The organism is Bradyrhizobium sp. SZCCHNPS1003 (assembly GCF_032381555.1).
GTDB lineage: Bacteria > Pseudomonadota > Alphaproteobacteria > Rhizobiales > Xanthobacteraceae > Bradyrhizobium.
In genome coordinates, this window is the sequence record NZ_JAUHIU010000013.1 from 1 (window position 1) to 230,686 (window position 230,686).

209 protein-coding genes, 1 other RNA gene and 2 pseudogenes (1 of these 212 cut by a window edge) are annotated in these 230,686 nt (G+C 65.7%); 90 read left to right on the forward strand and 122 right to left on the reverse strand.

Translation table 11 applies throughout. The features are described 5' to 3' along the window. Positions 1-335 precede the first annotated feature (335 nt). Positions 336-1,037, reverse strand: coding sequence for a DDE-type integrase/transposase/recombinase (locus QX126_RS21495; protein WP_315783505.1), 702 nt, complete (start codon positions 1,035-1,037; stop codon positions 336-338). Positions 1,038-1,058: 21 nt separating this feature from the next. On the opposite strand from QX126_RS21495, the gene QX126_RS21500 reads away from it, so the two are divergent. Then, positions 1,059-1,268: a hypothetical protein gene (locus QX126_RS21500; protein WP_315783506.1), complete on the forward strand. Its 210-nt coding sequence runs from the start codon at positions 1,059-1,061 to the stop codon at positions 1,266-1,268. Positions 1,269-1,385: 117 nt separating this feature from the next. Here the strand turns inward: QX126_RS21500 and QX126_RS21505 are convergent, their stop codons facing one another. Continuing rightward, the gene (locus QX126_RS21505) at positions 1,386-2,030 is read right to left on the reverse strand and encodes a glutathione S-transferase family protein (protein WP_315775377.1); all 645 of its coding nucleotides are present in this window, start codon (positions 2,028-2,030) and stop codon (positions 1,386-1,388) included. 86 nt (positions 2,031-2,116) lie between these two features. On the opposite strand from QX126_RS21505, the gene QX126_RS21510 reads away from it, so the two are divergent. After that, positions 2,117-3,100 carry a YafY family protein gene (locus QX126_RS21510; protein WP_315783508.1) on the forward strand — a complete coding sequence of 328 codons (984 nt, stop codon included), beginning with the start codon at positions 2,117-2,119 and terminating at the stop codon, positions 3,098-3,100. Positions 3,101-3,275: 175 nt separating this feature from the next. On the opposite strand, the gene QX126_RS21515 is transcribed toward QX126_RS21510, so the two are convergent. The 6 genes from QX126_RS21515 to QX126_RS21540 all read right to left on the reverse strand — a co-directional run bounded on the left by QX126_RS21515 (position 3,276) and on the right by QX126_RS21540 (position 8,217). Next, the gene (locus QX126_RS21515) at positions 3,276-3,773 is read right to left on the reverse strand and encodes a TPM domain-containing protein (protein ID WP_315783510.1); all 498 of its coding nucleotides are present in this window, start codon (positions 3,771-3,773) and stop codon (positions 3,276-3,278) included. A 17-nt stretch (positions 3,774-3,790) separates the two neighbouring features. Beyond that, positions 3,791-4,690: a YgcG family protein gene (locus tag QX126_RS21520; RefSeq protein ID WP_315783512.1), complete on the reverse strand. Its 900-nt coding sequence runs from the start codon at positions 4,688-4,690 to the stop codon at positions 3,791-3,793. Between the two features lie 15 nt (positions 4,691-4,705). Continuing rightward, positions 4,706-5,317 carry a LemA family protein gene (locus QX126_RS21525; RefSeq protein WP_315783514.1) on the reverse strand — a complete coding sequence of 204 codons (612 nt, stop codon included), beginning with the start codon at positions 5,315-5,317 and terminating at the stop codon, positions 4,706-4,708. 178 nt (positions 5,318-5,495) lie between these two features. Then, complete coding sequence (locus QX126_RS21530; protein WP_315783516.1) at positions 5,496-6,512, reverse strand: ABC transporter substrate-binding protein; 1,017 nt, start codon at positions 6,510-6,512, stop codon at positions 5,496-5,498. A gap of 41 nt (positions 6,513-6,553) precedes the next feature. Continuing rightward, entirely contained in the window at positions 6,554-7,420 is an 867-nt protein-coding gene (locus QX126_RS21535) for an ABC transporter permease (protein ID WP_315783518.1), read from the reverse strand. Positions 7,421-7,437: 17 nt separating this feature from the next. Beyond that, positions 7,438-8,217 (reverse strand): ABC transporter ATP-binding protein, encoded by a 780-nt coding sequence (locus QX126_RS21540; protein ID WP_315783520.1) that lies wholly within the window; start codon positions 8,215-8,217, stop codon positions 7,438-7,440. Between the two features lie 120 nt (positions 8,218-8,337). On the opposite strand from QX126_RS21540, the gene QX126_RS21545 reads away from it, so the two are divergent. From QX126_RS21545 to QX126_RS21560, 4 genes are all read left to right on the forward strand, one after another. Next, complete coding sequence (locus QX126_RS21545; protein ID WP_315734309.1) at positions 8,338-9,003, forward strand: response regulator transcription factor; 666 nt, start codon at positions 8,338-8,340, stop codon at positions 9,001-9,003. Then, positions 8,978-10,402 (forward strand): sensor histidine kinase, encoded by a 1,425-nt coding sequence (locus tag QX126_RS21550; protein WP_315783522.1) that lies wholly within the window; start codon positions 8,978-8,980, stop codon positions 10,400-10,402. The genes QX126_RS21545 and QX126_RS21550 overlap by 26 nt, the downstream gene beginning before the upstream one ends. Before the next feature lie 855 nt (positions 10,403-11,257). Continuing rightward, entirely contained in the window at positions 11,258-11,506 is a 249-nt protein-coding gene (locus tag QX126_RS21555) for a hypothetical protein (RefSeq protein WP_315734314.1), read from the forward strand. A gap of 685 nt (positions 11,507-12,191) precedes the next feature. Further along, positions 12,192-12,509: a multidrug efflux SMR transporter gene (locus tag QX126_RS21560; RefSeq protein ID WP_315783524.1), complete on the forward strand. Its 318-nt coding sequence runs from the start codon at positions 12,192-12,194 to the stop codon at positions 12,507-12,509. 12 nt (positions 12,510-12,521) lie between these two features. Here QX126_RS21560 and QX126_RS21565 read toward each other — a convergent pair whose 3' ends face one another. The 4 genes from QX126_RS21565 to QX126_RS21580 all read right to left on the reverse strand — a co-directional run bounded on the left by QX126_RS21565 (position 12,522) and on the right by QX126_RS21580 (position 18,746). Continuing rightward, on the reverse strand, positions 12,522-13,640 hold the full coding sequence (locus QX126_RS21565; RefSeq protein ID WP_315783754.1) for an amidinotransferase: 1,119 nt from the start codon (positions 13,638-13,640) through the stop codon (positions 12,522-12,524). A gap of 241 nt (positions 13,641-13,881) precedes the next feature. Continuing rightward, positions 13,882-14,943, reverse strand: coding sequence for a linear amide C-N hydrolase (locus QX126_RS21570; RefSeq protein ID WP_315783526.1), 1,062 nt, complete (start codon positions 14,941-14,943; stop codon positions 13,882-13,884). 391 nt (positions 14,944-15,334) lie between these two features. After that, on the reverse strand, positions 15,335-17,674 hold the full coding sequence (locus QX126_RS21575) for a xanthine dehydrogenase family protein molybdopterin-binding subunit (RefSeq protein ID WP_315783527.1): 2,340 nt from the start codon (positions 17,672-17,674) through the stop codon (positions 15,335-15,337). A gap of 196 nt (positions 17,675-17,870) precedes the next feature. Then, positions 17,871-18,746, reverse strand: coding sequence for a dihydrodipicolinate synthase family protein (locus QX126_RS21580; RefSeq protein ID WP_315783529.1), 876 nt, complete (start codon positions 18,744-18,746; stop codon positions 17,871-17,873). A gap of 482 nt (positions 18,747-19,228) precedes the next feature. Here QX126_RS21580 and QX126_RS21585 point away from each other — a divergent pair, with 482 nt between their 5' ends. Both QX126_RS21585 and QX126_RS21590 read left to right on the forward strand, forming a co-directional pair. Further along, the gene (locus tag QX126_RS21585) at positions 19,229-20,305 is read left to right on the forward strand and encodes a J domain-containing protein (protein ID WP_315783531.1); all 1,077 of its coding nucleotides are present in this window, start codon (positions 19,229-19,231) and stop codon (positions 20,303-20,305) included. Between the two features lie 101 nt (positions 20,306-20,406). Then, a complete protein-coding gene (locus QX126_RS21590) occupies positions 20,407-21,543 on the forward strand; it encodes a GGDEF domain-containing protein (RefSeq protein WP_315734324.1) in 1,137 nt (378 codons plus the stop codon). Positions 21,544-21,559: 16 nt separating this feature from the next. On the opposite strand, the gene QX126_RS21595 is transcribed toward QX126_RS21590, so the two are convergent. Both QX126_RS21595 and QX126_RS21600 read right to left on the reverse strand, forming a co-directional pair. Then, positions 21,560-22,489, reverse strand: a complete 930-nt coding sequence (locus QX126_RS21595) for a GTP-binding protein (protein ID WP_315783533.1) — start codon at positions 22,487-22,489, stop codon at positions 21,560-21,562. Beyond that, complete coding sequence (locus QX126_RS21600) at positions 22,486-23,979, reverse strand: amidohydrolase family protein (protein WP_315775389.1); 1,494 nt, start codon at positions 23,977-23,979, stop codon at positions 22,486-22,488. The genes QX126_RS21595 and QX126_RS21600 overlap by 4 nt, the downstream gene beginning before the upstream one ends. A 215-nt stretch (positions 23,980-24,194) precedes the next feature. On the opposite strand from QX126_RS21600, the gene ggt reads away from it, so the two are divergent. Then, complete coding sequence (ggt, locus tag QX126_RS21605) at positions 24,195-25,868, forward strand: gamma-glutamyltransferase (protein ID WP_315783534.1); 1,674 nt, start codon at positions 24,195-24,197, stop codon at positions 25,866-25,868. Positions 25,869-25,871: 3 nt separating this feature from the next. Here ggt and QX126_RS21610 read toward each other — a convergent pair whose 3' ends face one another. From QX126_RS21610 to QX126_RS21625, 4 genes are all read right to left on the reverse strand, one after another. Then, a complete protein-coding gene (locus QX126_RS21610; protein WP_315783536.1) occupies positions 25,872-27,422 on the reverse strand; it encodes a GMC family oxidoreductase in 1,551 nt (516 codons plus the stop codon). An 85-nt stretch (positions 27,423-27,507) separates the two neighbouring features. Continuing rightward, on the reverse strand, positions 27,508-28,842 hold the full coding sequence (locus tag QX126_RS21615; protein WP_315783538.1) for an acyclic terpene utilization AtuA family protein: 1,335 nt from the start codon (positions 28,840-28,842) through the stop codon (positions 27,508-27,510). 104 nt (positions 28,843-28,946) lie between these two features. Beyond that, entirely contained in the window at positions 28,947-30,071 is a 1,125-nt protein-coding gene (locus tag QX126_RS21620) for a GGDEF domain-containing protein (RefSeq protein ID WP_315783540.1), read from the reverse strand. 172 nt (positions 30,072-30,243) lie between these two features. Then, positions 30,244-31,077 carry an SDR family oxidoreductase gene (locus tag QX126_RS21625; RefSeq protein ID WP_315783542.1) on the reverse strand — a complete coding sequence of 278 codons (834 nt, stop codon included), beginning with the start codon at positions 31,075-31,077 and terminating at the stop codon, positions 30,244-30,246. Between the two features lie 128 nt (positions 31,078-31,205). Between QX126_RS21625 and xylB the strand changes: the two genes are divergently transcribed. The 6 genes from xylB (at position 31,206) to QX126_RS21655 (ending at position 37,758) form a co-directional block, all read left to right on the forward strand. Further along, on the forward strand, positions 31,206-32,651 hold the full coding sequence (xylB, locus tag QX126_RS21630; protein WP_315783545.1) for a xylulokinase: 1,446 nt from the start codon (positions 31,206-31,208) through the stop codon (positions 32,649-32,651). A gap of 145 nt (positions 32,652-32,796) precedes the next feature. Continuing rightward, complete coding sequence (locus tag QX126_RS21635) at positions 32,797-34,320, forward strand: sugar ABC transporter ATP-binding protein (protein WP_315783547.1); 1,524 nt, start codon at positions 32,797-32,799, stop codon at positions 34,318-34,320. Further along, positions 34,313-35,371, forward strand: coding sequence for an ABC transporter permease subunit (locus QX126_RS21640; RefSeq protein ID WP_315783549.1), 1,059 nt, complete (start codon positions 34,313-34,315; stop codon positions 35,369-35,371). The genes QX126_RS21635 and QX126_RS21640 overlap by 8 nt, the downstream gene beginning before the upstream one ends. A gap of 100 nt (positions 35,372-35,471) precedes the next feature. Next, positions 35,472-36,419 carry an ABC transporter substrate-binding protein gene (locus QX126_RS21645; RefSeq protein ID WP_315734349.1) on the forward strand — a complete coding sequence of 316 codons (948 nt, stop codon included), beginning with the start codon at positions 35,472-35,474 and terminating at the stop codon, positions 36,417-36,419. A gap of 449 nt (positions 36,420-36,868) precedes the next feature. Next, positions 36,869-37,207: a Rieske 2Fe-2S domain-containing protein gene (locus QX126_RS21650; RefSeq protein ID WP_315734353.1), complete on the forward strand. Its 339-nt coding sequence runs from the start codon at positions 36,869-36,871 to the stop codon at positions 37,205-37,207. A gap of 83 nt (positions 37,208-37,290) precedes the next feature. Then, entirely contained in the window at positions 37,291-37,758 is a 468-nt protein-coding gene (locus tag QX126_RS21655; protein ID WP_315783551.1) for a J domain-containing protein, read from the forward strand. 102 nt (positions 37,759-37,860) lie between these two features. On the opposite strand, the gene adh is transcribed toward QX126_RS21655, so the two are convergent. The 4 genes from adh to QX126_RS21675 form a co-directional block, all read right to left on the reverse strand. Beyond that, a complete protein-coding gene (gene adh / locus QX126_RS21660) occupies positions 37,861-39,378 on the reverse strand; it encodes an aldehyde dehydrogenase (RefSeq protein ID WP_315783553.1) in 1,518 nt (505 codons plus the stop codon). Positions 39,379-39,525: 147 nt separating this feature from the next. Beyond that, positions 39,526-40,533: a helix-turn-helix domain-containing protein gene (locus QX126_RS21665; RefSeq protein WP_315783555.1), complete on the reverse strand. Its 1,008-nt coding sequence runs from the start codon at positions 40,531-40,533 to the stop codon at positions 39,526-39,528. Positions 40,534-40,804: 271 nt separating this feature from the next. Then, positions 40,805-42,346: an outer membrane protein gene (locus tag QX126_RS21670; protein WP_315783557.1), complete on the reverse strand. Its 1,542-nt coding sequence runs from the start codon at positions 42,344-42,346 to the stop codon at positions 40,805-40,807. Positions 42,347-43,439: 1,093 nt separating this feature from the next. Next, a complete protein-coding gene (locus QX126_RS21675; protein WP_315783560.1) occupies positions 43,440-44,420 on the reverse strand; it encodes a catalase family peroxidase in 981 nt (326 codons plus the stop codon). A gap of 288 nt (positions 44,421-44,708) precedes the next feature. On the opposite strand from QX126_RS21675, the gene QX126_RS21680 reads away from it, so the two are divergent. Continuing rightward, positions 44,709-45,236: a ParB N-terminal domain-containing protein gene (locus tag QX126_RS21680; protein ID WP_315775402.1), complete on the forward strand. Its 528-nt coding sequence runs from the start codon at positions 44,709-44,711 to the stop codon at positions 45,234-45,236. A 193-nt stretch (positions 45,237-45,429) separates the two neighbouring features. On the opposite strand, the gene ybgC is transcribed toward QX126_RS21680, so the two are convergent. The 7 genes from ybgC to QX126_RS21715 form a co-directional block, all read right to left on the reverse strand. Continuing rightward, positions 45,430-45,879, reverse strand: coding sequence for a tol-pal system-associated acyl-CoA thioesterase (ybgC, locus tag QX126_RS21685; protein ID WP_315734369.1), 450 nt, complete (start codon positions 45,877-45,879; stop codon positions 45,430-45,432). Positions 45,880-45,959: 80 nt separating this feature from the next. Continuing rightward, positions 45,960-46,880, reverse strand: coding sequence for a metallophosphoesterase (locus QX126_RS21690; protein WP_315783562.1), 921 nt, complete (start codon positions 46,878-46,880; stop codon positions 45,960-45,962). 83 nt (positions 46,881-46,963) lie between these two features. Beyond that, entirely contained in the window at positions 46,964-48,010 is a 1,047-nt protein-coding gene (gene ruvB / locus QX126_RS21695; RefSeq protein ID WP_315753251.1) for a Holliday junction branch migration DNA helicase RuvB, read from the reverse strand. Then, complete coding sequence (locus QX126_RS21700) at positions 48,007-48,426, reverse strand: cytidine deaminase (RefSeq protein WP_315734375.1); 420 nt, start codon at positions 48,424-48,426, stop codon at positions 48,007-48,009. Before QX126_RS21700 ends, ruvB begins: the two co-directional genes overlap by 4 nt. Before the next feature lie 46 nt (positions 48,427-48,472). Continuing rightward, positions 48,473-49,090 carry a Holliday junction branch migration protein RuvA gene (ruvA, locus tag QX126_RS21705; protein WP_315783564.1) on the reverse strand — a complete coding sequence of 206 codons (618 nt, stop codon included), beginning with the start codon at positions 49,088-49,090 and terminating at the stop codon, positions 48,473-48,475. Beyond that, entirely contained in the window at positions 49,087-49,614 is a 528-nt protein-coding gene (gene ruvC / locus QX126_RS21710) for a crossover junction endodeoxyribonuclease RuvC (RefSeq protein WP_315775405.1), read from the reverse strand. The genes ruvA and ruvC overlap by 4 nt, the downstream gene beginning before the upstream one ends. A 73-nt stretch (positions 49,615-49,687) precedes the next feature. Next, positions 49,688-50,434, reverse strand: a complete 747-nt coding sequence (locus tag QX126_RS21715; RefSeq protein WP_315734381.1) for a YebC/PmpR family DNA-binding transcriptional regulator — start codon at positions 50,432-50,434, stop codon at positions 49,688-49,690. 218 nt (positions 50,435-50,652) lie between these two features. On the opposite strand from QX126_RS21715, the gene QX126_RS21720 reads away from it, so the two are divergent. After that, entirely contained in the window at positions 50,653-52,401 is a 1,749-nt protein-coding gene (locus QX126_RS21720) for a methyl-accepting chemotaxis protein (protein ID WP_315783566.1), read from the forward strand. A 45-nt stretch (positions 52,402-52,446) separates the two neighbouring features. After that, entirely contained in the window at positions 52,447-53,877 is a 1,431-nt protein-coding gene (locus QX126_RS21725) for a methyl-accepting chemotaxis protein (RefSeq protein ID WP_315783568.1), read from the forward strand. 9 nt (positions 53,878-53,886) lie between these two features. Here QX126_RS21725 and QX126_RS21730 read toward each other — a convergent pair whose 3' ends face one another. The 5 genes from QX126_RS21730 to QX126_RS21750 all read right to left on the reverse strand — a co-directional run bounded on the left by QX126_RS21730 (position 53,887) and on the right by QX126_RS21750 (position 57,930). Beyond that, complete coding sequence (locus tag QX126_RS21730) at positions 53,887-54,711, reverse strand: TIGR00282 family metallophosphoesterase (protein ID WP_315734388.1); 825 nt, start codon at positions 54,709-54,711, stop codon at positions 53,887-53,889. Position 54,712: 1 nt separating this feature from the next. Further along, positions 54,713-55,294: a 5-formyltetrahydrofolate cyclo-ligase gene (locus QX126_RS21735; RefSeq protein WP_315783756.1), complete on the reverse strand. Its 582-nt coding sequence runs from the start codon at positions 55,292-55,294 to the stop codon at positions 54,713-54,715. Positions 55,295-55,401: 107 nt separating this feature from the next. After that, a non-coding RNA gene (ssrS, locus tag QX126_RS21740) (6S RNA) lies at positions 55,402-55,563 on the reverse strand. 318 nt (positions 55,564-55,881) lie between these two features. Then, the gene (locus QX126_RS21745) at positions 55,882-56,232 is read right to left on the reverse strand and encodes a hypothetical protein (RefSeq protein ID WP_315783570.1); all 351 of its coding nucleotides are present in this window, start codon (positions 56,230-56,232) and stop codon (positions 55,882-55,884) included. Between the two features lie 9 nt (positions 56,233-56,241). Beyond that, the gene (locus tag QX126_RS21750; protein WP_315783572.1) at positions 56,242-57,930 is read right to left on the reverse strand and encodes an IS1182 family transposase; all 1,689 of its coding nucleotides are present in this window, start codon (positions 57,928-57,930) and stop codon (positions 56,242-56,244) included. Between the two features lie 317 nt (positions 57,931-58,247). Between QX126_RS21750 and QX126_RS21755 the strand changes: the two genes are divergently transcribed. Next, complete coding sequence (locus tag QX126_RS21755; protein WP_315775409.1) at positions 58,248-58,703, forward strand: DsrE family protein; 456 nt, start codon at positions 58,248-58,250, stop codon at positions 58,701-58,703. A gap of 117 nt (positions 58,704-58,820) precedes the next feature. Further along, positions 58,821-60,071, forward strand: a complete 1,251-nt coding sequence (locus tag QX126_RS21760; protein WP_315734392.1) for a TAXI family TRAP transporter solute-binding subunit — start codon at positions 58,821-58,823, stop codon at positions 60,069-60,071. Positions 60,072-60,145: 74 nt separating this feature from the next. Here the strand turns inward: QX126_RS21760 and QX126_RS21765 are convergent. Both QX126_RS21765 and QX126_RS21770 read right to left on the reverse strand, forming a co-directional pair. Next, positions 60,146-60,786 (reverse strand): annotated as a pseudogene (locus tag QX126_RS21765) (glutathione S-transferase family protein). Between the two features lie 3 nt (positions 60,787-60,789). Beyond that, positions 60,790-62,058, reverse strand: a complete 1,269-nt coding sequence (locus QX126_RS21770; protein WP_409999116.1) for a serine hydrolase domain-containing protein — start codon at positions 62,056-62,058, stop codon at positions 60,790-60,792. A 211-nt stretch (positions 62,059-62,269) separates the two neighbouring features. On the opposite strand from QX126_RS21770, the gene QX126_RS21775 reads away from it, so the two are divergent. Then, on the forward strand, positions 62,270-62,473 hold the full coding sequence (locus QX126_RS21775; RefSeq protein ID WP_315734396.1) for a hypothetical protein: 204 nt from the start codon (positions 62,270-62,272) through the stop codon (positions 62,471-62,473). 85 nt (positions 62,474-62,558) lie between these two features. Next, positions 62,559-62,777 (forward strand): hypothetical protein, encoded by a 219-nt coding sequence (locus QX126_RS21780; RefSeq protein WP_315783574.1) that lies wholly within the window; start codon positions 62,559-62,561, stop codon positions 62,775-62,777. A 133-nt stretch (positions 62,778-62,910) separates the two neighbouring features. Here the strand turns inward: QX126_RS21780 and QX126_RS21785 are convergent, their stop codons facing one another. The 3 genes from QX126_RS21785 to QX126_RS21795 are packed head-to-tail and all read right to left on the reverse strand — an operon-like array spanning position 62,911 to position 64,199. Continuing rightward, positions 62,911-63,459, reverse strand: a complete 549-nt coding sequence (locus QX126_RS21785) for a hypothetical protein (protein WP_315783576.1) — start codon at positions 63,457-63,459, stop codon at positions 62,911-62,913. Positions 63,460-63,468: 9 nt separating this feature from the next. Further along, positions 63,469-63,852 (reverse strand): cell division protein ZapA, encoded by a 384-nt coding sequence (locus QX126_RS21790; RefSeq protein WP_315753275.1) that lies wholly within the window; start codon positions 63,850-63,852, stop codon positions 63,469-63,471. Next, positions 63,849-64,199: a DUF4164 domain-containing protein gene (locus QX126_RS21795; RefSeq protein WP_315771745.1), complete on the reverse strand. Its 351-nt coding sequence runs from the start codon at positions 64,197-64,199 to the stop codon at positions 63,849-63,851. The genes QX126_RS21790 and QX126_RS21795 overlap by 4 nt, the downstream gene beginning before the upstream one ends. A gap of 267 nt (positions 64,200-64,466) precedes the next feature. Here QX126_RS21795 and tkt point away from each other — a divergent pair, with 267 nt between their 5' ends. The 9 genes from tkt (at position 64,467) to QX126_RS21840 (ending at position 74,722) form a co-directional block, all read left to right on the forward strand. Next, the gene (gene tkt, locus QX126_RS21800; protein WP_315783578.1) at positions 64,467-66,452 is read left to right on the forward strand and encodes a transketolase; all 1,986 of its coding nucleotides are present in this window, start codon (positions 64,467-64,469) and stop codon (positions 66,450-66,452) included. Between the two features lie 213 nt (positions 66,453-66,665). Continuing rightward, on the forward strand, positions 66,666-67,673 hold the full coding sequence (gene gap / locus QX126_RS21805; protein ID WP_315783580.1) for a type I glyceraldehyde-3-phosphate dehydrogenase: 1,008 nt from the start codon (positions 66,666-66,668) through the stop codon (positions 67,671-67,673). Positions 67,674-67,785: 112 nt separating this feature from the next. Further along, entirely contained in the window at positions 67,786-68,976 is a 1,191-nt protein-coding gene (locus QX126_RS21810; RefSeq protein WP_315783581.1) for a phosphoglycerate kinase, read from the forward strand. 46 nt (positions 68,977-69,022) lie between these two features. Then, on the forward strand, positions 69,023-69,280 hold the full coding sequence (locus tag QX126_RS21815) for a hypothetical protein (protein ID WP_315771739.1): 258 nt from the start codon (positions 69,023-69,025) through the stop codon (positions 69,278-69,280). Positions 69,281-69,476: 196 nt separating this feature from the next. Beyond that, complete coding sequence (gene fba / locus QX126_RS21820) at positions 69,477-70,544, forward strand: class II fructose-bisphosphate aldolase (protein ID WP_315771738.1); 1,068 nt, start codon at positions 69,477-69,479, stop codon at positions 70,542-70,544. 453 nt (positions 70,545-70,997) lie between these two features. Continuing rightward, on the forward strand, positions 70,998-72,020 hold the full coding sequence (locus tag QX126_RS21825) for a class I fructose-bisphosphate aldolase (protein ID WP_315734421.1): 1,023 nt from the start codon (positions 70,998-71,000) through the stop codon (positions 72,018-72,020). Then, positions 72,020-72,697: a thiamine phosphate synthase gene (locus QX126_RS21830; RefSeq protein WP_315771734.1), complete on the forward strand. Its 678-nt coding sequence runs from the start codon at positions 72,020-72,022 to the stop codon at positions 72,695-72,697. The genes QX126_RS21825 and QX126_RS21830 overlap by 1 nt, the downstream gene beginning before the upstream one ends. A 9-nt stretch (positions 72,698-72,706) precedes the next feature. Continuing rightward, positions 72,707-73,801, forward strand: a complete 1,095-nt coding sequence (locus QX126_RS21835; protein ID WP_315783582.1) for a tetratricopeptide repeat protein — start codon at positions 72,707-72,709, stop codon at positions 73,799-73,801. Between the two features lie 129 nt (positions 73,802-73,930). Then, positions 73,931-74,722, forward strand: coding sequence for an inositol monophosphatase family protein (locus tag QX126_RS21840; protein WP_315734428.1), 792 nt, complete (start codon positions 73,931-73,933; stop codon positions 74,720-74,722). A gap of 239 nt (positions 74,723-74,961) precedes the next feature. Here the strand turns inward: QX126_RS21840 and QX126_RS21845 are convergent, their stop codons facing one another. The 5 genes from QX126_RS21845 to QX126_RS21865 form a co-directional block, all read right to left on the reverse strand. Further along, positions 74,962-75,558 (reverse strand): hypothetical protein, encoded by a 597-nt coding sequence (locus tag QX126_RS21845; protein ID WP_315783583.1) that lies wholly within the window; start codon positions 75,556-75,558, stop codon positions 74,962-74,964. Between the two features lie 362 nt (positions 75,559-75,920). Continuing rightward, on the reverse strand, positions 75,921-79,076 hold the full coding sequence (locus QX126_RS21850) for a multidrug efflux RND transporter permease subunit (protein WP_315783584.1): 3,156 nt from the start codon (positions 79,074-79,076) through the stop codon (positions 75,921-75,923). A gap of 5 nt (positions 79,077-79,081) precedes the next feature. Continuing rightward, complete coding sequence (locus QX126_RS21855; RefSeq protein WP_315783585.1) at positions 79,082-80,278, reverse strand: efflux RND transporter periplasmic adaptor subunit; 1,197 nt, start codon at positions 80,276-80,278, stop codon at positions 79,082-79,084. 281 nt (positions 80,279-80,559) lie between these two features. After that, entirely contained in the window at positions 80,560-81,588 is a 1,029-nt protein-coding gene (locus tag QX126_RS21860; RefSeq protein ID WP_315783587.1) for a cyclopropane-fatty-acyl-phospholipid synthase family protein, read from the reverse strand. A gap of 12 nt (positions 81,589-81,600) precedes the next feature. Beyond that, the gene (locus tag QX126_RS21865) at positions 81,601-82,413 is read right to left on the reverse strand and encodes a DUF1295 domain-containing protein (RefSeq protein ID WP_315783589.1); all 813 of its coding nucleotides are present in this window, start codon (positions 82,411-82,413) and stop codon (positions 81,601-81,603) included. Positions 82,414-82,595: 182 nt separating this feature from the next. On the opposite strand from QX126_RS21865, the gene QX126_RS21870 reads away from it, so the two are divergent. From QX126_RS21870 to QX126_RS21880, 3 genes are read left to right on the forward strand one after another with little or no spacing between them, the layout of a single operon-like run. After that, complete coding sequence (locus tag QX126_RS21870) at positions 82,596-83,585, forward strand: flagellar motor protein MotA (RefSeq protein ID WP_315734443.1); 990 nt, start codon at positions 82,596-82,598, stop codon at positions 83,583-83,585. Positions 83,586-83,627: 42 nt separating this feature from the next. Further along, positions 83,628-84,656 (forward strand): peptidoglycan -binding protein, encoded by a 1,029-nt coding sequence (locus QX126_RS21875; protein ID WP_315753304.1) that lies wholly within the window; start codon positions 83,628-83,630, stop codon positions 84,654-84,656. Further along, complete coding sequence (locus tag QX126_RS21880; protein WP_315783591.1) at positions 84,653-85,102, forward strand: GNAT family N-acetyltransferase; 450 nt, start codon at positions 84,653-84,655, stop codon at positions 85,100-85,102. Before QX126_RS21875 ends, QX126_RS21880 begins: the two co-directional genes overlap by 4 nt. 202 nt (positions 85,103-85,304) lie before the next feature. On the opposite strand, the gene QX126_RS21885 is transcribed toward QX126_RS21880, so the two are convergent. Together QX126_RS21885 and QX126_RS21890 are read right to left on the reverse strand one after the other, a co-directional pair. Next, positions 85,305-85,505, reverse strand: coding sequence for a hypothetical protein (locus QX126_RS21885; protein ID WP_006614616.1), 201 nt, complete (start codon positions 85,503-85,505; stop codon positions 85,305-85,307). Between the two features lie 146 nt (positions 85,506-85,651). Further along, complete coding sequence (locus QX126_RS21890; RefSeq protein ID WP_315734450.1) at positions 85,652-87,508, reverse strand: ABC transporter ATP-binding protein/permease; 1,857 nt, start codon at positions 87,506-87,508, stop codon at positions 85,652-85,654. 223 nt (positions 87,509-87,731) lie between these two features. Between QX126_RS21890 and rpmE the strand changes: the two genes are divergently transcribed. Continuing rightward, positions 87,732-87,959: a 50S ribosomal protein L31 gene (gene rpmE, locus QX126_RS21895; protein ID WP_015664357.1), complete on the forward strand. Its 228-nt coding sequence runs from the start codon at positions 87,732-87,734 to the stop codon at positions 87,957-87,959. A 156-nt stretch (positions 87,960-88,115) separates the two neighbouring features. Here rpmE and QX126_RS21900 read toward each other — a convergent pair whose 3' ends face one another. Next, entirely contained in the window at positions 88,116-88,628 is a 513-nt protein-coding gene (locus QX126_RS21900; protein ID WP_315783593.1) for a DUF1465 family protein, read from the reverse strand. A 614-nt stretch (positions 88,629-89,242) separates the two neighbouring features. Next, a complete protein-coding gene (locus tag QX126_RS21905) occupies positions 89,243-89,434 on the reverse strand; it encodes a DUF1192 domain-containing protein (RefSeq protein WP_315713892.1) in 192 nt (63 codons plus the stop codon). A gap of 87 nt (positions 89,435-89,521) precedes the next feature. Here QX126_RS21905 and QX126_RS21910 point away from each other — a divergent pair, with 87 nt between their 5' ends. Next, positions 89,522-90,520, forward strand: coding sequence for an NAD(P)H-quinone oxidoreductase (locus QX126_RS21910; RefSeq protein WP_315783595.1), 999 nt, complete (start codon positions 89,522-89,524; stop codon positions 90,518-90,520). 169 nt (positions 90,521-90,689) lie between these two features. Further along, positions 90,690-93,569 carry an EAL domain-containing protein gene (locus tag QX126_RS21915; protein ID WP_315783597.1) on the forward strand — a complete coding sequence of 960 codons (2,880 nt, stop codon included), beginning with the start codon at positions 90,690-90,692 and terminating at the stop codon, positions 93,567-93,569. A 164-nt stretch (positions 93,570-93,733) separates the two neighbouring features. Here the strand turns inward: QX126_RS21915 and QX126_RS21920 are convergent, their stop codons facing one another. Further along, positions 93,734-94,213 (reverse strand): MarR family winged helix-turn-helix transcriptional regulator, encoded by a 480-nt coding sequence (locus QX126_RS21920; RefSeq protein ID WP_315783599.1) that lies wholly within the window; start codon positions 94,211-94,213, stop codon positions 93,734-93,736. Positions 94,214-94,513: 300 nt separating this feature from the next. Here QX126_RS21920 and QX126_RS21925 point away from each other — a divergent pair, with 300 nt between their 5' ends. Together QX126_RS21925 and QX126_RS21930 are read left to right on the forward strand one after the other, a co-directional pair. Continuing rightward, positions 94,514-96,370 (forward strand): feruloyl-CoA synthase, encoded by a 1,857-nt coding sequence (locus tag QX126_RS21925; protein WP_315783601.1) that lies wholly within the window; start codon positions 94,514-94,516, stop codon positions 96,368-96,370. Positions 96,371-96,628: 258 nt separating this feature from the next. Beyond that, a complete protein-coding gene (locus QX126_RS21930; protein ID WP_315783603.1) occupies positions 96,629-96,979 on the forward strand; it encodes a PilZ domain-containing protein in 351 nt (116 codons plus the stop codon). Positions 96,980-96,995: 16 nt separating this feature from the next. Here the strand turns inward: QX126_RS21930 and QX126_RS21935 are convergent, their stop codons facing one another. From QX126_RS21935 to QX126_RS21965, 7 genes and pseudogenes are all read right to left on the reverse strand, one after another. Then, positions 96,996-97,994, reverse strand: coding sequence for a dipeptide ABC transporter ATP-binding protein (locus QX126_RS21935; protein WP_315753319.1), 999 nt, complete (start codon positions 97,992-97,994; stop codon positions 96,996-96,998). Further along, positions 97,994-98,992 (reverse strand): ABC transporter ATP-binding protein, encoded by a 999-nt coding sequence (locus QX126_RS21940; protein WP_315753321.1) that lies wholly within the window; start codon positions 98,990-98,992, stop codon positions 97,994-97,996. Before QX126_RS21940 ends, QX126_RS21935 begins: the two co-directional genes overlap by 1 nt. Then, complete coding sequence (locus QX126_RS21945) at positions 98,992-99,933, reverse strand: ABC transporter permease (RefSeq protein ID WP_315783604.1); 942 nt, start codon at positions 99,931-99,933, stop codon at positions 98,992-98,994. The genes QX126_RS21940 and QX126_RS21945 overlap by 1 nt, the downstream gene beginning before the upstream one ends. After that, the gene (locus QX126_RS21950) at positions 99,899-100,858 is read right to left on the reverse strand and encodes an ABC transporter permease (protein ID WP_315783606.1); all 960 of its coding nucleotides are present in this window, start codon (positions 100,856-100,858) and stop codon (positions 99,899-99,901) included. The genes QX126_RS21945 and QX126_RS21950 overlap by 35 nt, the downstream gene beginning before the upstream one ends. Before the next feature lie 43 nt (positions 100,859-100,901). Continuing rightward, positions 100,902-102,695: a peptide ABC transporter substrate-binding protein gene (locus QX126_RS21955; protein ID WP_315783608.1), complete on the reverse strand. Its 1,794-nt coding sequence runs from the start codon at positions 102,693-102,695 to the stop codon at positions 100,902-100,904. Positions 102,696-102,964: 269 nt separating this feature from the next. Beyond that, a pseudogene (locus QX126_RS21960) lies at positions 102,965-103,365 on the reverse strand (peptide ABC transporter substrate-binding protein); the annotation flags it as partial. A 54-nt stretch (positions 103,366-103,419) separates the two neighbouring features. Then, positions 103,420-103,677: a hypothetical protein gene (locus tag QX126_RS21965; RefSeq protein WP_315734477.1), complete on the reverse strand. Its 258-nt coding sequence runs from the start codon at positions 103,675-103,677 to the stop codon at positions 103,420-103,422. A gap of 142 nt (positions 103,678-103,819) precedes the next feature. Here QX126_RS21965 and QX126_RS21970 point away from each other — a divergent pair, with 142 nt between their 5' ends. After that, positions 103,820-105,328, forward strand: coding sequence for a diguanylate cyclase (locus tag QX126_RS21970; RefSeq protein WP_315783610.1), 1,509 nt, complete (start codon positions 103,820-103,822; stop codon positions 105,326-105,328). A 46-nt stretch (positions 105,329-105,374) separates the two neighbouring features. On the opposite strand, the gene QX126_RS21975 is transcribed toward QX126_RS21970, so the two are convergent. After that, positions 105,375-106,256 carry a UTP--glucose-1-phosphate uridylyltransferase gene (locus tag QX126_RS21975; protein ID WP_315734482.1) on the reverse strand — a complete coding sequence of 294 codons (882 nt, stop codon included), beginning with the start codon at positions 106,254-106,256 and terminating at the stop codon, positions 105,375-105,377. 219 nt (positions 106,257-106,475) lie between these two features. On the opposite strand from QX126_RS21975, the gene QX126_RS21980 reads away from it, so the two are divergent. Together QX126_RS21980 and QX126_RS21985 are read left to right on the forward strand one after the other, a co-directional pair. Further along, positions 106,476-107,870 (forward strand): lytic murein transglycosylase, encoded by a 1,395-nt coding sequence (locus tag QX126_RS21980; protein ID WP_315783612.1) that lies wholly within the window; start codon positions 106,476-106,478, stop codon positions 107,868-107,870. A gap of 139 nt (positions 107,871-108,009) precedes the next feature. Further along, the gene (locus tag QX126_RS21985) at positions 108,010-109,749 is read left to right on the forward strand and encodes a DUF459 domain-containing protein (protein WP_315783613.1); all 1,740 of its coding nucleotides are present in this window, start codon (positions 108,010-108,012) and stop codon (positions 109,747-109,749) included. Between the two features lie 138 nt (positions 109,750-109,887). Here QX126_RS21985 and QX126_RS21990 read toward each other — a convergent pair whose 3' ends face one another. From QX126_RS21990 to QX126_RS22000, 3 genes are all read right to left on the reverse strand, one after another. Then, on the reverse strand, positions 109,888-110,259 hold the full coding sequence (locus QX126_RS21990; RefSeq protein ID WP_315783615.1) for a CsbD family protein: 372 nt from the start codon (positions 110,257-110,259) through the stop codon (positions 109,888-109,890). Positions 110,260-110,333: 74 nt separating this feature from the next. Next, positions 110,334-111,068 carry an SDR family oxidoreductase gene (locus tag QX126_RS21995; protein WP_315783617.1) on the reverse strand — a complete coding sequence of 245 codons (735 nt, stop codon included), beginning with the start codon at positions 111,066-111,068 and terminating at the stop codon, positions 110,334-110,336. 120 nt (positions 111,069-111,188) lie between these two features. Then, positions 111,189-112,331, reverse strand: coding sequence for a PQQ-dependent sugar dehydrogenase (locus QX126_RS22000; RefSeq protein ID WP_315783619.1), 1,143 nt, complete (start codon positions 112,329-112,331; stop codon positions 111,189-111,191). A gap of 136 nt (positions 112,332-112,467) precedes the next feature. Here QX126_RS22000 and QX126_RS22005 point away from each other — a divergent pair, with 136 nt between their 5' ends. Continuing rightward, entirely contained in the window at positions 112,468-113,247 is a 780-nt protein-coding gene (locus tag QX126_RS22005; protein WP_315783621.1) for an SDR family NAD(P)-dependent oxidoreductase, read from the forward strand. 136 nt (positions 113,248-113,383) lie between these two features. Next, complete coding sequence (locus QX126_RS22010; RefSeq protein WP_315783623.1) at positions 113,384-114,271, forward strand: TauD/TfdA family dioxygenase; 888 nt, start codon at positions 113,384-113,386, stop codon at positions 114,269-114,271. 214 nt (positions 114,272-114,485) lie between these two features. Here QX126_RS22010 and QX126_RS22015 read toward each other — a convergent pair whose 3' ends face one another. Next, positions 114,486-115,136, reverse strand: a complete 651-nt coding sequence (locus QX126_RS22015) for a YqgE/AlgH family protein (protein ID WP_315713870.1) — start codon at positions 115,134-115,136, stop codon at positions 114,486-114,488. Between the two features lie 136 nt (positions 115,137-115,272). Here QX126_RS22015 and QX126_RS22020 point away from each other — a divergent pair, with 136 nt between their 5' ends. The 3 genes from QX126_RS22020 to QX126_RS22030 all read left to right on the forward strand — a co-directional run bounded on the left by QX126_RS22020 (position 115,273) and on the right by QX126_RS22030 (position 118,435). Next, entirely contained in the window at positions 115,273-116,112 is an 840-nt protein-coding gene (locus QX126_RS22020) for a protein-disulfide reductase DsbD domain-containing protein (protein WP_315775448.1), read from the forward strand. A gap of 111 nt (positions 116,113-116,223) precedes the next feature. Continuing rightward, positions 116,224-117,600 carry a lipopolysaccharide biosynthesis protein gene (locus QX126_RS22025; RefSeq protein ID WP_315783625.1) on the forward strand — a complete coding sequence of 459 codons (1,377 nt, stop codon included), beginning with the start codon at positions 116,224-116,226 and terminating at the stop codon, positions 117,598-117,600. Between the two features lie 175 nt (positions 117,601-117,775). After that, positions 117,776-118,435 (forward strand): L,D-transpeptidase, encoded by a 660-nt coding sequence (locus QX126_RS22030; RefSeq protein ID WP_315753347.1) that lies wholly within the window; start codon positions 117,776-117,778, stop codon positions 118,433-118,435. Between the two features lie 30 nt (positions 118,436-118,465). On the opposite strand, the gene QX126_RS22035 is transcribed toward QX126_RS22030, so the two are convergent. The 14 genes from QX126_RS22035 to cysG form a co-directional block, all read right to left on the reverse strand. After that, on the reverse strand, positions 118,466-119,017 hold the full coding sequence (locus tag QX126_RS22035; RefSeq protein WP_315783627.1) for an RNA 2'-phosphotransferase: 552 nt from the start codon (positions 119,015-119,017) through the stop codon (positions 118,466-118,468). Between the two features lie 10 nt (positions 119,018-119,027). Next, positions 119,028-119,279: a SemiSWEET transporter gene (locus QX126_RS22040; protein ID WP_315713865.1), complete on the reverse strand. Its 252-nt coding sequence runs from the start codon at positions 119,277-119,279 to the stop codon at positions 119,028-119,030. Between the two features lie 113 nt (positions 119,280-119,392). Further along, entirely contained in the window at positions 119,393-120,184 is a 792-nt protein-coding gene (locus QX126_RS22045; protein WP_315783629.1) for a 3-hydroxybutyrate dehydrogenase, read from the reverse strand. A 4-nt stretch (positions 120,185-120,188) separates the two neighbouring features. Beyond that, complete coding sequence (locus QX126_RS22050; RefSeq protein WP_315734508.1) at positions 120,189-121,364, reverse strand: patatin-like phospholipase family protein; 1,176 nt, start codon at positions 121,362-121,364, stop codon at positions 120,189-120,191. Positions 121,365-121,503: 139 nt separating this feature from the next. After that, positions 121,504-122,019 carry a CAP domain-containing protein gene (locus QX126_RS22055; RefSeq protein ID WP_315783630.1) on the reverse strand — a complete coding sequence of 172 codons (516 nt, stop codon included), beginning with the start codon at positions 122,017-122,019 and terminating at the stop codon, positions 121,504-121,506. 450 nt (positions 122,020-122,469) lie between these two features. Beyond that, complete coding sequence (locus QX126_RS22060; RefSeq protein ID WP_315783632.1) at positions 122,470-123,507, reverse strand: sulfate ABC transporter ATP-binding protein; 1,038 nt, start codon at positions 123,505-123,507, stop codon at positions 122,470-122,472. Beyond that, positions 123,497-124,405, reverse strand: a complete 909-nt coding sequence (gene cysW / locus QX126_RS22065; protein ID WP_315783634.1) for a sulfate ABC transporter permease subunit CysW — start codon at positions 124,403-124,405, stop codon at positions 123,497-123,499. The genes QX126_RS22060 and cysW overlap by 11 nt, the downstream gene beginning before the upstream one ends. A gap of 8 nt (positions 124,406-124,413) precedes the next feature. Next, positions 124,414-125,250 (reverse strand): sulfate ABC transporter permease subunit CysT, encoded by an 837-nt coding sequence (gene cysT / locus QX126_RS22070; protein WP_315734516.1) that lies wholly within the window; start codon positions 125,248-125,250, stop codon positions 124,414-124,416. 208 nt (positions 125,251-125,458) lie between these two features. Beyond that, entirely contained in the window at positions 125,459-126,448 is a 990-nt protein-coding gene (locus tag QX126_RS22075; protein ID WP_315734518.1) for a sulfate ABC transporter substrate-binding protein, read from the reverse strand. Positions 126,449-126,929: 481 nt separating this feature from the next. Next, on the reverse strand, positions 126,930-127,655 hold the full coding sequence (locus QX126_RS22080) for a phosphoadenylyl-sulfate reductase (RefSeq protein WP_315783636.1): 726 nt from the start codon (positions 127,653-127,655) through the stop codon (positions 126,930-126,932). Beyond that, positions 127,652-128,170 (reverse strand): DUF934 domain-containing protein, encoded by a 519-nt coding sequence (locus tag QX126_RS22085; RefSeq protein ID WP_315783638.1) that lies wholly within the window; start codon positions 128,168-128,170, stop codon positions 127,652-127,654. The genes QX126_RS22080 and QX126_RS22085 overlap by 4 nt, the downstream gene beginning before the upstream one ends. Then, positions 128,157-129,812 carry a nitrite/sulfite reductase gene (locus tag QX126_RS22090; RefSeq protein WP_315783640.1) on the reverse strand — a complete coding sequence of 552 codons (1,656 nt, stop codon included), beginning with the start codon at positions 129,810-129,812 and terminating at the stop codon, positions 128,157-128,159. Before QX126_RS22090 ends, QX126_RS22085 begins: the two co-directional genes overlap by 14 nt. Before the next feature lie 10 nt (positions 129,813-129,822). Beyond that, the gene (locus QX126_RS22095) at positions 129,823-130,137 is read right to left on the reverse strand and encodes a DUF2849 domain-containing protein (protein WP_315775456.1); all 315 of its coding nucleotides are present in this window, start codon (positions 130,135-130,137) and stop codon (positions 129,823-129,825) included. Next, entirely contained in the window at positions 130,138-131,568 is a 1,431-nt protein-coding gene (gene cysG / locus QX126_RS22100; protein ID WP_315783642.1) for a siroheme synthase CysG, read from the reverse strand. A gap of 234 nt (positions 131,569-131,802) precedes the next feature. On the opposite strand from cysG, the gene cysD reads away from it, so the two are divergent. Together cysD and cysC are read left to right on the forward strand one after the other, a co-directional pair. Beyond that, the gene (gene cysD / locus QX126_RS22105; RefSeq protein ID WP_315735681.1) at positions 131,803-132,597 is read left to right on the forward strand and encodes a sulfate adenylyltransferase subunit CysD; all 795 of its coding nucleotides are present in this window, start codon (positions 131,803-131,805) and stop codon (positions 132,595-132,597) included. Positions 132,598-132,611: 14 nt separating this feature from the next. Further along, positions 132,612-134,528: an adenylyl-sulfate kinase gene (gene cysC / locus QX126_RS22110; RefSeq protein ID WP_315775458.1), complete on the forward strand. Its 1,917-nt coding sequence runs from the start codon at positions 132,612-132,614 to the stop codon at positions 134,526-134,528. Positions 134,529-134,814: 286 nt separating this feature from the next. Here the strand turns inward: cysC and QX126_RS22115 are convergent, their stop codons facing one another. Continuing rightward, on the reverse strand, positions 134,815-135,819 hold the full coding sequence (locus tag QX126_RS22115) for a cytochrome-c peroxidase (RefSeq protein WP_315783643.1): 1,005 nt from the start codon (positions 135,817-135,819) through the stop codon (positions 134,815-134,817). 458 nt (positions 135,820-136,277) lie between these two features. On the opposite strand from QX126_RS22115, the gene QX126_RS22120 reads away from it, so the two are divergent. Together QX126_RS22120 and QX126_RS22125 are read left to right on the forward strand one after the other, a co-directional pair. Next, positions 136,278-137,003 (forward strand): MgtC/SapB family protein, encoded by a 726-nt coding sequence (locus QX126_RS22120; RefSeq protein ID WP_315783644.1) that lies wholly within the window; start codon positions 136,278-136,280, stop codon positions 137,001-137,003. A 301-nt stretch (positions 137,004-137,304) separates the two neighbouring features. After that, a complete protein-coding gene (locus QX126_RS22125; RefSeq protein WP_315783646.1) occupies positions 137,305-137,637 on the forward strand; it encodes a DUF1493 family protein in 333 nt (110 codons plus the stop codon). 42 nt (positions 137,638-137,679) lie between these two features. Here QX126_RS22125 and QX126_RS22130 read toward each other — a convergent pair whose 3' ends face one another. From QX126_RS22130 to QX126_RS22140, 4 genes are all read right to left on the reverse strand, one after another. After that, entirely contained in the window at positions 137,680-138,378 is a 699-nt protein-coding gene (locus QX126_RS22130; RefSeq protein WP_315783648.1) for a GIY-YIG nuclease family protein, read from the reverse strand. A gap of 121 nt (positions 138,379-138,499) precedes the next feature. Then, positions 138,500-138,826 (reverse strand): DUF4926 domain-containing protein, encoded by a 327-nt coding sequence (locus QX126_RS33585; RefSeq protein WP_409997682.1) that lies wholly within the window; start codon positions 138,824-138,826, stop codon positions 138,500-138,502. 97 nt (positions 138,827-138,923) lie between these two features. Then, positions 138,924-139,247, reverse strand: coding sequence for a DNA-binding transcriptional regulator (locus QX126_RS22135; RefSeq protein ID WP_315734545.1), 324 nt, complete (start codon positions 139,245-139,247; stop codon positions 138,924-138,926). After that, positions 139,231-139,605 carry a type II toxin-antitoxin system RelE/ParE family toxin gene (locus QX126_RS22140; RefSeq protein WP_315734547.1) on the reverse strand — a complete coding sequence of 125 codons (375 nt, stop codon included), beginning with the start codon at positions 139,603-139,605 and terminating at the stop codon, positions 139,231-139,233. The genes QX126_RS22135 and QX126_RS22140 overlap by 17 nt, the downstream gene beginning before the upstream one ends. A gap of 1,086 nt (positions 139,606-140,691) precedes the next feature. Here QX126_RS22140 and QX126_RS22145 point away from each other — a divergent pair. Next, the gene (locus QX126_RS22145; RefSeq protein ID WP_315783650.1) at positions 140,692-142,860 is read left to right on the forward strand and encodes a malate synthase G; all 2,169 of its coding nucleotides are present in this window, start codon (positions 140,692-140,694) and stop codon (positions 142,858-142,860) included. A gap of 73 nt (positions 142,861-142,933) precedes the next feature. Here QX126_RS22145 and QX126_RS22150 read toward each other — a convergent pair whose 3' ends face one another. After that, positions 142,934-143,089 carry a Thivi_2564 family membrane protein gene (locus QX126_RS22150; protein ID WP_315734551.1) on the reverse strand — a complete coding sequence of 52 codons (156 nt, stop codon included), beginning with the start codon at positions 143,087-143,089 and terminating at the stop codon, positions 142,934-142,936. A 176-nt stretch (positions 143,090-143,265) separates the two neighbouring features. Here QX126_RS22150 and QX126_RS22155 point away from each other — a divergent pair, with 176 nt between their 5' ends. Further along, positions 143,266-145,359, forward strand: coding sequence for a HAMP domain-containing methyl-accepting chemotaxis protein (locus QX126_RS22155; protein ID WP_315783652.1), 2,094 nt, complete (start codon positions 143,266-143,268; stop codon positions 145,357-145,359). A 13-nt stretch (positions 145,360-145,372) separates the two neighbouring features. On the opposite strand, the gene QX126_RS22160 is transcribed toward QX126_RS22155, so the two are convergent. Both QX126_RS22160 and QX126_RS22165 read right to left on the reverse strand, forming a co-directional pair. Continuing rightward, complete coding sequence (locus QX126_RS22160) at positions 145,373-146,029, reverse strand: DUF2865 domain-containing protein (protein ID WP_315783654.1); 657 nt, start codon at positions 146,027-146,029, stop codon at positions 145,373-145,375. 15 nt (positions 146,030-146,044) lie between these two features. Beyond that, a complete protein-coding gene (locus QX126_RS22165; RefSeq protein ID WP_315783656.1) occupies positions 146,045-146,791 on the reverse strand; it encodes a L,D-transpeptidase in 747 nt (248 codons plus the stop codon). 212 nt (positions 146,792-147,003) lie between these two features. Here QX126_RS22165 and QX126_RS22170 point away from each other — a divergent pair, with 212 nt between their 5' ends. The 3 genes from QX126_RS22170 (at position 147,004) to QX126_RS22180 (ending at position 149,121) form a co-directional block, all read left to right on the forward strand. Then, positions 147,004-148,122 (forward strand): AI-2E family transporter, encoded by a 1,119-nt coding sequence (locus QX126_RS22170; protein ID WP_315783658.1) that lies wholly within the window; start codon positions 147,004-147,006, stop codon positions 148,120-148,122. Positions 148,123-148,202: 80 nt separating this feature from the next. Further along, on the forward strand, positions 148,203-148,574 hold the full coding sequence (locus QX126_RS22175; RefSeq protein WP_315783660.1) for a YqjD family protein: 372 nt from the start codon (positions 148,203-148,205) through the stop codon (positions 148,572-148,574). A 103-nt stretch (positions 148,575-148,677) separates the two neighbouring features. Next, positions 148,678-149,121, forward strand: a complete 444-nt coding sequence (locus QX126_RS22180) for a hypothetical protein (protein WP_315783662.1) — start codon at positions 148,678-148,680, stop codon at positions 149,119-149,121. Between the two features lie 71 nt (positions 149,122-149,192). Here the strand turns inward: QX126_RS22180 and QX126_RS22185 are convergent, their stop codons facing one another. Then, positions 149,193-149,630 carry a hypothetical protein gene (locus QX126_RS22185; protein ID WP_315783664.1) on the reverse strand — a complete coding sequence of 146 codons (438 nt, stop codon included), beginning with the start codon at positions 149,628-149,630 and terminating at the stop codon, positions 149,193-149,195. 422 nt (positions 149,631-150,052) lie between these two features. Here QX126_RS22185 and QX126_RS22190 point away from each other — a divergent pair, with 422 nt between their 5' ends. After that, positions 150,053-150,493 carry an energy transducer TonB gene (locus tag QX126_RS22190; RefSeq protein ID WP_315783667.1) on the forward strand — a complete coding sequence of 147 codons (441 nt, stop codon included), beginning with the start codon at positions 150,053-150,055 and terminating at the stop codon, positions 150,491-150,493. An 86-nt stretch (positions 150,494-150,579) separates the two neighbouring features. Here the strand turns inward: QX126_RS22190 and QX126_RS22195 are convergent, their stop codons facing one another. Next, positions 150,580-151,383, reverse strand: a complete 804-nt coding sequence (locus tag QX126_RS22195) for a response regulator (RefSeq protein WP_315713838.1) — start codon at positions 151,381-151,383, stop codon at positions 150,580-150,582. A gap of 196 nt (positions 151,384-151,579) precedes the next feature. On the opposite strand from QX126_RS22195, the gene QX126_RS22200 reads away from it, so the two are divergent. Next, entirely contained in the window at positions 151,580-151,816 is a 237-nt protein-coding gene (locus QX126_RS22200; RefSeq protein WP_315734569.1) for a NepR family anti-sigma factor, read from the forward strand. After that, positions 151,817-152,365 carry a sigma-70 family RNA polymerase sigma factor gene (locus QX126_RS22205; RefSeq protein WP_006612137.1) on the forward strand — a complete coding sequence of 183 codons (549 nt, stop codon included), beginning with the start codon at positions 151,817-151,819 and terminating at the stop codon, positions 152,363-152,365. A 142-nt stretch (positions 152,366-152,507) separates the two neighbouring features. Here the strand turns inward: QX126_RS22205 and QX126_RS22210 are convergent, their stop codons facing one another. The 15 genes from QX126_RS22210 to urtA all read right to left on the reverse strand — a co-directional run bounded on the left by QX126_RS22210 (position 152,508) and on the right by urtA (position 166,618). Further along, positions 152,508-154,163, reverse strand: coding sequence for an HWE histidine kinase domain-containing protein (locus QX126_RS22210; protein WP_315734572.1), 1,656 nt, complete (start codon positions 154,161-154,163; stop codon positions 152,508-152,510). Between the two features lie 297 nt (positions 154,164-154,460). After that, complete coding sequence (ureG, locus tag QX126_RS22215; RefSeq protein ID WP_315753407.1) at positions 154,461-155,084, reverse strand: urease accessory protein UreG; 624 nt, start codon at positions 155,082-155,084, stop codon at positions 154,461-154,463. Between the two features lie 69 nt (positions 155,085-155,153). Further along, positions 155,154-155,882: an urease accessory protein UreF gene (locus QX126_RS22220; protein WP_409997685.1), complete on the reverse strand. Its 729-nt coding sequence runs from the start codon at positions 155,880-155,882 to the stop codon at positions 155,154-155,156. Further along, positions 155,863-156,480 carry an urease accessory protein UreE gene (locus QX126_RS22225; protein ID WP_315783670.1) on the reverse strand — a complete coding sequence of 206 codons (618 nt, stop codon included), beginning with the start codon at positions 156,478-156,480 and terminating at the stop codon, positions 155,863-155,865. Before QX126_RS22225 ends, QX126_RS22220 begins: the two co-directional genes overlap by 20 nt. Before the next feature lie 42 nt (positions 156,481-156,522). Then, entirely contained in the window at positions 156,523-156,822 is a 300-nt protein-coding gene (locus QX126_RS22230) for a putative quinol monooxygenase (RefSeq protein WP_315734580.1), read from the reverse strand. A gap of 47 nt (positions 156,823-156,869) precedes the next feature. Then, positions 156,870-158,585, reverse strand: coding sequence for an urease subunit alpha (gene ureC, locus QX126_RS22235; RefSeq protein ID WP_315775470.1), 1,716 nt, complete (start codon positions 158,583-158,585; stop codon positions 156,870-156,872). Positions 158,586-158,639: 54 nt separating this feature from the next. Then, positions 158,640-159,179 carry an HD domain-containing protein gene (locus QX126_RS22240; RefSeq protein WP_315783673.1) on the reverse strand — a complete coding sequence of 180 codons (540 nt, stop codon included), beginning with the start codon at positions 159,177-159,179 and terminating at the stop codon, positions 158,640-158,642. Positions 159,180-159,182: 3 nt separating this feature from the next. Continuing rightward, positions 159,183-159,488, reverse strand: a complete 306-nt coding sequence (locus tag QX126_RS22245; protein WP_315783675.1) for an urease subunit beta — start codon at positions 159,486-159,488, stop codon at positions 159,183-159,185. A 131-nt stretch (positions 159,489-159,619) separates the two neighbouring features. After that, positions 159,620-159,922 (reverse strand): urease subunit gamma, encoded by a 303-nt coding sequence (locus QX126_RS22250; RefSeq protein WP_315734589.1) that lies wholly within the window; start codon positions 159,920-159,922, stop codon positions 159,620-159,622. 48 nt (positions 159,923-159,970) lie between these two features. Next, entirely contained in the window at positions 159,971-160,807 is an 837-nt protein-coding gene (locus tag QX126_RS22255; protein WP_315783677.1) for an urease accessory protein UreD, read from the reverse strand. A gap of 60 nt (positions 160,808-160,867) precedes the next feature. Continuing rightward, a complete protein-coding gene (urtE, locus tag QX126_RS22260) occupies positions 160,868-161,563 on the reverse strand; it encodes an urea ABC transporter ATP-binding subunit UrtE (protein WP_315734594.1) in 696 nt (231 codons plus the stop codon). Positions 161,564-161,674: 111 nt separating this feature from the next. After that, a complete protein-coding gene (urtD, locus tag QX126_RS22265; protein ID WP_315783679.1) occupies positions 161,675-162,436 on the reverse strand; it encodes an urea ABC transporter ATP-binding protein UrtD in 762 nt (253 codons plus the stop codon). 4 nt (positions 162,437-162,440) lie between these two features. Further along, positions 162,441-163,604, reverse strand: a complete 1,164-nt coding sequence (urtC, locus tag QX126_RS22270; RefSeq protein ID WP_315783681.1) for an urea ABC transporter permease subunit UrtC — start codon at positions 163,602-163,604, stop codon at positions 162,441-162,443. Next, positions 163,601-165,163: an urea ABC transporter permease subunit UrtB gene (gene urtB, locus QX126_RS22275; RefSeq protein WP_315783760.1), complete on the reverse strand. Its 1,563-nt coding sequence runs from the start codon at positions 165,161-165,163 to the stop codon at positions 163,601-163,603. The genes urtC and urtB overlap by 4 nt, the downstream gene beginning before the upstream one ends. Positions 165,164-165,295: 132 nt before the next feature. After that, positions 165,296-166,618, reverse strand: a complete 1,323-nt coding sequence (gene urtA, locus QX126_RS22280; protein WP_315783683.1) for an urea ABC transporter substrate-binding protein — start codon at positions 166,616-166,618, stop codon at positions 165,296-165,298. Positions 166,619-167,127: 509 nt separating this feature from the next. Here urtA and QX126_RS22285 point away from each other — a divergent pair. The 3 genes from QX126_RS22285 (at position 167,128) to QX126_RS22295 (ending at position 169,366) form a co-directional block, all read left to right on the forward strand. After that, positions 167,128-168,537, forward strand: a complete 1,410-nt coding sequence (locus tag QX126_RS22285; RefSeq protein WP_315783685.1) for a DEAD/DEAH box helicase — start codon at positions 167,128-167,130, stop codon at positions 168,535-168,537. Positions 168,538-168,561: 24 nt separating this feature from the next. Next, a complete protein-coding gene (gene infA / locus QX126_RS22290) occupies positions 168,562-168,852 on the forward strand; it encodes a translation initiation factor IF-1 (RefSeq protein ID WP_315734606.1) in 291 nt (96 codons plus the stop codon). Positions 168,853-169,153: 301 nt separating this feature from the next. Next, positions 169,154-169,366: a cold-shock protein gene (locus QX126_RS22295; protein WP_006612155.1), complete on the forward strand. Its 213-nt coding sequence runs from the start codon at positions 169,154-169,156 to the stop codon at positions 169,364-169,366. 205 nt (positions 169,367-169,571) lie between these two features. Here the strand turns inward: QX126_RS22295 and QX126_RS22300 are convergent, their stop codons facing one another. The 4 genes from QX126_RS22300 to QX126_RS22315 all read right to left on the reverse strand — a co-directional run bounded on the left by QX126_RS22300 (position 169,572) and on the right by QX126_RS22315 (position 172,548). Next, a complete protein-coding gene (locus QX126_RS22300) occupies positions 169,572-170,132 on the reverse strand; it encodes a TadE/TadG family type IV pilus assembly protein (protein ID WP_315783687.1) in 561 nt (186 codons plus the stop codon). Between the two features lie 82 nt (positions 170,133-170,214). Then, a complete protein-coding gene (locus QX126_RS22305; RefSeq protein ID WP_315734610.1) occupies positions 170,215-170,760 on the reverse strand; it encodes a TadE/TadG family type IV pilus assembly protein in 546 nt (181 codons plus the stop codon). A 324-nt stretch (positions 170,761-171,084) separates the two neighbouring features. Then, positions 171,085-171,585 (reverse strand): pilus assembly protein N-terminal domain-containing protein, encoded by a 501-nt coding sequence (locus tag QX126_RS22310; RefSeq protein WP_315734613.1) that lies wholly within the window; start codon positions 171,583-171,585, stop codon positions 171,085-171,087. A gap of 135 nt (positions 171,586-171,720) precedes the next feature. Beyond that, positions 171,721-172,548 (reverse strand): sterol desaturase family protein, encoded by an 828-nt coding sequence (locus tag QX126_RS22315; RefSeq protein WP_315783689.1) that lies wholly within the window; start codon positions 172,546-172,548, stop codon positions 171,721-171,723. Between the two features lie 460 nt (positions 172,549-173,008). Between QX126_RS22315 and QX126_RS22320 the strand changes: the two genes are divergently transcribed. The 10 genes from QX126_RS22320 to QX126_RS22365 all read left to right on the forward strand — a co-directional run bounded on the left by QX126_RS22320 (position 173,009) and on the right by QX126_RS22365 (position 183,252). After that, positions 173,009-173,173 carry a Flp family type IVb pilin gene (locus tag QX126_RS22320; RefSeq protein WP_231317342.1) on the forward strand — a complete coding sequence of 55 codons (165 nt, stop codon included), beginning with the start codon at positions 173,009-173,011 and terminating at the stop codon, positions 173,171-173,173. Between the two features lie 326 nt (positions 173,174-173,499). Continuing rightward, positions 173,500-174,024, forward strand: a complete 525-nt coding sequence (locus tag QX126_RS22325) for a prepilin peptidase (protein WP_315734617.1) — start codon at positions 173,500-173,502, stop codon at positions 174,022-174,024. A gap of 126 nt (positions 174,025-174,150) precedes the next feature. Further along, positions 174,151-174,951, forward strand: a complete 801-nt coding sequence (gene cpaB, locus QX126_RS22330; RefSeq protein WP_315734619.1) for a Flp pilus assembly protein CpaB — start codon at positions 174,151-174,153, stop codon at positions 174,949-174,951. 17 nt (positions 174,952-174,968) lie between these two features. Beyond that, complete coding sequence (locus QX126_RS22335; RefSeq protein WP_315735683.1) at positions 174,969-176,444, forward strand: type II and III secretion system protein family protein; 1,476 nt, start codon at positions 174,969-174,971, stop codon at positions 176,442-176,444. Between the two features lie 22 nt (positions 176,445-176,466). Then, positions 176,467-177,207 (forward strand): CpaD family pilus assembly protein, encoded by a 741-nt coding sequence (locus QX126_RS22340; RefSeq protein WP_315734622.1) that lies wholly within the window; start codon positions 176,467-176,469, stop codon positions 177,205-177,207. Beyond that, positions 177,204-178,472: a CpaE family protein gene (locus QX126_RS22345; protein WP_315734624.1), complete on the forward strand. Its 1,269-nt coding sequence runs from the start codon at positions 177,204-177,206 to the stop codon at positions 178,470-178,472. Before QX126_RS22340 ends, QX126_RS22345 begins: the two co-directional genes overlap by 4 nt. A 21-nt stretch (positions 178,473-178,493) precedes the next feature. Beyond that, positions 178,494-179,957 (forward strand): CpaF family protein, encoded by a 1,464-nt coding sequence (locus QX126_RS22350; protein ID WP_315734626.1) that lies wholly within the window; start codon positions 178,494-178,496, stop codon positions 179,955-179,957. 11 nt (positions 179,958-179,968) lie between these two features. Next, positions 179,969-180,943: a type II secretion system F family protein gene (locus tag QX126_RS22355; protein WP_315734628.1), complete on the forward strand. Its 975-nt coding sequence runs from the start codon at positions 179,969-179,971 to the stop codon at positions 180,941-180,943. A gap of 8 nt (positions 180,944-180,951) precedes the next feature. Further along, entirely contained in the window at positions 180,952-181,926 is a 975-nt protein-coding gene (locus QX126_RS22360) for a type II secretion system F family protein (protein WP_315775479.1), read from the forward strand. 84 nt (positions 181,927-182,010) lie between these two features. Further along, positions 182,011-183,252 carry a Zn-dependent hydrolase gene (locus tag QX126_RS22365; protein WP_315783691.1) on the forward strand — a complete coding sequence of 414 codons (1,242 nt, stop codon included), beginning with the start codon at positions 182,011-182,013 and terminating at the stop codon, positions 183,250-183,252. Positions 183,253-183,261: 9 nt separating this feature from the next. Here the strand turns inward: QX126_RS22365 and QX126_RS22370 are convergent, their stop codons facing one another. Beyond that, entirely contained in the window at positions 183,262-184,071 is an 810-nt protein-coding gene (locus tag QX126_RS22370) for a tetratricopeptide repeat protein (RefSeq protein ID WP_315783693.1), read from the reverse strand. 193 nt (positions 184,072-184,264) lie between these two features. Here QX126_RS22370 and QX126_RS22375 point away from each other — a divergent pair, with 193 nt between their 5' ends. The 5 genes from QX126_RS22375 (at position 184,265) to QX126_RS22395 (ending at position 192,262) form a co-directional block, all read left to right on the forward strand. Further along, the gene (locus QX126_RS22375; protein WP_315775482.1) at positions 184,265-185,647 is read left to right on the forward strand and encodes a leucyl aminopeptidase family protein; all 1,383 of its coding nucleotides are present in this window, start codon (positions 184,265-184,267) and stop codon (positions 185,645-185,647) included. Then, complete coding sequence (locus QX126_RS22380) at positions 185,640-186,479, forward strand: NlpC/P60 family protein (protein WP_315783695.1); 840 nt, start codon at positions 185,640-185,642, stop codon at positions 186,477-186,479. The genes QX126_RS22375 and QX126_RS22380 overlap by 8 nt, the downstream gene beginning before the upstream one ends. A gap of 1,176 nt (positions 186,480-187,655) precedes the next feature. Beyond that, complete coding sequence (locus tag QX126_RS22385) at positions 187,656-188,840, forward strand: hypothetical protein (protein WP_315783697.1); 1,185 nt, start codon at positions 187,656-187,658, stop codon at positions 188,838-188,840. Positions 188,841-188,878: 38 nt separating this feature from the next. Further along, positions 188,879-191,368 carry a hypothetical protein gene (locus tag QX126_RS22390; RefSeq protein ID WP_315783699.1) on the forward strand — a complete coding sequence of 830 codons (2,490 nt, stop codon included), beginning with the start codon at positions 188,879-188,881 and terminating at the stop codon, positions 191,366-191,368. 87 nt (positions 191,369-191,455) lie between these two features. Then, positions 191,456-192,262, forward strand: coding sequence for a DsbA family protein (locus tag QX126_RS22395; RefSeq protein ID WP_315783701.1), 807 nt, complete (start codon positions 191,456-191,458; stop codon positions 192,260-192,262). Between the two features lie 460 nt (positions 192,263-192,722). Here the strand turns inward: QX126_RS22395 and QX126_RS22400 are convergent, their stop codons facing one another. The 6 genes from QX126_RS22400 to QX126_RS22425 form a co-directional block, all read right to left on the reverse strand. Then, on the reverse strand, positions 192,723-194,360 hold the full coding sequence (locus QX126_RS22400; protein ID WP_315735685.1) for an ABC transporter ATP-binding protein: 1,638 nt from the start codon (positions 194,358-194,360) through the stop codon (positions 192,723-192,725). A gap of 5 nt (positions 194,361-194,365) precedes the next feature. After that, positions 194,366-195,544, reverse strand: coding sequence for an ABC transporter permease (locus tag QX126_RS22405; protein ID WP_315783703.1), 1,179 nt, complete (start codon positions 195,542-195,544; stop codon positions 194,366-194,368). Then, positions 195,544-196,656, reverse strand: a complete 1,113-nt coding sequence (locus QX126_RS22410) for a microcin C ABC transporter permease YejB (protein ID WP_315734646.1) — start codon at positions 196,654-196,656, stop codon at positions 195,544-195,546. The genes QX126_RS22405 and QX126_RS22410 overlap by 1 nt, the downstream gene beginning before the upstream one ends. A 3-nt stretch (positions 196,657-196,659) precedes the next feature. After that, positions 196,660-198,537, reverse strand: a complete 1,878-nt coding sequence (locus tag QX126_RS22415) for an extracellular solute-binding protein (RefSeq protein WP_315783705.1) — start codon at positions 198,535-198,537, stop codon at positions 196,660-196,662. Beyond that, a complete protein-coding gene (locus QX126_RS22420) occupies positions 198,534-200,435 on the reverse strand; it encodes an extracellular solute-binding protein (protein WP_315772615.1) in 1,902 nt (633 codons plus the stop codon). The genes QX126_RS22415 and QX126_RS22420 overlap by 4 nt, the downstream gene beginning before the upstream one ends. Positions 200,436-200,759: 324 nt before the next feature. After that, positions 200,760-201,308, reverse strand: coding sequence for a c-type cytochrome (locus tag QX126_RS22425; RefSeq protein ID WP_315734650.1), 549 nt, complete (start codon positions 201,306-201,308; stop codon positions 200,760-200,762). A 255-nt stretch (positions 201,309-201,563) separates the two neighbouring features. Between QX126_RS22425 and QX126_RS22430 the strand changes: the two genes are divergently transcribed. Further along, positions 201,564-202,304 (forward strand): 3-deoxy-manno-octulosonate cytidylyltransferase, encoded by a 741-nt coding sequence (locus QX126_RS22430; RefSeq protein WP_315783707.1) that lies wholly within the window; start codon positions 201,564-201,566, stop codon positions 202,302-202,304. A gap of 18 nt (positions 202,305-202,322) precedes the next feature. Next, positions 202,323-203,183, forward strand: coding sequence for a prephenate dehydratase (locus tag QX126_RS22435; protein ID WP_315734654.1), 861 nt, complete (start codon positions 202,323-202,325; stop codon positions 203,181-203,183). Here QX126_RS22435 and QX126_RS22440 read toward each other — a convergent pair. Next, the gene (locus QX126_RS22440) at positions 203,164-204,087 is read right to left on the reverse strand and encodes a LysR family transcriptional regulator (RefSeq protein WP_315783709.1); all 924 of its coding nucleotides are present in this window, start codon (positions 204,085-204,087) and stop codon (positions 203,164-203,166) included. The two genes, QX126_RS22435 and QX126_RS22440, sit on opposite strands and share 20 nt — an antisense overlap. 101 nt (positions 204,088-204,188) lie before the next feature. On the opposite strand from QX126_RS22440, the gene QX126_RS22445 reads away from it, so the two are divergent. Together QX126_RS22445 and QX126_RS22450 are read left to right on the forward strand one after the other, a co-directional pair. Continuing rightward, positions 204,189-205,058, forward strand: coding sequence for an NmrA/HSCARG family protein (locus QX126_RS22445; protein ID WP_315783711.1), 870 nt, complete (start codon positions 204,189-204,191; stop codon positions 205,056-205,058). 85 nt (positions 205,059-205,143) lie between these two features. Further along, positions 205,144-205,812: an SDR family oxidoreductase gene (locus QX126_RS22450; RefSeq protein ID WP_315772621.1), complete on the forward strand. Its 669-nt coding sequence runs from the start codon at positions 205,144-205,146 to the stop codon at positions 205,810-205,812. Between the two features lie 23 nt (positions 205,813-205,835). Here the strand turns inward: QX126_RS22450 and QX126_RS22455 are convergent, their stop codons facing one another. Then, positions 205,836-206,855 (reverse strand): LLM class flavin-dependent oxidoreductase, encoded by a 1,020-nt coding sequence (locus QX126_RS22455; RefSeq protein WP_315734662.1) that lies wholly within the window; start codon positions 206,853-206,855, stop codon positions 205,836-205,838. Between the two features lie 371 nt (positions 206,856-207,226). On the opposite strand from QX126_RS22455, the gene metF reads away from it, so the two are divergent. The 5 genes from metF to QX126_RS22480 all read left to right on the forward strand — a co-directional run bounded on the left by metF (position 207,227) and on the right by QX126_RS22480 (position 215,221). Further along, on the forward strand, positions 207,227-208,144 hold the full coding sequence (metF, locus tag QX126_RS22460) for a methylenetetrahydrofolate reductase [NAD(P)H] (protein WP_315734664.1): 918 nt from the start codon (positions 207,227-207,229) through the stop codon (positions 208,142-208,144). Continuing rightward, the gene (gene metH / locus QX126_RS22465; protein ID WP_315783712.1) at positions 208,144-212,010 is read left to right on the forward strand and encodes a methionine synthase; all 3,867 of its coding nucleotides are present in this window, start codon (positions 208,144-208,146) and stop codon (positions 212,008-212,010) included. Before metF ends, metH begins: the two co-directional genes overlap by 1 nt. 342 nt (positions 212,011-212,352) lie before the next feature. Then, the gene (locus QX126_RS22470; RefSeq protein ID WP_315775496.1) at positions 212,353-213,486 is read left to right on the forward strand and encodes an ABC transporter permease; all 1,134 of its coding nucleotides are present in this window, start codon (positions 212,353-212,355) and stop codon (positions 213,484-213,486) included. Beyond that, complete coding sequence (locus QX126_RS22475; protein WP_315783715.1) at positions 213,483-214,202, forward strand: ABC transporter ATP-binding protein; 720 nt, start codon at positions 213,483-213,485, stop codon at positions 214,200-214,202. The genes QX126_RS22470 and QX126_RS22475 overlap by 4 nt, the downstream gene beginning before the upstream one ends. After that, the gene (locus QX126_RS22480; protein ID WP_315783717.1) at positions 214,199-215,221 is read left to right on the forward strand and encodes an HlyD family secretion protein; all 1,023 of its coding nucleotides are present in this window, start codon (positions 214,199-214,201) and stop codon (positions 215,219-215,221) included. The genes QX126_RS22475 and QX126_RS22480 overlap by 4 nt, the downstream gene beginning before the upstream one ends. 241 nt (positions 215,222-215,462) lie before the next feature. Here the strand turns inward: QX126_RS22480 and QX126_RS22485 are convergent, their stop codons facing one another. Together QX126_RS22485 and QX126_RS22490 are read right to left on the reverse strand one after the other, a co-directional pair. Next, positions 215,463-216,095: a glutathione S-transferase family protein gene (locus tag QX126_RS22485; RefSeq protein WP_315783719.1), complete on the reverse strand. Its 633-nt coding sequence runs from the start codon at positions 216,093-216,095 to the stop codon at positions 215,463-215,465. Between the two features lie 60 nt (positions 216,096-216,155). Then, positions 216,156-216,749: a GNAT family N-acetyltransferase gene (locus QX126_RS22490; RefSeq protein WP_315783721.1), complete on the reverse strand. Its 594-nt coding sequence runs from the start codon at positions 216,747-216,749 to the stop codon at positions 216,156-216,158. A 110-nt stretch (positions 216,750-216,859) separates the two neighbouring features. On the opposite strand from QX126_RS22490, the gene QX126_RS22495 reads away from it, so the two are divergent. Beyond that, positions 216,860-217,750: an alpha/beta hydrolase gene (locus QX126_RS22495; RefSeq protein WP_315783723.1), complete on the forward strand. Its 891-nt coding sequence runs from the start codon at positions 216,860-216,862 to the stop codon at positions 217,748-217,750. A gap of 21 nt (positions 217,751-217,771) precedes the next feature. Here the strand turns inward: QX126_RS22495 and glpK are convergent, their stop codons facing one another. From glpK to QX126_RS22530, 7 genes are all read right to left on the reverse strand, one after another. After that, positions 217,772-219,274 (reverse strand): glycerol kinase GlpK, encoded by a 1,503-nt coding sequence (glpK, locus tag QX126_RS22500; protein ID WP_315783725.1) that lies wholly within the window; start codon positions 219,272-219,274, stop codon positions 217,772-217,774. Between the two features lie 300 nt (positions 219,275-219,574). Continuing rightward, complete coding sequence (locus tag QX126_RS22505; protein ID WP_315783727.1) at positions 219,575-220,348, reverse strand: SDR family oxidoreductase; 774 nt, start codon at positions 220,346-220,348, stop codon at positions 219,575-219,577. A 275-nt stretch (positions 220,349-220,623) separates the two neighbouring features. After that, the gene (gene pimD, locus QX126_RS22510; RefSeq protein ID WP_315783729.1) at positions 220,624-221,766 is read right to left on the reverse strand and encodes a pimeloyl-CoA dehydrogenase small subunit; all 1,143 of its coding nucleotides are present in this window, start codon (positions 221,764-221,766) and stop codon (positions 220,624-220,626) included. 144 nt (positions 221,767-221,910) lie between these two features. Beyond that, a complete protein-coding gene (pimC, locus tag QX126_RS22515; protein WP_315783731.1) occupies positions 221,911-223,101 on the reverse strand; it encodes a pimeloyl-CoA dehydrogenase large subunit in 1,191 nt (396 codons plus the stop codon). 249 nt (positions 223,102-223,350) lie between these two features. Beyond that, on the reverse strand, positions 223,351-224,538 hold the full coding sequence (locus tag QX126_RS22520) for an acetyl-CoA C-acyltransferase (protein ID WP_315783732.1): 1,188 nt from the start codon (positions 224,536-224,538) through the stop codon (positions 223,351-223,353). A 20-nt stretch (positions 224,539-224,558) separates the two neighbouring features. Beyond that, positions 224,559-226,223 (reverse strand): dicarboxylate--CoA ligase PimA, encoded by a 1,665-nt coding sequence (gene pimA / locus QX126_RS22525; protein ID WP_315783734.1) that lies wholly within the window; start codon positions 226,221-226,223, stop codon positions 224,559-224,561. A 178-nt stretch (positions 226,224-226,401) separates the two neighbouring features. Then, positions 226,402-228,495 (reverse strand): 3-hydroxyacyl-CoA dehydrogenase NAD-binding domain-containing protein, encoded by a 2,094-nt coding sequence (locus QX126_RS22530; RefSeq protein ID WP_315783736.1) that lies wholly within the window; start codon positions 228,493-228,495, stop codon positions 226,402-226,404. 213 nt (positions 228,496-228,708) lie between these two features. Between QX126_RS22530 and QX126_RS22535 the strand changes: the two genes are divergently transcribed. The 3 genes from QX126_RS22535 to QX126_RS22545 form a co-directional block, all read left to right on the forward strand. Beyond that, positions 228,709-229,593, forward strand: a complete 885-nt coding sequence (locus QX126_RS22535; RefSeq protein WP_315734694.1) for an IclR family transcriptional regulator — start codon at positions 228,709-228,711, stop codon at positions 229,591-229,593. Between the two features lie 66 nt (positions 229,594-229,659). After that, a complete protein-coding gene (locus tag QX126_RS22540) occupies positions 229,660-230,457 on the forward strand; it encodes an ABC transporter ATP-binding protein (protein ID WP_315734696.1) in 798 nt (265 codons plus the stop codon). Beyond that, on the forward strand, positions 230,454-230,686 hold the 5' portion of the coding sequence (locus QX126_RS22545; protein ID WP_315753502.1) for an ABC transporter ATP-binding protein. The gene runs 481 nt beyond the window's last position; the window shows 233 of its 714 coding nt (coding positions 1-233); it begins with the start codon at positions 230,454-230,456; the stop codon falls past the right edge of the window. Before QX126_RS22540 ends, QX126_RS22545 begins: the two co-directional genes overlap by 4 nt.

The following is a 230,686-nucleotide window of genomic DNA, read 5'->3' on the forward strand; positions in this document are numbered from 1 at the left end:
TTTCGAATGCCCATCGCAACCTCCTCATCGAGTGTTGCGACGACCAATTGAATCCACCACCGGCATTCCCTGCGCGATGGTGTTACGGCTGCTTCGTAGTCTCCCCGGTGCGCCGGGCTTTCTGGTCACCGTCATCCGCACGAGGCGAAGCCTGCATGCGAACTTGGCATCGGCATCGGGATGCCAGGACTCTACGACTTGACCGTCCGCACCGGACCTGCTCGCCGGCCCGCTCGCGCGAAGCCCCAAGCCCAACCCGTCCACCGCTCCCCGCTGCTACGCCTCGTGACGATCGGCCGAGCCGCCCCTCCTCATAGCGAACGGGATGGCCGGGCTCATCGTCGTGATTTGCCGGCGCCGCAAGCCGACACACATGCGGCAAACTGGCTCGACGGGCAGTTTGCGCATGACGGGATTGCGGGAATTGCCCGTCGGGCCGTTTTTCGGTGACAGTGCTGGACTGCCCCCCTTAAGTGAGACACGATAATTTCTGTGACAGTGGGGTTGCCATCCGCAATGAAGCTATCGATCCGGCGGCGAGCGTCTCTTATGTCGGAGAACGCCTTGCCGTCGAAGGGGTTGCCCGGCCTGATCGTGATGTCGCGATCCGCTAATATTTGGCGATAGGCGATGGACGCGTATTGCACGCCACGGTCGGAATGGTGGATCAGGCTGCTGCATTGCGGCTTGCGGGCCTCGATGGCCTTGTTCAATGCCGCAATCGCGAGCGAGGCATCGAGCGTGTTCTCGAAGGCCCAGCCAACCGCCTTGAGCGAGAAGGTGTCGAGGATGACCGCGAGGTAGGCGAAGGTCGTGGCGAGATGGACGTGGGTGATGTCTGCGACCCAGATCTGATCGGGATCGGACGGCACCAGGCCGCGCACGAGATTGGGCACCACGACAATGTCCCTTGGTCGCTCTGCAGGCGGCTTCAGGAATGGCGCCTTGCGCTGTGCGAGAAGATTGTCCTCGCGCATGAGCCTGAGCACCTTCTTAGCATTAACGACCATGCCTTTACGTCGGATGGTGGCCGTCACGCGCCGGTAGCCGTAGAACGGATGCTTCAGGCAAATGCGTCCGAGTTCAACAACACCGGCGTTCTGGCGAGCGGCAGCGGCGCCATCGTGACGTTGGGAAATTCCGTCATCCAGGGCAACGCCAACGGCGTCGTCCAGACCGGCGGCGGCTCCGTCTCGTCCTTCAAGAACAACGCGATCAGCAACAACGGCGTCGACGGCACGCCGCTCACGGGGATCAGCCTGAATTAGCGACGGCGACGCGGGAGGTCGGACGTTCGGCGACCCGCGCCTGGCGGACAACGTGCAATCGCACGAGCGAGGTCCCGTTGCCGGCGGGACCTCGCTCGATTGCGTCGATGCTGGCGCTCAGACGCCGGCGGCGGCCGCGTGCTGGGCCGCCATCTCGGCATCCGCGGCGGTGACGCGCTGGAACGCCGGACGCTGGGTGACGCGCTCGGCATAGCGCACGAACACGTCCTTGCGCGGCACGACGCCGAACATCATGGTCCAGTTGAAGGCGACGCCCCACAGAATGTCGGCAGCGGTCATGCGCTCGCCCAGCAGATACGGCCCCTTGGCGAGCTGCTGCTCAAGCGCACCCAGCATCGTGTCGTAGTCGGCGTAGGGCGACTGCGTGATCGGGGCCGGTTCGCGCTTCATGAAATGGTCGATCACGGCGGGCTCGAACGACGCACCGTAATAGGCGATCCAGCGCAGATAGGGCCCGCGCATGGCATCGTCGAGCGCCGGCGTCAGCCCCGCTTGCGGAAACAGATCAGCGAGATAGATGAAGATCGCGACCTGCTCGGTCACGATCTGGCCGCGATGTCCGATCGTCGGCACCTTGCCGAGCGGATTGACGGCCAGGAACTCCGGCTTGCGCTGCTCGCCCGCCTTCATGTTGAGGACATGCAGATCGTAGGGCGCGCCCAGCTCCTCGAGCAGGACGCGGGTACCGGCGGCGCGGGTCTGCGGCGAGTAATACAGCGTGATCTTGTCGTCGGCGGTCATGATGGTGTCCTCCCATTGCCGGCTGCGGTGCGGGCTTGTCGCACACCATACCTGACAAGGTGTGTCAGGTATGTTTAAAGAAGGGCATGCGCGCGAGCCGGCTGCTCTCGATCCTCACCACCCTGCAGGCCAGGGGACAGGTTACCGCGCCCGAGCTCGCAGACGCCTGCGAGGTCTCGGTGCGCACGATCTATCGCGACATCGACGCGCTCGCCGCGGCGGGGATCCCGGTCTATGCCGAGCGCGGCGCCGAAGGCGGATTCCGCCTGCTCGACGGCTATCGCGTGCGGCTGAACGGGCTGTCGCCGACGGAAACCGACGCACTGTTCATGGCGGGCCTGCCGGGCCCCGCCGCCGCGCTCGGGCTCGATGGCGCGATGAGCGCGGCGCAGACCAAGCTGGTGGCGGCCCTGCCGGAGAGCCTGCGCGCCAATGCCGGCCGCATGCAGGCGCGCTTCCATCTCGACGCGCCTGGCTGGTTCGGCGAGTCCGAGGAGCCGACGCATCTGCGAACCATTGCGGACGCGCTGCTCGCCGACCGCCTGATCGACATCCGCTATCAGAGCTGGCGCGCCGAGAAGCGCCGCCGGGTGGCGCCGCTCGGCCTCGTGCTCAAGGGCGGCGGCTGGTATCTCGCAGGGCAGGTCGAGCGCAGCGTGCGCACCTATCGCGTGGCGCGCGTGCTCGATTGCACCGTCACAGTGGAGACCTTCGCGCGGCCCGCCGACTTCGATCTCGCCGCCTATTGGCGGGCTGCGACCGAGCGGCTGGAAGCGGAGCTGCATCCGAAGCTCGCAACGGTGCGGCTGTCACCGCTCGGCGTGCGGCTGCTAGAGGCGCTGAGTCAGCCCTATGTGCGCGCCCGCACGCGCCTGGCCGACGAAGCCGATGCCGATGGCTGGCGCATCGCGACGATCCCGACCGGAACAACACTATGGCATGCGGTTGGCGAGCTGCTGCGCTTCGGGCCGGAGGCCGAGGTACTCGATCCGCCCGAGTTGCGGGCGAAGATGACGGAGATGGCGGGGGCGATGGCGAAGCGGTACGGCGCTTCTGCGACGACGACGTGAATGGCAAACACGGCTCCGTCCGCGCCATTGCGAGCGCAGCGGCGCAGCGAAGCAATCCAGAATCCCTCCGCAGAGACGGTCTGGATTGCTTCGCTGCGCTCGCAATGACGGGGTTGGAATCGTGCCCGCCAATTTCAAGTCAGGTTGAGCGAGACGTGTGCCGCGGAATGGATCGCTACAGCACCACTGGAGCGTCGGGCAGCTCATTTGGATCGCCGGCGTGCGGCGGATAGTGCCTGGCGAGCTCGCGTGAGACGGCGGCGATGCCTTGCATGACGCCCTGCTCGAAGTGGCCCTGGCGAAACTCAGCCTCCATCGCCCGGCAGATCGCCTCCCAACCCGCCGCGCCGACACGGTCGTGGATGCCGCGGTCGGCGATGATCTCGACGTCGCGATCGGCCAAGAGCAGATAGATCAGGACGCCATTGTTGTGCGCGGTGTCCCAGATCCGCAGGTGCGAGAACAGGTCCAACGCGCGCTCGCGCGGCGGCTGGTCGCGCCAGAGCGGCCGGCCGTCGAGCGCGCCCTCGACGACGAAGCGAAGCTGGCCGGCATGGGTGCGCTCGCCATCCTTGATCGCCTGCTCGATGCGCGCGAGCACGTCCGGCGTGAAGATACGCTTCATCTGCCAGGGATGATGCAGGAGATGCCACCCGATCCGCTTGATGCCCATGGTCGCGCGTCCCGTCCTTACCAGCTGCCCGAGGCGCCGCCGCCGCCGAAGCTGCCGCCACCGCCGGAAAAGCTTCCGCTGTCGCTCGAGCTGCCGCTGCTCCAACCGCCCGAGGACGATCCGCTCGACCAGCCGCCGCGGCGACCGCTGCCCGGCGTATTCATCCCGGCGAAACTGTCGGCAATGAAAGCGATGACGAAGCCGGCAATGGCCGACAGCGCCGCGAGACCCGCCGATCCCACCAGCAGCCAGGCGATCACGCCCATGGCGCCGCCGGTCGCGAGCGATCCGATCAGTCGTCCGAGCAGGGTCCGCAGGATGCCGCCGATCACGAGCGCACCAAACAGCGCCACCGGCGCGAAGGAGGAGATCGAGTCGATGTCGAGATCCGTGCCGTGCGAGGCCTGCGGCTGCGGCACCGGCAGGGTCTCCCCATTGATCACGCCGATGATGCGATCGACGCCGGCGTCGATGCCGCCGGCGAAATCACCGCTGCGAAATTTCGGCGTGATGACCTCGTCGATGATGCGCCGCGCGGTGACGTCGGTGAGGCTGCCTTCGAGGCCGTAGCCGACCTCGATGCGCAGCTTGCGGTCGTTCTTGGCGACCACCAGCAGCGCGCCGTCGTCGACCTTCTTGCGCCCGATCTTCCAGGCCTCGGCGACGCGGAGCGAAAACTGCTCGATGGTCTCGGGCTGCGTCGTCGGCACGATCAGCACCGCGACCTGGCTGCCCTTGCGGGTTTCCAGGTCCTTCAGCTTCTGCGTGAGGCCTGCGATGTCCGAGGAGGACAGCGTGCCGGTCTGGTCGACGACGCGGCCGGTGAGCTGCGGCACCGCGACGTCGGCCAGCACCATCGTGGCGAAGCAGACGAGCAGCGTCGCAAGCAGCGCCTTGAGGACCGGCAGCGCGCGCACGATTCCCTGCTCCGGCTATTTCGACGGCGCAGGCGACGGCGCGTTGAAATCGACCTTCGGCGCCACCGAGATCTCGCGTTCGTTCTCGACCGTGAAGTTGGCCTTCTCCTTGTAGCCGAACATCATTGCGGTCAGGTTATTCGGGAAGGTGCGGATGCCGACGTTGTATTCCTGGACCGCCTTGATGAAGCGGTTGCGCGCCACCGTGATGCGGTTCTCGGTGCCTTCGAGCTGTGACATCAGGTCGCGGAACAGCGCGTCCGATTTCAGCTGCGGATAATTCTCAGTGACAACCAGGAGCCGCGACAGCGCGCCGGTCAGTTCGCTCTGCGCGGCCTGGAACTTCTGCAGCGCAGCGGGATCGTTGACGACGTCGGGCGTGGCCTGGACGCTGCCGACCTTGGCGCGGGCGTTGGTGACGCCGAGCAGCACGTCCTTCTCCTGCTGGGCAAAGCCCTTCACGCTGTTGACCAGGTTGGGCACGAGGTCGGCGCGGCGTTGATACTGGTTGACGACCTCGGACCAAGCCGCCTTGACCTGCTCGTCATTGGTCTGGATGGCGTTGTAGCCGCAATTGGTCAGGCTCAGCGTCATCAGTGCCGCCAGCACGGTCAGCAATCTCCGCATCGCGCGTCCCCCTTCTCCCGGTTGTGCCGCCTCGTCAGAGCACAGCTTGGGCAGCGGCGCAATGACGGCCGGCGGCCGCCGGACATAAGTCTCGGCGGCCGGAGCGTGGGTTCGGGAGAGTTCCCGGGTGACCTCGCGGATGCCAGTCATTGGCCGCGCAGGCCGTGACGGGTCTCGCTCAACTGCCTTTGCGGTCGCGTAGCTGGGTCACGAACATGTCCTGCCAGCTCGCCGGCTTGACCTTGATCGAGCCGACGCCGTGCATGAACTCGGCGATCTTCAGCACGCCCTCTGGCGTCGACGAGAACCAGGTGTCCTTGTCCTGCAGCATCTCCAGCACGTCCTCCTTGGTGGTCTTCACCTTGGCGGTGCGGGCATAGATCTCGGCCGCGGCAGCCTTGTCGTTGGCGATCAGCGTGCAGGCCTCGTCGAGCGCGTCGAGGAACGCCTGCACGACCTTGGGATTGGCGTCGACGAAGCGCTTGGGCGCGAACACCACGTCCATCGTCATCCGTCCGAGCACGTCGGCGGAATTGGCAACGCGGCGGATCTTCGAATCCTTCAGCTCGATGTAGGAGAACGGCGGCGAGGTGAAATGCGCCGTGATCTCGGTCTTGCCCGAGGTGAGCGCCGCCAGCGCCTCCGGATGCGGCAGGCCGACGGTCATCGGATCGAGCTTGGCGTAGTTCTCCTTGCCGAACTCCTGCGCCGCCATCATCTGCAGCATGACCGCCGACAGCGAGGTCTTGATGCCCGGCAGGGCGATCTTGTCGCTCGGCTTGAAATCCTTCAGCGACTTGATCTCAGGATTGTTGGTGTTCATCCACAGCGAGGTCGAAGAGAGGCCGCTGACGCCGACCACCTCGACCGCCGGAATGCCCTTGGCCTTGGCCCACAGCGTGATGAAGCCGGGCGCGCCGGTACCGGCGATGTCGAGCGAGCCGGCCATCATCGCGTCGTTGATGATGTTGCCGCCGTCGAGCATCTGCCAGTTCACCTTGAACGGACCGAGCCCGGCCTTCTCCGCCTGCTTCTCCATCAGCTTCTGATCCTCCATCACGATCAGCGGCAGATAGAGGATGCCGTAGCCCTTGGAGAGGCGGATTTCCTTGACCTCGGCCTGCGAGGCATCGGTGGCGCCGAGCAATGCGGTGAGGCCGAGCGCGGCGGCCGTGAGTGATTTGCTCCAGGACATGGTCGTCTCCCTTCCTTGTTGTTGTGCTTATAACTCGAAAATCAGTGCTGCATGCCCCAGCGCCGCACCGTCTTGCGCTCGATGGTGGCGAACACGACGTTCTCGACGACGAGGCCGATGAAGATCACGGTGAACAGGCCGGCGAAGACGTTGGCCGTCTCCAACTGGTTGCGGTTCTCGAAGATGAACCAGCCGAGGCCGCCGGAACCCGAGGACACGCCGAACACCAGCTCGGCCGCGATCAGGGTGCGCCAGGCGAAGGCCCAACCGACTTTCAGGCCGGTGAGAATGGCCGGGAATGCGGCGGGGATCAGGATGAAGCGCACCAGCTTCAACCCGCGCAGGCCGTAGTTCAGGCCGACCATGCGCAAGGTGTTCGACACCGAGCGGAAGCCGGAATGGGTGTTGAGCGCGATTGCCCACAACACCGAATGCACCAGCACGAAGATGATGCTGCCCTTGCCGAGGCCGAACCAGATCAGCGCCAGCGGCAGCAATGCGATCGCCGGCAGCGGGTTGAACATCGAGGTCAGCGCCTCCAGCATGTCGGCGCCGATCCGCGAGCCGATCGCGATCGTGGTCAGCACGGCCGCCAGCGCGATGCCGATGCCGTAGCCGATCAGCAGCGTCTCCAGCGACACGAGGGTGCGCGCAGGGATGATGCCGTTGCCGATGTTCTCGAAGAAGGCTGAGAGCGTGTCGGTGAAGGTCGGAAACAACAGGGGATTGCCGAGCCACAGGCCATAGGCCTGCCACAGCGCGGCGAGTGCCACCAGGATGATGGCCTTGCGGACCGCACCGACGTGGTAGATGCGTTCCAGCCAGGACAGGCTGGCCTCGACCTTGACGTCGCCGAGGGGCGTGTCTGCATTGACGATTTCGGGGCGCAGCGCCATCGTCTCGCTCATGATGCTCTCCTCGTGTCTCAGTGATGGCCGAACAGCATGTCGTTGATGCGCCCTTCGAGCGCGACCTGTTCGGGCGAGCCCATCGTGCCCGGCGGCACGCTGTTGAGCTCGGCGCGGACGCGGCCGGGATGCGGCGACAGCAGCAGGATGCGCGAGCCGATCTTGATCGCCTCCTCGATCGAATGCGTCACGAACAGCACGGTGAAGCGGGTGTCCTGCCAAAGCTGCAGCAGCTCATCCTGCATCTTGCGCCGGGTCAGCGCGTCAAGCGCGGCGAACGGCTCGTCCATCAAGAGCACGTCGGGCTCCATCGCCATGCCCCTGGCGATCGCGACACGCTGCTTCATGCCGCCGGAGAGCATATGCGGATAGGAGTCGATGAACTTGGTGAGGCCGACCTTGTCGATATAGGACTTGGCGCGCTCGTTGGCTTCCGCCGTGCCGAGCCGGCCGCTGGCGGTCAGCGCGAACACGACGTTCTCGCGCACCGTCTTCCACGGGAGCAGCTGGTCGAACTCCTGGAATACCATCATGCGGTCCGGGCCGGGCTCGGTGACATCGTGGCCCTTGAGGCGGATGCGGCCCTCGGTCGGCTTCAGATAACCGCCGATCGCCTTGAGAAGCGTGGATTTGCCGCAGCCGGAGGGCCCCAGCAGCACGAAGCGGTCGGAATCGAAGACCTTGAAATCGACGCGGTAGGTCGCCGTGACCAAGGTGTCCGGCGTCTTGTACTGGAGCGTCACGCCCTCGACGGAGAGCAGCGGCTCGAACTGAGATGGCGATTGATGGACGGTCATGCGTCCTCCCCTCCGTTATATTGCAGTGCGAAATTTCGCTTGGTGCACTTCGGCGCCCTTATCCGAGGTGATAGAGGAGGAGACTGACGCGAACCTGACTCCGAGGCGGACAACGAGACCGTGCGCATCCTGCTGGTGGAAGACACGCCCGAGATCGGCGCCGCCGTGACCAGCCGGTTCGAGCGGATCGGCTACGCCGTCGACTGGGAAAAGGACGGCCGCACCGCGAGCGAGCTGATCGAGGTGCAGACCTATGACCTGATCGTGCTCGACGTGATGCTGCCGAACATGGACGGCTTTGCCGTGCTCAAGCACCTGCGCAAGCGCGGCCTGCGCACGCCGGTGCTGGTGCTGACCGCGCGCTCGGCGGTGGACGACCGCATCGGCGCGCTCGACCTCGGCGCCGACGACTACCTGATCAAGCCGTTCGACTATCGCGAGCTGGAGGCGCGGGCGCGGGCGCTGCTGCGCCGGGCCGCCGGCCAGTCCGACAATCTGCTGACCCTGGGGCCGCTGGTGATCGACCGCGCCGGGCGCACCGCCAGCGTCGCCGGCCAGCCGCTGGACCTGACGCGGCGCGAGCTGACCGTGCTGGAAATCCTCGCCGCACGCCCTGGGCGTTACGTCGCCAAAGAGGAGCTGGTCGAGCAGCTGTTCAGCTTCGACCAGGATCCGAGCCCCAACGCCGTCGAGCAGTTCGTCGCCCGGCTGCGGCGCAAGCTGGCGGCGACAACAGTCGAAATCAAGACCGAGCGCGGCCTTGGCTATCAGCTCCACGCTTCGTGACCTCAGGACCTCGCTGCGCGCGCGGCTGTTGATCGCGATCGGCGCGATCCTGGCCGTCGGCGCCGTCGTGCTGAGCCTCGCCGCCTGGCAATATGCCGCCACCGCCGCGCGCGACGCCTATGACAAGCTGCTCGCCGGCGGCGCCGTGCAGATCGCCGAGAACATCTACATGCAGGGCGGCGTCGTGACGCTGGATCCGCCGGCGGCAGCGTTTGCGACCTTGTCGGCCTATGACCTCGTGTTCTATCGCGTCACCGATCCGCGCGGCGTCGTCGTCGCCGGCTATGACGATCTCGCCGTCACCGCGCCCGCCAGGGCGCTGCGCGAGGGCGTGGTGCTGCGCGACGGCATCTATCGCGACCAGGCCGTGCGCATCGCCGCGGTAGCGCGCAAGCTCGACGGCGCGCCCGGAGACGGCTGGAGCCAGATCGTGCTGGCGCAGACCCTGCGCGCCCGCGACGCGCTGACCTGGGATCTTGCCTCGAAGGCGATCGGCCTCATCGCCGCGATGAGCGTGCTGGCGCTGGTGGCGACTGCGCTATGCCTGCGGCTGGTGTTCGCGCCGCTGACGAGGATCGAGGCCGAGATCGTCAAGCGCCGGCCGGACGATCTCAGCCCGATCGCGATCACGCCGCCGCGCGAGGTGCGCGCGCTGGTCGGCGCGATCGACGGCTTCATGCAGCGCCTCGCCGAGCGCATCGCGCTGATGCAGCGCTTCATCGCCGACGCCACCCACCAGCTGCGCACGCCGCTCGCTGCGATCGATGCCGAGGTCGAGCTGCTGAGCGATCAGACCAAGGACCCGAAGGCGTTCGACAGGCTGCGCAGTCGCATCGCGGATCTCGCCCGCCTCACCAGCCAACTGCTCGATCACGCCATGATCCAGCACCGCGCCCAGGCGCCGCGCTTCGCCGCGACCGACATCAACGCGCTGGCCAAGTCGGTGTTGTCGCAGAGCGTCCCGTTGTCGCTCGACCGCGAGGTCTCCGTCAGCTTCGTGCCAGCAGAAGACGATGCCGTCATCGCCGCCGATGCCATCAGCCTGCGCGAGGCACTCGCCAATCTCATTCACAACGCGCTGGCGCATGGTGCAAAGATGCGGTTGATGGTGACGGTGGAAAGCAAGGCGAGCCATGTCGCGATCATCGTCTGGGACGACGGCCCCGGCATCGCCGCCGAGGCGCAGCAGCGATTGCTATCTCCCTTCCAGAAAGGCGACGGCTCCCACGGCTCAGGCCTTGGCCTCGCCATTGCGAGCGAGGTCGCGCAGGCCCATGGCGGCCGTCTGCGGTTCAGCGGAGTGGCAGGCGACTTCAGTGTGCGACTGGAGCTGCCGGTCGATCGGTCGACGGCAATCGATGCACGTCCAGATTCACAGCTCAAACAGCAGCGGACATGACGTCGTCGTCCCGCGGCGGATCACGCCCGAGTCTTGCGATCGACATGCCCTTTCGAAGATCGAGAGGGCGCAGGGAAGGCCGGGAGCTCGCCGCCCCCATGGCCCCCGTGCGAACAAAATGCACGGGGCAGGAACCACAGGTTCGGCCGAGACGTCCCGGCCTTCCCTGCGCGACGGTTTTAACGCTTATATCGTGCTCTTCTCGGTGCACCGGGCTTTTTGGCCACCGTCGTCGCTCGGATCATCACCCAAGCAACTTAGCATCAGCGTCGGGATGCCAGAACCACACGACTTCACGTCCGCCCTCGCCGCGTTCGTCTCACGCCGCAAAAACGTCCATCGCATCCCCGCCTCGCGTGTCGTGACGATCGCGCGCAACGCCCCTCTCGTCGAGGCGGGATGCGTGCATCATCCATGATTTCTGATAAAAAGAAAGAGGAAAATTTCGGGACTACGGCCTCACCAGCCCTTGCGCGTTGAAACGGCTGGCGAAATGAGTTTTTGCGCGCCCATGATTTTTCGTCCCCTACGGCACTCCCGTACGATCGGACCGGCACAAATCTTCGCGCGTTTTGCCCGACTCAGCCGCCCCCCGGTCGCGACCGTTGGGGCGGACATCCTGGCTTGCCAGCATTCCCGGCAGCTTTAGCTTGGGTATTTTCGTCGTAGACGGACCGACCGACTTTGATCGAAATCAATACGTAGTATTCTGAGATAATTTCTACTTCTAGGTGTAAGAATTACTGAATTCAAGTTCGCGCCAAGCTAACGGGTGCTGGTCGGTTTTATATTGAGTTGACCGCTTGACATCGAACCGGGACGCAAGTGGCAGCGCGCAATTTAGGAGAAAGAACCATGACCGATGAAGATCTGTTTCTCAGTAAAGACAAAACAACAGTAACGGACAAAAAAGGCAAAACCATTTTGGTGCGAACCGAGATCGATGGAAAGACAATATATGTCGAGCCATCCTTGGCAAAGGCATCGGGAAAATACTGTGTAAGTTTTGGAAAAAAGAAGATCTGTGTCAATTGGGATGAACATAAGGCGTGTATCGGATGGGACGACATTGAGTTTTGTTTGAAATGGGAAACTAAACCCTAGTTCTCTTCTCAACTCATTGCTTTCCAGTGATGATGCCCAAACGATACGGCCTCTCGCGCTGACTGGACGCCCGGGGCGTGACATTACGTCGTCTGCTCATCGCTGAATCGCCCGACTCCCCACCCTTGTCCACCGTCAGGCCACCACCGCAAGAGGGATCGAGCCGCACTTCTGCGCGGTCCTGCGAAGGCTCACCATCCCGATTGGCCGACCGCGAGCAACCAGTCTTTTTCGAGGCTGGGGGATTTGCGGCGGGGTCGTAAGAGCGAAGTAGATTCTACCGGAGCCTACTATTTTGGATGTCAACTTCGGACCAAGGGCGGCTGTGGCCGGCAGGCGGGTGGCACAGCCGATCTGACCCCAGCTCCGGAAATGTCGGGCGCGCTCCAGCACTTTCGCTTCGGGCCATGAGCCGACATGCCGTGCTGTTCGATCACCACGGCGGCCGTAGACGAAATCTCCATCAGGTGCCCAGGCAGCTCTCAATTGATGATCGACTCATATTTGTTGGCTCTTGAACCGCTTACCCAGGGTGATCCGACAAGCCGGCTTTTCCGTAGCCTTCCAGCGTGCACATGCAAAGTGTAAGGGCTTGGCGAAACGAGTTGGCAGAATAGCGAGACCGTGGAATTCTGACACGAACTCCGTCGAGGATCGTTAAGCCCATCTTTTGGGAGAACCTCTCATGGCCTGGGTGATCTTATTCATTGGCAGCCTTTGCGAGGTGGGTTGGCTGATCGCTCTCAAATATTCCGAAGGTCTCTCGCGCCTGCCGTCGATCCTGGTCACCGTGGGTTTTATGGGCGCCAGCGTCGGTTGTCTTGGCCTCGCCATGAAGACGATCCCGATGGGCACGGCCTACGCCGCGTGGACCGGCGCGAGCATCGCCGTCGCCACTCTCTTCGGAATCTATCTGTTCGACGAGCCGACGACCGCGACCCGGCTCGCCTCGATTGGTCTCATTGTACTTGGCATCGTCGGACTGCGCCTCGAGTCCGGATAGGCGTGCCAATCCTCAAAAATAGCTCTCGAGCGCCCCGCGCCGCCTGATGTCGAGTGTCGCGCAATGGAATGCGCCGCCAAATGCGGCGTAATGCAGGAATTCGCAGGGGATCGGCTCGAAACCCCATTGCTCGATCGCACGCATCGTTCGCACATGATGCGGATCAACGATGATGCGCTTTTCGTCCACCATCAGTACATTCATGTTGAGCCATTTTCCGCATAGCGACGTGATATTGAGCATGCGATCGGTGATCGGATCAGGCTCGGGAGCGACGAGAATGTCCCATTTCTTCAGTATGTCCGGGAGGCGGCTGACGTCGATGTATTCGGGATTGATCAGAAGCCTGCCCGGCCCCAGCGGCAAAATGGTCGTGTCGATGTGCATCGGGCTACGACAGCGGCTCTCGATCTCGTGGATGCGATAGCCGTCGCCGAGATGGCGGCGCAGCCATTCGATGCCGGATGCATTGGTGACATTGCTGAGGGTTACAAACAGATCGCGCCCGCAGCGAACGAAATCGGCAGCGTCGAACACCGGTTCGAATTCAGTCAGAATATATGACATCGGCTCACCTTTTTCGGGCCGTCTGAAATCGGCGTTATACAGTTCGTCCGTGAGTTGCGGCCGTGGCGCGGCAGTCCAGCGGGCGCCGCGACGGAAATAGTCCTTCAGGACCGGACGAAAGGAATGGGTCTCGAAATAGCGGCTGGGCCACGCCATGGGCGTTTCAATAATTTCGTCTCCGATCACGAGCATGCTATCGCGCGGGCAGGAGTTGCAGAAGCCGCGCGAAGACCATTCGGGCGTGCTGAAGCGCTTCTTGAAATCAACCGGTTCCGGTCGGGTGACCACCACGCCAAGCGACTGCAACAACGCAATAAAGCCATCGAGCTCGCGCTGAGCCGGTTCAATCAACATCCTTGGATAGCGGAAGCCCCCGAGCAGCGCTTGCGCCCGTGCAGCCATTCCCGGAATGTTACAGGCGACGACCGGATGGGCGGATGGGATCGTCGCGCCTTCGAGCCTTCCGACAATCACTTCCTCGAGTGGATCCCACTCATTGTGCGAGTTGACCGGAGAGATCCTTACCTTGCGGTCGGCATCCGGGCCGATTTCGTGCGTGATCATGGCATGACCAAAGCAGGAGGTTGCTGATGTGGCAGGAATACTCTGGTGCGACAGCATCGCCGGCGCATAGCCTCAGTGCTGCAATGCACCACAATCCGTCCTTAACAAACGGCGCGGCGCTTCCGGCCCGGTGCGGTGGCAGGGCTGCACGGCGAGCGCCCGGCATCATGTCGCGCGGCGTGCGAGCGCCACAACGCAGATATAAGGATGACGTTGTATCTGTCCTCAGGGTTCCGCCCCGTCAGGAGCCGCCTTTCTTGAATTCCAGCGGCGCGGCCGGCTTGAACTGGCTGCTCACCTCGCCGACCAGATCTCTGTCCGCCCCGGACAGGTCGAGCTTGCGGATCGGAGCGCCGACGGAAAGGTCGATGAGCGGCAAGTTGACCCAGACGATGTTCGGGCTGAGCGTCGATTCGAAGAAATAGAGCCGGTCGGTCGAGTCGGCGACGGCCCGCCAGATCGTATGCGATGCCTCCGGTCGCTTCGGGTCTGGCCGCACGAAAGGCTGCGCCACGTTGCGCATGACCGACAACATGCGGGCCACGGTCTGGCGGGTGTCCGACGGCTTGGTCTGGTTCTGGATGTAATAGGCGGCGCGGACGAAGCGGTCGGCCGCTTCGCTCGTCCCCGGCAGCGCTTCGGTGCCGCCAAAGACGTGGTATTTCTTCAGATTGGCGAGCTGCTCGGGGAAGGGCGGCGAGTTCGTCATGACCAGATAGCGGCGGTCGTGATGAACGCGCACCTTGCCGCTATCGACGATTTCGATGATCGCCGAATCGCCCGTCGCGTCCGAAAGCGACAGATGCACGGTCGCCGTCGCGTATCCGGGCATGCCGGCGGTGATGAGTTGATAGCGACCGGTTTCGATATCGGCCACGGCCTCGGCAACGGTGGCAAAGTTGTCGAGGTTGTATTGCGCCCATAGCGACAGCGCGAGGCCGGGGCGCTTGAGATCGCGCTTTCCGTAATCGCTCTCGGAGAGCCACAGCAGGTTGGCGACAAGACCTTTTTCATTCATGCCGTCGGCGATCGCCAGATTATAAACCGCCCCGCCGACGCTGCCGTATTTCGACGTCCAGCTCAGTTCGTTGTCGTCGCCGCTCTCGCCTTTGCGCGCAAGGCCGCGCGGGAAGGCCCAGAGATCGGTGCGCATGTCTTCGGGCCAATCCATGTTGCGCCCGGTGACAACGGCCTGACCATTATCGGCCCAGAGGACGCGCGAACACGCGTCCGCCAGAGATGATCCAGACGCGACCATTGCCAAAGCCATCGCCCCGCTCATCACGCCCGCACACCGCCGCATGGTCGCGCTCCTCGTTGTGTTGGATACAATCTAGAGGCGAGTGCGAGTCGGCGACCTTGATCTGGGTCAATCATCGTCGCTCTCGGTCGCGACGCCGCGACGATTCGCGTGAGATCGTTGTCTTGCCGGGCTCGGCGGGGCGATCCGACAGCATCGTCCCCTCAGGTGCGCAATTGCACCGAAAATCTCGAGATTCCGGATTCAGCCCTGACGGGCTGCCCGGAATGGCGGGCTATGACGCAGCGAGATCAGTCGCCGCTGGGCATGCAGGGGCGCGACCGGATGCGGGCGTAACCCTCGCCGCCCTCGTCACCGAACAGTTCGGCGCAGATCGGCGCGTTGAGCGACGCAACAGGAGCACGTCCGACGCGGGAGCGTCCCGCGCGCTCGCTTAGGCCGACGCTTTGGCTTTTGCCGCCTTCGCCTCGGAGATCGCCGCCCACACCTTTTCCGGCGTCAGCGGCGTCTGCAGGTTGGTGATCCCCAACTCGAACAGCGCGTCCATCACGCCGTTGGTGACGCAGGGCGGGCCGCCGATGGCGCCGGATTCGCCGCAGCCCTTGGCGCCCAGCGGGTTGGTCTTGCACGGCGCAGAATCGTCGAGCGTGACCACGATCGGCGGCACGTCGTCGGCGCGCGGGATGCAGTAGTCTTGATAGGTCGCGGTCAGGAGCTGGCCGTCGGCATCATAGGCGACGTTCTCGTACAGCGCCTGGCCGATGCCCTGCGCGACGCCGCCATGGATCTGGCCCGCCACCAGCATCGGATTGACGGCGACGCCGACGTCGTCGACCGTGGTGTAACGCACCACGCGGCTGATGCCGGTCTCCGGATCGATCTCGACCTCGCAGACATGCGTGCCGTTCGGCCAGCTCGGACCGTCGACCTCGCCCTCGCTGTCGACCGAGAGCTTGGCCTGCTTCTCCTTGCCGGCGATCTCGAACAGGCTGATGCGGCGGTCGGTGCCAACGACCGTCAGGACGCCATCGCGATATTCGATGTCCTCGACCGCGGTCTCCAAGAGGTTCGATGCCTTCTCGCGCGCCTTGGCAATGAGATCGTTTGACGACACCGCCACCGCGGTGCCGCCGACGAACAGCGAGCGCGAGCCGACGCTGCCGAAGCCGGTGGCGAGATCCGTGTCGCCCTGCACGACGTCGATCTTGTCCAGGGGAATGCCGAGCGTGTCGGAGATCATCTGGGTGTAGGTGGTCTGCAGGCCCTGCCCCATCGCCATGGTGCCGGAATGCAGGATCACGCGGCCTTCGGCCGTCGCATGCAGCGACACCTTCTCGGTGTGGGCGCGGCCGCCGGTCCATTCGATATAGCTGGTCAGGCCGCGGCCGTAGAGCATGCCGCGCTTCTTCGCCTCGCGCTTGCGCGCGTTGAAGCCGTCCCAATCGGCAAGCTTGGACGCGCGCTCCAGCATGTGGGCGAAGGCGCCGGAATCATAGACCTGGCCGACGGCGTTGGTGTAGGGGAGCTGCGCCGGCTTGATGTAGTTGGTCTTGCGGATGGCGCGCGGATCGATCCCGATCTGGCGCGCGGCCGCATCGAACAGCCGCTCGACGATGAACACCGCCTCGGGGCGTCCGGCACCGCGATAGGCGCCGACCGGCGCCGTATGCGTCATCACGGTCTTGACCTCGAAATGCACCAGCGGCAGGTCATAGACTCCGGTCTGCACGAACGGCCCGAGCACCAGCGGGATGATGTTGGCCGCGCCCGACGAATAGGCGCCGGTGGCGCCGATCGAACGCACCCGATAGGCCAGCACCCTGCCCTTGGCGTCCAAAGCGAACTCGGCCGTCGAGGTGAGGTCGCGGCCATGGGTGCCGCCGACGAACTCGTCGGTGCGCTCGGCGCGCCAGCGGATCTTCTTGGCCAGCTTGGTCGCGGCATAGGCGACGATGCCGTCCTCCGGATAGAGGTTGGTCTTCTGGCCGAAGCCGCCGCCGATGTCGCCGACCAGCACGCGCACGCTCTCCTTCGGCCGCTTCAGCACGGCTTCCGCAAGGACGTCACGGGTCGAGGCCGGCGTCTGCGACTGCACATGGAGCAACAGCCGGCCGGTCTTCTTCTCGATCTCGGCAATGGTCGAGCGCGGCTCCATCGCCGAGGGCACCAGGCGCTGGCTCGTGATGTCGAGCGACACTTTGTGCGCAGCGCTGGAGAAGGCCTCCTCCACCTTGGCGGCATCGCCATAGCTCATCGCGGCAACGATATTGTCCGGCGCCTCGGCCCAGACGACGGGCGCACCCGGCTCGAGCGCCTTCACCGGATCGGTCACCGCCGGCAGCACCTCGTAGTCCACGACGATCGCTTCCGCCGCTTCCTGCGCGATCGTGCGCGAGGTCGCGACCACGGCGGCGACCGCTTCGCCGGTGAAGCGGACGATCTCGTGCGCCAGCAGACGGCGCGGCGGCACCGTCATCGGCTTGCCGTCGGGCCGCTTGAAGATCGCCAATGTCGGAATGGTGCCGACATCGTCGGCGACGAGGTCCGCGCCGGTGTAGATCGCCTGCACGCCGGCGATCTCCCGCGCGGCGGCGGCATCGATGGACACGATCTTCGCATGGGCATGCGGCGAGCGCAGCACGTAGAGCCAGAGCGCGCCATCCTCCGCCTTGTCGTCGATGAACTGTCCCTTCCCGGTCAGCAGTCGCTGATCCTCCAGACGCTTGACGGGCTGCCCCGCACCAAACCGCATATTGTTGGGAAGAATGTTCATTCGTCAGTCCTTGGTCAGTTCAAATGCAATTGCATGCGTTTTAGCGGATCGCAGTTCCGCTGGCCAAGCCGTGATTGTGCTGGTGCGGCATACCACACTGTCATGCCCGGGCTGGGCCCGGGCATCCACGACTTCGTTTCCGCTTGGCATGGATGGCCGGGTCGGCACGGCCATGACGGCATTAAGGATCTTGGCATTACCCCAGGCTGCTGAGGACCTCTTCGACGACCTTGCGCTGCTCGAGCGAGAGCGGGGCCTGGGGCGGCACGGGATCGCCGACGTCGTAGCCCTGGATCGACAGGCCGGCCTTGATGCAGGCCGCGAGGTTGAAGCGGGCGAAGGCCTCGTTGACGCGCCACAGCTTCTTCTGCAGCAGCATCGCATCGTCCCAGCGGGACGCCTTGCAGAGATTGTAGAGTTCGACGCTCTGGCGCGGGATGATGCAGGCCGGCCCGGCCATCCAGCCCTTGCCGCCGATCAGCATCACCGCCGCCGGAATGTGCGAGGACGCAGCGAACACCTTGATGGCGTCGCCGCAGCGAGTGATGATCGACAACAGCCGGCCGGTGTTGGTGGACGCGTCCTTGATGTAGTTGATGCGCGGATGCTCGGCGAGGCGCGCGATGACATCGAGCGACAGGTCCGAGCGCTGGAACTGGGGATTGGTGTAGATGACGATGGGAACGTCGACGGCATCGGCAATCGCCCGGAAATACGCCTCGATGCCGGCGTCGTTGACCGGGAAGTAGGCTTCGAGCACCGCCAGGATGCCGGTTGCGCCGCGCTTCTGGTAAGCCTTGGCCTGCGCCACCGCGTCAGCGATCGCGGTCGAGGCCACGCCTGCGATCACGGGAACGCGGCCCTGCGCCGCATCGATGGTCGTCTCCACGACGGCCATGCGCTGGGCACGATCGAGATAGGCGAACTCACCGGTGGAGCCGAGCGGCGTCAGGCCGTGCACACCGGCATGGATCAGGTCGTCGCACAGACGCCCCAGCACCTCCGTACGGATCGTGCCATCCGCGCCGATCGGCGAGGCCAGGTAGGGAAAGACACCATGAAATTCAGTCATGCGGCCGGTATAGCGGCCGCGCCGCTGGTTCCGCAAGCAGGCGCCTGATCGCGGGCGGCTTCCGCTGCACGGAGCGTTTCCAAAAACGGCGTCCGCCCTGACGGAACCTGGCTCGCGCGGGCGGGTGAGCGGCGGTGCCACACTGCTGCGGCAATCGCATGTTGTCGCAAATAACTGACCTGCCAATCAGCTCCCGTTAAATCCGGCTTCAAACTTTCTCTTCACCATAGAGGAAGGTCCGGCGGCGGAGGCGACTAGAGAGCAGCGATTCAATCTGAGATTGCGCGCACCATGACGAGGAAGGACGAGCGCGATGGCTCAAACACGGCAAAAATGGCTACGAACTTCGCCATTTTCAGTCATTTTTCCGCCGGATTGACCAACCATCATGCCAAGCGGAAACAGTTAGTACGAGTGCTCCAGCGTAAATTCGCCGTAGGAATTTCGATCGGAGACGAGGGAAGCCTGCAGCGAGAACGACGATGAAGACGCTTTACGATTTACTCGGAGCTCTTCCGGACGATGACGCTGACGATATCCGGGTGGCCTTCCGCAAAGCGGTCAAAGAGAGCCACCCCGACGTCAATCCCGGCGATCCGGACGCCGCGCTGCGGTTTCGACAGATCATCCGCGCCAACGACATTCTTGGCGACAAGGAGCAGCGCACGGCCTATGACCGGCTGCTCGGCGCCGCGCAGGACGAGCATCGGCAGGATTCCAAGCTCGCCGTCGTCGCCAAGGTGCACAAAGTCGCGTCCGGCGTGATGGCGCTGGCCGGCGCGTCCGCCTTGGCGCTGACGGGCTACCTCCTATTCACCCACATGTCCTCGGCATCCGTCGCGCCGCTCGAGCCGATCGTGGTTGCGACCAACAAGGTAAAGCCGAACCAGGTTCCCGCCAGGCCGATCGATAGCCTCACTGACGCGGCGACGGCCAGCGACGCGGCCGCGAATCCCGGCAGCGACCCGGCTGCCGGCACGACGGTCGGCAACGGCAATGCGTCGAGCAGCAATGCCTCCGCTCCCGCCGAGCCGCTGCCGTTGCGGGTCAGCAAGGTGGACGTGGTCTATTCGGCCGAGCAGGAGCGTACGCCCTGCGCGGCGGGCGCGACCGCGCCATGCACGGCAGATGCAATGCTCGCCGGCGGCACGGCGTCGAGCGAGGCCCAGGCCCGTCACGATCGCGGCATGGCCGCGTTCCAGAAGGGCGATTTCGCGGCGGCGCTGGCCGATCTCGACGCCGCGATCCAGCTCGACCCCCGTTACCACGAGGCCTATATCGACCGCGGCATCGTGTTCTATCGCATGCGCAAGTTCGACCGCGCCTTTGCCGACGTCGCGGCCGCAAAGCGCATCGAGAAGACCAACCGCGCCGTGCTCGACGCGATGGCGAAGCGTCAGCCGCTGCGGCCGCTGAAGCTCGAGCCGCCCAAATCCGACATCAAGGCGGAAACGCCGAAGGCCGAGGCGCCGAAAGTGGCGGCGGCGGCGCCGATGCCCTCGCGAATGTCGACGGCGACGCCGATCTATCCGACCACCGATCCCAGCCGCGCGCCTTGAGCGATTGACGGATTGACGAAGATTTAAGGTAACTTCGAACCTTCGTCGCGCGAATCGTTCAAGCCCATCAACTGTTAGGAAAGGTGTCGCATGGTGTCCCCATGGGACACGGGCTGCTTTCCAGATTCATCCATCCGAACCCGGCGATCCGGCGCGAGCTCGTCGATCTCCTGTACACCTCTCTGCCGCAGGTCATGTCGATCAATGCGGCCGCCATCACCGGCTCTGTCACGCTTGCGGTCCTGCACGACGATCCCGGCTACATCGCGATCTCGTTCGCGATCATCGTCAACGCCATCGGTCGCGTCGTCAGCCTGCTGCGCTACAAGCAATATGCGGGGCGCCTGTCCGATCGCGACGTGATCCTCTGGGAGAAGGTCTACGCCGCGGGCGCCGCCGCCTTCGGCCTTGCGCTTGGGGCCCTCACCTTTCGCGCGTTCCAGCTCAACGATGCTCCGGGCGCATGGATCGCCTTCGGCCTGTCGATGTCCTATTGCGTCGGCATGGTGTCCCGCGCGGCGATCCGCCCGTGGGTCGTGCTGACGACCACCGCCGTGCTGCTCGCCCCGACGCTGATCGCCGGATTGATGCGCCCCGAGCTGCCCTATCAGCTCGGCGCCGTTCTGCTGGTGCTGTTCTGGTTTTCGATCCGCGAGGCATCGCGTCATCTCAGCACCGCTTTCATCGAACGGCTCGAGGCCAAGCACGCACTGGCCCGCCAGGCCAACCATGATTTCCTGACCGGCCTGCCGAACCGCGCCGCCTTCCTGGCCGCGCTTGAACGCGCGGTCGGGACCATCGCGATCATTGCCATCGACCTCGACGGTTTCAAACCTGTCAACGACCGCCACGGGCACCACGCGGGCGACGAGCTGTTGCGGCAAGTCGCGACCCGGCTGTCGAGCTGTGTCGGCCCGGGCGGCCTCGCCGCGCGCTTCGGCGGTGACGAGTTCATGCTGCTGAGGCCGGTCGCGCGCGGCGCGAACGGACGCGACGAGGCGCTGGGGCTCGCGCGCGAGGCGGTCCGCTCGCTATCGATGCCGTTCCTGCTGTCCGACATCCCCGTGGTGATCGGCGCCAGCGCCGGCCTGCTGGTGAACGACCGGCCGCTCACGGACGAGGCCATGGACGAGGTGCTGCGCGAGGTCGACAGCGCGCTCTACGCCGCCAAGCGCGCCGGGGGCGGCTGCTGCACCTGGGCCGAAGCCGCCGACGGCGCATTGCGGCAGGCGAGCTGACCCGCGCCCTTCGATCTCAAACGACGACCATCTCGCGCAGCAGTACGTCGATCTCGGCGGCGTCGAGCTCACCTTCGCGTCCGATCAGCACGAGTTGGGCCGTGAGGCCGTCCGCGGGCGGCACTGGCGATGGCGCCAACGTGCCGCGCGTCGCCACCGACTGAAACAGGATCGGCTGTCCCGGATGGTCGGTGAACAGCAGGATGCCCTTGATGCGCAGCGTGCGCGGCGCGAGTTTTCCGATCACCTGCTGAAAGCGGGCCAGCGACAGCGGAGCACGGGAGGTCCAGGTCAGGGTTGCGAAAGGTTGCGACATCGTCGGCACCTGCTTGGGCAGCTCTCGCGGCGCGCAAATGTCGCGGCTGAACAGCAGGTCCGGCGCGACGATGCCATGGGCGGTCTCGAAGATCGCCGATTGCGGCTTGGTGCGGCCCACGACGGCGCGGACCTCGTCGAGGGCGGCGCGGTCGAGCAGGTCGGCCTTGCTCAGCAGCACGAAATCGGCGGCGCGCAGCTGCGAGCGCCACAGCGCGTCGTGCTCGATCTCAGGATCGTCGCGCAGCCGCTGCGGATCGACCAGCGTGACCACGGTCTCGAGCGGCGCGACCTTGAAGATCACGGGATCCATCAGGTTGCGAATGATCTCGGCCGGATCGGAAATGCCCGAGGTCTCGATCGCAATCGCATCCGGGGCCGGATCGCGCTTGATGACCGACGACAGCGTGCGCAGCAGGTCGCCCTGCAGCGAGCAGCAGATGCAGCCGTTCTTCAGGCTGATCACCTCCTCCGTCACAGTGCCGAGCAGTTGGGCGTCGATGTCGACCGTGCCGAAGTCGTTGACGATGGCGGCGATGCGCCGCCCGTCCGGATTGGCGAGCAGATGATTGAGCAGGGTCGTCTTGCCGGCGCCGAGCGATCCGGCAACCAGCAGGACCGGGACGATCATGACAGGATCGGACGGCGCACCGCCTGTCCCGGCCTGACATCGCGAACAAGATCACCATTTGCGATGACGGCGCGGCCATGGACGAGCAGATGCCGCACGCCCTCGGACGGCCGGTTCATGTTGAGGAAGTCGGCGCGGTCGCGCAGGCTGGCGAGATCGAGCACCGCGATGTCGGCGTCGCAGCCGGCCTGCAGCCGTCCCTTCTTTCGCATCGCGGGCGTCGATGGTTCCAGAATCCGGGCCGGGATCAGCGTGCACTTGGCGAGGCCCTCCATCAGCGGCACCGCCTTGCGGTCCAGCACCCATTCGCGCAGGAATTTTGTGAACGTCGCCGACGAGCGCGGATGCGACACTGCGTCGTCCGGCAACGGCCAGGCGTCGCCGGTGTAGTCCGTGCCGTTGGACAGGATCCACGGCATCGCGTCCGACGCGATGGCGCCCCCTGGAAACAGCACAGAGACGTCGAGCAGGTCGCGGTGGCGCTGGTTGACGGCGACATCGAGGAAATGGATCAGCACCAATGCGCCGGGATCTTCCTGCTGCCGCGCGAGCAATTCGTCGCGGCTGCCGAGACGATGACGCTCGGCGACCATCTCGATCGCGTCATAGCCGGTGCCCATGCGCTGGCAGAACGCCGGATCGGCGAAGAAGCCGGCGCCGACCACCGTCGAGCCGGTCCCGTAGGGATAGGCTTCAGTCGTGACTTTGAGGCCCTGCGCCTGCGCGGTCTGCACCAGCTCGGCGCAGCGCTCGACATCCTGCAGGCTGGTGCTGTTGAAATGGCAGATGTGCATGTGGGCACCGGTCGAGCCGGCAAGCCCGATCAGCCGCGTATAGGCGTCGACCGAGCTGCGCGGATCGACATTCGACATGTAGGCAATGTGCGTATAGGTCGGCACGTTCTGCTTGGCAGCCAGGCTGCACAGCTCCGACAGCTCCTTCATGCCGGTGCCGGGCGCATACGCATTCGGGAAGGCGATGCCAAGGCCGCCCTGCTCCAGCCCCTGCCGGGTGCGCTCGACGATCTCCGCGGTCTCGGCCGCAGTCGCGACCTCCTCGACCCAGCGCTTGTCGCGCATCGCCTCGCCCATGCCGGCGATGCTGGATGCGGTCTGCTGCGTCGTCATCGTCGCGATGCGCGCGAACACCCAGCCAGAAGCGGCGCCATAGTTGAGAAGGCGGCCGATCGCCGCCTGCTCGTCATACCATCGTGCCACCGGCATGACGCCGATCTCGAGCTCGAGCGTCGTGGTGACGCCGTCGAACGCCTGCATGCGGTCCGCCGGGAGCGACTGGCCGTGCGCGTGCAGATCGATGAAGCCGGGCACGACGGCAAGGCCGGCCGCATCGATGACCTGATCCGCCGCTCCGGTGACGTCGCCGACGGCGGCAATCGCGCCATCCTTGATCGCGACGTCGGCGGTGACGTCGAGTTGCGTTTCGGGGTCGAGCACGCGGCCGCCGCGAATGATCAGATCGTAGTGAGGCATGAATCAGCTGGGCTCGCAAAGTGGAACTGCGCGCAGGCCTAACACAGATGCGCGGCGATGAGAACGCGGCGGGAGAGATCGATGCTCTCCGAGCCATGCGTGACGCACTTATCAGTTCGTCGAACTGGGGCGCCGCTCTTCCCCTTGCGCAAGGGATCGGTCAGGATTGCGAAAGACGACCTCTCGGCATCCGCCGTTCGACAGAGGAGACCCGAATGGCTTCGCCCACACGGCGCATCGCCGACTTCACCTGCGAGAAGCAGCCGGCGACCGGCTCGCGCGGGATGGTCGTCACCAACCATCCGCTCGCCTCCAGCGCCGGCGCCGAGATGCTGATACGCGACGGCAATGCGATCGATGCCGCGGTCGCTTCCCTGTTTGCGCTCACCGTGGTCGAGCCGATGATGGTCGGAATTCTCGGTGGCGGCCTATCGCACATCCGCCTCGCCGACGGCCGCCACGTCGTACTCGACGGCCTGAGCACCGCGCCGTCGCGCGCTGACCCCGGCATGTACGATCCGGTCTCCGACGAGATCGCGCTGGCGCGCGAGACCCGTGACCGTCGCAACGTCGTCGGCGCACGCGCCGTGGCCGTCCCCGGCGCATTGAAGGGATGGTGCGAGGCGCTGGAACGCTACGGCCGGCTGCCGCTGGTCGAGGTCATGGCACCGGCAATCCGGCTCGCCGAGCATGGCTTCATCGCGAGCCCCTATCTCAACGACTGCGTGCGACTGGTCGCGAGCGATCTCGCGCGCGATCCGCGTCTCGCCGCGCTGTTCCTGCCCGGCGGCGCGCCGGTGAAGGCCGGCACGCGCGTCATCCAGAGCGACTACGCGGCATCGCTGCATCTGATCGCGGACCAGGGACCCGGGGCGCTCTACGGCGGAGCGCTCGGTGCCGCGCTGGCCAGCTACATGGCGGAGAACGGCGGCTTGATCGATGCAGCGGATCTCGCCGCGTACCGCGTGACCGAGCGCGCGCCGATCCGCGGCTTCTATCGCGGCCATGAGATCATCGGCCCGCCGCCGCCGTCTTCCAGCGGCGTGCATATCGTGCAGATGCTGAACATCCTCGAAGGCTTCGACGTCGGCGGGCTCGGCTTCGGTTCGGCCGATGGCGTGCATCTGCTCGCCGAAGCGCTGAAGATCGCCTTCGCCGACCGCGCGGTCGCCACCGCCGATCCCGCTTTCGTCGACGTGCCGGTCGAGCGGCTGACGTCGAAGGTCTATGCCGCGGAGCGGCGGGCGCAGATCGACATGAGCCGGGCCCGAAGTTTCGGCCCGGGCCTTGCGCCGACGGAGTCCGCCAACACCACCCATGTCACGGTCGCCGATGCCGAGGGCAACGTCGTCGCGGCGACCCAGACCATCAACGGCCTGTTCGGCGCCTGCGTGCAGATCCCGGGCACCGGCATGACCGCCAACAACTACATGTACAATTTCGATCCGCATCCGGGCCGCGCGCTGTCGATCCAGCCGGGCAAGCGCGTCTTCACCTCGATGGCGCCGATGATGGCGCTGCGCGACGGCCGCTTGCGCTATGCGCTCGGCCTGCCCGGCGGCTTGCGCATCTTTCCCTCGGCCTTCCAGGCGCTGGTCAACCTGATCGACCACGGCATGTCGCTGCAGGAGGCGGTGGAGGCGCCGCGGCTCTGGACGCAGGGCGGCGTGCTCGAGCTCGAGCCGGCGTTTCCCGACCATGTGGCGCGGGAGCTCGCCGCACGCGGCCACGAGATCAGGCGCGAGCCGGTCGTGGCCGGCGGCATGAATGCGATTGCGTTCGGCGACGACGGCACGCTGACGGGGGCCGCGTGCTGGCGCGCCGACGGCACCCCGGTCGCGATCTCCGGCGGGCGCGCCCGCGCCGGGCTTCGCTTCGCGATCGCGTAGCGCCTATCGGCTCGTTCGCATCATCCGCGCGATCGCCTCGCCGATCACCACCGTCGTCAAGTGGGTGTTGGCGCGACAGTCGGACGGCATGATCGAGGCGTCGGCGACGCGAAGCCCCGCGATCCCCTTCGCGGTGCCATCCGGATTGACCACGCCATCGTCATCGTTGAAGCCGCTCATGCGGCAGCTCCCCGCGGCGTGCTGGATGTCGCCGGTGACCTGGCGCAGCAGCGCGTCGAGCTCGGCATCGGGCAGCGCCGCCGCCTGCGGCAGCGTGAGCTCCGTATCGCCGAGGCGAATCCAGTCGGCGATGTCGCGCAGCGCCGGCTGCACCGTGATCAGCGCCAGCCGCTTCACCGCGTCGCGCATCCGCGCGATGTCGCGCGGATCAGCCAGCATGTTCTCCTCGACGATCGGATCGTCGCTCGGATCGGCCGAGGCGAGCTTGAGCGTGCCCCGTGAGAAGGCGTTGAACAGGCCGGCGCCGATCGCGCCGGGGATCCCGATGCCGCGGTGATTGAACGCGATCAGGATCATGTCGCGCTTGCCGCCGCCGGCAAGGCCCGATGAGTAAGTGACGCAGCAATTGGTATGGCGCGTATCGCGATCGGTCGGACGCAGCTCCTCACGCAACTGAATGGTGGTGCGGAACAGCGGGTGATCGAAGAAGTGCCGGCCGACGGGAAGATCGCGCACGACGGCAAGCCCCATCGCCTGCAGATCCGCCGCGGGGCCGATCCCGGAGCGCAGCAGGATTGCGGGGCTGTGGATGGCGCCGGCGCACAGCACGACCTCGCGCGCCGCGACGTTTTTCACGCCTTCACCTTCGATGTGGACGCGCACGCCGGTCGCCCTGCCGTCGCTGATCAGCAGCCGATCGACCAGCGCCCGTCCGCGAATCTCGAGGTTCGAACGGCCGCGGGCCGGCTCGAGATAACCCTCATTGGTGGAAATACGGCGGCCGTTGCGGCTGTTGATCGGATAGCAGGCGACGCCTTCGCCGTCGGGCCCGTTGAGATCGTCGCACCAGGGATAGCCGCTCGCCAGCGCAGCATCGCGCAAGCCGCGGTCGATCGGGCCCCATTTGTCAGGCGGTGCGCGGTAGACCGGAAGCGGGCCGCCGCGACCGTGCCCCTCGCGATCGCCAAGCGCGAGATCGTCCTCGATCACCGAGAACAGCGGCATGACCTCCTTGGCTGACCATCCCGTACAGCCATTGGCCGCCCATTCGTCGAACGCATCGGCCACACCGCGGATCGCGATCTGGCCGTTCATCATCGAGCTGCCGCCCAGCCCTTTGCCACGCCAGTAGAAGCGCATGTCCTGCCCGGCGACGCGGCGGGACATCAGCTGCGGCCACTGCCATTTCTCCTGGAAGGCGCGATCATGGATGATCGGAATCGGATTGGGCGTCACGATCTCCCACGGCGCGTCGTCCGCGCGCCAGTCGGCGCCGGCTTCCAGCAGCAGGACCCGCGTCTGGGAGTCTTCCGACAGGCGCGCAGCGACGGCCGCTCCCGCCGAGCCGCCGCCGACGACAATGACGTCATACATGGACTGAATTCTCGCTGTTCTCAGGCATCGCAACCATGACCACCAGCTTGCGCTGCCGGGAGCGATCCGTGAAGCCCTCGAAAGCTCAAGCCACCAGCATGCCGACGCAGAGCTGCGGCACGTCCTCGGGAACGAGACAGGAAGCGACGGCGATCACCTCGCGCGCCGATTTCCAGGCGCCGCCGCCGCCGGCCGGGCCATTGGTGTAGAGCGTCTCGACCTCGTTGCCGATGCGGACCGCCTCCGCCATCGTCTCGGTCCGCCCGGCGACACGAACGCGCACCTCGTAGGGCTCGGCGACTTGTCCGCGATCGTCGCCATGCAGCGCATTCATCCCGATCAGGTCGCAGCGCAGCTCGCTCGTCGCCACGCCGATGAGTGCGAGGCGCTCACGGACGATATCGAGCGCGAGGCGGCCACGCGCGACTGCGCCAGGGCCGGCATAGGAGATCTGCCCCTCGCCGACATAGCTATCGAGATAGCCCACCGAGGTCTTCAACAGTCCCGTCTTCGGCCGGCCGCGGCCGCCGACCACCCTGACCCGGTCCGGACCAAGCTCCTCGACGGTCACCTGCGAGAAATCCGCCACGACGTCGGGTTGGAAATATTGCTGGGGATCATGGATCTCGTACAGCAGCTGCTCCTTCACTGTCGCCGGCGTGACGCAGCCGCCGGAGCCCGCGACCTTGGTCACGATCAATTCGCCATCCTCGCGCACCTCGCCGATCGGAAAGCCGAGCCGGGCGAGATCGGGAACGTCCTTGAGTCCGGGATCAGCAAAATAGCCGCCGGTGATCTGTCCGGCGCATTCGAGCAGATGACCGACGACGGTGCCCTGCCCGAGCCGGTCCCAATCATCCAGGGCCCAGCCGAACTCGTGGATCAGAGGTCCGAGAAAGAGCGCCGGGTCGGCGGCGCGCCCGGTGATCACGACATCCGCGCCGGCCGCGAGCGCCTCCGCGATCGCGCCCGCCCCGACATAGGCGTTGGCCGAGACGACCCGATTGCCGAGGGCCCGGATCGTGTCGCCGGTGTCGAGCACGACATCCGCTGTCTTCAACGCCTCCAGAACATCGTCACCGGTCACGGCCGCGATCTTCAGCCCCGTCAGTCCGAGCTGGCGCGCCATGGCGCGGGTGGCTTCGGCCGCGGCGATTGGATTTGCCGCGCCCATGTTGGTGACGATACGGACGTTGTTGGCGCGGCAGATCGGCAGCACGGCCTGCATGCGCGCCGCCAGCAGCGGATCATAGCCGGCAGCCGGATCCTTCATGCGCACCTGCTGCGCCAGCGCGATCGTGCGCTCCGCCAGGCACTCGAACACGAGATAGTCCAGGCCGCCCTTCGCCGCGAGCTCCACGGCCGGCTCGATCCGGTCACCGGAATAGCCCGCTCCGGCGCCGATCCTGATGCTCCGCATCGGCCGCTCCTCCTGACATCATGCCGTTCGTCGGCTTCTGCCGACCACACTAGCGGCCGCGGTCCGACCTTGCCAGCGTCCGCATGGAACGGTCAGGCATGCTGCTAGTCCGCGAGCGCCAGCGTCGGCGCCTCGCTGCTCGCCGTGCATGTGACGGCAACGGCGATGTGCTCGTCAGCCCAGCACCATCGCTGGCCGCCGGCGCGCTTGGCCGCATAGAGCGCGCGATCGGCCTGGTCGAGCAGAGACTCCGTGTCGGCCTGCCGATCATCGGTAACCAGAATGCCGGCGCTGGCACTGATCTGAACGCGCATTCCGGTCAAGACAAACGGTTGCGACAGCGCCGTCACCGCGGCTTGCGCCAGCACGAGCGCGGCGTCACGTCCCACCGCAGGCAGCAGCAGCATGAATTCGTCACCGCCGAACCGCGCCGCCAGGCCGGCTTCGCCGAGGCAATCCTGCAGGCGTGCGCCGACCTGGCACAGCAGCTCGTCACCGGCTTGATGGCCGAACTGGTCGTTGACGAGCTTGAAACCGTCGAGATCGACCGCGATGATGGCGACGGGGCGATCGCAACGGCCGAGTGCGGCGATGAACGCGGCGCGATTCGGCAGGCCGGTGAGGAAATCGCGCAGCGCCTGCCGCGCCAGCGCCTGCTGCGCCGTGATCCGCTCGGTGAAGGCGGCCGTGAGTCGATAGGACGTTCCGCGCAGCGTGATCCAGAACAGCACCACCATGCCGGCGCCCATCCGGTACACCGGCTCGGGCTGCATCAGGCAGGCCACCACGGTCGGAATCAGCAGCACCGCCGAGGAGGTCATGACGATCCATGGGCTGACGCGCGACACGATGCCGACACAGAAGGCCATCGACAGGCCGAAGCACATCCAGATGCCGGGCCCGTCGCCGATCTGAAACGCGCGTGCCGACAACGCACCGACGGCCAGACCGAAGGCGGCGGCGCCGAGGCCGTAGAGGCGTTCCCAGCGAATGATGCCATCGTGATCGAGCCGATCGAAGCGCGCGGCGAACATCCGCAGCTTGATCACACGAAGGGCACCGATCACCAGCAGCACCACCGTGATCGCGGCGTAGCCCGGATCGCGCGCAACCCAGGCCATCACGCTGCCGATCACGACGGCGGCGGCCGAGATCGTCCCGACCAGCGGCATCGAGCTGTACAGCAGATGCGCGAGATCGCGACGAATGTCCGGGTCCAATCGATGCATCGCAATTCCAGTTCGCCAGGCGCGCGCACTCTCGTACCCACGCCTTAACGAAATCTCGCTGCACCCGCGAAGGGCTGCCATGCGCGGCGGATGCTTAAGAGAACCTCACCACGACGACGACAATGCGAATGATGGCAAGCGCACGGCGCGCAAGACCGATGCTGGCGCCGGATCAGCTCGCCCAATTGTCTCGGAATTCGCCGAACAGCGTAATGCCGCCGCACGCATAGATCGTCTGCCCGGTGATGTAGCTCGCCTCGGCCGAGGCGAGAAAGGCGAACACGCCGGCGATCTCTTCCGGGCTCGCCACCCGCCCCATCGGAATATGAGACTCGACCGCGGCGCGCTTCACCGGGTCCCCGGTCCAGGCCGCGTTGATCGGCGTGTCGACCGCACCGGGCCCGACCGAATTGACGCGGATGCCGCGCCCGGCGAATTCGAGCGCCAGGGTCCGCGTGAGGCCCGCCATCGCGCTCTTGCTGATCGAATATGCGAGATAGCCCGGCTTCGGAATGATCTGGTGCACGCTCGAGGTGTTGATGATGTTGCCGCCGCCGCGCGCGACGAAATGCGCCAGCGCGTGACGCGCGCAGAGCACGGCGCCGTTGAGGTTGACCTCGAGAATCTTGCGATACGTGTCGACGTCGAGCGCCTCGCTGGGCGATTCCCGCTGGAAGCCGGCATTGTTGACCAGGCAGTCGAGCCTGGGCCACCGCGTCAGCACCGTCTCGAACATCTCAGCGATCTCGGCCTCGACGCCGATGTCGGCCTTCACGGCGAAATGATCACGTGCGCCGTGACCGTGCGCGGCGGAGGCCGCCTGCACCAGCGCCAGGGTTTCGTCGCCGGACGGCGACGGACCACCGAAATTGATCGCGACATGCGCGCCCTCCTCGGCGAACCGCACCGCGATCGCGCGGCCGATGCCTTGCGCCGCGCCCGTCACCAGCGCGTAGTGTCCGACGAGACGCGACGCCCGTTCGGCTGGTTGGTCAGATGGCTCCATGTCTCGACTCCTTGAAAATGATCTCGCCTCGGCGCGCTGCGATGACTCGCGTTCGGATGACAAGGCTATCAGGAGTCTGGTATCGCTCCACTCCATATCCGTCATTGCGCACGCAGGCGTGAGGCGTCATGTATCTCGGCATCGATCTTGGAACATCCGCGGTCAAGACGATCATCGTCGATGCTGCGCAGCGCGTCGTTACGAGCCGCAGCCACGCCTTGACGATGGACGTGCCGCGACCGGGCTGGGCCGAGCAGGACCCCGCCGCATGGATCGCCGCGGTGTTCGCCACGCTCGATGCGCTCAAGGTCGATCATCCCGGCGCGGTGGCGGCGGTGGAAGCCATCGGCCTGTCGGGCCAGATGCATGGCCCGGTACTGCTCGATACCGCCATGAATCCGTTGCGGCCGTGCATTCTCTGGAACGATGGCCGGTCGGAGCGCGAATGTGTCGCGCTGGAGCAGCGCTGGCCCGCTTTGCGCAAGATCACCGGCAACAAGGCGATGCCCGGCTTCGCCGCGCCGAAGCTCATGTGGATCGAGGCGCACGAGCCGGAGATTTTCGCGGCCACGCGGCTGGTTCTGCAGCCGAAGGCCTATGTCCGGCTGGTGCTGTCGGGCGAGGCGATCGAGGACATGTCCGATGCGTCCGGCTCGCTCTGGCTCGATGTCACCAGGCGCGACTGGTCGGACGAGGGCCTTGCCGCCACGCGCCTCACGCGTGCGCAGATGCCGCGCCTCGTCGAAGGCTGCGCACCGGCAGGTCGGTTGCGCAGCGACCTCGCGGAACGCTGGGGCATGACGAAGCGCCCAACCATCGCGGGCGGCGCCGGCGACAACCCGGCCGGCGCCGTCGGCATCGGTGCTGTCAGGCCGGGCGCCACGTTCATCACGCTCGGCACGTCCGGCGCCGTGATCACGCCGGTCGACACCGTCACGGCCAATCCCGAGCGGGTCGTTCACACCTTCTGTCATGCGATCCCAGCGATGTGGCTGCAGGCCGGCGCGATGCTGTCGGCGGCCTCATGCCTCGCCTGGGTCGCGCGGCTGCTCGGCGCAAGCGAGACCGAGCTGCTTGCGCCGCTGGGCAAGCGGCCCACCATGCCATCGCCGGTCAGCTTCCTGCCCTATCTTGCGGGCGAGCGGACGCCGCATGACGATCCCCATGTCCGCGGCCTGCTCGACGGCCTGAGCCATGCCACCGACCGCAACGCCATCGTTCAGGCGGTGCTCGAGGGCGTTGCCTTCGCCCTGGCCGACTGCCGCGACGCGTTGACGGAAACCGGCCTTGTGATTGCCGAGGCGGATGCGATCGGCGGCGGATCGCGCTCCGACCTTTGGCTCGCGATCCTGGCGAATGTCCTCGACATTCCCGTTCATCGGCTGGCCGAGGGCGAGACCGGCGCCGCCTTCGGCGCGGCGCGGCTGGCACGTCTTGCCGTCACCGGCGAGGACATCGGCGCGGTCTGCACGCCGCCGGCGCGCGTGCGGACCTTCGCTCCGGACGTCGCGCTGTCGGCAGCCTATGCCGAGCGGCGGCCGCGCTGGCGACAGCTCTATCGTCGGCCGAGCTGAACGCATCTCCGAGCTGCCGTCGCCGCGACGTGTTGCAGCGGCGTCTCTTTCATATTGTATTCGGCAACAGCCTCTAGTTTAATGGCTTCCCGCGCCAGCGATCAACGAGCCGCGGACGACAAGACGACGTGCATTGGGAGGCACGATGAGCGGTCCGATCCTCGAGATGCGCGGGGTGTCGAAGTCATTCTTCACCATCAAGGCCCTGCACAAGGTCGACCTCACCGTCTACGCTGGCGAAGTCCATGCGCTGATGGGCGAAAACGGTGCCGGCAAATCCACGCTGATGAAGATTCTCTCCGGCGCCTATCGCCCGGATCCCGGCGGTGAGATCCGCATCGAGGGCCGGCCGGTGCGCATCGAAGGGCCGATGGGCGGCCGCAACGCCGGCATTTCGATCATCTACCAGGAGTTGTCGCTGGCACCGAACCTGACGGTCGCCGAAAACATCTATCTCGGCCGCGAGCTGTCGCAGAGCGGCCTGCTCGCGCGCGGCACCATGCGCGAGGGCGCTGGACCGATCCTGGACCGGCTCGGCGCCGATTTCACAGCCTCCACCTTGGTGGCCGAGTTGTCGATGGGCCAGCGCCAGCTGGTGGAGATCGCCCGCGCGCTGCATGCACGATCCAAGATCCTGATCATGGACGAGCCGACCACCTCGCTGTCGGCCGGCGAAAGCGAGAAGCTGTTCGCGCTGATCCGCCAGCTCCGCGCCGAAGGGCTCGCCATCATCTACATCTCGCATCGCATGGACGAGGTCTATGCGCTCGGCGACCGCGTCACCGTGCTGCGCGATGGCCGGCTGGTCGGGTCGCTGGACAAGCCGGAGATCCGCGCCGACAGCATCGTCCGCATGATGGTCGGTCGCGACGTGTCGTCATTCTACAAGAAAGACCACGACCCGCACGCCAAGCGTGACCGCGCGGTGCTCAGCGCCGTCGATCTCGGCGACGGCCATCGCGTCAAGAACTGCTCGCTGACCGTTCACGCCGGCGAGGTCGTCGGCCTCGCCGGGCTGATCGGCGCCGGGCGCACCGAGCTCGCGCATCTCATCATCGGGGCTGCGCCGAAGACGACGGGACACATCGAGCTCGACGGCGAGGAGGTCAGCATCGACACGCCGCGCGACGCGCTCGATGCCGGCATCGCCTATCTGACCGAGGACAGGAAGGCGCTCGGGCTGTTCCTCGACATGTCCTGCGCCGACAACATCAACCTTGCCGTGATCGGGCGTGACGCGAAGCTCGGCGGCCTTCTCGACCGCGACAAGGCGCGCGCACGCGCCGACGAGGCGTTCAGCGCGCTGGGCATTCGCGCCCCCAATCCGGGCGTCACCGTCGGCGGCCTGTCGGGCGGCAATCAGCAGAAGGTGCTGCTGTCACGCCTGCTCGCGACCGCGCCGAAGGTCCTGATCCTCGACGAGCCGACCCGCGGCGTCGATGTCGGCGCCAAGTCCGAGATCTACTCGATCATCGACAATCTCGCCAAGTCCGGCACCGCAATCCTGGTGATCTCGTCCGACCTGCCGGAGATTCTCGGCATCTGCGACCGCGTGCTGGTGATGCGCGAGGGACATCTGGTCGGCGACCTGCAGCAGAGCACGACATCACCCATCACCCAGGAAGACATCATGGCGCTGGCCACCGGGACGGAGCACGTCGATGCCTGACAACAGCCAAGCTCAAGCCAAGCCCGCGCCAGCGCAGATCAAGGCCGCGCCGGCACCGAGCCTCGCGGCATCGAACAACAAGCAGCAGCGGCTGCGGCTGATGATCCGCGCCGCCGGCATGCTGCCGGTGCTGCTCATCCTCTGCGTCGGCTTCCATATGCTGTCCGAAGGACGATTCTTCACCGGACAGAATCTCGGAATCGTGCTGCAGCAGGCCGCGGTGAATACCGTGCTCGCCGCCGGCATGACCTTCGTCATCCTGACCGGCGGCATCGATTTGTCGGTCGGCTCGATCCTCGCCGCGGCTGCAATGGCCGGCCTGACACTGTCGAAGATGCCCGATCTCGGCGCGCTGTGGCTGCCGGCCGCGGTGCTGACGGGCCTCGCCTTCGGCGTCGTCAATGGCGCGCTGATCGCGCTGTTGCGGCTGCCGCCCTTCATCGTGACACTCGGCTCGCTCACGGCGGTGCGCGGTCTCGCCCGCCTGATGGGTGGCGACACCACCGTGTTCAACCCATCGATTCCCTACGCCTTCATCGGCAACGCCTCGCTGACGATCATCCCCGGCGTCGTATCGATCCCCTGGCTGTCGGTGATTGCGCTGCTGGTGATCCTGGGCTCCTGGCTGATCCTGCGCCGGACCGTGCTCGGCGTGCACATCTATGCCGTCGGCGGCAATGAAAGCGCGGCTCGGCTCGCCGGCATCAAGGTCTGGGCCGTCCTGATCTTCGTCTACGGCATGTCCGGCCTGCTCGCCGGCCTCGGCGGCGGCATGCAGGCGGCGCGGCTCTATGCGGCGAACGGCCTGCAACTCGGCCAGTCCTATGAGCTCGACGCCATCACCGCGGTCATTCTCGGCGGCACGTCCTTCGTCGGCGGCATCGGTTCGATCTGGGGCACCTTGGTCGGCGCCCTCATCATCGCGGTGTTGTCGAACGGGCTCATCCTGGTCGGCGTGTCCGACATCTGGCAATACGTCATCAAGGGCCTCGTGATCATCGGCGCCGTCGCGCTCGACCGCTACCGGCTGCAGGGCTCGGCCCGCACCTGAGACAACATGGCGGGCATCACCAGAGCCCGCCGCAACGGATTCTTCCACGGCCACTGGTCCGCCGTGCGTAGACGAACAGGAAGGACCAGGGAGGAAACACATGGTCAAGTCGATGTTATCAGCCGGTGCCGCGCTGGCGCTCGTGATGAGCTCCGCGCCGTCATCGGCCAAGGAGCTGAAATCGATCGGCGTGTCGCTGGGCTCGCTCGGCAACCCGTTCTTCGTCGCGTTGTCGAAGGGCGCCGAATTCGAAGCCAAGAAGACCAATCCCAACGTCAAGATCACCGCGGTCGGCTTCGAATATGATCTCGGCAAGCAGGTCACCCAGATCGACAATTTCATCGCCGCCGGCGTCGACATGATCCTGCTCAACCCGGGAGATCCCAAGGCGATCGGCCCCGCCATCAAGAAGGCGCAGGCCGCCGGCATCCTCGTCGTTGCGGTCGACACCGCGGCCGAGGGCGCCGACGCCACCGTGACGACCAACAACGTGCAGGCCGGCGAGATCTCGTGCCAGTACATCGTCGACAAGCTCGGCGGCAAAGGCGACGTCATCATCGAGAACGGGCCGCAGGTGTCGGCGGTGATCGACCGCGTCAACGGCTGCAAGAGCGTGTTCGCCAAGGCTCCCGGCATCAAGGTTCTCTCCAGCGACCAGGACGGCAAGGGCTCGCGCGAGGGCGGCCTCACGGTGACGCAGGGCTATCTCACCCGCTTCCCGAAGATCGACGCCATCTTCGCCATCAACGATCCCCAGGCGATCGGCACTGATCTTGCCGCGCGTCAGCAGCAGCGCACCGGCATCATCATCACCGCGGTCGACGGCGCCCCGGACATCGAAGCCGCGCTGAAGGATCCGGCCTCGCAGCAGATCCAGGCCTCGGCCTCGCAGGACCCGTTCTTCATGGCGCGCCGGGCCGTGCAGATCGGCGTCAACATCCTCAACGGCCAGAAGCCGGCCTCGACCGTCGAACTGCTGCCGTCCAAGCTGATCACGCGCGACAATGTCGGCGAGTACAAGGGCTGGACCTCCGAGCGCAAGGAGTAGAAATCGGCCGCTTCGCTTCTACCAAGCCCCCCGGCAACGCCGCCCTCACGGGCGGCGTTCTTCTTGGAACGAACCGCTGGACGCGCTCTATCAGGTTCTGAACGGCGCAGGCGTCGTCAAACTCGGCGACGACATCAAGGCCGGAACGACGAACCTGCCCTTGAAAGTCCGTCTCAAGGTCGCCAATGCGGTGAATGCTCGACGAGCCCGGCGCAGAGCGCCTGTTCGGCAAGGGCGACCTGCTGTGCGACCTCGGCCGCGGCCTGGTCCGCGCGCCCAGGGTCTGTTCATTCCCCAAGCGGAATTCCTCGCCGCGCTCGGCCGCAAATAGGTCCGCGCCATCCACCGGCGTGTCGCGTTTGCGACAACGACCCGCTGTTTGTTGCTGCTTTTCGCTGGTCCGGAATTTGCGTGAGCCTGCCTGACGGCACCAATCAGCAGGCGATCCGATGGCTTTCACCGCAGTCTGTCCGACAAGCGCCATGACCGAAGGCGGCATGGGCCTGTACCAGGTCGGCAAGAAGAGCGTGCTGCTGCTCTGGCCTCACGGCGGCGAGCTGAAGGCCTATCGCGGCCGCTGCCCGCATGCCGACGTGCCGCTGACCGAGGCGACGTTCGACGGCAAGACCATCACCTGCCCGCACCATCAATGGGGCTTCGACGGCGTGAACGGCAAGTGCGTCACGCATCTCGTCCGCAACGCGCTGCACGGCTACCCGCTGCAGGTCGAAGGCGGCGAGATTCAGGTCGACGTCGGTCCTGTCAAGCAGGCCCGGTCGCCGGCTTGATCGGCCCATCGAAGATGGGAACCAACGCCGGGCACTCCCCTGTCCGCGCTGCGGAGGGAGGCCGTATCGACGAGTTCAGCAGCATGACGAGCGCCGCCGAATGGGTGATCTGGAATGGGTCGATAGGGATCGTCGACACGGTCCGGCTCGGCTCCATCACCGACGGCGCAACGGGACGGCTCGCACGGCTCGCGCCACCCTATGACGTCGTCGGGCCGTTCAGCTTCGACGAATTGGAGACCCACGGCCGCATCGTCTTCGGCTCCTGCCTCGTCATGTCGCAACGACGCTGGCGCGAGGATCAGGATGCGTTGCGGATCGAGGCGCGGGCCGCGCGTCGCGCCTTGTGGGATCAGCTCGCGCGCGACCAGAACGACGACGCCTTTCGCGAGGTCCTTGAATTGCCCCTGCAGGGCATGCTGACGGCTACGGACATCAAGGCTGCGTTCCGGCGGCTGGCCAAGACCGCGCATCCCGACGCCGGCGGCAGCAATGAACTTTATCGACGCATTTCCGAGGCACGCGATGCGCTGCTGGCGCGGTTGGAGTGACGATCGCGAGCCAGCCGGACGCTTTCGGGCGACCGGCTGACATGCCGTCAAAAGAGCAAGCCGGTCGGGGCGCTCATGCCCGACCGGCCCGGCTCCCAGCCTTTAGAAGAAGCCGAGCTTCTTCGGGCTGTAGCTGACCAGCATGTTCTTGGTCTGCTGATAGTGGTCGAGCATGACCTTGTGGGTCTCGCGACCGACGCCGGACTGCTTGTAGCCGCCGAACGCCGCATGCGCCGGATAGGCGTGATAGCAATTGGTCCAGACACGCCCCGCCTGGATATTGCGGCCGAAGCGGTAGCAGGTGTTGGCGTCGCGGCTCCACACGCCGGCGCCGAGGCCGTAGAGCGTGTCGTTGGCGATCGCCAGCGCCTCGTCCTCGGTCTTGAAGGTCGTGACCGAGACCACGGGGCCGAAGATCTCCTCCTGGAACACGCGCATCTTGTTGTGCCCCTTGAACACCGTCGGCTTGACGTAGTAGCCGCCGGCGAGATCGCCGCCGAGCACGTTGCGCTCGCCACCGATCAGGAGCTGCGCGCCCTCGTTCTTGCCGATGTCGATGTAGGACAGGATCTTGGACATCTGCTCGGCGGAGGCCTGCGCGCCGATCATGGTCGCCGGATCGAGCGGGCTGCCCTGCACGATCGCGCCGACACGCTGCAGCGCGCGCTCCATGAAGCGCTCATAGATCGATTCGTGGATCAGCGCGCGGCTCGGGCAGGTGCAGACCTCGCCCTGGTTGAGCGCGAACATCACGAAGCCCTCGATCGCCTTGTCGAGGAAGTCGTCGTCCTCGGCGCAGACGTCCTTGAAGAAGATGTTGGGCGACTTGCCGCCGAGCTCGAGCGTGACCGGGATCAGGTTCTGCGAGGCGTATTGCATGATCAGCCGCCCCGTCGAGGTCTCACCGGTGAAGGCGATCTTGGCGATGCGGTTGGAGGAGGCCAGCGGCTTGCCCGCCTCTAAGCCGAACCCGTTGACGACGTTGAGCACGCCCGGCGGCAGCAGGTCGCCGACGATCTCCATCAGCACGAGGATCGAGGCCGGGGTCTGCTCGGCCGGCTTGAGCACGACGCAGTTGCCCGCGGCGAGCGCGGGCGCGAGCTTCCACGCCGCCATCAGGATCGGGAAATTCCACGGAATGATCTGGCCGACGACGCCGAGCGGCTCGTGGAAGTGATAGGCGATGGTGTCGTGGTCGATCTCGGCGATCGAGCCTTCCTGCGCGCGGATCACGCCGGCGAAATAGCGGAAGTGATCGATGGCGAGCGGGATGTCGGCCGCGGTGGTCTCGCGGATCGGCTTGCCGTTGTCCCAGGTCTCGGCGAGCGCCAGCCTGTCGAGATTGGCCTCCATGCGGTCGGCGATCCTGTTGAGGACCATCGCGCGCTCGGTGACGCTGGCGCGGGCCCAGCCGTCCTTGGCGGCATGCGCGGCGTCGAGCGCGGCCTCGATATCGGAGGCATCGGAGCGCGCGATCTCGCACACCGGCTGGCCGGTGATCGGCGAGATGTTGTCGAAATATTTGCCGGCGTTGGGGGCCTTCCAGGCACCGCCGATGAAGTTGTCGTAACGCGCAGCGAAAGGCGGCTTGAACGCCGCATTGACGTCAACCTTGGTCATCTCTCTCTCCCATTCACGCCGATGCACACGGCGTTGGAGAGAGGCTCGATCAAACCGGCGCGACAGACCAGAGGCCGCAACGAGCGCGTCCGAGGAAGTGTCGCAGTTCTGCGACATGTTGGCTGCGATTCGACAGCCGCGGCGCGTTCACCGCTCGAGCCCGAGCCGCTTCATCTTCCGGTGCAGGGTGGCGCGCGACATGTCGAGCTCCTTCGCCGCCTTCGAGACGTTGCCGCCGGCGCGCGCCAGCGCGCGCTTCAGAACGGCACGCTCGGCGGCGTCAATGTCGTCGCCCCCGGTGGTTGCATCCTTGATCAGGTCGCCGGCCGGCACCGGACGCGCCAGCGCGGACGGAGAGAGGTTGAGCGCACGGCGCGCCGCCCGTGTGGCACCGACGACGAGGTCGTTGCGATCGACCGCCAGCAATGAGTTGATCTCGCGCTCGCTGTCCGGCGTGAGCACGATGCGGGCGTGCGGAAAGGCCTGGCGGAAATTCTCCGCCTCGATCAGGCGCGCGGCATCCGCGACGGTGGTCGCGATCAGCCGACTGAAACCCTCGGTCAGATCGGCGCGACAGGAGGAGACGTCGAGCGCGGCCTTGAGCTGGCCGTGCTCGTCGAAGATCGGCGCCGTGGTGCAGAACAGCCGCGCGTTGCGTGACAGGTAGTGCTGATCGCGGTCGATGGTCAGCGGCCGCTTCTCGACCAGGCAGGTGCCGATGGCATTGGTGCCCTCGTGCCGCTCGCTCCACACCGCGCCGGTCCACAGGCCCCAGGATTCGAAGGTGGCGTCGTCCCCGCGGGCGCCGCGGCGCTCGAGCACGGTGCCGTCGGCATCGGCGAGCAGCACCGAGCAGCCGACGCCCCCAACCGCCAGGAACAGCCGGTCGAGGCTCGCCTGTGCGATCGCGAGCAGCCGCCCGAGCCGGGCGCGCGCGTCCGCGATCTCGGCTGCCGTCAGGCGGGCTGGCAGCTTCGGCGTGGCGGGATCGAGCGCATGGAGATAGCCGGAGCGGCGCCATGATGCCGCCAGCGCCGAGACCGCCGGCGCACCTCGGTCGGCTCGGCTATCGGCTCTGCCGTCAGCCTTGGCATCCCCCTTGGCCAAGGCCTCCAGGACGCGATCCGAATGGGCATTCCCGGGCGAACGCCCCATGTCCCTCCTCCCGGCTTTCCCCGCGTTGGCACGGCTTAGACTAGCGCAACTACAGCACCGCGGTTTGACCGGCGTCAAGGAACGCTGACCAAGCTGTCATCGGTCACCCACCTGTCGCGTGACAGTAGCCGCCTGAGGGAGGACGTCGGCAAGTTCCTCAGCTCGGTGCGCGCGAGCTGAGCACCAGCCCACAAAACCGAAAAGGCCGCCTGGACGAACCAGGCGGCCTTGCTGTGTTGCGTGACCGGCGGCGTGGCGTCCGCCGCGGGCCTCAGCGGGCGCCGCGCGACAGCATCTCGAAGCGGTAGTTGACACCGATCATCGCCGTGTGGAGCTGGGTCTTCTGGCTGACGACGTTCGGTCCTCCTGTGATCGCGGCGGCGCCCGGCAGCGTGCCGGTCGCGGTGCCGAAATCGGCGTAGTCATATTCGGCGAAGGCCGACCAGTTGCGGGCGAACATCCACTCGACGCCGGCGCCGACCGTCCAGCCGCTGCGGTTGAACGCCACGCTGGCGGATTGTCCGGTGGCGGTGTTGACGACCGAAACGTTGGTCCGCGTCCACGCCGCGCCACCGCGCACATAGGCCAGGATCTCAGGCGTCACCAGATAGCCTGCGCGCACCGTGGCGGTGTAGAGGTTGCTGGTCCGCGTGTTCATCGTCAGCGCCGGCCCCAGCGGACTCGACGCGTTGATGATGCCGAGATCGGCCATCGCCTGGATGCCGACGACGAAGCGGTCCATCTGGTAATCGCAACCGAGCTGCAGGCCGCCGACGACGTCGCTGCCATTGCTGGAGACGGCGGTCGGAATCTGCACGGCCGCGACGGGCAGCGGCGCCACGTTGCCGCCGCCGGTCACCGGCGGCGGGTTCTGCGCCGGCGGATTGCCATTGTTGCCCTGCGGCGGCGGGTTCGGCTGGCCGCCGCCATTGTTCGGGGGTGGATTTTTCGGCGGCCAGCCGGGCTTGTCCGGATGATGCGGCCATCCGCCATGATGGTAGTTGCCGCCGTGCTGCTGCCAATGGTCCTTGTCGGGCTGCTTGTCGCCATAGCCGCCCTTGCCGTCATCATTGTCGTGCGGCTTGCCGCCCCAGCCGTAGCCGCCATGCTTGTCGTCGTTCCGGTCATTCGGCTTCAGCCAGGCGTAGCTGTCACGTTCGCTCTTCAGCGGCTGCTTCGACCAGCCGAAGCCAAGCGGCTTGTCGTAGCCGTCGTCCTTCTTCGCGCCCCAGCCGGTGGCCGGCTTGTCATGATCGTTCTGCTGGTCATGTCGCAGCCAAGTATATTTGTCGGAGTAACCGTTCGAATGGAGCTGCGACCAGCCGCTCGACTTGCCATGGTCGTCGTCGTGAGGCTTGTCGAACCAGCCGCTGCCATATTTGACGTCGTTGTAGTTGTCGTCCTTGGTCTTGGATGGCGCCGACGGCCAGGAAGACTTGTTGTCGCCGCCTTTCGATCCAACCTGCGGCCAATGATGGCCACCGTCGTGATCGGGCTTGTAGGACGGCTTGTCGTGCGGCCAGTCGTGATCCTTGTCGCCATGATACTGCTTGCCGGGCTGCCACCAGCCCTTGTCGTTGCGCTCACAGATCGGGGGCTTGCCCGGCGGCTTATGCGGCGGCGGCTTCCATCCGCCGTTGTTCCCGCCGGGGTTGTTCGGCGGCGGCGGGTTTGGCGCTGGATTTGCGACCACAGGCGGCTTGACCACAGGCGGGTTGTTTGCATTGCCGACCGGCTGCTGCACAGGCTGAACGGGCGCGGCGGCGGCATTGGCGACCTGGGTCCACGTCTGCTGCTGGCGTGACCAGGCCATCCCGGCGTTCGCGCCGGCATGGCAGCCACTCCACCTGTAGGCGAAGACGTCAGGCGGCGGGAGCGGGGGAGGCAGGGCGAGATCAGTCGCCCAGACCGATGTCGTACTTCCTGCGAAAGTAGATAGGCAAAGGCACACGCCAAATACGCGACGCATCGAACTCACAACTCCTGAACACGTGCCGCAACAAACGGCGGCCGCATCAGGAGGGTGAGATTGTGTCGCGAACTGAATTGAAAAATGTCATTCGGAAGGAATGCAGATCGCGACGCCGACGCGATCGAAGTTCAGCTTTGACTGTTGCACGCAAGATGCAGGATTCCGGCGAAAAGAAGCAGCGCGCGACACGATTGCGACAAACAGCGCAATGCGCGATGCCGCCGCGGCTCATGAGTTCATTAGTAGATGAATGTGCGCACCGAACTCACTGGATGCGCAGCGCGTCGACGCCGCGCTCGACGGCATGCTTCCTGATCGCGCGCACCTCGCGATCGTCGGCCTTCGCATCGACAACACGCCCTGATTGCATCACGTCGAACATGGCGGCACATCGGCTGCACGGTCGCCATCGCCTTCGACGCGCCGACGCTCGGCTGTCCACGCGTGTCGACAACCCCTGCTCTTGGTTTCGCCGTTATCGCGCGGCTTGTGCGACGTCATCGATCGGGAGAGAAAGCGGCGAATGCCGTCGCAATCGCGCTGAATGAGGCCGGGCTTCGTCAACGTTGCGGCAACTCATCGGGATCGCGCGCCGCGAAGCATCCATAATTGCGGCCGGTTGTGTCGTGCTCGCTCGCCGGGCTCGAAGGCCCGACCGTATCCATCGATCCGATCCTGCACTCCGCACAGATGCACCCCATTCCCGCTCGTTCTGGATCGCGATCAGGATGGAACGAAGCTAGGTCACGGCCGATCGCGACCGGAAATACGGATTTGAGCTCGCCGCCAAATCGTCCGGTCATCGGCACAAGCGCCGCCCGCAGCGCGCAACATCATGGCTGGGCTCGCCTCAGCCACGACGACAGACTGAGGCCCGTCGGGCGGATCAGCGCAGCCTGATCCGCCGCACCGCGCGTCGCGCGTCACGTCATCATCACGGATTGCGCCGGGAGAACGAGATGGCGTAGGCGCCGTTGCGGATGTCGATCATCGGATCATCCGACGCCTCGACGCCGTCGGTGAGCTGGCCGGGCAGGAACAGCAGCTTCTTCTGCGCCCCGTCGCTGTCTTCGACCGCCTTGTCGATCGTCAGCACGCCGAGCTCGACCAGCTTGCGATCGTCAGGCCACGGCTTGGCCGGATCCTTGGTGTCGTCGCCGGCCGCAGCGAGCTGCGCCTTGAAGCGGAACGTCACCGGCCCCTGCTTCAGCCGCGCCGGCAGCTCGGCCATCAGGAAGTCCGGCGCGCGTTTCGCCGCGTCCTCCTTGTCGATATGCACGACCTTCTCCGGCAGCATCTGCCAGCGCACCGCCTGCTTTTCGCCGGCCTTGTTGACGAGCACGAAGGCGTTGACGCCGAAATAGGCCTCGTCGGCAAGACTGTCCGGCGTCGCGATGGTACCGAGCGCCGCCGGCACCGAGGGATGGCTGGCGATGAACTGCTCGAGCCTGGTCGGCTTGGCCGCGTTCGGTCCAGAGTCCGCGATCGCCAGGAACAAATCGCGCAGCTCCGCGCCGGTCGAGACGGGGAAGAATTTCAGCGAGTTGATCACGAGGTCCATGTCGCTGCCGTCGGCGAGATGAAACTTCACCGCCATGCCATGCGGATTGGCGTCGCCGGAGCCGTCCGGCAGGTTCGGCACGCCGGTGGAGTCCGAGAACCGCACCGTCACGGGAATTTCGCCGCCGCTGAACAGCGAAGCCTTGCTCAAGGTCGCCGCCTCGGTCGACGGCTTGAACTTGCCCTCGACCACGACGCCCTTGGCGTGATTGGCGCGAAAGCCGGCGTGCACGCCGAACACCTTGTTCATTGCATTGACGAGCTGCTCCTCGACCGGCGGTTCCTGCGCGAGGGCAGCGGCGGGCAACGCGAGGGCAATCCCGGCCAGCGCGGCAACGAGCGTGCGTGTCGTCATGAGCGGCGTCCTCCTGTATGAGCGGTGCAGCATAGCAGCATGAATTGACGCGCAAGCGACTTTCGTGCGCGACCGATGGGGCGCCCATCACAGTCGCATGATTCACCTTGCCGTCTGACAGGAGACATTCCGCCCCGTCACCCGCTCCTTGCGGCGAGATGGCGAATGTCTCTATTGTAGCCGCGCGTGCCCGGTCTGCCTCCGCTCCGCGCTGCCGTGCGGATCGGGGGATCGTGCCCCCTCCGACCCTGGCGCTGGACGGCGCGCGCCCACGACGGAGTTTCGACTGTGTCCGCACCGGAAAGCTTCCCCATCGACAAGATCCACGTCCCCGACAGGAAGCGCAAGGCGCTGAAGCAGGACGCGGTCGACGCGCTGGCCGAAAGCATTTTGGAGGTCGGCCAGCGCGAGCCGATCCTCGTCCGCCGCGACAAGGACCATTTTGTCCTGATCGAAGGTCTGCACCGCCTCGAAGCCTGCAAGGCCCTCGGCGAAAGCGCCATCATGGGTCTGCTGATCTCCGCCGAGGAAGCCCGCCAGCGCGAGCTGCCACCGCCGCCCGTCGATCCGGAGCGCGAGAAGATGGAGCGGCTGCGCAAGCTGCGGCTGGAGAAGGAGGAAGCGGAGAAGCTCGCCACGGCGCCGAGAGGCGTCCCGGGCGCCCATGCCGCGACGCATCCGCGCGGGCCGACGGAGACGACGAACCGGAGCAACAGGACTGCCACCGCGAAACCATCGCGCCCCGGACAGGGATCGACGCCCCGAACCCTGTCGGATTGGATCAAGCAACAAGAGCGCAGCGGCGGGCGATACTGACGGTTTCGACGCGCGATTGCCCCCGGCCAAGGTTTGATTGAGCGGCAGTCCGTAGGGCGGATCAGCGCAGCGTGATCCGCCGCCACGCGCCGCATCCGCTGCGCAAATGGCGTGACCGACTGGACGGCGGCGAGGTCGCGATCGCTGGCGGGCACATCTTCATCCCTCCACTCGTCCGGCCGTCAGCACCAGTTTATGCGAGGTCCGCCTTCATCAGGTCGCGCAGCGCTCTCGGTATCGGCTGCGCCCTGCCGCCGCTGATGAACGCGACTCTCACGTCGGCCTTGACGAGCACCTCCTCGCCGCGCCTGACCTCCTGCGCCAGCGTGATCGACGCGCCCTTCACCGCCACGGGCCAGGTGACGACGTCGAGCACGTCGTCCATGCGCGCCGGCCGCAGGAAGTCGAGCGTCATCGAACGCACGACGAAAGCGAAGCCCGGCATCTCGCTTTCTGCCTCTGCGAACAGCGCGTGCTGCTCGGCGCCCATCAGCCGCAGATGATTGGTGCGGCCACGCTCCATGAAGCGGAGGTAGTTGGCGTGATAGACGATTCCGGAGAAATCCGTGTCCTCGTAGTAGACCCGCACCTGCATGTGGTGGCGGCCGTCGCGGATCTCGCCGTCGAGATGTTGGTGGGTCAAGGGAAGCCCTCGATCGTCGGAAATGGCGATCGTTTCGCCCAGTTCAACGGCCAGCGCAAGAGCAGGCTAGCAAGAGCAGGCTACGACGTCACCTCCACAGGTTCCCCGCCGACGGTGACCAGCACGATCTCCGGCGGCATGCCGATCCGGACTGGCATGATGCTGCAGCCGAGGCCGCCGGAAACGATCACGTCGCATTGGGTGCGGATGTGGCCGTAGGCCAGATTGACGCCATTGCGCGCGGGAACGGCCGGCGACCAGCCGAGCACGCGAACCTGCCCGCCATGCGTATGCCCGGAGAGCTGCAGCGCCACCCGCGACGGCACCCGGAGCGCAACGTCGGGCTCATGCGCCAGCAGGATCACCGGCGCGCTGTCCGTCACCTTGCGCAGTGTGCTCGCGAGATCATCGATGCCGATCCGCGGCACGGACCGGAAGCGCCTGGCCGGCATGTAGGCCAGCTGATCGCCGAGGCCGGCGAGCCAGAAGGCATGACCATTCTTGCTGAGCCGCACCACATCGTTCTCATAGACGGGAATGCCGGCGGCCTCGAGCGCCTTCTGGGCATACGGCGCGCCGCGGCCATCGCGCTGCACGGTTCGATCATCCCAGTAATCATGATTGCCCAGGATGGCGTGCACGCCCAGCGGCGCCTTGAGGCCGCCGAGCACCGGCGCCCACTCCGAAGCGTCGATGCGTCCGATGTGATGCCGATGACCAGCGACATAGTCGCCGAGCAGAACGATCAGATCCGGCTGCAGCGCGTTGGTCCGCTGGACGATCCCGTCGATATGCGCCAGCGACATCCAGGGATCGCAAGCGTGGATGTCGGCGATCGCCGCGATCTTCAGTCTTAGCCCAGCCGGCCAGTTGCGTGGATGGATGTGATAGTCGGTGACGCCCAGGCGGAGCGGCTCGACGCCGACGCCATAGGTCGCGGTCGAAAAACCGGTCGCGGCAAGACCGCCGGAGAATGACAGAAAACGACGGCGTGACAGCATGGACGAACTCCTCGCACGCAATCCTTTTCTTCGATCATTGCAACCGATTTCGGGTGCGTCCGTGCAGATTGTCAGCAGCTTCGTTAAGCATCGTCCTCACTGCCGAACAGGCCGAACTGGCTGGGATCGCGGTTCGGCTCGGCCATGCCGAGATGCCGGAACGCATGCGAGGTCAACAGCCGGCCGCGCGGCGTGCGCTGCAGATAGCCGCACTGGATCAGATAGGGCTCGATGATGTCCTCGATCGCGTCGCGCGGCTCCGACAGCGCCGCCGCCATGGTCTCGACGCCGACCGGCCCACCGCCGTAGTTCAGGGCGATGGTCGAGAGATAGCGCCGGTCCATTGCATCGAGCCCGGCGGCATCGACCTCCAGCGCGCTCAAGGCATGATCAGCGATGGCGCGATCGATCGCGCTGGCGTTCGCCGCCGAGGCGAAGTCACGCACCCGGCGCAAGAGCCGGCCGGCGATGCGCGGGGTACCGCGGGCGCGGCGCGCGATCTCGTTGGCGCCGTCGGCGGTCATGCCAACGCCGAGCACGCGGGCACCGCGCGTCACGATGCCCTCCAGCTCCTCGACCGTGTAGAAGTTCAGCCGGATCGGGATGCCGAAACGATCACGCAGCGGATTTGTCAGCAGGCCTGCGCGCGTCGTCGCGCCGACCAGCGTGAACTTCGACAAGTCGATCTTCACCGAGCGGGCCGCCGGTCCCTCGCCGATGATGAGGTCGAGCTGAAAATCCTCCATCGCAGGATAGAGCACCTCCTCGACCGCCGGGCTGAGACGATGGATCTCGTCGATGAACAACACGTCGCGCTCTTCGAGGTTCGTCAACAGCGCCGCCAGATCGCCGGCCTTGGCGATGACCGGGCCCGATGTGGCGCGGAAGCCGACGCCGAGCTCGCGCGCGACGATCTGGGCCAAGGTGGTTTTGCCAAGACCAGGAGGACCGACGAACAGCACATGGTCGAGCGCCTCGCCGCGCTTGCGCGCCGCCTCGATGAAGATCGACAGATTGGCACGCGCCTGCTGCTGGCCGACGAACTCGGAGAGCTGCTGCGGACGCAGCGCGGTGTCACCGACATCGTCGGAGCGCCGCTCCGGACTGACCATGCGCGCAGGCGGCTTCATTCGTTGCCGCGCCTGTATTTGTTCGGCAGCAGCTCGCCGATCGTCACCGCCGCAGGCCCCTTACCGTTCGACGGCACGATGACACGCGCCTTGGCATCATAGTCGTGGATCAGCTCGCGGCAGGTGCCGCAGGGCGAGACCACGGCGACCTCGCCCGGCTCACCCGGCTTGGGATGACGCACCGCGACGATGGTCTCGATGCCGTGATCGCCGTGCTCGGTGATGGCGCGGCCGATCGCGATGGCCTCGGCGCAGACGGCGTTGCGGCCGAGATAGGCGTCGATGTTGACGCCGGTGATGATGCGGCCGTCGCGGGTGCGCACGGCCGCGCCGACCTCCTGCCAGTCGTTGCGGTAGCGGCTCTTCACCGCTGACGCCGCCGCCTCGATCAGCTCCTTGTCCTTCTTGCTCACCATGGGGGAAATGATTGTCCTTCTGCTCGCCCGGCCGGGCGACGATAGCCTATTTCGCCAGCTCCTTGAGACCGAGGCGAATGAGTTGCGCGGTCTCGGCCTTGTCGCCGGCCGCGCGAGAGGCGGCCGCGATCGCGGCGGCCGCCTGCGGCTGGCCGTAGCCGAGATTGATGAGCGCGGAGATGGCATCCGCGATGGGTTGCGGTGCGCGCTGCTCCTCGATCGCACCGGACAGCCTGACCACGCCGGGATCGACATCGGCGAAGGCCGGTGCCTTGTCCTTCAGCTCGGTCACGATGCGCTCGGCGACCTTGGGGCCGACGCCCGGCGTGCGCGCCACCGCCGCCTTGTCGCGCAGCGCGATGGCGTTGGCGAGATCGGCCGGCGGCAACGTGCCGAGCACGGCGAGGGCGACCTTGGCGCCGACGCCCTGCACCGTCTGCAAAAGGCGAAACCATTCCCGTTCGACATCCGAGCGAAAACCGAACAGCTTGATCTGGTCCTCGCGCACATAGGTCTCGATCGACAATGTGGCGGCTTCACCCGGCGACGGCAAGGCCTGCAACGTCCGCGCCGAGCAGTGCACCTGATAGCCGACGCCGCCGACGTCGAGGATGACGAAATCCTCAGCGTAGGAATCGATCAGCCCCTTGAGCTTGCCGATCATAGCCCCGCCACCTTCATGCGCAGCGCCTGGCCCTGGCGGTGATGGGCGTGGGTGATGGCGATGGCGAGCGCGTCCGCTGCGTCCGCCGACGGCGGCTCGGCCTTGGGCAGCAGGATCTTCAGCATCACCGCGATCTGGCCCTTGTCGGCATGGCCGGCGCCGACCACGGTCTTCTTGACCTGGTTGGGGGCGTATTCGGCGACCGAAATCCCGAACATGGCCGGCGCCAGCATGGCGATGCCGCGGGCCTGGCCGAGCTTCAGGGTCGCAACACCATCCTTGTTGACGAAGGTCTGCTCGACCGCGGCTTCCATCGGGGCAAAGCGGCCGAGCACGGCCGAAAGCCCCTCATGGATCGCCAGCAGCCGGCTCGCCAGCGGCAGGTCGTCGGGCGGCTCCACCGAGCCGCAACCGACATAGATCAGCCGGTTGCCCTCGCTCTCGATCACCCCCCAGCCGGTGCGGCGGAGGCCGGGATCGATCCCAATGATACGGACGGCTGCGCGAATCGGCTGGGCTTTCATGGGATAGAGATAGCCTTGCGCCACACCGATGGAAACATAAACGGAACGGACGAACGACGTGGTCAAGCGTCCGTCAACCGCCCATCTTCGCCATCAGCGCGTCCGAGATCTCGAAATTGGCATAGACGTTCTGGACGTCGTCGTGCTCGTTCAGCAGATCCATCAGCTTCAGCAGCTTCTCGGCGGTCTCGTCGTCGACCGCCACGGTGTTCTGCGGCTTCCAGGTCAGCGCCGCCTTGCGCGGCTCGCCGAACTTGGCCTCGAGATTCTTGGCGACCTCGCGCAGGCTCTCCGGCGAGGCATAGATCTCGTGCCCCCCCTCGCCCGAGATCACGTCGTCGGCGCCAGCCTCGATGGCGGCGTCCAGCACCGCGTCATCCGAGGCGACGCTGCGGTCGTATTCGATGATGCCGACGCGGTCGAACATGAACGACACCGAGCCGGTCTCGCCGAGATTGCCGCCGGATTTGGTGAAGTAGGAGCGGATGTCGGAGGCGGCGCGGTTGCGGTTGTCGGTGAGCGCCTCGACGATGACGGCGACGCCGCCCGGGCCATAGCCCTCGTAGCGGATCTCGTCGTAATTGTCGCCCTCGCCGCCGAGCGCCTTCTTGATGGCGCGCTCGATGTTGTCCTTGGGCATGTTCTCGGCCCGGGCGGCGACCACGGCGGCCCGCAGCCGCGGGTTCATCGCCGGGTCCGGCGTGCCGAGCTTGGCGGCGACGGTGATTTCGCGCGCCAGCTTGCCGAACAGCTTGGACTTCATCGCATCCTGCCGGCCCTTGCGATGCATGATGTTCTTGAATTGGGAATGGCCGGCCATGCGAGGTCTCTTGAAATCGTAGGGATCAGGTGGGGGAAGCGCGGCCTTATAGGCCGGGAATCGTCAAAATCAAAGATTTGAGGTGGATTCAGGGTGGCCGCCCCCTTCGAAGAGCCGGTTGGCTGCCCTGCACCATAAGCCAAATGTTAACCACGGCTTCACAGTCAAGTGCAACGATGCCGCCCCTCTGCACCTTTTCACCGCACCGGGGCCGCCCCATGGCGTTTGGTTTCCTTGCAAGACGACCCTCTGCGCCCGATCCGGTGGCTGAACCGAAACCGGTGGCCGCGCCGGAGCCGCCGGCGTCGTCGGATGCCGATTCGGCCAAGGCCATCCTCGACCTGCTGGAGCTGGAACTCGGCGGCATGATTCGCCAGCTCGAGCGCGCCGCCGATGCGGTCGCCAGCGGCGCCGAGGCGACGGCGGGGACGCTGACGGACATTCGCCAGCGCGCCGATTCGCTGAGCGGCCGCAGCAGCGCCGCGCAAGGAACGGCGGCGACGTTCGCCCACGCCGCAGAGAAGGTGACCCAGTCCGCCCACGGTATCCGTGCCCAGGTCCAGGACGGCGGCCAGCTCGCCGACCAGGCCAGCGCCGCCGCCACGGAAGCTCGGGCCAACGTCGACCGCCTGCGCGAATCCTCGGCGGCGATCGGCAACGTCGTCAACCTGATCTCCCAGATCGCGCGCCAGACCACCCTGCTCGCGCTCAACTCGACCATCGAGGCCGCCCGCGCCGGCGACGCCGGCCGCGGCTTCGCGGTGGTGGCGACCGAGGTCAAGGCGCTTGCCGTCCAGACCCAGAACGCGACCGAGGAGATCACCCGCAAGATCGAGGCACTGCAGAAGGACGCCGCCGGCTCGGCCGACGCCGTCCACCGCATCGCCCAGGCGATCGAGGCGATCCGCCCGGTCTTCACCAACGTCAACGGCGCCGTCGCCGAGCAGAACCAGACCACCGGCGCGATATCGAACAATGCGGCGCAGGCCTCGCAGTTCATATCCTCGGTGGTCGACAGCGCCGCCGACATCAGCAGCGCCACCCAGCAGGCCGAGAGCTATGGCGAGCGCGTCACGAACGCCGGGCGCGCCGTAACCATGTACGCCCAGAAGCTGAAGGCGCGCTGTGCCGTGCTGCTGCGCCAGGGCGATCGGCCCGTGCGCAGCGGCAGCGAGCGCCTGCCTTGCCATCTCAAGCTCGAGATCAAATCCGGCGCCCGCACGATCACGGCCGCGGTCTACGAGATTGCCAACGACGGCGTGCTGATCACCGGCCCCGACGCGAGCCGTCTCGCCGTGAACGAGGGGTTCGACGCCGTGCTGGAGGACGTCGGCCCGTGCCGCCTGCGCGTCACCGAGCAGGTGAAGGCCGGCGCCCAGGCGCGGTTCGATGCGCCCAATGCCGAGCTGCGCGAGAAGATCGAGGACAAGCTCTGGGCGCTGCACGAGGAGAACAACGAGTTCGTCACCCGCGCCATGGAAGCCGGCACCGAGCTGAACCGGAGGTTCGAAAGCGCTGTCGCACGCGGCGAGATCACGCTCGAGGACATGTTCGATACCAACTATGTCGAGATCCCCGGCACCAATCCGCAGCAGCACCGCAGCCGGATTCTCGACTGGGCCGAGCGCGTGCTGCCTTCGTTCCAGGAGGCCTTCCTCGCCAAGGACCAGCGCATGGCGTTCTGCGTCGCGATCGATCGCAACGGCTATCTGCCGGTGCACAACCGGATCTATTCGCATCCGCAGCGGCCGGGCGACGCAGCCTTCAACACCGCCAACAGCCGCAACCGCCGCATCTTCAACGATCCGGCCGGGCTCGCCGCGGGCCGCAACCAGCGGCCCTATCTGATCCAGAGCTACGCGCGCGACATGGGCAATGGCAATACCGTCATGATGCGCGAAATCGACGTGCCGATCCGGGTCCGCGGCCGGCACTGGGGCGGCTTCCGCACCGCCTACAAATTGTGAGTCGAGCGGTGATTTTCTGATCCTTTCAAGCCCTGGAGCCTGGACATGTCGGTCGCGCAACGCGCCATTCTGGAAAGTCACGACGCGCGCACCGGCGCCGAGCGGCTGATCGACGAGATCGCCGACCGCATCGGCGGCCTCGGCGTCGAGCTTGCCGACGTCGCCGGCAACGTCCAGGAGGTCGCCGCCCGCGTCAGCTACCAGTCGCAGCGGTTCGGGCATCTGCAGGCCACCGCCAAGACCATGGTCGCAGCCAATCACGACATCGCCACCGCCTCGCAGGCGGTGCAATCGGCCACGACCGCCGCAGTGGGCGACATCGCCCAGTCGCGCAACGTGGTCGACACCGCGGTCCGGCACATCGCCGAACTGGTCGACTCCGTGGAGCGGATCGAGCAGCGGCTCGGCTCGGTCGGCGATGCGCTGTCGCAGGTCGCCAAGGTCTCGGTCGCGATCGAGGCGATCGCCAAGCAGACCAACCTGCTGGCGCTGAACGCCACCATCGAGGCGGCCCGTGCCGGCAGCGCCGGCCGGGGCTTCGCTGTCGTCGCCAGCGAGGTGAAGTCGCTCGCCGAGGCGACTCGCCAGGCCACGCAGCAGATCGGCGACACCCTGCGCGGGCTCGACTCGCAGGTGAAGAGCCTGCTCGGCGAGAGCGGCCAGGCCTCGTCGCGCGCCAAGACGGCGGGTGAAGGCGCCCAGCAGATCGGCGGCATCATCGTCCGCGTCCAGGACGGCTTCACCAGCGTCGGCCAGGAGATCGACGGCGTGGCGAAGGCCGCGACCTCCAACCTCGCGCATTGCGACACGGTCATCACCGAGCTCAACGAGCTCGCCAAGGGCGTCGACCAGTCCTCGGTCGAGCTCAAACAAGCCGACAGCCGGATCGCCAAGCTGCTCGATCATTCCGAGGCGCTGATCGGGCTGATCGCCGAGAGCGGCGTACAGACCACGGACGCGCCGCTGATCAGGACCGTCGTCGACACCGCCCGGCAGATCTCGGCGACCTTCGAGGGGGCGATCGACCGCGGCGAGATCACGCTCGCCGACCTGATGGACGAGAGCTATCGCGAGATCCCCGGCACCAATCCCAAGCAGTACATGACGCGCTACGTCGAGTTCACCGACCGCGTCCTGCCGGCAATCCAGGACCCGATCCAGGGCAGCGACCCGCGCATCGTGTTCTGCGTCGCCTGGGCGCGCGGCGGCTATCTGCCGACGCACAATCCGAACTACCGCAAGCCGCAGGGGCCCGATCCGGTCTGGAACAACGCCAACTGCCGCAACCGCCGGCTGTTCGACGACCGCGCGGTGAAGAAGGTGGCCGCCGCCAGCAACAAGCCGTTTCTGCTCCAGACCTACCGCCGCGACATGGGCGGCGGGCAGTTCGTGCTGATGAAGGACCTGTCCGCGCCGATTGTCATCAAGGGCCGGCATTGGGGCGCGTTCCGGATGGGTTTTCGCCTCAAGGCCTGACGCAGGCTCTCATCCTCCCCAGAACGCCGGCCTCGTCGGCGACAGCCGGCCGCCGATGCGCACCGGCGCGACCTTGATCGCAAGCCCGGTGCCGTTGTCGGTCTCGACCGCCACGCCGCTCAACGTCGCCTCGCCGGAGGCCGGCTCGAAGCGCGCCGACGGGATGCCCGACTGGAAGCGGCGCAGCGGCTCGTCCTTCTGCATGCCGATGATGGAGTCATAATCGCCGGTCATGCCGGCATCGGTCATGTAGGCGGTGCCGCCGGGCAGGATCCGGTGATCGGCCGTCGGCACATGCGTATGGGTGCCGACGACAAGGCTGGCGCGGCCGTCGCAAAAATAGCCCAGGCCCTGCTTCTCGCTGGAGGCCTCGCAATGCACGTCGACCACGATCGCATCCGCCGCCTCTCGCAGCGGACAGGCGCCGAGCTCGCGGCCGACCGCCGCGAACGGATCGTCGAACGGCGTCATGAACACGCGCCCGAGCACGTTGACCACCAGCGCGCGGGCGCCGTTCTTGGCGTCGATCAGCGCGGCGCCACGGCCGGGCGTGCCTGCCGGATAGTTCGCAGGGCGCACCAGGCGCGGCGCGCGCTCGATGAACACCAGTGCCTCGCGCTGATCCCAGGAGTGGTTGCCGAGCGTGACCGCGTCGGCGCCGGCATCGACGAGCTCCTGATAGATCGCCTCGGTGATGCCGAATCCGCCGGCCGCGTTCTCGCCATTGACGATGACGAGATCGAGCGCCCAATCGCGGATCAAGCCTGGAAGGTGGTCCGAGACGGCGCTGCGGCCGGCCCGGCCGACGACGTCGCCGACGAAGAGAATTCGCAACTCAATTGCTCCGGAAATCCAAGGTCTCGCGCTCGGTTAGCACATAATCCAGCGCCGCGTCGTGGGCCAAGGCCGGGATGGCCTCGGTTTCCTGAATGGCGAAGCCGAGGCCGACGCCGATGACGTGATGCATCTTCCGCAGGTGCGAAAAGGTGTAGTCGTAGTAGCCCCCGCCGTAACCGATGCGGTGGCCGGTGCGGTCGAAGGCGGCGAGCGGCACCAGCATCACATCGGGCACCAGCTCGGCGGCTGCCGGCGATGGCTCGGGGATGCCGAGCGACCCGAGCGTCAGCCGGTCGCCCGGCGCGAAGGCGCGGAACGAGAGCGAATGGCCGCGCGCCAGCACGACCGGCAGCGCCAGCCGCGCCCCCTGCCCCGCCAGCTCACGCAGCAACGGCATCGGATCGAGCTCGTTGCGGACCGGCGCATAGCCGGAGACGACCGTGCCGGGCTCGAATGCGAAGGGGAGCCCGCGCGCGGCGATCGCCTGCGCGGCCGCGCTCCGCGTCTCGTCGCTCAACGCGTCGCGCGCGGCAAGGGCTGCGGCTCGGAGCTGCTGCTTGGTGTGCTGAGCGGCCTTCATCGGCATGCGACGTGACCTCCGTGACGGGCGGGCGGACGCGGGCACGCAAACGTTGCAGAAACGCAGCAGGTCGGCAACCGAAGGGGAGAGGAGAGACGGAAAACAAGCGCGAAGCCGCAATCGCCGTTGAAACGCTCGATCCCGGAGTTCCCTACGAAAGTAGGTGGGCACCATATGTCCAGGTCCACAGACCTGGCCAGGGACAGTTCCCTAAAGGATCGATAAGGCCCCGGGGATATGTTGGTTCCGGACGCGCGTCGCAGCCTCGCAGTTGCAATGTAACCATCACGGGATGATTTTGCCAGCGGTGGAAGCGGGTCGAGGCGCGACACGGTTGCCAACATTCGGCGTCGTCGCCCGGCCCGACCGGGCGCGCAGCACGCCGTGACGGCGATGGCGAAATCGAGGGACCGCGGCGCACACTGCGCCGGCGATGACAGCGATGGGGCGGCGGCAACACAACAGAACATGGCATGGGCTCGCGTCCTCGCGACGCGTTGCGTCCGAGCTGTTGATCTCGATCGCCCCCCTCAAGACAGAGGGCACAGGGAAGGCCGGGCGTCGGCTGACGCCCGTGGCCCGCCTGCTCAAAAAAATGCAGGCGGCAGGTACCACAGGTGCAGCCGGAAACACCCGGCCTTCCCTGCGCGACGGTTTGAACGGCTGCTTCGCGATCTCCTTGGTGCGCCGGGCTTGTTGGCCACCATGCGCGACAACGCGCTTGCGCGCATTGCGCGGGACACCAGCATCGGGGTGTCAGGACCACGCGACTTGACCGTACGTGCATCGCCGTTCGTCCGCGTGAAGTAGCTCACGCTGCGGCAATTCACGCCCATCGCATCCCACTGCCAACGGTCCGTGACGGTCGCGAAACGCCCCTCATGCGGCAGCAGGACGGGCGGAAAGATCGACCTGATTTGCCCGACGAGGCTGGGCAAGAATCCGAATTAGGGGGGTGAGAGGGCTCGGCGCGGTGCAATTTCGAGCCATGACTGCATCATGGTCCAGAATCGGATCAGGGCAAGCGAAACCGCCTCCCATGCGCCCCTCGCTTCGCCGGAAGTGGCATGTAGAGCTGCAAGAGCCCATTCGGCGATGCGGGCGAGGAAGTCGTCGAAGCCGAGAATGTTGAGGGCGCGGGTGAGATTGTAGCAGAGCGCCATGAGGCTCCATTCCCCGCGAACCTTGTCGAAGCCGCGGACAAGGAAGTGCTGATAGCCGGCGCGGCACTTGAGCGTGCCGAACGGGTGCTCGACGATGGCCGAGCGGCGGCGCATCAATTGGCCGGCCTGTTCGCTCGCCATCCTCTGGCGGTGACGATCCAGCACCTCTTCGTGCTCCCATCGAGAGACGCGGCGGCTTTTTTCCTTCGCAGAGAGACAAGACGCCTTGAGGGGGCAGATGCCGCAAGTCGCCACGGAGGCCAGGTAGCGGCGTTCCATCCTGCCGCTCGTATTCTTCCAGAGCTTCTTTGTTGGATGCAGCGCTTGGTCTGCGGGACACTGGTAGGTGTCGGTCGCGGAATTGTAGGTGAAGTCACCTCGCGTGAAGCGACCGTGCTTCTTGCCATTGCCGTGATGCAGCGGGACATAGGCGGTGACGCCGTCATCCTCGCAAGCCTTGATATCCTCGCTGTTGTAATAGCCAACATCTGCCAGTATCTGCAGCGCCTCGACCTGGAGGCCCTCCTTGGCCGCCTTCGCCATCATATGAAGGTGTCCTGTATCGCTGCGATTGACGACCTCGCTGGCGATGATCAGCTTATGCTTGTCGTCGACGACGCTCTGGACATTGTAGCCTGCGATCGTCTGGTCGCCCTTGCTCAGCAGTCGCGCATCGGAATCGGTCTTCGACACCTGTCCCTTGTCGCCCTTGTCCAGGTTCTCCAGATCGGACTGTGCGCGTTCACGCCTGGCCATCAGCTCCTTGATCTTGTCCCCGACATCGCCGCCATCCTTGTTGCCATCCTTGCCGTCGTCGGGCTGCTTGGCTTCCGCCGCGTCGTTGGTGTCGAGAGACTTGCCGTACGCCTCAATCTCCTCATCGAGCTTGGCGATCTGTTTGGCGAGCTTCCCGCGCGTGAAGATGCTGTCCTTGCTGGCATTGCCGTGGAACAGCGCGCCGTCGACCGCGACCAGGGTCCCGCCGATCAACCCGATCTCCTGCAGCAACAGGACGAAGCTACGGTTCGCCGCCTTCAAGGCAGCCCAGTTCTCCTTGCGGAAGTTCGCAATCGTCCGATAGCCGGGCTTCAGGTTCCTCAACAACCAGATTAGCTCCAGATTGCGGCCGGCTTCACGCTCGAGCCGGCGCGACGATCTGATCTGGTTCAGATAACCATAGAGATAAAGCTTCAGCAGGTCCGCCGGATCGTACGGCGGCTGCCCGACACCCGATCCCCTCCGCTTGGCGTGGCGGAAGCCAAGCTTGGCCAGATCGAGAGCGTTGACGTAGCTGTCAATCGCACGAACCGGATTGTCCGGCCCGACATAATCCTCAATCCGAGGCGGAAGCAGGCTCTTTTGATCGCGGCTCTCGCCGCTCTTGAACGGCCGATTCGTCATGCCCCCAAATCTTACCGTGAACACTGAGTTCTTGCCCAGCCTCGACGTGACAAGCCGCGCAGCCTGCGACATCGTAACGCGACGGGCAGTTTGCGCATGATGGATATGTGCGGATTGCCCGTCATGCAGTTTACGACGTGCATCTGCTCGCGTGCCGCCAGCCCAGCATTCCGCCGTCGTCCCCGACTAGCGCGCCCATCTCTCCGCAGATGCAGTCTTGATTGCTTCGCTGCGCTCGCAATGACGCCGTGGCGATGACGGCGCTCCCGCGGCAGCGCCGTGTCGGCAGCGCATAGTGTCGCCACGATTGGGGCTCATCGGTCGAAGCTGAGGTTGTGGCAGATCATGCCCACATCCCAATGCCGTGTATCGTACATTGGAGTCCTGGCATGCGCTTCGATCTCAAAACTGTCACGGCCGCCTGCGCGCTGCTGATCGCGTCGGCTGCTGCGAGCCTCGCCGCCGACGTCAAGATTCATCGCGTCTCGATCCAGGTCGATCAGAACGATCCGGCGATCATGAATCTGGCGCTGAACAACGCCACCAACATCATGGAGACGTTCAAGGAGAAGGGCGAGGAGGTCGAGATCGAGCTCGTCACCTATGGACCCGGGCTGAACATGCTGCGCGAGGATACCTCGCCGGTGAAGGACCGGCTCAAGCAGATCGCAGAGCTCAGCTTTCCCGCCAAGATCAGGTTCTCCGCCTGCAACATCACCAAACGCGGCATGGAGAAACGCGAAGGACATCCGATTGCGATCGTCGCCGAAGCGAGCCTGGTGCCCTCGGGCGCAGTGAGGCTGATGGAATTGCAGGAGAGCGGCTGGAGCTACCTGAAACCTTAGGTAGTTTTTGCCCCAAAACTGCCAGGTTTAGGGCTCATTGAGATACGATCTTGGATTGATCTGTGTCATCAGTCTGCTCGGGGGAATGGCGAGCAGACGCGATCGGGGACTAGTCACATGCACAGAGTACTCGCCCGGCCAGCGCTGCTGGTGCTGGCAACGCTTTCGGCTGCCTTGCTTACCCCCGTCGGCGCGGTGCGGGCGCAAGAGCAGTCCGCCGCTCCGCTCTCGATCAAGCCTGCGCGCGCGTCCGAACGGCGGGCCGTCCAGCGTCGGGTCTCCGAGACCCGCGCGCCCGAGCCACGGAGCACCTCGGATGAAGCCGCCATCAAGACGCGCATGAACCAATGGACCGTCGGCCTGGCCGCGGGCCTGCCCGACGGCGGCTTCGTGCGCCTCGCCAGCGAGATGGCGCGGACGATGGACGATGGCGACAACATGCGCCTGATCCCGATGGTGACGCGCGGCACCACCTCGAACATCGCCGATCTCCTGTATCTGCGCGGCGTCGACGTCGCCGTCACCTACGCCGATGCGTTCGACTTCTACGCCAAGCAGGCCGGCCTTTCCAACATCAACGACCGCATCCGCTACGTGCTGCGCTTCTTCATCTCCGACGTGCACATCTATGCGCGCGAGGAGTTCAAGTCGCTGCAGGATCTGAAGGGCCAGAAGATCGCGGTTGGAACGGCCGGCGTTGCCGCCGCGCATACGGGGCCGCTGATCTTCCGGCGCCTCGGCATCGACATCGAGCCTGTCGCCATCGGTGGTCCTGTTGCGCTGGAGAAGCTGCACAAGGGCGAGATCGCCGCGATGGTCTATGTCGCCTCCAAGCCCGGCGAGCTGTTCAGCGGCAAGAAGGCGGATCCTGGATTCCACTTCGTGCCGGTGCCGTACACGCAGCAATTCTCGGATTTCTACTATCCGACCAGCATCAAGGCCGACACCTATCCGGGACTGGTCGCACCTGACACCGCCGTGGAAACCATCGCCGTGCCGTCGGTGCTGGCCGTCTACAACTGGAAGCCGGGCAGCGACCGCGCCGACCGCGTCAATCGCTTCGTCGATGCGCTGTTCACCAACCTCGCGCGGCTGCAGCAGCCGCCGTTCCATCCGGGCTGGAAGGATCTCAATCTCGAGGCCCAGGTGCCGGGCTGGCAGCGCTATCCCTATGTCGACGCCGTGCTGGAGCGGATGAAGAACGAGGCCAATGTCGGCCTGCCGCCCGCCGCGACCGGCAGTCTGTCGCAGCAGGAGCGCTTCGAGGCCTTTCTCGAATCGCAGGCCAAGGCGCCGACCTCGAAGGCGGAGAAGGAGGAGCTGTATCGCTCGTTCCTGGACTGGAGCCGCAAGCGGCAGGGGAAGTGAGGCGATCGGGCTTCACAGCGATCGCCTCTACGCCGGATGACGTCATTGCGTGGTGGCACGCGGGCTGAGCGGGATCAGCTCAACAACAACGCCATGCCCGGGTCGCCCTTGGCCATGGCGCGCTGATAGGCCGGGCGGGCGCCGATGCGCGCGAGGTAGGCGCGGATGTTCGGGAACGGCGCGAGGTCGTAGGGCAGGAAGTAGCGCATGGTGGTGAGTGAAAACACCGTCATGATGTCGGCGGCGGTAAGCGCGCCGCCTGCCAGATAGTCCGCCTCGCCGCAGCGCGTCTCGACGGCTGCAAAGGCGCGGTCGAGCCGCCCCCTGATAGCGCCGAGCACGGGATTGTCGTCCGGCAGATTGAGCCGGTTGAGGATCATGAGCCGGCCCATCGCGGCCTGCAGGGTGCCGTTGGCGAAATGAAGCCAATAGAGGAACGGCGCGAATTCGGATCGTCCGGCCCGGGCCGCAACCGACCGTGGCCGTATTTGGCGATGATGTACTCGACGACCGCGCCGGACTCGGCGAGCACCAGCTCGCCGTCGGTGATCACGGGCGCCGCGCCGATCGGATGCAGCGCCTTGTACTCGGGCGGCGCCAGCATCGTCCGGGCGTCGCGCGTGTAGCATTTCAGTTCGTACGAAATTTCCAGCTCCTCGCAGAGCCAGACGATACGTTCGGACTGCGACTTGCCGAGGTGATGAACCGTGAGCATGCGCTATTTCACCATCGCGCCATAGACGATGTCCTGCACCTGCTCCCGATAATATTTGCGCAAGTCCCCAGGCGCCGCCGTGCCGACCACGACGACGAGACGCTCCCTGGGATCGCAGAAGAACTGCGTGCCATAGGCGCCGTTCCAGCTGAACTCGCCGGGATTGCCGGGCACCGCCGACAGGCCCTCGCTGACGCGCACGGCGACGCCGAGCCCGAAGCTGAATCCGGCGCGATGCGGCTCGACAGTGGCGACGGTGTTCTTGATCTCGGACCCGAGATGGTTGGAGGTCATGTGGTGCACCGTCTTCGGACTCAGGATCCGCACGCCATCGAGCTCACCGCCATTGAGCAGCATCTGGCCGAAGCGGACATAGTCGCCGATAGTGGCAAACGAGCAGGCGCCGCCGCAGTCCGACTTCGTCGGCGTGTCCAGGAGCTTGATCGCCTGCGGCTTGCCGGTCAGCGGATTGTTCGGAAACGGATGCGCCAGCCGCGGGCGTTGTGCGTCGGTCGGCGCGAAGGTCGCGTCCTGCATGCTGAGCGGCTTCCAGACATTGGTTGAAAGATATTCACCGAGCCGCTGCTCGCTGACCTTCTCGATCACGGCTCCGAGCACGTCGATGGAGAAGCCGTATTCGAACTGCGTGCCCGGCTGATGCGCCAGCGGCAGCTTGGTGATGCGCTCGATGAAGGCCTGGGTGTCGCCTTCGATCGCCGGCGCCGTGCCGTCGGGATAGAGCCGCGCCACCGCGCTCGAGCTGTCCGGCCGGCCGCCATACATCAGGCCCGAGGTGTGGCGGTAGAGATCATGGATCAGGATGGGGCGGGCCTGCGGCACCAGCAGCAGCGCGCCGTTCTCCTGGGTGACGCCGACCTTCATGTCGGCGAAGGCAGGATAGTAGTCGGCGAGCCTGGCCTGCAGCGGCAGCCGCCCCTGCTCCATCAGCATCAGCCCGCCGACCGCAGTCATCGGCTTGGTCATCGAGGCCAGGGCGAAGATCGCGTCGAGCGGCATCGGCGTGCCCTTGACCGGATCGAGCTGGCCGTACGCCTTGTAATGCACGAGCTTGCCGTCACGCGCGATCGCCACGACCGCGCCGGGCACGCGCTTGGCGGCGATCTCGCGGGCGAAGAAATCGTCCATGCGCGCGAGACCCGCCGGCGAGAAGCCGACCTCGTCGGGCTTGGCTTCCGGCAAGGGCGCCGCAGCGACCGGCGCAATGATCGTTGTGAGCGCGACGGCCGCCGCCGCGAGGATCAGCTTGTTCAAGTGCACCTCCCTGATGTGCGGACGATCCCGCTTGTCTCGCAGGATTCGACAAGTCCGCTTCAGGAAGCAGTAAGGCAGCCCGTAGCGAACGACAAGCGCTCGCAACACGATCGCATCGCGATGACGTGATCGGCTTCGCTGCCGCACAACGGCGTATCCGCGCGACCAATCGGAGGGGGACGGGTGAGACCGCTGACACGCGAGATCACGCATGCTGAGGACGATCGGACTCATCCTTCACACTCTCTGGGCCATTTGTACGCTTGGGACCGGTGCCTTCGTCGGCGCAGCCGTCGGCTTTCACTATCATGGCTGGATCGGCGCCATTGTCCTTGGCGTCGTCGGCCTCGGCATCGGCGGCTTGGCAGCGGCTTTCCCGCTGCAGACAATCGCGACGCTGTTGGAGGGTCTTTGAGCGAGGGCCAGCCTTCGTAGTAGGAAATGCCGATGGCATAGACGCGCGCCTCCGCGTGATAGCCCAACAGGACGTAGCTGACGCAATGCTGCGCATCGTCATTCTGGCACGCCGTCTGATCATTCTTGTATGTCTGCCGCTTGCCGGTTTCGAACCGGATGGTCAGCAGCTCGCCCTTGCGCGTGACCCGGCCGCGCAGCTCGCGCAGGCAGGCCGCTTCCCGGTCCCCTGCCCCGTTGTCGCCGATCCCGTTGCAGATGGAAGGAGCTGTGCCTGCGCCGGTCTGCGCGGCGACGCCGCCTGACAGCAATGGCGCCGCCATGCGTGAGCGCGGTGGGCACGGCGCGCGAGGCATCAGCGTATGACTCAGCAGCGTCACGGGCGCGCCTTTGCCCACCCTACGGCAGCTCGCGCGACGTCGTGGGCGTCGGCTCCTGTCACTCGCCGGCGTTCGACAGCCACCGCTTCAAGCGTCGCCATGGCGAGGCACGCCCTGAATGTCCGGGCACCTCGAAACGCAAGGGTGCTATGAACGCTGTCGCTACCCGACTGCCCTTGATGTCTTCTAGTCTAATTCCCGCGTTGAGAGCCTTGTTGAGGACAACGACTTCGGCGCTGTGTCGTGCAGCCAGAGCGAACTGCTTTCTCGTCTCCGGCGACGTGCGCAAAGTCTCAACGAACTCCTCGACGATCATCCAAATCGGATCATCTGCAAAGCGAAGAGGCCGGCCACGACTTCCATCGAGATTAGGACGGGTGTAGCGATCCGAGGGAACGGCGCCAACCTCACGCAAAAAAGCGCGGCCGCACGCCGATGGGATATAATCGACGAGCTTTTCAGTCAGAAAAGGAGCGCAGCCGAGATCCGACAAGGCTTCAAATAAGGACTTTTCGATATCGCAGTCCAATTGATCTTCATCGCGCGCGAGCCGTGCGAGCACCTGTGGCAGTAAAGTGCGAAGGTCGTCGTCACGCCCGGCGGACACGATACACGCTCACCCGATCGCCACGCCACCACCGATGGTGCGGTTCAGCACCTGCGTGGTGCGCTCGATACGTTCCGCGGCGGCGTTGAGGGCCTTGGCGACGGCGACCTGAGTCGCACGAGCGCGGTCGGCGGACTGGTTGCGCACGTTGCGCAGGCCTTCGAGCTCCTGCTCCAGCACCTGCACGCGCTGATTGGCGTCGATCAGCTCATCGCACACGGTGAGCGCGGCCATCACCGTGAGCCGGGCGTCGCCGATCTCGCCGAACTTGCCGCGCAGATTGGTGATGCGCGATTCGAGACTCTCGGCGAGCTTGAGCAGCCTGAGCTCCTGGCCTTCCTCGCAGGCCATGCGATATTGGCGGCCGTTGATGGTGACGTTGATGTGGCTCATTCCTCGTCCTCATCGTCTTCAGCGGCGTTCTGCCCGTCGCCGCCAGCGAGCACGGTGCGGATGGTGCCGATCGCGGTGTCCAGACGTTCGGCGATCTCGCGATTGGTGCGCTCGAGCCGGCGCGTTTTCATCAACGAGCCATCGAGCTCGTCGGCGAGACGCGAGCGGTCGGCGCCGAGCGCCTGGATGCGCGTTGCGAGCTCGTCCTCGTCACGATCCGCCTCGCGCCGCCGCTCGACCGCGCTCTCCAGCGCGTCGAGGGCCGTCATCAGTCGCCGCGTCGCCGCCTCGAGATCGGCGGCGCCGGGTTCCACCTGGCCGGTAAGATTGGCAGGGTGATCGTTCATGGCACGGATGCGAGGCCCTCGGAGCCAGCGGGATGCGACAAAAGCGCTGTCCGGCAAGCGGTTACGGGCAAAATCTTACGTGCTGGGCGAGCCAAGCGCAACGCTCGGCCGAAACTATGCACTACTAAGCAACTTTTGGGAGGTTCCCGGCGTTGCAGAACCTTTGATTCCCGGAACCGAGGTGCTAATCAGCCCGCAAAATCCCGGCCCGCCAGCAATACCGGCGGGCTCCTGTCATCAGCATTTCACGTTTGGACGGATTCCAGCATGACGCAGGTCGATCATTCCCGCATGGCCAACGCCATCCGCGGGCTCGCAATGGACGCCGTCGAGAAGGCCAAATCGGGCCATCCGGGCCTGCCGATGGGCGCGGCGGACGTCGCCACCGTGCTGTTCACCCGCGTGCTGAAATACGATGCCGCAGCGCCCGCCTGGCCGGACCGCGACCGCTTCGTGCTCTCCGCCGGCCACGGCTCGATGCTGCTCTATGCGCTGTTGTATCTCACCGGCAACGAGGAGATGACGCTCGACCAGATCAAGCGCTTTCGCCAAGTCGATTCGCTGACGCCGGGCCACCCGGAGAATTTCCGCACCAAGGGGATCGAGACTACCACCGGCCCGCTCGGCCAGGGCATCTCCACCGCGGTCGGCATGGCGCTGGCCGAGAAGATGCTGCAGGCCGAATACGGCAAGAAGATCGTCGACCACCACACCTATGTACTGGCGTCCGACGGCGACCTGATGGAGGGCATCTCCCAGGAAGCGATCGCGATGGCCGGGCACTGGAAGCTCAACAAGCTGATCGTGCTGTGGGACGACAACGGCATCTCGATCGACGGCCCGCTGTCGATTGCCGACTCGGTCGACCAGGTGAAGCGCTTCAAGGCGTGCGGCTGGGCCGCCGAGCTGATCGACGGCCATGATCCCGAGGCCATTGCGGCCGCGATCGCGCGGGCGCAGAAGTCGTCGAAGCCGTCGCTGATCGCCTGCAAGACCACGATCGGATACGGCGCGCCGACCAAGGCCGGGACCTCCAAGGTGCATGGCGAGGCGCTCGGGGCAGAGGAGCTGAAGGGCGCCAAGGAGAAGCTCGGCATTTCGCAGGAGCCGTTCTCGGTGCCCGACGACGTGCTCGCCGCCTGGCGCGAGGCCGGCCGCCGCGGCGCGGCTGCGCGCGGCGAATGGGAGACCCGGCTTGGCGAGATGGGCCCGCGCAAGCGCGCCGAGTTCGAGCGCCGGCTGCGCCACGAGCGGCCCGCCGCGCTGGCGAAGGCGCTGAAGGACCACAAGAAGGCGCTGCTGGAGACCCCGCTCAACGTCGCCACCCGCAAATCGTCGGAGGCCGCGATCGAGGTGATCGCAGCCGCAATGCCGTTCGAGTTCGTGGCCGGCTCGGCCGACCTCACCGGCTCCAACAACAACAAGGCGAAGTCGGCTGTCTCGTTCTCGGCCAAGACGCCGAAGGGGCGCTTCATCCATTACGGCATCCGTGAGCACGGCATGGCCGCCTGCATGAACGGCATCTTCCTGCATGGCGGCTTCGCGCCCAACGGCGCCACCTTCCTGGTGTTCTCGGACTATGCGCGTGGCGCTATCAGGCTGTCGGCGCTGATGGGCGCCGGCGTCGTCTACGTGCTGACGCATGATTCGATCGGCCTCGGCGAGGACGGCCCGACGCACCAGCCGGTCGAGCATCTGGCCGCGCTGCGCGCGATCCCCAACATGCGGGTGTTCCGGCCGTGCGATGCGGTCGAGACCGCCGAATGCTGGGAGCTGGCGCTGAACCGCACCAACGGTCCGACGGTGCTGGCGCTGACGCGGCAGAACCTGCCGCAGCTGCGCACCAACGCACCATCCGACAATCCGTGCAGCCGCGGCGGCTATGAGCTGGTCGCCGCCCAGGGCGAGGCCAAGGTATCGCTGTTCGCGACCGGCTCCGAGGTCGAGATCGCGGTGGCGGCGCAGAAGCAGCTCGCCGAGCGTGGCATCCCAGCCCGCGTCGTCTCGGTGCCGTCTCTGGAGCTGCTGCTGGAGCAGCCGGCCGAGACCAGGGCCAAGATCATCGGCAACGCGCCGGTCAAGATCGCCGTCGAAGCCGCGGTGCGCTGGGGCTGGGACGCGGTCATCGGCCAGGACGGCATCTTCATCGGCATGCATTCGTTCGGCGAAAGCGGCCCGGCCAAGGAGCTCTACAAGCATTTCGGCATCACCGCCGAGGCGGCTGTCGCGGCGGCCGTACAGCGGCTGGCGTAAAGGCCCGCTCGACCCCGCGCGGCGGTTCACCAAATCAGGAGCGCTGCACGAACGTGATTCGCGACGGTTGAGCGATCGCAAAAAAAGGACTACGAAAGGACCATATCGTCCGCTCCCGCCCGGCAGAACCGGGCGGCAACAGTTCCAAAACCCTCGTGGGGCCCGTGAGAAGGCTGCCGACGGGGATGAGAAACGTCATTGAAGGAGACGAAAATGGCAGTCCGGGTCGGGATCAACGGGTTTGGCCGCATCGGCCGCAACGTTCTGCGTGCCATCGCGGAATCGGGCCGCAAGGACATCGTGGTGGTCGGCATCAACGATCTCGGCCCGGTCGAGACCAATGCCCATTTGCTGCGCTTCGACAGCGTGCACGGCCGCTTCCCCCACACCGTGACCGTCGACGGTGACAGCATCGACATCGGCAACGGCAAGATCAAGGTGACGGCCGAGCGTGATCCGTCGAAGCTGCCCTGGAAGGATCTCGGCGTAGACATCGCGCTGGAATGCACCGGCATCTTCACCTCAAAGGACAAGGCCTCAGCGCACCTGACCGCCGGCGCCAAGCGCGTGCTGGTCTCCGCGCCGGCCGACGGCGCCGACGCCACCATCGTCTACGGCGTCAACCACACCGCGCTGACGAGGGAGCACCTGGTCGTCTCCAACGGCTCCTGCACCACCAACTGCCTGGCCCCGATCGCCAAGGTGCTGAACGACACGGTCGGCATCGAGACCGGCTTCATGACCACGATCCACGCCTACACCGGCGACCAGCCGACGCTGGACACCATGCACAAGGATCTCTATCGCGGCCGCGCGGCGGCGATGTCGATGATCCCGACCTCGACCGGTGCGGCCAAGGCGATCGGCCTGGTGCTGCCCGAGCTCAAGGGCAAGCTCGACGGCGTCGCGATCCGCGTGCCGACGCCCAACGTCTCCGTGGTCGACCTCAAGATCGTCGCCAAGCGCAACACCGATCCGAAGGAGATCAACGAGGCGATGAAGCGCGCCAGCGAGCAGGAGCTCAAGGGCATCCTCGGCTACACCACGGCGCCGAACGTCTCGATCGACTTCAACCACGATCCGCACTCCTCGACGTTCCACATGGACCAGACCAAGGTCATGAACGGCAACCTCGTGCGCGTGATGTCCTGGTACGACAACGAGTGGGGCTTCTCCAACCGCATGGCCGACACCGCCGTGGCGATGGGCAAGCTGCTCTAACAAAAATTGACTGTCATGGCCGGGCTTGTCCCGGCCATTCACGTTTTACGCCCGCAGAAGGACGACGTGGATGCCCGGCACAAGGCCGGGCATGACGCCTGGGAGGCATCTCATGAAACAATTCCGCACCCTCGACGACGTCGACGTCAAAGGCAAACGCGTGCTGCTGCGCGTCGACCTCAACGTGCCCATGGAGAATGGCCACGTCACCGATGCCACGCGCCTGGAGCGCGTCGCGCCGACCATCAATGAGATCGCGACCAAGGGCGGCAAGGTCATCCTGCTCGCGCATTTCGGCCGGCCGAAGGGGCGCGATGCCAAGGACTCGCTGAAGCCGGTCGCCACTGCGCTGTCGCAGGTGATCAAGCGCCCGGTCGCCTTTGCCGACGACTGCATCGGCGAGCCGGCCGCGACCGCGATCGCCGCGATGAAGGACGGCGACGTGCTGTGCCTGGAGAACACGCGCTTCCACAAAGAGGAAGAGAAGAACGATCCGGCCTTCGTCGCCGAGCTCGCCAAGCTCGGTGACATCTGGGTCAACGATGCCTTCTCTGCCGCGCACCGCGCCCACGCCTCGACCGAAGGCCTCGGCCACAAGCTGCCGGCCTATGCCGGCCGCACCATGCAGGCCGAGCTCGACGCGCTCGACAAGGCGCTGGGCCGGCCGGCCAAGCCGGTCATCGCGATCGTCGGCGGCGCCAAGGTCTCGACCAAGATCGACCTGTTGGAAAACCTCGTCACCAAGGTCGATGCGCTGGTGATCGGCGGCGGCATGGCCAACACCTTCCTGCATGCGCAGGGCGTGCAGATCGGCAAGTCCCTGGCTGAAAAGGATCTGGCGGCCACGGCTCTCAGGATCATGGAGAAGGCGGAAGCCGCCAACTGCGCCATCATCCTGCCGGTGGATGCCACCGTCTCCTATCACTTCGCGGCGAACTCGCCGTCCTTCGCCTATGGGCTCGACGCCATTCCGCCGGACAGCATGATCCTCGACGTCGGCCCGCAATCGACCGCGCGCATCCACGCCGCGATCGATGATGCCGCAACCCTGGTCTGGAACGGCCCGCTCGGCGCCTTCGAGCTGAACCCGTTCGACCGCGGCACGATGGTCGCCGCCAAGCACGCGGCCGAGCGCACCAAGGCCAAGAAGCTGGTCTCGGTGGCCGGCGGCGGCGATACCGTCGCGGCGCTCAACCAGGCCGGAGTTGCCTCGGACTTCACCTATGTCTCGACCGCCGGCGGCGCCTTCCTGGAGTGGATGGAAGGCAAGCCGCTGCCGGGCGTCGAGGTGCTGAAGGCCTGATCTGCCGGCCCTTGTCGGCCATGGATGTTTCTGTTATGTTCCATCCATGGTCGAGACTCCGACAGAAGCTGTCCATTCGATCCTGATCAAGATCCAGGAGAGCATTGCTGCGCTCCGGACAGAGGTCGGACAGTTCAGGCTGGATAATCGAACCGAGCACGAGCGCATGGAAGCCTTGATCCGCAAGCAGCGTCGGGACTCTGCCGGCATGCTGGTGATGATGCGCGCGGCCGCCAGTGACTTCGACGAGCGTGTCACCGAGGTCGAGGAGCGCATCGCTGCTCTTGAAGCCAGGAAGACCTGATCTCCCATCGTTGAGCTACCGGCAAGGCGCCAGCCCTACGCGCTAACCCTAGACATATCCTGATCGCCTCCTCCTCCGGGCTGCGTCGCCACTGCCCTTGGAATCCGCCCACCACCGCGTTATGCACGGTGCAGCAGTTTCGACGCGTGCGTCAGCCGCCGCACGGTCCAATCCTTAATCTCAGGGAGTTCCAGCCATGGCTCGTATCACGTTGCGTCAATTGCTCGACCACGCGGCGGAAAATGACTACGGCGTCCCGGCCTTCAACATCAACAACATGGAGCAGGCGCTGGCGATCATGGAGGCGGCCAATGCGGTCGACGCGCCCGTCATCATCCAGGCCTCGCGCGGCGCCCGCTCCTACGCCAACGACGTGATGCTCAAGCACATGATGGACGCGGTCACCGAGATCTATCCGCACATTCCGGTCTGCGTGCATCTCGACCATGGCAACGAGCCCGCGACCTGCATGACCGCGATCCAGGCCGGCTTCACCTCCGTCATGATGGACGGCTCGCTGAAGGCCGACGGCAAGACCCCCGGCGACTGGGACTACAATGTCGGGGTGACCAAGGCCGTCACCAACATGGCGCATCTCGGCGGCATCTCGGTCGAGGGCGAGCTCGGCGTGCTCGGCTCGCTCGAGACCGGCATGGGCGACAAGGAGGATGGCCACGGCGCCGAGGGCAAGCTGTCGCACGATCAGCTGCTGACCAATCCCGACGAGGCGGTGAAGTTCGTGCGTGAGACCAAGGTCGACGCGCTCGCGATCGCGATGGGCACCTCGCATGGCGCCTACAAGTTCACGCGCAAGCCGGACGGCGACATCCTCGCCATGAACGTGATCGAGGAGATCCACCGCAAGCTGCCGAACACGCATCTGGTGATGCACGGCTCATCGTCGGTGCCGCAGGACCTTCAGGAGATCATCAATTCCTTCGGCGGTAAGATGAAGCCGACCTGGGGCGTGCCGGTCAGCGAAATCCAGCGCGGCATCAAGAACGGCGTGCGCAAGATCAACATCGACACCGACAACCGCATGGCGATGACCGGCCAGATCCGCAAGGTGCTCTCGGAGCACCCGGAAGAGTTCGATCCGCGCAAGTACCTGAAGCCGGCGATGGAGGCGATGGCCAAGCTGTGCAAGCAGCGCCTGCAGGAGTTCAACACCGCCGGTCAGGCTTCCAAGATCAAGCGCGTGCTGACGACCGCCGAGATGGCCAAGCGCTACGCCAAGGGCGAGCTCGATCCGAAGGTGGCGTGAGCCGGCGTTTACAGCCCACTCAGCCCGCTGAGCTTGCTAGACCTCGGTGGTCACCGCGACGGCAGTGAGCTCCCCTCCCCCTTGCGGGGAGGGGTCGGGGTGGGGGTCTCCGAGTGATCCTATCAGTGATGGGCTCGATAGCACGTGTCGGCGATCTTGCAGTTATGAGTTATGAGCGACACAGCGAAGGCCTGACCGCGCGCACCCCCATAGCGATTGACGAGGGACGATTGTAGACGCAACTCACTGAATTCAGCGCGCGTGGACCCCCACCCCCAACCCCTCCCCGCAAGGGGGAGGGGAGTCGGCTGCCTTTGACGCGACAGGTCGTCTGATCAGCAATCTCTCCTTCACCTCTGCGAGAGCCTGCCTTGGCTGCGGCCAATGTTTGCTCGGCATCCGCCCGAGAACCGTCTATTTTGATGGGCAGGGCAGGTGCGTCTGGAGCCAAGCATGAATCTCTCCGCACTGAACAGCACGGCCCTTGCCATGGTCACGCCGGGCAAGGGCATCCTCGCCGCCGATGAATCGACCGGGACGATCAAGAAGCGCTTCGATGCCATCAAGGTGGAATCGACCGAACAGAACCGCCGCGACTATCGCGAGATGCTGTTTCGCAGCGCAGGCATGTCGTTCATCTCCGGCGTCATCCTCTATGACGAAACCATCCGCCAGAACGCCGCCGACGGCACCCCGCTGGTGAAGCTGATCGAGGCGGCCGGCGGCATTCCGGGCATCAAGGTCGATGAGGGAACGCAGCCGCTGCCCGGCTGCCCCGGCGAGCGGGTCACGGTCGGCCTCGACAGGCTTGCGGATCGGCTGGCGACGTACTACGCGCTGGGTGCGCGCTTCGCCAAATGGCGGGCCGTGATCGATATCGACAAGGACAATATCCCTTCGATGACAGCGATCCATGTCAACGCGCATGCGCTCGGCCGCTATGCCGCCCTGTGCCAGGCCGCGAACATCGTGCCGATCGTCGAACCGGAGGTGCTGATGGACGGCGATCATGACATCGGTCGCTGCTTCGACGTCACGCGCCGCGTCCTGAACGAGGTGTTTCGTGAATTGCGCATCCAGCGCGTCGCGTTGGAGGGCATGATCCTGAAGCCCAACATGGCGGTCCCCGGCAAGCAGTCGCCGGACCAGGCCGGGGTGCAGGAGGTCGCCGAAAGGACCGTCCAACTGCTGAAGGAATGCGTGCCCGCGGCGGTGCCCGGCATCGCCTTCCTGTCCGGCGGACAATCGGACGAGAGTGCCACCGCGCATCTCGACGCGATGAACCGGCTCGGGCCGCTGCCCTGGAGGCTGACCTTCTCCTATGGCCGCGCGCTGCAGGCGGCGCCGCAACAGGCATGGGCCGGCAAGGCGGCGAACGTCCCCGCCGGCCAGCGGGCCTTCACCCACCGCGCTCGCATGAATGCGCTTGCAAGCCGCGGCCAGTGGACCGCAGCGCTCGAGAAAGAGGCCGCATAGTGTCCGGCAAGACGACTTCCGCGCGGCCCGCACCGCGCCTCTATCTGGCAACGCCGGTCGTGACCGATGCGGCGGCGCTGGCCGCCGGCCTGCCGGCGATCCTCGCCAACGCCGATGTCGCGGCGGTGCTGGTGCGGCTGAAGGAGAGCGATCCGCGCAGCATGATCACGGCGGTCAAGACGCTGGCGCCGGCGATCCAGGGCGCCGGTGCGGCGCTGCTGATCGACGGACATCCCGACATCGTCGCCCGCGCCGGCGCCGATGGCGCGCATCTGACCGGCGTCGCTGCGCTGGAGGAGGCGCTGCCGGGGCTGAAGCCGGATCGCATCGCCGGCGGCGGCGGCCTGTCGACACGCCATGATTCGATGCGTGCCGGCGAACTCGGCGCCGACTATGTGCTGTTCGGCGAGCGCGATGCGCAGGGACGGCGGCCCTCGCCGGATGCCGTCAACGAGCGCCTCGCCTGGTGGGCGGAGCTGTTCGAGCCGCCCTGCGTCGGCTATGCGATCTCGCTCAAGGAAGCCACCGACTTCGTCGCGGCCGGAGCCGATTTCGTGCTGGTCGACGACCTCGTCTGGAACGACGCCCGCGGTCCCGCCGCGGCGCTTGCAGAGATCGGCACCGCGATCAGGAGCGCATATGCGGCCGCGCCGGCCGACGCGCCGGGACAGAGCTGAACGGGGCCGATGACGATCCTGCGCCTGACATGTGTTGTTGCTGCGCTCGCCATGGCGATGACGGGCGCGGCCGCGCAGATCTCGTTGACGCCGCCGGCTCTGCAGCCGCAGACGGAAAAGCCCAAGCCGATCGAACGGCCGGCGGAGAAGGCGGCTGAGAAGCCCAGGCCGCCGGCACCGCCCGCGGCAAAGAAGCCGGCCCCTTCCCCCTCCGGCAAGCCGGCGGCTCCTGCACCGGCCACGACGCCGCAGCCCGCCGCCAATGATCCCAATGTCGACCTGGTCTACGGCGCCTATCAGCGCGGCCAGTACAAGACCGCCTTCGACCTGGCGTCGCCGCGCGCCCAGGCCGGCGATCCCAAGGCCATGGCGATGCTCGGCCAGCTCTACGAAAACGCCATGGGCATCCGCCGCGACTACGACAAGGCGGCGATCTGGTACAAGCGCGCCGCCGAGGCCGGCGACCGCGAGGCGATGTTCGCGCTGGCGATGATGCGGCTGGCGGGGCGCGGCGGCCCGATCGACAAGCCGGACGCGGTGAAGCTGCTCGCTTCCGCCGCCAAGCTCGGTGAGCCCAAGGCCGCCTACAATCTCGCTTTGCTCTATCTCGACGGCCAGACCCTGCCCCAGGACCTCAAGCGCTCGGCCGAACTGCTGCGCATGGCGGCCGACGCCGGCAGTCCCGAGGCGCAATATGCGCTGGCGACGTTCTACAAATCGGGCACCGGCGTCCCGCAGGACCCGGAGAAGGCCGCCCGCCTGCTGCAGGCCGCCGCGATCGCCGACAATGTCGACGCCGAGGTCGAATACGCCATCGCGCTGTTCAACGGCACCGGCGTGCCGAAGGACCAGCCCGCGGCCATCGCGCTGCTGCGCCGGGCCGCGCGGCAGAACAGCCCGCTCGCCCAGAACCGGCTGGCATGGGTGCTGCTGTATGGAATCGCCACCCAGATGGACAAGGTCGAGGCCTACAAATGGCACCTGGTGGCCAAGACGGCCGGCAAGGGCGATCCCAAGCTCGACGAGAAATTCGCCGACATGCCCCCTGAGGACCGTGCCAAGGGCGAGCAAGCCGCCAAGCGCTGGCTGGGCACCATCAAGTGATCGGCCGCTGATCCGGCCTTGACGCGGCGGCCCCGGCAGGGCACCCACAGCCAGCCATTTCACCCGCCTTCGTCCGCTTCCGGGGAAGGCGCGCACCGCAAGGTGCGGTCAGCCCAGCGCATCGAGCTCATGATCCATTCCGCCCTCATCAACGTCATGGTCAAGGCCGCGCGCCGCGCCGGTCGCAACCTCAAGCGCGATCTCGGTGAGATCGAGCACCTGCAGGTGTCGCTGAAGGGGCCAGCGAACTTCGTCTCGCGCGCCGACAAGAAGGCCGAGGAGATGCTGTACGAGGATCTCTCCAAGGCCCGTCCCGGCTACGGCTTCATCGGCGAGGAAGGCGGCAAGCGGGAAGGCAGCGACAAGTCGCACACCTGGATCGTCGACCCGCTCGACGGCACCACCAATTTCCTGCACGGCATCCCGCAATTCGCGATCTCGATCGCGCTTCAGCGCGAGGACACCGTGATCGCCGGTGTGATCTACAATCCCGCCAATGACGAGCTCTACATCGCTGAGCGTGGCAAGGGCGCGTTCCTCAACGACCAGCGGCTGCGCGTCGCCGCACGGCGCCAGCTCCACGAATGCGTCATCGCCTGCGGCCTGCCGCATATCGGCCGCGGCGACCACCAGCTGTTCCTGCGCGAGATGACCTCGCTGCAGGTCAAGGTCGCAGGGCTCCGCCGCTTCGGCGCCGCCTCGCTCGACCTCGCCTTCGTCGCGGCGGGGCGCTTCGACGCCTATTGGGAGCGCGACCTGCAACCCTGGGACATCGCCGCCGGCTTGATCATGGTGCGTGAGGCCGGTGGCACCGTTTCCGGTATCGACGGCAAGGAGGACGCGCTGGCCACCGGCCACGTCGTGTGCGGCAACGAGGTCATTCACCGCGAGCTGGTGAAGGTGCTGAAGGCGGCGGCGTAGTTCGAGCCTCCGATCGGGTCTTCAGTCTGCACTCTGCGGGCCTGGCGCGAGCTCTGGCCTCACACATCGTGTCCGTCCCGGCCTTGAGCCGGAACCCAGCCACCGGCTCTCGTGCCTGAGCAAGACCGGTCGACCAGCGTGCCTCAAACCTCTCCCTGGGGGTATGGGTCCCGGATCGGCGCGCGCGTGCCGCGCGCTTGTCCGGGACGACACCGAGGGTGTCGTTTGGTTGCCGGGCTCTACCGCCGCCCGCTGGTGAACGCCTGGGGCGTAGCACCTGGCAGCGCCGGCGAGTTGATGTCGCTGTCGACGCGGTCGGACGACTGGCCGGCATAGCTGAAGCCGAGCGACAAACTGACGTTGCTCGTCGGCTTGAACTCGACACCGCCGTTGATCGCATAAGCGGGCGTCGAGGTGGAGCGCGAATCGAACGTCGCGAACGGGCCGCCGAGGCCGGGATTGTATTTCAGCGTGTCGAAGCCGCCGTAGACACTGACGCCGCTCTTGAAGGTGTAGCCGTATTGCGCGCCTTCGGTCGTGTACGAGCCGAGCGAGCCGTAGCGATTGACGATGTTCGAGCTCAGGCCGACGCCAGTGAGCGCCGACCAATTGTTCGTCACGCTGTAGCGCCGCGAGAAGAAGCCGCTGTCGCTGCCGTTCGCCGTGAAGCTCGGAAAGTTGCCGTAGGAGTCGAGGCTGCCGGCATCGCTGAAGCCGACCGGCCAGCCCGGCAGCCAGTATTTCACGGGGCCAGACTGGGCGTGAGCCCCGGGAGCGCCGAGGCAGAGGCCAGCCAGCAGAAACGCGAAAGCCAATTTGCGTGGGAACATCGACATGCCGTTACCGCTTCACGTCGGCGGATCATACACGCGGAGAGTGGCGAACTCCAGACAGAGAGGGGATTTCGAGCGCGGCCGCGAAGCCGGTGCGCTCCCCTCCCCCTTGCGGGGAGGGGTGGGGGTCCACGAGTCACGCTCGATGTGATGACCCACCGCCCAATTCATGTGTGCGCAGTCGGTCCGCTACAGATCGTGCGCTTCGCACCGATGTCCGCTGACTGACTCTTGAACGGAGCATGCCACGACGTTCGGCGTTCGGCGCCCCCCACCCCCAACCCCTCCCCGCGAGGGGGAGGAGAGCAGACCGGCCGCGCGGCAGGATGTCGGCACAATCCTCCGGACAGACCATTCATGATCGCCTACGACTTCGCCGGCGCCGGTGGCCCATAGGCCTCACGCTCCGCCACCCCCTCCGTCTTCTCCCGATCGCCTGCGAGCACGCGCTGCACCGAGACGAAGAACACCGGCACCATCAGCAGCGCCAGGATCACCACCGCGATCATGCCGCCCATCACGTTGGTGCCGAGCGCCTGCTGGCTCGCGCCGCCGGCGCCCGTCGCCATCGACATCGGCAGCACGCCGCAGACGAAGGCGAGGCCGGTCATGATGATCGGGCGGAAGCGCAAGGAGCAGGCCTCGATCGTCGCCGCGACCAGCGGCTTGCCGTGGGCGCGCAAGTCCTTGGCGAACTCGATGATCAGGATCGCGTCCTTGGCGGCGAGTCCGATGATGGTGATCAGCGCCACCGTGAAGTACACGTCGTTGGACAGGCCGCGCAGATTGGCGGCGACGACGGCGCCGAGGATGCCGAGCGGCACGGTCAAGAGCACCGCGAGCGGGATCGTCCAGCTTTCGTAGAGCGCGGCCAGGCACAGGAACACCACCAGCGCCGACAGGCCCAGCAGCAGCGGCGCCTGCGAGCCCGACAGCTTCTCCTGCAGCGACTGTCCGGTCCATTCATAGCCGAAGCCGCGCGGCAGCTTGCCGGCGAGCCGCTCCATCTCCTTGAGCGCATCGCCCGAGGTGTAGCCCGGCTTGGCCTCGCCGGAGATGCGGATCGCCGGATAGTAGTTGAAGCCGGCGATCTGGCTCGGTCCCCTGGCCCATTGGATCGTCGCGAACGACGAGAACGGCACCAGCTGTCCCTTGGCGTTCTTGACGCTGTAGTTGAGGATATCGTCTGCGTTCATGCGGCTGATGCGATCGGCCTGCACCACGACGCGCTGCATGCGGCCGCGGTTGGGGAAGTCGTTCACGTAAGTAGAGCCGAGATTGGTCGAGATCGTGTTGTTGATGTCCTCGAAGGTGACGCCGAAGGCGCCGGCCTTCTCGCGGTCGATCATCAGATTGACCTGGGGTCCCGGCGGCAGGCCTTCGACATAGACCTTCTGCAGCACGGGGCTCGCATTGGCTTCTGCGATCAGCTGGTCGGCGGCGGCGGTCAGCGCGGCATAGCCCTTCTGGCCGCGGTCCTGCAGGCGGAAGCTGAAGCCCGAGGAGTTGCCGAGATTGTCGATCGGCGGCGGCTGCAGCGCCGTGATCTTGGCGTCGCGCAAGCCGGCGAGATCGCGGTTGATGTCGGCGACCAGCGCCGCGGCGCCGTCACGCTTGCTGCGCTCCGACCAGTCCTTCAGCGAGATGAAGGCCTGGGCGGTGTTGACGCCCTGGCCGGCATAGCTGAAGCCGGTCAGGAAGGTGACGTTCTCGATCCCTTCGCGCTTGGCGAGATACTTCTCGACCGCCTCGACGGCCGCCTGCGTCCGCGCATAGGAGGAGTCCGCCGGTGTCTGCACGTCGGTGGTGATGAAGCCCTGGTCATCGACCGGCAGGAAGCCGCCCGGCAGCCGGATGAAGGCGAAGGTCAACCCGACCAGGAAGATCGCATAGATCAGCATCAGCCGTCCGGTGCGCTTCAGCGCACCGCCGACCACGCCGGCGTAGCGGTTGCGGCTGCTGTCCATGAAGCGGTTGAACCAGCCGAACACGCCCTTCTTCGCGTGGCCGTGGCCGGCCGTGACCGGCTTCAGCAGGGTGGCGCACAACGCCGGCGTCAGCGACAGCGCCAGCAGCGCCGAGAAGCCGATCGCCGCCACCATGGTGACCGAGAACTGCCGGTAGATGATGCCGACCGAGCCGGGGAAGAACGCCATCGGCACGAACACCGCCATCAGCACCAGGGTGATGCCGATGATGGCGCCAGTGATCTGGCCCATCGCCTTGCGCGTCGCCTCCTTCGGCGACAGCCCCTCCTCGGTCATGATGCGCTCGACGTTCTCGACCACGACGATGGCATCGTCGACGAGGATGCCGACCGCGAGCACCATGCCGAACATCGTCAGCATGTTGATGGAGTAGCCGACCAGCATCAGCGTCGCGCAGGTGCCGAGCAGCGCCACGGGCACGACGATGGTCGGGATGATGGTGTAGCGGATGTTCTGCAGGAACAGGAACATCACCACGAACACCAGCACGACGGCTTCGACCAGGGTCATCAGCACCCGCTTGATCGAGGCTTTGACGACCGGCGTGATGTCGTAGGGGATTTCATAGCTGATGTTGGACGGGAAGAAGCGCGACAGCTCCTTCATCTTGGCCTCGACCGCGCTCGCGGTCGCCAGCGCATTGCCGGTCGGCGACAGCAGCACCGACAGGCCCGCGGTCGGCTTGCCGTTGAGGCGGGTGTTGAACTGATAGCTCAGGCCCCCGATCTCGATGCGGGCGACGTCGCGCAGCCGGACCGTCGAGCCGTCGGCATTGGCGCGCAGGATGATCGATCCGAACTCGTCGGGCGAATCGAGCTGGCCCTTGACCAGCACCAGCGCCGAGGTGCGCTGCGAGGTCGTCGCGGGCTCGGCGCCGATGCTGCCCGAGGCGACCTGCGCGTTCTGCGCGCCGATCGCCTTGGTGACGTCGTCGGCGGTGAGGCCGTAGCCGACCAGCTTGGCCGGATCGAGCCAGACGCGCAGCGAGCGCTCGGTCGAATACAGCGTGGCGCGGCCGACGCCGGGAATGCGCCGGACTTCGCCGAGCACGTTGCGGATCATGAAGTCGCCGAGGCCGACCTCGTCGAGGCTGCCGTCGGTCGACTGCAGGGTGATGATCTGCAGCACCGCGGCGGAGGCTTCCTCGACCAGGATGCCCTGCTGGATGACGGCGCGCGGCAGCCGCGCCTCGACACGCTTGAGGCGGTTCTGTACCTCGACCGAGGCGTCGTTGGTCGACGTGCCCGGCACGAAGTTCGCGGTGATCTCGACCTGGCCTAGCGAATCGCTGGTGGATTCGAAATTGAGAATGCCGGAAGCGCCGTTGAGCTCCTCCTCGATGAGCCGCGTCACGCTGTTGTAGAGGTTCTCCGGCGATGCGCCGGGATAGCTCGTCGAGATCGAGATCGAGGGCGGCGCAATGATCGGATATTGCGCCACCGCCAGCAGCGGAATCGCGATCGCGCCGATCAGGCAGATGAACAGCGCGACGACCCAGGCGAAGATAGGCCGGTCGATGAAGAAGCTCGGCATGCGACTTACCGCGTCGCCGACTTCGATTCGAGCTGCGTCGCGGCGCTGACCTCGGTCCAGACCTGCGGCGCGACCCTGTCGCCGGCGGCGAACTTCTGGAAGCCGTCGACCACGACCTTGTCGCCGGCGCGCAGACCGTCGGTGATCAGCACCAGGCCATCCTGGGTCGGACCGGTGCGGACCGGCCTGGCGATCGCGCGGTTGTCGTCGCGGATGACGTAGACCTCGGACCCGCCGGCCGCGTTGCGCTGCACCGCCTGCTGCGGCACGCCGACGGAGTCGCTGTCGATGCCCTGCTCGATGCGGACGCGGACATACATGCCCGGCAGAAGCTCGCGCTTCGGATTGGCGAACTCGCCGCGCAGGGTGACCTGACCGGTGGCGGCATCGACCTTGGCGTCGGAGAACAAGAGCTTGCCGGGGATCGAATACGGCGTGCCGTCGTCGAGCACGAGACGGACCTTGATCGCGTCGGGCGAGATCTGGTCGAGGTCGCCCGACTCGAACGCCCGGCGCAGGCGGTTGAGCTCGCTCACCGACTGGGTGAAGTCGGCATAGATCGGATCGAGCTGCTGGATCGTGACCAGCGAGGTCTCGTTCTGGACCGCGATGGCGCCCTCGCTGACCTGGGCCGCACCGACGATGCCGTCGATCGGCGCGCGCACGGTCGCATAGTCGAGATTGAGCTGGGCACGCGCGAGATCGGCCTTGCGGGCCTCGATGTCGGCCGCGGCTTCGCGCTCGCTCGCGACCGCCTTCTCCTGCTCGACCTCGGGCGCAGCGCGCTCCTTGAACAGCAGGGCGATGCGGCGCGCCTGCTGCACCGCGCGCTCATGCACCGCCTCGGCCTTGGCCAGCGCCGCCCGGCTCGACATGATCTCCACCTCGAACGGTTTCGGATCGATGCGATAGAGCGGATCGCCCGCCTTGACCTCGCTGCCCTGGCGGAACAGCCGCTCGACGATGATGCCCGAGACGCGCGGACGGACGTCGGAGACGCGGGTCGGCGCGATGCGGCCGGGCAGCTCGCGCACGATCGCTCGCGCCTTCTGCTCGACGGTCACGATGCCGACGTCGGGGATGACGATCTGCTCATTGGCGGAGGCCTGAGCCTGGATGGGGTCGTTACAGCCGGCCAGCAGCGGCGCGGCGGCCGCGAGCATCAATGCACTGCTGACCAGCGACGCGCGAAAACGAGACATGGGTGGAGGAGCCCCTCAATGATGATGAAAACCGGTCGACCGGATGGCCCAGTCATGGCGCCATTCTGGCGCTCGCCTTGCCTGCAACATAGAAAAGAGCTGCTGCGACGCAACGCGGAACCCGGGCGGCTTGATGTCACACGAACTACGTGACTGATAGATCAAGATTTTTTTGGACTCACCTAATTGTGAGTGCTTTGTGGCAGCAGGTTCCCCGCAGAATCCGCACAGCGAAACGCGAATCTCCTTCGGAGCTGCGGCATCCCGCCGCAGCGAACAAATTAGTTCGCCGGCCGCAGGCGGTAGTGACTGACGCCCCATTCACGGCCTTCGTCGTGCCCGAACAGACCCGCGGTGGCGAGGAAGAACCAGCGCCAGCGGCGCATCCACAGCGCCGTGGCGTCGCCATAGACCGGCTGCAGCACCTGCAGGATGCGGTTGTAGTCGGCATCGAAATTGGCGAGCCAGTCCCGTGCCGTGCGCTGATAATGCGTGCCGCTCCAGCACCATTCCTTCTCGACCGCGAACAGATCCGCGTACTGCCGGATCAAGGTGTGGCTCGGCATGATGCCGCCGGTGAAGAAGTGCTGCGCGATCCAGTCCTCGCGATCGTTGCGGTCGAACAGGTAGGATCCGGTGCGGTGGGTGAAGATGTGCATGAACAGGCGGCCGTCCGGCGCGAGCCATGATCTGACCCGCGACAGCAGCTCGCGCCAGTTCATCATGTGCTCGAACATCTCCACCGAGACGATGCGATCGAACTGCGCGTCGGGAGCGAACCCGTTCATGTCGGCGGTGATGACCCGCAAATTGAGCAGGCCGCGCGCGGCCGCCATCTCCTCGATCGCGCGGCGCTGCGAATGGGAGTTCGACACCGCCGTGATCTTCGCATGCGGGAACTGCCGGGCCATGAACAGCGACAGCGAGCCCCAGCCGCAGCCGAGCTCGAGAATGCTCTGGCCGTCCTGCAGATCGGCATTGGCGACGGTCTGGCGCAGCGCCTCCTCCTCCGCCTCCTGCAGGGTGGAGACCGGCTCCTTGTAGAAGCAGCAGGAATATTTGCGGTTCGGCCCGAGCACGCGGGCGAAGAACGCCGCCGGCACCTCGTAGTGCTGGCTGTTCGCCGCGTCGGTATGCTCGGCGATCGGGCGCATCGTCAGCACGCGGGCGAACTCTGCATCACCCATTGCATCGGCCCCGCCCAGCCGCGCCGCGGTGCGTGCGCACAATTCGGAGATCGCTGAGCGGATGACGGCGTCAGGCAGCGGCACACGCTCGGCGGCGCCGATGATGGTCGAGATGAAGCTCATGCAGTGGCTCCGTTACTTCGTAAAAGGATTTGGCGGCAGGGGAAAGAACGCGCTGGTGCGCGCCTGGTAGGCCCGGTAGCGATCGCCGCGCGAGCGCAGCATCTGCTGTTCCAGCGGCGGGATGCCGGTGACGTGGACCAGGATCCAGTACATGAACAGCGGCGCGAGCAGGCTGGCGAAGCCCCACGGATGATCGAATGACAGCGCGATGACCGGGTAGGACAGCCAGCACACCCATTCGAAGAAATAGTTGGGATGGCGCGACCAGCGCCACAGGCCGACGTCGCACACCTTGCCCTTGTTGGCGGGATCGGCGCGGAACGCCTTGAGCTGGGCGTCGGCCAGTCCCTCGCCGGCGATGCCTGCGAACAGCACGAAGATGCCGAGATAGTCCTGCAGACGCAGCTCGGCGGCCGGCGCATGGGCCGCGACGAACATCGCGAACACCAGCGGGATCGAGCCCCAGGCCTGCTGCTGCAGGAACAGGAACATGCGCCGCGGTGCGGCCGCGCCCCATTGCCGGGCAAACTCCGCATAGCGCGGGTCGTCGGACATGCCGCGGCTGCGTGCCGCGACATGGCCGCCGAGCCGCAGCGACCAGATCGCCACCAGCACCGCGACCAGCCACTGCCGCGCGTTGGGGGCGGCGCCGCCGGCGGGCCAGATCGCGCCGGCGGCGCCGACCAGCCCGACGGAAAATGTCCAGATCGTGTCGACCCAGCCGGAGTTGCCGCTGCGCTGCTGCACGACCCAGGCGAGCCCCATCAGCACCGACATCGCCGCGGCCATCGCCAGGAGCGCTTGCAGATATTCAACGACGGTCATGACAAAGCCAGGGCGTTCCCGCTAGATATGAGCCACGGGACTAACTACGCCGCGGATGCCCGCCGGTTTCAGCCATAGTTCCGCGCAGGGGACGGGGATTGCGCCGATCGCGGCTTTTTTCCCGCTGCTGCTGTGCCATAGTGGATTTCAGGGACCGGTCCCCGCAACGGATGTCATCGACAATGCCTCAAGGCTCCCCTTCCCGCTCCGCGATGGACGTCGAAATGACCAAATTGTCCTCGCCCCGGATCTTCCTGGTGCGGATGCTGGTCTTCCTGGTGCTGTGCGCGCTGGTCGGCGTCGTGCTCTACAAGCAGATCATCATGGCGTTCTTCGCCAATCCCGGCCTCAACGCCCTGATCGGGGCGGTGCTGCTGATCGGCGTCATCCTGTCGTTCCGACAGGTGGTCCGGCTCTATCCGGAAGTGTCCTGGGTCAACAATTTCCGCATCGCCGATCCCGGCCTGGCGGTGCCTCGTCACCCGGTCCTGCTGGCGCCGATGGCCGCCATCCTCGGCCGCGAGCGCTCGGGGCGGATGTCGATCTCACAGCAGACCATGCGCCATCTGCTCGACTCGATCGCTACGCGCCTGGACGAGGCCCGCGACATCTCCCGCTACATGACCGGCCTGCTGGTGTTCCTCGGCCTGCTCGGCACGTTCTGGGGCCTGATCGAGACGGTCGGCTCGGTCGGCAAGGTGATCGAGGGCCTCAAGGTCGGCGGCGACGCCGGCGCGCTGTTCGATACGCTGAAGGGCGGCCTTGCCGCGCCGCTGGGCGGCATGGGCATCTCGTTCTCGTCCTCGCTGTTCGGCCTCGCCGGCTCGCTGATCCTCGGCTTCCTCGACCTGCAGTCGAGCCAGGCGCAGAACCGCTTCTATACCGACCTGGAAGACTGGCTCGCGGGCACCGTGCGCGAATATGGCGGGACGGGCGATACCGGGGCCGATCTCTCGGTCGCCATCGAGCGGCTGCGCACCGCCATGGAGGACGGCTCGAACCGCGGCGCCACCGCGGCGATGGCCAACCTCGCCGAGGCGATCCAGGGGCTGGTCGGGCACATGCGCACCGAGCAGCAGATGATCCGCGAATGGGCCGACGGCCAGGGCGAGCAGAACCGCGAGATCAAGCGGCTGCTGGAGCGGCTCGCGCGGCAGACCGAGAAGAGTTGAGCTGCTCCACCGGCCTGCCGAAGATGAACTAGGAGACGCTGAATGGCGCTTGCCCGTACCCGCCGTGGAGATTCCGGCCTCAACTACTGGCCGGGCTTCGTCGACGCGCTCTCGACGCTGGTGCTGTCGATCGTGTTCCTGCTGACCGTGTTCCTGGTGGTGCAGTTCTTCCTGTCGCAGGAGGTCACCGGCAAGGACAAGGCGCTGGAGCAGCTCAACGCCAAGATCGCGCAGCTCAACGAGATGCTGTCCCTGGAGAAGCTCGGCAAGCTCTCGCTGGACGACCAAGTTGCGCAACTGCGCGCCGGGCTCGCAAGCGCCGAAGCAGAGCGCGACCGCGTCAAGGGCCTCTATGACGGGCTCGCCAATGCCGGCAGCAATGCCGCCGGCCGCGCCAACGAGCTCAACCGGGCGCTCGACTCCGAGAAGCAGGTCACGGCGCGGGCGCTGGCCCAGATCGAGGTGCTCAACCAGCAGATCAGCGCACTGCGCCGCCAGCTCGCCGCGCTCGAGGATGCGCTCGATGCCTCGGAGAAGCGCGACAAGGAATCGCAGAGCCGCATCGCCGATCTCGGCTCGCGCCTCAACGTCGCGCTGGCACAGCGGGTGCAGGAGCTGACCCGGTACCGCTCGGAGTTCTTCGGCCGGCTGCGCGCCATCCTCGGCAACCGTCCCGACATTCGCGTCGTCGGCGACCGCTTCGTGTTCCAGTCCGAGGTGTTCTTCGACACGGGGCAAGCCACCCTGCTGCCCGAGGGCCAGCAGGAGCTGAACTCGGTGGCGACGGCGCTGGTCGATCTCGACAAGCAGATCCCCGCCGAGATCTCCTGGGTGCTGCGGGTCGATGGCCACACCGACGTTCGTCCGATCAACAGCCCGGTGTTCAAGTCGAACTGGGAATTGTCCTCGGCGCGCGCCATCTCGGTGGTGCAGTATCTGATCTCGCTCGGCGTGCCTGCCCAGCGCCTGGTCGCGGCCGGCTTCGCCGAATTCCAGCCGCTCGACCCCGCGAATACCGAGGAGGCCTTCCGCCGCAACCGGCGCATCGAGCTGAAGCTGACGGAGCGGTGACGTCGACCTCCACCCTGCGCCCCTATCGCGCCGAGGACGAGGACGCGGCGATCGCGCTGTGGCAGGAGACGTGGCAGCTCGCTTATCCCGCCATCGACTTTGCCGCGCGGGTGCCGTGGTGGCGCGAGCGCTGGCGCAGCGAGCTGGTACCGAAGGCTGAGGTGATCGTGGCCGAGACGGAGGGCACCCTCGCCGGCTTCGTCACCATCGATGCTACCGGCTATCTCGATCAGCTCGTGGTGTCGCCCCAGCATTGGGGCTCGCCGCTGGCGACGCAGCTCGTCGACGTGGCCAAGCAGCGTTCGCCCGGCGGCATCACGCTGTTGGTCAACAAGGACAACGCCCGCGCCATTCGCTTCTACAAGCGCTGCGGCTTCGCGGAGGCCGGCGAGGACGTCAACCCGACGTCGGGCCGTCCGGTGCTGCGAATGGCGTGGACGCCTTAGAAGCGATTGGATTGCACTGCGGCGACACACACCACTGTCGTCCCGGACAACCGAGCGCAGCGAGGGCAGATCCGGGACCCATACGCCGCGGCAGAGGTTTTGCGACGAGTGGGTGTCCCTGGCATTCGGGCGCCAAACATCGGTCTGTGGTTATGGGCCCCTGCGTTCGCAGGGGCGACACCGAGGGTGCAGCGATCAGCAACTACACGCCGCGAAACAGCACGCCGATCGTCAACACCACGAACGCAATCGCCAGCGCATCGAAGGCGTGCGCGGCCGACAGCAGCGGCACCGAAGCGTGCATGTAGTGCGCGAGCATCGCGACGAGGGCGAGCACCAGCGCGATTGCGAAGATCACGAACGAGGGCGGCGTGAGGGCAAAACTGCCACGACGATAAGGCATGTCCGTTGCTCCTGTTAGGACCAGGCACGCCTGCTACGAGCGGCGCGCCATCTGTTCCGGCAGGGAACGTACAAGGCGGGAGAAAGGTTGCAGGGTCGGGAACGAGAATTCGAGGGTGTTGCCGGCCGTCCACGGTGTTGCAGGAACTACACGCCCTCGAACTGCAGCCGGGCCAGCCGCGCATAGAGACCGTTGGCCGCAACCAGCGACGTGTGGGTGCCCTGCTCGACGATGCGGCCGCGGTCCATGACCAGGATGCGGTCGCAGGACAGCACCGTGGCGAGTCGATGCGCGATCACCAGGGTGGTGCGGTCCTTCATCAGCCCCTCGAGCGCAGTCTGTACCAGCGTCTCGCTCTCGGCGTCGAGCGCCGAGGTCGCCTCGTCGAGCAGCAGCAGCGGCGCATCGCGCAGGATGGCACGCGCGATGGCGATGCGCTGGCGCTGGCCGCCCGAGAGCGTGACGCCGCGCTCGCCGAGCGAGGTGTCGAAGCCGTTCGGCAAGCGGCGGATGAATTCGCTGGCATGAGCGAGATCGGCGGCGCGCTCGACCTCGGCGTCGGTCGCCTCCGGCCGGCCGAAGCGGATGTTCTCACGCGCACTGGCGGCGAACACCACGGATTCCTGCGGCACCAGCGCGATGCGCTCGCGCATCTTGCGCGGGTCGGCCGCGCGCACCGGCACACCGTCGAACGAGATCGAGCCGGAGGCGGGATCGTAGAAGCGCAGAAGCAGATGGAACAGCGTGCTCTTGCCGGCGCCGGAGGGGCCGACGATTGCGACCTTCTCACCGGCGCGAATGGAGAACGACACGTCCTCGAGAACGCGGACGTCTGGGCGACCCGGATAGGCGAAGCTGACCCGCTCGAAGCCGAGGTCGCCACGCGCCGGCTCCGGCATCGGGCGCGGCTGCGCGGGCGCCGTGATTTCCGGCTGCACGTGCAACAGCTCGAACAGCCGCTCGGCGGCGCCGGACGCCGCCGACACCTCGCCCCAGACTTCCGAGAGCTGGCCGAGCCCGGCGGCCGCGAAGGCCGCGTAGAGCACGAACTGACCGAGACGGCCGGCGCTGATCGCACCGGTCAGCACGTCGTGCGAGCCGACCCAGAGGATCGCAACGACGCTGGAGAACACGATGAAGATGATGATCGCGGTGAGCACGCCGCGCGCCTGGGTCGAGACCCGCGCCGCCTCATAGGCCTGCTCGACCTCGCCGCCGAAGCGCGCCGCCGCGAGCCTCTCGCTGGTATAGGCCTGCACCGTCCTGATCGAACCGATCAGCTCGGACGCATAGGCCGAGGCGTCGGCGAGCGTGTCCTGGGCGTTGCGCGACAGCCGCCGGACCCAGCGCCCGAACGCCACCAGCGGCAGCACGATCAGCGGGATCGCCAGCAGCACGAAGCCGGACAGCTTCGGGCTCGTGATCACCATCATTGCGGTGGCGCCGATGAACAGCAGCAGATTGCGCAGCGCGATGGACACGGAGGCGCCCGCCGCCGATTTGATCTGGGTGGTGTCGGCGGTGAGCCGCGACACCAGCTCGCCGGAGCGCGCGGAATCGAAGAACGACGGCGACAGCGACATCAGATGCGCGAACACGTCGCGCCGGAGATCGGCGACGATGCGCTCGCCGATCGTCATGACGAGGTAGTAGCGGGCCGCGCTTGCCAGCGCGAGCACCGCCACGACGGCGATCATGACGCTGAAATAGCTGTTGATCAGTTCGATGCCTTTCGGCGTGAAGCCGAAATCGATCATGCGGCGGACCGCGATCGGCACCAGCAGCGTGGTCAGCGCCGCGACCGTGAGCGCGATCAGCGCCAGGAGGGCACGGCCGCGATAGCGCAGGACATAGGGAGACAGCGCCAGCAGCGGGCGCAGCTTCGAGCGCCGCACAGGGCTTGCCGGCTCGGCCAATGCCTCGACGGCCGCAACGGCATCTCCGACCGGATCCTGCCCTGGGGCAGCGCCCTGCCGCTCGTCAAGCCGTTCCACTACGCTCATGGGCCACCTGAGAATTGTTCCAAATACCGATCTGCCGTCCTGATAGGCCTGCCGGGCCGGGCTTGGCAAATCCGGAAACGTACCAAGGTGTTCATCCGCGACCTTGGCTTGTTTTGGGCAGAACCTTGGGCTATAGAGCCCGGCAATTGTCCCCCTTCAGTGACGACAGGATCAGGCGCGGCCGCGCCGCATCATGTCTTCGCATCGTGCCGTAGGATCAGCCATGAAAGCCGACATTCACCCGAATTATCATACGATTACGGTCGTGATGACCGATGGCACCGAGTACCAGACCCGCTCGACCTGGGGCAAAGAGGGCGACAAGCTCAACCTCGACATCGACCCCAAGTCGCACCCGGCGTGGACCGGCGGCACCCAGCAGCTGATGGATCGCGGCGGCCGCGTCTCCCGCTTCCAGAAGAAGTTCCAGGGCTTCCTCAAGAAGGATTGATGCCTTCTTGCCCCGGTACCGGCCTTCCTGGCCTGCGCCTGATGAACAGCTCACAGCAAAACGCCCCCGGAGACGGGGGCGTTTTTGTTTCTGGGCTGGTCGCAACGAGACCTTCGGCTGGGGGAGCGGCCCGGCGGGGCCGCCCGATGCCGGGGCCTACTGCTCGAACGCGGCCTTCAGCCGGTTGAGATGCGGCACCAGCGGATTGCCGATCGCGCTCTGGTCCGGCGGCGGGGAATGAATGGTCGCGTCGAGCCGGCGGACCCGCACCTGCAGGCTCATCGAGCGGGAGATCAGGCTCTGCAGCTGCTGCGGCAGCTTCTCCAGCAGATCATCCGGCCCGGGATCTGCAGCGGTCAGCTTGACCTTGGTCTTCTCGCGGTTGGCCTGGCTCAGGGTCATCTCGCCCTCCTTCACCGCGCGGTGCAGGAGCAGCCAGGACGCCAGTTGCATCAGGCGGGTGGTGAGACGCATGCTCTCGGTCGCGTAGGTCAGGCTGACGGCGCGGTCGAGCGCCTTGGCCTCGTTGCGGCCGTCGCCATCGAGATAGGCGGCGGTCTCCTCGACCAGATCCATGCCTTCCCGGAACAGCGCGCCGAATGCAGCAGAATTGGTGAGCCGCTCGTTGAACTGAACCAGAGCGCCATCGCCCAGCAAACGGTCCGACATGGTTAACGCCTCTTAAACGCGACTGTTTACGCAACCCGGCAACGACGCCGGTATGATGAACAAATCATTGCGCGGCCGGTTTCGAGAGTCCAGCAGCAACGCCTTTTATGGTTTCCACGGCGTGGGCCATGCCGTGCCCTCGTACCATTTGCGACTGCAACACGGCCGATCGCGGCCGAGTCGCACGATCAGCTCAACTAGCAACCATGATCACGGCAATAGTTTGCAGTCGTCGAACGAGGGTCGTCACGCCTGCCGCGGCGCACAGGATTTTCGCGCGCGACCTGCTGGCGACCGAAGACCGGCACGGGCGCAATGAGCAGACACGACGTTCGTTCCACGATCGCCGCCTGCGCATGGGGGAGCGCGCCAAGAACGACCGCCCGGTTCGCCCGGCTCGGCGCGGGCGCAAAAAAAAGAGCCGCCGTTTCCGGCGGCTTTGAAGTTGATAACAGGGAGGCGTCAAACAGAGTGGACAGGAGCCACTCGGTGTCCAAACGAGGACGGTTTCGGTTGTAAACGCGAAAGCTTAATCAACCGTAAATGGCGAAAATTTTTCAATCTTCGTTAGCCATGTCGGCCACTGGCCGACCGTGTTTCTACGGCCGCGAGGTTCACGACTTGAAGATGCTCGCGGCGGCATCACGCGAGGCGCGCTTTTTCGCCACCGCCTGCTCGATGCGCTCGATCTCGGCACGGAGCAGCGCCACCCGGCTGGTCAGCTCCTCGACCGACAGCATCGACAGATCCTGCCCGATCTCGTGCGAAACGGCCTTGCGCGGCCGATCGTCGTCCTCGTTCGCCATCTCACCCTCCTCCCGGTTGCCAGCCATGCCCCGGCTGGCTTAAGCACGCGGCAGCACCCGCTTTCAGCCCTCGCCGAAGGATTTCTCATGGAACAGCTGCCCACGCAAATGACCGTGGTCGCCATCAGCCAGCCGGGCGGACCCGAGGTGCTCAAGCCGGAAACCCGGCCCGTCCCCAAGCCCGGCCCCGGCGAGATCCTGATCAAGGTGAAGGCCGCCGGCGTTAACCGTCCCGACGTCGCCCAGCGCTCCGGCAGCTATCCGCCGCCGCCCGGCGCCAGCGACCTGCCGGGGCTGGAAGTGGCCGGGGAGGTCGTGGCGCTCGGCGAGGGCGCCGTCCGGCACAAGCTCGGCGACACCGTGATGTCCCTGGTCGCCGGCGGCGGCTATGCGCAATATTGCATCGCACAAGATGCGCAGGCGATGGCGGTCCCCTCCGCGCTCTCAATTCTGGAAGCCGGCGCTCTGCCCGAGACCCTGATGACGGTCTGGCACAACGTGTTCGAGCGCGGCGGCCTCAAGCAGGGCGAGACCCTGCTGGTGCATGGCGGCTCTTCCGGCATCGGCACCATGGCGATCCAGCTCGCCAAGGCGTTCGGCGCCAAGGTGCTGGTCACCGTCGGCTCGCAGGACAAAGCCGACGCCTGCCTCAAGCTCGGCGCCGACCGCGCCATCAACTACAAGACCGAGGATTTCGTCGCCGTGGTCAAGGAGGCGACCGGCGGCAAGGGCGCCAACGTCATCCTCGACATGGTCGGCGGCGACTACATCGAGCGCAACTACGACGCCGCGGCCACCGATGGCCGCATCGTCCAGATCGCATTCCTGGGTAGCCCGAAGGCGACCGTCAATTTCGTCAAGCTGATGGTCAAGCGCCTGACCCATACCGGATCCACGCTGCGCCCGCGCAGCAACGCCGACAAGGCGGCGATGGTGGCGGCGATCGAGGCCAAGGTGACGCCGTTCCTGCGCGAGGGCCGCATCAAGCCATTGATGGACTCGACCTTTCCCCTCGTGGATGCAGCGAAAGCGCATGCACGCATGGAGACGAGCCAACATATTGGCAAAATTGTGTTGGAAATCTAGGTGCAGTCTAAACAGAGCGTGTTTGGAAACTCTTTGATTCTCCTCGCTTTCGTGCCAATGATCGCGCACATCTGAACCGTGCCTGGAACGGCTCCAATTAGCCCGGCGACGACCTCTTTCGATTTGGCTTGTTTCGCTTTGGATTGGTGTCGAACGCGGAGATTTGACATTGCGTCTGATCAGGTGCCTCGCGTCGTTGGCGGCGCTGGGCCTCGTGATGTGTGGTGCCGCTGCCCCCGCTCAGGCCGTTGACGCCGTCAGCGTTCGCAGCGACGCGCCTGCGATCGACCTCACGGGCATCCTCGATCATCAGCGCAGCGAGAACGACCGCATCCAGGTCTCGACCGCGCCCGGCACCGACGGCATCGTCCGCCGCATCGAGGTGCGGGCCCGCGAAGGCGGCCAGAACTGGATCGTGTTCGCACTGGCCAACAACACCGACGACCAGCTCGACCGCCTGATCGTGGCACCGCACTACCGCGTGGTCGGCTCCGGCGTGCTCTGGCCCGATCTCGGCCTGTCGCGCATCGCCACCATCACGCCCTCGGTCGGCGACCTGCCGGAGCGGCAGGAGAGCCCGACCGCCGACGTCTTCCGCGTCACCCTCGATCCGGGCTCGGTCGTCACCTTCGTGGCCGAGCTGCGCACCGACAAGCTGCCGCAGCTCTATCTGTGGGAGCCCGAGGCCTACAAGGACAAGGTCAACTCGTTCACGCTGTACCAGGGCATCGTGATCGGCATCTCCGGGCTTCTCGCGCTCGTGCTCACGATCCTGTTCGTGGTCAAGGGCAGCATCATGTTCCCGGCGGCCGCGGCGCTGGCCTGGGCGGTGCTGGTCTATATCGGCGTCGACTTCGGCTTCTGGGGCAAGGTCCTGGACATGTCGAACAATGCCGAGCGCGTCTGGCGCGCCGCGGGCGAGGCGATCCTGGCGGCGACCCTGCTGGTGTTCCTGTTCGCCTATCTCAATCTGTCGCGCTGGCACGTTCGCTATTCGCACATCACGCTGGGCTGGCTGTTTTTCCTGGGCTCGCTGGTCGCCGTGGCGCTGTTCGACCCGGCGGTGGCCTCGGGCATCGCGCGGATGTCGCTGCTCTTGATCGCCGTGCTCGGCTTCGCGCTGATCGTCTATCTCTCGAGCCACGGCTTCGACCGCGCGGTGCTGCTGATCCCGACCTGGTTCCTGCTCACGGTGTGGGTCGCCGCCGCCGGCATGACGGTCGCGGGCCAAGTCACCAACGACATCGTCGGCCCGGCCCTGCTCGGCGGCCTCGTGCTGATCGTGATGCTGATCGGCTTCACGGTGATGCAGCACGCCTTCGCCGGCGGCGGCGCCACCACCGGCATCGTCTCCGACGTCGAGCGCCGCGCGCTGGCCCTGGCCGGCTCCGGCGACCTGATCTGGGACTGGGACGTCTCCGCCGACAAGGTGTTCACCAGCCCGGAGACCGAGAGCCTGCTCGGCCTGAAGCGCGGCACGCTGGAAGGCCCGGCCGCGAAATGGCTCGAGGTGCTGCATCCGCTCGATCAGGACCGCTTCCGCGCCGCGCTCGACAGTGTCCTCGACCAACGCCGCGGCCGCCTGGTGCAGGACTTCCGGCTGCGCACGCCCGACGGCCATTTCATGTGGTTCGCGCTGAAGGCGCGCCCCGTGGTCGGCTCGGACGGCGAGGTCTCGCGCGTGGTCGGCACGCTCACCGACGTGACCGAGTTCAAGAATGCCGAGGAGCGCCTGCTCCACGATTCCGTGCACGACAATCTGACCGGCCTGCCCAACCGCAAGCTGTTCATCGACCGTCTCGCCGCCGTCGCCAATTTCGCCAAGTCGATGCCGGCGATGCGGCCGACCCTGATGGTGATCGATCTCGACCGCTTCAAGCAGGTCAACGACTCTGTCGGCATCGCGGTCGGCGATTCCATCCTGCTGACCCTGGCGCGGCGGCTGTCGCGCATCCTCAAGCCCCAGGATACGTTGGCCCGGCTCGCAGGCGATCAGTTCGGCCTGATCCTGCTGTCCGAGCAGGACCCCGCCCGCATCACCGCGTTTGCCGAGACCATCCGCAAGACCATCCGCGCACCGATCGCCTTCAACGAGCGCGAGATCTTCCTGACCGCCTCGATCGGCCTTGCTCTGTCCGACCCGCAGACGCAGCTGTCGGAGGACATCATCAAGGATGCGGAGCTTGCGATGTATCACTCCAAGCGCATCGGCGGCGACCGCATCGACGTCTACAAGCCGGCGATGCGGGCGCGCAAGAACGACCGCCTGACGTTGGAGAGCGAGCTGCGCCGCTCGATCGAGCGCCAGGAGATCACGATCCTGTACCAGCCGATCGTGCGGCTGGAGGATCGCTCGATCGCCGGCTTCGAGGCCCTGGCGCGCTGGGATCATCCGAAGCTCGGGCGGATGTCACCGATCGAGTTCATCACCATCGCCGAGGAGATCGGCCTGATCGTCGATCTCGGCACCTTCGTGCTCGACCAGACCGCGCGCCAGCTCGCGGTGTGGCAGCGCGCGACGCGGCTGCGCGAGCCGATCTTCGCCAGCGTCAACGTCTCCTCGCGCCAGCTCCTGCGCCACGACCTGATCCACGACATCCGCTCGGTGCTGGCCCGCTCCTCGGTCGCGCGCGGCTCGCTCAAGATCGAGCTGACGGAATCGCTGGTGATGGAGAACCCGGAGCACGCCGCGCAGATGCTGACGCGCATCCGCGAGCTCGGCGTCGGCCTGTCGATCGACGATTTCGGCACCGGCCATTCCTCGCTCGCCTATCTGCAGCGCTTCCCGTTCGACACCTTGAAGATCGACCAGTCGTTCGTGCGCACCACCGCGCGCGGCACGCGGCCGGTGATCCTCAAATCGATCATCGCGCTGGCGCACGATCTCGGCATGGACGTGGTGGCGGAAGGCGCGGAGACCGACTCCGATGCCGTCGAGCTCTATCAGCTCGGCTGCGAATACGCCCAGGGCTACGCCTTCGGCGAGCCGATGGACGCCGACGCCGCGATGCGGCTTCTCACGGAAGAGCGGCTGGAAGCGGCGAGCTGAGAGCTGCAATGCATCCAGCATGGCAACAGCCTCAGGATGCATCTTTCATTTTGCTTCGTTTGAGGTAGAGTTACCGCGGTACCGCGTAAAGGGTGCCGTGTGAGTGATGACCAATGCGTGCTTGCGGGGCAGAAGGCTCGCGACATGGCCCGTTCGCGACGAGCCTAGTCCGTCTCGAACTGCGACAGCGCCGTGAGCGCGCGGCGATAATTGTCGCCCCCGAGCCGGCGTGCCACCCGCTTCTCGTGCGCGGCGACCAGTGCATTGGCCTTCTTGAGAATCAGGCGGCCACGCGGCGTCAGGCCGAGCGCATGGGCCCTGCGGTCGTGCTCGGAGCGTTCGCGCACGATCAGCCCGGCCTGCTGCAGGTCGTCGAGCAGCGCGACCATGCGCGCGCGCTCGATGCCCAGCGCGCCCGCGATCGCGATCTGCGCGGTGCCGGGATTGGCCGCGATCGTCTCCAGGATCGAATAGAGGATGACGTCGAGGTCGACGGCCGCGAGCGCGGCGTTGACGTCGCGGAAGATCCAGTGCTGCAGGCGGCGGACGAAATAGCCGAGATGGCTCTCGAGCTCACCGAGACCGATCCCGGAAACCCGGCTGGCTGCGTCTCGCTGCGCTCCGGCGCTCGCGCTCTTGGGCATGCTGGCTCGCTGACATGAAGCATCCCTGCCTAGACCGATGCCGTCGCAAGTGCAAGCCGCCGCAATTGGTCACATCCACAATAATTGCAAAATACAACCATTCTGTTAGTCTTGCGATCAACGACTACAACATGGGAGGGAGACGCATGCCGTCATTCATGGCGACGGCTGCCTGCATTGCGACCGCAATGCGGCGGCACATTGCACCCGATCGCAGCGCCTGTTGCGCAGCATTCTCCTTCCCCACTCCCTCCCGCATTGCATCGTCCGCAATCACGGCCCGCAGCGCGGAGACGCGCCATGGTTGATGCAGAACGCCGCCCATCCGGGCCTGCGATGTTCGCCGAGCCGTCGATCGAGGCCGTCAGGCGTGACGACGGCGCGATCATCCTGCGCTCGCGCATGCCGTTGCAGCCGGCCGCGCGCTGCACCGGCGAATGGCTGGAGCATTGGGGCCACCATTTCCCGGATCGCACGTTCCTGGCCGAACGCCGTGGCGACAACTGGACCTGGCTGACCTACGGCGAAGCATTGATGCAGGTCCGCGCCGCCGCGGCCTGGATGCTCGCGCAGGGCCTTGGTCCGGAGCGTCCGCTCGCGATCCTGTCCGACAACAGCATCGCCCATGCCGTGCTGGCGCTCGCAGCGCAGCATGTCGGCATCCCCGTCTGCGCGATCTCGCCGGCCTATTCGCTGATGTCGACGGATCACGAGAAGCTGCGCGCGATGATCCGTCTGCTCGATCCAGGCGCCATCTTCGTCGCGCAGCGCGAGCCGTTCGCGCGCGCGCTCGCGGCCGTCGACGGCCTGCATCGGGCAACGATCATTGCCGGCGACGGCGATGGAACGAGCGCGGTGCCGCTGCAGACCCTGCTCGCGACGAAGCCCGGCGCCGAGGTCGACCGCGCCTTCGCCGCGGTCACGCCGGACACGGTGGCCAAGCTGCTGTTCACCTCCGGCTCGACCGGGCAGCCGAAAGCGGTGATCAACACGCACCGGATGCTGACCATGAGCCAGCAGGCCAAGGCGCAGCTCTGGACCTTCCTGCGCGAGGTCGAGGGCGGCCCCGTCATCGTCGACTGGCTGCCATGGAGTCACACCTTCGGCGCCAACCACAATTTCAACCTGGTGCTGAGCCACGGCGGGTCGATCTACATCGACGGCGGCAAGCCGGCGCCCGGCCTGTTCGAGACCTCGCTCGCCAATTTGCGCAGCCTGGTGCCGACGATCTATTTCAACGTGCCGCGCGGCTTCGACATGCTGGTCGCGGCACTCAGGGCCGATGACGATCTACGCCGCAGATTTTTCTCCGGCGTCAGGTGCATCCTCTATGCGGCCGCCGCCCTGCCGCAAAATCTGTGGGATGCGCTCAACGAGATGAGCCGGGCCACGATCGGCCGTCCTGCACCGCTGGTGTCGGCGTGGGGCGCCACCGAGACATCGCCGCTCGCGACCGACTGCCACTTCTTCGCCGAGCGCGCCGGCAACATCGGCGTGCCGATCCCCGGCACCGAGCTCAAGCTGGTGCCGACCGGCGAGAAGCTCGAGGTCCGCGTGCGCGGGCCGAACGTGATGCCGGGCTATTGGAAGGCGCCCGAGCTCACGGCCGCGGCTTTCGACGAGGAGGGCTTCTACAAGATCGGCGACGCCGTGAAGCTCGCAGATCCCGAGCATCCGGAGCGCGGCCTGTTCTTCGACGGCCGCATCACCGAGGATTTCAAGCTCAGCTCCGGGACATGGGTGAACGTCGGCGCGCTGCGCATTGCCGGCATCGCGGCGCTGGCGCCGTTGGCGCAGGATATCGTGATCGCCGGCCACGGCACCGACGAGGTGCACTTTCTCATCGTGCCCAACATCGCAGCGTGCCGCGGCGCCGCTGGGCTGACCGAGACGGCCCCGGCCAGCGACGTTCTGGCGCATCCGTCGGTGCGCACCGCCATCGCGCGAGGATTGGCCAAGCTTCGCACTGAGGCGGTCGGCTCGTCGCGCTATGCGACCCGTGCGCTATTGATGGCCGAGCCGCCCTTGCTCGATGCCGGCGAGATCACTGACAAGGGCTATGTCAACCAGCGCGCGGTGCTCACCCGCCGCGCTGATCTGGTCGCACGACTGAAGGATGAAACCGCGACCGAGCTGATCAGGCCTGACATGTCCTGACCCAGAACTACGCAACTACTCAACACTCACAAAATGGCGTCCGTACAACTGCGGAAACGCCCCCGCGCGTACGGCAACTAGTTGCCATCCGCACTTAACCGGGCATCAACTGCGAATCCTTAAAATGGCTCGCATCTAGATTCCTCACATGTCCGGACCGCCCCATGGCTCAGCCGCGTTGAGGTCTCTCGCGAGGCCCGCGAGGCCGGCCGGCGCTCGACCGATATCCGCGACGGCTCGACTGTTGTCGCCGACAAGGTGCAGCGACTGCGCACCGAACTGGTGCGGGTGATCCGGACCTCGACTGCCGACGTCGATCGCCGGCTGTCGACGCGGCTCAACATCAACCGCCAGGGCACGCTGCAGGTGAATGGCGAAGCGATCCCTGTCACCGTGCGCAACCTCTCGCTCGGCGGCGCCCTGCTCGAAGCCGTTCCGGTTCGTCTGACGATGAACACGTCGGTGACGCTTGCCATCACCGGCATGGTGTCCGATCTGCCGGGGACCGTGACCCGCGTCGGCGACCGCATCGCGTTGGTCCAGTTCGCACTGAACCCGGAGCAATCGGCGCGACTGACGGCGCTGGTCTCGGACCGTCAGGCGGCGTAACGCGCCGACCCCTGCCTCAACGGAAATGGCAGGCGACGAGATGCCCCTCGGCGCTTGCCTTCAATGGTGGCACTTCCTTGCTGCAGACGTCCTTGGCGATCGGGCAACGGGTGTGAAAGTGACAGCCCGATGGTGGATTGATCGGGCTCGGCACCTCGCCCTTGAGCCGCACGCGCTTGCGCTTGACGCTCGGATCCGGGATCGGCACCGCCGACAGCAGCGCCTCAGTATAGGGATGTTTCGGCGTCGAATAGAGCTGGCGTGACGGCGCGGTCTCGACGATGCGGCCAAGATACATCACCGCGACGCGGCGGCTGATGTGCTCGACGACCGAGAGGTCGTGGGCGACGAACAGATAGGCGATGCCGAACTTCTGCTGCAGGTCCTCGAGCAGGTTGATGACCTGGGCCTGGATCGACACGTCGAGCGCCGATACCGGCTCGTCGCAGATGATCAGCTTGGGCTCGACCGCGATGGCACGCGCAATGCCGATGCGCTGGCGCTGGCCGCCGGAGAATTCATGCGGATAGCGCGTCATGTGGTCGGCCTGCAGGCCGACGGTCTCCAGGAGATGAACGATGCGCGCCTCATATTGCTGGCGTGAGGTCGCCAGCCCATGGATCGTCAGCGCCTCGCCGATAATGGCGCCGATGGTCATGCGCGGATTGAGCGAGGCGTAGGGATCCTGGAAGATGATCTGGATGTCGCGGCGCAACGCACGCAGCCTGTCGCCGGACAGCGCGATGACGTCCTTGCCCTCGAAGCTCAGCTCGCCCGAGCTCGGCTCGATCAGCCTGAGCACGCAGCGCCCGGTGGTCGACTTGCCGCAGCCGGACTCGCCGACGAGGCCGAAGGTCTCGCTCGGCTCGATGTGGAAGTTGACGCCGTCGACCGCGCGCACGCTGCCGATCTGGCGCTTCAATAGTCCACCGCGGATCGGAAACGCCTTGGTCAGGTTGCGCACGCTGAGCAGCGGCGCGGGGGCGGCGGGCGTGGCAATCGCAGCTTCGGTCATCACAGCAATGTCTCTTCGGCGCGGATGCACGCCACCTTGTGGCCGGGCTCGATCTCGCGCAGCTCCGGCTGCGCGCGCTTGCAGTCGGGAATGGCGAAGCGGCAGCGGGAAGCGAAGCGGCAGCCCTCCGGCGGATTGACCAGCTTCGGCACGCTGCCGGGGATGCTCTCCAGCCGGCTCTTCCTGACCGCCGCGAGATCGATACGCGGGATCGAGCGGATCAGACCCTGGGTGTAGGGATGGCGCGGATTGGCGAACAGGCGATCGACCGGCGCCTCCTCGGCCACCCGGCCTGCATACATCACCACGACGCGCTGGGCGACCTCGGCCACCACGCCCATCGCGTGGGTGATCAGCATGATCGACATGCCGAGCCGCTCCTTCATGTCGAGCAGCAGATCGAGGATCTGCGCCTGGATCGTGACGTCGAGCGCGGTGGTCGGCTCGTCGGCGATCAGGAGCTTGGGATTGCACGACAGCGCCATCGCGATCATCACGCGCTGGCGCATGCCGCCGGAGAAATGATGCGGATAGTCGTTCACGCGGGCTTTCGGATTGGGGATCTGCACCAGCGCCAGCATCTCGGCCGCCCGATCCATCGCCGCCTTTTTCGACAGGCCCTGATGCAGCCGGATCACCTCGGCGATCTGGTCGCCGACGGTGTAGACCGGGTTGAGCGAGGTCATCGGCTCCTGGAACACGATCGCGATCTCGCTGGCGCGGATCTTGTTCATCTCGGACGAGCCGAGCGGCACCAGGTCACGGCCCCGCCACAGGATCTGGCCGCCAGCGATGCGGCCGGGCGGCATCGCGATCAGCTTCAGCACCGACATGGCCGTCACGGTCTTGCCGGAGCCGGACTCGCCGACCACGCACAGGGTCTCGCCGCTGCCGATCGAGATGTCGACGCCGTCGACGGCCTGGACCTCGCCCTCGTCGCTGTTGAAATAGGTCTTCAGCCCCTTGATCTCGAGGAGCGGAGCTACGCGGGCATCCATCACATCACCTTCCGCGGATCGAGCGCGTCACGCAGGCCATCGCCGATGAAGTTGATCGCGATCACGGTAAGGAAGATCGCGCCGCCGGCGAACAGCGCCCAATGCGGCGCGATGTCGAGATAGTCCTTGGCGTCGAACAGCAGCCGGCCCCAGGTCGGAATGTCCGGCGGGAAGCCGAGACCGAGGAACGACAGCGTCGATTCCGCGATGATCGCGGCCGCGACGTCGATGGTGCCGGCGACGATCACCGGCCCCAGCGCGTTCGGCAGGATGTGGCGGACGACGAGACGGGCGTTGGAGGCGCCGAGCGCGCGCGCGGCCTCGACGAATTCCTTCTCACGCAGCGACAGGAACTGCGCGCGGACCAGACGCGCCACATGCATCCAGCGAAAGCCGCCGATCACGAGCACGATGAGCACGAAGACGCCGCCTTCCGCGCCGAGCCAGCCCTTCAGGAAATCGCGGAACAAATAGATAATCAGGAGCAGCAGCGGCAGTTGCGGCAGCGACAGAAACAGATCGGTCAGCCACATCAGCGCGGCATCCACCGGTCCCTTGGCCGAGCCGGCGATCGCACCGACGAGAATGCCGACGAACAGCGCCACGCCCATCGCGGCAAAGCCGACCGCAAGCGAGATGCGGCCGCCATAGATCATGCGCGCCAGCAGATCCTGGCCGAGATCGTCCGTGCCGAACGGATGCTCCCAGGACGGCGGCGCGAGGCGTGCCGTGAAGTCGATCTCGTTGATCGGAATCCGCCACAGCCACGGGCCGAGCAGGATCGAGAGCGCGAGCAGCAGCAGCACGACGATGCTGGCGGCCGCGAGGCGGTGACGGAGGAAGCGGCGGAGCGCGTCGCGGCCCGGCGAGAAACGCCGTTTGGGCGATGCGGCGACCGGCGCCGTCTCAACGGAAGGAGATGCGTGGGTCAAGCCAGCCATACAGAATGTCTGCGATGAGGTTGAAGAGGACGACGAGGCAGGCGAACACGAAGGTCACCGCCATGATCACGGGCGTGTCGTTGGCGAGGATCGCGCTGATCAGGAGCGAGCCGATGCCGGGAATGCGGAAGATCTGCTCGGTGACGATGGCGCCGCCGAACACGGTCGGCATCTGCAGCGCCACCAGCGTCACCACCGGGATCAGCGCATTGCGCACCACGTGCTTGACGATCACCTTGCTCTCGTCGAGGCCCTTGGAACGCGCGGTCGTGACGTAGTCGAGCTTGATGACGTCGAGCACGGCCGAACGAACATAGCGGGTGTAGGACGCCGCCTGATAGAGGCCGAGCACCGTGACCGGCATGATCGCCTGCTTGATGCTCTCCCACCACCATTGCCAGCCGGTGGCGCTGAGGTCGGCGCGATAGACGAACGGCAGCCAGCCGAGATTGACGCTGAAGATCAGGATCAGCAGCAGGCCGGTGAAGAAGGTGGGCAGCGAGAAGCCGATGAAGGCGAAGGTGTTGGCGATCTGGTCGAAGATCGAATAGGGCCGCCGCGCCGCGAGCACGCCCACCGGCAGCGCCACCGCCAGCGCCAGGATCTGCGCGGTGCCGACCACGTAGAGCGTGGTCGGTATCCGCTGCAGGATCAGCGTGTCGACGTTGACGCGACTGGCGAAGGAGAAGCCCCAGTCGCCCTGGAACATGGCGACCAGCCAGTGGACATAGCGCAACAGCACGGGATCGTTCATCCCGAACTTGATGCGCAGCGCCTCGCGCACCTCGGGCGGCACGTTCGGGTTGCTCGCGAGCTCGCCGAATGGATCGCCCGGTGCCAGCGCGAGCAGCACGAACAGAATGAGACTGATGCCGAGCAGGCTCGGCACAGCGACGATGAGGCGCCTGAGAAGATAGTTTCCCATCGCTCCACCCCTACGATGTCTGGCTGGTCATGCTGGCCGCGCGTCAGCTCGCCCGATACCAGGTGGCGATGAACGCCAGATCGTTGTCCCAGCCGCTCTTGTACAGCACCATGCCGTTCTTCACGCCGATCGCATTGAGCCGGTTGATCTCCGGCAGGACGTAGTTGTCGCGCACGACGAGATCGTTGAGCTTGATGAACAGCGCGGCGCGCTTGACCGGATCGAGCTCGCTCTGGGCCAGCTTGTAGGTCTCGTCATACTCCTTGTTCTGCCAGCGGCAGATGTTGCGGCCCTGCCACTTGTTCTCCTTGGTCGCGGCCTCGGTGGACACGAACTGGTTCATGAAGAACTGCGGATCCGCCTGCGGCATCGTGGTCTGATACATCTGCATGTCGCAGTAGAAATGCGAGTAGGTGTCGGGGTTCGCGACGTCCGAGGAGAAGAACACCGACGCGACCACCGACTTCAGCTCGACCTCGATGCCGGCCTTCTGGAACGCCTGCTTGATGATCGCCTGGTTCTTCTGGCGCGGGCCGTTGATCGAGGTCTGGAATACGAATTTGAGCGGCTTGCCGTCCTTCTCGCGGATGCCGGAGGCGCCCTTCTTCCAGCCGGCCGCATCGAGGATCTGGCTGGCCTTTTCGATCGAGAACTCGAAGCTGTTGTTCTTCGAACGGAAGCGTTCGGGATTGTTGAGGAAGTTCGGCGTCGCGACGCCGGCGCGTCCATAGATGAACTTCTGCACCGACGCACGGTCGATCAGCAGATTGATCGCCTTGCGCACCTCGGGATCGGAGAACAGCGGGTGCTTGGTCTTCAGGCTGGCGCGCTCGCCGTCGACCTCGACATTGGGATCGGTGACGTTGAGGCCGATATATTCGATGTTGCCGGTCAGCGTCAGCTCGGTCTTGCCCTGGCCGCCCGCCTCGAGCTTGGTCAGGATCTCGTCCTCGACCTGCAGATTGTAGGCGTAGTCGTATTCACCGGTCTGCAGCACCGCGCGCGCAGCGGAGACGGCATCGCCGCCGCCCTTGATCTCGACCGTGTCGAAATGGGGCTGCGTCGGCACGTGATAGTCCGGGAAGCGCTTGCCGGCGACGGTGTCGCCCGGCTTGAAGTCCACGAACATGTACGGACCGGTACCGACCGGCTTCAGGTTCGCCGGCGCCTCGCGCGACTTCGCGCCGATATAATCCGCAAAGTGATGCTTGGGGATGATGCAGCCGAACGAGGCGACGAAGGCATCGGCCCAGAACGGCGTCGGCTGCGGAAAGATCAGCTTCACGGTCAGATCGTCGATCTTCTCGATCGACTTGACGTTCTTGTAGCTGCCGATCGAGACCGCCGAGGTCTCGGGGTTGTTGGCGTATTCCCAATTGAAGATGACGTCGTCGGCGGTGAACGGCTTGCCGTCGTGCCATTTGACGCCCTTCTTCAGCTTCCAGGTCACCGACAAACCGTCGGCCGCAAGACCGCCATTCTCCTTGCTCGGAATCTCCGCGGCGAGAATCGGCACCAGATTGCCGTCCTTGTCCCATCCGGCCAGCGGTTCGTAGAACAGGCGGCTGGCCTCCTGGTCCTTGGTGCCGATGGCGAAATGCGGATTGAGCAGCGTCGGCGCCTGCCAGAGCAGCAGCTTGAGCGGACCGCCGCCACCGGCCTTGGTCGGCTTGTAGGCGATGGCTTGGGCGGCCACGGCGACGCCGGAATGGGCGAGCATCGCGCCGGCCATCGGCGCGGTCAGCCCCACGGCAATCATCCGCTGCACAAATTCGCGCCGTGACAGGCGTCCTGCTTTGACATCAGCGATCTGGCTACGGAGATCACGCTCGTTCATCAATCGACTCCAAAGGTGGTGCTGAATGCCAAAAAACGCGTCCCCGTCTTGCATCGATCGGGAACTGCATAAAATTGGATCAGCCTTCGAAGCGACTGTCAAAGCAGAATCCGGGCCAATTCCGCAATAAAGAACGGATCGATTGTCGCACTTCGCAGATGCGGAAAGATTGACTGCGAGTCACATCCCGGAAAATGGAACTACGTCGCTAGCGACGGTCGCCACACACCGGAATGTTCTGCTTCGGCATGAACGCTCTCGATGTGCGCTCAGCTCTCGCGACACCAGTTCGGCAACTGCCAGAGGTCGTTGTCCCATTCCGAGGAATGGCTCTACAAACCTTTGCGGATGCCGCTGACGCGCGTACCCGACGACGCCATCGTGATCATCAGCATCTCCATGTCGCAGTAGACGTGCGTGTAGGTGTCGGAATTGGCGACGTCGCTGGAGAAGAACGCCGAGCCACCACCGACTTCGGCTCGAGCTCGATGGCCGCCTTCTGGCAGGCCTGCGTGACGATGACATGGTTCTTCGGCCACGGGACGTTGGTGGAGGTCTGGACTACGAGCTTGAGCGGCTTGCCGCCCTTCTCGCGAATGCCGCTCGCGCCCTCCTTCCAGCCGGCGTTCTCCAAAATCTCGATCGCCTCGTCGAGGTTGAACTCGAAGCGCGCCACCGCCCGGAAAGCAGGATGCAGGCCAATTGCCGCGGGCACGGATGCAGCTCAGCGCTCCGGCTTCAGCTTGCGGAAGCGGACACCCTTGCCATCCGGCAGCCGGGTCGCGACATAGCCTGCCGCCAGGCAGGCCTCGCGCTGCGGCATTTTCTCCTGCGGGCTCCGCAGGCTGTCCCACCACGAGGCGCGCTGCGCGGCGCGCGGCAGGCTGTCGCCGATCAACTCCTCGATCTCGTCGAGGCTGAGCACCAGCTCGGGGCGGGTCTGCCGCTTGAGGTAATCTCGAAGCGCATCATAGTCCGGCAAGTCTCGACTCCATCGTACCAGCGCGTGTGCGGCCGCCTTGACGACAGGCACCGCGAACGCAACGACTCGTTAACCTAACATGCGTTACTTCGGCTTTATCCGTCAGTCTACGGATGGGACTCCACGGGGACGGGACGATCCGATGCGCTGGGAACGCCGAACGGGCCGGGCGACGCAGCCTTGGCGGGTCTCGGCGCGCACGCTGATCACCTGCTCCATCTCGACCATCATCGGTTTCTCCGCCATCTGCGCCAGCGTCATGATCGACCTGCGCCGGAGCGAGGAGGTCCGCGCCCGGCAGGCGCTGGAGAACATGGCCGCCAGCATCGGCGCCGACATCAGCCGCAACGTCGAGCTCTACGATCTCTCGCTGCGGGCGGTGGCCAGCAACATGTTGCTGCCCGAAATCAACGAGGTCAGCAAGCCGGTCCGCCAACTGATCCTGTTCGACCGTTCGTCCACCGCGAAGAATTTCGGCACCATCCAGGTGTTCGATGCCCGCGGACGGCTGTCGCTCGAGTCGTCGACGCTCGACCCGCTGCCGGAGGACCGCAGCGACGCCGATTTCTTCCAGGTGCATCGCGACCGGCCCGACACCGGACTCTATGTCGGGCGGCCCGCCCAGCATCATGGCCAATATTCCATCGTTCTCAGCCGCCGCATCTCGACGCCGGACGGACGCTTCGCCGGCGTCGTCGCCGGCTCGATCCGCCTCGGCTATTTCCGCGACCTGTTCGCACGGCTCACGCTCGGGTCGGGCGACAACATCACCGTGCTCCGGCGCGACGGCACCGTCGTCGTCGGCGCGCCGTTCGATTCGGCCGCGATCGGCCGCAATCTGGCGCGGGCGCCGGCCGTGACCCGCGCGCTCACCGAGCCGTCCGGCTGGTCGAGCAGCTATGGCGCGCTGGACGATCTGCCGCGGCTCCTGGTCTGGCGCAACGGCAATGAGCCGCTGGTCGTGATCGCCAGCAAGTCGTGGGACAGCGTCTACGCATACTGGCGCAATGAGGCTGCAGAGATCGGGGCGATGATGCTGGCGCTGATCGTGTTCGTCCTGGCCGCGACGCAGGTCGCCGCGCGCGAGATCCAGCTCCGGGCGAAGATCGAATCCAGGCTGGAGCAGCTCGCGACCACGGATCCGCTGACGGGCCTGAAGAATCGGCGCAAGTTCGACGAGACGATCGAGCTCGAATGGTGGCGGGCGCAGCGCACCGGCGCGCCGCTGGGGCTGCTGATGATCGATGCCGATCACTTCAAGAGCTACAACGACACCCATGGGCACCAAGCCGGCGATCAGGTGCTGGTCGGCATTGCCGTGTGCATCTCCGATTCGGTGCGGCGCGCCGGCGACTGCGCCGCGCGCTATGGCGGCGAGGAGTTCGCGGTGCTGCTGCCGGGGACCTCGGAAGCGGATGCGCTGCGCGTCGCGGAGACGATCCGCAGCAAGGTCAAGCTGTGGGCGGGAGAAGCGTGCACCACCTCGATCAGCATCGGCGCCGCCAGCGTCACGCCGTCGCGCGACACCGATTGGACCGGCCTGCTGAACGCCGCCGACCGCGCCCTCTACATGGCCAAGGCCGCCGGCCGTAACCGCTGCGCCAGCGCAGCGGTGCGTCACCCGTCACCCGCGGCCTCGCTGGCGGCGTGATGCCGCCAACCGCCTCGAAGGCGCGGCATTTCTCGCCGGCTTGGCCTCAGCCCTTGCCTTCGAGATAGCGCTTCATGTCCTCGCGCAGGCCATCGCGCAGGTCGGCCCGCGCCATGCCGAAGGCGATGTTGGCGCGCAGGAAGCCGGACTTCGAGCCGCAATCGTGCCGCTCGCCGTCGAAATCCACGCCATAGAATTTCTGTGTCTTCGACAATCCGATCATCGCGTCGGTGAGTTGGATCTCGCCGCCGGCGCCGCGCTCCTGCGTCGCCAGGATCTGGAAGATCTCAGGCTGCAAGATGTAGCGCCCGGTGATCGAGAAGTTCGACGGCGCGGTGCCCTTGGCCGGCTTCTCGACCATGCCGTCGACCTCGAAGATCTTGCCGTCGCGCTTGCCGACGCCGCAGATGCCGTATTGATGGGTCTGGTCGGCGGGCACTTCCTGCACCGCCAGCACGTTGCTCTTCTCCGGAAGCTTGCTCGCCGCCGCGATCATCTGCGCTAGGCACCCCGGCGAGTTCAGCACCAGCTCGTCCGGCAGCACCACCGCGAACGGCTCGTCACCGACGATGTCGCGCGCGCACCACACGGCATGGCCGAGGCCGAGCGGCGCCTGCTGACGGGTGAAGCTGACCGCGCCGGCCTCCGGCTGGTCGCGCGCCAGGATCTCGATCTCGGTCTTCTTGCCGCGCGCCGCGAGCGTCGCGTCGAGCTCGTACATGCGGTCGAAATGATCCTCGATCGCGGTCTTGTTGCGCCCGGTCACGAACACGAAATGCTCGATGCCCGCCTCCTTGGCTTCGTCGAAGACGTATTGAATGAGAGGCCTGTCGACGATCGTCAGCATTTCCTTCGGCATCGCCTTGGTGGCGGGAAGGACGCGGGTGCCGAGACCGGCGACCGGAAAAACGGCTTTGCGGATCTTCATGGGGATGACTAGACCTTGTGGCGATATGAATGCGAAATCGATCGCATTTTAGGTAGCTCGTTTGCAGCCGAGAACAAAGGCGGATGTTGGGTCCAGTGTTCCGCTCGACACGAACCGAACGGCTAAATTTCGCTGCGGAAATCGTTAACCTTGTTAATCTCCCGTTAAGCAGGACCGGGCCTCGTGGAGCCCGATCTTCCATGCGATCTGGATCGAGACATGATGCGACGGAACGTGATGCTGACAGCTCTGAAGGCCGGTGCTGGCGCGGCGGTTCTGGTCACGGCGTTGACGGTGGTGTCTGGTTCCGCTGTCGCGCAATCCGGCGGCGGGCCGCTGAACTTTCTCGACGGCCTGTTCACGGCCCCCCTGACCAAGGGCAACCCCGCCTCCAACCAACCCCCCGCCGCCGGCGGGCCGCAGCCGTGGAGCGGCGAGGACGGCGCCTCCGGCCATCCGCTGATGACGGCGGCCGCAATCCGCGAAGCCGCCGGCAATTTCGACAATTGCGTCGCCGGCATGTGGCCAGATGCCGCACGGCGCAACATCACGCAGGACAATTTCCAGCGCTTCACCGCCGGCCTGTCGCCGGACCTGCGCATCATGGACCTGCTCGACGCGCAGCCCGAATTCACCAAGTCGATCTGGGACTATCTCGACATCCTGGTGAACGACAACCGGCTGGCGAAGGGCCGCGAGGTGCTGGCGACGTACAAGCCCCAGTTCGATGCGGCCGAGCGCGCCTATGGCGTCGACCGTTACATTATCGCTTCGATCTGGGGCATCGAGTCCAACTACTCGACCCAGATCGGCGACCGCAGCGTGCTTCAGTCGACCGCGACGCTCGCCTGCATCGGCCGCCGCCAGGCCTATTTCAAGGACGAGTTCCTCTCCGCCCTGGAGATCCTCAATCGCGGCGATTTGCGCCCCGAGCAGATGCGCGGCTCGTGGGCAGGCGCCTTCGGCCCGACTCAGTTCATGCCGACCGCGTTCAAGCGCTTCGCCGTCGATGCCGACGGCGATGGCCGCCGCGACGTCGTCGACAATCCGGCCGACCTGATCGCCTCGACCGCCAACAATCTGAAGAAGGACGGCTGGCAGAGCGGCCAGAGCTGGGGCTACGAGGTCGTGGTGCCCCAGGGCTTCAACTACATGCTCGCTGACCGCGCCAAGAGCATGAGCTTCGGCCAGTGGGAACAGCTCGGCCTGCGGCGAGCCAACGGTCAGCCGTTCCCGGCCAGCGCCGAAAAGGCCTATCTGCTGGCGCCGGCCGGCGCCCAGGGCCCCGGCTTCCTGATGCTGCAGAACTTCCGCGTCATCATGAAATACAACCCGGCGGAAGCCTATGCGCTGGCGATCGGCCACTTCGCCGACCGTCTGCGGGGCGGACCGCCGTTCGTTCAGGCCTGGCCGCGCGAGGAGCGGACGCTGTCGCGCGGCGAGCGGCTCGAGCTGCAGCAATTGCTCGCCGAGCGCGGATTTTACCGCGGAACGCCGGACGGCCAGTTCGGTGGCCAGACGCGCGAGGCGCTGCGGAACTTCCAGGCCTCGATCGGGGCGCCGGCGGACGGATTTGCCACCTCAGATGTGCTCGAACGGCTGCGGGCGCGCTGAATACAGCCCAATCTGCCCTGCCGGTAACCGTGTGGGGCGATTGCCGATGCCATCAACACCATCCGGTGAATGCCCGTTTGCGGCCTGATTCGCGTCCTATTATATGGATCGTCACGATCTCGCCGCGCGACGGGTGCGCATGTCAAAGCTGAAGTCCATCCTCAAGCTGTTGAACGAGCCCGGCCCGCTGGTCGTGCTGGCGGTCGTCATCGCCATGCTCGTCGGCATCGCCGGCCCCGCCTCGGCCCAGTTCTTCAACTTCAACCCGTTCGCCTCGCCCCGCCCGGCGCCGCGCGGCGGTGGAGGTGGCGGAGGTTGGTTCGGCGGCGACTTCTTTACTCCGTTCCCGCAGCAACAGCCGAAGAGGGTGATCCAGGACTATTCCAAGGCGCCGCCGCCGGAGAAGCGTGACGGCGCGCCGGACCGCTATGTGCTGGTGCTCGGCGACGCCATGGCCGACTGGCTCGCCTATGGCCTGGAAGAGGCCTATTCCGAGCAGCCCGACATGGGCGTGACCCGCAAGATCAGGACCACTTCGGGCCTCATCAAGTACCAGCCCAAGGGCGAGCCGGCCGACTGGGCCGCCGCCGCCAAGGGCATCCTGGCGACCGAGCGCGCCGACGCCATCGTCATCATGCTCGGCCTCAACGACCGCATCTCGCTGCGCGAGCCCGCGATGGAGAAGACCGAGAAGCCCGACGACAAGAAGGGCGACAAGGCCAAGAAGGATGCCAAGGCCAAGCCTGGTGAGACAAAGCCCGGTGAGGCCAAGCCGGGCGAAGCCAAGCCGGATGGCAAGGCCGACACGGCGGCCAAGCCCGACGACAAGGCTGTCGATACCGATTTGCCGCAGGACGAGGCCGACAACGACACGCCCGCGGTCGCGGCACCGGAGAAGGCCGCCCGCTCGCCGGGCGGCCTCTATGAGTTCCGGGACGAGCGCTGGGTCGAGCTCTACACGAAGAAGATCGAGGAGATGGTCGCGATCGCCAAGAGCAAGGGCGTGCCCGTGCTCTGGGTCGGCCTTCCCGCGGTTCGCGGTCCCAAGGGCACGGCGGACACGCTGTTCCTCGATTCGCTGTATCGCGATGCGGCCGGCAAGGCCGGCATCACCTATGTCGACGTCTGGGACGGCTTTGTCGACGAGTCCGGCCGCTTCCTGCAGAAGGGGCCGGACTTCGAAGGCCAGATCCGGCAGCTGCGCTCCTATGACGGCGTGTATTTCACCAAGCCGGGCGCACGCAAGCTCGCCCACTATGCCGAGCGTGAGATCAACCGGCTGCTCGCGGCCCGTTCAGCGCCGCTCGAATTGCCGAACGAGCCGGCGACGCCGGACGCCAATGCCGTGCCCGGCCAGCCGGCGCCGCGGCCGGTCGCCGGCCCGATCCTGCCGCTGGTGGCGTCATCCGTCGGCACCGACCAGTTGCTGGGCGGCCCCGGCTCCCGACCTGCGGCGGTCGATGCGCTGGCGGCCCGGACCCTGGTCAAGGGCGAGGCGTTGAGCCCGCCGGCCGGCCGCGCCGACGATTTCGCCTGGCCCCGCCGCGAGGTTGGGCGCGAGCAGGCCAAGGAGCCGCCGAAGGAGTTCACCCGGCCGGAGGCGCCAATGGCCGCGACCTCGCCGGCGGAAGCAACTCCGGCCGCGCAGGGACCGGTGCCGCCGCAGCCGAGGCAGAAGCGGCTGACCACGCCGGCGGCGCCCGCTCAGCAGCCGCCAGCCCAAACGCAGCAGCCGAATCAGGGCGTCCGCGACTTCTTTGGCTTCGGCGCGCCTCAGCAGCCGGCGCGGCCGCCCGCCGCGCGCAATCCGAACGCGCCGCCGCGGCCGCCAGGATTGGTCGGCCGCTCGGCAGCAGCGCTGGAGACCCAGGGCCGCTGATCGTGACCGCATTTCGGCGCTGGGGGCGATCGACGCGGATCATTCCGGAACAAGATGACCATGACAAATCGGCCCGCATTCGAGAACGAATGCGGGCCGATTTTCATCTGATCGTCCGTCAGCGGGGCTGTTGCAGCCTCAGTAGCGCCAGCGCTGCGGCGGCTGCGGCCGGCTCGGCGAGCGCATCAGCATCGCCAGCAGGAAGCCGATGCCGCCGGCGACCAGGAGTGCACCTATCGGATTGTCCTGAACCCGCTTGGTCAGGGCCTGCGTGCCGTCACGGAGCGTTTCGGAGCCGTTGCCGAACGTATCCTTGGCGAAATCCATCGCCGCATCGCCGGCCTCGCGCGCCGCGTCCTTGGCCTGGCCATACATGTTCTGAACGACACCCGAAGCCTCGCGTGCACGGCCCGACGCCTGCGTGCTCTTGTCGCCCAACATCTCGCCGACGCCGCCTTCGATCTTGCCTGCGACATCCTTGGCCGTACCGGTCAGCCGATCCTGATCCATTGCCGCTCTCCTTCTCTGCATTGTGCGGGATTGCTGGCCTGCTAACCGGCCAGCACGGCGCAGGTTCCGGACCACTACAAAATGAGGCCGCCGTCGACGACGAGGGTCTGGCCGATGATGTAGGACGACAGCGGCGAGGCCAGGAACAGCGCCGCACCGGCCATGTCCTGCGGCGTGCCCAACCGCCGCAGCGGGATGCGCTGCAGCGCGCTCTCAAGGCGCTTCGGATTGGCGGTCGTCACCTTGGTCATCTTGGTGTCGACGAGACCGGGCGCGATCCCGTTGACGCGGATGCCGTCCTCCGCCCACGCCTCCGCCAGGGTTCGCGTCAATCCCATCGCACCGGTCTTCGAGGCGTTGTAGGCCGGGTTGCCCATGGTGGAATGATAGGCCGCGGTCGACGAGACGATGATGAGCGCGCCCTTGGCGTCGCGCAGCCGGCCGTGAAATGTCGTCGCACAGGCCATCAGGCTGATGAGGTTGACCTCGACCACCTTGCGGAAGCCGTCCATGACAAACTCGCCGCGCCGGTAGAGCACCGCGCCTTGCGCCAGCACGAGCACGTCGAGACGATCGAGTTGCGGTGCGAAGCTCTCGATCGCGCCGGGATCGCTCACATCGAGCTGATGGTAGTTCAACCCCACGAGATCGGAGCCCTCGTCTGCGGCATAATCGGCAGCACTCGGTCGCGTGCCGCTGATATCGACGCGCGCGCCCTGCGCGCGAAACGCCTGCGCAATGCCGTTGCCGATGCCGCTCGAGCCGCCGATCACCAGCACCGAGCGTCCCGTGAAATCGAGCGCATTCATCTCCCCACTCCTTCTATTGTTATTTGTCGGATGGTGTGGGGATCGGCGCAGGCCCTGTCAACGGCATCGCGGCTGTGGCGACACCGGCATCGGTGCCTTCACATCAATGCTGCTGCGCAGCTACTTCATCGGTGTCAGCCGCAGCAGGCGGCCGGGCGAGTCGTCCTCGATCACCCAGACGGCGCCGTCCGGCGCCACGGCGACGTCGCGGATGCGCTCGCCCATGTCCCAGCGCTCGGCCTCGTCAGGCGGACCATCGGCCCGGAAGGCAACGCGGACCAGCGCGTGCACCCGCAAGCCTCCGATCAGCGCCGATCCCTTCCATTGCGGAAACATCGGACCATCATAGAAGACCAAGCCGGCCGGCGCGATCACAGGATCCCAATAGAGCGGCGGCGGCGCGAGGTCGGGCCGCGTCGCATGACGCGGGATCGGCGTGCCGTCGTAATTGTCGCCGTTCGACACCAGTGGCCAGCCGTAGTTCTTGCCAGGCTCGATCAGGTTCAGCTCGTCGCCACCGCGCGGCCCCATCTCGTGCAGCCAGAGCTTGCCATCGGGCGCGAAGGCGAGCCCGTAGGGATTGCGGTGGCCAGTGGTCCATGTCTGCGCCGGCACGCCCTTGTCCTCGGCCATGGGATTGTCCGACGGCGTCGCGCCGTCGAGATTAAGCCTGAGCACCTTGCCGCGCGCCTGCCGCGGATCCTGGGCGCTGTTCGGCTGCATGCGGTCGCCGACGGTCAGGAATAGATGCGCTCCCGAGGGATCGAACGCGACGATGCCGCCGGGCTGCCCGCCGCCGCCGGCCGGCGTCTGGCGCCAGATCACAGTGCGGTCGGTCAGCGTGGCGCTATCGTTCGCAAACGACAGCACGGCGCGGGTCAGTACGAGTCGGCTGCCCTCGCCGCTCGGCTCGGTGTAGGTGAGATAGATCTGCGACGTCGTCGCGAAGCTCGGCGACACCGCGATATCGAGGAGACCGTTCTGTCCGCGCACAGCGACCGCAGGCACGTTGCCGATCTGGAGCTTCTTCCCGTCCTGCGTGACCAGAAAGATCCGGCCCGGCTTCTCCGTGACCAGCATCCGCCCATCGGGCAGGAAGGCGATGGCCCAGGGCGTATCGAACTCGGCAACGCTCCGCGCGTCGAACGGCCGCAACGCGCTGGCCTTGCGACCGCCGGCATTGATGCCGTCAGCATGCGCTGCCGTGGTTGCTATCAGTCCCACCACCAACGTCAAGCGCATGAAGATCTTGGAGAGCGCCATGATCACTCCGGTTTGTTGATCCCTGTCGTAGGCAACGCAAATTCGGCCACGCCGGATGAGTGCCTACCGAATGCGTCCGATCAGTGATAATCCCGACGGCGCGCATGCGATGCGCATTTTTCCGTGAGCCGCAAATATGCACCAGCACAGGCAACTCAGCCGCTCGGTCAAGGGATTGACCGTCCTGATCACCGGCGCGGCGTCGGGGATGGGGCGCGCGACCGCGCGCGTGTTCGCCGATGAAGGCGCGAGCGTCGCAGTCACCGATATCGATGAGGACGGGGCCGGCGCCGTGGCGGCGGATATCCTGGCCTGCGGCGGAACAGCGCGTGCATGGCGGCTCGACCTCGCCGACCGCGACGCCATCAGCGCCGTCGTCGGCGAGGCCGCGGCGCATTTCGGCGGGCTCGACATCCTCGTCAACAATGCCGGCATCTCGGTCCGTGTCGCGATCGACGACGAGGCTTACGACGAGGCCTGGGCGAGAGGGCTTGCGATCATGCTGACGGCGCAGCAGCGCGTCATCCGCGCCGCGCTGCCGCATCTGCGCCGCTCATCCAGCCCGCGCATCGTCAACATCGCCTCGACCGAGGCGCTCGGCGCAACGGCGCTGCACAGCGCCTATTCCGCGGCGAAAGCAGGCGTGACTGGATTGACGCGCTCGCTCGCCGTCGAGCTCGGCCGCGACGGCATCACCGTCAACTGCATCTGCCCGGGCCCGATCACGACCGCGATGACCGCGCGCATTCCAGACGAGCAGAAGGCGGTCTACGCGCGGCGCCGCACCGCGCTTGGCCGCTACGGCGATCCGGAGGAGGTCGCGCACATGACCTTGAGCCTGTGCCTGCCGGCCGCCTCGTTCCTCACCGGAGCGGTGATCCCCGTGGACGGCGGGCTGATGGCCCGCAACGCATGACGTCTGACGCGCCGGCATGACAGCCGTGCGCGCGGCGCTCCGCGCCTTGCGTTGACTTCGCACATCGCCGGCGTAGCCTCTTGCTTCAGTAGAAGCGGACAGGAGTCCGCCGTCATGAGGACGCGAGGAGGACACCATGGCGATCGCCATCCGGCAGCTGCATCCGCATTTCGTCGGCGAAGTGTCCGGTGTCGATCTGCGCAAGCCTCTCGCTCGGGACGAGGTCGCGCAATTGCAGGCCGCGATCGACCACTACGCCGTTCTCGTATTTCACGATCAGGACATCACCGACGAGCAGCAGCTCGCCTTCGCGCTCAGTTTCGGCGACCGCGAGCAGGCGCGCGGCGGCACGGTCACCAGGAAGGAGGATTACCGCCTCACCACCGGCCTCAACGACGTCTCCAATCTCGGCAAGGATGGCAAGCCGCTGCCACCGGACCATCGCACGCATCTGTTCAATCTCGGCAACTGCCTGTGGCACTCCGACAGCTCGTTCCGGCCGATCCCGGCGAAGTACTCGATCCTGTCGGCGCGAATCGTGAACCCGAAGGGCGGCAACACCGAATTCGCCGACATGCGCGCCGCCTATGACGCGCTCGACCGGGAGACCAAGGACGAGATCGAGGATCTCGTCTGCGAACATTCGCTGATGTATTCGCGCGGCTCGCTCGGCTTCCTCGACTACACCGGTGAGGAGAAGGAGATGTTCAAGCCGGTCAGGCAGCGGCTGGTCCGCACCCATCCGGCGCACGGCCGCAAGTCGCTGTATCTGTCGTCGCATGCCGGCGCCGTGCTCGGCATGAGCATGCCGGAAGGGCGGCTGCTGTTGCGCGACCTCACCGAGCATGCCACACAGCCCGAGTTCGTCTACGTCCACAAATGGACGCTGCACGATCTGATCATGTGGGACAACAGGCAGACCATGCACCGCGTGCGCCGCTACGATCAGTCGCAACCGCGCGACATGCACCGCGCCACCGTGGCCGGCACCGAGCCGACGGTGGCGCAGCAGGCGGCGGAGTAGCGCTGGTTCAGACTCTCGTTCGAGAGAGGCCGTCATTGCGAGGAGCGAAGCGACGAAGCAATCCAGAGTCGCGAGCGGGACTCTGGATTGCTTCGCAGTCATGTCTCCGGGCTGAACACTGCGCTCGCAACGACGGCGGAGAGTCCGGGAAGACCTCGACAATGCGCTTCTTCGATCCCAGCGAGCGCCGGGACATCAGCGGGATGATTGCCGCCTACGCGTGCCCCGCGGCGTTGGACAGCATGCCGGGGTCGATGCCGATCTTGCGCAGCGCGAGATCGTATTTGGCGTCGACATTGTCGCCGAAGATCAGCTCCGGATCGGCGTCGCAATGCAGCCAGCCATTGTCCTGGATCTCTTCCTCCAGCTGGCCGGCGCGCCAGCCGGCATAGCCGAGGGCGAGGATGGCGTGCTTCGGACCGTCGCCCTTGGCGATCGCCTTGAGGATGTCGATCGTCGTCGTCAGGCAGACGCCGTCGTTGATCTTCAAGGTCGCGTTGGCGATGAAGTAGTCGCTCGAATGCAGCACGAAGCCGCGTCCGGTATCGACCGGGCCGCCGCTCAGCACCTTCATGGTCTCGGCGCTGTCGGGCAGGCTGATCTGATCGCTCTTCTCGATGATATTCAGTTGCATCAACAGCTGAGGGAAGTCGATGCTGCCCGCCGGCCGGTTCACCATGATACCCATGGCGCCCTCAGCCGAGTGCGCGCAGAGATAGATCACCGAGCGCTCGAAACGGGAATCGCCCATCACGGGCATTGCAACCAGCAGCTGGCCGTCGAGGTAACCACCGTGAGAGGTGTGATCCCCGATCCCTGTCACTTTGCGGCGAATGTCGCCCAGCCTTTTTGCCTCAGGATTCATCCGCAAGGACTCTCATGATCTTTGATATCCTGATATTGGGATGCGCATCTGTCAATCAAGGTTCAGGTCCTCGCGAGGAAATCTGCTCACAAGCATTTCAATGGTTTGCGCCCGAACCGCACTCTAAAGACGTCTCATGTCCGCCTTGGTTCCTCACCACTCTGCCACACTGCTCGTCGCGACCGTCGTATCATCCTGCCTTGCGTTCGGTGCGCAGGCTCAGGATTCCTCGCCCTGGCAGCGCGACAGCCACTCCGCAGTGCGCCTGCTCGCGGGCTCGCGCAGCGGTCCGGTCATGCTGGGCGGCATCGCCCTTGCGCTGCAGCCGGGATGGAAGACCTATTGGCGAACGCCCGGCGATTCAGGCGTGCCGCCGCGGTTCGACTTTTCCAAGTCGGAGAACGTCGAAGCGGTGACGGTTCTGTGGCCCGCGCCGACAAAGTTCGACGACGGCGCCGGCGGACACTCGCTCGGCTATCATGATCAGGTCGTGCTGCCGCTGCGCATCGTCGCCAAGAACGCCGACAAGCCGATGACCCTGCGCGCCGACATCAGCTACGCGGTCTGCGAGAAGATCTGCATTCCCGTCGAAGCGAAGGCCGAGCTCGCCTTCACCAGCGTCGCCAGCACCGAGGATACGGCGCTCTCGGCGGCCCTCGACACGGTGCCGAAGCCGGCCACCGTCGGCGATGCCAATCCCTTGACGATCCGCGACGTCAAGCGCGACGGCCAGAAGGACGTCATCGTCGACGTGGCCGTCGCCGATCCGCGCAGTGTCCAGCTCTATGTCGAGGGGCCGACGCCGGACTGGGCGCTGCCGATCCCGACCGTGCGCGACAGCGGCATACCGGGCATCAAGCGCTTCGCCTTCGAGCTCGACGGCGTTCCGCCCGGCGTGAAGCCGGACGGCGCGGCCCTGAAATTCACGCTGGTCGGCCCCGACAGGGCCTACGAGTTCAACTTCAATCTGCCCTGACGGCGGCTGCGCCGGGCGAGCGAGGCGGGGCCGGTCCAACTCAATCTTAACGTTGCGTTGATAGGGAGGACCATCGCCGCCATCCGCGCGGCCGTGGAGCCGGACCCCGCCGTGGCCGTGATGGATGCCCGCAACGCCCCCGCATCGACCGGCCTCGCAGGCCGGCTGAAGGCGCGCTTGGCCGCGCTCGGCGGCAGCGGCGAGGCGTCGCTGACGCGCCGCCTGGCCGGCACCATCTTCCTGATCCGCGTGCTCAGCGCGGGCCTCGCCTATCTCAGCCAGATCCTGCTCGCGCGCTGGATGGGCGGCTCGGACTACGGCACCTACGTCTATGTCTGGACCTGGGTGCTGCTGCTCGGCAGCATGCTGGATGTCGGCATCGCCTCCTCGGCGCAGAAGATCATTCCGGACTACCGCACCGCGGGCCAGCAGGCGCTGCTGCGCGGCTTCCTCTCCGGCGGACGCTGGCTGACGCTGGCGACGTCCACCGCTGCGGCGCTGCTGCTCGCCGGCCTGATCGCGCTGCTGTCGCCCTGGATCGACACCGGCGAGCGCATGCCGCTCTACATCGGCTGTCTCACCTTGCCAGCCTTCGTCGTTGCCAACACCCAGGACGGCATCGCCCGCTCGCACGACTGGATGACGCTCGGGCTGATGCCGCAATTCATCATCCGCCAGACGCTGATCATCGGCTTCACGGCGGGCGCCTTCGTGCTCGGCCTCGATCTCGGTGCGACCGCGGCGATGGCCGCGAGCGCGGCCGCAGTGTGGCTCGCGATGCTCGGCCAGATGCTGGTGCTGAACCATAGGCTCGGCCGCCACATCGAGCCGGGCCCCAGACAATATGATCTCCGCGGCTGGCTCGCGATCTCGCTGCCGATCCTCTTGGTCGAGAGCTTCTACCTGCTGCTGTCCTACACCGACGTGCTGGTGCTGCAGCAATTCCGCTCCTCGGAGGAGGTCGGGATCTATTTCGCCGTGGTGAAGACGCTCGCGCTGGTGTCGTTCATCCATTACGCGATGTCGGCGACGACGGCGCATCGCTTCGCCGAGTACCACGCGCTCGGCGACAAGGCGCGGCTGTCGGCCTATGTCGCGCATGCGATCAAGTGGACATTCTGGCCGTCGCTCGCGGCGACCCTGGTGCTGCTCGCGCTCGGCAAGCCGCTGCTGTTTCTGTTCGGCGCGCAGTTCACCGCCGGCTACGACATCATGTTCATCGCCGCGATCGGCCTCGTCGTGCGGTCGGCGATCGGTCCGGTGGAGCGACTGTTGAACATGCTGGGCCAGCAGCGCGCCTGCGCCATGGCCTATGCGGCGGCCTTCGTCATGAACCTCGTGCTCTGCATCCTGCTGGTTCCGCAGTTCGGCGGCTACGGCGCCGCGGCCGCGACCTCGCTGTCGCTGGCCTTCGAGACCGTGCTGCTGTTCCGCATCGTCAAGCAGCGGCTCGGGCTGCACGTCCTCGCCTTCGGCAAGGCATCTTGAGGGAACCATGTTGACGCATCTGTTGCGTCATCTTGGCCTCGCCTTGGCGGAACTGCGAGCGCAACGCCGCCCCATCTCGTCCCGCGCGGCGATCACGCAAGTGTTGGGTGCAACGCCTTGATATTGGCGCGATCCTCCGGGCAGGTGACTTGATCGCGCTCTGGGGGAGAATGAGATGTCGAGACTGGGGGTCGCACTCTCGCTGGCCGGAACCCTGATGCTGGCCGGCTGCATGGAAGCGACGCTGTCGCCATCGACCGATGCGGCGTTGACGCCGCGCGACCGCCAGTTGCTTGCGCACGCCCCCTATGCCGAGGCGCAGATCCCGCAACAGTTCCAGCGCCACATCGTCGAATACACCCGGCAGGAACAGCCGGGCACGATCGTCGTCGATACCGATGCGCGGTTCCTGTACTACGTGCTGCCCGACCGCAAGGCGATCCGCTACGGCGTCGCCGTTGGCGAGGAGGCGATGGCCTTCTCCGGCGTCGCCACGGTCGGCAAGCTCGCCGAATGGCCGGACTGGATTCCAACCGCCGACATCCAGGCGCGCCTCGGGCCGTATCCGAAGCGCGTCGCCGGCGGCCCGGCCAATCCGCTCGGCGCCCGCGCGATCTATCTCTACGAGGGCAACAAGGACACCCTGTACCGCATCCACGGCACCAACCAGCCCGAATATATCGGCCAGGCGATCTCATCCGGCTGCATCCGCATGACCAACACCGACGTCGCCGACCTCTACAATCACGTCCAACTCGGATCGACTGTGGTCGTGCTGCCGCCGGGACAGAGCGTCGCGTCCACCACCGCGAGCGTGTTCGCGCGCCGCAGCTGATATCGCGACGTTCTGCGACGCGCGCGCGGGTTACGGCGCGGGGTCGACGCTCAGGTACTCCGGAGGCACGTGGTCGGTCAGCCAGACGCCGTTGTCCGCAACGAAGAACTTCAAGCGATCCCGATGCATCGCTGCGGCATCGACGCGCAGCACGATGGGATCGCCGTGCCGGCGCCCGACATTGACGGCCGTCGCCTCATCCAAAGACAGATGCACCTGCTGGCGTGACTGCGGCCTCAAGCCTTCTGCCATGATCGCTTCGACGAAGCGCGTCGCCGTTCCGTGATACAGCACGGCGGGCGGCTCGCGCGGGGTCAAGCCAAGCTCCACCGCCACCGAATGTCCCTGCGCCGCCCGAATGCGCTGCCCGTCCTGCGAGACCGTGAAGCGCTTCTTGTCGCTGGTCGCAACCACCTGCTCCAGATCGGCCCGGCTGAGGACGGTCCCCGCCGCCGCCGCGCGCGCGATCAGATCATCGATGATCGCCCAGCCCTGCGCATCCAGCACCAAGCCGATTGCATCTGGCTGGTGGCGCAGCACGAGACTGAGGAACTTGCTCAAGCGGACCGGATCGAAGGCCATCGTCTGCATCCTAGCCGTAGCGCAGCTTCAGGCCGAGGATCGCGGCCACCAAGCCCAGCGTGATGGCGTTGGCGACGACCAGCGGCAAGTCGCTGATCAGCGCGCCGTAGAGCAGCCACATCGAGTTGCCGGTGGTCTGCAGCACGAACATGCCCATCGAGATGTCATGGGTCGAGCGCGACCGCCAGGCCTTGATGACCTGGGGCAGGAACGAGCTCGTGGTGCAGATGGCGGCGCCGAGGCCGATGATCGTGGTCAGCAAGGTCAGGGGTCCGTGCGCTGGTCGTGGAAACGCACGCTTGTAGAATGGACCGCGCCGAAGCGAAACCCGCCTCGGCGCGAAACTGGTGCCTCGTTCAGCGCTCTCTGCGATCGTTACGCCGCAGTCCAACCGCCGTCGATCGACAGGTTGGTGCCGGTGATCTGCGCCGCATCGTCGCCGCACAGGAACAGCGCCAGCGCCGCGACCTGCTCGGAGGTCACGAACTCCTTGGTCGGCTGCGCCGCCAGCAGCACGTCGTTGATGACCTGCTCCTTGGTGAGGTTGCGCGCCTTCATGGTGTCCGGAATCTGCTTCTCCACCAGCGGCGTCCAGACATAGCCCGGCGAGATGCAGTTGCAGGTGATCTTGAAGGTCGCGAGCTCGAGCGCCACGGTCTTGGTGAGGCCGGCGATGCCGTGCTTGGCCGAGACATAGGCCGACTTGAACGGAGATGCGACCAGCGAGTGTGCCGAGGCGGTGTTGATGATGCGGCCCCAGCCGCGCTTCTTCATGCCGGGCACGGCGGCACGGATGCCGTAGAACGCGGACGACAGATTGATCGCGATGATCTGCTCCCACTTCTCCGGCGGAAAGTCCTCGACCGGCGAGACGAACTGGATGCCGGCATTGTTGACGAGGATGTCGACCGAGCCGAACGTGGTCTCACCGAGCGCGATCATGCCGGCGATCTCGGCCGGCTTGCTCATGTCGGCCGGCGAGTGCACGGCCTTGACCTTGTAGTCGCTCTCGATCGCCGCGCGCTCCTTCTCGATGTCGGCGGAGGCGCCGAAGCCGTTGAGGACGATGTTGGCGCCGGCCGACGCGAAGGCGCGGGCATAAGCGAGCCCGATGCCGCTGGTGGAGCCGGTCACGACCGCGGTCTTGCCCTTGAGGTTCGTCGTCATTGCTTCACTCCTTCTTGGCGGCAGCGAGACTGCCGTCCTGCGTGAGATCGTAGGTGACCATGGTCTCGCCGGACTGCGGCCGCTCCAGCCAGTCCTTATGATGCATCGACTGGTGGACGTCGCGAACGCCCGCCTCCCAATGCTCGACCATCGCAACATGGGAGAAGTCGTAGTCCTTCGACGAGCTCTCGTAGCTCTTGCTGCGGTAGATCAGGTGCACCACCGTGACGGTGTTCTCCTGTGCTGCCTTGCACAGGATCTCGAGCGACGGATCGTTGCGCAGCTCGTCCGGCAGCCTGGCATAGAGCTCGCGCAGCGCTTTGCGCGTGTTGTGGATCATGCGGTTCTTGTCCGTGTTCATCCGCGTCCGGCTGGAATAGCGGATGTCCTTCTCGCGCTCGGCGGCCTCCAGCAGCGTCCTCGGCAGATCGCCACGTGCGGAGAACAGATCGACCTGGAAGATCAGGAGATCACGATCGGTCTCGGTGTCGAGCACGTAGTCCAGCGGCGTATTGGAGGCGATGCCGCCGTCCCAATAATGCTCGCCGTCGATCTCGACCGGCGGGAAGCCGGGCGGCAGCGCGCCAGACGCCATGATGTGCTCGGGTCCGATCCGCTTGCCCTGCTTCTTGAATTCGACATTGTCGAAATAGGTGAAATTGCCGGTGGTGACGCCGACGGCGCCGACGGAGAGGCGTGTCTTCAGATCGTTGATGCGGTCGAAATCGACGAGTCGCTCCAGGGTCCGCTTGAGCGGCGCGGTGTCGTAATAGCTGACCGATTGCGGCGTGCCGGACGGCCACAGCGGCGCCGGCGGAAAGCGCGGCGTGAAGAAGCCGGGCACGCCGAAGGCAGCGATCAGCCCGGCACTGACCTCATTGAAGGCCGAGCGGTGATGATCGCCATTGAGCAGCGGCTTCCACGGCACCGGCGACGACACCATCTCCCAGAATTCCTTGAGACGGCCGATGCGTTTGTCCCGGTCGTTGCCGGCGATGATCGCGGCGTTGATGGCGCCGATCGAGATACCGGCGACCCATTCCGGCTCGAAATCGAAATGACACAGCGCCTGATAGGCGCCGGCCTGATAGGAGCCGAGCGCGCCGCCGCCCTGCAGGACGAGGACACGTTGCGATTCGCTGGGGGTTGCAGGCAGCGGGGGAAACGGATGTTGCGTCATTACTGCGGTCATTAGCAAAGCAAGGCGCCAACGTGGCGTCACTTCGCGGTGACGTCAATCCACCCCAAGGGCTACGTCGGCCCTGACTCGCGCGAGCGCCGCGCGCGCGGCCTGCGCAGGGCGGCGGCAGCCCTGCCTGTCAGGAGGGCTTCTTGCCGTCCGGCGCGGCCAGGATCATGGTCCAGAACACTTTGTACTTGGTATTCGGAGCATAGCTCGCTGCGATGCCTATTTTTGTGACACCATTTTTCAGCATGTTGGCGCGATGCGGCGGCGAGTCGCGCCAGCCCGAGAAGGCCTCCGCCAGCGTGTGGTAGCCCGCCGAGACGTTCTCGACCGCGACCGCCGCATCGTATCCCGCGCCGGTCAAGCGCTTCGCCAGCGGGGCGCGCACGTCATGATCCAGCTTGTTCTTGTCGGCCATGGCGTGCGACTGCGATTCCGCGAGCCGCATCAGCTCGGGATCGACCTCGACCATGCCGAGCCCGTTGTTCTGGCGGTATTGCGAGATCATCGTCGCGGCAGCGACAGCATCGAGCTTCGCGCCCGCGACCGCCATGTCGGCATACATGGTCGGCGCCTGCACCACCGGCGTCTCGGCCGCGCAGCCGGCGAGCAGGAATGCAACGGAGAGAGCGAGTGCCAGATGCTTCAATGAACCAGTCCCTATGCCGACGAGAGAGGCGGGTTGTTGCACATCAACCGTGGCTGAAAGGTGAATCGGAGGTAAGTTCCATCGGTACAATTGCGGCCAATCCGGCCGGCAACGGTTCGTCAACCATAACGTCCACGCGGTCAAGCGCCGTGGCGGCGCGGACCCTCCGTGCGATCAAGCCAAGGACGGCGCCACAATTTTAGTGTCGCACCGGCACCCAGACGCCGCGGCGGTCGTGGCGAGACGCGATGCCGGTCGAGCGGGCTCAACAACGGACGTCACGGCGTATGGGTCCCGGATCGGCGCCCGCCAACGCTACGCGTTGTCGGGCTTGTCCGGGACGACACTGTTTTTTTTGGTTGAGGCCTACGGCTCAGAGCTGCAAGTGCTCGGAGCTCACGGCATACATCGCCGGATCGAGCTGGCCGCGGCCCACGCGGCCACGCGCCCTCACCCCGCAAAGATCCGATAATGCCGCGGCTTCAGTCCGACCCGCTCGCCGATCCTGAGCTCGCGGTCACGCGGGGCGTCGATCTCGATCGTCGCGACGCCCTCCGCCAGCGCGATTTCGGCGCGCTGCACCGGGCCGAAGCTGCGGACATGAGTGATGTCGCCGTCCAGCGTTCCGCTGCCGGCCGGACCGATCACCATGTCGTGGCGGCGCACGAACAAGGTGGAGGCCCCGGCCGCCGCGCCTTCGGCCGCGAGATCGAGCGGGCGTCCCTTGAGGTGCACCGCGCCGCCGGTGATCTCGACCGGCAGCATGATCGACTCGCCGATGAAGCCGTGGACGAACGCCGTCGCCGGCGCGTCGTAGACGTCGCTCGGCGAGCCGACCTGCTCGATCCGGCCCTTGTCCATCACCACCACGCGGTGCGCGACCTCGAGCGCCTCCTCCTGGTCGTGGGTGACGAAGATCGAGGTGACGTTGATGGAGTGATGCAAGGTGCGCAGCCATTGCCGCAGCTCCTTGCGCACCTTGGCGTCGAGCGCGCCGAACGGCTCGTCGAGCAAGAGGATGCGCGGCTCGATGGCGAGCGCACGCGCCAGCGCGATGCGCTGGCGCTGGCCGCCGGAGAGCTGGCTCGGATAGCGATCGGCGAGCCAGTCGAGCTGGACGAGATCCAGCAGCTCCTTCACGCGCGCGCGGATCTCCGCCTCGCTCTTGCGGACGCGGCGCGGCTGCACGCGCAGGCCGAAGGCGACGTTCTCGAACACGTTCATGTGCCGGAACAGCGCGTAGTGCTGAAACACGAAGCCGACATGGCGCTCGCGCGCGCCGCGATCGAGCGCGCTCTCGCCGTCGAACAGGATCTCGCCGGCATCAGGCCAATCCAGCCCGGCGATGATCCGCAGCAAGGTCGTCTTGCCCGACCCGGACGGGCCCAGCAGCGCCAGCAATTCGCCGTCGGCGACCTTGAGATCGACGCCGTCGAGCGCCTTGAACGAGCCGAACGTCTTGACGACACCCCTGACTTCAATGGTCATGCTGACCTCCCTCATCGAGTTGCCGTTCGAGGACGGTTTTGACGACCAGCGTGATCAGCGCGAGCATCGCCAAGAGCGAGGCGATCGCGAACGAGGCGACCATCTGGTATTCGTTGTAGAGGATCTCGACCAGCAGCGGCATCGTATTGGTCTCGCCGCGGATATGGCCGGACACCACCGAGACGGCGCCGAACTCGCCCATCGCGCGCGCGTTGCAGAGCAGCACGCCATACAGCACGCCCCATTTGATGTTCGGCAGGGTGACGCGGAAGAACGTCTGCAGGCCGGACGCGCCGAGCGAGATCGCCGCCTCCTCCTCCTGCGTGCCCTGCTCCTGCATCAGCGGGATCAGTGCGCGCGCCACGAACGGGAAGGTCACGAACACGGTCGCCAACGCGATGCCGGGAAAGGCGAACAGGATCTGCAGGCCATGGCTCTGCATCCACGGGCCGAAGAACCCCTGCGCGCCGAACAGCAGCACGAACACGAGGCCCGATATCACCGGGCTCACCGAGAACGGCAGATCGATCAGGGTGATCAGGAACGTCTTGCCCGGAAAGTCGAACTTGGCGATCGACCAGGCGGCGCACAGGCCGAACACGAGATTGGTGCCGACCGAGACCAGCGCCACCAGCAGCGTCAGGCGGATCGCGTCCCACGCCTCGGCGTCGGCAAGCGCGGTAAAATAGGCAGCGATGCCCTTGCCGAACGCTTCCACGAACACGACGATCAGCGGCAGCACCACGAACACCGACAGGAACGCCAATGCCAACGTCGTGATGACGATGCGGACCAGGCGCGGCTCGGTGCGCGGATCGGGGCGGCCGGCCTGCGCCAGGCGCGGGCTGGTCGCGGACGATGCCACGGACGGCGCCTGCAGGGTCATCTCCACGCTCATGTCGGGTCCTAGTTCAAGGGCGCCCGGCTCTGCGCCCAGCGCTGCAACCGGTTCACGGCAAAGATGATCAGGAACGCCACGACGAGCATGACCACCGCGATCGCGGTGGCATCGGCGTAGCGGAATTCGGACAGCCGGATCACGATCAGCAGCGGCGCGATCTCGGAGACGTTCGGCAGATTGCCGGCAATGAAGATCACCGATCCGTACTCGCCGACCGCGCGCGCAAAGGCGAGTGCGAAGCCTGTGAGCAGCGCCGGCGTCAGGCTCGGCAGGATCACGCGGGTCACGATCTGCCAGCGCCCGGCGCCGAGGCTCGCCGCCGCCTCCTCGATCTCCGGATCGAGATCGATCAGCACCGGCTGCACCGTGCGGACGACGAAGGGGATGCCGATGAAGATCATCGCGACGAAGATGCCGAGCGGCGTGAACGCCACCTTGATCCCCATCGCGGCGAGCGGGGCGCCGAGCCAGCCCTTCTGGGTGAACAGCGCAGTCAGTGCCACGCCGGCCACTGCCGTCGGCAGCGCGAACGGAACGTCGACGATCGCGTCGAACAGTCGGCGCCCCGGAAAGCGGTAGCGCACCAGCGCCCACACGACGATGGTGCCCATCACGAGATTCACGCAGGCTGCGGCGAAGGCGAGGCCGAACGAGATCTTGAGTGCGCTCAACGTGCGCCGGCTGGTGACGATGTCCCAGAACTGGTCGAGGCTGAGATCGGTCGAGCGGACGAACAGCCCCGCAAGCGGAATCAGGACGATCAGAGACAGCCAGGTCAGCGTCAGTCCCATGGTGAGACCAAAGCCCGGCAAGGTGCTGCGACGTGGTGCAAGTACGTTCAAAAAAAGGCCTGGTCCGTTGATGATCGGTGTCGATGGGCTTGAATCGATTGTGGTGTCCGCCCGCCGCCCCCAGCCTCGTCTCGGCAAATCGAGACCGGGGACAGCGTCTCATGCGCAATGTCGCAGATCGCCGCAACGCCAGCTTGTTGCCTTACTGTCTCGAAGCCGTATCAGACCGGCTGCCACCAACTCGTTCCTTCCGATTCGATCAATTCTTGTAGATTTGATCGAAGATACCGCCTTCCGCAAAATGCTCCTTCTGGGCCTTGGTCCAGCCGCCGAACACCTCGTCGATGGTGAACAGCTCGACCTTGGCGAAGGCCGCCTCGTACTTCTTGGCGACCTCGGGATCCCGCGGACGGTAGGAGTTGCGTGCGGCAATTTCCTGACCTTCCTTTGTATACCAGTATTTCAGGTAGGATTCAGCCACACTCCGCGTGCCCTTCCTATCGGCCACCGAATCGACCACCGCAACTGGTGGTTCGGCCAGGATCGACAGCTGCGGGGCGACGATCTCGAACTTGTCCTTGCCAAACTCGCGCAGCGCCAGATAGGCCTCGTTCTCCCAGGCGAGCAGGACGTCGCCGACACCGCGCTCCACGAAGGTCACGGTGGCGCCGCGGGCGCCGGTGTCGAGCACAGGGACGTGCTGGTAGAGGTCGCCGACGAACTGCTTGGCCTTGTCGACCGAGCCGAACTTCTTCAGCGCATAGCCCCAGGCGGCGAGATAGTTCCAGCGCGCGCCGCCGGACGTCTTCGGATTGGGCGTGATCACCTCGACGCCCTTCTTGAGCAGATCGTCCCAATCCTTGATGCCCTTGGGATTGCCCTTCCGGACCAGGAAGACAATGGTCGACGTATAGGGCGAGGCATTCTGCGGCAGCCGCTTCTGCCACTCCTTGTCGAGCAGACCCTTGCCCGCGATCGCGTCGATGTCATAGGCGAGCGCCAGCGTCACGACATCGGCCTGCAGGCCGTCGATCACGCTGCGGGCCTGCGCACCGGAGCCGCCATGGGACTGCTTGACCTCGACGCTCTTGCCGGTCTCCTTCTGGTAGGCGGCTGAAAACGCCTTGTTGAACTCGACATAGAGTTCGCGGGTCGGGTCGTAGGACACGTTGAGCAGGTTTACGTCGGCAGCAACGGCCGACCCCGCCCATGCCAGGCCCGCGACAACAGCCAGAACACGCCGCATCATCCAAGCTCTCCATTCCCTTGACCAAAGCCCGCAATGCTGCAGGCGCGCATTGCAGATCGCCGGATGTGCGGTTCAGAGTCAACGAAACCGGATTCTCTTGTTTCCGGCCGGACATGGGCATTGTGCTACGAAGCGGGGCGCAATGGGATGGCTGTTCTTCGCCGCGACACATTGTCGTCGTGAGGGCGCGAAGCACAGCGAATGGGCGTGATCCAACTCGCATGACACCCGGTCGCGCTTGACTTTGTTCATCGCTTGTTCTCACCACGGAATGCACACCCTGAGTGGGAGCGTGTGGCGGTGTTGAAGACGCACGGCTGGAGTGCCGTCGGCGGAGGTGGTCCGGGCCTCATCCTTCGAGACACCCGCCTCGGGGCGGGCTCCTCAGGATGAGGGGTGAAGCAGCCCGCGAGGCCAAGCACGTCGTTCGATATCCGCGCTGTCCTTCTCCACGAACACGATGTTCATGGCCGCATGCAGCCTACACCGACGACGTCGCCACCGTGTGGATGCCGCACTCCGTCTTGCCGCGGCCGCGCCATCGCCCGGCACGGTCGTCCTCGCCGGAGTCCGAACGGCTGGTGCAGGGCATGCAGCCGATCGAGCGGAAGCCGGAGGCGACCAGCGGATGCTGCGGCAGGTTGGCCGAGCGGTAGATTTCGGCGATGTCCTCTCGCGTCACGTTCGCAAACGGATTGAACTTCACGCGCGCGCCGTCCTGCTCGACGACCGGGATGGCCGCACGTAGTCCGCCCTGGAAACGCTTGCGGCCATTGATCCAGGCCGCGAACGGCGCCAGCGCGCGTGCCAGCGGCTCGACTTTGCGGATGCGGCAGCAGGCGTCGGGATCAGAGAACCACAACTCGTTGTCGGCATCCTCGCGCGCCAGCGCCGCGGCGTCGGGCTTGATCGAGCGTACGTCCCGCAGGCCGAGAATCTCGATGAGCTGGTCGCGATAGGCCAGCGTCTCCGCGAACATGTGCCCGGTGTCGAGGAAGATCACCGGGATCGCCGGATCAACGTCGGCCGTCACCTTCAGCAGCGCCGCCGACTCCGTTCCAAACGACGACACCACCGCCAGCCGCTCGTGACCGATCGCCTCGAGAGCAGCGGCAATGACCTCGCGCGGCGCGGCCGTGCGCAGCGCGGCGTCGAGCGCCGCGACCGGGATCTCCGCAACCGAAGGCGATGCAGCCAGCGTGCTCACAGCCCGGCACTCTCCGAATGGCGCAGTTGCAGGCGCTGATGCAGCGCCGAGATACGGCCGTCGCCCGTCGGCTGGTAGAACACCGAATAGCGTTTCACGGTCTCGGTGAAGGCCTCGGCATCCGTCTGCTTCTTGACCTCGAAGGCATCGAAGCCGGCGCGCAGCATGAACACGAACTGGTCGCGCAGCACCTGCCCCGTCGCGCGCAGTTCGCCGCGATAGCCATAGCGCTCGCGCAGCAGGCGCGCTTGGGTATAGGCGCGGCCGTCGCGGAAGCTCGGAAACACCAGCGCGACCAGCGCGAGCCGGTCGAGATACGGCACGAGATCGTCGACGTCGCGATTGTTCGGCCAGATCACGCCGAGCTTGCCACCGGTCCGGCTGACCAGCGCGTCGGGGCCGGCGAGAAAACGCGTCTCCGAGACCAGGACGGCCCCCTGCGCCGGCAGCTCGGCATCGTCGGTGAGGCGGACGAACGCGTCCGCGATGATGTGTCCGCCCTTAACGAGTGGCATAAACCCGCTCCCTGAATGGTTCGACCCCGAGCCGCTTCACCGTATCGACGAACAGCTCCTCAGGGCTCGCGCGCAGCGCAAGATAGGCCTCGACGATGTCCTCGACGACGTCGGCGACCTCGGTATAGGGCACCGCGGGTCCGATCAGGGTGCCGAGCACGGCGCCCTCATCGGCGCGGCCGCCGATCGTGATCTGATAGAATTCCTCGTTGTTCTTCTCGACGCCGAGGATGCCGATGTGGCCGACATGGTGGTGGCCGCAGGCATTGATGCAGCCGGAGATGTTGATGTGCAGCCGGCCGATCAGGTTCGCCGTGTCGTGATTGGCGAAGCGGCGCGTGATCTCCTGCGCGATCGGGATCGAGCGCGCGTTCGCCAGCGAGCAGTAGTCGAGCCCCGGGCACGCAATGATGTCGGAAACGAGATTGACGTTGGGGATGGCGAGGCCGATCGCCTCGAGCGCCTTCCACACCGCGGGCAGATCACGCTTGCGCACATGCGGCAGCGCCAGATTCTGCTCATGCCCGACACGGATCTCGCTGGACGAATATTTGTCGGCGATGTCAGCGAGCGCATCCATCTGGTCGGCGGTCGCGTCGCCGGGCGGCTTGCCGACCGGCTTCAGCGACACGACCACGATCGCGTAGCCCTGCGCCTTGTGCGGGAAGACCGCGTTCTTGCGCCAGGCCTCGAACTTCTGATCGTGCGCGGCCTGCTTCAGCTCCTCCGGCATGTGCGGCAGCGTCTCGTAGGCCGGATAGAAGAAGCGCGAGCGGATGTCATCGATGATCCCCTGATCGAGCTTGAGCACGCCGTCGCGGATCTGCTGCCACTCCTCCTCGACCTCGGACGCGAACTTCTCGATACCGAGCTCGTGCACCAGGATCTTGATGCGCGCCTTGTAGATGTTGTCGCGGCGGCCGTACTGGTTGTAGACGCGCAGGATGGCCTCGACATAGCTGAGGATGTCGTGGCCATGGACGAAAGGCTTGATGGTCTTGGCGATGAACGGCGAGCGGCCCAGGCCGCCGCCGACCAGCACCTCGAAGCCGGTCTCGCCCTGCGCGTTCTTGAGCAGACGCAGGCCGATGTCGTGGATCTTGATCGCAGCGCGGTCATGCTCGGACGCCGTGATCGCGATCTTGAACTTGCGCGGCAGGAACGAGAATTCCGGATGCAGGGTCGTGAACTGGCGCAAGAGCTCGGCCCAGATGCGCGGATCCTCGATCTCGCCCGGCGCCACGCCGGCCCACTGGTCCGAGGTGACGTTGCGCATGTTGTTGCCGGAGGTCTGCATCGACTGGATGCCGACCTCGGCGAGGTCGGCCATCGCATCGGGCAGCTCGGCGAGCTTGATCCAGTTGAACTGGATGTTCTGCCGGGTCGTGAAGTGGCCGTAGCCGCGGTCGTAGCGGCGCGCCACATGCGCCAGCCGGCGCAACTGGTTCGACGCCAGCGTGCCGTAGGGAATGGCGATGCGGTACATGTAGGCGTGGAGCTGCAGATAGACGCCGTTCTGCAGCCGCAGCATCTTGAACTCGTCTTCGGAGAGCTCGCCCGACAGGCGCCGCTTCACCTGGTCGCGGAATTCGGCGACGCGCTCGTTGACCAGGGTCCGATCGATTTCGTCATAAGCGTACATGAGAGAGCCTTCAGGCTTGAGCCGGGAGCGCGATGGTGGCGCCCGTCAGCCGGATGTGTTCGCGCATATTGCCGGGCTTGACCGCACCGTCGGCAGCGACCTCGACCGGCGCGATATAGGGACCGATCGCGCCGAGATCGTCGGCCACCGCCTCCGACAACAGCGTACGTGCCTCGTCGGCGGTGCGCACGATCGCAGCATCGCTCAGCTCATCCGACCAGCTCTTGGTGCCGGTGCGGTAGATCACCGCGCCGTCCCAGGTCCGGTTCGCGGTGATGATCGAGGGACCGGTGATCTTGATCTTCTGTTGCAGCGGAGAGGTCATTCAGACGGGTTCCAGGAGTTTTGCGATCACGCCACTGAGGTTCTGCTGACGCCACGGCGCCGAATGCGCCACGACATCACCGATGATGAGAATGGCCGGACCGCCATCGATCTTGGCCACGAGGTCAGGCAGTTGATCCAAGGTGCCGACCACGGCCTGCGCGTCGGGGCGCGTGACCTTGGCGAACACACCGACCGGCGTCTGCGGCGAGCGGCCGGCGGCGAGGAGCCCGGTGCGCACGGCAGGCGCGGCCGTCATGCCCATGTAGACCACGACCGTCATCTTGGTGTCGGTCAGCGCCGACCAGTCCACCGCCTCGGCATCGCGCTCCTTGTGCGCGGTGAGGAAGGTGATGCGCAGCGCCTTGCTGCGGAAGGTCAGCGGCACCTCGAACTGCGCGGCGGCACCGAGGCCGGCGGTGATGCCGGGCACGATCGTGTAGGACACGCCGGCGTTGCGCAGCGCGTCGACCTCCTCGCCGCCGCGGCCGAACACGTAGGCATCGCCACCCTTGAGACGCACCGCGCGCTTGCCCTCGCGCGCCGCCTCGATCAAGAGCTTGTTGACGGCGTCCTGGCCGATGCCGGGCTTGCCGACGCGGCGGCCGACCGGCACGCGCGCGGCATCGCGGCGAATGCGATCGAGAATCTCGGGCGTGACCAGCTCGTCATAGAACACGACGTCGGCATCCTGCAGCGCGCGCAGCGCCTTGATCGTCAGCAGGTCCGGATCACCGGGGCCCGCACCGACCAGGGTCACATGGCCTTCGCTGCGGCCCGCATGATCCGCGCCCGCGAACGCGGTCGGATCGGCGATGCCATGCAGCGCCGCCGCGGCCTCGTGCTTGCGCCCCGCCAGTACCAGCGCGCCGATCGGGCCGTCGACGATGCGCTCCCAGAAGCGGCGGCGCAGCGGCATCTCGGTGATCAGCGGATTGATGGTCCTGCGGAAGTCGCCGATGAAGCTCGCGAGCTCGCCGATCCGCGCCGGCAGCAGCGCCTCGATGCGCTCGCGCACGCGGCGTGCCACCACGGGCGAGGAGCCGCCGGTGCCGATCGCCACCACGACGTCGCCGCGATCGACGATCGCCGGAAAGATGAAGCTGGAATGCGCGAGGTCGTCCATCACGTTGACGGGCAGACCAACGCTGCGTGCCCGCGCCGACATCGCAACGCCGATGTCGCCGGCGCCCGCGCACAGCACGGCGATGACGCCAGTGAGATCGGCGCTCAGCGGGTCGCCTTCGGCGCGCTCGATCTGGCCGTGCTCATCGCGCAGACCCGCGAGATCGAAGTCGCCGTCGGTGGCGAACCAGCGGATGCGCGCGCCCGCGGACAGCAACACGCGAAGCTTGGCGCGCACGAGCTCGCCCGCGCCAATCAGCAGCACGGGGCCGGTCTTCAGATCGAGAAACACCGGCAGATATTGCATCGCGCTCTTCGGTTTCGACTCTTCGGGGTTGACTGGAATTATTTTCTATATAAGTGTCACGCCGCACACGTAAAGAGAAAATTATTCCTTGGCTTCGCCATAGAATTTTCTCCCAAGCAGGCGATGGCTGATAGCATGCACATTCTCACCAACGACGTTTCCAGAGATCGGTTGCCCTCTTCCGAGATCGAGCAAGCATCTTCCATGCCGCGCGTCCTCAGCGCCGCACCGACCATGGATCATCTCGATCAGCTCGAGGCGCAGAGCATTTACATTCTCCGCGAGGCCTTTGCACGGCTGAAGAAGCTCGCGCTGCTCTGGTCGCTCGGAAAAGATTCCAACGTCATGATCTGGCTGGCGCGCAAGGCGTTCTTCGGCCGCGTGCCGTTTCCGGCCATGCATGTCGACACGGCCAAGAAGTTTCCGGAGATGTACGCCTTCCGCGACACCTACGCGAAGGAATGGGGCCTCGATCTCAAGGTCGAGCCGTGCCCGCCGATCGACGCGGTGGATCCGACCCTGCCCCCCGCGGCGCGCTCGGCTGCGCGGAAAACCGAAGGCCTGAAGATGGCGCTCGCCAAGCACGGCTTCGACGGCCTGATCGCCGGCATCCGCCGCGACGAGGAAGCGACGCGCGCCAAGGAGCGCGTGTTCTCGCCGCGCGGCGCCGAAGGCCATTGGGACGTGCGCGATCAGCCACCTGAGTTCTGGGATCACTTCAACGCCTCGCCGCCGCAGGGCGCTCACTTGCGCATCCATCCGATCCTGCATTGGACCGAGGCCGACATCTGGGCCTACACGGCGCGGGAGAACATCCCGATCATTCCGCTCTATCTGTCCAGGAACGGCAAGCGCTATCGCTCGCTCGGCGACCAGGACATCACGTTCCCGGTGGCGTCCAACGCCTCCAACATCCCCGAGATTCTCGCCGAGCTCGAAAGCACCAAGGTGCCGGAGCGCGCCGGCCGCGCGCTCGACCACGAGACCGAGGACGCCTTCGAGCGGCTGCGCGTCGCCGGCTATCTGTGAGCGGGGACGAGGCCATGAACATGCGAGTCCCGTCAGCCGCCCCCGCCACGCCGAACGGCACCACCCGTCCGCAGGTCCGCATCGTGATCGTCGGCCACGTCGATCACGGCAAGTCGACGCTGGTCGGCCGCCTGCTGCATGAGACCGGCAGCCTGCCCGAGGGCAAGCTCGAAATGCTGCAGGCGGTCTCCGCCCGCCGCGGCATGCCGTTCGAATGGTCGTTCCTGCTCGATGCGCTGCAGACCGAGCGCGACCAGGGCATCACCATCGACACCACGCAGATCCGCTTCCGCACCAATGCGCGCGAGGTCGTGCTGATCGACGCGCCCGGCCACGCCGAATTCCTGCGCAACATGATCACCGGCGCCTCGCAGGCCGACGGCGCGGTGCTGATCATCGACGCGCTGGAGGGCGTGCGCGACCAGACCCGCCGCCACGGCTATCTCCTGCATCTGCTCGGCGTGAAGCAGGTCGCGGTCGTCGTCAACAAGATGGACCGCGTCGATTTCAGCGAGGAGCGCTTCGACACGATCAAGGCCGAGATCTCCGCGCATCTCGAGGGCCTCGGCGTCGAGCCGGTCGCGATCATTCCGATCTCGGCGCGCGACGGCGACGGCGTCGCCCAGCTGACCTCGCGGATCGGCTGGTATGGCGGCCCGACCGTGGTCGAGGCCCTCGACGGCCTGGAGCCGGCAAAGCCGCTGTCGAGCCTGCCGCTGCGCCTGCCGGTGCAGGCGATCTACAAGTTCGACGACCGTCGCATCGTCGCCGGCCGCGTCGAGGCCGGCGAGCTCAAGACCGGCGACGAGATCGTGATCATGCCGGCCGGCAAGATCGCCAAGATCAAGACCGTCGAGGGCTGGCCGCAGACGCCGGTGACGGCGCCGCAGGGCGCCGGCCGCTCGGTCGGCATCACGCTCGACCGCGAGCTGTTCATCGAGCGCGGCGACGTCATCGCCCATGTCGGCCGCGAGCCGCAGGCGGCCCGACGCCTGCACGCGCGCATCTTCTGGCTGCACGACCAGCCGCTCGCCAAGGGGGACAGCATCCTGGTGCGGCTCGGCACCCGCGAGGCGCGCGGCAGCGTGGTCGCGATCGAGAAGGCGGTCGATCCGGGCTCGCTCTCCAACGAGCAGAATGCCGCGATCGCGCGCAACCATGTCGGCGAGATCGAGATCGCGCTGACCCAGCCGGTCGCCATCGATCCCTACGCCGAGAACGCCCGCACCGGCCGCCTCGTCATCGAGGTCCAGGGCCGCATTGCAGGCGGCGGTCTGGTGCTCACGGTCGACGCCGGCAAGCGCGCCGCGCCGGTCGACATCATGCCGGTGGAATCGGCGCTGCAGCCGCAGGAGCGCGCCGACCGCTACCGCCACAAGGGCGCGGTGGTGTGGATGACCGGCCTGCCCGGCGCCGGCAAGTCGACGCTGGCGCGTGCGCTGGAGCGGCGGCTGTTCGGCCGCGGCGGCGCGCCCGTGCTGCTCGACGGCGACACCGTCCGCGCCGGCCTCAACAAGGATCTCGGCTTCACGCCGGAGGACCGCGCCGAGAACATCCGTCGCCTCGCCGAGGTCGCGACCCATCTCGCTCGCAACGGCCACATCGCGATCGTGGCCGCCGTGTCGCCCGCGCGCGAGGACCGCGCGGCCGCCCGTCGCGTCGCCGGCGACCTGTTCCGTGAGGTCTATGTCGCGACGGCCGCCGAGATCTGCGAGAGCCGCGACCCCAAGGGCCACTACGCCAAGGCCCGCGCCGGCAATCTGCAGAACTTCACCGGCATCGGCACCGACTACGAGCCGCCGCTCGATGCGGAGCTGGTGATCGACACCGCGACGCGCGGGATTGCGGACGCCACCGACGAGCTCGAGGCGCTGCTGTCGCGGACATCAGTGCTGTTCGACGACATCGCCGATCTCGGTGCCAACATCTGATTGCGTCGTCACTGCATGATCATGGACCGCGCACACACGGTCCATGACAGGGTTGGCAGATAATCAAGCCTCTCACGTTTGCCTGTCAGGCTCGTGATACGCACTGTCATTCCGGGGCAAGGCCGCAGGCCTTGAACCCGGAATCTCGACATTGTCTTGCGTCCATTCTTAACAAGCTCGAGATTCCGGGTTCGATCGTCAATGCGAAGCCGCTTCGCGCCTTCGCATTGCCAATCGCCCGGAATGACTGTGAAGACGCGACCGCCAGCTTCTTGTCAGTGCCACGCTACAGCGCGCCGACATAGGCGGTGAGATCGTCGAGCTCGGCGTCGGTCGGCAGCCGCGAATCCATCTTCTTGGCATAGACCTCCCACATCAGCTTGACCGCGTCGCGCAGCGAGGCGGTGCGGCCGTCGTGGAAATACGGCGCCGTCGACGCCACCGCGTGCAGGGTCGGCACCTTGAACTTGCCGCCGGTGCCGATGTCGTCGCGGCTCTTCTTGTCGAAGCTCGGCAGCACGTGGCAGGTGCCGCAGCCGCCATCGCCGACATAGAGCTCATAGCCGCGCTTCACGGCCGCGCTGGCATCGTCCCTCGGCGTGCCGTCGTCCTTGACCTGCCAGTTCGCCGGATAGTTCAGCGTCCGCACATAGGCGACCAGCGCCGCCAGCGTCTCCTTCGACGGCTCCGGCCCCTTCATGCGGTTGACGATGATGCCGCGAATGCTGTCCTCCAGCGTCGCCGCCTGCCCGGCCCAGCCGAACACCGAGCGCTCGCCGACGCCCCACAGGGTCGGCGTATTCCTGCCGTTGGGGTCGCCGTCGGCGACGACGTCGAGCCCGACATAGGTCTTGTTGTTGGTATGCCCGGTCGAGAAGTGGCAGGTGGCGCAGGACGCCTTGCCGCCGTCCGACAGGCTCACGTCGTTGAACAGCGCCAGCCCCTTAGCGGCGGGGTCCGCCTCGGAGAGGGGTGCAGGTGGAGTCGCCGTGGCGCCGACCGTGGTGGGCGGCGCCACGGCCGGCTCCATCGCTGCAGCGGCGGGCGGGGCCTTCCGCTTCCTTGCTGCCGTGGCAACGTGCCTGACCCTGGGCCTGTGCGCCGTCTCGGCCGCGTGGACGGATTTCGGCTTCAACGCAGCTACGAGCATCTGAAGCAAGGTCGGCTTTCTCTCAACCGCGCGTCCCTCGGTCGCGTGCAGGTACGGTGCTGTCGACTTGTCGGCTGCTAGGGCGGGCAAGGCGAGCAGGCCGAGACACAGGACGACCGACCGCAGCCCAGTGAACGACATGATGCGCCTCCCCCCACCCCTGCTAGATGCAAGTCGTTATCGATAGCTTTTACGTCCGAAGTGGGACTGTGCGGGGGCAATGAATCGGCGCGGGCGGGATCGAGCGACAGCATCGTGCCGGCCTGACCACGTCTCATGGCGAGCAGGTCGCACTATCTTGCGCGAGAGGGACATCGACCCCGGCTTGATCGACATCGTCGACCGCACACACCTCACCCGAGGTGCCGCCCGCAGCCTGGCTCAAATTCGGCCTCGTGACGTCACGCGCGACATCGGCGAGCAGAGCGACAGCCGCAGCCAAGCGTGGTCACCTTCTCCCCGAAGACCTACGGAGGAGTGCGCCGGTTCGCTCTTGGACGCCAAGCCTGCCCATGGGGCCGCCGTACGATCTGCAAGCAGAAATTAGCACTTGATCCGCACAGTTCACGGCACGCGCAGCAACGCTGTCGAGGCGCAGGATGGAGCATCTGGCGGCCTATTGGTCGAGGGCAGAACTGGAGACGAACGGGATTCTGCTGCTGCACCTGATGGGTGCAGCAGCCGTCGGCCTGCTGCTGGGCTACGAGCGCACCTATCACGGACGCGCGGCCGGCATGCGGACCTACGCGCTGGTTTGCGTCGCATCGACCTTGCTGACGGCGATCAACGGCTTTCCCGGCAGCTGGTATGGCGGCATGGCGGTGTCGCCGACCGTCTCCGATCCGACGCGCGTGATCCAGGGCCTGATGACCGGCATCGGCTTCCTCGGCGCCGGCGTCATCATCAAGGACGGCTTCACCATCCGCGGCGTGTCGACGGCCGCCTCGATCTGGATGACGTCGGCGATCGGCATCATCATCGGCATCGGCCTCTACGGCACCGCGCTTTGCGCCACGGCATTGTCCCTGGCCGCGATGACCCTGCTCGGCAAGGTCGAACAATGGCTGCCGCATCAAACCACGCTGTCGCTGTCGGTCGTCTACCGCCATGGTCTGCAGCCGAGCGAGGCCGAACTGCGCGAATGCATGCGGGCCTATGGCTTCGACGTGCTGGACTGGTGCTACGAATACAGCGAGGCGAAGCGGCAATTCCATTTCGAGCTGGTGCTGCAGGCCGCCGGCCGGTTCGAGACCGCCCAGATGGCGCGCGACCTGTCCACGGCCGAGGACGTGGTCGAATTCCGCCTGGCGCCGTCAAGGGCATGAGGGGAGCAGGACGGAAGCATACGGCCGTCGATCGCAACTGGGCCGATCGGACAAGCCAGCGATGTGCCGCCCTCGGATTGGTTGAAGCTCCGGCTCGTCACCTTCGGCGCGTTGTAGCCACAGCAACGGCGCGAGCGCGGCACAAGCGTCCGGAGGCCCGTGACCAAGGGATCCAACAAGGAAAGCGACGGTCCGGCCATCGTGATTGGGATGGCGTGGGCATAGATCCATTGTTGCGTAGGAGGGCAAAAGCGACTTTGGCAGTCGGCGCGTGGCAGCATGCAGAGTCAGGCACGAGATAATGCAACAGACAACAGACCTGCTCCGTCAATCCGTCCTGCAGTTCGTCGCGGCGCAGACGACGACGCGCAGGCCGCTCTTCGACGAGACCGACGTCGCCCGCGACCTCGGCGTGGACGGCGAGGATGCGCGCGAATTCCTGCTTGCATTTCAACGGCAGTTCGAAGTCGACCTGCCCGACTTCGCGTTCGACCGTCATTTTGGACCGGAGGGCTTCACGTTGACCGGGTTTGTCCTACGGCTTCTCAGCTTGCGCCACCTACGGCAGCCCTTGACGATCGGAATGCTGGTCGAGGCGGCACGGCTCAGGCGGTGGCCTCACAACGGCGCGTAGCCGGGATGAACGGGGCGACATCCAGTGCCTGACGATGATGCGCTACTGGTATCTTCGCTTCTTAAATGCCGCTACGTCCGCGTTAGTCAGCTTAAACCACTCACCGTTCGCTCGCTTGTCTACGAAGCGACGATGCCAATATGCCTCGATGCCTGCGGGATCATCGGTGCGGATCGAGTGAACAAGCGTTGCGGCTTCGGGAAGAGCGATACGAATTTCTTTGACTCGGCGTTCCAATTCATCGCTGCGGCCAATTTTGTAGTGGGTACCGGATTTTATGAGATAAACTAGACCTTCCCTCGAGTTGGTCGGAGTTTCGGCCTCCACTTTCTGGCCGAGCATCTGGACGATATCGTCGTATCCCGACCTGCCCTCCAACCATGCCCTGAGGTTCGAGATCAATCCCTCTTTTGATCCAAAATAAGAGTGGATTGTCTTCTCGTTCGGGAAGTCCTCGCGCTGCCGCCTGAACATCCGAATTTCCATAATGGTCGGCAGCCGCTTATAGTATCGGGCCGCTTCCACGAAGCTCGCCAGAATATGATCGGCCTCAGACTTACCTTGAAACTTGTTCGCCGCGTAGCCAGCCTCGGCTAGGGCATCACTCCAACGAGCCCAATACAGGCCGCGCCAAGTCCCCTCGGTAATGCCGGTTGCGCTCTCGAACGCGCGAACACCTGGAGCCTGACCGCCGTTAGCCTCCGCAAGTCTCTCTATTTCACTCAAGATTCTGGCGCGCATTGTCAATTTCTACGATTTATCGAGTCTGCTGCGAGAATACTCTATTTGATGCCCGCTTGAGTAAGCAAGATTGCGCTGCAAACTCCACAGACCGTAGAGCCGGCGAGACGACGCGCGCCGATCATTTCAGTCGCCAATCACTTCGAGCAGGCACCGCGTGTCGCGAGAGCTCACGCGGGCTCCCCTTCACGAACCATCCTTCGTATGGGATCATCAACTCGATGTCCTCAGGCACGACGTCATAAAGCCCGGCATGCTCTCCGTCAGAAAAGAACTCGACCAGATATGCCGGCGGCCTGGAACGATGATCGATCACGATGGTACCTTGCGCGCCGATCGGAAGAGGTATGGTTGGCACCAACCTCCGAAGACGAACGACGTCGTACTCCCTGAACAGCCGCTTCCGCCGCCGGAGGCTCGCAAGGCAGGCTCGGAAAGTGCGGAACACGTGTAGCTCCGTATCAGCAACAGCGATACCGAAGGCCAGACCTATATATCGCCCCGTTCACGCTGGTTTAGCCGCCCGCCACGAGGTACTGACTGCATCAGGCGAGGATCTTCAACCCGTGCTTCTGGACGATTGTCAGCAGCTTGAGCGCCATGCCGCTCGGCCGCTTGGCTCCAGTCTCCCATTTCTCGATGGTACTTTCGCTCGTATTGAGATATCGGGCGAACACCGGCTGACTGACATTGTTGGCCTCACGGAGCCGCTTGATCTGAGCAGGCTTCATTTCACTGGCGACGGCTAGATGACGGGAATCGAAGTCCCGCATCGTCGCCTTGTCGAGCGCGCCGACTTTGTGAAGCATCGTGGCGGACGAATGAAGCGCTTCCGAGAGGTCGCTCTTGAACCTATTTTTTTTCGTCATGACAGATCTCCACCAAGTCTTCGTCCGCCAGGAGTTGCGCGAGTTGTGCGCTATTCAATGCGGCATAGCTCTTTGCGAGAGTTCGGAAGTCTTCCAGCTCATCATCGTCGATGTTCGCTCTATCCTTCTTGGCGAATAGATATTCGTAGATCCAGTATCGACCGCTCTTGGCGAGGATGATGCTCCGGTGCATGTTCTTGTTCAGACGCTTCTTGAAGACCCCACCTCCCAGATCGTCAGCCTGGCCCTTGATGACTGCCTCGACGGCCTCGCAGAGCTCGATGTCCCTGATACGAGCCTTGCGTGCCGCCTTCGAGAACCATGCGGTTTTGAAAACTCGCTTGAATTGGCCAGCCATGGTTTTATATAGCACTAGGTGCTACAGATTTCAACGCGCACCTCTCGCATGGAAAAGCCTGTTTCCCTCGTCCGGCCAAGCTGATTTGCCCTATCCAGTCCTCGGCCCAAAAATATTCCTCTTTCCTTTTTTCCGAATTCATGCTTATCTCTGAGCATCCCGTCCCACACGAGGGACAGTTCGCGACCGTCACGGACGTCGGGTGCGGGATGCGGTGGGCGCTTTGGGCTGCGGCGTGAGCAATCATGTCGACGGACAGTCCCGAGGCGCACGGCCAAGCCGTGGGGTCCTGGCATCCCGATGCTGATGCCACGCTTGCGATGACGCCAATGCGTCGCGCGGGCAACGGTGACCAGAAAGCCCGGCGCACCGGGGAGACCACGGAGCAACCGTAGAGCCATCGCGCAGGGGAGGCCGGATGTCCGGCTCGTACCTGTGGTGACTGCCGCCTGCATTTTTTTCTGCAGGCGGGCCATGGGTGCAGCCTGCACCCGGCCTTCCCCGCGCCTCTCGTGATCGAGGGGCGGCACGTCAGCAAAGCTCGGACGCGATCACGCGCCGCGAGGACGAAGTCGCATGAGCCATCACCTCCACGAGCGATCACCTTCGTTGAGTTGTCCGCAGCCGTTTGGTGTACGTCGGAACGCCATTTGCGGCACGCTTTGCGTTGTCACCCTCCCCCTGGAGGGCGCGCGTCGCGGCAGCGATGCGCGACGGGGTGGGGTGATGCCACGCGCACCGGCGCTCGTGGAGAGATCACCCCACCCCCGCCTCGCATCTCGCTTCGCTCGTTGCGAGTCGACCCTCCCCCTCCAGGGGAGGGTGGCAGCGTGCCCGATCCGAGAGCTCCGCACGGTTGTGGGCTCGCGGCCGAACTCTGAGGCGGTCCTGCGAAATTACTTGGCATCACTCCGCCCGGAACCAGCCCGCCTGTCCGCTGCCCCCCGACCAACTGCGATACCCCTCCCCCCTTTCGTGGCCCCCGCTTTGGCGCTAAATGCACTGCACACGCCGCCTTCGAGGCGGCCATTTCAGCATGCCCAAGACACGCGCAACGTCGCCCTTATTCGAGAGAAACGTCTCATCATGACCCGTATCGACGCCCATGGACTGAAGATCGCCCCCGTTTTGTTCGACTTCATCGCCAAGGAGGCCACGCCGAAGACCGGGATCGATCCGGACGCGTTCTGGGCCGGCCTCAGCGCGATCCTGCGCGATCTCGCCCCGAAGAACCGCGAGCTGCTCGCCCTCCGCAATGCCCTGCAGGACAAGATCGACGCCTGGCACCTCGCTAACAAGGGCAAGGCCTTCGACCTCGGCGCCTACACCGCGTTCCTGAAGGAGATCGGCTACCTGCTGCCCGAGCCCGCGACCCACAAGGTCGAGACTGCCAATGTGGACGAGGAGATCGGCAAGATCTGCGGCCCGCAGCTGGTGGTGCCGCTGACCAATGCCCGCTACGCGCTCAACGCGGCGAATGCTCGCTGGGGTTCGCTGTATGACGCGTTCTACGGCACCGACGCCATCCCGCACGATCCGAGCGAGTCCGGCAAGGGCTACAACAAGGCCCGCGGCGACAAGGTGATCGCCAAGGCCAAGGCCTTCCTCGACGCCGCCGTACCGCTCGCCACCGGCAGCCACACCGACGTGACCGCCTACAGCGTCATTGCCGGCCAGCTCTCCGCCAAGCTGAAGAGCGGCAACGCCACCGCGCTCAAGAACGCTGACCAGTTCGCCGGCTACCAGGGCTCGGCCGACGCCCCCTCCGTGATCCTGCTCGCCAACAACGGCCTGCACGTCGAGGTCGTGATCGACCGCAGCCATGTCATCGGCAAGGACGATCCGGCAGGCGTCTCCGACATGATCCTGGAGGCCGCGGTCTCGACCATCCTCGACATGGAGGACTCGGTCGCCGCCGTCGACGCCGAGGACAAGGTGCTGGTCTACCGCAACACGCTCGGCCTGATGAACGGCACGCTGTCGGCCGATTTCGAGAAGGGCGGCAAGACGCTCACCCGCGCGCTGAACAGCGACCGCAGCTACACCACGCCGTCCGGCGGGACGCTCACCTTGCACGGCCGCAGCCTGCTGCTGATCCGCAATTGCGGGCACCACATGTTCACCGACGCCGTGCTCGACTCCGAGGGCAAGGAGGTGCCGGAGGGCATTCTCGACGCCGCCGTCACCGGCCTCCTGGCGATGCACGACCTCAAGGGCAACTCCAAGGTCAAGAACAGCCGCACCGGCTCGATCTACATCGTCAAGCCGAAGATGCACGGCCCGGACGAGGTGGCGCTGACGGTCGACTTGTTCGCGCGCGTCGAGAAGCTGCTCGGCCTGCCCGAGAACAGCATGAAGGTCGGCATCATGGACGAGGAGCGCCGCACCACGGTGAACCTCAAGGCCTGCATCCAGCAGGCGTCCAAGCGCATCGTCTTCATCAACACCGGCTTCCTCGACCGCACCGGCGACGAGATCCACACTTCGATGGAAGCGGGTCCGATGATCCGCAAGAACGAGATGAAGGCGCAGGCCTGGATCAAGGCCTATGAGGACTGGAACGTCGACAACGGCCTGACCTGCGGCCTGCCCGGCCATGCCCAGATCGGCAAGGGCATGTGGGCGGCGCCGGACAAGATGGCGGACATGCTGGCGCAGAAGGTCGGCCACCCGCAGGCGGGCGCCACCACCGCATGGGTGCCGTCACCGACCGCCGCGACGCTGCATGCCCTGCACTACCACCAGGTCAACGTGCACGCCCGCCAGGACGAGCTTGCCAAGGGGGGCCCGCGCGCCAAGCTCGGCGACATCCTGACCATCCCGGTGTCGCAGTCGAACTGGGCGCCGGACGACGTGCGCCAGGAGATCGACAACAACTGCCAGGGCATTCTCGGCTATGTCGTGCGCTGGATCGACCAGGGCGTCGGCTGCTCCAAGGTGCCTGATATCCACGACGTCGGCCTGATGGAGGACCGCGCCACCTTGCGGATCTCCAGCCAGCATCTCGCCAACTGGCTTCACCATGGGGTCGTCACCAAGGAGCAGGTGATGGATTCGCTGAAGCGCATGGCCGTCGTGGTCGACAAGCAGAACGCCGGCGACGCGCTGTATCGGCCGATGGCGCCGTCGTTCGATGGCGTGGCGTTCAAGGCAGCCTGCGACCTTGTGTTCGAAGGCCGCACCCAGCCGAACGGCTACACCGAATACATTCTCACCGCGCGGCGGCGCGAGGCCAAGCAGAACGAGAAGGCTTAGGCCCGACGTCAAAAAGCCCCGGCGATCCGCCGGGGCTTTTTTTGATCAGGCGAGAGGTAACATGATCCTCAGATCATATGACCGCGATGTAGCGAAGCAGCGAGATCACGCCGAGCACGATCACGACGACGCGGCAGATCTGCTTGGCGCGACCGTCGATCGGCAACAGGTTGATCAGATACAGAATGAGGATGACGACGAGGAAGGTGACGAGAGCACTGATGAGCATGGGAGTCCCCTGGGAGATGAAGGATGCGCTGGCGCTGTGGAGCTAACCCGCTCGGCGGCTTGCAGTTCCATTCTCGGAACTTGCGATCCCAATCTGTTTCTCCGTAGTTCCACGGGTCGCTGCTGATCCAGTTCTTTTACCGGTTTGCGCTCGAATGCAGTGAATCGGAGATCAAAATGCTGAACCGCCTGACCATTTCTTCACTGCTGAAGACGGTCATCATCACCGCCGCCTTCGCCGTCATCGCCCTGTTCGCGCTGAACGCCTGGGGCTCCTGGAGCAGGCTGCAATCGGCTCAGCGGATCGCGCGCGTTTCGGAGGTCTCCGGCGTCCTGTTCAAGGCGATGAACAGCATGCGCAGCGATCGTTCGACCACGATCCGGGTCCTCAATGCCGATCAGGCCATGGACGGCGACACCGAGAAATTCCTGCGCTCTGCGCGTGGCATCTATGTCCCTGCACTGAATCGGAGTCTGGAGCTGCTGCCAAGCATCGACTTCCAACAGAATCAGAGCCTGGTCGCCGACCTCGACCGGCTCAACAAGACGCTGACCGCGGAGCACAGCGAATTCTGGACCGAGATCGTCAAGCCGAAGGCGGCCCGCCGCGCCGGCCTGCCCAAGGAGTATGGCGAGACGTTCGACGCGCTACTGGTCCTGCTCGACAAGATCACGGTCAATATCGCCGCCAGCGTCAATCATCAGAGTGCGACCGTCGATCAGCTATTGATGATCAAGCAGATGGCCTGGCTGATGCGCAACACGGCTGGTGAAGCATCGCTCGTCGTCAGCAATGCGCTGACGGCCGGCAAGGTGTCGCCCGAAGCGGTGCTGGCCTACACCAAGCAGGTCGGCGGCGTCGATGCCGCATGGAAGGCGGTCCAGCTCGCCACCTCCGGCATGAGCTTGCCGCCGGCGCTCTCCGCAGCGATGTCGGGCACGGAGCAGGCCTATTTCACGCCGGAGTATGCCGGCCTGCGCGAGCGTCTGCTGGCAGCGGTGCAAAAGGGCGAGAAGCCTGAGCTGACGCCATATCAGTGGAGTCCGTTCTCCGTGAACAAGATGACGAGCGCGGTCGCCCTGGCCGAGGCGGCGCTCGACGCGGCCAAGGACCATTCCAGCGCGCAGCAAAGCACGGCGATGGAGTCTCTGATGCTCCAGCTGACGCTGCTGCTCCTGGCCGTCGCACTGGGCGGCGCGGCGATCGCCGCCGTGAGCGGCCGGGTGATCCGGCCGCTGCACCGGATGCGCGATGCCATGCTCGCGGTTGCAGGCGGCGATCTCGGCGTCGACACCGGCTACACCCAGCGGCAGGACGAGATCGGCGCGCTTGCCAACGCGCTCGAGACCTTCAAGCAGCAGGCCAAGGACAAGCTCGCGATCGAGGCCCAGGAGCGCGAGCGCAACGCCGCGACAGTTGCGCGCCAGCGCGCGATCGAGTCCTACGTCGCGGAGTTCGAAAGTCTGGTGCGCGGGTCGCTGGAGCAGCTCGGCCAGGCCTCCACCGACATGCAGGCGACGTCGGCCGGCCTCACCAACGTGTCGCGGCAGACCAACACACGCGCCGAGGTCGCCGCGAAGGCTTCGAACGACGCCTCGATGAGCGTGCAGACCGTCGCCTCTGCGGCGGAGGAGCTGAATGCGTCGATCGCGGACATCTCCAAGCAGGCTTCCCATGCCGCCGGCATCGCCAGCCGGGCGGTCGAACAGGCCCGCATGACCGACGGCACGGTGCAGGGGCTGGCGCAATCGGCGAACCGGATCGGCGAGGTTGTCGGGCTGATCAACAGCATCGCCTCGCAGACCAATCTGCTGGCGCTGAACGCGACCATCGAGGCAGCGCGCGCCGGCGAGGCCGGCAAGGGCTTCGCCGTCGTCGCCTCCGAGGTGAAGACGCTCGCGAGCCAGACCGCGAAGGCGACCGACGAGATTTCCGAGCAGATCGCCGACATTCAACGCGTCGCCAATGACGCGATCGACGCCATCAAGCGGATCGGCGGCATCATCGGCGAGGTCAACGAGGTGGCGACCGCGATCGCCGCTGCCGTGCAGGAGCAAGGCGCGGCGACGCAGGAGATCTCGCGCAGCACCCAGTTCGCTGCAGATGGCACCAAGAACGTCTCCGACAACATCACCGGCGTGAAGTCGGACGCAGACGCGGCTGCGGCCGCCGCCGACAACGTGCGCAATGCCTCGGAGACGCTGGAGAGCCAGAGCAGAAATCTTGGTCATCAGGTCACGGACTTCCTCAGCAAGATCCGCGCCGCCTGACGGTCTCGCAGGATCAGTCGGACGCCATCACCGGCGCGCGCTCATACTTCGCGCGCAGCGCCGCGGGCGCCGGCGAGAAGTTCAGCTCGGCGCGCTTGCCGCTGCCGGTCCGGTTGGCGACCTTGAGGCCGTCGTCGCTGGCAACGACGTCACCCTTGCGCAGGGTCGGATCGTTGTCGATCGACACCTTGGCGAGGCCGAAATGGTCCTTGCCGTTGCAGGTGCAGCCGTCGACGATTTCGGTGCGATACTTGAATGCGTTGGGCAGCGCCGAATACGGCTTGCCGCCACCCGTCTCGGCGCCGTCGATCGAGCTGCCATAGACGATCTCGGTCTTGGCCGCCGGGCAGAAGCTGTTGCAGGCGGCCTCCTTGCTCTGGTCACCGGTGGCGCCGAGCGGGAAATAGCGGCCATCACAGGTGCGCACGCACCACGCGGTGCTGCCGCCACCGGAATAGACCGGCTGGCTGCGCGGCTCTGGACGCTGCACCGGCGGCGCCTCGTCGGCGAACGGCATCCGGATATAGGGCGCTTGGCGCTGCGGCGCATTGAAGCCGCCGAACAGCGCGGAGATAAAATCCTGCGCTCCCGCCGTGGTCGGCGCTGCCAACGCGCCCGCGGTTGCCATGGTTGCCACTGCGGTGGCAGCGAGGGCACGTCGGCCGTTCATGACACAACTCCCCGCTTAATTGACGGCCGCAACCGGCAGCGACATCGCCTGCCGCCCCGACGGCAGCGACATCACGCGCGGCGCACGGCCGGCATTGGTGCGCGCCTGCAGCGAGGCGGCTTTCGGCAGCACGACGACCTTCGTCCCCACCTGCACCCGGCTGAACAGGTCGGAGACGTCCTCATTGGTCAGGCGGATGCAGCCCGACGACACGAATTTGCCGATTGTCGTGGGATCGTTGGTGCCGTGGATGCGATACTCGCTGGAGCCGAGATACATGGCCCGCGCGCCGAGCGGATTGCCCGGGCCGCCGGCCATGAAACGCGGCAGATAGGGCTGCCGCGCGATCATCTGCGCCGGCGGATGCCAGTCCGGCCACTCCGCCTTGCGTGTCACGGTCTGCACGCCGGCCCAGGTGAAGCCTTCGCGCCCGACGCCGACGCCGTAGCGCAATGCACGGCCGCCGCCGAGCACGTAGTACAGATAGGTGTTGCTCGTATCGATGATGATCGTCCCCGGCGCTTCCCGCGTATCGAGGTTGACGATCGTGCGGCGCAGACGGTCCGGCAGCCGGCTGTCCTCATCCTGCACCGCAGATGCCGTCGCCTCGTCCGGCGGAAATGCCTGCTGCTCGACCGGCGCATATCCGAGAAGCTGGGCGTGAGATGCAGTTGCACCTGCGAGCAAGAGGACCGCGACGCCGGCGATCAGCGAAGCCGTCCGCCGCGAATTGCGGCGATGGCCGGAAGCGAGCTGTGTCATGGAATGCCCCTGTCATGCGAGCATCGCGGTGCGATGCGTGATTACCTTCCAAACGCCGAACGTCTCGTCGTAGTTCCGGCTTCGGTGTGGTCGCCCTGCGTCAGTCAAGCATGTAGGCTCTCACGTTTGCGCGACGGAACCGGATGCCCCCCCGGCTGTTAGATGACAAGTCACGCGAGCTGTGCGCGAACGACTCGATCGGGAGATTCATGGTGCGTGTACTTCCCACCGAGCGGCTGCTCGCCAGCGGGAACGACGATTCAGCCCTGAATGAAAGTCGCCAAGAATTACCTCCCGTGATCAGACGGGTTGACGTCGTCGCCATCGCTCTCATCATCCTCACGGCCGTCTGCGTGACGGGTGTCCTCTATGTCGCCCGGGGATTTTTTCTCCCGATCGTGATGGCGTTCGTGGTCGGCACCATGCTGTCGCCGGCCGCCAACTTTCTCGAACGCTTCCACGTGCCGCGCGGTGTGGGCGCCGTGCTGATCGTGCTCGCGGTTGCGGCAGGGCTCGCCTTCATCATCGGCCTGATCTCGGCGCCGGTGCTGGACTGGACCAATCGCCTTCCCGAGCTTGCCGCCACGCTCAAGTCGAAGCTGCACGTCTTCGATCGGCCGCTGGCGCTGTGGCACGAAATGCAGGCGGCCATCGGCGGCGGAAGCGCACCGGCCTCGGCCAGCCTGGAGCTGCCCAAATTCGATTGGGTTCAGCCGACGATCGAATTCCTGTCGCCGACCTTCACCGAATTCCTACTGTTCTTCGCCACGCTCGTGCTGTTCATCGCAAGCTGGCGCGATCTACGGCGGGCGCTGATCATGACCTTTGGTGGTCACGAGGTCCGGCTGCGGACGCTCCGCATCCTCAACGAGCTCGAGCTGCACCTCGGCAACTACCTCCTGACGGTGACGCTCATCAACACCGGTGTCGGCATTGCAGCCGGCCTCGCCTGCGCCATCGCCGGCATGCCCAATCCCGCCGGCCTTGGGGCGCTTGCGGCGACGCTGAACTTCATCCCCATCATCGGGCCCATCGCGATGTTCGCGGTGCTCGTCCTGGTCGGCGCAATCGCATTCCCGACCTTGAGCGCCGGCATGGTCGCGCCCGCCATCTTCGCCGTGATCACCTTCCTGGAAGGCCACTTCGTCACGCCGACCATCATCGGCAGGCACCTTGCGCTCAACGCACTCGCGGTGTTCATCGCGCTGGCATTCTGGACCTGGCTGTGGGGCCCGATGGGAGCCTTCCTCGCCTCGCCGCTCCTGATCGTCGCCCTCATCGTGAAGGAGCACCTGCTGCCGGACGATTCGCCGCAACTGCCGGCAGACTAATTCGGTTTCCACCGTCGGAACTTCGGCCGAGACCCCGCGTTTGTCGAGCAGACGCAATCACCTTGCTCCGGGAGCTTGCCATGCCACCGACTGACGGTGAGACCGCCCTGAAGGATCTCGTCGACAATGCGAACTACGAACGCCTGCAGAAGGATGTCCACGCCGTGAAAAACGATATCGCAGCCCTCACCGAACAGATCACCGATGCGCTCAATGCTTTCGCGGGGCAGGCCAGCAAGCAGGCCCGCAGCGGCTATCGCCAGGCACGCGACAACGTGGACCAGACGTTCGACGACATGTCCGAGCGGGGCACCGCGATGTTTGGTGCAGCCCAGGATGCCGCAAACTCACTCGAGGAGCGCCTCGAGGACGTGATCTCCCATCGCCCACTTGCCACCGTGGGTCTTGCGCTCGGACTTGGATTCCTCATCGGCGCCGCTTGGAGACGCTAAGCGGCGGCCCCTGAAATCCAGAGGCTTGTCTTGTTTCGGCGCCGCGTCTTCGGCGCCGATTTGAGTTTGTTGCGAAGATGAATGAGACGCCGAGGGTAATGACATGCTGCAGCGCCTGATTGCGGACTTCCAGGAATCGACCGGGCATGCCGTTCGGCTCACGTCGCTCGCGATCGCCGCAGCGGTCGGACTGTTCGTCACCACGAGCTTTCTGTGCGCCGCAGCTTTCGTCGCCGTGCTGAATCGATACGGGCTCGTGGCCGCGTGCCTCACCGGTGCCGCCATCTTCTTCGTGGTGACGTTGATCGCCGCAATCAGCTACATGGCGCGCAAGCGCGCGATCGCGATCCGTGCCGCGCGGACCGCGGAAACGGCGCGGTCCGCGGTCCAGTCCGCTTTTGCAGACCCGATGTTGCTGGCGAGCGGCCTGCAGATCGTCCGCATGATCGGCATCAAACGGCTGATTCCCATTCTGGCTGTCGGCGGTCTGGCGCTCGGATTCGTGGTCAGCCGCCAAGCGGTGGAGGAGCAAACGCCTGCGGAGTGAGGGCTGCCCCGACCGTCATTGCCCGGCGTTGATCGCCTGCTTACGCCTCGAACCGGGCGCGGCTGCTGTAGCTAAGTCACACACCGTCCCGGTTGCAGGCGCTTGGCGATCTCCGTCAGCACCGACACCGACGGCTCGCAGGCCACCGGGTGCTTGGCGGCCTTCTCGTTGCCGGTGGTGATGAGCTGCGATCCCTGCGGCGACGGCGGGGAGCCCGCGCTTACACCCGTGGGGCTAACGGGGAGCCGCACCAGGAAGGAGGTATCCTCGAAAGCAGCCAGCTTGATCGATACAGTCTGTGACGGCGCCGCAGTACCGTTTTGGTTGGCGCGGTCAGACTTGGCGGCCCGGTTCACGTCATTCGCTGTTGCGACGATCGTCTCGCGAGTGGGGTTCTGAACCGCCAGGCCGGCGCCAAGATCATGGCCGGAAGCCAGTTGCATTGCGCCTACGAGCATGGCGGAAGCCGCAAGCGAACCCAAAACGACAACTTTCTTGGTCTGCGACATGTCTCTGCTCCCCTCGCCGCAAGGCGATCGGCATACCAACGTAAGTCGCAGGAACCGGGTTCTCGGTTGGGCAAATCACTTAACCGTGTGTAAACTGCGGCGACATTCTTCAGTTTTATGGCGTCAAAAAATTCGGTCTCTCACACGGAACGACTTTTCGGGTCACGCGTCATCTCGGCAGCCGGTTATTCCCCCTGCCCCATTGACCGGCGACGCGGGGCACTGCCGTGGTGATGCCGGCGGTGCCCCGCATTCTTTTCTGATCCAGCACTACCGGTCAGATCTCCGCCCACCCGTCGCGGCGCTTTATCCCCATTTCGTCTGAGGTATATGTTGGAGCGGCGCGGCTGACTTCATGGTCCGCGCGTGGGGACGAAATGCTGAGCACGTTGGATAGCGTCGGCGTATGGCGAGGGATTGGATTGGCTCTGGCTCTCGTAGGCCTCTTTCCTGCGATTGGAGCTGGCGAAAGCGCCAGGGACAATTGGATCAAGAGCCTGGTCGCGCAATTGAAGATTCAGCGCCGCTACCCGTTGCAGGCCTCGGGCGAGGGCGGAACAGCCAAGGTCCTGTTTCACATCGACCGCGAGGGTCATCTCATCTCGGCCGTGCTGGCGGAAACGACTGGCGATCCGGCGCTCGACCGGGAAGCGGTCGCCATGGTCGAGCGAGCCCAGCCATTTGCTCCACCGCCGCCGGAGCTGGCGGACGGTGATCTGACCTTTCTCGTGCCAATCGTCTTCGCGCCGCGGCGGACGTCTGAAATCTTCCAGCTCGACGAGAACGGGTTGAAGTTCCGAGAGACCAAGCCGAACGACGCGGTGCTAAAGGCACGGCTCGACGGCGTCTGCCGCGGCTGCTGATCTCGCCCTTTGTTGCTGGGGCTACAAACGAAGCCGGCGCGCTCCATGACGAACGCGCCGGGACGACATCGTACACCGTGACCTGATCAGGCCGCCGGCTTCGGCATCCGGTTGCGCGAGTTGCGCTGGAAGAAAAGAGCCTGGCTGGCGACTGCCGACACCATGGCCGGCTGGAACGGCTTGGAGATCAGGAACGCCGGCTCGGGCCGCTCACCGGTGAGGAAGCGCTCCGGATAGGCGGTGATGAAGACCACCGGAACCTCGAAGGTGCGCAGCAGCTCGTTCACGGCATCCAGGCCGGACGAACCATCGGCGAGCTGAATATCAGCCAGGATCAGACCGGGCTTCTTGTTCTTGGCGAGAGCCACCGCGTCGGCATGGGTTCGCGCCACGCCGATGACGTTGTGGCCGAGATTCTTGACCAGGCTCTCGAGGTCCATCGCGATGAAAGTCTCGTCCTCGATGATCAGCACATCGGTAGCGATTTCGGCGGCGAGCTCCCGTCCGGCGGCATCCGCCAGCCGGCGGGTTTCGGCAACGTCGATATCGAGGATGAAGGCCACTTCCTCCTCGGGAAAACCCTCGAGCGAGAGCAGCAGGAAGGCCTGGCGTGGCAAGGGCGTGATGTTGGAGAGCCGCCGCTCCGGCGGCATCGGCAGGGTCGCCACTTCGGCGTCGTCGTTGAGGGCCACCGAGTTCCAGATCTGCGTGAACAGCCGGAACAGCGCAGCCCGCGGTCCATAGCGCTCGTCCAGCAGAGCCGGATCCTGAATCAGGGCCTCGAGCATCGCTCCGACATAGGCGTCTCCGGAACCCTGGCTGCCGGTGAGGGCCCTCGCATACCGGCGCAACAGCGGCAAATGTTCAGCAACAAGCTGTGATCGGCTCATCCCCACTCCATTCGGTCATCTGGGCTTCCCGCCCGGGTTCCATCATGGGCTGATTACGCCCGAACCGACGAAAAGTTCCCCAAACCCGTGGAACTTTTGTCGCCCCGTCGCATTAGTTCCCGGCAGACCCTCTCGGTGGCGAGAATAATTCTTGAAGCTTCAGGGACTTAACTCTCGGGGAAACGTGGAAAAGGTCATGAAAGATGTAAAGTCTCAAGCCAGCAAGAATGCGGCACCGCGCAAGCCCGGCGGACTGAACGCGGAAATTCAATCCAGGATCGGTCATCAACTCCGCGCGATGTACGACGACGTCGTCCGTCAGGGAGTGCCGGACCGCTTCGCGGAGTTGGTGCGGAAGCTTGATGCGCCGGCAGCACAGTCCCACGTGGAAAACGGCGGGGGATCCAACGACCAAACCGACGGGAGGGAGTGAATGCCTCTCACTGATTCCTTGCGGGACGATATCCTCGCGGCCGTCCCCAGCCTTCGCGCATTTGCGATTTCCTTAAGTGGTAACAGCGATCGCGCCGACGACCTGGTGCAGGAAACCCTGCTCCGGGCGCTGGCCAACATCGACTCGTTCCAACCGGGATCGAATCTGCCTGCCTGGCTGTTCACGATCCTGCGCAACCTGTTCCGCTCCGACTACCGCAAACGCCGGCGCGAAGTGGAAGATGCCGAAGGCAACTACGCCAAGACGCTCAAGACGCATCCCTCGCAGGGCGCGCATCTTGAGTTCGAGGAGTTCCGTGCGGCACTCGAGAAGCTGCCTCAGGACCAGCGCGAGGCACTGATCCTGGTCGGTGCATCGGGCTTCTCCTACGAGGATGCGGCAGCGATCTGCGGCTGCGCGGTGGGCACCATCAAGAGCCGCGTGAACCGCGCGCGCTCGAAGCTGGCAGCGCTGCTCTATGTCGAAGGCGCCGAGGATTTCGGCCCCGACGAAACCGTGCGGGCGGTGATCGGCGGCAGCGGCGGCTGATCAGCCAAGCCGTCGCAAACAAGCCAGCAAAGAGGCGGCTCCCGAAAGAGCCGCCTCTTCTTGTTGTTGAACTTGTTGTTGTTGAACAGTTTCGCCGGGCATCGTGCGCCTTGATATCCTGTTCACTGACGAGCCCGGCGAGCTATCGCGGCGGATGCACCGGCGCGGAGAACTGCTCGGTGCGGTCGCGCTCGGTCATGTCGATGACGGTCTCCATCGGAGCGGTCAGCTCATAGACATAGCTCGCCTCGGTGAAGAAGCGTTTTGACGTGCCACCGAGTGCTTCCGGCGCAACGCGATCGAGTAGGATCAGTCCGAAATCGCTGTCGGGCCGCCGTGTCGCTTCACTGGTATTCAATTCCTCCCAACGGAAGTGGAAGACGGCATTCGGCTCTTCGCCCGTCACCTCCCATCTGGCGGTGATGTGCGGGTGCTTTCCCACCAGCGAGAGGCCCTCGTCCGAGTGCGAGGCGAGTTCGAAGAACAGCAGCGAAAGGCTCTGCGCGGCACGCGCGCTCACGGTGATGTCGGGTCCGTTGACCGCAATCCTCTCGGCATGCGGGATGGCGCGAGCTTCGAACAGCCCGCGCAGCTGCACGCCTTGCCACTGGCTCTCGCTGAGCAGCGTGACGACGTTCGACATCGCATGGATCCGCCCGATCAGCAGCTCGCGCGCGACGTCCATGTCGCTGCCATGACGCAGCGTTCGCGTCACGATGGACTGGATCACCGCCAGGATGTTCTTGACCCGGTGGTTCAGCTCGTCGATGACCGCCGTCAGTCGGCGCTCGAAGCCGATCCGCACCTGGATTTCGCGGCTCAGGCGCAGATTGTTGTAGGCGACGTAGCCGAACAGGCCGCAGATGATGCCGGTGAGCGCCATCCCGATGACGCCGACGATCGCCGCGGTCTGTTGCGCACGCCGGACCGCATTGCTCTTGGCGTAATAGACCAACGACCAGTCGTGATTGCCGAAGGCCACGGTGCGGGTCGACGACGGAGCAGGATCGTCCGGCCCGCGGGTCCGGCTCGTCACCGCCCCCTGATCATTGGCAACCAGCTCGTCCGACGCGTTGCGCGGGTCCTTCAACGCCACCGAGAACAACGACAGATCGTCATTGGTAAGCAGCAGCGGCCCGATCTCGTACGAAAAGGTCACGAAGCCCGCCGGTGCAGTGGCGCCTTGCGGGACGACCGGGGCTGCCAGCACGATCCCGATCGGACCATCGCTCCGCACCAGCGGAGTGGGATCGGACGCAACCGGCTTGCCCTCAGCCATGGCCCGCGCGAGCATCGGTCCGACAATCGGCTGCCGGTCGAGGGCAATACCGGGAAGCTTGGAGGTCTCGGCATTGCGTGGCTCGAGATCCATCAGAACGTCCAACGGACGATCGACGTTCGGCCCCAGCGGCGTGTCATCGAAATTGCGAATGGTCGGATTCGGGAAGCCGGCCTGGCGCAGCTCGGCTTGCGCAATGGAAAACTCATCCGGCCGCAGCCGTGCGATCCACGACGCCACCACGAAGTCGGTCTTGAACGCGTAGATCGACGATCGCAGCGGCTCCAGCATATTGGCCTTGATCACGGAGGGAGCGCGGAACAGCCCGGAGGCCACCCGGGCCAGCAGCTCACGTTCGGTCAGCCGGTCCTGCACCAGGCTGGCATGGACGTCGATGGCGCGGGCCAGCGCAATGCGATCGAGCGCCAGCTCCTGGTCATGTACGCGGTAGGCAGCCAAGCCGGATAGCGCCGTCCCGAGCAGCGCGATCAAGCCGATGATGACACCCAGCCGGAGCACTCGTTTACTCTGAGGTAAAGGGTTGGTGGCGAAGGAGACGAGTCATCCAATAACCGGGCCTGCAACTCAAGGACGCACCTCGGGGCGACGGGAGCGATCGGAGCGATCAGCGGAAAGCGATCCCAGGATACCGGCCGTTCATCGGCCGCCGAGACGCCTTGGAGCAAGGCGCACCCCGGGCCGAGGCAACACCCAGGGGCTCAAGTTGTTCCGGCCGGTTGAGGCTTTTTTGCGTCTGCCATTGCAGCAGATACCTCGCGCAACGAAGAACGGTGCGACGCAGATCAGTCCCCGCGCTCACGCCGACGGCTTGAGACCACCCTTGGCTTCGATGAAGCCGATGATCCGGTCAAGCCCCTGGCTCTTCTTCAGGTTGGTCATGACGAAGGGCCGTGCGCCGCGCATGCGCTTGGCATCCGTCTCCATCTTCTCCAGAGAGGCGCCCACATGGGGCGCCAAGTCAATCTTGTTGATCACCAGAAGGTCGGAGCGGGTGATACCCGGCCCGCCCTTCGACGGGATCTTGTCGCCCGCCGCAACGTCAATGACATAGATCGTGATGTCGGCCAGTTCCGGCGAGAACGTTGCCGCGAGGTTGTCGCCGCCGGATTCGATCAACACCAAGTCGAGCCCAGGAAACTTCGCGCGCATGTCGGCCACGGCTGCGAGGTTCATGGACGCGTCCTCGCGGATCGCGGTGTGCGGACAGCCGCCGGTCTCCACGCCGGCAATACGATCCGGGGTCAGCGATCCCGAGCGAACGAGAAACTCCGCGTCCCACTTGGTGTAGATGTCGTTGGTGATCGCGGCGATGTCGTAGTTCTCCCGCATCGATTTGCACAGGAGATCCATCAGCGCAGTCTTGCCGGACCCGACTGGGCCACCGACGCCGACGCGGAGCGGACCGTGAGACGATGCCATGTCATCCACCCTTCTATCGTTCGCGCGACCGCGCGGGGCCGTGATCGGAGCAACCCTTGCCCCGCTTCATCACGACCGAAACAGCCTTGTATATTGCGTCTCGTGATGAAGGCTGGCGAGATCGGCGCGGAATGTTGCGCCGCCGATGTCGTCGAGCGAGGCGAACAGAGCGCGGTCCGCCGTCGCGGCGACGACAGGTTCCAATGCGGCGAGCACGCGCTGGCTGTCGGTCTGCCCCAACGGTACGAGACGGCTGCCGGCGGAAATCCAGTTCGACGTGACCGCGTGCAGAAAGCCGTGCAGCAGGGCCGCCAGAGGAACGCCATGAAGCGCGCCGACCAGCCCCACGGCGACCGGGTAGACGATCGTCTCGCATTGCGCCACCGCCTCGTCGAGACCTGCGCTGTTCCAGGCTGACCGTGCGATCTCGACGAAGGCACGGCCCTGCGCGGTGGTTTCGAGCTGACGTTCGCGCGACGGTACGAAAGCCGCCGCGAGCTCGGCCACCTCGCGGAGGCTGGTCCTGTCGTCCAGCTCGACCGCGCGATACGCGTGCGCGAGGAAAGCCGCATCGCAGAAGCCGGAGCCATTGGTCAGCATCGTCGCAAGCCAGCCGCGCAGCCCCGCCGCATCGCCGATGTCGCCCGCCTCGACGGCCCATTCGATGCCGCTCGAATAGGAGAAGCCGCCGATCGGAAACGCCGGCGACAGCCACGTCAGCAGCCGATACAGCGCGGCCGAATCCGCGGCGCTGATCGAGGCCGGCCGAAGCTCAGGCTCATTTGTGCTCGTGAGCATGGGAATGACCGTGATCGTGATGGTCATGGCCGCAGTGCTCGTCATGCACGTGATGATCATGTGCATGGCCGTGGTCGTGGCCGTGATGCGCGTGATCGTGCCCGGCATGATCGTGATGATGATCGTGACCGTGGTGATCATGATCATCGTGGCCGTGCGCATGGCTGGGCTCGGCGTAGGCACCGCCTTCCGGATCGAACGGCGCCTCGATCTCGATGACACGCGCGCCGAGACCCTTGACCATGGCCTCGATCACGTGGTCGCGGCGGATGCGCAGGCTCTTGGCCAGGATCTGCGTCGGCAGGTGCCGGTTGCCGAGGTGCCAGGCCAGCCGCACCAGGTGGTGCGGATCGGCAGCGCGGATCTCGAGCAGCGGCTCGGCGGCCGCGACGACCTCGATCAGCCGGCCGTCCTCCAGCACCAGCGCATCGCCACCGCGCAGTGCGGTGGCGTGCTCGAGGTCCAGCAGGAACTCCAGCCCGCGCGTTCCGGTCATGGCCAGCCGCCGCCGATGCCGGTCGTCGAAATCGAGCAGGACGGAATCGGCGGCAGCCTCTTTCCAACGATGCTGCCCAAGCACGCGTGTCGCGCGGATCATGCTGAAACTCTCATCCTCTTATTCCGCTCACTCTTATTCCGCTCAACGGACATCGACCTTCTCAGGCGTAATGATCTCGATCTTCGGCGGGGCCGACATGCATTTGACCGCGACGCGCCCGAACGTCTTCATGTGCTCGGTCGCGCGGTGCGGCACCAAGGCCTCAGCGTTCTCCCACTGCTCGACGAACACCATCTTGCTCGGATCGGTGACGCTCTCATGCAAATCATAGGCGATATTGCCGGGTTCTTTGCGGGTCCCCGCAATGCAGGCGGTCGCAGCGGCAATGAATTCCGCACGGGTTTCGGGCTTGATGGTCAAGGTGGCAACGACATAGATCACGAACTCGTCCTCCCGGTACTTTTCTGGTTCTGGTACCGGGCGGAAGCTTAGTACATGAAGTAGCGCTGCGCCATGGGCAGCACCTCGGCCGGCTCGCAGGTCAGGAGCTCGCCGTCGGCGCGCACCTCATAGGTCTCCGGATCGACCTCGATGTTCGGCGTCGCATCGTTGTGGATCATGCTCTTCTTCGAGATCCTGCCGCGGGTGTTCTGCACTGCGTAGAGCTTCTTCGAAAGGCCAAGCTTGCGGGCGAGTCCGCCGGTGACGGCCGCCTTCGAGGTGAAGATCACGGACGATGCCGTCAGCGACTTGCCGAAGGCGCCGAACATCGGCTGGTAATGCACCGGCTGCGGGGTCGGGATCGAGGCGTTGGGATCGCCCATCGGCGCGGCGACGATGGTGCCGCCCTTGATGACACAGTCCGGCTTGACGCCGAAGAAGGCGGGCGACCACAGCACGAGGTCGGCGAGCTTGCCCTTTTCGACCGACCCGATCAGCTTCGACACGCCATGCGCGATCGCCGGGTTGATCGTGTATTTAGCGATGTAGCGCTTGACGCGGAAATTGTCGTTGTCCTTGCCCTTGTCTTGCGGCAGCGCGCCGCGCTGCTTCTTCATCTTGTCGGCGGTCTGCCACGTCCGGATGATGACCTCGCCGAGCCGGCCCATCGCCTGCGAATCCGACGACATCATCGAGAGCGCGCCAAGATCGTGCAGGATGTCCTCGGCCGCGATCGTCTCCTTGCGGATGCGGCTTTCGGCAAAAGCGAGATCCTCGGCGATCGACGGATCGAGATGATGGCACACCATCAGCATGTCCAGATGCTCGTCGATGGTGTTGCGCGTAAACGGTCGCGTCGGGTTGGTTGACGACGGCAGCACGTTCTTCAAACCAGCGACCTTGATGATGTCGGGCGCATGACCGCCACCAGCGCCTTCGGTGTGGAAGGCGTGGATGGTGCGGCCCTTGAAGGCCTTGATGGTGTCCTCGACGAAGCCGGATTCGTTGAGCGTGTCCGAATGCAGCATCACTTGGACGTCGTAGTCGTCGGCGACCGAGAGACAATTGTCGATCGCAGCCGGCGTGGTGCCCCAATCCTCGTGCAGCTTCAGCGCGCAGGCGCCGGCCTTGACCATCTCGACCAGCGCGGCCGGGCGCGATGCGTTGCCTTTGCCGGAGATGCCGAGGTTCACCGGGAACGCGTCGAACGACTGCATCATCCGCCCGATGTGCCACGGGCCGGGCGTGCAGGTGGTCGCGAAGGTCCCGTGCGACGGGCCGGTGCCGCCGCCGAGCAGCGAGGTGACGCCAGACATCAGCGCGTGCTCGATCTGCTGCGGGCAGATGAAGTGGATGTGGCTGTCGAAGCCGCCGGCGGTGAGGATCTTGCCCTCGCCTGCGATCACGTCGGTGCCCGGGCCGATCACGATGGTCACGCCGGGCTGGATGTCCGGATTGCCGGCCTTGCCGATCGCAGAGATCATGCCTTCCTTGATCGCGACGTCGGCCTTCACGACACCCCAGTGATCCACGATCAGCGCATTGGTGATGACCGTGTCGGCGGCGCCCTGCTTGTTGGTCGCCTGCGACTGGCCCATGCCGTCGCGGATCACCTTGCCGCCGCCGAACTTCACCTCCTCGCCGTAGGTGGTGAAGTCCTTCTCGACCTCGATGATCAGGTCCGTGTCGGCGAGCCGGACCTTGTCGCCGGTGGTCGGGCCGAACATGTCGGCATAGACGGAACGCTTGATCTTGACGGACATCGATGGCCCCCACTCAGCTCTGCTTGTCTTGATTTCGAGACGCTGGCGAACCGCTCACAGCGTCCCCCGCGCGTTGGCAACCGTCTCGTCGAACAGCGCATCGAGCCGCGCGTTCACGCCGCGGCAGCCGGCGACGACCTGCTCGGCCCAGCCGAGATACTCCATCAGCTCCAACTGCTGCTCGAGGTCCGGCTCGAAGAAGATGCGCGCGCGGATATTGCTGATCTTGTCGGCGATCTTGATCTGCTTGGCACCGGCCGATTTGCCGGGAGCCGCGATGGCCTGGACCGCGCGCCGCTCGCTCTTCGGCAGGGTCATGTCGTCGGTGACCTCCTCCACCAGCCCGGCGACGCGCGGGCCGAAGCGCTCCGCCAGCTCGTCAGCAGTCGTGTCGGTATCCTCGATGGTGTCGTGCAGCCAGCCGGCCGCGACGAGCTCGGCGTCCTCGCCGTCGCAGGTTGCCGACAGGATGTTCGCGACCTCGGCGAGATGATTGATGTAAGGCTCCTCGTCGCGGCCCTTGCGCTGCTGGCCGGCATGACGGCGCGCCGCCAGTTCGGCGGCTTCGGAGACGAGGCGTAATCCGGTCAGCATCGTCTACAGCTTGCCCATGACGTCGCCGCGGAAGCCGTAGACGGTGCGCTTGCCGGCGAGCGCGACCAGTTGCACGTCGCGGGTCTGGCCTGGCTCGAAGCGCACGGCCGTGCCGGCCGCGATATCGAGGCGCATGCCGCGCGCTTTTTTCCGGTCGAACTTCAGCGCCGGATTGGTCTCGAAGAAGTGGTAGTGCGAGCCGACCTGGATCGGCCGGTCGCCGGTGTTGGCAACCGAAAGGGTCACGGTCTTGCGGCCGGCATTGAGCTCGATGTCGCCGTCCTGGATGAAGAGTTCGCCGGGGATCATGAGTTACCTCGCAGGTTTCCACTGCGTCATGGCCGGGCTTGTCCCGGCCATCCACGTTTTTCCATTCAGATCGAACAGCGTGGATGGCCGGGTCAAGCCCGGGCATGACGACCGAAAGAGTTGGGCTCGCTTCACCGGATCGGCTCGTGCACCGTGACGAGCTTGGTGCCGTCCGGAAACGTCGCCTCGACCTGGATGTCATGGATCATCTCGGGGATGCCGAGCATCACCTGGTCGCGGGTCAGGACCTGGGCGCCGGCCTGCATCAAATCGGCCACGGTGCGGCCGTCGCGCGCGCCTTCCAGGATGAAATCGGAGATGATCGCGACCGCCTCGGGATGGTTCAGCTTGACGCCGCGCTCGAGTCTGCGGCGGGCCACGATGGCCGCCATCGAGATCAAGAGCTTGTCCTTTTCGCGGGGAGACAGGTTCATGCGGACTCTCTGGTGATCGTCTTCTGGTAATCGTCGGTTTGTAAACGTCTAGTTGAGCCACAGCCGCGGCAGCGGCTTATTCGAAGCACAGCCGAGCACCGCCATCATGTCGGCGCGCAGACTCGCGGCATCTTGGGCACAGAAGCGCGCCATTGCAAATCCATTCCAGGCCGACAGCCCGGCCTCGCCCCGGAGGGCCGGCAGGCTCTCCCTGATACGCTCGACCAGCGCGGCGTCCCCGGGCACGATCAGCGCCGTCCCGATCGCCGTGCCGCCCTTGGCGATGGCGGGCTGCGCAAGCTTTGCGCCGATGTCGCCGTCGAGGCGGATCGTTTCGGCGAACACGAGCTTACCGCCGCGCCGCACCCGCCAGCGATCGACGAACTCGCCCTCCCGCATCGTCTCCCCCATGGCTGTGCGCCCGAACACGACGATCTCGCAGAGCAGGAGGGAGGCGGTATCGGCAAGGTCGATGTCGATGCGGCGATGGATACGGGCGCGGTCGAACAGGATGGTCTCCTGCGGCAGCCAGGAGATGTGCGCGTTCGCCGCGGCCGTCAGCGCAATGTCGAGCTCCGCCGGCTTTCCGGCCGCGCGGTAGACCTTTTCCGCTGCGGCGCTCGAGACCGTCACGCGGCTGCCTTCGCCGGCCGCGACCTCGATTGCGAAACGATCGCCGCCGGCGATTCCGCCCGCGGTATTGACGAACATCGCCGACAGACTGTCGTCCTCAGGCGAGGGAAAGCGCACCCGCAGCGAGCCGGATTCATGCAGATGATGACGCCGCGTCATGCCGTCCTGCAGCCGCACGTCGAAGCGCACCGCGCCGCGGGCGCGGTTGGCCTCGAAGATGTCGGCGGCGGCGTTGGCGGGATCGGCCCGCATCGATCCCCTCCCCCTGGGACCAGACGCGGGGCGAGTCCGCGTCGAGAAGCTACGTGATGATCAGAGCGCCATCTGGCGGCTGATCTCGGCTGGATCGAGGTTGGCGCGGGTGCAGGTAAATTTTACCGCGCCGCGATCCATGACCGCGAAGTTGTCGCCGAGTTCGCAGGCAAAGTCGAGATACTGCTCGACCAGCACGATCGCGATGTTGCCGAGATTGCGCAGATACGAAATCGCCCGGCCGATGTCCTTGATGATCGAGGGCTGGATGCCCTCGGTCGGCTCGTCCAGCAGCAGGACCTTTGGCCTCATCACCATGGCGCGGCCGATCGCGAGCTGCTGCTGCTGGCCGCCGGAGAGATCGCCGCCGCGCCGACCGAGCATCGATTCGAGCACCGGAAACAGCGAGAACACGTCATCGGGGATGCTGCGGTCGGCGCGCTTCAGGGGGCCGAAGCCGGTCTTGAGGTTCTCCTCGACCGTCAGCAGCGGGAAGATCTCGCGGCCCTGCGGCACGAAGCCGATGCCCTTGCGCGCCCGCTCATAGGGCTTGAGATGGGTGATGTCGGCGCCGTCGAAGGTGATGGTGCCGGAGGCCAGCGGATACTGCCCGACCAGCGCCCGAAGCAGCGAGGTCTTGCCGACGCCGTTGCGGCCGAGCACGCAGGTGACCTTGCCGGGCTCCGCCGCGATCGAGACGCCGCGCAGCGCCTGGGCGGCGCCGTAATAGAGGTTGATGTTGTCGACGGTGAGCATCAGCGACCTCCGGCCGCTGATGGGCGAATGGCGAATGGCGAATAGCGAATAGATTGAATTCTCTGCGTCATCGTCCCTTGCCCTATTCGCTACTCGCCATTCGCCGGCCGACTAACGGCCCAGATAGACCTCGATCACCCGCTCGTTCGACGACACCTGATCGATGGTGCCCTCGGCCAGCACCGTGCCTTCATGCAGGCAGGTGACCTTGACGCCGAGCTCGCGAACGAAGGTCATGTCGTGCTCGACGACCATGACGGTATGATCCTTGTTGATTTCCTTGAGCAGCTCGGCGGTCTGATGCGTCTCGACATCGGTCATGCCGGCGACCGGCTCGTCGACCAGCAGGAGCTTCGGGTCCTGCGCCAAGAGCATGCCGATCTCCAGCCACTGCTTCTGGCCATGCGACAGGCTGCCGGCGAGCTTGCGCCTGAGGTCCTTGAGCCGCACGGTTTCGAGCACCTTGTCTATCTGCTCGGCTTCGCTTCTCGATCCGCGCCAGAACAGCGTGCCCTTGACGCTGTGGTCGACATTGAGGGCGAGCAGCAAATTGTCCTCGACCGACTGGCTCTCGAACACCGTCGGCTTCTGGAACTTGCGGCCGATCCCGAGCTCGGCGATGCGGGTCTCGTCGAGGCGAGTGAGATCCGTCTTGCCGTCGAACAGCACCGTGCCCTCGTCGGGCTTGGTCTTGCCGGTGATGATGTCCATCATCGTGGTCTTGCCGGCGCCGTTCGGGCCGATGACGGCGCGCATCTCGCCGGGCTCGAGCGTCAGCGAGAGATTGTTGATGGCGTGGAAGCCGTCGAAGGAGACGTGCACGCCGTCGAGATAGAGCAGCGACGACGTCGCGCGGGTATCCATCACGTTCATGCGCTCACTCCGCCATCTTGGGTTCGGTGACGCCGTCCTCGCGGGCGGCGCTCTCGGCGTTGGGCGTCTTGGTGCTGAGTTGATCCCACCACGTATTGAACGTGCCGATGATGCCCTTGGGCAGCAGCAGGGTGACGAGCACGAACAATGCGCCGAGCATGAACAGCCAGTACGGTGCCAGCACGCCCGAGGTGAAGAACGTCTTGGCGTAGTTCACGACGACGGCGCCGAGCGCAGCGCCGACCAGCGTGCCGCGGCCGCCGACCGCGACCCAGATCACGGCCTCGATCGAATTGCCGGGCGCGAACTCGGATGGGTTGATGATGCCGACCTGAGGAACGTAGAGCGCACCGGCGACGCCGGCCATGCATGCGGACAGCGTGAACACGAACAGCTTGTAGGACTCGACGCGATAGCCGAGGAAACGCGTCCGCGACTCGGCGTCGCGGATCGCGATCAGCACCTTGCCGAGTTTCGACGACACCACGGCCCGGCAGATCAGGAAGGCGAGAATGAGCGCGACGCAGCTCAGCGCGAACAAGGCGGCACGGGTGCCCTCCGCCTGGACGTTGAAGCCGAGGATGTCCTTGAAGTCGGTCAGGCCGTTGTTGCCGCCGAAGCCGAAATCATTGCGGAAGAAGGCGAGCAGCAGCGCGTAGGTCATCGCCTGGGTGATGATCGACAGATACACGCCGGTGACGCGCGAGCGGAAGGCGAGCCAGCCGAAGCAGAAGGCGAGCAGGCCGGGCACCACGAGCACCATCAAAGCTGCGAACCAGAACATGTCGAAGCCGTGCCAGTACCAGGGCAGCTTGGAATAGTTCAGGAACACCATGAAGTCCGGCAGGATCGGATTGCCGTAGACGCCGCGGGTGCCGATCTGGCGCATCAGATACATGCCCATCGCATAGCCCCCGAGCGCGAAGAACGCGCCGTGACCGAGCGAGAGGATGCCGCAATAACCCCAGATCAGGTCGATGGAGAGCGCCAGGATCGCGTAGCAGACATATTTGCCCCACAGCGCGACCAGATAGGTCGGCACCTGCAACGCCGAGCCGGCCGGCAGCAGCAGGTTGGACAGCGGGATCAGGATGCCGCAGGCCGCAACGATCAGCACGAAGATGGTCGCGGCGCGGTCCAGCGACCTCGTCAGCATATGCGGCATCATGCTTCCACCGCCCGGCCCTTGAGCGCGAACAGGCCGCGCGGGCGCTTCTGAATGAACAGGATGATCAGCACCAGGATCGCGATCTTGCCGAGCACGGCGCCGGCGACCGGCTCCAGGAACTTGTTGGCGATGCCGAGCGTGAAGGCGCCGACCAGGGTGCCCCAGAGATTGCCGACGCCGCCGAACACCACGACCATGAAGGAATCGATGATGTAGCTCTGGCCGAGGTTGGGGCTGACATTGTCGATCTGCGACAGCGCCACGCCGGCGATGCCGGCGATGCCCGACCCCAGCCCGAAGGTCAGCGCATCGACGCGCGAGGTGGCGATGCCCATCGACGCCGCCATGCGCCGGTTCTGCGTCACGGCGCGCATTTCCAGACCGAGCGCGGTGTAGCGCAGCATCGCGAGCAGGATCGCGAACACGGCCATCGTGAAGCAGAGGATCCAGAGCCGGTTATAGGTGATGGTGATCTGGCCGAGCTCGAACGCGCCGCTCATCCAGGAGGGATTGCCGACCTCGCGGTTGGTCGGGCCAAACGCGGAGCGCACCGCCTGCTGCAGGATGAGCGAGAGGCCCCAGGTCGCGAGCAGCGTCTCGAGCGGCCGCCCGTAGAGGAAGCGGATGATGGTGCGCTCGATCAGCACGCCGATGGCTCCGGCCACCAGGAAGGCGAGCGGCGCGGCAATCAAGAGCGAGTAGTCGAACAGCGCCGGATAGCGGGTGCGGATGACCTCCTGGACCACGAAGGTGGTGTAGGCGCCGAGCATCACCATCTCGCCATGGGCCATGTTGATGACGCCCATGACGCCGAAGGTGATGGCAAGCCCGATGGCGGCCAGCAGCAGCACCGAGCCGAGCGACAGGCCGTACCAGGCATTCTGCACGCCGGACCAGATCGCGAGCGAGCTCTGGATCGAAGCGATGGCGCCTGCCGCGGCCTTGGCGACGCTTGCGGGCTGATCGCCACTGCTGATCTCGGTGAGCAGCGCCAGCGCCTCCTGGTCGCCGCGCGCCTTCACGGTGGCTACCGCTTCGAGCTTGTCCACCTCGCTGGCATCGGACTTGAACAGGAGAATTGCGGCGCGGGCCTCGGCGAGCGCCTGCTTGACCGAACGATTGGTTTCCTTGGCGAGCGCCGTTTCCACCGTCGGCAGCGTCGCCTCGTCATGCGATTTGAACACCGACTTGGCGGCCGACAGGCGCGTGTTCACGTCCGGCGACAGCAGGGTCAGGCCGCCCAACGCGGCGTCGACGCTGCGGCGCAGGCGGTTGTTGAGGCTGACCGCCGCGGCGTTGTCGGGCAGCTTGTCGACGGCGGCGCCGGTGGCGGCATCGATGATCTTGCCGTCGGTCTGCTTGACATAGACCTTCTTGGTGTCGGCATCGAACATCAGCCGCTCATCCTGCAGCGCGCTGATGATCGGATAGGCCAGCGGATTGCCCGACACGGCGATCTCGCCCACCGCATCATCGGTGTCGGAGAAATCGTCATTGGCGAACTTGGCGACGGACTCTTCGAAGCTGGCCGCGAATGCAGGCGCGGCCACGGCAATCAGGACAATAGAAAGAAGAATGCGACGAAGAATCGCGCGAACAATTGCAGACACTGGACAACCCCGGCAGGAGGAAGTGAGAAGGCGGCGCTATCCACCGCCTTCTCCAGTCGTGACTTGGACGTCAGATCGATCTCAACTGCCCGAGCCCAGGCACTTGTTGGTCTTGACGTTGAAGTTGCCGCACTTCTTGCCGACCCAGTCGCCGATCAGGTCCTTGGAGCCCTCAAGCTCCTTCGACCAGGCGTCGCCCGGGACGAGATCCTTGGTCTTGTAGACGACGCTGAACTGGCCATCGCCCTTGATCTCGCCGATGAACACCGGCTTGGTGATGTGGTGGTTCGGCAGCATCTTCGACACGCCGCCAGTCAGGTTCGGCGCCTCGGTGCCCGGGAGAGCGTCGATGACCTTGTCCGGATCGGTCGACTTCACCTTCTCGACCGCCTTCACCCACATGTTGAAGCCGATCACATGCGCTTCCATCGGGTCGTTGGTCACGCGCTTCGGATTCTTGGTGTAGGCCTGCCAATCCTTGATGAACTTCTCGTTGGCCGGAGTCTTGATCGACTCGAAGTAGTTCCAGGCGGCGAGATGGCCGATCAGCGGCTTGGTGTCGATGCCGGCGAGCTCTTCCTCACCCACCGAGAACGCGACGACCGGGATGTCCTTGGCCTTGATGCCCTGGTTGCCGAGCTCCTTGTAGAACGGAACGTTGGCGTCGCCGTTGATGGTCGAGACCACCGCGGTCTTCTTGCCGGCCGAGCCGAACTTCTTGATGTCGGCGACGATCGTCTGCCAGTCGGAGTGACCGAACGGCGTGTAGTTGATCATGATGTCGTCCTGAGCCACGCCCTTGGACTTCAGGTAGGCTTCGAGGATCTTGTTGGTGGTGCGCGGATAGACGTAGTCGGTGCCGGCCAGCACCCAACGCTTCACCTTCTCTTCCTTCATCAGGTAGTCGACCGCCGGGATCGCCTGCTGGTTCGGCGCCGCACCGGTGTAGAACACGTTGCGCTCGCTCTCCTCGCCCTCGTACTGGACCGGGTAGAACAGGATGCTGTTGAGTTCCTTGAACACCGGCAGCACCGACTTGCGTGACACCGAGGTCCAGCAGCCGAACACGACCGCGACCTTGTTCTTGGTGATCAGCTCGCGCGCCTTCTCGGCGAACAGCGGCCAGTTCGAAGCGGGGTCGACGACGACGGCCTCGAGCTTCTTGCCGAGCACGCCGCCCTTCTTGTTCTGTTCGTCGATCAGAAACAGGATCGTATCCTTCAGCGTGGTTTCGCTGATGGCCATGGTGCCGGACAGAGAATGCAGAACACCAATCTTGATGGTGTCGTCGGCAGCCATGGCCGGGCCGAAGCCGGCGACGCCGAGCGCCAGGCCGGCAGCAGCAGCCAGCCAGCGACGGCGGCTGAATGGCGCCGTTAATTCCTGAGTGAGTCGAGTAAGCATGAGGTAATATCTCCCTGACGCAGATGTGCTTCACAGCCAAGGCGGCCGGCGGTCTGCGGCGGAAGAATCGCAAGAAGCATGCCATGCCGTTCACATCTCGTAAGCCATTGATCCCAATCTGGAACTTTGGCCAATCGCGACGGAAGGTCGCAATCTCGTGCCGCCAGTTTAGGCAGGCACGGTGATCATTCGGCTGGCATCGAGCACATGATTTATGCACTTTGTTTTGAATGGCTAAAATTAAAGCAGAAGAGTACCGGCTCAATCGCCGATCCGTTGCGCACCGGCCTTGAAAGTGCCGCCAGTCTGTTCCATATATCTGATAGATCGAGGCGAATCGGCCGGATCTTTGCAAGCCGCGTGTTCTTTAGCTCGTTCAGAGCTTCTGGCTTCGCATTCTCACCCATCCAATCTCGACGCTCCAAACACGCGGGTGTCTCTTCAACCACCCACCCGCGTCCGGCTGGCTGCCGACACGGGCCTCATCCTCTTATGGAAAGCCCAATCTTTTGACATCCTTTCAGGATTTTAACCTCGCCGACGCGCTGACGCGCGCGCTGAAGGAAGAGAACTACACCACCCCCACCCCGATCCAGGCACAGACCATCCCGCTCGCCCTCGAAGGCCGTGACGTGATCGGCATCGCCCAGACGGGAACCGGCAAGACCGCCTCGTTCGCCCTGCCGATCCTGCACCGCCTGCTGCAGAACCGGATCAAGCCGCAGCCGAAGACGGCGCGCGTGCTCGTTCTGAGCCCGACCCGCGAACTGTCTGGCCAGATCCTCGACAGCTTCAACACCTATGGCCGCCACATCCGGCTGAGCTCGGCCCTCGCGATCGGCGGCGTGCCGATGGGGCGCCAGGTCCGCGCGGTGATGCCCGGCCTCGAGGTGCTCGTCGCAACGCCGGGCCGGCTGCTCGACCTCGTCCAGAGCAACGCTTTGAAGCTGACCCACGTCGAGTTCCTGGTGCTCGACGAAGCCGACCGCATGCTCGACATGGGCTTCATCAACGACATCCGGAAGATCGTCGCCAAGCTGCCGATCAAGCGGCAGACGCTGTTCTTCTCGGCCACCATGCCGAAGGACATCGCCGAGCTCGCCGATGCCATGCTGCGGGATCCGGCGCGGGTCGCAGTGACCCCGGTCTCCTCGACTGTCGAGCGCATTGCCCAGCGCGTGATCCATGTCGACCACTCCGCCAAGCCGAACCTTCTGGCTCAGTTGCTCAAGCAGGAGCCGGTCAACCGCGCGCTGGTGTTCACCCGCACCAAGCACGGCGCCGACAAGGTCGTGAAGAGCCTGGAAAAGGCCGGCATCCCCGCCCAGGCCATTCACGGCAACAAGTCGCAAAACCACCGTGAGCGCACCCTCGCAGCGTTCCGCACCGGCGAGATCCGAACCCTGGTCGCAACCGACATCGCGGCCCGCGGCATCGACGTCGACGGCGTCAGCCATGTCGTGAATTTCGACCTGCCCAACGTGCCGGAGACCTACGTCCACCGCATCGGCCGCACGGCACGCGCCGGCGCTGAAGGCATCGCGATTTCGCTCGTCGCCGGAGCGGACGAGCTGTCCTACCTTCGCGACATCGAGCGGCTGATCAAGATCTCGCTGCCGCGCGACGATCGCCGCACGCCGGGCCTCCGCGAGGCCGCGGCACCGGCCAAACCGCCTCAGCGTGGCGGCCGTCCTGGCATGCAGAATGCGCGGACCAACGAGGGTGGCACCGCCGCAAAAGGCCCTCGCCGTCGCCGTCGTTCCAATGCTAAGATGGCGTCTCTGCCAGGCAATCGTCAGGAGCCCCAGCGGCCGTCGCAAGGCGGCGGCAAGGCCGGGTCGATTCAAGGCGTTGCTTTCCTGCATCGCGAGGGCAGACCCAAAAACCACGCTCACAACCGCAACCAACGGCCAAACTAGACGTCTATCGATCTGGAGAGAGACATGGCTAAGGAAGAGCTGATCCAGTTCGAAGGGCTGGTCACCGAAATCCTTCCCGACGCGCGCTACCGGGTACAACTCGATGCGGGGCACGAAATCGTCGCCTACACCGCCGGCAAGATGAAAAAGAATCGCATCAAGACGCTCGCGGGAGACCGCGTGACCGTCGAGATGTCGCCCTATGATCTGGAAAAGGGCCGGCTGATCTTCCGCCACAAGGACGAGCGCCCCAGCTCGACCGGCGGACCTCCGCGTGGCGCAGCGCAGCGCGGCGGCCAGTTCCGGCGGCGCTAGAGCCTTGGGCGGAGCAATGGTTCCGCCCAACCCAGCGAATTGATCAACTCTTGCGCAATCAGCGACAATTCAGCGCGTCGGCCTCAAGCCGGCGCGTCAAAAAATCATGCGCCCTCGCGCAGCTCAGGATTGTTTTGCGCGGGCATTTCCAATAGTATATCCCGCAATCGATTTTCGGCCGGACGAGATTAGCTATTACCGGTACAGCCGGTTCAGACGCTGACGACCCTTCCAAAAATTCGATCTAACCAGCCCAGGAATCTGGGTTACGCATTTGATATCTGAGAAGGGAACTACCCCCGTGAGCATGGGAACCGTGAAGTGGTTTAACGCAACCAAGGGCTATGGCTTCATTCAGCCGGATGACGGCGGCAACGACGTGTTCGTGCACATCAGCGCCGTCGAGCGCGCTGGTCTCGGCACGCTGCGCGAAGGCCAGAAGATCTCCTACGAGATCGTGGCGGACCGTCGTTCGGGCAAGTCGTCAGCCGATAATCTCCGCGCCGCCAATTGAGCGACGCCAGGGTAATCGCCTGCACGATTGCCCGCCTGGACAACGAAAGGCCGCCTTGCGCGGCCTTTTTTATTGCCTGCTTTTTGCTGCCTGAATGCCCATCGTCGCGCTCTGCTCGCCCGAAAGACCGCATGTCGCGCCGGTTCGCAGGCGCGTGCGACCGCGGCCCCGGGGGCGGGCGGGCTCGGTTGCGGCAGCCCTCACCTCAGCAGTAGGTCGCCGGGCTATACATCACACAGGTCGACTGCCGCGGGCGGGTATAGGCGACGTCGCTGAGATTGACGCCGGTCTTGCCCATGACGTAGCCGATCGTCGGAACGTACTGGTAGTTCACCTCGCTGAAGATCAGATAGGTGCCGGACACCAGCAATTCAGCCGGCACGCCGACCGTCATGCCGACGGTTCGCGGTGTCGACCCCTTGCTCCACTTCACCGTCGCCTGCTTGGTGGTGGGATCGACATAGAGCTCGGTGATCGTCGCATTCACCGGCGTGGTGGAATAGGGGTACATGATGCCGGTCGAGGCGGCGAAGAAGTTCGACATGTCGCTATCGCCGACCGTGGTCGATTGCGATGTCAGATCCGACAGGGTTCGCGCCATCAAGGTGACCTTGCGGTCGACGGCGATCGCCGAGCAGAATTCGACCGTGCCGAAGAACATCACCAGCATCAGCGGCACGATGAATGCGAATTCGGTGGCCGCGACACCGCGTCGATCGGCGACAAAGGCGTCGATGCGACGCCACAGGCGCAGGCTCGAAGACATACCCGGCATTCTTCCCAACGGCATGATGAATTCCTGGTGTCCCTCTGAAGGAGCTCGCGAGAGCCTTGTCGTGAGAGCCGTGTTATGAATACGGCTCGTTCTTGAATGCGGCCGTGCCCACCAGCAGCCGCTTGCTGCCGCTCAGGTTGGCGATGTTGTAGCCGAGCCCCGTCACGAAGATCGGCCATTGATAGAACAGCCTGACGACGACGATGTCTCCGGCGGCACCCGGGCTGTAGGTCATGTTGTTGACGAAGTTGCCGCTGTTGTCGATCTGGTTGCTGATCGAGACGCTCCCGAACGAGGAGTAGCTCTTCACGTCGATATAGATCTTGTTGCAGTCGAACAGCGCGGGAACCTGGGTGCAGACGTAGCTCGCGAACTGCGCCTGCGTATAGGCGCCCTGTTGCGCCTGTCCGGTCAGGATCATGCGCGCCGAGTCCTGCGTGATCGTCTCGAGCACCTGCCCGGCAAAGAACATCAGCGCCGTTTCGATGATCGCGAACAGCAGCGCGAAGAAGACCGGCGCGACCAGCGCGAATTCGAGCGCGGCCGACGCCCGCCGGTTGCGTCGGAAGCGGCGCAGCATCCGGCGCATCGAAGCGGTCGAGGAGACGGGGGCTTGCATGGGTTCATCCGGACTGGAAAGGCACATCAATCTGAGCGAAAGGAATAGCGGAAACTCCTTGGGAAAGGGTTTCCCACGATGCGGACAGTATGGCCTGCCGCGTCAACGTCCCGCTAACCGTGCTTGGGGGTTCGCACGCAGCCAGCCCTTCGAGACAGCGCGTCACCGCCCGATCCGATCATCGAAACCAAACGAGAAACCAAACGAATCGGGCGACCCAGCCGCAGCACCAGCGGCAAGGCTCGCCGCATCGTCGGCGCGGACACACGTGGAGAGGCGGTCAAGCGCTGCCATCGACCCGGGCAGGCGTGGCAAGGCCAGCGCTCAGTTGGTCTTCGAGGCCGCCGCCGCGTTACCGCTCGCCGTGCTGGACATCGTTCCAGCCTGGTCGAGCACCGATTTGAAGTAGTTGTCGCCGTCGCCCAAGGTCACCCGGCGCTGGCAGATCGGCATGCAGCTATAGGTCTCACGGTCGACGCCGCGATACACCGTCACGAGTTGGTCGGTGGGCCCGGCGACCTGGATCTGGCGATCGATCAGCACCTGTCCGCCACGATCCATCGCAATGAAGTTGGTGGCGCCATAGCTCTTGCCGGTGACGACGATGATGCCGCCGCTCTGCAGCGTCACATCGGCGATCATCGGATTGCCGACGACGAGGGTCGCGACCCGGTCGGGCAGCTTGACCAGCTTGGCCTGGTCGACATTCACGGCGATGGCGGGATCAGGCTCCGCCAAGGCGGCAGCCGGCCACAGCAGCACCGCGGCGACAGCTGCCCGCAATGCGAAGGAAACACTAGGACGACGCGATACACAGAACGACATACTCAAACCCCGGGACATTGACGAGCCGTCTCAAGCGATACGCAGCGGTGACGGCGCCCGACGCGGCAAATCTGCGCTCAATTGGTGAATGATCTGCAAACGTCGCCATTTGGTCTGGGGCGGTTGCAAAACCCCTCATCGCCGGAACGGAAACGCGAGCTGGCCGCCGAACTCACCGGGCATCGTCGCCTCGTCCTTGCCGTAGGCCATGGGCAACTGCCCCGCCGGCATCCGGAACGTGCCGAACAGGATGTCCCAGATCGGGAACGTGCCGGCGAAGTTGGTATTGCCGCCCTGCTCCATCGACGTGTGGTGCCAGCGGTGGAAGATGGGCGTGGCGAGGACATATTTCAGCGGGCCCAGCGTCCAGTTGAGATTGGCGTGCACGAAGGCCGAATGGAACGTGGTGAATGGTCCGACCCAGATCATGACATTGGGCGAGATGCCGGCCATCAAGAGGATGACGTCGACCGCGATCGTGCCGAGGATCAAGTTGATCGGATGGAAGCGGGCAGCCGAAATCCACTCCAGATCCTCCGACGAGTGGTGAACCGCGTGGTATTTCCAGAACTCGCCGCCATGGAACAGACGATGCGTCCAGTACAGCATGAAGTCGGAGACCACGAGGAAGAGCACCCCCTGCAGCCATTCGGGAAGCTGCGCCAGCGGGCCGTGCCCGTTCTCATAGAAGGCGATCAACTCGTCGGCCTCGCGGATCTTGAAGAGAACGCTGGCGCCGAGCACGAGAAAGCCGATGCGGAGCACCCGGGCGAACACCGGCACGAAGAACCAGTAGACCACGTCGGTGACGAGCTCGCGCTTCTGCCACCACGGCTTGCCGGGATTGCAGGCCCAGAAGTGACTGAGCACCGAGAACACCACCGCCAGCACCAAGGTGATCGGCAACACCTTCTCGATGGTCTGGCCGAGCATCAGCGCGACTTCCCATGGCAGACCGGACATCACATTCCTCATCTCATGAACTGTTCCGAGGGGTACTCCTTGGCGCTTAAGGAGCCGTGAACCTCGGCGCCGGCAAGACCGCTCTGCCTATCGGCCCAGCGCGATCGACATCGAGCCACATGCTCCGCCAGCCAGGTCGACACGGCCATATGCATATATGCATATAGTGCGGAATGCGGAGCAGGCCCCGCGATGGACCGGTCGGGCATGTTCGCCGAAACCCTGCGCTCATCTTTTCAACGAGACCGACCGCGGCGCGACCATGCATCATTTCGAATGATCGCGCCGCGCTTCATCCTATGTTTACTCTGCACAATAACAGCCATTTGTCGCCGTGTTTCGGCGACCGAATTAACTACGCCGAAATTCCTGCCCCCTAGGGTGGCCGCATGGTCACGGTGCTGAGAACGCCGCAACGACCAGAGTTTGTTCGACCAGCCACGTGTACATGGAGTTACCTATGAAGAATCTTCTTGCTCGCTTCGTGAAGGATGAATCCGGCGCGACCGCGATCGAATACGGTCTGATCGCCGCCGGCATCTCGCTCGCGATCATTGCCGCGGTGAACGGTCTCGGCTCCAGCCTGAGCTCCAAGTTCGGCGCGATCAACACCTCGCTGAAGTAAGCGGTCGTCACGGCCGAGCAAAGAAGGCCCCGGACATCCGGGGCCTTTATCATTTCCACATTCAGCTTCGCGGCGTTCAGTGATGCGTAACCACGTTTTGTCCGCAGCCGCGTCCCGGCCCCCGCCCAGCGGGGCCGACGTCGCCTTGCGTTGGATCTGCGGCGGCCTCGGCCTGTCCATCCTCGCTCTCGCGGCCCGCATCGTCAGCGTCTGGTGAGATCGACAGCCAGCCGGCCATTCCGGCTGTTTCCCGATCGTTTATTTCTTGCAGCTAGACTCTGGCGCAGCGGCGCACCCATGCGCCGCGTCGATGCCATTGAGAGCCCATGACCCTCGATCTCGCGCGCCTTTTGCTGTTTCCGGCCCTGATGGCCTTTGCCGCGGCGAGCGATTTGTTCACGATGACCATTTCGAACCGGGTCTCCCTGGCGCTCGTCGCCGGCTTTCTGGTTCTGGCGCCACTGAGCGGCATGAGCATGGCTGACATGCTCATGCACCTCGGCGCCGGCGCAACCCTGCTGGTGATTGCGTTCACCTGCTTTGCATTCGGCTGGATCGGCGGCGGTGACGCCAAGGTCGCATCCGCCGCCGCCCTGTGGTTCGGCTTCGCCCACCTGATGAACTACCTGTTGTACGCCTCGATCTTCGGCGGCGTGCTCACTCTCGCCCTCATGCAGTTCCGGCAATGGCCGTTGCCCTACATGCTGGCGGGACAACCCTGGCTTGCACGCCTGCACGCCAAGGAGAGCGGCGTGCCCTATGGCATCGCGCTCGCCCTGGGCGCTCTGATGGTCTATCCGGAGACCGATTGGGTGAAGGCGATCGACGCTGCGCGTCTTGCATTGCTCTGAAAGCACCGTGTCAACGCGGTGTTAAGGCGATTTAGATACGCCTCATTAACCATGCTTTGACGAATAACTGCTCAACTCCCATCACGGCGGCGGAAACGTCGCGGCGTCATGTGGAAAGTGAAGCGTATGAATACCGCACGCATTGTGGTTCTGACCATCGCTGTAGGCGCTGGCGGCGTGGCCGCATATCTCGCGAGCGGGTCCGACGACCGGCCGGCTCAAGTTGCCGCGCCCGCGCCGCAGATGCCCACCGTCGACGTTCTCGTCGCCAAGGGCGACATCGCCCTCGGCCAATCGCTCAAGCCCGAAGATCTGCAGTGGCAGAGCTGGCCGGCGGCCACGGCCAGCTCCAGCTTCATCCGGCGCAGCGAGCGGCCCGAAGGACAGACGCAGATCACCGGCACGATCGCGCGGGCGCCGTTCATTGCCGGCGAGCCCATCCGCGAACAGAAGCTCGTCAAGGCCGACGGCTCGGGCTTCATGGCCGCGATCCTGCCCGCCGGCATGCGCGCCGTTTCCACCGAGATTTCTCCGGAGACCGGCGCCGGCGGCTTCATCCTGCCGAACGACCGCGTCGACGTGATCCTGTCCAAGCGCGAGCGCAATCCGGATCAGCCCAACGCGGGCGACGTCGTCAGCTCCGATATCATCCTGTCGAACATCCGCGTGCTGGCGATCGATCAGGCTCCGAAGGAAAAAGACGGCCAGACCACGGTGGTCGGCAAGACCGTCACGCTGGAGCTGAAGCCGGAACAGGCCGAGACGCTCGCGCGTGCCCGTCAAACCGGAACGCTGTCTCTCGCGCTCCGCAGCATCGCCGACGTCAACGTGGCCGAGCACCGCACGGACGAGACCAGCCGCAAGCGCAGCGACAGCGTTGCCGTCGTCCGCTTCGGCATTCCCAGCACGATGACGACGCAGAAGTGAGCAAGAGGACCACCAAGATGACCTGCAGCGAAAATCAGCGGAAGATGCGGACCCTGTTGGTCCGCGCGCTGTCGTTTTCGGCCGCCGCTGCGCTGACCCTCAATCCGGCGATCGCGCCGGTGATCGCGGCAGACTACCGCCCGGCGACCGCAGCCGCCGCGGACGGCCAGATCAATGCACGCTTCCTTGCGCTCGGCATCGGCAAGTCCGTCGTCATCGATCTGCCGCGCGACATCAAGGACGTTCTCGTCGCCGATCCGAAGATCGCGAATGCCGTCGTGCGCTCCGCCCAGCGCGCCTACATCATTGGTGCGGCGATCGGCCAGACCAATATCGTCTTCTTCGACGCGCAGGGCCAGCAGATCGCGGCCTACGACATCGCGGTCAAGCGCGACCTGAACGGCGCGCGGGCGGCGCTGAAGCAGTTGCTGCCGAATGCCGATATCCAGATCGAAGGCCTCGCCGACAGCATCGTGCTGACCGGCTCGGCGTCGAGCCAGATCGAAGCCCAGCAGGCCGGCGAACTCGCCGCCCGGCTCGCCGGCGGCGCCGACAAGGTCGTCAACTCGATCACCGTGCGCGGCCGCGACCAGGTCATGCTGAAGGTGACGGTCGCCGAGGTGCAGCGCTCGATCGTCAAGCAGCTCGGCATCGATCTGTCCGGCCAGCTCAACTATGGAACGGCCGTCGTCAAATTCGCCAACTCCAATCCGTTCACGGCCTATGGCAGCAATCTGGTCTCGAACAATGCCGTAAGCGCTGCGTTCGGAGCGGCTCCGACGGTGCAGGCGACGCTGCGCGCGATGGAGAACGCGGGCGTGATCCGTACCCTCGCGGAACCCAATCTGACCGCCATCTCGGGCGAGTCCGCGACCTTCATCGCCGGCGGCGAGTTTCCGGTTCCTGCCGGCTACTCCTGCGATCCGACGACCCATGTCTGTACGACGCAGATCAGCTTCAAGAAGTTCGGCATCTCGCTCAACTTCACGCCCGTCGTGCTCAGCGAGGGCCGGATCTCGATGCGGGTGATGACCGAGGTCTCGGAGCTCTCAAACGAGAACTCGATCACGCTGTCGCAAGCCGTCAGCTCGACGACGGTCAACTCGTTGACGGTTCCTTCGATCAAGACCCGGCGCGCCGAGACCACGCTGGAAATTCCCTCCGGCGGCGCCATGGCGATGGCCGGCCTGATCCAGCAGCAGACCAAGCAGGCGATCAGCGGCATGCCGGGCCTGATGCAGCTGCCGGTCCTCGGCGCGCTGTTCCGCAGCCGCGACTACGTCAACAACCAGACCGAATTGATGGTTCTGGTGACGCCGTTCGTCGTCCGCGCCGTGGCACAGAAGGATCTCTCCCGCCCAGACGACGGCTTCGCGGCCGCGTCCGACCCCCAGGCCGATCTCCTGGGCAGCATCAACCGCATCTACGGCGTACCCGGCCGGGCCGAACCCGGACGCAACTATCGCGGCACCTATGGCTTCATCACGGACTGAGCCGGGACAAGGACCTGCAACGATGACCATCACATCCAGCCCCGCTCGATACCGCCGCCTGCCCCTTGCCGCAGCGCTCGCCGGAGCCGCAGCCCTGCTCGGCGCCTGCAACTACACCAGAGACGCTGCCACCACGGCGAGCATCCCGGACGACTACCGGCTGCGCCACCCGATTGCGATCCAGGAGGCCCCGGACTCCCTGGTGGTCTTCGTCGGCCAGGGCCGTGGCGGCCTGACCGCCGAGCAGCGCGCCGACGTGATGGGACTGGCCCAGGGCTGGATTCGCCAAGGCACGGGCGCGATCAGCGCCGACGTGCCGAGCGGCACCCCCAATGCACGGGCGGCCGCCGACTCGATGCGGGAGATCCACTCCCTGCTTGCCGCCGCCGGCGTTCCGCCGCACGGCATCACCGTACGCAATTATCAGCCGAAGGACCCGCGCCAGATGGCCGCGATCCGGCTGAGCTATCCTAAAATGTCGGCCACGGTCGGGCCCTGCGGCGTCTGGCCGGACGACCTCGGGCCGTCGATCAAGAACAAGAACTGGTTCGACAACAAGCCTGACTGGAACTACGGCTGCGCCTACCAGCGCAACATGGCGGCAATGGTCGCAAACCCGTCTGATCTCGTGCAGCCGCGATCCGAAACGCCGTCCTATACCACCCGGCGCACGGCGTTGTTCGACAAATATCGCAAGGGACAATCAACCGCGATCACGTATCCAGAGGCCGACAAGGCCAAACTCAGCGACACAGGCAAATGATCAGCTACGCCCGACAGACCCAAGAGGAGCAGCCTGACGTCGTGCCGCCGCCGGCCGACGATCACATCGCGCCCGCGCCGCGCGTGTCCGTGCAGGCGTTCTGTGAGACGGTGGAAACCGCCGCGACGGTTCAGGCCGCCGGTGAGGACCGGCGCCTCGGCAAGGCGCATCTGAAGGTTCAGATGGGCGGCATGGCGGCGGCGATCGAGGCCTACCGGTCGGCACCGACCCCGAACGTCATCATCCTGGAGACGGATGCGCGCACCGACATCCTGGCAGGCCTGGATCAGCTCGCCACGGTTTGCGACCCGGGCACGCGCGTCGTCGTGATCGGCCGCGTCAACGACGTCACGCTGTATCGCGAGCTGGTGCGGCGCGGCGTCAGCGACTATGTGCTGTCGCCAGTGACGCCGATCGACGTCGTCCGCTCGATCTGCAACCTGTTCTCGGCGCCGGAGGCCAAGGCCGTCGGGCGCATCATTGCCGTCGTCGGCGCCAAGGGTGGCGTCGGAGCTTCGACCCTCGCCCATAACATCGCCTGGGCGATCGCGCGCAACCTGTCGATGGATTCCGTCGTGGCCGACCTTGATTTGGCGTTCGGCACCGCCGGCCTCGACTACAACCAGGATCCCGCGCAGGGCATCGCGGACGCGGTGTTCTCGCCGGACCGGATCGACATCGCCTTCATGGACCGGCTGTTGTCGAAATGCACCGATCATCTGAGCCTGCTGGCCGCGCCCGCGACGCTCGACCGGGTCTACGATTTCGGCGCCGAGGCATTCGATGCGGTCTTCGACACGCTGCGGGCCTCGATGCCCTGCATCGTGCTCGACGTTCCGCATCAATGGGCAGGCTGGACCAAGCGGGCGCTGATCTCCGCGGACGACATCCTGATCGTGGCGGCGCCGGATCTCGCCTCGCTGCGCAACACCAAGAACATGTTCGATCTCCTCAAGGCCGCCCGGCCGAACGATCGCATGCCGCTCTACTGCCTGAACCAGGTCGGCGTTCCCAAGCGGCCCGAGATCAATGCGAGCGAGTTCGCCAAGGCGATCGAAAGCCCGCCGATCGCGACGATCCCGTTCGAGCCGCAGATCTTCGGCGCCGCCGCCAACAACGGCCAGATGATTGCGGAAATGTCTCCCAGTCATCGGACGACGGAGATGTTTCTCCAGATTGCGCAGCGGCTCACCGGCCGCAGCGAGACCAAGAAGCCGAAAGGCTCCTTCCTGTCGCCTCTGCTGGACAAGCTGAGGGCGAAGTAGGCACGCGTGGAGTTCTAAGTCGTGTTTGGTAAGCGTAGCGGATTGGACAACGATACCAGGACCCTCAGGCCGGCCGCGCCAGCGCCCGAGCCGGCGCCGGCAGCACCACGCGCGGCGTCTCCGGCCGTGCCGTCGCCACCTCTGGCTCCGACCCGGCAGGCTCCGCCGCCGCCGCCACCGGTCGTCGAGGCCCGGCGCTCGGACAGTTACTATCAGGTCAAGGCGACGATCTTCGGAGCGCTGATCGAAGCGATCGATCTCGCTCAGCTGGCCAAGCTCGACGGCGAATCCGCGCGCGAGGAAATCCGCGACATCGTCAACGAGATCATCGCGATCAAGAATATCGTGATGTCGATCGCCGAGCAGGAGGAACTGCTCGACGATATCTGCAACGACGTGCTCGGCTATGGCCCGCTGGAGCCGCTGCTATCGCGCGACGACATCGCCGACATCATGGTCAACGGCGCCGGTACGGTCTTTATCGAAGTCAACGGCAAGATCCAGCGCACGGGCATCCGGTTCCGCGACAACCAGCAGCTCCTGAACATCTGCCAGCGCATCGTCAGCCAGGTCGGCCGCCGTGTCGACGAATCCTCGCCGATCTGCGACGCGCGTCTCGCCGACGGCTCGCGCGTCAACGCCATCGTTCCGCCGCTTGCGATCGACGGCCCCGCGCTCACCATTCGTAAGTTCAAGAAGGACAAGCTGACGCTCGATCAGCTGGTCAAGTTCGGCGCGATCTCGCCGGAGGGCGCGGAGATCCTGCAGATCATCGGCCGCGTCCGCTGCAACGTGCTGATCTCCGGCGGTACCGGTTCGGGCAAGACCACGCTGTTGAACTGTCTGACCAATTACATCGATCACGACGAGCGCGTCATTACCTGCGAGGACGCCGCCGAGCTCCAGCTGCAGCAGCCACACGTGGTGCGCCTCGAAACCCGGCCGCCCAACATCGAAGGCGAAGGCCAGGTGACGATGCGCGAGCTGGTGAGAAACTGCCTGCGTATGCGACCCGAACGCATCATCGTCGGCGAGGTCCGCGGACCCGAGGCCTTCGACCTGCTGCAGGCCATGAACACCGGTCACGACGGATCGATGGGCACGCTGCACGCCAACAACCCGCGCGAAGCCTTGTCCCGCTGCGAATCCATGATCACGATGGGCGGCTTCTCGCTGCCGTCGCGGACCATCCGTGAGATGATCTGCGCCTCGATCGACGTCATCGTCCAGGCGGCGCGCCTGCGCGACGGCTCCCGCCGCATCACGCACATCACCGAGGTGATGGGCATGGAAGGCGACACCATCATCACCCAGGACATCTTCCTCTACGACATGATCGGCGAGGACGCGAACGGCAAGATCATCGGGCGCCACCGCTCGACCGGAATCGGCCGGCCGCGGTTCTGGGAGCGTGCGCGCTACTACGGCGAAGAGAAGCGGCTTGCGGCTGCACTCGACGCCGCCGAAGTCGCGAGCAAGGACTGAGGAGAGACCCCATGAAGCTTCAGGCTCTCGCCCTTGCCTTCCTCGCCGCCACCGCCATCGGCGGCATCGCCTGGGTGTTCCTTTATCCCCTGCTGTCGGGTGAGCGGAAGGCCGAGCAGCGGCGCAGCACCGTCGCCAAGTCCGAGCCGGTGGTCCGCCAGGCCGAACGCAGTCAGCGCTCGCGCCGCGAGCAGGTCGAGTCGTCGCTGAAGGATCTCGAGGCGAAGGCCCAGAAGCAGAGCAAAGTCCCGCTGAATATGCGGATTTCGCAGGCTGGGCTCGACTGGACCGTGCAGAAGTTCTGGATCGTTTCCGGCGTCCTCGGCTTCGTCGTCTGCGCGGTCGCCTTCTTCGCCGGTGGCGGCCCGCTCGGCGCGCTCGGGCTCGGCTTCGCTGCAGGTCTCGGTTTGCCGCGCTGGATCCTCGGCTACCTCAAGAAGCGGCGCGAGAAGAAATTCCTGGCAGCATTGCCGGACGCCGTCGACGTGATCGTGCGCGGCATCAAGGCGGGCCTGCCGCTGTTCGAATCGATCAAGGTCGTCGCCGCCGATGCGCCGGAGCCCTTGCGCAGCGAGTTCCTCGCGATCATCGAGACCCAGGCGATCGGCATGCCGCTCGGCGAGGCCTGTGCGCGGCTGTATGAGCGTATGCCGCTGCCGGAAGCCAACTTCTTCGGCATCGTCATCGCGATCCAGCAGAAGTCGGGCGGCAACCTCTCCGAGGCTCTCGGCAACCTCTCGAAGGTGCTGCGCGACCGCAAGAAGATGAGCGAGAAGATCCAGGCGATGTCGATGGAAGCCAAGGCCTCCGCGGGCATCATCGGATCGCTGCCGCCGATCGTGATGCTGCTGGTCTATCTGAGCACGCCCGACTACATCTCGCTGCTCTGGACCCATCCGACCGGCCAGCTGATGCTGGTCGGCTGCGTGATCTGGATGTCGATGGGCATCCTGGTCATGAAGAAGATGATCAATTTCGATTTCTGAGGTGGACCATGGTCGACTTTCTGGTCACCAAGCTGCACGACCCGCACTTCATGACGATGTTCTTCGCCGCCATCGCGGCGACGGCCACCGTCTATACGCTGATCATGCCGCTGTTCGCGGGCGAAAACCTGAACAAGCGCATGAAGGCGGTCGCCAGCGAACGCGAGCGGATCAAGCAGCGTGAGCGCGAGCGGTTGAACGCCGGCGAGAAGGTCTCGCTGCGGCAGACGCCGAAGCAGCTCATCTCTCGTGTCGTGGAGGATTTCAACCTCACCAAATGGCTCGCCCAGGAAGCGGCCCGCGAGAAGCTCATCATGGCGGGCTACCGCGGCCAGGCGCCCTACATCACTTTCCTGTTCGCGCGCATGGTGACGCCGCTGGTGCTGTTCGTCGGCTCCGTGCTGTACGTCTTCGTGATCGCGCATCTGCAGAAGTCGATGCCGGTCAAGATCGGCATCTGCGTCGGCATGGCCTATCTCGGCCTGCAGGCGCCGATGCTGTTCCTCAGCAATGCGATCTCCAAGCGCCAGTTGTCGATCAAGCGCGCCTTTCCCGACGCGCTCGACCTGCTGCTGATCTGCATCGAGTCCGGCATGTCGATCGAGGCCGCCTTCCGCCGGGTGGCGATCGAGATCTCGAGCCAGTCGATCGCGTTGTCGGAGGAGTTCACGCTGACCACCGCGGAGCTCTCCTACCTGCAGGACCGCAAGGTCGCCTATGAGAACCTCGCCCGCCGCACCGGCCTGGAGGGCGTGAAGTCGGTCTGTCTCGCGCTCCAGCAATCGGAGCGATACGGCACGCCGCTTGGGCAGTCGCTGCGCGTGATGGCGCAGGAAAATCGCGATATGCGCATGAACGAGGCCGAGAAGAAGGCCGCGGCGCTGCCGCCGAAGCTGACGGTGCCGATGATCCTGTTCTTCCTGCCGGTGCTGTTCGTGGTCATTCTGGGACCGACCGGCATCAAGGTCGCGGCCATGCAGTAGACGTAGACCGCTCGCGAGAAATTTCGCTTGCGGTCGCGGCTCTACCCTGGAAGCTAGGCGGAGCATGATCGAGGTCTCCGCCTGATGTCCGACAAGCTCCGCCGCGCCGATGGCGCCCGCGTTCTGGCCGATCTGAACGCGCTGCGTGCCTTCGGCACCTACAAGACCGGCGTACACCGGCCGACGTTCTCCAACGCCCATCGTCAGTCGCTGGCCTGGCTCGCCGAGCGCCTGCCCGACGCGCAGCTCACGCCTGATATCGACGGCATCGGCAATGTGCTCGGCACCAGCGCCAAGCCGGGCCCCAAGCTGCTGGCCGGATCGCATCTCGAGAGCCAGAATCAGGCCGGCTGGCTCGACGGCCCGCTCGGCGTCATCTACGCGCTGGAGGCGGCGCGCGTGCTCAATCCAGACCCGTCCATCAACGGTGCGGTGGAGGTCGCCTCCTGGTGCGACGAGGAGGGCCACTTCGGCAGCATGCTCGGCAGCCGGTCCTATGTCGGCAACGTCAGCGAGGCCGAAATAGATGCTGCCCGCGACCGCAGCAGCCCGCGCACGATGCGCGAGGCGCTTGCCGAGATGGGCCTCGCCGGACGGCCGCGCCTGCAGGCCGAGCGCGGCCGGCATATCGGCTATCTCGAAGCCCATATCGAGCAGGGCGACACGCTCGAGGCGAGCGGGCTCAAGATCGGTGTCGTCACCTCGATCGTCGGCATCTGGCAATACCGCATCACCTTCACCGGCGAGCAGAACCATGCCGGCACGACGCGGATGGCGGTGCGCAAGGATGCCGGGCTCGCGCTCGCCAAGTTCTGTGTGGCGATCGATGCGCGCTTTCCGGCCGCCTGCGGCCCGCGCACGGTGTGGACCACGGGACGTATCACGCTCGATCCGGGCGCACCGAGCATCATCCCCGGCCAGGCCGAGATGCTGTTCCAGATCCGCGACGACAATGCCGCCGTGGTCGACCGGCTCGAGGAGCTGCTGCGTGAGATGGCTGCGCAGGCGTCAGACGCAGGTCCCTGCCATGTCGCCGTCGAGCGCATCCGCACCGGCGCGCCGGCCATGATGGACGGCACGTTCCAGGATGCGATCGAGGCCGCCAGCCGCGATCTCGCCGGCGGCAAGTCGCTGCGGATGCCGAGCGGCGCCGGGCACGACGCGCAGGTGCTGGCCACCATCATGCCGGCCGGCATGTTGTTCGTGCCGTCGATCGGCGGCATCAGCCATCACTGGACCGAGAACACGGCCGACGCCGACATCGTCACCGGCGCCGACGTGTTCGTCGACACATGCCGCCGCCTGCTCACAGGCGCGACACGATAGGGCACGCCGTCAGTCCGGCGGGTTGAGCGCGGCCATCGGCGCCGCGTTGCGCGCCTTGCCCTTGCCCTGGCTCTGCCCCTGAATCATCTGCTTGAGATAGGCGACGTTGGCGGCGGCCTCGTCCGGCGGCAGGTCGGCTCGTGCGATCTGCTCGGCCTCCGCGAAGCGTCCCTGCAGGCCGACGACGAGCGCGAGGTTCTGGCGCACCCGCGCGTCCGCCCGCTGCGAGCCATAGGCCTGGCGCAGCACCTCCTCGGCCTTCGGCAGCTCCCGTGTCAGCATGTAGGACAGGCCGAGATTGGACAGCACCGAGGGCTCGCCCGGCACGATCTTCAGCGCGCTGTCGTAATAGCGCCGCGCCTCGTCGTGGCGGCCCATCTGGTCCAAGACCGTGCCCTGCACCGACAGCAGCTTCCAATCGGGATTGTCGGGCGAGTGCGCGCGCGACAGCACGTCGAACGCCAGCTTGAAATTGCCGTTGTCGGCGAGTGCACGTCCGTAGGCCGCGAGCACGGTCTTGTTGCCGGCGTTGGCGAGCGTGGCCTGCTCGAGCACCGCGACCGCCTGCTCGCGCTGGCCGTTGTTGCGCAGCGCCTGGCCATAGGCGAGCGCGATGGCGGCATCCTTCGGGTTGGCGCGGTAGCGCTCGCCATAGACCTCGACCGCGCGCTGCGGGGTCGCGGGCGGCGGCGGCTCGGCCCGGCTGCGCAGCGAGCCCGTGACGTCGGACATAGTCTGGCAGCCGCCGAGGCCCGCAGCGACGAGCGCGGCGATGGCAACGGACGCGAGGAGCCGGGGAATGGGAGGCGCTTGACGCATGTCACTTGGACTCGAACGGGCGAATTGAACGCGCCAGCAATAAACTGTTAACGCTAACAGCCGGTTAATGGCGTGTTCCAGGCGCAGCCGTCACATTTGCGTCGGCTTGCAGGCGATGCGGCCGGCGCGATTGCAGCGGCCTTCAAACTCTGCGAAGTCTGGCTGCCGCGCGCCAGTTAGGGAACCATTAGGCATGCCGTCGATGTTCGAGACCGCCTCCACAACGTCCGCCATCCCGATTACCTTCGTAACGAAGGCGAGCTGGCCGGGGATCAAGGAGAGCCTGTCGGCTGAAGCGCGCAACTTCGCCGAGGCCAACGTCTACACCGCCAAGCCCGGCAGCTATCTGGCGCTGCCCGCCGCGGACGGCCGCATCGCGCAGGTCCTGTTCGGCATCGAGGACGACGACGCCGGGCACCGCGATCTGTTCCGGCCCGGCGCCCTGCCCGGCCTGCTGCCCGCCGGCACCTACCGCTTTGCCAATGCTCCCCATGATGCGCGGCTGGCGGCGCTCGCCTTCGCGCTCGGCAGCTACCGCTTCGGCCGCTACCGCAAGACCGAGACGCCGGAGGTTCGCCTCGTTCCGCCGGATGGCGTCGACGCCGCCGAGCTGAACCGACTTGCCGACGCGGCGACATTGGCGCGCGACCTCGTCAACACGCCGTCCAACGACATGGGGCCCGAGGAGCTCGAGGCCGCTGCAAAGCAGCTCGCCGACCGCTTCGGCGCCCGCTTCAGCAGCGTCGTCGGCGACGATCTGCTGCGCCAGAACCATCCGCTGATCCATGCCGTCGGCCGCGCCTCGACCCGCGCGCCGCGCCTGATCGAGCTCGTCTGGGGCGATCCATCGCATCCCAAGGTGACCCTGGTCGGCAAGGGCGTCTGCTTCGACACCGGCGGGCTCGACCTGAAGCCGTCGAGCAGCATGCTCCTGATGAAGAAGGACATGGGCGGCGCCGCCAACGTGCTGGCGCTGGCGCAGATGGTGATGGATGCCAAGCTCAAGCTGCATCTGCGCGTGCTGATTCCAGCGGTCGAGAACGCGGTCGCCGGCAACGCCTTCCGTCCGCTCGACGTGTTTCCCTCGCGCAAGGGCATCACGGTCGAGATCGGCAACACCGATGCCGAGGGCCGGCTGGTCCTGGCTGACGCGCTGGCGCTGGCCGACGAGGACAAGCCCGACCTGCTGATCGACATGGGCACGCTGACCGGCGCGGCGCGCGTCGCGCTCGGTCCCGATTTGCCGCCATTCTACACCCAGGACGAGGCGCTCGCCGCCGACGTCGCGCGCTGCGCCGCCGCCGAGAACGATCCGCTGTGGCGGATGCCGCTGTGGGCGCCCTACGACTCGTGGCTCGACTCCAAGGTCGCGACCATCAACAACGCGCCGTCCGGCGGCTTCGCCGGCTCGATCACCTGCGCGCTGTTCCTGCAGCGCTTCGTCGAGCACGCGAGGAGCTGGCTGCATCTCGACATCTTCGCCTGGACGCCGTCGGCCAAGCCGGGCCGGCCCGAAGGCGGCGAGTGCCAGGCCGCACGCGCGCTCTACAAGCTTCTGAGCGAACGCTATGGCTGATCCGCGCCTCACGCCCGCGCGCGGCGACATCGCGGCCAAGCATCTCGAAGGCCAGGTGACGGCCGCGCGCTTCGTCGAGGGCGAGATGCTGGCGGTCGTCGATTCCATCGCGCCGCTACGTCAGCAGCCGTTCTCCGGCGCCGAGCTGGCGACGCAAGCGCTGAGGGGCGAGCGCGTCACGATCTATGATCGCAACGGCGAGGGCTGGGCCTGGGGCCAGCTCGCGGCCGACGGCTATGTCGGCTGGCTGCCGGAGGCCGCGCTGGCGGCGCCCGCTGCGGCGCCGACGCACAAGATCAGCGCCGTGCGCAGCTTCGCGTTCCCCGGACCGTCGATCAAACTGCCGCCGGTCGCGACGCTGGTGATGGGCTCGACCATCGCGGTCGCGCGCGAGGACGCGAGCTTCGCCGTGACGGCCGATGGCTGGTTCGTGCCGAAGCCGCACGTGGCGCTGCTCGGTGCCATCGAGCCCGATTATGTCGCGGTCGCCGAACGCTTCGTCGGCACGCCCTATCTGTGGGGCGGCAAGAGCAGCCTCGGCATCGACTGCTCCGGCCTGGTGCAGGTGTCGTTGAATGCTGCGGGTGTGCCGTGCCCGCGCGACAGCGACATGCAGCTCGCCGCGCTGGGGCGCTTGCTCGACGGGGGAGAGCCGCTTCGCCGCGGCGATCTGATGTTCTGGAGGGGCCACGTCGCCATCGTGCGCGATGCTGACACGATCGTCCACGCCAACGCGTTTCATATGGCCACGCAGATCGAGCCGATCGGCGAAGCGATTGCCCGTATCAAGGCGAGCGGGAGCGATGTGCTCGCGATCAAGCGGCTGGATTGACTCGCCTCATCGCGCTGGCGCGTCCTCCCGATGAGGTTTTGAGACGCAGGCTCCCTCCTCCGTCATTGCGAGCGTAAGCGAAGCAATCCAGAGTCCCGCCCACGACTCTGGATTGCTTCGCTGCGCTCGCAATGACGCGGAGAGAGCGGCGCAAGAGTCCGATATACCTATCAAACAGCAACAGGCCGCGCCAAACAGCAGGGCAAGCATCCGCATTCTCGCGGCCGCATCGGCCCGAGCTTTGCGCAATCACCCGCCCTCGAAAACATGAGAGGGCGCAGGGAAGGCCGGGTGCCGACCGCACCCGTGGTTGCGTGCAACAAGCACGCGGTAGTCACCACAGGTACGGGCCGAACATCCGGCCTTCCCTGCGCGATGTTTTGCGACTTACTTCGTGATCTCCCCAGGGACCGGCTTTCTTGCCCCTGTCGGCCGCAGGCCTCATCGGCTCCCGCGACCTTGACGCCAGCATCGGGGCGCCAGGACCACACGACTTCGCCGTCCGCATGACGCCGTTCGTCGGTGCGCGAATGCACACTGCAACATCATCGCGGCCATCGCATCCCGCACCCGACGTCCGTGACGACGCGTACGTCCCTCTCGTGGGGCAGGACGGGGCGGAGTATGCACGATTTCCGAAAAAAGGAAATATGAAAATTTTTCGCGAGAGGACTGGACAGGCGTTCGCGGACCGCGCCCGTCGGCCAAATCACCCGCAATCGCGTGGGTTCTCGCCGCAGCCCAAGAGATCTGAGATTCTGACTGCCGGCGCTTTTGGTAATTCGCCCGATCTCGAGAGTATAGCGACAGATTCGTGCCCGGCAGACGATTGCCGCTTCTGTGAAGGGTTTCGGATGCCGGCCGCATGATTGACGGCGCGGCATATTCGGGCGGCCGGCGTCCGAAAGCCTCCAAGGGAGGAAACCGCGCATGGGTGGGCAGGACTGGTGCGGAGGCGCATTCCACCTTGGCCGGTCGATGAGCGGCGGGCACGACGAACAGCTTTGCAGAATGGCGGTTGTGCGGTCATGAGGTGTCGATCCTGATGGCGCTGGTTGGCGCAGTCGGTTGATGGCGCGGCTGCCGTCGCCTCTGTTGATCTAGCGCAAGGCTGGAATTGAGAAGAACGGCCACATTGAAAAGAACGGCCACGTTGATGCGACAGAGGGGCGGATCATGGGGCGCGCAGGACGCTGGCGGGTTCAAGGAGCGGCCATCGTCGCCGCGATGATTCTGCTGGCGTCGCCGGCGCGGGCGGGCTGCAGTCCAGAAGACATCGCGGATGCCTTTATCGGGACGCTGTCCGCCGCATATGTGTGCAAGTCGGTCTATGAGAATGACGCAAGCCGCTACGCAGCGATTGCACTGACCGCAGCACTCAGCGGCGTCGCCTTGTCAGGGTCGGACACGGGGAAAGGGCAAGCCCTGGTCAATCAATTCTGCGCAGAGGCGCAGGGCAACGCCGACCAAGTCGTCAGCAAGCTGAACACGATCTTTGGCAACGCGATCGCAGAAAATGTTCTCGGCGATCTTTCCAAGGAGCTCGCAGCCGTTGGCGCGGCCGCAGACGTCGTGAAATGCGCCTGCAAGAGCGAGCAGAGCACCGTTGGATTGGGTTCCGAAGTCGGCTCATGTCTTCAGGAGGCGCTGTGCTGGGGGCAGGAAAAGCTTGGCATGCAGTCCTGCGGCGATTGCGAGGTCCTTCCGCCTGTTCAAGCCACATGCGCCGCGATCAACGCGACGTGCGAAAAAGTACCTTACATGGAGTGGTGGAGGTACCCGGAATGTCAAGGCATCGGCGGTCCCGGCTCGATCTTCAGCCCTTCCAGCAAAGGCGTCTATCAGGATCAATACGATCGATATGGCGTGGGCATGGTGGAAACCGGCGACGGGACGCTGGTGGTCACGGATCCCGGCGCCTATGCCTGCCACACAGGGAGCAGTTACTGCACCTGTCCGAAACCGATGGTGCCGCACTGGCAACAGGTCCCCAACCCCGGATCCGGCGATAGCAAGTACGTGTTCTCGTGCGATTGCCCGAAGGACACCCATCCCGGCGCGTTGAAGTCGGACGGGCTCTCCGAGTGCCTGTGCGACGACACCAACCAGGTGGCGGTCTTCGGCTTTGCGCCCTACGGCATGTGTCCGCCCGCGGCCTGCCCGGCCGGACAGACAAGACTCGGCGGCGACAAGAACAGTCCCTGTGTCACGCCCTGCTCCGACAAGAGCCAGGGAATGGCCTTTGACGGGAGCTGCTGCAATCCCGCGCAGATGACCAATTGTGGAGAATGTTGCCCGCCGGACACCGTGCCCAACGTCAAGACCGGCTCCTGCGAGCCGCGGCCCAAGCAGCCGAAATGAGGCGGACCGACATGATTGAGCTTGGCCGACAGACGTCCTTGACAGCCGCCGTCCGTGCGATGCGGCGCCTCGCCTGGCTGCTGATCCTGCCTCTTGCACTCGGGGGGCCCGCGTCGGCGCAAACGCCGCCCGGCGTTTACACCCCCGGCGATGCTGCAGTCACCGGATTCTCCGGGGCTATTCGCCCGTTCGAGATCGAGCCCGGTCAGGATCCCGACGTTCGGACCATCATCGATCCTGGAGGGCCGTCGCTGCGCATCGTCGATCTAAGACGCATGGGCGGTCCGCCCCAGGCGCAATTGGTCGGTGCGCCGAAGCCGTTCACCGTCAGCGCGAAGTCGATCGGGCAGGTGTTTGGCGTCGCTCTGGACGACAGTTCCCCCGCCAACATTTACGTCGCGGCGACATCCGCCTATGGTCTCTCGATCGTCGCGCCGGGACCTGAAGGTCGACCGCAACATGTCAGGCTCGGGACTAGCGGCGCGACCTTCATGCCGGCACAATGGGGTCCGGGCGGCGGTCCGGGATCGATCTGGAAGATCAATGGCGCCACCGGCGCGGTGACGCTGTTCGCGAATGTCACCACGGGCGACAAGGCCAATTCGGGCGCGGCGCTCGGGGGATTGGCCTATGATCCGGCGACCAAGTCTCTGTTCGTCGCCGACCGTGAGACCGGGCTGATCCATCGCTTCGGCCCGAACGGCGTCGACCTCGGTGTCTATGATCACGGCGTCGCCGGCAACGCAGCCGCGGGACTTCCGACGACGCCGGCGCCGGCCGGGCCAGGCGTCGATATTACGAATCCTCAATTCGACAGCGCGCAGCCCGAGACCTGGGGCTACGCGGCACCGGATCGGCGAGTGTTCGGCCTCGCCATTCGCGACCGCCGGCTCTACTACGCGGTCGCCGAGGGCTTGCGGGTGTGGTCGGTCGGGCTCAACGCGAACGGCTCGTTCGGTGCGGACGCCAGAATCGAAGTCGTCGCGCCGTCCGCCGCCGGTCCCACCGAGATCTCCAGGATTACTTTCGACGATGAGGGACGGATGTTTTTGGCCGAGCGGCCGGCGCCGACCGGGGCGCAGGATTTCGAGGCCTTGTCCGCGCCGTCGATCGGCCGCGTGCTGCGCTATACGCTGATCGGTGTCACTGAGATCAAGCAGCCGATCTGGCAGCCCTTGCCGGACGAATATGCGGTGGGATTCCCCGAACGTTTCCGCAATGGCAATGGCGGCGTCGCGATCGGCTACAGCTACGACATGGGCGGTACCATGAATCCGGCCTCCTGCGGCGGCTTCGTCTGGACCACCGGCGAACAATTGCGCCACGCCACCGATCCCAAGCTCGTGGCTCAACTCGGCCAGAACGACGCGCTTGCGATCGACGGACTGCAGGGGAATCCGATCTGGCGCATCCGCCGCGGCGATGAGCCACCGCTGCTCAGTTACTTCATCGACTATGCCGACGCGCCGCCCGATCTATCAGCTCGCGGGCACATGGGAGATATCGCCATCTTGCGCGCGTGTACAAGGGAAGCCGCACAGATACGGCTTGCGCCGCGTCCAGCCGGCGCGCCGCCTCCCGCCGGCATGCCGAAGCCGCCGGGTCTGCAGACCTGCAAGACCCATGTCTGCGGTTCGGACGGATCGGTTTGTCCGCCCAATCAGATCTGGATCATCAAGACCAAGAGCTGCGCGTCGAGCTGCGCCCCGCCCAATGTTCTGGTCAATGGCCAATGCTGCTCGCCCAAAGACCTGCAGCCGCGGGGCATCTGTTCGAACAACAATCCGTCGACTGATATCGCCAAGCCGATGTGCGGCGTCAACCAGACGGCGATCGGCCCGAACAATGAATGCTGCGAGAACAGCCAGATCTATTCCGGCCCGATTGGCCAACAACTTTGCTGCGGGACGACCGTGGTGAACGGCGTGTGCGATCCGTTGAAGCCGAAAATTCCGGACTGGAAATGCCCCAGCTGCTGTGCGCCCGGCTATGTGAAGATCGCCGGCAAGTGCTGTCTCAAGAGCCAGGCGACGTCGAAGGGACAGTGCTGCCCGGCCGGCCAGATTGCGAGCCCCGACGGCACGCTATGCATACCGCTGCACTGGCTGCCGAGACTTTCACAGTGTTGCGCCTCGGGCTTCTTGCCGACTGCGAATGGCAAATGCTGCGCGCCCGCGAATCTGACGACGAGCGGCGAGTGCTGCGCGGCCCCGGTCGACCCAAAGGATCGAAGCCAGTGCTCCAAGAAGATCGAGAAGAAGTCCACCACGGTCGTCCCCGTGATTCCGAAGCTGCCGACGACGTGCCAGCCTGGTGAGCGGCGCAATGCCAACGGCGTGTGCGTGGCACGCAAACCGGGGGTGACGCGGGACCGGCGGGCGCCGGATGTCGGTCGCCCGATCGTCTGCCCCCCCGGCTGGATTCCGGGGCCGCTTGGCGCGCGCTGCCGGCCGGCCGGCCGATTTGCGCCGCGCATGCCGGGGTTCAGACCGGTCCCCCCGCCCGGCATGATGATGCCGCGACGATGAAGGAAGCAGCGATGCACGAGGACACGAATTCGCAAATCATTACTGCACGCCAACTGCGGAAGTCGGCAGCCATATGGAGGATGACCGATGACCAATTTGATCCGTAGCGTTGCCACGGCGGCTGCCGTCTTCACGCTGTCTTTGCTTTGCGTGCAGCCCGGCCGAGCGGAGAGTTCGCGCAGCGACATCGAGGCGATCGTCAAGGACTATATAGCGGCCCATCCCGAAGAAATCGAGCAGGTCGTGAAGGACTACCTCGCCAAGCACCCCGAGGCCGTGCAACAGGCCATCTCCGACCTGATCAAGAAGCGGCAAGCCGCGACGCCGGCGGCAGCGCCCGGTTCCGACAAGACTGCACTGGTCAAGCAAAATGCGCCGGCCTTGTTCGCGTCAGCGCACCAGGTCACGCTCGGCAACCCGCTGGGTGATGTCACCCTGGTCGAGTTCTTCGATTACAGCTGCGGCTACTGCAAGCGTGCGCTCGGCGATATACTCGAATTGTTGAAGAGCGACCCCAAGCTCAAGATCGTGCTCAAGGAATTTCCGATCCTCGGCCCCGGTTCGCTGGAGGCGGCGCGCGTCGCGGTAGCGGTACGCATGCAAGACCCGACGGGCGCGAAATACCTCGACTTTCATCAGCGGCTTCTCCAAAGCAGCGGACCCGCCGACAAGGCGCGCGCGTTGGCCATCGCGCAGACGATCGGTCTCGACGTTGCTCAGCTTGAAAAGGACATGGACAGCGTGGAGGTGCGCCAAAGCCTCGATGAGAGCGGCGATCTTGCGCAGAAATTGGGATTGAACGGGACGCCGAGCTATGTCATCGGCGGCAATGTCATTGTTGGCGCGGTCGGACTTGCCACGCTGAAGGCCAGAATTCAGCAGGCTCGCCAGTAGTACGCTCCGATAGCGAAGATATGCATCGACGCCCGAGGTCTCGATTTGTGCAGCGCGCGAGTCCGCTGCTGTGAAGGGTTTCGGATGCCGGCAGCATGATTGACGGCGCGGCATATTCGGGCGGCCGGCGTCCGAAAGCCTCCAAAGGAGGAAACCGCGCATGGTGGGCAGGACTGATGCGGCAGGAGCCTCGGATAGAGCCGGTGCACGGTCTCTCCGCTCTTGAGCGGGACGTGCCAGTAGGGGCTGAGGTTGCCTGCCGGCGACGGACCCATATCGACCCAGGCGCGATTCCAATCGAGATCAGCCCATTGTTCTTCGGTGACGCGATAGCCGTCACGCAGCCAATCCTTATGCGTGGTTCCAGAAATCCATTCTGGACGTCCTGGAGCATCAGTCACGGCACGCTCTCCGGATTCGCGCCATCAGTCGCAGCAGAGTGGCTGCCGACAAGCGACATCTAGCTCGTCGCCGTCCCATTCCCCGCCGTCTCGTTCCTGAAAGCCGCTGCGAACAGCGCGAGGGTGTAGTCGGTCTTCGGCGCCTTGAACAGCTCGACCGCCGGCCCCTCCTCCACGACCTTGCCGTTGCGCATCACGATCAGATGGGAGGCGAGGGCGGCGACCACGCGCAGATCGTGCGAGATGAACATGTAGGTCAGCTCGCGCTTGCGCTGCAGATCGCGCAGGAGATCGACCATCTGCGACTGGAACAGCATGTCGAGCGCCGAGGTCGGCTCGTCCAGCACGACGAAGCTCGGCTCGAGCACGACCGCGCGGGCCACCGAGATGCGCTGGCGCTGGCCGCCGGAGAATTCGTGCGGATAGCGGAAGCGCGTCTCCGGATCGAGCCCGACCTCCTTGAGCGCCTTGACGACCTTGGCCTCGCGCTCCTCATCCGTCAGTTTCGGCTGATGCACGCTCAGTCCCTCGGCGATGATGTCGCCGACCGACATGCGCGGGCTCAAGGCGCCGAACGGATCCTGAAACACGATCTGCATGTCGCGGCGGAACGGGCGGACCTCCTTGAAGGACAGCCCCTGCAGCTCCTTGCCGAGGAAGACGATGAGGCCGTCGGAGGAAATCAGCCGCAGCAGCGCCAGCCCGAGCGTGGTCTTGCCCGAGCCGGATTCCCCGACGACGCCGAGCGTCTCGCCCTTGCGCACGGCAAGGCTGACGCCGTCCACGGCCTTGATGTGACCGACGGTCGAGCGAAAGAAGCCGCGCTTGATCGGAAACCAGACCTTGAGATCCTTGGCCTGCATGACCACCGGCGAATCGGGTCGCGGCGGCGCCGGGTCCGGCTTCGGCTCGGCGGCGAGCAGCGCCTTGGTGTAGGGATGAGCCGGCGCGGTGAACACCTGCTCGACCGGGCCCTGCTCGACGATCTTGCCGCCGTTCATGACGCAGACCCGATCGGCGATGCGGCGGACGATGCCGAGATCGTGGGTGATGAACAGAAGGCTCATGCCGAGGCGTGCCCGGATATCGGCGAGCAGCGCCAGGATCTGCGCCTGCACGGTGACGTCGAGCGCGGTGGTCGGCTCGTCGGCGATCAGCAGAGCCGGCTCGTTGGCGAGCGCCATCGCGATCATCACGCGCTGGCGCTGGCCGCCGGAGAGCTGATGCGGATAGCTGCCGAGCCGCGTCTCCGGCTCGGGAATGCCGACCTGGGTCAAGAGCTCGAGCGTGCGCGTCCGCGCCGCACTGTTCGAGATCGGCCGATGCAGTTGCAGGATCTCGCCGATCTGCCGCTCGATCGTGTGCAGCGGATTGAGCGAGGTCATCGGCTCCTGGAAGATGATGGAGATGTCGCTGCCGCGGATCTCGCGCATCTCGCGTTCGGACAACGGCAGGAGATCGCGGCCCTTGAAATGGATGCTGCCCGACGGATGCGAGGCGACCGGATAGGGCAGCAGCTTCAGCACCGACAGCGCGCTGACCGACTTGCCCGAGCCGGACTCGCCGACCAGGGCGACGCACTCGCCGCGCTTGATCTCGAACGAGACATGGTCGACGGCGGTCGACAGGCGGCCCTGCTGATGAAAGGCCACCGAGAGATCGCTGACCGAGAGCAGCGGCTGGCTGATCGCATCCATGTCGGTCACCTGAACGTCTTGCGCGGATCGAACGCGTCGCGCACGGCCTCGCCGATGAAGATCAGCAGCGACAGCATGATCGCGACGGAGAAGAAGCCGGTGAGACCGAGCCACGGCGCCTGCACGTTGGACTTGGCCTGCGACAGCATCTCGCCCAGCGACGGCGATCCCGGCGGCAGGCCGAAGCCGAGGAAGTCGAGCGCGGTCAAGGTCATCACCGAGCTCGACACGATGAAGGGCAGGAACGTCATGGTTGCGACCATCGCGTTCGGCAGGAGATGGCGGACCATGATGACGGCATTGGAGACGCCGAGCGCGCGCGCCGCCTGGATGTACTCGAAATTGCGGCCGCGCAGGAATTCAGCCCGCACCAGGCCGACCAGCGAGACCCATGAGAACAGCAGCATGATCCCGAGCAGCGTGAAGAAGCCGGGCACCAGCACCGCGGACAGGATCAGGAGCAGATAGAGATAGGGAATGGCGTTCCAGATCTCGATGAAGCGCTGGAACAGAAGATCGACCCAGCCGCCGAAATAGCCCTGCACGCCGCCGGCGGCGATGCCGATGATCGAGGAGAAGAACGTCAGCGACAGGCCGAACAACACCGAGATGCGGAAGCCGTAGATCAGCCGTGCGACGACGTCGCGGCCCTGGTCGTCGGTGCCGAGCCAGTTGTATTCGAGATCCCGGCAGCTCTTCAGCCCCTTTTTCTCGACCACGGGTTTGCACTGTGCCTCCGTCAGCATCCAGGTCGGCGGCGATGGCGCCGGCGTCGGCAGATCGAGATTGTGCGTGGCGTAGGAGTAGCGGACCAGCGGCCAGATCGTCGTGCCGCCCTTGTCGGCGATCAGCTTCTGCAAATACGGATCACGATAGTCCGCGGCGGTCTCGAAGTCGCCGCCGAATGCCGTTTCCGGATAGGTGACGAACGCCGGGAAGTAAAGGTGGCCGTCGAACTTGATCAGGAACGGCCGGTCGTTGGCGATCAGCTCGGCGAACAGCGAGACGATGAACAGAAACAGAAACAGCCACAGCGACCAGTAGCCGCGACGGTTGGCCTTGAAGTTCTGCCAGCGGCGCTGATTCAGCGGCGACGGCCGGAAACGATGCCGCGTCGGCGGTACAGCCTCGCCGAGCGGAGCCTGCGTCGTGGTCTCGACCGGAGGGGGGGCCGTGATCGTCATCAGACCTCCCGCGCCTCGAAGTCGATCCGCGGATCGATCCACATGTAGGTCAGATCCGAGACCAGGTTGATGGCGAGGCCGAGCAGCGAAAAGATGAAGAGATTGCCGAACACGACGGGATAATCACGATTGAGAATGCTCTCGAACGAGAGCAGGCCGAGCCCATCCAGCGAGAAGATCGTCTCGATCAGCAGCGAGCCGGAAAAGAACGCGTGGATGAAGGTGCCGGGAAAGCCGGCGATCACGATCAGCATGGCGTTACGGAAGACGTGGCCGTACAGCACCTGGTTCTCGCTGCAGCCCTTGGCGCGCGCAGTCATGACATATTGCTTGCGGATCTCGTCGAGGAAGGAGTTCTTGGTCAGCAGCGTCATCGTCGCGAAGGCGCCGAGCGCCATCGACACCAGCGGCAAAGTGAGATGCCAGAAATAGTCGATGATCTTCCAGTACCACGGGAAGTCCGACCAGCCATCCGAGGTCAGCCCGCGCAGCGGGAAGATGTTGAGGAACGAGCCGCCGGCGAACAGGATGATCAGAAGGATCGCGAACAGAAAGCCCGGAATGGCATAGCCGACGATGATCACGGCGGAGGTCCAGACGTCGAAGCGCGAGCCGTCCTGGACCGCCTTGCGAATCCCCAGGGGAATCGAGATCAGATAGGTCAGCAAGGTCATCCAGAGGCCGAGCGACATCGACACCGGCAGCTTCTCCTTGATGAGCTGCAGCACGCTGGTGTCGCGGAAATAGCTCTTGCCGAAATCGAAGCGCGCGAAGTTCCAGACCATCAGCGCGAACCGCTCCGGCGCCGGCTTGTCGAAGCCGAACTGCTTTTCGAGCTGCTTGATGAAGGCGGGATCGAGCCCCTGCGCGCCGCGATATTTCGAGTTCAGCTCGCCGCCGGATCCGACCTGTCCCGGCGGACGCGCGCCGAAATCCGAACCGCTGCCGCCTGAAATCCGCGAGGTGCCGCCGGTGTCGGCGCCGGTCAATTGCGCGATGACGCGCTCCACCGGACCGCCCGGCGCGAACTGCACCACGACGAAGGAGATGAAGAGGATCCCGAGCAGGGTCGGGAGCATCAGCAAGATGCGACGGGCAATATAGGCGGCCATGAACTACTTCGCCTGCTCCAGCTTTGCGGCCTTGGCGGCATCGTACCACCAGATGTCGGGAGCGCCGACGCCCGAGGCGTATTTCGGCGGCTTCGGCGGGTGATTGAACTGATCCCAATAGGCGATCGGGTGGGTCTGGCGATACCATTGCGGTATCCAGTAGTGGCCGGCGCGGAACACGCGATCGAGCGCCCGGCAGGCCAAGGTCAGCTCGCTGCGGCTCTCCGCGGCGATCGCCTTGGCGACCAGCGCGTCGATCGCGGGATTGCTGATCCCTGCGAGATTGTAGGAGCCCTTGGTTTTGGCCGTGTCCGAGGTGAAATAAGCCCTGAGGCCGTCGCCGGGGGTCGGCGACATCGACATGCGTTGAATGGCGATGTCGAAGTCGAAGTCCTCGACCCGCGCGCGATATTGCACGGCGTCGACGATGCGCAACTCGGCGTCGATGCCGAGCGTCTGCAGGTTCTTGATCAGGGTGCCGTGGTGCGGCTTGAACGAGACCTCGTCGATCAGGAACTCGATCGCGAACACCTCCCCGGACGGCAGCAGCCGCTTGCCGTCCTTGACCGGCAGGCCGGCCTGCTGCAAGAGCTGCATGGCCTTGCGCAGCAGCGCGCGATCCTGGCCGGAGCCGTCCGAGACCGGCGGCACGAACGGCTCGCCGAACACATCGTCAGGCACCTGGCCGCGGAACGGCTCGAGCAGCTTCAGCTCCTCGGGCGAGGGCGGTCCGACCGCGACCATGTCGGAATTCTGGAACGGCGACACGGTGCGCGCATAGGCGCCGTACATGATGGTCTTGTTGGTCCATTCGAAATCGAACGCGTAGGTCAGCGCCTGGCGGACGCGCGGATCCCGAAACTTGTCGCGGCGGGTGTTGATGAACCAGCCCTGCCCACCCGACGGCGTCTCGTCCGGCAGCAGTTCGCGCTTGACGCGGCCGTCCTTGATCGCCGGGAAGTCGTAGCGCGTCGCCCAGATGCGCGCGGTGAACTCCTCGCGGAACAGATAGCTCTTGGCCGTGAAGCCCTCGAAGGCGACGTCGCGGTCGCGATAGAACTCGTAGCGCACGATGTCGAAATTATACATGCCGCGGCTGACCGGCAGGTCGGCCGCCCACCAGTCCTTGACGCGCTCGAACTCGACATAGCGGTTGATCTCGTATTTGCCGACCTTGTACGGCCCCGAGCCGAGCGGCACATCCAGCGGCCCCTCGTCGAACGCGCGATTGGCGTACCAGGCCTTCGAGAAGATCGGCAGGGTCACGACATAGAGCGGCACATCGCGCGCGCGCTTCTCGACGAAGCTCACCACGACCGTCGCATCGTCGAGCGCCTCGGCCTTCACGAAGTCGCGCAACTGCACGACGATCAGCGGATGGCCCTTCTCCTTCAAGGTATTCAGCGAGAAGGCGACGTCGTGGGCCGTGATCTTGGACCCGTCGTGAAAGCGCGCCTCGGGACGCAGCGTGAAGCGATAGGTCAGCTTGTCCGGCGAGATCGCGACCGACTTCGCGACCAGGCCATAGACCGCATCCGGCTCGTCGCTGGCGCGCACCATCAGCGACGCGAACGTCATGTCCATGCCCTGCGCGCCCTCACCTTTCAGGACGTAGGCATTGAACGAGTTGAAGGTCTGATAGGACTGGTTGTAGGCGCGCACCGACGGGATCAGCGAGAACAGCCCGCCCTTCGGCGCATCCGGATTGACGTAATCGAAATGGTGGAAATCGGCCGGGTATTTCAGGTCTCCGAACGCCGACGTGCCGTGCGAGTCTGCGCCGAACTCCGCAGCCATGGCCGGCTTCAGGAGGGGGACGCTGAGCGCGCCGAACCCAAGCCCGAGCACGCCGCGGCGCGACAGGTGATGGAGCGTGCTCAAGAGCGCTTCACCTTGGCAGCCTTGTCGGCGTCGTACCACCAGATGTCGGGAAAACTCGCCATCCCATATTTCGGCAGCTTTTCGGGGCGAGAGAAACGGTCCCATCGCGCTGTCCGCTGCTTCGGATAATTCCATTGCGGCACGACATAATGGTTCCACAGCAGCACGCGATCCAGCGCGCGCGTGGCCGCGACCAGTTCATCACGGCTCTTGGCAAAGATGACCCGATCGATCAACTTGTCGATCGCTGGGTTCTGGATTCCTGCTAAGTTCTGCGATCCGACCATCGAGGCAGCTTTCGATCCCCAGAACTCGCGTTGTTCGTTGCCGGGCGAAAGCGACTCTGGCCAGGAATGCACGACCATGTCAAAATCCCAATTGCGAATACGGTTCTCGAACTGAACCGAATCCACCTTGCGGACAATCACGGTAAAGCCAACCCGCTCGAGTGATGGCTTGTAGAACAACGCCACCCGCTCGAAGGCCGGATCATCGGCGTCGGCGAGCAGCTCGATGGTGGCTGGCGCGCCGCTGGTCGCGTTGACGAGCTTGCGATCACGAACTTCGTAGCCTGCTTCCTTCATCAGCCTCTGCGCTTCAAGCAGGTTGCGACGCACCGCTTCGGTGCTGCCGCCGACAGGATTGGTGTACTCCGCCGTGAACAATTCGGCCGGAACTTCCGCGCGGACGCTCTCAAGGATCTCGAGCTCCATGTCCTGGGGCAGCCCGGACGACGCCAGCTCGGTGCCATCGAAATAGCTAGAGATACGCTTGTACTGACCATAGAAGAGCTGCTTGTTCATCTCCTCATAGTCGAATGCGAAATTCAGCGCGCGCCTCACCCGGGCGTCCTTGAACAGATCACGTCGGCTGTTCGGCACGAATGCCTGCATCACGCCGGAGCTGCGATTGGGAAACTCCTCGATCACGACGCGCTGGTCCTTGCGCGCAGGGAAATCATACGCGGTTGCCCAGTTCTTCGCCGAGTTCTCGGTGCGCCAATCGGACTGATCGCCCTTGAAGGCTTCGAGCGCGACCAGGCTATCGCGCACATAGTCGAAGCGCAGCTCATCGAAATTGTAGCGGCCGACATTGACATTGAGGTTGCGAGCCCAGCAGTCGTTCACTCGCTGCAGAACGATCGTGCGCCCGGCGACGAACTCCTTGATCCGGTAGGGTCCTGAGCCGAGCGGGACCTCCAGCGTGGTCGCGGCGATGTCGCGCTTGCGTCCCTGCGCGTCGGTGCCCTCCCACCAATGCTTCGGAAGCACCATCAGCTGGCCAACGATCTGAGGCAGTTCGCGATTGCCCGGCCCATCGAAGGTGAACTTGATGTCGCGCTCGCCGACCACCTCGGCGCGCACGACATGCTGATAATAAGCGCTGTAGCGCGGATGGTTCTTCTTGAACGCATCGAGCGAGAAGATCACATCGGCCGGCGTGACCGGAACGCCATCGTGCCATCTGGCTTCGGGCCTCAGGCGATAGATGACCCAGGAATAATCAGACGGATGCTTCACGCTTTCAGCCAGCAGTCCATACTCGGTCGACGCCTCGTCGAGAGAACCCGTCGTGAGCGTCTCGTAGACATAAGAAATCCCGACCCCCAGCGCTCCCTTAACGCCGGCAACGACGGGATTGAAGTTGTCGAACGTACCGGCCGGGCTGAAACGGACCTGTCCTCCCCTGGGCGCATCGGGGTTGACGTAGTCGTAACGTTTGAAGTCCACCGGATATTTGACATCCCCAAACAGTGATAGCGCATGACGCCAAGCTGGATCTTCACCGCCCTGCGCCCGGGCGGCGTCGAGAGGGGCGAGGCTGGCCGCCGTGCCGAGCGCCGGGGTCATCGCAGCGAGCACGCTGCTCTGCAGGAGCTGTCGTCGGGTAATCGTCAAATGAGACTTCCTCTGAATAAGACCGCTTGAAGCAGGTGGTAGCCGTGGCCGCTGCTGCTCCCAGATCCAACGTCTGATCGTAACCCAATTCGCAAGGGCAGGTTTCGCCGGCCTCAGCGAGGTGCTCCGGCCCGCGAACCCGTTCCATTCAGGGGACCAATATACGGCAAGGTTTCGACCAATAACCTTGCTTTTTCCTCATGATACCGGGTTGTGAACGAGGTGGATGCGACCAAAGGTCCCAAATGCGGCGAAATTCGCCCCGCAAAGCAAAACGGCCGGGCTTGGGGCCCGGCCGTCGAAAACTGGTGGGTCAGCAGCCGATCACTTGGCTGCGGTGGGCAGCGGCGCCGGGCTGTCGGCCAGCGAGTTCAGATAGGCCAGCACGTCGGCCCGCTCCGAGTCCTTCTGGATGCCGGCGAAGCCCATCGCGGTGCCCGGGATGTAGCCCTTCGGATTGGCGATGAACTTGTTGAGGTCGTCGATCGTCCAGGTGCCGCCCTTGGCCTTCATCGCCGCCGAGAAGTTGAAGCCGCGGCCTTCGCCAATCTTGTCGCCGACGATGCCGTAGAGGTTGGGACCGACGCCGTTCTTCTCGCCCTTCGCGAAGGTGTGGCAGGCCGCGCACTTCTTGGCGGCGGCAGCGCCCTTCTCGACCGAGGCGGTCTGCAGCAGCTTCTCGATCGGCTCGGCCGCGGCCGGCGCCGCGCCACCCTTGGCGGCGCCCTCGGCCTCCTTCACGGCGATCTCAAAACCCGGCTTCTCCGGCATTTTCGGCGCGAAGATCGCGCCAGCGGAGAAGCTCGTGACCAGCACGACCAGACAGGCAGCCAGCACGGCGCCGATGATTTTGTTCAGTTCGAAGGAGTCCATCTTGGAATCAGGCTCCGAGGGCGGATTTCATTGTTCTGTCGGAGGCCGCGAGGCCGCGACCGCGAATCGCCCCAGGAGTCGAGATAAGGACTCGTCAAGGCATCGAGCGGAATCGAGCCGTCGCGCCTCCCCCTGCGGCAGAAGTGAGATATCGGTTTGCCCGTGCTCTGGCAACCCGTATAAGCGGGCCGCTTCTGCTGTCCCCATCCAGTCCGGCTCGCGCTGTTGCGACCGGCTCCGACCTGCCGTTCCCGGATGACCAAATCCCGAATTCTCGTGCTGATTCCCGCCCGCATGGCGTCGACCCGCCTGCCGGGCAAGCCGCTGCTCGACATCGCCGGCCAGCCGATGATCGTGCAGGTGCTCCGGCGCGCGCAGGAGGCCGCGATCGGCCGGGTGGCCGTGGCAACCGACACGCCCGAAATCGCCGCGGCCGTCGCCGCGGCGGGCGGCGAGGTGGTGATGACCAGGCCGGATCATCCCTCCGGGTCAGACCGCATCTACGAGGCCATGTGCAAGCTCGACCCGGCCCGCGAGGCGGAGATCGTGGTCAATCTGCAGGGCGACTTCCCGACCATCGACCCGCAGAACATCAGCGACGTGCTGCCCCCGCTCGAGGATCCCGCCGTCGACATCGCGACCCTTGCCGCGCAGATCCACACCGAGGAGGAGAGCCTCAATCCGAACGTCGTCAAGGCGGTCGGGTCGCCTCTCGGCGGGCGGCGCATGCGCGCGCTGTACTTCACCCGGGCCACGGCGCCGCATGGCGACGGACCGCGCTACCATCATATCGGCCTCTACGCCTACCGCCGGGCGGCGCTGGAGCGCTTCGTCAGCCTGCCGCCGTCGCCGCTGGAGCAGCAGGAGAAGCTGGAACAGCTGCGGGCGCTGGAAGCCGGCATGCGCATCGACGTGATGGTCGTCGACGCCGTGCCCCGCGGCGTCGACACCCCGGCCGATCTCGAAACCGCACGCCGGCTGCTGTCCAAGACCTAAGCTGCTACAAGGCCCCACATGAGCAAGATCTTGAAAATCGCATTCCAGGGCGAGCCGGGAGCCAATTCCCACATCGCCATCTCCGAGGCCTATCCGACCGCCGAGGCCATGCCCTGCGCGACCTTCGAGGACGCGCTGAGCGCGATCTCCTCCGGCGAGGCCGATCTCGGCATGATTCCGATCGAGAACTCGGTCGCCGGCCGCGTCGCCGACATCCACCATCTGCTGCCGGCCTCCGGCCTCTACATCATCGGCGAGTGGTTCCTGCCGGTCCGCCACCAGTTGATGGCGCTGAAGGGCACCAAGCTCGCCGACATCAAGACCGTCGAAAGCCACGTTCACGCGCTCGGCCAGTGCCGCCGCATCATCCGCCAGCTCGGCGTCCGGCCGATCGTGGCCGGCGACACCGCGGGCAGCGCGCGGGACGTCTCCCAGCGCGGCGACAGGAGCGTCGCGGCGATCGCCTCGCGGCTGGCAGCCGAGATCTACGGCCTCGACATCCTCGCCGAGGACATCGAGGACGAAGCCCACAACACCACCCGCTTCGTCGTGCTGGCGCGCCAGGAGCAGTGGGCGGAGCAGAATTCCGGGCCGCTGGTCACGAGCTTCGTGTTCCGCGTGCGCAACCTGCCGGCTGCGCTCTACAAGGCGCTCGGCGGCTTCGCCACCAACGGCGTCAACATGACCAAGCTCGAAAGCTACATGGTCGACGGCAACTTCTTCGCCACGCAATTCTATGCCGATGTCGACGGCCACCCGAACGACAAGGGCCTCGCTTTCGCGCTGGAGGAGCTGAAGTTCTTCTCCCGCGAGCTGCGCATCGTCGGCGTCTATCCGGCGCACCCGTTCCGCGCGACATTCAGCGAGCGGATGGAGTGATCGGACCGTCATCTCGCAGCTCCAGATAGGCCGCCAGCTCGGCCGGCGTTCCCATCGGGAACGCCTGCTTCAGATGGTCGAGAAAGGCGGAGACGCGCGCGCTCAACAACCGCCGCGACGGATACAGCGCCCACAGCGCAACCGCTGGCGCGTCGAGATCCGCCCACTGCACGAGCCGGCCTGCAGCGAGGTCGTGGCTGGCGAGCGAGAGCGGCAGGCATGCGGCGCCGACCCCGGCACGGACCGCATCGCGCACCATGATCAGCGATGACAGCCGCAGGATCGGATCGATCGCGATGCGCGATCGTCCCGTTGCAGTCGTGACGTCCCACGCTGCGATCTGCTCGGTGCTGCGAACGACAGCAGGAACGCGCGCGCCGTCCGCCGGCCTCGTCAGGGCTGGGCTCGCCACGACCACCATCTGGTCGCGCAGGAAGATGCGCCCGACCAGGCTGTCATCGGGATCGGGATTGACCCGGATCACCAGATCATAGCCCTCCTCGACCATGTCGACGGCCCGGTCGTCGGTCGTCACGTCGAGCCGGACCTCAGGATATCGAAGCGCGAACGACGCGGCGAGCTTGCCCATCGCGGTTTGCGAGAACAGCAGCGGCGCGCTGATCCGCAGGCGGCCGCGCGGCGTGTCGCCGCCCGAGGAGATCGCAGCCACGGTCTCGTCGAGCTCGGTGAGCAGAGCGCCCGCCCGCTCGAACAGCGCCCGTCCCTCCTCGGTCAGCTTCAGCGCGCGCCCGCCGCGCTCGATCAGCCTGATGTCGAGGTTCGCCTCCAGCTCGGCGACCCGGCGCGACAGCGTCGCCTTGGGGCGACCGCTGGCGCGGGCGGCGCGGCCAAAGCCGCCGTGACGGGCGACCAGTGTGAAATCGGCGAGCGCCAGCAGATCCATCTGTTCCACCAATGAGACGACATGTCCATTTATAGCGTCTATTGGCTCGCATATGGATCGCTATTTTCGGGGTGTCTCAACAACCAACCCGGAGTGATCCCGTGACCATCCTCGTCACCGGCGCCACTGGAACCGTCGGCCGTCACGTCGTCGACCAGCTCGTCAAGCGCGGCGCCGACGTCCGTGCCCTCGTCCGCGATCCTGCCAAGGCGAGGTTTCCGGCGGGCGTCGCGGTCGCGCAGGGCGACCTGCTCGACATCGATTCGCTGCGCTCTGCCTTTTCGGGCGTCTCGACCTTGTTCCTGCTGAACGCCGTCGCGCCCGATGAATTCACCCAGGCACTGATCGCACTCAACGTCGCCCGCGAGGCCGGCATCGCGCGGATCGTCTATCTCTCGGTGATCCACAGCGACGTCTACGTCAACGTGCCGCACTTCGCCGGCAAGTTCGCCGTCGAGCGGATGATCGAGCAGATGGGCCTGAACGCCACCATCCTCCGCCCGGCCTACTTCATGTCCAACGATCTCACGATCAAGGATGTCGTGCTCGGCTACGGCATCTACCCGATGCCGATCGGAGCCAAGGGCCTTGCCATGATCGACGTCAGCGACATCGGCGAGATCGCAGCGATCGAGCTGATCCGCCGCGAGCAGTCAGCCGTGCCGCTGCCGCTGACACGGATCAACCTGGTCGGCCCGGACACGCTGACCGGCGCTGATGCCGCGGCGATCTGGTCTGATGTGCTGGGCCGCACGATCGCCTATGGCGGCGACAACACCACGCAGTTCGAGACCAACCTCCGGCAGGTCATGCCGAGCTGGATGGCGTTCGACATGCGGCTGATGGCCGAGCGCTTCCTCACCGACGGCATGGTGCCTGAGGCCGGCGACGTCGCGCACCTGACGGCGCTGCTGGGTCGTCCCCTGCGCTCCTATCGCGACTTCGTCGCTGACATCGCGACCGCCGCCTGACGGCAACAAGCCCTGATCATCCACCAAAGCCAAACTGTGGGGCGCCTCCGCGGACGCGTCCCATGCCAAGTCTCAGGAGGTCATCATGACTCATTCCACACGCGATAGCGCCAATGGCGCGAAGCCGAACATCCTGGTTCTCGGCGCGACCGGCGGCACCGGCCGGCTGATCGTGCGCGAGGCGCTGGCGCGCGGCGACAATGTCACCGCGCTGGTGCGCTCGCCGGGGAAGGCCGGCGATCTGCAAGGCGCGCATCTGATCGTCGGTGACGCCCGTGACGAAGCGACGTTGCGGAAGGCGCTGAAGGGTCAGGACGCCGTCATCAGTGCCTTGGGCACGCCGGCCGGTCCATTCCGGGAGGTGACGCTGCTCTCGACCGTGACGCGCTCGCTGCTCGACGCAATGCGGGCTGAGCGCGTCTCGCGGCTGGTTGCCATCACGGGAATTGGCGCCGGCGACAGCGCCGGGCACGGCGGCTTTCTGTTCGACCGGCTGATCTTTCCGCTGCTGCTGCGCAAGGTCTACGCCGATAAGAATCGGCAGGAGGCGATCATCGGCAATAGCGGGCTCGACTGGGTGGTCGTTCGTCCCTCGGTGCTGAACGACAAGCCGGGCGGACACACAGTGCGCGCGCTGACGGATCTCACCGACTTTCATGGCGGCACGATCGCGCGGGCCGACGTCGCGCGCTTCGTCCTGGATCAGGTGAGCGACGACAGCTTCCTGCATCGCTCGCCCCTGATCACGTGGTGAGACCAGCGACGCGCGGTCGATGCTCACGCCGCCGCCTTCCGCTCCAGGCCGAAGGCGTCGGCGAGCAGGCTGTAGGAGCGCTTGCGGGCGTCGTGGTCGAAGGTCGCGGTGATCACCATCAGCTCGTCGGCCTGGCTTGCCGCGATCATCGGATCGAGCTTGGCTCGCACCGTCGCCGGGCTACCCACGAACAGCCGCGACCGGTTGCGTGCGATCGAGGCGCGGTCCGCGTCTGTATACATGGTGGCCGCCGCCTCCTCGGGGCTCGGCAGCGGCAGGAACTGGCCGCGGTCGCGCCGCAGGCGGTTGAGGTCCATCGACGACGCCAGCCGCTCAGCCTCGGCGTCGGTCTCGGCCGTGACCACCGCGACCGCCAGGATCGCATGCGGCTGCGAGCGCCAGCGCGACGGCGTAAAATGCGCGCGGTAGGTTCGCATCGCGTCGACGGCATCGTGGCTGGCGAAATGATGCGCGAAGCCAAACCCCATGCCGAGTTGCGCCGACAGCTCGCTGGAATAGTCGCTGGAGCCGAGCAGCCAGATTGGCGGCAGCGGCGCATCGTCGGGCATGGCGATGACGTTGTTGTAGGGATGACCGGCAGGGAACTCGCGGGTCTCCCACAGCATCAGCTCATGCAGCCGCTCCAGGAAGTCGTCGCCCTCGCGGCGGTCGAGCCGGCTGCGCAGCGCATAGGCCGTGGTGCCGTCGGTGCCGGGCGCGCGTCCCAGACCGAGATCGATCCGGCCGGGAAACAGCGCCTCCAGCATCTTGAAGCGCTCGGCGACCACCAGCGGCGCGTGGTTGGGCAGCATCACGCCGCCGGAGCCGACGCGGATGTGCTGCGTCACCGCCGCGATCTGCCCGATCATGATGTCGGGCGACGGGCTCGCCACCGACGGCAGGCTGTGATGCTCGGCCAGCCAATAGCGGACGTAGCCGAGCTGATCGACATGGCGGGCCAGATCGATGCTGTTGCGCAACGCCACCGACGGCCTGGTGGCCGTGGTGGTGACGGAGAGGTCGAGGACGGAAAGCGGGATCATTGGCCCAACCTAATGCCTGCGCGTCGCGCCACAATGGGCCGACCGCGACCGTGACCTGCCGCGAATGCAGAGATCGACCGCAACGAAGTTGGGACATTCCGCCTGTATACAGGATGATATCTGGCATCTCCCACTGGATATTTCAGCGAAAGCCGTCCGGGACACACAGATACCCTTTGATATAACTCATGTTTCTTCGCCCACAATCAAGCCAGGCTCAGCGACAAAAACAGCAATATCCGCAGCCCGGTGGGCCAAATCCCATTTACGGTGGGCTGTCACTTGCGACGCACTTCCCTTATCTTGGCACATCACGAGGGGGACGCCCCTCTTGAGTTGAAATTTACGCCCCATTCGGAACCTGCGTTGCCATGACCGACCTCGCCACCGCCATCGCCGACGGCCACACCGCGATTCCCAGGCCGAAGATCTCGTTCGAGTTCTTTCCGCCGAAGACCGAGGAGATGGACCGGACGCTGTGGGCCTCGATCAAGCGCCTCGCGCCGCTGGAGCCGAGCTTCGTCTCGGTGACCTATGGTGCCGGCGGCTCGACCCGCGAGCGCACCCACGCCACGATCGCGCGCATCCTGAAGGAGACCGCGCTGCTGCCGGCGGCGCATCTCACCTGCGTCGGCGCCTCGCGCCGGGAGATCGACGAGGTCGTCGACCGCTATCATGAGGTCGGCGTCCGCCACATCGTAGCACTTCGCGGCGATCCGCCCGGCGGCATCGGCACGCCCTACTCCACCCGTGCCGACGGCTACCAGACCTCGCCCGAGCTGATCGCCGGCATCAAGAAGCGCCATCCCGACATCGAGATCTCGGTCTCCGCTTATCCGGAGAAGCACCCCGAGAGCCGCGACTTCGACGCCGACATCGACATGCTCAAGGCCAAGGTCGACGCCGGCGCCACCCGCGCCATCACCCAGGTGTTCTTCGACAACGACCTCTACTTCCGCTACCTCGACCGCGTCCGCGCCCGCGGCATCGACATTCCGATCGTGCCAGGGATCATGCCGATGCACAATTTCAAGCAGGCGCGCGGGTTCGTCACCCGCGCCGGCACCACGGTGCCGCACTGGCTCGCGGAGAAGTTCGACGGTCTCGACGACGATCCAGAGACCCGCAAGCTAGTCGCGGCGACCGTCGCCGCGGGCCAGGTGCAAAAGCTCGCCAAGCATGGCGTCGACACCTTCCATTTCTACACCATGAACCGCGCCGACCTCGTGTTCGCGATCAGCCATCTGCTCGGCATCCGTCCGAAGTCCGCCAACAAGGCTGCTGCCTGATGCTCGTCCCCGTATCCCCAGCGCGTACCGCCTTCCTTGCCGCTGCAGCTAAGCGCATCCTGATTCTCGACGGCGCCATGGGCACGATGATCCAGGCGCTGCAGCTCGACGAGGCCGCGTTCCGCAGCGAGCGGTTCAAGGACTTCCATCGCGACCTCCGCGGCAACAACGATCTCTTGATCCTCACCCAGCCCGAAGCGATCGAGGACATCCACGCGCAATATCTGCGCGCCGGGGCCGACATCGTCGCCACCAACACCTTCTCGGCGACATCGATCGCGCAGGCCGACTACGACCTGTCCGACATCATCTACGAGCTCAACCGCGAGGGCGCCCGGCTCGCCCGCAATGCGGCCACGCGTGTTGCGGCCGAGGACGGCAAACAGCGCTTCGTCGCCGGCGCGATGGGCCCGACCAACCGCACCGCCTCGATCTCGCCTGACGTGTCCAATCCCGGCTACCGCGCCGTGACCTTCGACGATCTCAGGCTTGCCTATGGCGAGCAGGCGCGCGGGCTGCTGGACGGCGGCGCCGACATCCTGCTGCTCGAAACCATCTTCGACACGCTCAACGCCAAGGCGGCGCTCTATGCCATCGCTGAGCTCGCCGAGGAGCGCGGCATCGACGTGCCCGTCATGATCTCCGGCACCATCACCGACAAGTCCGGCCGGCTGCTGTCCGGCCAGATGCCGGAGGCGTTCTGGAATTCGGTGCGTCATGCCAAGCCGCTGACGATCGGCTTCAACTGCGCGCTCGGCGCCGAGGATCTGCGCGCCCATGTCGCCGACATCGGCCGTGTCGCCGACACGCTGGTCTGCGCCTATCCCAACGCCGGCCTGCCCAACGAGTTCGGCCAGTATGACGAGACGCCGGCCTATATGGCGCGGCTGATCGGCGAGTTCGCGAGCGCCGGCCTCGTCAACATCGTCGGCGGCTGCTGCGGCACCACGCCGGACCATATCGCCGCGATCGCCGCCGCGGTGGCCCCGCACAAGCCGCGCGCCGTGCCGGAGATCGCGCCGCGGCTGCGGCTGTCGGGCCTGGAGCCGTTCGAGCTGACGCCCGCCATTCCGTTCGTCAACGTCGGCGAACGCACCAACGTCACGGGCTCCGCCAAATTCCGCAAGCTGATCACCGCCGGCGACTACACGGCTGCACTGCAGGTCGCACGCGACCAGGTCGAGAACGGCGCCCAGGTCATCGACGTCAATATGGACGAGGGCCTGCTGGATTCGGAAGCCGCGATGCGGACCTTCCTCAACCTCGTCGCTGCCGAGCCGGACATCGCCCGCGTGCCCGTGATGGTCGACTCCTCGAAATTCCATGTCATCGAGGCCGGCCTGAAATGCGTGCAGGGCAAGCCGGTGGTGAACTCGATCTCGCTGAAGGAAGGCGAGGAGAAGTTCATCCATGAAGCGAAGATCGCGCGCCGCCACGGCGCCGCCGTCGTCGTGATGGCGTTCGACGAGACCGGCCAAGCCGACACCTACAAGCGCAAGACCGAGATCTGCGCCCGCGCCTACAAGATCCTGGTCGAGCAGATCGGCTTCCCGCCTGAGGACATCATCTTCGATCCCAACATCTTCGCCATCGCGACCGGACTTGAGGAACACAACAATTACGGCGTCGACTTCATCGAAGCGACACGTTGGATCCGGCAGAACCTGCCGCATGCCCACGTTTCCGGCGGCGTCTCGAATCTGTCGTTCTCGTTCCGCGGCAATGAGCCGGTGCGCGAGGCGATGCACTCGGTGTTCCTGTATCACGCCATCAAGGCCGGCATGGACATGGGCATCGTCAATGCCGGCCAGATGATCGTCTATGACGACATCGATCCCGAGCTGCGCCAGGTGTGCGAGGACGTGGTGCTGAACCGCGACCCCGGCGCGTCCGAGCGGCTGCTGGCGCTGGCCGAGAAATTCCGTGGCCAGGGCAAGCAGACCAAGGAGGCCGATCTCGCCTGGCGCGAATGGCCGGTCGGCAAGCGGCTCTCCCACGCGCTGGTGCACGGCATCACCGAGTTCATCGAGCAGGACACCGAGGAAGCCCGAGCCGCCTCGACGCGGCCGCTCGACGTCATCGAAGGCCCGCTGATGGCCGGCATGAACGTGGTCGGCGACCTCTTCGGCGACGGCAAGATGTTCCTGCCGCAAGTCGTGAAGTCCGCGCGCGTGATGAAGCAGGCGGTGGCCTATCTGATGCCGTTCATGGAGGCGGAGAAGGCCGCCAACAAGGGCCGCGCCAACGAGCGCTCCAACGCCGGCAAGATCGTGCTCGCCACCGTCAAGGGCGACGTCCACGACATCGGCAAGAACATCGTCGGCATCGTGCTCCAGTGCAACAATTTCGAGGTCATCGACCTCGGCGTCATGGTGCCCGCCGCCAAGATCATCGAGACCGCCAAGGCCGAGAACGCCGACATCGTCGGGCTCTCCGGCCTGATCACGCCGTCGCTCGACGAGATGGCCTATCTCGCTACCGAGATGGAGCGCCAGGGCCTGAACGTGCCGCTCCTGATCGGCGGCGCCACGACGAGCCGCGTCCACACCGCGGTCAAGATCGATCCGAACTACCGGAATGGCCCGGTCGTTCATGTCAACGACGCCAGCCGCGCCGTCGGCGTCGCCTCCTCGCTGCTGTCGCCGGAGCGCAAGGATACCTACGCCACGGAGATTCGCAGCGAGTATCAGAAGATCGCCGCTGCGCATCTGCGCGGCCAGGCCGACAAGAAGCGGCTGAAGCTCGCGGACGCCCGCGCCAACGCGCCGAAGATCGACTTCGCCAAGGCGAAGCCGGTGAAGCCGACCTTCCTCGGCGTCAAGACCTTCGTTGATTACGACCTCGCCGAGCTGGTGCCCTATATCGACTGGACGCCGTTCTTCCAGACCTGGGAGCTCGCCGGCCGTTTCCCTGCGATTCTCGACGACGCCAAGGTCGGCGAGGCCGCACGGGCGCTCTATGACGACGCGCTGAAGATGCTGAAGCGCATCGTCGCCGAGAAGTGGTTCACGGCGCGCGCCGCGATCGGCTTCTGGCCGGCGAATGCGGTCGGCGACGACATCGTGCTCTATGCCGACGACAGCCGCACCACGGCGGTCGCGACCCTGCACACCCTGCGCCAGCAGCTCGAGAAGCGCGAGGGTCGCTTCAACACCGCACTCTCCGACTTCATCGCGCCTGTGGGTTCCGGCGTGCCGGACTATGTCGGCGGCTTCGTCGTCACCACCGGTCTCGGCGAGGACGCGGTGGCCGACCGCTTCAAGAATGCCAATGACGACTACTCCTCGATCCTGGTGAAGGCGCTGGCCGACCGCCTCGCCGAGGCCTTCGCCGAGCGGCTGCATGCCCGCGTCCGCCGCGAGTTCTGGGCCTACGCTCCGGACGAGGCGCTCTCGCCGGACGATCTGATCCTGGAGAAGTATCACGGCATCCGTCCCGCGCCCGGCTATCCGGCGCAGCCCGACCACACCGAGAAGGCGACCTTGTTCGAGCTGCTCGACGCCGAGAAGAATGCCGGCGTGCGGCTGACCGAGAGCTTTGCGATGTGGCCGGGCTCGTCGGTGTCGGGCCTCTATTTCGCCTCGCCGGAGAGCTTCTATTTCGGCGTCGGCAAGATCGAGCGCGACCAGGTCGAGGACTACGCCGCGCGCAAGGGCATGACCGTCGCCGAAGCCGAGCGCTGGCTGGCGCCGATCCTGAACTACATTCCGGCAAGGAGTGGACAGCAGGCGGACGCGGCAGCGCGCGCCGTCGCTTCGCCCGCTCCGGCCAACGACGCCGCACCCGCCGAGCTCGCGAGCCATCCGGTGGGCTGCACCTGTGCCGTTCATCTCGCCTGGCGCAAGAAGGCGGTCGGCGCAAAGTAGCCGGCGCGCAGTCTCCCACCCCAAACTGTCGTCCCGGCCTCGCGCCGGGACCCATACCGCGTGATGCATCTGTCGGACGCCGTGGTCGATACCGAGCGCAACGACACCTCCCTATGGTTATGGATCCCGACGTTCGCCGGGACGACACCAGTTATGGCGGACCGCCGTCGCCTCCCATATGCGTTCGCAGGGGCAGCACCGCATGTGACCCGTCCCCGTGTCCCCCGCGCCACGGCCGCAGCGAATGACAAAGCGCCACAGCCGGCGCCATGCGATGCAGCGTGGACTTATCCCCGCTAACCGGCTGAAATGCCGCCGGGGCCTCCGGGTGGTTTTTCGTTCATGTCGTTGCAGTTCAGGCTTGCGTCCCGAAACCTGTTCCATGACAGGCTTCGATTCATTGCCACCATCATCGGCATCATCTTCTCGATCGTGCTGGTGACCGTGCAGATGGGCCTCTATGTCGGCTTCCGCCGGATGGTCACGACCATGATCGACCATTCCCCGGCCGAGCTGTGGATCATGCCGGTCGGCACCAAATGCTTCGAGGATCCCTCGCTGCTTGACGAGCGGCAGCGGTTCCGGGCGCTGGCGGTCCCCGGAGTGGCGGAGGCGACGCCGCTGGTGATCGGCTATGCGCAATGGCGGCTGCCGCAGGGCACCACGACGCCGGTCTTCGTGGTCGGCTCGGAACTGCGCGGGCTCGGGCTGCATCCCTGGAACGTGGTGGAGGGACGGCTGGACGACCTGTCCGTGCCGGGCGCGGTCGCTATCGACCAGACCTATTTCGAGCGGCTCGGCATCGGCGGCGCCGGCCAGGCTGCAGAGCTCCGCGACCAGAAGGTGCAGGTGATGGCTGTCACCAAAGGCATCCGCTCGTTCACGACAACGCCTTACGTGTTCACCGACGTCGACCGCGCCCGCGCCTATACCGGCATCGCCTCGAACAAGGCGTCCTATCTGGTGGTCAAGCTGGCGGCCGAGGCCGACCTCTGGACCGTGCAGCGGGCGCTGCGCGACAGCCTGTCCAATGTCGAGGTGCTGACCGCAGCCGAGTTCGCGAGCCGCAGCCGCTCGTTCTGGCTGTTCGGCACCGGCGCGGGTGCCGCGCTGTTCGCCGGCGCCCTGCTCGGCCTCATCGTCGGCACCGTGATCGTGGCGCAGACGCTCTATTCCAGCACCAAGGATCACATCAACGAGTTCGCGACCCTGCGCGCGATCGGCTCGTCCAGCCGCTACATCTACACCGTCATCATCTGGCAGGCGCTGCTCAGCGCCATCGTCGGCTTCGCCGGCGCTGCGGCGATCGGCAAGATCGTGGCGGCGGCGACCGCGGAATCGGCGCTGCCGGTCATCATGACACCGACGCTGACGGTCGCGCTGTTCGTGCTGACGGTGACGATGTGCGTCGGCTCGGCGATCGCGGCGATCCTCAAGGTCATGCGCATCGACCCGACCCTGGTATTCTCGCGATGACCGACACCGTGCTCGAGGCCACCGATCTCGTGCATCACCTCGGCCAGGGGGCCGGCAGGGTGCAGGCACTGAAGGGCGTGAGCCTGTCGCTGAAGGGCGGCGAGCTGGCGCTGCTCATGGGCCCTTCGGGCAGCGGCAAGACGACGCTGCTGTCGATCCTGGGTTGCCTGATGACGCCGGATGGCGGTGCCGTGCGGGTTGCCAACCAGCCGGTCGCGGGGCTCGATCCCGAGGCGCTGGCGAAGCTGCGCCGCGAGCGCATCGGCTTCATCTTTCAATCCTATCATCTGTTTCCGACGCTGAACGCCGAGGACAATGTGCGGCTCGCGCTCGATGTGCGCGGCGAACGCGCGGGGTCTGCGAAGAAGGCGGCGCGCGAGGTGCTCGACAGGGTCGGCCTCGGTCCGAAGAAGCGGTCGTTCCCGCGCGAGCTCTCGGGCGGCGAGCAGCAGCGCGTCGCGATCGCCCGCGCCATCGTCGGCAAGGCGCAGGTCATTCTCGCCGACGAGCCGACCGGCGCGCTCGATACGGCCAATGGCCATGCGATCATGACCCTGCTCGCGGACATCGCCAAGGATCCCTCACGCGCGGTGCTGGTGGTCACGCACGATCCGCGCATCCTGCCGTTCGCCAATCGCGTCATTCACATCGAGGACGGCCGCATCGTCCGCGAGGAGAGCGGCGGCGAGTCCATGAAGAAAGTCTCGCACGCATGATATCGGGAATTCCAGAACGCGCTCACCTGCTCGGGCTCGTCGCAGCGGCCGCACTTGCTATCATCGTCACGCCGACCTCGATTCCGCCGACAGCGCGCGCCGCCAATGCCCAGGAGGAACGCTGGCTGGCCGTCGCGCCCGGCCGGGTCGAGCCGGCATCCGGCCTGATCAAGCTCGGCGCGCCCGTGGTCGGGCCGATCCAGGAGGTGCTGGTCAAGCCGAACGAGACCGTGTTCACCGGCCAGGCCCTAGTGCGGCTCGGCGACGCCGAAGCCCGCGCGCAGCTCGCCAGCGCCGAGGCGCAGGTCGCGATGCGCAAGCGCGTGCGCAACAAGGAGTCGACACCGTCTGGCGCGGGTCCGCGGCGCCGGGCCGAAGACGGCGTCGCCGACGCGCAGGCGGCCGTGTACGACGCGCGTGCTGCGCTCGACAAGGCGGTGGCCGAGCGGCGCGCCGGGCACGGCGCCGATGCCGATGTCGACACGGCACGCGCGCAACTGACAGCCGCGCAGGCGAAGCTGGAGCAGCAGGCCGACGAGCTGCGCAAGGTCACCGCTGATGCGCCACTGCCGATCAGCGCCGAGGGCCAGCTCAACGTCGCCCGCAGCGAACTGCAGGGCGCCCGCGCCACGTTGGAAAAGCTCACCATCCGCGCGCCGCTCGACGGCACGGTGCTGCAGGTCAATGCGCGCACCGGCGAGATCGCCTCGCCGCAGGCGACCCAGCCGATGGTGCTGCTCGGCGACACGTCGTCGCTGCGCGTGCGCGCCGAGCTCGACCAGCGCGACCTCGACAAGATCAAGGTCGGTCAGCAGGCCGTGGTCCGCTCCGACGCCTTCCGCGGCCGCGACGTCGCCGGCAAGGTCGCCGCCATCGCCCCCCTGGTCGAGAGCAGCCGCGCTGCGGCGCTCAGCCAGCGCAACATGACCGATGTCGATGTCGTCGAGGTGCTGGTCGATCTGGCCGAGCCGGGCCCGTTCGCGGTGGGCATGAAGGTGGACGTGTATTTCCGGCCGTGAGGGGCGCGCCGTTCGGCTCGCGCGCTGCTGCCCACCCTCCCCTGGAGGAGGAGGGTCGCTCGTACGCGCAGCGGGCGAGCGGGGTGGGGTGAAGCCACGAGCACTGCTGCTGATGGAGAGATCACCCCACCGCGCCTCACGTTTCGCTTCGCTCATCGTGAGGCGACCCTCCCCCTCCAGGCCCTCCAGGGGAGGGTGAGCACCGAGCAAGCGGCACGGTCTGACGTCTCGATGGACTCCATCAATCCCCGCTCGGCGGGGCCAGCGGCTGGACGATCTCCTGGAATGGCGGCAGCGCCTCGCACCTTGCGGCATGCGCGGCCAGCGCCGGATAGCGCGTGGCGTCGAACAGATGCGGATGCGCCTCGCGTGTGAAGCGCAGCACGCAGGCGACGGCAATGTCGGCATGGCCGATTCGCTCGCCATACCAGTAGTCTGTCGTGATTGCGGCGCGCTCCGCCTCGAGCATCGCCAGCACGCCCGAGATCTGCGTCTCGCAACGCGCGACCCACAGGGCCAGGCGGTCCTTGCGCAGCACGCGCTCATAGATCAGGCTGACGGCCTTGTCGCCCAAGCCAGTCGCGAGCGCGATCGTATGCAGCTGCCTGCGGCGCAGCGCGCCGCTCCGCGCCAGCATCGCGCGCTCGGGCCCGACGGTCTCGTCGAGATGATCGAGGATCGCGACCGAATCGATCAGCGCCTCGCCGTCGTCGAGCACCAGTACGGGTACGCGCAGCAGCGGGTTGTACGGCGCGATCTTGTCGGCGTCGCCGAAGGTCGACCACGGCTTGTGCTCGAACGGCAGGCCGTAGAGCCTGAGCGCGATCGCGGTGCGACGGACGAAAGGCGAGTCGTATTGGCCGATCAGGAACATCGGTTATCCTCCTGTGCGGCGCATTGAAGCGCCGTTCGGCGCCGTTGTCAGCTCCCATGTTCAGGCGAGCAGCGGCACATGCGCTGCGACATCGCGCGGCAGCGTGCCGTCGAGGCGCGGATCGGGGGCGATCTCGATCTGGCGGCGATAGGGGCGGAAGCCGGAGCGCTGGTAGAAGGCGAGCGCGCGCGGATGATCGAAGCTGCAGGTGTGGACCCAGAGCCGGGTGAGCGGCTGTGCCCAGGCGCGGCGCAGCGCGTGGTTCATCAGCAGGCGGCCGGCGCTGGTGCCGATCAGCTTCGACGTGACGCCGAACAGCACCAGCTCGCAATCGGACTTCTTGCGGAAATCGAGCTCCAGCAGGGCTTCATCACCGCCGTCATGCGCCAAGGTGTAGATCTCGACTCCGTCAGCGCGAATCGTCTTGGCAAGCTCCGCATCGCTCATGCGCGTGCGCTGCGACCACAGCCACTCCCAGCCGACGCGGGCATAGAGGTCGCGGTACCAAGCGAGATCGGGCTGCGCGACGCGGCGAATGCTCCAGTCGCCAGTCGGATCGGGCGGCAGCACTGGCGGTGCCAGCATTTCCAGCGAGGTCACCACGGCCGCGACCTTGCCGGATGGGATGTCGAAATATCCGTCGGGAATGGTCACTCAAGACGACCTGATTGAAGAGTGATCGGCAACTTGCTTACCCCGGACGTAATTGGAACCGCACAGCGGTCCCGGCATGGTCGGCGCATTCAACATCAGGAGCCATGCCCATGCAACGACGAGACGTGCTGCTGACCGCGGCAGCAGCCAGCTTCGCGGCGACGGGAGCGAGCCCCGCCGCCGCACCGACCGCGGCGCGCCCGCGTATCCGCTGCAGCGACGGCGTGACGCTCTATCACGAGGAGTGGGGCAGCGGCCGGCCGGTGCTGTTCGTACATGCCTGGGCGCTGACCAGCGCGATGTGGACCTACCAGATCTCCGATCTCAGCCAGCGCGGGCTGCGCTGCATTGCCTTCGACCGCCGCGGCCATGGACGCTCCGACGTGCCGGGCAGCGGCTACGAGCTCGACCGCCTGGCCGACGACATCGCCGAGGTCATCGCGCAGCTCGACCTTGATGACGTCGCGCTGGTCGGCATGTCCATGGGCTGCAACGAGATCCTCAACTACGTCGCGCGGCACGGCACGGGACGCATCTCGCGCATCGCGATGCTCGGACCGACGACGCCGTTTCCGCTGCAGACCGCGGACAATGCACTCGGCGCGCCCCACGGCTATTTCGAGCAGTGCTGGGCCGCGTGGCAGAGCGACTTTCCGAAATGGATCGAGGACAACAAGCTGCCGTTCTTCACGAAGGACGCCTCGCCGCAGATGATGGAATGGGTCGCGGCGATGATGCGCCAGATGCCCATTCCCGTCGCGGTCGCCACCAACCGCGCGCTGATCGCGACCGACCTGCGGCCGGTGCTTGCGAAGATCGACCGTCCCGTGCTGATCCTGCACGGCGACAAGGACGTCTCGGCGCCGCTCGACATGACGGGACGGCCGACCGCCAAGGGCATCAAGGGCGCCGAGCTGAAGGTCTATCCCGGCGGCCCGCATGGGCTGTTCGTGACCCACATGAAGCAGGTCAATGCCGACCTTGCTGCGTTCCTGGCTTAGCTGCTGTGGGACGTGAGCGCCCTACTCGCCCTCGTCGCTCGCCAGCACGCCCTTCACGGCACGGGCCCAGCCGGCGAGCTTGCGCTGGCGGGTCGCTGCGCTCATCGCCGGCTTGAAGCGGTGTTCGAGGCGCCAATTGTCGGCGAACTTTTCCGGCTCCGGATAGACGCCCGCGTGGAGGCCGGCGAGATAGGCGGCGCCGAGCGCGGTGGTCTCCTCGATCATGGGACGGTCGACCGGTGCGTCGAGCAGGTCGGCGAGACGCTGCATGGTCCAGTCCGAGGCGGTCATGCCGCCATCGACGCGCAGCACGATGGTGGCGGCCGACGCGTCCGGCCAGTCGGCGCGCATCGCGGCCCACAGATCGTAGGTCTGATAGCAGACGCTTTCCAGCGTCGCATGCGCGAGCTCGGCCGGGCCGGTGTTGCGGGTCAAGCCGAACAGCGCGCCGCGCACGCGCGGATTCCAATAGGGTGCGCCGAGGCCGACGAAGGCCGGCACCAGATAGACCGACTGCATGGAGTCGGACTTGTCGGCGAGCGGGCCGGTCTCGGCGGCATGCTTGATGATGCCGAGCCCGTCGCGCAGCCATTGCACCGCCGAGCCGGCGACGAAGATCGAGCCTTCGAGCGCGTAGGTGCGGACGCCACCCAACTGATAGGCGATGGTCGTCAGCAGCTTGTTGTTCGACTTCACCGGCGTGGCGCCGGTGTTGAGCAGCGCGAAGCAGCCGGTGCCATAGGTCGACTTCATCATGCCCGCCGTGAAGCAGGCTTGTCCGATCGTCGCGGCCTGCTGGTCGCCGGCAATGCCCGCGACCTTGATCGGACCGCCGAACAGGTCGGGCGTGGTGGTGCCGAAATCGGCGGAGGAGTCCTTCACCTCGGGCAGCATCGAGCGCGGCACGCGCAGCAGCTTCAACAGCGTCTCGTCCCACTGCCCGGTGTGGATGTTGAACAGCAGCGTGCGCGACGCGTTGGTGGCGTCGGTGGCGTGCACCTTGCCGCCGGTCAGGCGCCACAGCAGGTAGCAGTCGACGGTGCCGAACATCAGCTCGCCGCGGTCCGCCCGCTCGCGCGCGCCCGGCACGTGGTCGAGAATCCAGGCGACCTTGGTGCCGGAGAAATAGGGATCGATGATCAGGCCGGTTTTGGCGCTGACATCCGGCTCATGGCCGTCCGCCTTGAGCCGCGCGCAGATGTCGGCGGTGCGGCGGTCCTGCCAGACGATGGCGCGGTGCACCGCCTGGCCGGTGGCGCGGTCCCACACCACGGTGGTCTCGCGCTGGTTGGTGATGCCGATCGCGGCGATGTCCTTTGCGGCCAGGCCCGCCTTCGTCAGCGCGTCGCGGCAGGTCATCACGGTCGAGGTCCAGATGTCCTCCGGCTCGTGCTCGACCCAGCCCGACGCCGGGAAATGCTGCGGGAATTCCTGCTGCGCCACCGCGGCGATCGAGATGTCGGAGCGGAACACGATCGCGCGCGAGGACGTGGTGCCCTGATCGATGGCCAGCACGAAGGACATGGGGTTTCTTCCCGGGAGGTTGACGACGTTGGGCCGACAAGCAAGCGGATCAGGCGGGCGAGGTCAAGGTCGAGCAGCACGTGCCCTGTCCGCCCTCCCCTGGAGGGGGAGGGTCGATCGACCGCGCAGCGGGCGAGCGGGGTGGGGTGAAGCCACGGACGCTGGTGCTTGTGAGCTGGTGCTTGTGAAGAGATCACCCCACCCCGCCTCACGTCTCGCTTCGCTCGTCGCGAGGCGACCCTCCCCCTCCAGGGGAGGGTGAGGAAATCGATCGCTGCTGCTCGGTTAGGTAGGAGCCCGCTACACCGCCGCCGTGGTCACGCCGCCGTCGACGACGATGGTCTGGCCGGTCATGAAGGTCGACGCATCCGAAGCGAGGTAGGCGACCGCGCCGGCGATCTCGTGCGGCTCACCGATGCGGCGGAGCGGCGTGGTGGCGCAGCGCTGTTTCAGGCGGGCCTCGTCCTCCCACAGCGCGCGGGCGAAGTCGGTCTTGACCAGGCCCGGCGCGACGCAATTGATGCGGACGCCCTGCGGACCCCATTCGCCGGCGAGGCTGCGGCACAGCGAAAAATCGGCGGCCTTGGAGATGCCGTAGGCGCCGATCACGGTCGAGCCGCGCAGGCCGCCGATCGAGGAGACGATGATGACCGAGCCCCTGCCCCGCGCCGCCATCGGCGGGATCGCCTTGGCGCAGAGCCAGAGGTTGCTCTTCACGTTGGAGGCCATGATCTTGTCGAAGGCCTCGTCGGTGATGTCGAGCAGCGGACCGTAATACGGGTTCACCGCCGCGTTGCAGACGAGGATGTCGACCTGGCCGTAATGCGTCACGGCGCCGTCGATCAGCGCATCGACTTCGGCGCGACGCGAGATGTTGCAGGGGATGACATGGGCGTCGCCGCCGTTGGCGCGGATGCCGCTCGCGACCTCCTCGCAGGCGTCAAGCTTGCGGCTGGAGATCACCACCTTGGCGCCGAGCTGCGCCAGCAGCTCGGCCGAGGCGCGGCCGATGCCGCGGCTGGAGCCGGTGACGACGGCGACCTGTCCGGAGAGGTCGAAGGGATTGGGGGTCATATCTGCTTCCTCCGCGTCATTGCGAGGAGTGAAGCGACGGAGCAATCCAGAGTTGCGCGTGACGCCCTGGATTGCTTCGCTCCGCTCGCAATGACGGCTCGACGATCAAATTGCTCCGGAGCCCGTCGACGCCGGCAACGTAGCTCTCTCAAATCCGTCATGCGCGGGCCTTGACCCGCCTGCGGGGCCGAAGCCCCTTCGGCGCGGCGAAGGCCCGCGCATCCATCTCCGAGAGCGATGGGTTGCCGGGTCAAGCCCGGCAACGACGCATTCGCTTAGATCAACCCGCCGGCCTCGCTGACGCGGCGCATGTGGTAGTCGGTGTCGCCGAACGTCGTCTCGATCATCGACAGCCGCTTGAAATAGTGGCCGATCTTGGCCTCCATGGTCATGCCGATGCCGCCGTGGAGCTGGATCGACTGCTGGCCGACGAACTTGGCTGATTTGCCGATCTGGACCTTGGCTGCGGCAATCGATGTCGCGCGCTCCTTGGCGTCGTCGAACTCGGCGGCCATGGTCGCGAACATCGACATCGAGCGGGCCTGCTCCAGCGCGACGAACATGTCGGAGGCGCGGTGCTGCAGCGACTGGAACGAGCCGATCGCGACGCCGAACTGCTTGCGCGTCTTGATGTACTCGACCGTGGTCTTGAGCGACTCGTCCATCAGGCCGACCGCCTCGGCGCACAGCGCGATGCGGGCTTCGTCGACGACGCGCTCGATCAGCGGCAGGCCGCCCGCGGGATCGCCGATCACGCTGTCAGCGCCGATCTCGACGCCGGTGAAGGTGATGTCGGCCGCGTGCAGGCCGTCCTGCGTCGGATAGCCCTTGCGGGTGACGCCCTTGGCATCCGCCGGCACGATGAACACGCCGATGCCGGACTTGTCGCGCTGGCCGCCCGAGGTGCGCGCGGTCACGATCAGGGTGTCGGCGTTCTCGCCGTTGAGGACGACGAACTTTTCGCCGTCGATGACATAGCCGTCGCCCTTCTTCTTCGCCGAGGCGGCGACATCGAACAGGTCGTAGCGCGACTGCTTCTCGAGCTGGGCGAAGGCGAACGTCTTGCTGCCGTCGATGATGCCGGGAAGATGCGCCGCCTTCTGCGCGGCCGAGCCGCCATGACGCAGGAAGCCGCCAGCGAGCACCACGGTCGCCAGATACGGCTCGAGCACCAGCGCGCGGCCCATCGCCTCCATCACGATCATGGTCTCGACGCCACCGGCGCCGAAGCCGCCATCGTCCTCGGAGAACGGCAGACCGAGCAGGCCCTGCTCGGCGAGCTTGGACCACATCGCCTGGCTCCAGCCGCCCTTCTCCTTCATGTACAGCTTGCGCTTGTCGAAATCATAGGCATCCGCCAGCAGGCCGTCGATGCTGTCCTTGAGGAGGCGCTGCTCCTCGGTGAGATCAAAATCCATTGGTTGACTCTCCAGTATCCCCATTCTCCGTCATGCCCGCGCTTGTCGCAGGCATCCACGTCGTGCCGTTGTGCGGGCGGCGTGGATGGCCGGGTCAAGCCCGGCCATGACAGCGTGCGTCGTCGAGGCGCTGCGGCTCACATGTCAGAGCCCCAGCACCGCCTTGGCGATGATGTTGCGCTGGATCTCGTTGGAGCCGCCGTAGATCGAGACCTTGCGGTTGTTGAAGTAGCTCGGCGCAATCTGGGCGGTCCAGTCCATCGTCTCGTTGGTGTCGTCGTCGCCGTGCACGTCATACGGCGCGGCGAACGGGCCGATCACCTCCATCAACAGCTCGGTCGTGGTCTGCTGGATCTCGGAGCCCTTGATCTTCAGCACCGAGGACGCCGGATTGGGCTTGCCCTTGCCGTGCTTGCCTTCGTCGGCGACGACGCGCAGCTGCGTCAGCTCCAGCGCCTTGAGCTCGACCTCACACGCCGTGAGCTTCTCGCGGAACGACGGGTCTTCCAGCACGGGACGGCCGCCGGATTCGATCTTGCCGGCGAGCTCCTTGATGCGGCGGATGCGCTCCTTGGAGACGCCGACGCGGGCAATCCCCGTGCGCTCATTGCCGAGCAGGAACTTGGCGTAGTCCCAGCCCTTGTTCTCCTCGCCGATCAGGTTCTCGATGGGCACCTCGACGTCGTCGAAGAACACCTCGTTGACCTCGTGGCCGCCGTCGATGGTCTGGATCGGACGCACCGTGACGCCCTTCGACTTCATGCTGAAGACGATGAAGGAGATGCCCATCTGCTTCTTCGCCGCGGGATCGGTGCGGCACAGGCAGAAGATCATGTCGGCGTGCTGAGCCAAGGTGGTCCAGGTCTTCTGGCCGTTGATGATCCACTTGTCGCCGCGGCGCTCGGCCTTGGTCTTCAGCGAGGCGAGGTCGGAGCCCGAGCCCGGCTCGGAGAAGCCCTGGCACCACCAGTCGTCGACATTGGCGATGCGCGGCAGATACTGCTTCTTCTGCGCCTCGTTGCCGAAGGTATAGATCACCGGGCCGACCATGCTGACGCCGAAGGCGAGCGGCTGCGGCGCCGGATAGGCCTGCAGCTCCTCGTTGAAGATGTAGTGCTGCACCGAGGTCCAACCGGTGCCGCCATATTCCTCCGGCCAGTGCGAGACACCCCAACCCTTCTTGTTGAGGATGCGCCACCAGGTCACCATCTCGTCCTTCGACAGATGGCGGCCTTCGATCATCTTCCGCCGCGTCTCCGGCGGCACATTGTCCCTGAAGAACTGCCGCACTTCCTCGCGGAACGCCTGCTCTTCCCTCGTGAATGCAAGATCCATCGGATCCTCCCTGACTATTCAATTCGGTATTCGGTTGGCGCGTCTTGCTCCGCTGTCGTCCCTGCGAACGCAGGGACCCATAACCACCGGCGCTCGTTGGAGGCAAAGGCGACTGCCAGAATGCCTCAAGCGATATCGCGCGGTATGGGTCCCGGGTCTGCACTTGCGAGCGCTCGCGCGCTCGCAAGCTTGCCCGGGACGACAGCTGTGGGAAATCCCGCGCGAGATTCGCGCGGGACGACAATCAAGTTACTGCAGCACTTCGAACAGGCCGGCGGCGCCCATGCCGCCGCCGACGCACATGGTGACGACGGCGTATTTGGCCTTGCGGCGGCGGCCTTCGATCAGCGCATGGCCCGTCAGCCGCGCGCCCGACATGCCATAGGGATGGCCGACCGCGATGGCGCCGCCATTGACGTTGATCTTTTCGGGGTCGATGCCGAGCTTGTCGCGGCAGTACAGCACCTGCACGGCGAACGCCTCGTTGAGCTCCCACAGGCCGATGTCGTCGACGGTGAGGCCGTGGCGCTTGAGCAGCCGCGGCACCGCGAACACCGGGCCGATGCCCATCTCGTCGGGCTCGCAGCCATGCGCAACGAAGCCGCGGAAGATGCCGAGCGGCTGCAGGCCGCGCTTGGCCGCGTTGGCGTCGCTCATGATCACGCAGGCCGAGGCGCCATCGGACAGCTGGCTGGCATTGCCGGCGGTGATCGAGAAGCCGTCGCCGCGCACGGCCTTGAGGCCGGCGAGACCTTCGGCGGTCGTCTCCGGACGCGGGCCTTCGTCCTGCGAGAAGGTCACGTCCTTGAACGAGATGTTGCCGGTGGCCTTGTCGGTCACCGCCATCTTGGTGGTGATCGGCGCCAGCTCGTCGTTGAACTTGCCGCCCTGCTGCGCGGCCGCGGTGCGGCGCTGGCTCTCCAGCGCATATTCGTCCTGCCGCTCGCGCGAGATGCCGTAGCGTTTGGCGACGATCTCGGCGGTGTCGATCATCGGCATGTAGACGTCGCCCTTGATCTCGAGCAGCGCCGGATCGGTCGCCTGGAAGGCGTTCATCTTGTCGTTCTGGACCAGCGAGATCGACTCGCCGCCGCCGCCGACGGCGATCTCGACGCCGTCGAAGATCACCGAGCGCGCCGCGAGCGCGATCGCCTGCAGGCCGGAGGCGCATTGGCGGTCGATCGTGGTGCCGCCGACCGACACCGGCAGGCCGGCGCGCAGCAGCGCCTTGCGCGCGATGTTGCCGCCGGTCGAGCCCTGCTGCAGGGCCGCGCCCATCACGACGTCCTCGACCTCGGCCGGATCGACCTTGGCGCGCTTGACGGCCTCGCCGATGGCGTGGCCGAGCAGCGTCGCGCCGCCAGTGGCGTTGAGCGCGCCGCGATAGGCCTTGCCGATCGGCGTGCGGGCGGTGGAAACGATGACGGCATCGGTCATGGGCGGACCTCCTGTTGTTGTTACTGATGTTTGCTGTGAGACGTGGGTGATTGCTGCTGGCGCAGTTCGTGACGCGACAGCTTGCCGACCGGCGTGCGCGGCAGCTCGTCGACGAACTCGACCGCCGCGGGCAGCTCGTGCTTGCCGAGCTTGCCGGTGAGGAAGGCGCGGAGATCCTCGACCGGGAACGGTGCTGCGCCGTCGCGCAGCTTGATGAAGGCCTTGGCGGCCTCGCCGCGATAGGCGTCGGGAATGCCGATCACGATGACCTCGTGCACCGCCGGATGGGTGTAGATCGCCTGCTCGATCATCTGCGGATAGACGTTGAAGCCGCCGGAGATGATCATGTCCTTCTTGCGGTCGACCAGGAAGTAGAAACCGTCGGCGTCGACATAGCCGATGTCGCCAGTCAGGAAATGATCGCCGACGAACGACTGCGCCGTTTCCTCCGGCCGGTTCCAATAGCCCTTGGTGACGTTTGGCCCCTTGATCCGGATCTCGCCGACCTCGTTCACGCCAAGCACCTTTGAGGGATCCTCGAGCGACACGACGTCCATCTCGATGCCGGGCAGCGTGATCCCGATCGAGCCCGGCTTGTCCGGGCCGCCCTTGGGGTGGGCGGTGCCGGGCGAGCAGGTCTCGGTCATGCCCCAGCCGCTCTTCAGCTTCATGCCGACGCGGCGCTCGAGGATGCGCGCGACCTCGACCGGAAGCGGCGCGCCGCCGGAGCCGACGCTGGTCAGCGACGACAGATCGCGCGTGTCGAGGTCGGGCAGGTTGGCGATCGCGATCCACATCGTCGGCACGCCCGGGAAATAGGTCGCGCGCTTGACCTCGATGTCGCGCATCACGGCTTCGAGATCGAAGCGCTGGTGCAGCGAGATCAGGCTGCCGAGGCGCAGCGAGGTCAGCAGCACCACCGTCAGCGCATAGATGTGGAACAGCGGCAAGACGCAGATGACGCGGTCGGAGCCGTTGCCGTTCGCGCGCGTCGCGCGACCCCAGATCTCCGCGATCGACACCGCCGAGGTGAGATTGCCATGCGTCAGCATCGCGCCCTTGGGCAGGCCGGTGGTGCCGCCGGTATATTGCAGCAGGGCGATGTCGTCGGGCGAGATGGCCGGCCACGCGGCTGGCGCGACGGCGCTGTCGACGAAGGCGCGGTGGGTGATCACGGCGGGGCTATCCGGCAACGGCGTTTGCGGCGTGCCGACCTTGCCCCAATGGTCATCCTCGCAGACGATCAGCCGATCGATCAGACCCTTGTCGAGGAACTTCAGCGCGGTGGGTAGCAGCGCGGCGAGGTTCGACGTCACCAGGATGCGCGCGCCGGAATCGCTGAGCTTGTGCGACAGCGCGATCTCGCCGTCGAGCGGCGACAGATGCACGATTCGGGCACCGGCCTTGAGTGCGCCGAAGAAATTGATCGGATGGTCCGGCGTGTTGCCGAGGAACAGCGCGATCGAGGCACCCTTGCCAAAGCCCGCACGCAGGAAGGCCGCGGCGGCCTGGTTGGCAAGCGCTTCGAGCTGCTTGAAGGTGACCGGCCGATCGCGGAATTCGAGAGCATCGCGCTCGCCGAACTCGCTCACCGCCTGCGCCAACAGGTCCGGCAAGGTGCCGCGCGCGATCGGCGCGTCCCAGCGGACGCCTTGTGGATAGTATTGTTCGCCGGGATGGGTCATGAGGACTCTGTATTTCTTGCCGTAAGGCGGCCCCGCTCTCTCCGTTCCCTCCCCCCTTGTGGGGGAGGACCTGGGAGGGGGGTGGCTCCGGGCGAGACTGCCGTTGTGGACCCCCACCCCCAACCCCTCCCCGCAAGGGGGAGGGGGGCGCAGTTGAGCACGGAGCTAGAGCGAAGCCTCAAGCGGCCTTCCCCTGTGCCAGCGACGCGAAGGTCTTGCCTTCGTCGGCGAGCTTCTTGAGCAGCGGCGCCGGCTCCAGCGACGGGTCATTGGTCTCCTTGGCATAGAACGCCAGCCGCTCGGCGATGTGCTTCAGACCGACGCTGTCGGCCCAGTACATCGGCCCGCCGCGATAGATCGGCCAGCCATAGCCATAGAGCCAGACGACATCGATATCCGACGGCCGCGCGGCGATGCCCTCGGCGAGGATCTTCGCGCCCTCGTTGATCATCGGATACATCATGCGCTCGAGGATCTCCTCGTCGCTGACCGCGCGCCGCTTGAGGCCGAGCTTGGCCAGCGTCTCGTCGATCAGCTTCTCGACATCGGGATCCGGCAGCGGCGCACGCGAGCCGGCCTCGTATTTGTAATAGCCCTTGCCGGTCTTCTGGCCGAAGCGGCCGGCCTCGCACAGCGCGTCCGCGATCTCGCTCTTGATGCCGCGGTCCTTGCGCGAGCGCCAGCCGATGTCGAGGCCGGCGAGATCGCCCATCGCGAACGGGCCCATCGGCATGCCGAACTTGGTAACGACGGCGTCGACCTGCTGCGGCAGCGCGCCTTCGAACAACAGCTTCTCGGCCTGCTTGCCGCGCTGCGCCAGCATGCGGTTGCCGACGAAGCCGTCGCAGACACCGACCACCGCCGGCACCTTGGCGATCTTGCGCGCGATCGATACTGCCGTGACGAGCGCGTCCGGCGCGGTTTTCTCCGCGCGCACGATCTCGCACAGCTTCATCACGTTGGCGGGTGAGAAGAAGTGCATGCCGAGCACGTCCTGCGGGCGGCTGGTCTCTGCGGCGATGGCGTCGATGTTCAGATAGGACGTGTTCGAGGCGAGCACGGCGCCGGGCTTGGCGTATTGATCGAGCTTGCCGAACACTTCCTTCTTGACGGCCATGGTCTCGAACACCGCCTCGATCACGAGATCGGCATCCTTGACGTTCTCGAGTCCGACCTTGCCATCGATCAGCGCCATGCGCTTGGCCGGCGCATCGGCCGGGATGCCGCCCCGCGCGGCGGTCGCCTCCCAGTTCTTCTGCATGATGCCCATGCCGCGCTTGAGCTGCTCCTCGGCGGTCTCGATCAGCGTGACCGGGATGCCGGCATTGGCGAACGACATCGCGATGCCGCCGCCCATGGTGCCGGCTCCGATGATGGCGACGCGCTCGACCTTGCGACCCTTGGTGCCCTCGGGCACGCCGGCGATCTTGGCCGCCTCGCGCTCGGCGAAGAAGGCGTAGCGCTGCGCCTTGGACTGATCGCTGGTGAGGAGCTTGAGGAAGCCTTCGCGCTCCTTCTTCAGGCCCTCGTCGAACGGCAGGTCGATCGCGTAGCCGACCGCGTCGGCGGCCGCGAACGGCGCCTCGAGGCCGCGCGACTTCTTGGTGATCGCCGCCACCGCACTGGTGAAGATCGAGCGATCGGCCTTGGCGGCCGCCAGCTTGGAATCGTCGTCACGCAACTTGCGCAGCGGACGGTTCTCCGCCACCACCTTGCGCGCGAAGGCCTCGCCGCCCGATGCCGGCCCCTCGACGATCTCCTCGATCAGGCCCGCCTTGTGCGCCTCCGCCGCGCCGATCGGATCGCCGCCGACGATCATCTTGACCGCGAGCTCGGGGCCTACGGCGCGCGGCAGGCGCTGGGTGCCGCCCGCGCCCGGCAGCAGGCCGAGCTTCACCTCGGGCAGGCCGAGCTTCGCCTCCTTGGTGGCGACACGATAATGACAGGCGAGCGCCACTTCGAGACCACCGCCCAGGGCCGTTCCATGAATGGCGGCAATCACCGGCTTGGGGCTGTTCTCGATCGTGCTCAAGACGTCGTTGAGCGCCGGCGGCTTCGGCGGCTTGCCGAATTCGGTGATATCGGCGCCGGCGATGAACGTGCGCCCGCCGCAGGTGAGCACGATCGCCTTGATCGCGGGATCGGCGATCGCCGCCTTGACGTTGTCCAGGATGCCGCCGCGCACTGCGGCACTCAGCGCATTGACGGGCGGACTGTCGATGGTGACGATGCCGATGATGTCATGACGATCAAGCTTTGCCACTTCGCTCACGCGTAAGCTCCTTGGGATGTCGTTTCTTTGCGGCCGGTTAACGTGCCGGCCAATTCTTGGCTTTTCATTTGCGCAGAGTATCAGCCTTGCTTGCGTCTACCCGCTGCTGAACGTCAATTCCGCAGTGCGAAATCTAATTCCACATCTTGACATCCAGGGTTATTTTGAAGCACGAGCGTTGTCAACGAGGCTCATCAATCAACAGCCGATGACATGAAACGCCCAGGGAAGAAACCAGCGACCGATCGGAGCTTCGTCGTCGCGCTGGCGCGCGGCCTGGACGTGCTGCGGGCATTCCGGCCGAATGACGGCCTGCTGGGCAATCAGGAAATCGCCGCGCGCACCAACCTGCCGAAGGCCACGGTCTCGCGCCTGACTTATACGCTCACCAAGCTCGGCTATCTCACCCCGGTGCCGCGCTTCGAGAAATACCAGTTGGCGCCATCGGCGCTGGCGCTGGGCTATGCCGCGCTCGCCAACCTCGGCATCCGCCATCTTTCCGAGCCATTCCGCGAGCAACTGATGCGCGAGACCGGCGGCGCGGTCGCGATCGGCGGCCGCGACCGGCTCAGCATGATCTATTTCGGCCAGAGCCGTCACGGCGTCGTCAACGTTCAACTCGACGTCGGATCGCGCATTCCGATTGCAACGACAGCAATGGGCCGCGCCTACATCTGGGCGCTGCCGGACGAGGACCGCGCCGCGTTGATGCGGGAGATGCGCGAGCATTATGGCAGCCGTTGGCCGAAGATCCGCGACGGCATCGAACGCGCCGGCGAGACCGTCGCGAAATATGGCTTCACCATCTCGGCCGGCGAATGGCAGGACGACGTTCATGCGGTCGGCGTCGCGTTGCGGCTGAACGACGGAACCGGTCCCTACGCCGTGAATTGCGGAGCACCGGCATTCCGCTTCACGGAAGAGCGTTTGCGGACCGACATTGGACCTCGTCTCGTCGCGATGGTAAGGAACATCGAAGCGGCGCTCGGCGGCCTCGCGCTGTCAACTAATCAAACAAGCAGCCCATCAAACAAAGAACTCAATAAGAAGCCGAAGCCAGGAGGAAAAGTTGCCCGTGTTGCCGAGGGTATCAGATAGCCTGCATCATCGCGGTCGGCTGGCGCCGCGTCCTGACCTGAACGATTTCGGGAGGGGCGAGACGAGATGACGCAGGCACAACTCGCCCAGACCAACGATCCGCTGCTCGCCGTCCGCGACGTCAGCGTCGTGTTCGGCGGCATCGTGGCGCTGAACGGCGTCTCGTTCGACATGCGCCAGGGCCAGATCCTCGGCCTCATCGGCCCGAACGGCGCCGGCAAGACCACCCTGTTCAACTGCCTCAGCCGCCTCTATCAGCCGAGCTCCGGCGACATCCTGATGGAAGGCCGCAGCATCCTGAAGCGGCCGCCGCACCGCATCGCCGAGATCGGCATCGGCCGCACCTTCCAGAACGTCGCGCTGTTTCCCAATCTCTCCGTGCTCGACAACGTCCGCGTCGGCACCCACGCGCGCACCTCCAGCGACATCATCTCGGATTCGCTGCGTCTGGCCTGGGTCCGGCGCAGCGAGAATTCCGTCAACACCAAGGTTCACGAGATTCTCGCCTATCTCGACCTCGAGGAGGTCGCGCACAAGACCGTGTCCGGGCTGCCGTTCGGCACCCAGAAGCGCGTCGAGCTGGCGCGCGCGCTCGCCGCCGACCCGAAGATCCTGCTGCTCGACGAGCCCGCCGGCGGCCTCAATCACGAGGAGGTCCATGTGCTGGGCGATCTGATCCGGCGCATCCGCGACGACCGCAAGGTGACCGTGCTGCTGGTCGAGCATCACATGGGACTGGTGATGTCGATCGCCGACCACGTCGTGGCGCTGAATTTCGGCCGCAAGCTCGCCGAGGGCACGCCCGCCCAGGTGCAGGCCGATCCCGACGTCATCAAGGCCTATCTCGGGAGCAAGGATCAATGACGCCGCTGCTCAACGTCAAGGACCTGCGCGCCTATTACGGCCAGGTCCAGGCCCTGCACGGCCTCTCCTTCTCCCTCAACGAAGGCTCGCTGACGACCCTGCTCGGAGCCAATGGCGCGGGCAAGACCACCACCCTGCGCGCCATCTGCAACATGGTGCGCTCGACCGGCGCGATCGAGTTCGAGGGCAAGCCGCTCAACAACAAATCGACCGAGAGCATCGTGCGCTT

Coding starts and splice junctions, on each gene's coding strand:
- QX126_RS21500 (WP_315783506.1), top strand. CDS start 1,059: ATGCTTCAGGCAAATGCGTCCGAGTTCAACAACACCGGCGTTCTGGCG.
- QX126_RS21505 (WP_315775377.1), bottom strand. CDS start 2,030: ATGACCGCCGACGACAAGATCACGCTGTATTACTCGCCGCAGACCCGC.
- QX126_RS21510 (WP_315783508.1), top strand. CDS start 2,117: ATGCGCGCGAGCCGGCTGCTCTCGATCCTCACCACCCTGCAGGCCAGG.
- QX126_RS21515 (WP_315783510.1), bottom strand. CDS start 3,773: ATGGGCATCAAGCGGATCGGGTGGCATCTCCTGCATCATCCCTGGCAG.
- QX126_RS21525 (WP_315783514.1), bottom strand. CDS start 5,317: ATGCGGAGATTGCTGACCGTGCTGGCGGCACTGATGACGCTGAGCCTG.
- QX126_RS21530 (WP_315783516.1), bottom strand. CDS start 6,512: ATGTCCTGGAGCAAATCACTCACGGCCGCCGCGCTCGGCCTCACCGCA.
- QX126_RS21535 (WP_315783518.1), bottom strand. CDS start 7,420: ATGAGCGAGACGATGGCGCTGCGCCCCGAAATCGTCAATGCAGACACG.
- QX126_RS21540 (WP_315783520.1), bottom strand. CDS start 8,217: ATGACCGTCCATCAATCGCCATCTCAGTTCGAGCCGCTGCTCTCCGTC.
- QX126_RS21555 (WP_315734314.1), top strand. CDS start 11,258: ATGACCGATGAAGATCTGTTTCTCAGTAAAGACAAAACAACAGTAACG.
- QX126_RS21560 (WP_315783524.1), top strand. CDS start 12,192: ATGGCCTGGGTGATCTTATTCATTGGCAGCCTTTGCGAGGTGGGTTGG.
- QX126_RS21565 (WP_315783754.1), bottom strand. CDS start 13,640: ATGATCACGCACGAAATCGGCCCGGATGCCGACCGCAAGGTAAGGATC.
- QX126_RS21570 (WP_315783526.1), bottom strand. CDS start 14,943: ATGCGGCGGTGTGCGGGCGTGATGAGCGGGGCGATGGCTTTGGCAATG.
- QX126_RS21575 (WP_315783527.1), bottom strand. CDS start 17,674: ATGAACATTCTTCCCAACAATATGCGGTTTGGTGCGGGGCAGCCCGTC.
- QX126_RS21580 (WP_315783529.1), bottom strand. CDS start 18,746: ATGACTGAATTTCATGGTGTCTTTCCCTACCTGGCCTCGCCGATCGGC.
- QX126_RS21585 (WP_315783531.1), top strand. CDS start 19,229: ATGAAGACGCTTTACGATTTACTCGGAGCTCTTCCGGACGATGACGCT.
- QX126_RS21590 (WP_315734324.1), top strand. CDS start 20,407: ATGGGACACGGGCTGCTTTCCAGATTCATCCATCCGAACCCGGCGATC.
- QX126_RS21595 (WP_315783533.1), bottom strand. CDS start 22,489: ATGATCGTCCCGGTCCTGCTGGTTGCCGGATCGCTCGGCGCCGGCAAG.
- QX126_RS21600 (WP_315775389.1), bottom strand. CDS start 23,979: ATGCCTCACTACGATCTGATCATTCGCGGCGGCCGCGTGCTCGACCCC.
- ggt (WP_315783534.1), top strand. CDS start 24,195: ATGGCTTCGCCCACACGGCGCATCGCCGACTTCACCTGCGAGAAGCAG.
- QX126_RS21610 (WP_315783536.1), bottom strand. CDS start 27,422: ATGTATGACGTCATTGTCGTCGGCGGCGGCTCGGCGGGAGCGGCCGTC.
- QX126_RS21615 (WP_315783538.1), bottom strand. CDS start 28,842: ATGCGGAGCATCAGGATCGGCGCCGGAGCGGGCTATTCCGGTGACCGG.
- QX126_RS21620 (WP_315783540.1), bottom strand. CDS start 30,071: ATGCATCGATTGGACCCGGACATTCGTCGCGATCTCGCGCATCTGCTG.
- QX126_RS21625 (WP_315783542.1), bottom strand. CDS start 31,077: ATGGAGCCATCTGACCAACCAGCCGAACGGGCGTCGCGTCTCGTCGGA.
- xylB (WP_315783545.1), top strand. CDS start 31,206: ATGTATCTCGGCATCGATCTTGGAACATCCGCGGTCAAGACGATCATC.
- QX126_RS21635 (WP_315783547.1), top strand. CDS start 32,797: ATGAGCGGTCCGATCCTCGAGATGCGCGGGGTGTCGAAGTCATTCTTC.
- QX126_RS21640 (WP_315783549.1), top strand. CDS start 34,313: ATGCCTGACAACAGCCAAGCTCAAGCCAAGCCCGCGCCAGCGCAGATC.
- QX126_RS21645 (WP_315734349.1), top strand. CDS start 35,472: ATGGTCAAGTCGATGTTATCAGCCGGTGCCGCGCTGGCGCTCGTGATG.
- QX126_RS21650 (WP_315734353.1), top strand. CDS start 36,869: ATGGCTTTCACCGCAGTCTGTCCGACAAGCGCCATGACCGAAGGCGGC.
- QX126_RS21655 (WP_315783551.1), top strand. CDS start 37,291: ATGACGAGCGCCGCCGAATGGGTGATCTGGAATGGGTCGATAGGGATC.
- adh (WP_315783553.1), bottom strand. CDS start 39,378: ATGACCAAGGTTGACGTCAATGCGGCGTTCAAGCCGCCTTTCGCTGCG.
- QX126_RS21665 (WP_315783555.1), bottom strand. CDS start 40,533: ATGGGGCGTTCGCCCGGGAATGCCCATTCGGATCGCGTCCTGGAGGCC.
- QX126_RS21670 (WP_315783557.1), bottom strand. CDS start 42,346: ATGGCCTGGTCACGCCAGCAGCAGACGTGGACCCAGGTCGCCAATGCC.
- QX126_RS21675 (WP_315783560.1), bottom strand. CDS start 44,420: ATGACGACACGCACGCTCGTTGCCGCGCTGGCCGGGATTGCCCTCGCG.
- QX126_RS21690 (WP_315783562.1), bottom strand. CDS start 46,880: ATGCTGTCACGCCGTCGTTTTCTGTCATTCTCCGGCGGTCTTGCCGCG.
- ruvB (WP_315753251.1), bottom strand. CDS start 48,010: ATGAAGCCGCCTGCGCGCATGGTCAGTCCGGAGCGGCGCTCCGACGAT.
- QX126_RS21700 (WP_315734375.1), bottom strand. CDS start 48,426: ATGGTGAGCAAGAAGGACAAGGAGCTGATCGAGGCGGCGGCGTCAGCG.
- ruvA (WP_315783564.1), bottom strand. CDS start 49,090: ATGATCGGCAAGCTCAAGGGGCTGATCGATTCCTACGCTGAGGATTTC.
- ruvC (WP_315775405.1), bottom strand. CDS start 49,614: ATGAAAGCCCAGCCGATTCGCGCAGCCGTCCGTATCATTGGGATCGAT.
- QX126_RS21715 (WP_315734381.1), bottom strand. CDS start 50,434: ATGGCCGGCCATTCCCAATTCAAGAACATCATGCATCGCAAGGGCCGG.
- QX126_RS21720 (WP_315783566.1), top strand. CDS start 50,653: ATGGCGTTTGGTTTCCTTGCAAGACGACCCTCTGCGCCCGATCCGGTG.
- QX126_RS21725 (WP_315783568.1), top strand. CDS start 52,447: ATGTCGGTCGCGCAACGCGCCATTCTGGAAAGTCACGACGCGCGCACC.
- QX126_RS21735 (WP_315783756.1), bottom strand. CDS start 55,294: ATGAAGGCCGCTCAGCACACCAAGCAGCAGCTCCGAGCCGCAGCCCTT.
- QX126_RS21750 (WP_315783572.1), bottom strand. CDS start 57,930: ATGTCGCAGGCTGCGCGGCTTGTCACGTCGAGGCTGGGCAAGAACTCA.
- QX126_RS21755 (WP_315775409.1), top strand. CDS start 58,248: ATGCGCTTCGATCTCAAAACTGTCACGGCCGCCTGCGCGCTGCTGATC.
- QX126_RS21760 (WP_315734392.1), top strand. CDS start 58,821: ATGCACAGAGTACTCGCCCGGCCAGCGCTGCTGGTGCTGGCAACGCTT.
- QX126_RS21775 (WP_315734396.1), top strand. CDS start 62,270: ATGCTGAGGACGATCGGACTCATCCTTCACACTCTCTGGGCCATTTGT.
- QX126_RS21780 (WP_315783574.1), top strand. CDS start 62,559: ATGCTGCGCATCGTCATTCTGGCACGCCGTCTGATCATTCTTGTATGT.
- QX126_RS21790 (WP_315753275.1), bottom strand. CDS start 63,852: ATGAGCCACATCAACGTCACCATCAACGGCCGCCAATATCGCATGGCC.
- QX126_RS21795 (WP_315771745.1), bottom strand. CDS start 64,199: ATGAACGATCACCCTGCCAATCTTACCGGCCAGGTGGAACCCGGCGCC.
- tkt (WP_315783578.1), top strand. CDS start 64,467: ATGACGCAGGTCGATCATTCCCGCATGGCCAACGCCATCCGCGGGCTC.
- gap (WP_315783580.1), top strand. CDS start 66,666: ATGGCAGTCCGGGTCGGGATCAACGGGTTTGGCCGCATCGGCCGCAAC.
- QX126_RS21810 (WP_315783581.1), top strand. CDS start 67,786: ATGAAACAATTCCGCACCCTCGACGACGTCGACGTCAAAGGCAAACGC.
- QX126_RS21815 (WP_315771739.1), top strand. CDS start 69,023: ATGGTCGAGACTCCGACAGAAGCTGTCCATTCGATCCTGATCAAGATC.
- fba (WP_315771738.1), top strand. CDS start 69,477: ATGGCTCGTATCACGTTGCGTCAATTGCTCGACCACGCGGCGGAAAAT.
- QX126_RS21825 (WP_315734421.1), top strand. CDS start 70,998: ATGAATCTCTCCGCACTGAACAGCACGGCCCTTGCCATGGTCACGCCG.
- QX126_RS21835 (WP_315783582.1), top strand. CDS start 72,707: ATGACGATCCTGCGCCTGACATGTGTTGTTGCTGCGCTCGCCATGGCG.
- QX126_RS21840 (WP_315734428.1), top strand. CDS start 73,931: ATGATCCATTCCGCCCTCATCAACGTCATGGTCAAGGCCGCGCGCCGC.
- QX126_RS21845 (WP_315783583.1), bottom strand. CDS start 75,558: ATGTCGATGTTCCCACGCAAATTGGCTTTCGCGTTTCTGCTGGCTGGC.
- QX126_RS21850 (WP_315783584.1), bottom strand. CDS start 79,076: ATGCCGAGCTTCTTCATCGACCGGCCTATCTTCGCCTGGGTCGTCGCG.
- QX126_RS21855 (WP_315783585.1), bottom strand. CDS start 80,278: ATGTCTCGTTTTCGCGCGTCGCTGGTCAGCAGTGCATTGATGCTCGCG.
- QX126_RS21860 (WP_315783587.1), bottom strand. CDS start 81,588: ATGAGCTTCATCTCGACCATCATCGGCGCCGCCGAGCGTGTGCCGCTG.
- QX126_RS21865 (WP_315783589.1), bottom strand. CDS start 82,413: ATGACCGTCGTTGAATATCTGCAAGCGCTCCTGGCGATGGCCGCGGCG.
- QX126_RS21870 (WP_315734443.1), top strand. CDS start 82,596: ATGCCTCAAGGCTCCCCTTCCCGCTCCGCGATGGACGTCGAAATGACC.
- QX126_RS21875 (WP_315753304.1), top strand. CDS start 83,628: ATGGCGCTTGCCCGTACCCGCCGTGGAGATTCCGGCCTCAACTACTGG.
- QX126_RS21885 (WP_006614616.1), bottom strand. CDS start 85,505: ATGCCTTATCGTCGTGGCAGTTTTGCCCTCACGCCGCCCTCGTTCGTG.
- QX126_RS21890 (WP_315734450.1), bottom strand. CDS start 87,508: ATGAGCGTAGTGGAACGGCTTGACGAGCGGCAGGGCGCTGCCCCAGGG.
- rpmE (WP_015664357.1), top strand. CDS start 87,732: ATGAAAGCCGACATTCACCCGAATTATCATACGATTACGGTCGTGATG.
- QX126_RS21900 (WP_315783593.1), bottom strand. CDS start 88,628: ATGTCGGACCGTTTGCTGGGCGATGGCGCTCTGGTTCAGTTCAACGAG.
- QX126_RS21905 (WP_315713892.1), bottom strand. CDS start 89,434: ATGGCGAACGAGGACGACGATCGGCCGCGCAAGGCCGTTTCGCACGAG.
- QX126_RS21910 (WP_315783595.1), top strand. CDS start 89,522: ATGGAACAGCTGCCCACGCAAATGACCGTGGTCGCCATCAGCCAGCCG.
- QX126_RS21920 (WP_315783599.1), bottom strand. CDS start 94,213: ATGCCCAAGAGCGCGAGCGCCGGAGCGCAGCGAGACGCAGCCAGCCGG.
- QX126_RS21925 (WP_315783601.1), top strand. CDS start 94,514: ATGGTTGATGCAGAACGCCGCCCATCCGGGCCTGCGATGTTCGCCGAG.
- QX126_RS21935 (WP_315753319.1), bottom strand. CDS start 97,994: ATGACCGAAGCTGCGATTGCCACGCCCGCCGCCCCCGCGCCGCTGCTC.
- QX126_RS21940 (WP_315753321.1), bottom strand. CDS start 98,992: ATGGATGCCCGCGTAGCTCCGCTCCTCGAGATCAAGGGGCTGAAGACC.
- QX126_RS21945 (WP_315783604.1), bottom strand. CDS start 99,933: ATGGCTGGCTTGACCCACGCATCTCCTTCCGTTGAGACGGCGCCGGTC.
- QX126_RS21950 (WP_315783606.1), bottom strand. CDS start 100,858: ATGGGAAACTATCTTCTCAGGCGCCTCATCGTCGCTGTGCCGAGCCTG.
- QX126_RS21955 (WP_315783608.1), bottom strand. CDS start 102,695: ATGAACGAGCGTGATCTCCGTAGCCAGATCGCTGATGTCAAAGCAGGA.
- QX126_RS21970 (WP_315783610.1), top strand. CDS start 103,820: ATGCGCTGGGAACGCCGAACGGGCCGGGCGACGCAGCCTTGGCGGGTC.
- QX126_RS21975 (WP_315734482.1), bottom strand. CDS start 106,256: ATGAAGATCCGCAAAGCCGTTTTTCCGGTCGCCGGTCTCGGCACCCGC.
- QX126_RS21980 (WP_315783612.1), top strand. CDS start 106,476: ATGATGCGACGGAACGTGATGCTGACAGCTCTGAAGGCCGGTGCTGGC.
- QX126_RS21985 (WP_315783613.1), top strand. CDS start 108,010: ATGTCAAAGCTGAAGTCCATCCTCAAGCTGTTGAACGAGCCCGGCCCG.
- QX126_RS21990 (WP_315783615.1), bottom strand. CDS start 110,259: ATGGATCAGGATCGGCTGACCGGTACGGCCAAGGATGTCGCAGGCAAG.
- QX126_RS21995 (WP_315783617.1), bottom strand. CDS start 111,068: ATGAATGCGCTCGATTTCACGGGACGCTCGGTGCTGGTGATCGGCGGC.
- QX126_RS22000 (WP_315783619.1), bottom strand. CDS start 112,331: ATGGCGCTCTCCAAGATCTTCATGCGCTTGACGTTGGTGGTGGGACTG.
- QX126_RS22005 (WP_315783621.1), top strand. CDS start 112,468: ATGCACCAGCACAGGCAACTCAGCCGCTCGGTCAAGGGATTGACCGTC.
- QX126_RS22010 (WP_315783623.1), top strand. CDS start 113,384: ATGGCGATCGCCATCCGGCAGCTGCATCCGCATTTCGTCGGCGAAGTG.
- QX126_RS22015 (WP_315713870.1), bottom strand. CDS start 115,136: ATGAATCCTGAGGCAAAAAGGCTGGGCGACATTCGCCGCAAAGTGACA.
- QX126_RS22020 (WP_315775448.1), top strand. CDS start 115,273: ATGTCCGCCTTGGTTCCTCACCACTCTGCCACACTGCTCGTCGCGACC.
- QX126_RS22030 (WP_315753347.1), top strand. CDS start 117,776: ATGTCGAGACTGGGGGTCGCACTCTCGCTGGCCGGAACCCTGATGCTG.
- QX126_RS22035 (WP_315783627.1), bottom strand. CDS start 119,017: ATGGCCTTCGATCCGGTCCGCTTGAGCAAGTTCCTCAGTCTCGTGCTG.
- QX126_RS22045 (WP_315783629.1), bottom strand. CDS start 120,184: ATGACGACGAACCTCAAGGGCAAGACCGCGGTCGTGACCGGCTCCACC.
- QX126_RS22050 (WP_315734508.1), bottom strand. CDS start 121,364: ATGACGCAACATCCGTTTCCCCCGCTGCCTGCAACCCCCAGCGAATCG.
- QX126_RS22060 (WP_315783632.1), bottom strand. CDS start 123,507: ATGACCATTGAAGTCAGGGGTGTCGTCAAGACGTTCGGCTCGTTCAAG.
- cysW (WP_315783634.1), bottom strand. CDS start 124,405: ATGAGCGTGGAGATGACCCTGCAGGCGCCGTCCGTGGCATCGTCCGCG.
- QX126_RS22075 (WP_315734518.1), bottom strand. CDS start 126,448: ATGATGCGGCGTGTTCTGGCTGTTGTCGCGGGCCTGGCATGGGCGGGG.
- QX126_RS22085 (WP_315783638.1), bottom strand. CDS start 128,170: ATGCCACTCGTTAAGGGCGGACACATCATCGCGGACGCGTTCGTCCGC.
- QX126_RS22090 (WP_315783640.1), bottom strand. CDS start 129,812: ATGTACGCTTATGACGAAATCGATCGGACCCTGGTCAACGAGCGCGTC.
- QX126_RS22095 (WP_315775456.1), bottom strand. CDS start 130,137: ATGACCTCTCCGCTGCAACAGAAGATCAAGATCACCGGTCCCTCGATC.
- cysG (WP_315783642.1), bottom strand. CDS start 131,568: ATGCAATATCTGCCGGTGTTTCTCGATCTGAAGACCGGCCCCGTGCTG.
- cysD (WP_315735681.1), top strand. CDS start 131,803: ATGGATCATCTCGATCAGCTCGAGGCGCAGAGCATTTACATTCTCCGC.
- cysC (WP_315775458.1), top strand. CDS start 132,612: ATGAACATGCGAGTCCCGTCAGCCGCCCCCGCCACGCCGAACGGCACC.
- QX126_RS22115 (WP_315783643.1), bottom strand. CDS start 135,819: ATGTCGTTCACTGGGCTGCGGTCGGTCGTCCTGTGTCTCGGCCTGCTC.
- QX126_RS22120 (WP_315783644.1), top strand. CDS start 136,278: ATGGAGCATCTGGCGGCCTATTGGTCGAGGGCAGAACTGGAGACGAAC.
- QX126_RS22125 (WP_315783646.1), top strand. CDS start 137,305: ATGCAACAGACAACAGACCTGCTCCGTCAATCCGTCCTGCAGTTCGTC.
- QX126_RS22130 (WP_315783648.1), bottom strand. CDS start 138,378: ATGCGCGCCAGAATCTTGAGTGAAATAGAGAGACTTGCGGAGGCTAAC.
- QX126_RS22135 (WP_315734545.1), bottom strand. CDS start 139,247: ATGACGAAAAAAAATAGGTTCAAGAGCGACCTCTCGGAAGCGCTTCAT.
- QX126_RS22140 (WP_315734547.1), bottom strand. CDS start 139,605: ATGGCTGGCCAATTCAAGCGAGTTTTCAAAACCGCATGGTTCTCGAAG.
- QX126_RS22145 (WP_315783650.1), top strand. CDS start 140,692: ATGACCCGTATCGACGCCCATGGACTGAAGATCGCCCCCGTTTTGTTC.
- QX126_RS22150 (WP_315734551.1), bottom strand. CDS start 143,089: ATGCTCATCAGTGCTCTCGTCACCTTCCTCGTCGTCATCCTCATTCTG.
- QX126_RS22155 (WP_315783652.1), top strand. CDS start 143,266: ATGCTGAACCGCCTGACCATTTCTTCACTGCTGAAGACGGTCATCATC.
- QX126_RS22160 (WP_315783654.1), bottom strand. CDS start 146,029: ATGAACGGCCGACGTGCCCTCGCTGCCACCGCAGTGGCAACCATGGCA.
- QX126_RS22165 (WP_315783656.1), bottom strand. CDS start 146,791: ATGACACAGCTCGCTTCCGGCCATCGCCGCAATTCGCGGCGGACGGCT.
- QX126_RS22175 (WP_315783660.1), top strand. CDS start 148,203: ATGCCACCGACTGACGGTGAGACCGCCCTGAAGGATCTCGTCGACAAT.
- QX126_RS22180 (WP_315783662.1), top strand. CDS start 148,678: ATGCTGCAGCGCCTGATTGCGGACTTCCAGGAATCGACCGGGCATGCC.
- QX126_RS22185 (WP_315783664.1), bottom strand. CDS start 149,630: ATGTCGCAGACCAAGAAAGTTGTCGTTTTGGGTTCGCTTGCGGCTTCC.
- QX126_RS22195 (WP_315713838.1), bottom strand. CDS start 151,383: ATGAGCCGATCACAGCTTGTTGCTGAACATTTGCCGCTGTTGCGCCGG.
- QX126_RS22200 (WP_315734569.1), top strand. CDS start 151,580: ATGAAAGATGTAAAGTCTCAAGCCAGCAAGAATGCGGCACCGCGCAAG.
- QX126_RS22205 (WP_006612137.1), top strand. CDS start 151,817: ATGCCTCTCACTGATTCCTTGCGGGACGATATCCTCGCGGCCGTCCCC.
- ureG (WP_315753407.1), bottom strand. CDS start 155,084: ATGGCATCGTCTCACGGTCCGCTCCGCGTCGGCGTCGGTGGCCCAGTC.
- QX126_RS22220 (WP_409997685.1), bottom strand. CDS start 155,882: ATGCTCACGAGCACAAATGAGCCTGAGCTTCGGCCGGCCTCGATCAGC.
- QX126_RS22225 (WP_315783670.1), bottom strand. CDS start 156,480: ATGATCCGCGCGACACGCGTGCTTGGGCAGCATCGTTGGAAAGAGGCT.
- ureC (WP_315775470.1), bottom strand. CDS start 158,585: ATGTCCGTCAAGATCAAGCGTTCCGTCTATGCCGACATGTTCGGCCCG.
- QX126_RS22240 (WP_315783673.1), bottom strand. CDS start 159,179: ATGCTGACCGGATTACGCCTCGTCTCCGAAGCCGCCGAACTGGCGGCG.
- QX126_RS22245 (WP_315783675.1), bottom strand. CDS start 159,488: ATGATCCCCGGCGAACTCTTCATCCAGGACGGCGACATCGAGCTCAAT.
- QX126_RS22250 (WP_315734589.1), bottom strand. CDS start 159,922: ATGAACCTGTCTCCCCGCGAAAAGGACAAGCTCTTGATCTCGATGGCG.
- QX126_RS22255 (WP_315783677.1), bottom strand. CDS start 160,807: ATGCGGGCCGATCCCGCCAACGCCGCCGCCGACATCTTCGAGGCCAAC.
- urtE (WP_315734594.1), bottom strand. CDS start 161,563: ATGCTCACCGTCGACAACATCAACCTCTATTACGGCGCCGCCCAGGCG.
- urtD (WP_315783679.1), bottom strand. CDS start 162,436: ATGAACGTGATGGATACCCGCGCGACGTCGTCGCTGCTCTATCTCGAC.
- urtC (WP_315783681.1), bottom strand. CDS start 163,604: ATGATGCCGCATATGCTGACGAGGTCGCTGGACCGCGCCGCGACCATC.
- urtA (WP_315783683.1), bottom strand. CDS start 166,618: ATGCTTACTCGACTCACTCAGGAATTAACGGCGCCATTCAGCCGCCGT.
- infA (WP_315734606.1), top strand. CDS start 168,562: ATGGCTAAGGAAGAGCTGATCCAGTTCGAAGGGCTGGTCACCGAAATC.
- QX126_RS22300 (WP_315783687.1), bottom strand. CDS start 170,132: ATGTCTTCGAGCCTGCGCCTGTGGCGTCGCATCGACGCCTTTGTCGCC.
- QX126_RS22305 (WP_315734610.1), bottom strand. CDS start 170,760: ATGCAAGCCCCCGTCTCCTCGACCGCTTCGATGCGCCGGATGCTGCGC.
- QX126_RS22310 (WP_315734613.1), bottom strand. CDS start 171,585: ATGTCGTTCTGTGTATCGCGTCGTCCTAGTGTTTCCTTCGCATTGCGG.
- QX126_RS22315 (WP_315783689.1), bottom strand. CDS start 172,548: ATGTCCGGTCTGCCATGGGAAGTCGCGCTGATGCTCGGCCAGACCATC.
- QX126_RS22320 (WP_231317342.1), top strand. CDS start 173,009: ATGAAGAATCTTCTTGCTCGCTTCGTGAAGGATGAATCCGGCGCGACC.
- QX126_RS22325 (WP_315734617.1), top strand. CDS start 173,500: ATGACCCTCGATCTCGCGCGCCTTTTGCTGTTTCCGGCCCTGATGGCC.
- cpaB (WP_315734619.1), top strand. CDS start 174,151: ATGAATACCGCACGCATTGTGGTTCTGACCATCGCTGTAGGCGCTGGC.
- QX126_RS22335 (WP_315735683.1), top strand. CDS start 174,969: ATGACCTGCAGCGAAAATCAGCGGAAGATGCGGACCCTGTTGGTCCGC.
- QX126_RS22340 (WP_315734622.1), top strand. CDS start 176,467: ATGACCATCACATCCAGCCCCGCTCGATACCGCCGCCTGCCCCTTGCC.
- QX126_RS22345 (WP_315734624.1), top strand. CDS start 177,204: ATGATCAGCTACGCCCGACAGACCCAAGAGGAGCAGCCTGACGTCGTG.
- QX126_RS22355 (WP_315734628.1), top strand. CDS start 179,969: ATGAAGCTTCAGGCTCTCGCCCTTGCCTTCCTCGCCGCCACCGCCATC.
- QX126_RS22360 (WP_315775479.1), top strand. CDS start 180,952: ATGGTCGACTTTCTGGTCACCAAGCTGCACGACCCGCACTTCATGACG.
- QX126_RS22365 (WP_315783691.1), top strand. CDS start 182,011: ATGTCCGACAAGCTCCGCCGCGCCGATGGCGCCCGCGTTCTGGCCGAT.
- QX126_RS22370 (WP_315783693.1), bottom strand. CDS start 184,071: ATGCGTCAAGCGCCTCCCATTCCCCGGCTCCTCGCGTCCGTTGCCATC.
- QX126_RS22375 (WP_315775482.1), top strand. CDS start 184,265: ATGCCGTCGATGTTCGAGACCGCCTCCACAACGTCCGCCATCCCGATT.
- QX126_RS22380 (WP_315783695.1), top strand. CDS start 185,640: ATGGCTGATCCGCGCCTCACGCCCGCGCGCGGCGACATCGCGGCCAAG.
- QX126_RS22385 (WP_315783697.1), top strand. CDS start 187,656: ATGGGGCGCGCAGGACGCTGGCGGGTTCAAGGAGCGGCCATCGTCGCC.
- QX126_RS22395 (WP_315783701.1), top strand. CDS start 191,456: ATGACCAATTTGATCCGTAGCGTTGCCACGGCGGCTGCCGTCTTCACG.
- QX126_RS22400 (WP_315735685.1), bottom strand. CDS start 194,360: ATGGATGCGATCAGCCAGCCGCTGCTCTCGGTCAGCGATCTCTCGGTG.
- QX126_RS22405 (WP_315783703.1), bottom strand. CDS start 195,544: ATGACGATCACGGCCCCCCCTCCGGTCGAGACCACGACGCAGGCTCCG.
- QX126_RS22410 (WP_315734646.1), bottom strand. CDS start 196,656: ATGGCCGCCTATATTGCCCGTCGCATCTTGCTGATGCTCCCGACCCTG.
- QX126_RS22425 (WP_315734650.1), bottom strand. CDS start 201,308: ATGGACTCCTTCGAACTGAACAAAATCATCGGCGCCGTGCTGGCTGCC.
- QX126_RS22430 (WP_315783707.1), top strand. CDS start 201,564: ATGACCAAATCCCGAATTCTCGTGCTGATTCCCGCCCGCATGGCGTCG.
- QX126_RS22435 (WP_315734654.1), top strand. CDS start 202,323: ATGAGCAAGATCTTGAAAATCGCATTCCAGGGCGAGCCGGGAGCCAAT.
- QX126_RS22440 (WP_315783709.1), bottom strand. CDS start 204,087: ATGGATCTGCTGGCGCTCGCCGATTTCACACTGGTCGCCCGTCACGGC.
- QX126_RS22450 (WP_315772621.1), top strand. CDS start 205,144: ATGACTCATTCCACACGCGATAGCGCCAATGGCGCGAAGCCGAACATC.
- QX126_RS22455 (WP_315734662.1), bottom strand. CDS start 206,855: ATGATCCCGCTTTCCGTCCTCGACCTCTCCGTCACCACCACGGCCACC.
- metF (WP_315734664.1), top strand. CDS start 207,227: ATGACCGACCTCGCCACCGCCATCGCCGACGGCCACACCGCGATTCCC.
- metH (WP_315783712.1), top strand. CDS start 208,144: ATGCTCGTCCCCGTATCCCCAGCGCGTACCGCCTTCCTTGCCGCTGCA.
- QX126_RS22470 (WP_315775496.1), top strand. CDS start 212,353: ATGTCGTTGCAGTTCAGGCTTGCGTCCCGAAACCTGTTCCATGACAGG.
- QX126_RS22475 (WP_315783715.1), top strand. CDS start 213,483: ATGACCGACACCGTGCTCGAGGCCACCGATCTCGTGCATCACCTCGGC.
- QX126_RS22480 (WP_315783717.1), top strand. CDS start 214,199: ATGATATCGGGAATTCCAGAACGCGCTCACCTGCTCGGGCTCGTCGCA.
- QX126_RS22485 (WP_315783719.1), bottom strand. CDS start 216,095: ATGTTCCTGATCGGCCAATACGACTCGCCTTTCGTCCGTCGCACCGCG.
- QX126_RS22495 (WP_315783723.1), top strand. CDS start 216,860: ATGCAACGACGAGACGTGCTGCTGACCGCGGCAGCAGCCAGCTTCGCG.
- glpK (WP_315783725.1), bottom strand. CDS start 219,274: ATGTCCTTCGTGCTGGCCATCGATCAGGGCACCACGTCCTCGCGCGCG.
- QX126_RS22505 (WP_315783727.1), bottom strand. CDS start 220,348: ATGACCCCCAATCCCTTCGACCTCTCCGGACAGGTCGCCGTCGTCACC.
- pimD (WP_315783729.1), bottom strand. CDS start 221,766: ATGGATTTTGATCTCACCGAGGAGCAGCGCCTCCTCAAGGACAGCATC.
- pimC (WP_315783731.1), bottom strand. CDS start 223,101: ATGGATCTTGCATTCACGAGGGAAGAGCAGGCGTTCCGCGAGGAAGTG.
- QX126_RS22520 (WP_315783732.1), bottom strand. CDS start 224,538: ATGACCGATGCCGTCATCGTTTCCACCGCCCGCACGCCGATCGGCAAG.
- pimA (WP_315783734.1), bottom strand. CDS start 226,223: ATGACCCATCCCGGCGAACAATACTATCCACAAGGCGTCCGCTGGGAC.
- QX126_RS22535 (WP_315734694.1), top strand. CDS start 228,709: ATGAAACGCCCAGGGAAGAAACCAGCGACCGATCGGAGCTTCGTCGTC.
- QX126_RS22540 (WP_315734696.1), top strand. CDS start 229,660: ATGACGCAGGCACAACTCGCCCAGACCAACGATCCGCTGCTCGCCGTC.